Source organism: Terrimonas sp., assembly GCF_003075435.1.
Taxonomy (GTDB): Bacteria; Bacteroidota; Bacteroidia; order Chitinophagales; family Chitinophagaceae; genus Agriterribacter.
This window is the reverse complement of sequence record NZ_QCZJ01000003.1, coordinates 115,344-346,029: the sequence shown is the minus strand read 5'-3', so window position 1 is coordinate 346,029 and position 230,686 is coordinate 115,344. Positions and strand designations below refer to the sequence as shown.

Genomic DNA, 230,686 nt, shown 5'->3' with positions numbered 1-230,686 from the left:
TCCACAATTAAAATGTGGATTGTAAAAAGAAAAAAAGTAACAAAAAAAAGAAAAAGGGTAATAGTAGTAATAGTGTCTACTTTTTTCAGGACATGACATTATTGCGAACGTTAAAAAAATTGAAGCCTACGTTGTTCCACCAGGCAGGATGCCTGATACGCAAAGCCCAAAGCTGACGGCTGATAGCTGATAGCTATCAGCTATTTCTTACTCTCCTTAGCCCATGTATCCTTCAACGTAACAGAACGGTTGAATACCAGATTTTCAGGAGTAGAATACTTGTCCAGCGTGAAATATCCTTTGCGGATAAACTGGAATTGCGCACCTGGCTGCGCGGTTTTTAATGATGGCTCTATATACGCTGTTTTTATTACCTTCAACGAGTTCGGATTAATATAGCTTAAAAAGTCATCTTCCTCTGCCGCCGGATTTTCTACTTTAAATAAGCGATCATACAAACGTACTTCAGCTTTTGCAGCATGACGTATACTCACCCAGTGAATAGTTCCTTTTACATGAATGCCGGAAGTATCATTGCCGCTTTTACTTTCCGGTATATAGGTACACATAATTTCAGTAATATTACCGTTTTCGTCTTTCGCGAAATCTTCGCATTTAATAATATAAGCGCTTTTTAAACGCACCATTGCTCCCGGCGCAAGCCTGAACCATTTTTTTGCAGGCACTTCCATAAAATCTTCCCTTTCTATCCACAGTTCATTACTGAACGGAATAGCCCTTGTGCCGCCATTATTTTCTGCTTCAGGATTATTCTCGCTGTATACTTCTTCTGTTTGCCCGGCAGGATAATTGGTTATCACCAGTTTTACCGGGTCCAATACCACCATGCGGCGTAAAGCAACCTTATTCAGGTGCTCTCTAAGGCAATGTTCCAGCAAACCGATGTCAACAATGTTTTCTCTTTTGGCTACACCTATCCTGTCACAAAAATCCCGTATGCTTTCAGGTGTAAAACCTCTCCTGCGCAAACCGCTGATGGTTGTCATACGTGGATCATCCCAGCCGTCAACATATTTATCATTTACCAGTTGTAGTAGTTTACGCTTACTGGTAATGGTATAGGTAAGATTGCGGCGTGCAAATTCATATTGTTTGGAGGGATAGATTTCCAGCTTTTCAATCAGCCAGTCATATAACTCACGGTGAGGCACAAACTCTAATGTGCAGATGGAGTGCGTTACCGTTTCAATACTATCGCTTTGACCGTGTGCAAAATCATACATCGGGTATATGCACCATTTATCTCCGGTGCGGTGGTGATGTGCATGCTTGATGCGATACAATACCGGGTCGCGCATCAGCATATTAGTATGCGCCATATCAATTTTTGCGCGGAGTGTTTTACTGCCATCAGCAAATTCACCATTTTTCATGCGCTCAAAAAGATCAAGATTTTCTTCAACGCTTCTGTTTCTGTAAGGGCTGTTTTTGCCCGGCTCGGTAGGCGTACCTTTTAATGCGGCTATTTCTTCAGAAGTACTGTCATCAACATAAGCCAATCCTTTTTTTATCAGCTTGATGGCGTATTCATACAAGGTATCAAAATAGTCTGAGGCATATAATTCATTACCCCATTCAAAGCCCAGCCATTTTACATCGTTCTTGATACTTTCCACATATTCCGTTTCTTCGGTTACGGGGTTGGTGTCATCAAAGCGAAGGTTGGTATAGCCGCCGTATTTTTGGGTTAGCCCAAAATTGAGGCAGATACTGCTGGCATGACCAATATGTAAATAGCCATTAGGTTCCGGCGGAAAACGGGTTATGATCTGCAGGTATTTTTTTTCTTTAAGATCTTCTTCAACAATTTCTTCAATAAAATTCAAGCCTTTTTCTTCGGTCATTTGTGCAAATCCTTTAATTAAGCAAAATATAAAAGTGGCTAAAGATACGACAAGGATTGTAACGATGGAAATCGGAGCAAGGGTTTAGCAATACGACTGCTGATTGATAAATTTTTTCAGCTTTTTCACCGCAGACAGGCAACGGGCAATGGTAAATAGTGAAACGTAAGAGGTGAAAAGTCAGCTGCTCAAACCAGGGCATTACAAGTATTTCTGAAAGCTTACGACTGATAACTGACAGCCACCTACTTTATCAGCGTTACTGTGCCTTTAAGCATCAGGTCCATCTTCAACATAAAGTCGTTGTAGATGCAGTAATAAATATAGGTACCCATATCGGCTTTTTTACCGTTTATTCTGCCGTCCCAGCCCTCGGTGGGGTTGGTAGAGTGAAATACGGTTTTGCCGAAACGGTCATATATGGTTAAAACATATTTGCTCATGGGGCAAAAAGAACCAGGCCGGAAAAGTTCGTTCTTCCCGTCTCCATTAGGTGTAAACGCGTTGGGAAAGTTGAGGCAGCGGGTATTACAAACTACAGTGCGCACATTATCGGTATGTGTTCCGCATATATTGCTGCCTGTAAGTGTGTATGTACCGGCTTCGGTAGCCAAAAAATCAATATTCTTGGTTCCATCCTGCCAGGTATATGTGGTATATTTTTGTTCTACGGTTTGCAGCACCACTCCCGGGGCACCACAGGGAATTACAATGTCGTCTCCCAGCTCAAAATCAGGTTTTTCAATTACTTCTACCGTTACTTTAGCCCTTGGGCTTTCGCACCCTAAAATAGTTTGGGATACATAATAATAGGTATACCCGGTATCTGCGGTGGAGGGTGTGGGGGCGCTGTTGGAAAATGCAATATCAGCAGGTGAAGTATACCACTTAAGGTCTTCACCAACTGCCCTTAATGGTGTTGCCGGCACCTTAAGGCAAAGCAGTTCATTCCTTATTTCAGGAATGAGTATCAGGGAGTTGAATATAATAAATACAGTATCTTTAACAGGAGTGCATCCCGGGGCGGTTACGGTAATCGAATATGCTCCACCCCTATCTATCTTAATACTGTTGCCTGATTCCAGGGTAGACCAGTCATAAGTGGAGCCGGCGGGGGCTGATACATTCAATATAAAAGTGGTATCTGCACAAATAATAATTGAATCTGTGGGAAAAATGGTTTGAGAGGTCGGGCATTGCGCCTTAACTGTGCTTTTTAGGCACAAAAATGCCAGAAACAGGATCAGGATCTTTGTTTTCATCTGGATATTGGTTCTTTTGAGTAAGGCTTTAATGCAATTATTACACCATATAAACGCTGTAAGGAGTATTTTTATGGTAGAACCGGTGAAAAAAGATAAAATCTTTTTGATATTAGGGATATTTTCCTGAACTTTGCCGTCCCAAAAAAACGGATTATGGCCAGAGTATGTCAGATTACAGGTAAAGTTCCCATCACAGGAAACTACGTATCACATTCAAATATAAAGACAAAGCGCAGGTTTTTACCTAACCTGCAAACCAAGCGTTTTTTCCTGGCTGAAGAAGACAAGTGGATCACACTTAAAGTATCTACAGAAGGATTACGCACTATTAATAAGAAAGGGCTGTATAGTGTGGTAAAAGAATTAAGAGCTCAGGGAGAAAAAATCTGATAACAATTTAAAAAATTATTCACCATGGCGAAGAAAGGAAACAGGGTACAGGTGATTCTTGAATGTACGGAGCACAAAACCAGCGGACAACCTGGAACAAGCCGTTATATCTCTACAAAGAATAAAAAAAACACACCTGAACGTTTGGAGTTGAAAAAATACAACCCCATCCTGAAAAAGGTTACTGTTCACAAAGAAATTAAATAATCAATTTGAAAATTTGAAAATGGGTCAATTTGAAAATGACTCATGAATTTCAAATTTCAAATTTCAAATTTCAAATTATATATCATGGCAAAAGCAGCTTCTAAGAACGCGAAAGTAAAAGACGCAAAAGCAGCAGCGGAAAGTAAGAACTGGACTAAAGTGATCCGTGCCGTACGTAGCCCTAAAACAGGAGCATATACCTTTAAAGAGGCTATTGTGCACAAAGACAAGGTGAAAGATTTTCTCGCTCAGAAATAAATTATTTTAAGCTAAGGCATTAAAAGCTGTCACGATTTTCTCGCGACGGCTTTTGTTATTTTTGGAAATTTATGGATAACCGTATTTACATAAGAAAAGCTACCCCGGAAGACTATGATATTATAGTTGACCTGGGAAGAAGAACCTTTGTAGAAACATATTCTGAAGTAACACATAACGAAGCGCTGCAGGCTTACATGGAAAAAAAATTCACACTGGAAGTAATTGAGAAGGAAATGAATAAGCCTGATGCCTGTTTTTATATCGGGTTTATAGAAAATATACCGGCGGCTTTCACCAAATTGCGCAGCGATAGAAAAGCGAAAGGACTTGAACATATAAATGGTATAGAGATTGAACGGATTTATGTGCTGAAAGAATACCAGGGGTTGAAAGTGGGTAAGCTGATGATGGACCGGTGCATAGAAATAGCATCGGGAGATAAGTATGATATGATATGGCTGCAGGTATGGCAACACAATAACAAGGCTATACAGTTTTACCAGAAAGCCGGTTTTGTAATATATGAAACAACTACTTTTAATTATACAAAAGATATAGCGCAGGAAGATTTCCTGATGCGCCTGAATCTTTATTATTAAAATATTTTTATGGGATTTTTCGGAAAACTATTTGGGAAGAAAGAAAAAGAAAGCCTTGACCAGGGACTGCAAAAAACCAAAACAGGTTTTCTTTCTAAAATTACAAAAGCAATTGCAGGTAAAAGCACTGTTGATGAAGAAGTGCTGGATAATCTTGAGGACGCGTTGGTAAGCGCCGACGTAGGCATTGCTACAACGGTAAAAATTATTGAGAAAATTGAAGAAAGAGTATCAAAAGATAAATACCTGAATACTTCTGAACTGAATGGTATACTGCAGGAAGAAATATCTTCTGTGCTGGTTGATGTGCCGGAAGAAGCGGCATATGATTTTCAATCGCCGATGCCTGCAAAACCTTATGTAATAATGGTGGTTGGCGTAAATGGTGTTGGCAAAACAACTACTATCGGTAAACTGGCATATAATTTTAAAAAAGCAGGTAAGTCTGTTTTGCTGGGTGCTGCAGATACCTTTAGGGCCGCGGCGGTTGACCAGTTAACAATATGGAGTGAAAGAGTTGGCGTACCTATTGTAAAAAAAGAAATGGGCAGTGACCCTGCTTCTGTGGCATTTGATACCGTAAACAGTGGCGTTGCAAAAGATGCGGATGTAATATTGATTGATACGGCAGGCCGCCTGCACAATAAAGCGCACCTGATGGAAGAACTGAGTAAAATAAAAAGAGTGGTGCAGAAAGTAATACCTGATGCCCCGCATGAGGTAATGCTGGTACTGGATGGATCAACAGGTCAAAATGCACTGGAACAGGCAAAACATTTTACAGCGGCAACAGAAGTAACTGCATTAACCATTACCAAGCTTGATGGTACGGCTAAAGGCGGTGTTGTATTATCGATTGCACACCAGTTTAAAATACCGGTCAAGTTTATTGGTGTGGGAGAAAAGATGGAAGACCTGCTGGTATTTAATAAGCATGAATTTGTAGACAGCCTCTTTAACCTGGAAAAATCTGCAGCGAACGAATAATACAATCAAATGCCTTTAATTGAATCGCCATATATACTCTACTCCAACGGAAAGGGAGAAATATTTGAAGACACATCACTGTATGCAGTGGGCAGAACCGGCTGGGATGCCATACCTGTGCCGGTGGAAGACTGGATTGAGCTACCCGATGGCGGATCTCTATACGAGCTTCCGGGAAGGCGGGGAATTGGTATAGATGTATCAACGGGTGAAATGCGGCTATGCGACAAAGGATGGGCGGTAGCTTCATTTATTCCGCCTGCGCATACAGGCTTATACCTTGCGGCTTATGAAACCGGGCCCGATGCGCCTGTGCTTCCTTTATTTTGTTATACTGCTACTGCCTGGTATGACAATAAATTTTATGTACCTGCTGTTCGCATTGAGCAGGACATCAGGCAGGAATGCAGCGGCTACGATAGTACCGTTATTGAACATGGAGTTGATACATTACTGAAAGCTTTTCCACATAACAGGCTGGTAAGGCACCTGGCAGATAACTGTTGTAACACTTATCACTGCCCGGCTGCAAGAAATTATTTTATGGGCAGATGGGAATGCCCTGTTCCATCCTCTCCGGCATGTAATGCCAATTGCATTGGTTGCATATCCTTTCAGCCGCAGGAAGAAAGCATTCCCTCCACACAGGACAGGCTGACGTTTAAGCCTACCGCCGAAGAGATTGTTGAATTTACTGTTCCGCATTTACAATCTGCACCCTACCCGCTTATCAGTTTTGGGCAGGGTTGCGAAGGCGAACCTCTACTGATGTGGGAAACCATAAGCAAAGCAATAAAAGAAATACGAAAACATACATTAAACGGCAGTATTAATATTAATACCAATGGCTCAAAGCCTGCGGCGGTAAAGGCGTTGTGTGAAGCGGGGTTAAATAGCATAAGAGTTAGTACAAATGCTGCACGCAAACATATTTATGAAGCCTATTACCGGCCGAATAATTACAGCTTTGAAGATATTGTTGAAAGCCTGAAGGTAATGCGCAGTTACGGTGGCTGGGCTTCTATCAATTATTTTGTTTTTCCGGGTATGACGGATAGTGAGGAAGAATATGAAGCATTACGTAAGCTGATCATTGATACGGATCTTACCATGATACAATGGCGCAATTTCAATATTGACCCTGATTGGTATATGGGCAAAATTGGTGCTTATGAAACCGGCGAATGCATGGGCGTAAAACAATTAATGGAATTAATTCGTGAAGAATTTCCAAAAGTAAAATTCGGTTATTTCAATCCGCCTATGGAAAGAATAAGAGGGAACTACGAAGCGGATTTTGCGCATTATTGATACATGAGATCAGTGTATCATATAACGCTGTGCCAATGCAAAGAAATGATCTAATTCATCTTTCACCCAGGTCTCATCTTTTTTTAATTCGGCTGACATTATTGATGCAACTGTTGGAGCTGCTTCTAAGGCCGCACGTGCATCTAAAAAAAGCAGGCGTATCCTTCTTGCCAACACATCTTCAATGGTTATAGCCATTTCATTTTGTATTGCCCATATCACCTGGGCTTTCGTATATTCAAAATCCGGATGAAGTTTTTCCCTTAATACAGGATCATCATTCATTAACTGTTGAATCGCTGCTGCGTCAGCTCCATAACAATCCAGTACTTCACTACCGTTTTTTTTCTCGCTCCATCCATGAATGCGTAAGCTTTGTGTTTTACACTGGCGGCGTTCCTGCTTCGAGGCAAAAACGGCATTATCAATCGCATCCTTACCCATTTTTCTATATGTAGTCCATTTGCCACCTGTTATTGTTACAAGGTTGCTCTTTGATACAATAATGGTATGATCTCTTGGCATTAAGGCTGTATTCTTTTGTCCCGGTGCTTTTACCAAAGGACGCAAGCCTGCAAAAACTGTTTTAATATCCTGCTTTGTAATGCCGGATGTTAAATAGCGGTTTACATTGCGAAAAATAAAGGCGATCTCTTCATCAAGAGCCGTGGGTTCAAACACCGGCTCTTTAATAGGGGTATCTGTTGTGCCTATAATTACTTTGCTATGCCAGGGCACTGCAAACAGAACCCGCCCATCATCTGTTTTGGGTATCATCATGGCATGATCACCGGGGAAAAATTTTTTATCTACTACAAAATGTATGCCCTGCGAAGGCGAAACAATATCTTCCAGTTGATCATCATCCATCTGCAGAATATCATCAGTAAAAACACCGGTGGCATTTATTACTGCCTTGCCATATATCGTGTACTCTTTTCCGTTAGTAATGTCCTCCGCAACAACTCCTTTTATCTTGTCTTTTTCTTTCACAAAATCAATTACTTCCATGTAGTTTAATACAGTGCCGCCATTTTCAACAGCAGTTTGTGCAAGGTTTACCGCAAGTCTTGCATCATCAAACTGCCCGTCATAATATAAAATACCGCCGCTGAGCTTTTTTTGCTCAACTGCCGGCAAATACTTTTTAGTTGTTTTGGAAGAAAGCAGGCGTGTTTTGCCGATACTAAGTTTGCCCGACATGAAGTCGTATATTTTCAGGCCTATGGTATAAAACCATTTTTCTTTCCAGCTATAGGCTGGTAAAACAAAGGGCTGGCTATTGGTGAGGTGGGGCGCGTTCTTTAAAAGATATCCTCTTTCGCGCAAAGCTTCCATTACCAACTTTATATTTCCCTGGGCCAGGTAGCGGACGCCGCCATGAACAAGTTTGGTAGCACGGCTTGAAGTGCCTTTGGCAAAATCAAATCTTTCTAGTAATAATGTTTTATATCCCCGCGAAGCAGCATCTACCGCTGCCCCTAAACCTGTTGCTCCGCCGCCAATAATAATAATATCCCATTCCCTCTCTGTATCCAGCCTGCTGAGCATTTCATTCCTGTTCATATATAATTGGTTTCTGTCTTAAACCTTATATCCTTCACCTTTAATCTTCCACCTCCCATTCTATTGCTCCGCCCACACCCTGGTTGCTTTCACTGCCCTGAGCCAGCCTTTATGTAATTGATTTCTCGTTACTTCTTTCATGTTTGGCTCAAAAACTTTTTCAACATGCCATTGCTGCTGAATTTCATCCATGCTTTCCCAGTAACCCACTGCAAGCCCTGCAAGATAAGCAGCGCCGAGTGCAGTTGTTTCAATAATTTTGGGGCGAATAACTTTTGTATTGAGTATATCACTCTGGAACTGCATCATAAGATTATTTACGGTAGCTCCGCCATCCACCCTTAGTTCAGCAATAGAAATACCTGAGTCTGTTTCCATCGCCTTCAATACATCCATAGTTTGATAAGCAATGCTGTCTAATGCGGCCCTGGCTATATGTGCAGATGTTGTGCCACGCGTCATGCCAACAATAGTACCTCTTGCATGCTGATCCCAATACGGCGCACCAAGCCCTGCAAATGCTGGCACTATATATACGCCATCGCTATGATCCACTTTTTCTGCAAGTGCTTCCACATCTGATGATGATTTTATTATGCCTAGTCCGTCTCTCAACCATTGTACAACAGCACCGCCTATAAATACACTCCCTTCCAATGCGTATTGTGTAACACCATTTACCTTCCATGCAACTGTTGTAAGCAGGTTGTTTTTTGAAGGCACGGCTTTTTCTCCTGTATTCATCAGCATAAAGCAACCTGTGCCGTAAGTGTTTTTTACCATTCCCGGCTGTGTGCACATCTGCCCGAATAATGCTGATTGCTGGTCGCCGGCTATTCCTGCAATAGGAATTTTATGCGCAGTTAAAATATTTTGTGTTTCACCATATACCTCGCTGCTGCTTCTTACCTGCGGCAGCATATTGCCTGGTATGTCAAAAATTTTCTCCAGTTCCCCATCCCATTGCAGGGTATGGATATTCAGTAATAAAGTTCTCGAAGCGTTGGATACATCAGTTGCATGTACCTGTCCTTTGGTCAGGTTCCATAATAACCAACTATCTACGGTACCAAAACATAGTTCACCTTTATTAGCTTTTTCTCTTGCGCCTTCCACATTATCCAGTATCCATTTTATTTTAGTGCCGGAAAAATATGCATCAATGATCAACCCGGTCTTTTCCTGAATAAGCTTATCAATACCTTTAGCTTTCAGCTCATCGCAAAAAGACGCCGTGCGCCTGTCCTGCCATACTATAGCATTGTATACAGGTTTACCGGTTGCTCTTTCCCATACTATGGTTGTTTCGCGTTGATTGGTAATACCAATTGCAGCAATGTTTTCAACAGTCAATCCTGCTTTGCTGATGGCTTCAGCAGCTACGCCAAGTTGTGTGCTCCATATTTCATTAGGATCATGTTCCACCCAACCCGGCTGAGGGAATATTTGTGTAAACTCCTTTTGTGCAACGGAGATAATAAATCCGTTCTTATCGAAAATAATAGCTCTCGAACTTGTTGTGCCCTGGTCTAAAGCAAGAATATATTTTGACATCAGCAATCTTTTGGTTTGAAGGTAAAGAAAAAAACCTGCAAGACAATTTAACAGTCTTGCAGGTTAATATGAGGTGAATGAAAAATATCACTATTGCAATATCCACATCTTAGCGGAAGGCAGATCTTTACCTCCCAGCGCAGATACAGCTGCATCGTATTGTTCTTTGTTGTTGCTCGATTCATCCAACGGGTATACGTATCGCAACGGATATTCGTATGTAGAAAAAGACTTAACTATTTTACCAATGAACGCTGGTTTACCTGTTCTTCTATATTCCGTATAAGCTTCTGTGTGGTTAGTAACCAGCATAGATAACCATTTTTGTATAGCTATTTTATCAAGGTCAGCAGCAGTACCATCCAACGCTACAGCAGGCTTTGCATAATAATTGCTGAAATTATCCACGATCTTATCGGAGCCAATATGTGTTGCAGGTTTTGTACCATTCTCGATCTGCCATCTTTCAAACGATAACCTTATAGCATTCTCGTAGTAGTCTTTAACCGTTCCGGTTGATATCCATCCCTTTTGGCGTGCTTCAGCAAGCAGAAACATCATTTCGCTCGATTCCATTACCACGGCTTTAAGACGAGGGTCTTTAGTAGCTTCGAGCAATTTGGAGAACCCTGTAATACGACGATTATCATAAAAGCCGTTAGTGCCGGGCAGACTGGCATTGCTTGCATACTGCGTTTGAACGTTTATAGGATTTGGAGCTCCAAACCATTTAGCATCCAGTTCATAAGGCACTGATATAATATTACCATCAAGGTCTCTTCCGGCAGCTGTCAATTCAGACGGATCATACTGTGAAGACGGATAATAGGTAATATTATAAGTATAGCCATTTATCTTGATATCTTCACTGCTCTGTGTGGCTTTAGCAGATATAGGAGAAAGTGCCGGTGCAAAGACAACATACAGACGTGGATCATCCAGTGCTACCATTTGATCTATAAGATACTTGGAAGGCTTTTGTTCGGTAAAATCATTTCTGCTCCCAAAGTTCGTCTCTGTATACCATGACTCCCTGTCACTAACACCAGAAAATTCAAGCCCGGCATTATCAGCTACAGACGACATATAGTTGTTGCCGCTGGCAATTGCCTGCATTTCACTGCTTAAATCTTTCCCCGCTTTCTTGAACGCTTCATAAGAATGTACCATCAACCTGAACTTCAAAGAATTGGCGAATTTTAACCATTTACTTCTTTCTCCTTTGAACATTACATCATGATCGGCCGGCAAACCTTTGCTATTACCATCCGATAAAATAGAAACTGCCTCATCCAGCATAGAAAACATGCTTTCATACACTTCTTTCTGCGTATCAAATTTAGGGAACAGGTTACCGGTTCTTCCCTGCATAGCTTCGCTGAACGGAATATCACCGTATTTTTCTGTAAGATAAGCGCCCACTACACATTTTAATATATTAGCAGCCGCCACATTTGCCATATTATTTTCGTTCGTTGCCAGTTCTGTAAGAGCCGATAACGTTCTTAACTGCTTTGTGTAAGCATTGTCTCCAAGATAATCCCAGTTTTGTCCCCTGTTAGTATAGAGTGTGGCCGCCTGTGAGGCCCCGTTATAACATTCTAAAAAGTATAAGGCCGCTTCTTCTATCTGCTCATCAATTATTCCTTTGCCATACTGGGTGCTTACATCTACAATAGCCGTAGTAAGCTGGTATCTTGAATAGGTGAAATAGTTAACGTTGAATGATGTTTCTCTTTCGTCTATTCGTAGTTGATCCTTAGTACAGGATGCGCCAACTAATATCAGCGATCCGAGTGTAATATATTTTAACGACTTTATCATAGTATTCGTTTTACAAGTTTTGTTTGATTACCATTAAAAACTAACATTAAGCCTTACTCCCATAGTACGGATCGGCGGTAATCCGAATTGTGAAACTCCCATACCTCTAATTCCATCATAAAAAGCAGTTTCAGGATCTTCTTTCATTTTGTTTTTTGCCCAGAACATAACATTTTTTGAAAATGCCGTGATCGAAATATCCTGGCAACGTAACTTCTGTGCAAGAGATTTATCTAGTGAATAGGTCAGGTTGATCTCTTTTATTTTGAATGAAGTAGCATCGTGCGTCCTGAACTGTGCTCCGGACCATAACTCCTGTCCTTCCATGTTATATGGATTCATATAAAGGGTTTTGGTAGGATCAACACCGTTTTTAATATAAGACTCATCGGAGAGCTTTAGCTTTTCTTCCGGAGTCAGTGTAGACAGATCAATGTTAGGATCAATATAAACTGCATTCCAGTAACCGAAATAACGGGGATCGCCATTATACATTGTCATGAGCTCCTGCATTTTCTCTTTGTAGTTTTCAAAACCAGCATCATTGAACATATCATCAGGATTAGGCATGCTTGATAAACCACCGGCAAAACGTCCTCCTGTCCAATACTCGTTATACTTATCGCCGTAGATAGCCATAATATCCGCCATACCATCATCAATCATGATTTTCTGTGTTTCAGAAATAAACACTCCTCCTACTCTTAAGCTTGCGACAATATTAAGTCTGAAGTTTTTGTATTTAGCATCCATGCTGAACCCATATATTGCCTTAGGATTCATATTTCCCAGGTAACCATTCTTTCTGATGTAATCTGTTGTCTGAACAGCTTCTTCAATAATACCGTCAGGACCAGTCAGCATCATGCCTTTGTATTTTCCGGTCTGAATATAACCAATAGGAGATTCAGCATACAAATCTCCTACCTGTGAACCTTTGAACAGGGATAACATGGCAGATCCATCATATGAATAGAACTTCTCAGAGAAACGGGGATCTAATTCCTTGATAACTGATTTAAAAGTAGTAATGTTACCAGTTAAGCTAACCTGCCAGTTTTTGGTGCGTACAGGGGTAACTGTTAATGCAGCTTCTATTCCTGTAGATTTTACAGATCCCATATTAGTAAGTACGTTGGCAAAACCAGAAGAATTAACTACCGGCAAATTTTGTATCTGGTTGATATGGTTTTTAGAATAGATAGTAAACTCCCCGGCCAAGCGGTTATCAATCGCTCTGAAGTCAAGTCCTGCCTCTTTTGTTATATTGAGTTCCGGAAGAATTTTTGTATCTACAAGATCTCCTCCGATAGTTCCCATGGCAACACCATTCCAGGTATTACCTGAAATACCATAGCTATCCAGGTTAACAGGATTCCCAATTCCATAGCCTGTTTCTGCATAACCTCCTCTCAACTTGAGGAAGTTAAATACATTCCCCATATCGAAGGTCTCTGATGCAATCCAGCTTAAAGATGCTCCTGGATAAAAATGGCTGTCTTTTTCGTGAGGTAAAATACCTACCCAGTCATTACGTCCTGAGAGTTCCAGGTAAACCATATTTCGCCATCCGATGGAAGCTGTAGCATAAGCGCCATAGTTCCGGCTCGAATAGCCCCGGTTAAATTCAGCAGCTTGCTTCACAGATGCCGGTAGCGAGTTATAGGTAAAGGAGTTTGGAGTTGTTAACTCATTACCCCCAAAACCTGAGCTATTAGCTTCAGAGTAGTTATATGAAAAGCCTCCGAGGGCATCTAGAGACAGATCATTGTTAAGAAAAGTTTTATTGTATGCAAGCAGTACATCATTTCTTACATCAAGACTGCTGGTATATCTTTGCTCATACCCGCCTTTTGTAGCCCTTTCGGATCCCCATGGCGTTTTTCTTTCAAATGCAAAGCTCTGCTGGTTAATACCCGAACGTACAGTAAACAAGAACGGTTTTCCCAACTTCCAGTCAAGCTGAACTTTCCCGAAAATTACATCTTTGGTATAGGTTCTGATGATATTCTCCGCCGCAAAATAAGGCCCGTTTTTGCCAACTGCATTATCAAAACCCGATGCATTCACCCTGCTCAGCCGATCTTCTCCAGGGTTGCTTAAATAAGGGGTATTCTGGTAAGTGCCATTCCAGTCAGTAAGCCATGTGTCAGCCTTTTTCCACTCTGACATTTTGGGCATATTGATAGGCATTGACATGGCATGAGCGAGAGGATTATCTTCTCTTTTTCCATACACATGCGACTGGTTCGGCACAAACGTACGGGAATAAGATGCCTGAGAGCTAACTGAGAGATTGTTGGTGATATTGTATTTTCCATCAAAAGAAACATTGGTCCGGGATGTTTTATTACCGGGAACTACTGCGTTATGAACCATGTTGCCTAAGTTGAGGCGGTAATTTCCTTTATCATAATTGCCTGTTACAGCCACATTATTGTCAGCCATTATTCCCGTTCTCAGAAAAGCCAACAGCGGATCTTTGTCACCACGGGCTTCAAGAACAGATTCTTCCCACTCCTGTGTAAGAATGTTCCATCTCCATACAGGAGTATTATTTACTTTATCGTCTATACTCCAGCCAAGCCCCTTTTTATCGCTGGTCAAAGCACTTCCATCCTCATCGCCCTGAAAAAAGCTACGCTGAACAGGTGGAGCGCTGTAAGCCTGGTCAAATGAAACTGCGCTGCTAACCGAAACGCCAATACCTTTTTTAGCACCCGCGCCAGACTTTGTGGTAATTAAAATAACACCATTCCCTGCCTGAGACCCGTAAAGCGCAGAAGCACTGGCGCCTTTCAGTACTGAAATACTTTCTATATCGTTAGGATTGAGGGTTGAAATAAAATTCCCCACATCAATACCTGCTGTGGATCCAACCTGATTGGAGCTTAATTGCACACCATTCAAAACGATCAATGGTTGGGTTTCGTTGTTAACGTTCCTTTTATCATTCATGATTCCTTTCAGGGAAGTAGCGCCACGTATATTGAACATTACAGAAGAGGTAGGTGAAGACGTAAGACTGTTCATCTGAACGCCAGTAACCTTACCTTCAAGCGATTTTAATACGTTTGAGGTACCGCCGGTTTCCATATCTTTAGCATTCACGGAAGAAATGCTGTAACCCAACGACCTCTTCTCCTTTTTCATACCAAGAGAAGTTACGACTACCTGCTCCAACTCCTTACCGGAAGATTCAAGCGTAATCTCTAAATCTGGTTTACCGGATACCGCAATTTCCTTTGTATCATAGCTAACATGGCTTATTACCAAAACGGCATTGGCATTGTTTACTCTTATTGTAAACTCACCGTCTGCGTTAGTTCTGGTGACATTACCGGTTCCTTTTTCCGTTACTGTTGCTCCGGCAACAGGCCCATTGGCATCTGAAATTCTACCTCTAACCTGGAAATCTGCCACAGCAGTATTGCCAGGCGTCATGGGTGTTTCAACCTTTTCGTCTGGCGTTGCGAGCTCCTTTGCTTTTATAACATATACCTCCTTTACTTTTTCAAACCGGAGGCCGGCCGGAGTTAACACAGCATCAAGTGCTGCATCCGGGTTCGTTTGTTTTTTTGCATCTAACTCATTGTACCAAACCTTTACTGATTTGAGTGTGCTAGACTGATAACTATAATATACGTTATCATACGCTTTTTTGAACTCCTGCATAAATTCCTGCAGGGATGTACTCTTAGCATTGCTAACAGTACCGATCTTGTCAGGAATATTCGAGCTCAGAGACTCGCCATCCTGTGCCTTGATTACTGTAGCGTTTGCAAGCAGTATCATTGCTGACAGTAATGCTAATAAGCAGTGTTTTGAAAAAGATTGTCTTCTTTTCATAACTGTTTTGATTGGGTTTAATAAATAATTAATTGCTGGTTTTTCGTGTGTATATGTATATTCAAAGTTTTTTCAAGGATGCTTACCAGGGTTGAGAAATCGTTTACAGAAACAACAGCGGTGATAGTGAGTTGCTTTAATTCTTCTTTCTCAAACACTACATCCATTCCGTAATATTCCTTAATAAAATCAGCTACGGTTTTTAATGTAGTTTCTTCAAAATGCCATTCTTTACCCTGCCATGCTGACGTATATAATTCAATATTTGCATTATTGGTTACAAGCGTATGATGTAAAGTATCGAGTTGTACCATCTGCCCCGCTACTATGCTTGCCGACTTTGTTTTATCTCTTTTTAGCGTAACATTTACTTTACCACTGGCAAGCACTATATCTGTTTGTTTTGAACGGGCATTAACATTAAACGCTGTACCGGTTACATATATATCAAGTTCATTGGCGTGTACAATAAAAGGTGTGTTGGCAACTTTTCTTTTAACAGTAAAAAAAGCGTTGCCCTTTAGTATAACTTCTCTTACCGCAACACTTGAAAAGTTGCTGTTGAAACTAATGGAAGATGCACCATTTAATATTACAACAGAACTATCAGGCAAAACAACTTCTTTGATTTGCCTTGGCGCTGTGCTTATCATATGCATTACCGGTAACTGCAGTTTTGCCTGATTAGGGAGCAATACGATTATCAGTATTATTAAAAAAAAACTTGCTGCAGCTAATGACACCCATCCCCACTTATTAACTATTTCCTTTTGGGCAGGTATCTCTACCGGATCTGAAAACCCCAGTTCACGGTAAATGATGGATTTAAGAAAGGCTTTTTCACGTGAATTCAGATCAGGAATATGTGCATTTTTATTGCCAAGCTCCTGTACTAACCTGCCGGCATTAATTATTTTCTTTTCTTCTTCCGGAAAATCTGTAATAAATGAAGTGAAGAAATTATTATTTTCCTCATTGGGCGAAAGCAGCCATTGCTGAAAATATTCATCAGCAGCAAGCTCATCCTCAGTAAGTCTTTTATAATGATCTATGTTTATCATGCCCATCAACACTAAGGAGATGGGCTTTTAAACAGGCATACTCATTGAGGGTAATAAATTTTTGCGGGTGGTGGGTGATGGGCTAGAACCCAAAGTCCATAGCTCATAGCTGACCACTGATGGCTGACACCTCACCTCGTATAATTCGGCGCTTCTTTAGTGATCTCTATATCATGTGCATGGCTTTCCCTCATACCGGCATTGGTAATTTTAATAAACTGTGATTTTTGTAAAGCAGCAATATTGCCTGCTCCGCAATAGCCCATACCGGAACGAAGCCCTCCTGTATATTGATATATGATTTCACTAAGACTGCCCTTGAAAGCAACCCGTCCTTCTATACCTTCAGGAACATATTTTTTAATATCTTCTTCCACATCCTGAAAATAACGATCACCGCTTCCCTGGCTCATAGCGCCAAGTGACCCCATACCCCTGTATTGTTTGAATTTTCTTCCTTCATATATGATGGTTTCGCCAGGGCTTTCTTCTGTACCGGCAAAAACACCACCCATCATTACAGCATTGGCACCTGCTGCCAGGGCTTTTACCATATCACCGGTATATCTTATTCCTCCATCTGCAATAAGTGGAATATTCTTTTTATGCAGTACAGAAGCGGCTTCCATAATGGCTGTAATTTGAGGCACACCTGCACCGGCAACAATTCTTGTTGTACATATAGAACCGGGTCCGATACCCACTTTTACCGCATCTGCACCGGCTTCTGCCAATGCTTTAGCGCCGGCAGCAGTTCCTATATTGCCTGCTATTACTTCCAGTTTTTTAAAATTCTTTTTTAATCTTTTCAACGATTCTATAACACCACGCGTATGTCCATGTGCGCTGTCAAGACAAACTACGTCTACCCCTATTTGTTGTAAAGCGGCAGCACGGTCAAGCAGATCAGCAGTAATGCCAAGTGCAGCTCCTGCAATCAATCTGCCAAAACCATCCTTAACTGCATTGGGGTGGCTCTGCAATTGAAGAATATCGCGATAAGTGATTAATCCAACCAGGAAACCCCGCCTATCCACAACCGGTAGTTTTTCTATTTTATACTGACTTAATATGGTTTTTGCTTTTCTAAGATCAGTACCTTCAGGAGCAGTAATCAAATTGTCCTTCGTCATTACCTCGCTCACTTTTTTGGTAACAGAAGTTTCAAACCTGAGGTCGCGGTTGGTTAAAATACCTACCAGTTTCTTTTTATCATCTACAATCGGAATACCGCCAATCCTGTTTTCCCTCATCAGTTTTAAGGCATCGCCTATCGTGGCATTTTCATGTAAGGTAACAGGGTCCAGAATTAAACCGCTTTCACTACGCTTCACTTTTCTAACCTGCTCTGCCTGCTTTTCAATGGTCATGTTTTTATGAAGAATACCTATTCCACCCTCTCTTGCAAGTGCAATAGCAAGATTTGCTTCAGTAACAGTATCCATTGCCGCAGAAAGCATTGGAATGTTCAGCGTTATGTTTTTTGTAAGTTTTGTAGCTATGGAAACTTCACGCGGCAAAACCTCTGAGTATGCCGGAACCAGTAACACATCATCGAAGGTTAAACCTTCACCAAAAAATTTTGAGGGAAATTTGTCTTTGGAAGAGTTAATTATTGTTGCCATGTGCAAAGATAGCGTAGCAGATAAATAGCTTCCAAATTTTACTCAGTTAAGTTTATATAATTTACCCGGAAGGCTGGTAATCAATCCCTGCAGCTCAAGATCCAGGATAGCTGCCGCGATAATACTACTGCTAAAATCGCAGCTAAGGTTGATCTCATCTATATGAACCGCATCTTTTTTGCTTAATATTTCCGTAATAGCTGATTGTTCGGGCGTTAGTTCGGAAAACAATACAGTTTGCCTTATTTTTTTTTTAGGTAACACCCGGGTATCCCAATTCATACATTCAATAATATCTTTCCCTGAAGTAATTAAAGCAGCCTTATTACTCCTTATAAGATAATTACATCCGGCACTTTTAAGGTCGTTTGCTCTACCTGGCACAGCAAAAACGTCTTTATTATAATTTCCTGCTAATTCGGCGGTGATCATGCTGCCTCCCTGAAGGCTGGTTTCAATAACTATTGTTGCATCCGCTATTCCTGCAACTATCCTGTTTCGCTTGGGAAAATTTTGTTTATCAGGTTTGGTGCCCGACATAAAATCGCTGAGTATTCCGCCTTCCCTTATCATTTCTTTTGCCAGGGAGCTATGAGCAGAGGGATATATCCTGTCTAGCCCATGTGCCAGCACACCTATGGTTGGTAATTCATTTTTTAAAGCAGTTTTATGTGCAATGGCATCTATACCATAAGCCAGCCCGCTTACTACCAGTACCCTGTACTCAGAAAGCTCTTCAATAATACGATTGGTCATTTCCCTCCCATAATCTGTATGTGTACGGCTTCCGATAACCGATACTACTTTATCCATGTTCAAATCGGCCCCTCCTTTATAATATAATACCGAGGGCGCATCATAACAGTTGAGCAACCTCCGTGGATAGTTAATATTACCCGGAACAAGTACATGTATTTTATACTTTTCAGTAAATGTTAGTTCTTCTTCTGCCCTCGAAAAATCTTTAAAAGCTTTAATGTTATGGGCTCTTATACTTCCAATACCCGGAATTTTTTCCAGGTGATTTTTTTTAGCGAGGAATATATCTTTTGCTGAGTCAAAGTGCTGGAGAAGTTCCCGCATTTGCACATCTCCAATTTGCGGAACCCCGGTTAGTGCAATATAGTACAAGAGGTCGTTAGCCATATAGCCTGGTGTTTTCAAAATATACAAAGAAAAACCCCTTCGCATAAAACGAAGGGGGCTTCTAATCTTTTAACCGTTAACCATTAAACCTTATCCTATGAAAAACCGAAATTAAAATGCTTTTTTGAATTTTAGACTGAATACTTAAAGTTTTTTATACATATTGGGGAAAAAATGCAACAGCCAGAAAAATAAGGGAATGATCAGCAAAAACGTGAGTATTAAAAAAAAAGAGGCTGGATAGACATCCTGCCCCGTTTCTAAATCCAATATCCTATGAAAAACCAAATAATAGACCACTGATTAAAGCAAAACGTTGCAAAGAATTTAAAATTTTCGCACACGTTTGCATTTATTTAATAAATAATGTATAAAAATTTTATAAACAGAGATAAATACATGCCAAGTATATACAATAAAAAAAGGGCTGGATAGACATCCTGCCCGTTTCTAAATCCAATATCCTATGAAAAACCATTTACAAGACAATGATTTATTCAGAATAGTTGCATCTATTTAATTTTCTTACAAATATTTCAATATTAAACAAATAAACAATATCAATGGTGTAACATTAATAAGGGAGGACAGAAGTGGGGTATAAAAACAGAAAAGGGCTGGATAGAAATCCTGCCCCGTTTTAAATCCAATATCCTATGAAAAACCGGGTCTATAACGGGTGCAGTGATCGCTATATTGTTTTGAAGCTGAAAATTATTTCCAGGTAGCTGAAAAAGCATTCCGGTAATGCTCAAATGGTGTTTTACCAAAATGCCCATCACCAAAATACCGGAGTATTAATTCCATATCAGGTACTTTTAAATAACCTGGGATAGCCTGGGGAGCTGTATCATCATCAACTAATATAATGGTAGTTGGAAAAGAAAGTTGCCCATTGGTGAGGTATAGCGCGAATGAATTTATTTTATACTGCGCATTATAGCTATACAGCTTGTCCTTCCAGCTTAAGGAGTTTTTTGTTTCCGCATCTATTTTTACAGGGTAAAAATTATTTTCAATGTATTTGATTACGTCAGGGTTTGAATAAGTTTTCTTATCCATTACCTTGCACCAGCCACACCAGTCGGTATATAAATCAATAAGTACGGGTTTCTTTTTTTCTTTCATCTTTGCTGCTGCCTCCTCAAGGCTCAGCCAGGTTAATGTTTCTTTATGTACATTAGTATGTGGCTCAGCATCAGTTATAACAACCCGGGTGGAAGTATTTCCCTGTAATTGCAGTACAGCATACAACACCAATAAAATGCCTGATATTTGCATCTTTATCATATTACTACAAAAATAAAAATCATTTGAACAGAAAAATAGTTATTGCAATAACCGGTGCAAGCGGCTCAATATATGCCAGGCAATTGCTTGATAAATTATCAGTTATTAAGGATCAGTGGCAATCGCTTGCAATAATTATTACAGATAACGCCAAAACTGTATGGAAAACGGAATTGGGAAACGAAAATTATAATAATTACCCATTTGATACCTATTCAAAGAATGATTTTAACGCTCCTTTTGCTTCAGGCTCGGGTCAATATGATACTATGATAATTGTTCCCTGTTCAATGGGCACACTGGGAAGGATAGCAACAGGCATATCAAATGACTTAATTACCCGCGCCGCAGATGTAATTTTAAAAGAAAGAAGAAAACTGGTTTGTGTGGTAAGAGATACGCCTTATAATCTCATACATATCCGTAATATGGAAGCGGTTACACTGGCAGGTGGAATTATCTGCCCTGCAACACCCTCTTTTTATAGTAAACCGCAAACACCGGAAGATATTGCCGCAACAGTTACAGACAGAATGCTTGACTTGTGTGGGTTTAAGATAAAAACGTATAGATGGGGGGAGTGAGGTAGTAGGAGGTAGCTATCAGCGGTCAACAATCAGCTTTGAGCTAGCGATGTAAACGCATAAGGTGTTCGCAGCGCTGCCATTCAGCCCCGGCAAATCTTATATTATAGTTTTAATAGCTGATAGCTGATAGCCCTATTGCAAATCTATCACCTCAACACCAGGATATTTTTTTGCATCAAATACAAAAGTAGCATCAGCTATTGTAGCATTAGGGGTAAATGAAGTAACTGAGTAAGTATACCTGTTACCATTTTTTTCAAACACTTTTGTAGATACAATATTCCTGGAAGCTTTATCTACATAAGCCAGTATTTTAAAGAAGGCCTTGTTCTTATCAGTAGGAGTGAGTTCTATTTCCTGTAAGGTTTTACCGCCCTCCTTTTTTTCACCATTCAGCTTGTATAAAAAATCTTTATCGTAAAAATTAGCGAATATTTTTTGCGGCGTAAAACTATTACCACTGGGGTCGAATTTGCTCAGTTGCACCTCGTTGCTTGCCTTATCATACGTCCAGATATTTTTGCCGTTGCAAAAAACCTCCTGGTCATTCAGTTCAAGTTTGTATTGGTTTCCTTTCATAAAAGCAGTTCCCTTCTTTGTTCCCTGTACTTTCCCGGCTGAATTTTCTATCTGCAACTGAAAAACTGCTTTAACAGAGCTATATGATTTAAATTTTGCAGTAACCGCATCCAATATTTTTTTCGCATCCGGATCACTGGTACCCAAGCTGTTAGCAGAAGTTTGTGAAAAGGAAGATAAAGCACTGAAAGACAAAAAGAACGCGACCACTAATAAATTTTTCATTGTTATGATTTAAGTATACCGATTGTTGGTTAAGACGTATTAAAATACTAAAAGGTTTAATGACGAATGTTAAAGCCTGCTCTTACAAAGCTTGCAAAAACTCTTCCAACTCAGTTTCTGTTTTAAATATTACATCTCTTGCTTTACTGCCCTGGTTTGCGCCTACAATACCTGCAGCTTCCAGTTGATCCATTAATCTGCCGGCACGATTATATCCTAATTTCATGCGGCGTTGCAGTAGTGAAGTTGACCCTATCTGGCTTTGTACAATCAATCGTGCTGCATCCTCAAAAAGCGGATCACGGTTGCCTGAATCAAAATCTCCTTTTTCCAATTCTTTTTCGTCCACATATTCCGGAAGGAAAAATGGTTGCGGATAACCTCTTTGATCACTGATAAAATCTACAATTTGCTCTACTTCGGGTGTGTCTACAAACGCACATTGCACCCTTGTAACTTCGCCATTATACGATACCAGCATATCGCCTCTGCCTATCAACTGCTCCGCGCCGCCGGTATCTAAAATTGTTCTTGAATCTATTTTTGAAGATACTTTAAATGCCACACGGGCAGGGAAGTTTGCTTTTATAGTACCGGTAATAATATTTACAGATGGTCTTTGTGTAGCAATGATCAAATGTATACCTACCGCTCTTGCCAGCTGCGCCAGTCTTGCAATAGGCATTTCAATTTCTTTACCGGCAGTCATGATCAAATCTGCAAACTCATCAATCACCAATACAATAAATGGCAGGAACTGATGTCCTTTTTCAGGATTCAGCTTGCGTGCAATAAACTTCTCATTATACTCTCTTATATTCCGGCAACCCGCTTCTTTCAATAAATCGTAACGGTTATCCATTTCAATACACAACGCGTTCAGTGTATGCACCACCTTTTTGGTATCTGTAATAATAGATTCTTCTTCACCAGGCAATTTTGCCAGGAAATGCTTTTCAATCATCCGGTATAAGCTCAGCTCCACCTTTTTGGGATCTACCATCACCAATTTTAACTGCGACGGATGTTTTTTATACAGCAATGAAACGAGTATGGCATTAATACCAACTGATTTGCCCTGGCCTGTTGCTCCTGCCATCAGCAGGTGTGGCATAGTGGCCAGGTCTACTATAAAATGTTCGTTATCGATTTTTTTACCTAATGCTATTGGAAGTGAAAATTTATTTTGTTGAAATTTATCTGAAGACAACAGACCTTTCATGCTTACAATTGTCTTCTTAACATTCGGCACTTCTATTCCTATTGTTCCTTTTCCGGGAATGGGTGCAATAATACGTATCCCCAATGCCGCAAGACTAAGCGCTATATCATCTTCCAGGTTTTTAATACGGGAGATTCGTACACCCGCAGCAGGCACAATTTCATACAAGGTAACAGTGGGACCTACCGTAGCAAAAATCTGGCGTATGTCTATATCATAGTTCTTAAGCGTACTGATGATCTGGCTCTTATTAGCCTCAAGCTCTGCTGAATCAAGTACTATTCTTTCACTACCATGCGTTTCAAGCAAATCTAATGAAGGGTATTTATAATCCCGCAAATCAAGAATAGGATCATACGGAGGAAGATTTTCTACTTTAACAACCGGCTCATCAAATGCCTGTTCTTCTTCAACATCTTCCCCTTCCCCGTCTTCATTACCCACAGTATTTATTTGTAATTCCGGTTCTTTATTATCTTTTTTATTTTTTCCGGGCTGGCGCTTTACTTTTTCATCCTGCAAATCAGTTAAAGCAAGCGGCACATCTGTTTTTACCGTTGCACCCTTTTCTATCAGTTCAAGTACTTCATCCTCCTCTTCTTCAACTGCAGGAGGTATAACTACTACGCCGCCATGATGTTTCAGCCCATTGGATTTGCCCTTGCTTACACCCTCTTCAACAAACAGCTTAGCTTCATCACTAAAAGAATTATCAACCGGAATAAAAGTCTCTTTTTCCTTTTTACCCAACAATTTTTTGCCATATTTGGGAACAGAAAATACCGGGTTAAACCGCCATATAAAATAACAAAACCCTGCTACCAGTAAAAGCGCGGCAGCGCCCACCTTGCCTAACAAACCGCTTAACCATTCACTGGTAATATTACCAATTTCTCCGCCCCATGCAAACTGGCTTCCTCCGGAAATAAAAGCAAGGGTTGTACTGAAAAATATGAGCCCTACAACTATATACCGAAAATTTCTCCATGCAGAGAAAATTTTCTTCTCAAATAAAAGATTGGCGCCAACAATAAAGAAGAAAGTGCAAAAGAGATAGGAAGACAACCCAAATCCTTTATAAAAAAAGATATGCGATACATAAGCTCCTATCCTGCCAAGTAGGTTGGCAGCTTTAACGTTGTCTTCAAATAAAAACGAGGAGAATCCTTTCAGCACCTTATCCTGGTCTTGCCGCCAGGTAAAAATATAAGATGTAAATGCAATGAAAAGAAAAAAAGCGGTGAGCAAAAGAATGCTGCCTACAATCTTATAGGTGCGTTCATCTTTTACTATTTCCTTCACCTTTACCTTTTCCTCTTTATCAACAGCAAGTTTTTCAGGATCAGGGTTTTTGGACTTCTTATTTTTAAGTTTATTAGCCATGTAACTTCAAACCTATAGTTAAAGATATACAAAGATAAGATGATTAGCCTGTGGCATTCCTTTTAGAGCTATGTATTTGCTCACAAAAAGCTAAAATTGTTATTTTTGGAAAGCAATGCTTCTAAAACAATTCTTTCAGCATAAGCGGCTAGCCACCCTGCTTGTTTGCATATTACTTTTTGAAAATGCAAAAAGCCAGTATCATTTTTTCACTAAAAGTGAAGTGAATGTAGCTTCAATTCAAACAGAAATGCTGTTATCTCCCCGGCAATTTGAGATTGCAACAAGCAACACACCTATTTTAAATCCAAACGACATTTCCCTGCTTTCCTACAAAAATATGGAAGCGTTGTTACCTGCATCAGGCAAATTGCGTGGCAATGCCAATTCTTCCAACATTTATATTAAAGCCCTTTTTTCCAATACTTCCGACACCACCGTAGAAGTTTTTTTTTATCCCGGGTATTATTTTAAATCTATTTTTTTATTCAGGCAACCTACTAAAGTTGGGAGTAATGTGCAGAGCCTGGCTGAAAGAAAACCTGATTTTAAATTTGAAGACAGCTACAAGGGTATTGTACTGCAACCTAAAGAAAGCAGTTATTATTACATTCAACTGCAGCCTGTAAGAATCCAGGTAAATACTTTCCGCCCCGAATTAATAAATCCTGCGTTTCTCTCTGCCCATGCGGCACGTGTGCGTGAAGATAATAACCAGATCAGCATTCTCACTTATATAATAGTAGGCATTTTGGGAATGATGATCATATTTTCATTCGCTAACTTCATTGTAACCGGTAAAAAAGAATTTTTATTTTATTGCCTGTATACCTTATTTAACGCAAGCATATTATTTGGCAAAACATATCTATACTTATCCACTTCCGACTTTAACTACTTTTTTGAGGAATACATGGACTTCGCACTGCTATTGGGGGGTATCGTTTTCTATGTTTACTTTTTAAAGTATTTTCTGAGCATAAATAAACAAACCAATAAGTTATTAAATCTTGTGCTGAATTGTATAGAGATACTGTCAATCATTTTTGCTTTTGCTTATACGTTTACCTATTTTCTTACAGATGATATTGCCGGACTTTCTATAATGGAAATGGTAATGAAATATGTCATTCTTGGGATAGGTTTATTTTTTATAGGTCTTGGGTTTAGAGAGAAAAGCAAACTTATAAATTATATTATATGGGGAAATATATGCGTTATTGTATTTGGTTTTATATCGCTTACCATCATCATTTCCCCGGTACAACAATCTTCTATATTCTCCCACGCATTGTTTCACTATGAAATGGGACTGGTAGGAGAACTTGCTTTTTTTCTCTTGGGTTTAACCTATAAAAGCAGGACGGAACTGATCAACAAGATAAAAACCGAAGATGCGGTTAACCACGAAAATGACAAAAAAAATTTTGAAAAACAACTTGCCATCATACAGGCAAGACAGGAAGAAAGAAACCGGATTTCTGCGGATATGCATGATGAATTAGGCGGTGGCATGACAGCAATACGCCTGATGAGTGAACTTGCAAAACAAAGAACATACAGGGAAAATATGCCGGAGATAGAAAAGATATCAGCATCAGCCAACGATCTTTTAAGTAAAATGAATGCTATTATATGGAGCATGAGCCCTGTAAATGATACGCTTTCTAATCTCATTGCTTATATCAAAAGCTATGCTTCTGATTTTTTTGAAAATACCAATATTCAGTGTGAGGTAATTGCGCCGGAGCAGATACCGGCAATAGAAATGACAGGAATAAAAAGAAGAAATATTTTTTTAGCGGTAAAAGAGGCGCTGAATAATATATTAAATTATACTGATGCCAATACTGTAACTATTGCTGTACATATCAATCAAAATCTCACTGTAATCATTAAAGATAATAGTACGCGTATGTCATATGAGGAGGTATCGGTAAATGACAACAGGTTTGTACATATCAAAAAAAGAATGGAAACAATACAGGGAGAATTATATATACAAAACCTCAACGGCACTGCTGTTATACTGGAAATTGCCTTACAAAAATGAAGATCAATCCGGAGAAGATGAGGATTTCTCCCTCCTGTGCGTATGTGTGCTTGGTTTAAGCGCCTGTATAAAAATACATATCCATCCGGCAATAAAACAAATACCACCAAGTGGAGTAACTGCTCCTACCCCTTTTAATCCAACATTTTCAGTAGCCTGCAAATAAGTGAGCATATACAAAGAGCCGCAAAACAACACGATACCTGAAATAAAAAGAATACCCGCCCATTCCATCAGTTTCGTTGGCATACGGCGGTATAAAATGCCAACAGACAGCAATGCAAATGTGTGATAAAACTGGTAGCGTACACCTGTTTCAAAAGTTGAAAGCGCATTTTCATCTATCAGTTTTTTAAGGCTGTGAGCGCCAAATGCGCCAAGCGCTACACTAAAAGCGCCAAGCAGTGCTGCATATTGAATAAAACGTTTAGACATACTTTCTCATTATTTGTTCAAATGTATCTTCTGCAATTGTTTCTGTGTTCAGAATTACACCTGATTGTATATAAAACTTATTTCTCTTGTTTATATTGTTCTCTATGAACGGTATAAGCTCTTCGTTTGTAAGGTTTTTGATAAGAGGACGGTGGTCTTTTTCTTTAGTCAATCTTTCCGCCAATACCTGAACAGATGTATTTAAATAAATTGTAATTCCGTTATCATTCATCCATTGCATATTATCAAAAAAGCAAGGTGTTCCTCCCCCGGTAGAAAGAATAAAGTCATTCTTATTTTTAAACTGGTACAATGCTTCCTTCTCCTTCTCCCTGAAAAAACTTTCTCCGTGTTTTTCAAACATTTCCCGGATGGTCATTCCCGCGTTTCGCTCAATTTCATGATCGAGGTCGAAAAAATCCATGCCATGCCGGGCAGCCCATAGCTTACCCCAATACGTTTTTCCGGTTCCCATATACCCCAAAAGAAAAATCCTCATGCTGTCGGGTTTATAACTAAACGAACCATTAAGGCATTAAGAAACATTAAGAAAACACTTAACTATGCTTAACTGCTTAGTGGTTTAAAAAAATCAGTTAAATAAAAAATAAAGAACTTACCCAAATGCAGAACTACCTATTTAAAGGCATTCAACCCCGTTATATCCATTCCTGTAATCAGCAAATGTATATCATGGGTGCCCTCGTAGGTTATTACGCTTTCCAGGTTCATCATATGGCGCATAACGGAATACTCACCCGTAATGCCCATGCCACCAAGCATCTGCCGGGCAGCCCTGCAAATACTGGTAGCCACTTCGCAGCCATTTCTTTTGGCCATGCTTACCTGCTGGGGAGTAGCTTTTCCTTCGTTCATTAAAACGGCAATACGCCAGTTCAATAATTGCGCTTTACTTATTTCAGTGATCATTTCAGCCAGTTTTTTTTGCTGCAACTGAAATCCTCCTATCGGCCTGTCAAACTGAATTCTCTCTTTTGAATACCTCAGCGCAGTATCATAGCAATCCATTGCCGCTCCAATGGTTCCCCAGGCAATACCAAACCTGGCTTTGGTCAGGCATCCCAACGGGCCTTTTAATCCTTTTACATTAGGCAGTATATTAGTTTTGGGAACTTTTACATTATCAAATACGAGCTCACCGGTGGCAGAAGCGCGTAAACTCCATTTACCATGCGTTGTGGGTGTGCTGAAACCTTCCATCCCTCTTTCCAGTATCAGCCCACGTATATCACCATTTTCATCCTTTGCCCAAACTACTGCAACCTGTGCATAAGGCGCGTTACTGATCCACATTTTAGCGCCGTTCAATATTACATGGTCGCCTGCATCTTTAATATTGGTAAGCATGCCGGCAGGGTTAGAGCCATGATCCGGTTCCGTTAATCCAAAACAACCAAGCCATTCGCCGCTTGCAAGTTTTGGAAGATATTTATTGCGCTGCTCCTCGCTGCCATATTCATAAATGGGATACATTACCAGGCTGCCCTGTACAGAGGCGGTTGAGCGAACACCGCTATCTCCCCTTTCCAGTTCCTGCATCATCAATCCATAACTTATATAATCTAAACTCCCTCCTCCATATTGTTGCGGTATAGTGGGGCCAAAGCAACCCAGGTCACCCATCTGCTTTACTATCTGTTGAGGAAATTCAGCTTTTTGAGCGTAATCTTCTATAATGGGAGAAATTTCTTTTTTTACATAACTTCTTACCGTTTCCCTGATCATGATCTGTTCTTCCGAAAGTAAATCATCAAGCAGCAGATAATCAGGGCTTACAAACTGGTCGGTACGTGCAGCCATCAGGCAAACATTTAATAATTATTTAAAGATAAGGAAGTAAACGAGAGTGCAAAAGGAGTTTTTAGTGGTCAGATACTTTTTATCTCTGTGCTCAGTTCCCAATGTCCGTTCAGTTTTAATACTTTTTCTATTACATCTCTAACACAGCCCTTACCTCCCGGCAGTGGCGAAATATAATGTGAAATACGCTTAATTTCCTGCACAGCATCCGAGGGGCAACACGCCAACCCAACAGCCTGCATTACTTCATAATCCGGTATATCATCACCCATATAAAGAATCTCTGCTGCATTCAACATATTATCGCTTATATACCGGTTATATATTTCTATTTTATTTTTTACCCGGTGAAACACATCAGTAATGCCAAGGCTGTTCATGCGTTCTACAACCGGCAGCACGTTTCCGCCTGTTATCACTACCACCCGGTATCCCTTTTTCACAGCCAGTTGCAAAACATACCCGTCTTTGGTATTCATAGTGCGTATATATTCAAGCCCGGGCACTATGCTTATGCTCCCGTCTGTCATTACCCCATCAACATCAAAAATAAAAGTGGTTATTTTTTTAAATTGTTCAAGTACGTTCATAGTGAATGGTGAATGGTGAATAGTGAATAGTGCCCATTGCCTATTCCCTGCTCACCGTAAATAATTCGTCAAATATAATTGAAGAAATTTTATCACAACAGGCAGGCCATTAACCGTCTTTTTCTTTCTTCGCGGCTCTTATCATTTCCGGGTAACCCCATTTTTTTGCAGTAGCGCTTACTGTCATGGCTATGCGCTTTGCCCGGGTGGCTTCAGTTTTGGCGCTTTCAATCCATTTGGAAAAATAATTCTGGTGTGCCTGGGGAAGTGATTGAAAAAATGCCAGGGCAGGAGGTTCATCCGCCAGGCAATCGAGGAGTTCTTTTGAAAGCTCATAAGGCTTATCAACAGCTAACTGCACTTTTACCATAGCGCCCTTATTCTTTTTAATACCCTTTCGCATAGCAGCATTCACTGCAAGAAGGTATTTTCCTCCTCCCATTGGTATTAAACCTACGCCCTGTATAACATAGCTGTCTAATTTGCCCTTCACCCTGAATGCTTTTTTATTGCCGGGATTCAGCTTCTCTGCTATATCTGCGGGAACTTCAATATAAGTCCAGCCGGTTTTATCTCCGTGCTCATCAAATTTCTGGAGTATAGCGGTAAAGGTTATCATCTTTATATAAATCCAAAATACATAATCTTTAAGAAGTAAGTATACCTGACAGCATATTTTACTCTTTATTAAGTTGACTATATTTATTTCTCAATATAAGCTGTATGAAATTTTTAGTGACACTTACACTATTGCTGGGTTTTGTTTGCTTTTCCTGCGCCCAGGATACAGATAAAAAAGATATTCCGGCACTCATCAATAACACCCGTGAACTCCGAACATTGATGCAATCTGACCCTCACCGGCCTATATACCATTTTGTGGCGCCTGAAGGCCATGCTATGCCATTTGATCCAAACGGTGCTATTTACTGGAAAGGAAAATATCATCTCGGGTATATATACCAAAAGTTGCGTAACGGAAAATATGAGCATGTTTGGGGGCACGCCGTATCTACAGATCTCCTGCATTGGTCATTGTACCCTGATATGCTTGATATAAAAAACGGAGACCTGGAAAAGGGCATTTTCAGCGGCGGCACTTTTTTATCAAAGGAAGGCATACCACATATTATGTATCATGGCGAAGGTGCTAATGCTAACATGGTAGCCTACTCTAATGATGATGATTTAAAAGCCTGGAAAAAATTTGAAGGTAACCCTGTATTAAAAACCCCCGATATTAAAGATCCATTGAACAACAAAGCGGAATATTCAGCCTGGGATCCTGAAGGGTGGTATGATACTAAAGCCGGATACTATTACCAGATCTCGGGAGGAAAAAATCCTGCGCTTTTTAAATCAAAGGATATGTATACATGGCAGCATCTGGGGCGGCTGCTGGATGGCAATAAAAAATTTTTATATGATAGTGAAGATCTTTCCTGCCCGGACTTTTTTTCAATTGGAGGAAAGTCAATGCTTTTATTCATTAGTCATAACATAGGTGCTCAGTATTTTATCGGAAATTTTGCTAATGATCATTACACAATAGAACAACATGGAAGAATGAATTGGCCGGGTGGTACTTTTTTTGCACCGGAACAGTTAAAGGATGATAATGGAAGAAATATTATCTGGGGCTGGGTATTGGAAAGAAAACCCGCGGGTTTTAAAGACTATGGCTGGTCCGGCATTATGAGCATGCCACGGGTACTATCTCTTGATAAAAACAATATACTGCAAATCAATCCTCCTGCGGAAATTTCGGCTATACGTACCAGTGAGGCAAAGGAAGAAAATATTGTTGTATCGCCCGATAGCGAAAAAACGCTTAAAGCATCAGGTACTTCCCTGGAAATAAAATTGGAGTTGGAAGGGGGAAACAGATCAGCTTACGGCGTAAAGGTATTTTGCTCACCGGATGGCAGGGAAGAAACCGTGATCAGCTATGATCCTATAAAAAAGGATATCACTATCAATTTTATAAAGTCGTCTGTTAACGGACCGGTTATGATGCCGGCCAATGCCATGTTTGGAAAACCTGTAGATGGTTTCCCGGAAAAAGTATCTGAACAATCAGCGCCGTTTGAATTAAAGCCGGGAGAAAAATTATTGCTGGATATTTTTATTGACCGGTCAGTTATTGAAGTATTTGCAAATGGCCGGCAATGTATTACCCAGGTAGTATATCCTGAGCTGGCTGAAAGTACAGGAATTAAAATTTTCAGTAAAGGAGAAAAAGTATCGGCTAAAGAAGTACAGGTTTGGAAAATGGCGCAAACAAATAGTTACTGATGCCATTTTATCAATAGCTCTGTCATGAAGGGCAGATAATTAAAAAGCGACAATTTATTTTGCCGCTTTAGTCCAACCCCATTTTGCACCCAGAATATTTTTAACTGAAATCCCTCGGACCTTCGCCAAGCGGTTCTTCATTTGTTGATATTTGAAACCAATATAATTTATTAGCACTATCCGCAGCCCAGTTAAAATGAACAGGCTTTTCGCTTTGCAAAATCTTGTACATATCTTCAAAATCAGCTACCGGCGCATACGCTACCACAAATTTTGTAGTGGCGGGCGTTACATATCCAACATCGGCATCGTTAGTAATGGTTTCTCCTACAAAAAAATAAATTACAATATTTTGTACCTGTGCCGTGGGTGTTTTAGGCACAAGCGAAATCCACCTTCTATGATAATTCGCTGCATCACGCTGCCTGTTGGTTCCTACATAATATGACTTGATTTCCATAAATGATTTTTTAGTTTTAAATATTTGTTGTCTATATAAGCATTGTGGCGTATTTGTTACCTGCATGAGTAGAAAAAATAGCAACAAGCCTCTCTTATTCCAGCAAGAAGATGTTTTGTTCTAACAAAAAACATATCTTGTCTATCCTAAAATCACAGTATGAAATCCCTCACATCTTTTATGCTCCTGGCAGCAATGCTCTTCAGCATGAGTGTTTCCGCACAAAAAAGAGTAATTATTATAGGTCTTGATGGCTTTGGCTCAGAAGGCTTTAACGGATCCAAACACCCTAATCTTGACCAGTTACTGGCTGAAGGAACGTATTCATTAACTACCAGACCTGTTATGCCTTCTGTTACACTTCCTAACTGGACAAGTCATCTCACAGGCTCAGGTCCTGAAGAGCATGGCGTAACAGGTAACGACTGGAAATTAGCCTCGCATCAGCTTGAACCAATTGATAAGGACCAGGACGGATATTATCCTTCTATTTTTAAAATATTAAAAGAGCAGGTTCCAAATGTTAAGACCGGGTATTATTATAACTGGGCCGATCTGATCAACTCAATAAATAAACGATACTTTGATGAAATATCTTTTGAAGACCATGAAGGCTATGAGCGTAATTATGAGAAAGCTTTCAACTTTATAGTAGCCAATAAGCAAGACCCAACACTTGTTTTTTTATACAGCGTGCATACAGATCATGCAGGGCATACTTATAACTGGATGTCGCCGGAATATTTGCAGGCTATTGAACAAGGCGATATAGCTATTGGTAAACTAATCAATAACCTCAAAGCCGAAAACCTGTTTAACGATACACACTTTATTCTTATAACAGATCATGGAGGCATTGAAAAGAAACACGGCGGTGTAAGTATGCATGAAATGCAGGTCCCCTGGGGAGTTGTTGGCCCGAAAATAAAAAAACAGGGATTAAAAGAATTTTACAACAGCAATAAAAACACAGCGCTTGTAGTGGCTCAGCTATTTGGCATTAAAAGAAAAAAATTACCGGAAAGCTGGATTGGCGTGCTACCGGAAGGGATTTTTAAGTAACCGGGGCAAGCCATTTAAAATACAAATACTTTAATGAAACTTACAATCTATATACATTTTACCAGTAACCGGGTTAGCCGCCTCTTTTTGTCTGGTTCCGCCGCAGGCGGAATTGAAAAAATGCGAAGCATATTTTTTCAAAAGACAAAAAGCAGCGGCGTTCCGGTTACGCAGCCCGCCGGCTGCGGAGGCAAAAAAGTAATAAATTATATAGTCTTGCCTGCAGTAAAGTTCATATACTCACAAAACAATGAAATATTCTGTCATTCATCGCCTGCTCCCTGCAATGCTCAGCCTGTTCTTTATACAAAATCCTATTTTGGCACAATCGCATACAATGGATTGGGTGCCTGTTGCACCAGGCGTATGGAAAGCCGTTACCGGCAACCCGGAAAATATTGACCCCTTACGCATTGCCGGCATTAAACCTGATATGCATGCATTACAAAAGCTTGGTGAAACAACTTTTCCTCAAAACCTACGGCAAAGCACAAGCGAACAATATGACGCTAAAACCATGCTGTGGTTTCCGCTTTTAAAAAATGAACAGTTATTTGGGCTGGGACTGAATTTTAAATCAGTACAGCAAAGAGGCACGGTAAAAGAACTGCAGGTTGATCATTACGGTGGCGAAGATAATGGCCGCACGCATGCCCCTGTTCCTTTTTATATTTCTGATAATGGTTATGGCGTGCTTGTTAATGTGGCGCGCCGCATTAAAGTATATGCAGGCATAGCCGTTAGAAAGGATAGCAAAAATCCGCCGGAAGAAATGAACCGCAATACACAGCGCAACTGGAACCCGCAACCTTATTCTGATGCTGTGGAAATGATAATACCTTCAGCAGGTGCAGAGATATACATTTTTGCAGGCCGCAATCCGATGGAAGTAGTGCAGCGCTATAACCTGTTCTGCGGAGGCGGTGTTCTGCCACCTAAATGGGGACTTGGTTTTACACAGCGTGTACCAACATTATATACTGACAAGCAGGTGATGGAAGAAGTGAACGCATTTGAAGAAAAAGGCTACCCTTTAAGTTTTGTTGGGCTTGAACCAGGCTGGCAAACCTATTCCTATCCAAACAATTTTGTTTGGGATGAGAGCCGTTTTCCGCAGCCGGAAAATTTTGTACAACAACTCCTCAGTAAAAATATACGTGTCAATTTATGGATCAATCCTTATATCTCTTCCCATGCACCATTCTTTAACGAAATGCAGCCTTATACCGGAACCCATACTGTTTGGGCGGGTCAGGTTCCCGACCTTACCATGAAACCTGTGCAGGATCTATACAAGCAATTATTTTCGCAACAGCATCTTAATATAGGCGTATCTGGCTATAAAGTGGATGAAACAGATGGTTATGATTTCTGGCTATGGCCTGATGCCGCCAAATTTCCTTCTGGCGTAAGTGGTGAACAAATGCGGCAGATATACGGGTTACAATTTCAGAAAATGAGTGATGCATGGTTTCGCGAAAAAAATCAACGTACTTATGGACTTACCCGCGCCTCCAATGCCGGCGCATCTTCTATGCCTTATGTGATTTACAATGATTACTATAATCACCGCGATTTTATAACCGCGCTTTGCAACAGTAGTTTTATAGGCGTGTTGTGGACGCCGGAAGCCCGCTCTTCCAAAACCGCGGAAGAATGGTTGCGCCGTATGCAAACGGTTTGCTTTTCGCCTATGGCGATGCTCAATGCATGGGCTGATGGAACAAAGCCCTGGTCGTTCCCTGAGGTTGCAGACGAAGTAAAAGATGTGATGACATTGCGTATGCAATTGTTGCCCTATTTGTATAACAGCTTTGCGCAATATCATTTTGAAGGCAAGCCGCCGGTCAGGGCAATGAACCTGGCGGATGGTTTTTATTTTGATGCAAAAACTGAAAAGGGGAAACTGAACTCTTCTGATAATCCTTATGAAATGGCGCTGAAGAAAGATATTAATGACCAGTTTATGCTTGGCGATTATATATTGGTTGCGCCGTTATTTGCAGGGCAGGAAGAGCGTGAGGTGATTTTACCCAAAGGCAGATGGTATGATTTTTATACCGGGGAGCTTGCAGGCGAAAGCGATATCATTAAAATCAAACAGAAGCTTGGAAAGATCCCATTATTTGTAAAAGAAGGAGGTTTTATACCTATGATACCGTATATGCCGCATACACCTGAAAAAAATGAAATGCTTCCGCTGCAGGTAAGATATTATGGCAATATTGAAAACACAATGGAATTATACGACGATGATGGTGAAACCTTTGATTATGAAAAAGGAAATTTTGCCAAAGCAACTTTATCTGTAAAGAAAGATAAGAAAGGCGCACTTAAAGGAAATGCGGTATTGCCTAAAAGCAAATACTTTCATTACAATAATGTTACCTGGGAGTTTATAACAAAGAGCAGATGATGCACAGGTAATGTATTATTACATGCCGGAACGCTCTGAAAAATTCAATGTCAGCACATGCTTCTCTGGCTTTATCCTGATCACTTCGTCTTTCGGCGATCTTGAAAAATTTCCTTTTCCTGCCTTTACATGATAATTCATTTTTTCAAAGCGGCAGTATATTGCTTTAGAAGTGATTTTAGTAAAAGGCAACTTTGCCGTATCACCTGCCGATAATTCTAAAAACCAGTCAGCGTTGCCCGCTCCTTCCATCTTAATGGTGAACTGCTTTTCATTTATCTCCATCAGCATTTTTGCGTTGAATGATTTTACCGGCCACTCAATAAATAATTTACCGGCTATATTATCTTTTATAACCGGGCTGCCGCCTTCTATCATTATTTCTTTTCCATTAACCATTGCTTTAAAACGCAATGCCGCGGTTTTTCCATGTGTGCTCCATAAATAACCATCTACAAAAGGCAGCGTATAAAAAGCACATTCATTGGTGGTTGTTACATTTTCAGTATAGTAAGAAGGAAGGTTTTCATCAAACAAATGGATATCCCTGAAACGGAGTGTATTGTTACTATCCCATAATAAATTAAAGCGATAGAAACGGCTGTTGAACCAAACTGTTTTTTTATTGCTATCGCCTAAATCATCATTCACCGTTACAGATGTGGGTGGAGTTAGTTTATATTGCTTCTTAAACCATTCACCTGAAGCAGCCAACGTTTCTACTTGCAGTTTCTTTTCATCTCTCAATTGTGCGATCAATGGCATTTGTATTTCAAAGCCCTTCTTCATGGCATTCCAGGTAAAAGAATTTTCCTGTCCTGCCTGCACATAATTATACGCCATGCACTGCCCTTCGGTAAATGTTTTGAAATACCAATGCACCCAGGCCGAATCTCCGCCGCCAAACCGGTATACCGGCTCAAGCGTAACAACGCCTTGCCCGTTGCTTCCGCTTCCCTTATCGTCGTACTGCCGCACCGGATCGCTGCCCAACATTCTGAAAACCGGGACAGGCGTTTGATTAGTTTCTGTTTGTGCAGGCATATAACTATTTACCTTGCTCGGGTAATATGCCTGGTTCCAGTATCCGCCCCATAATGTATATCCGTCAGTACCTACCTGGTCTTTGCAATTGGCAGACGCAACAATCTTATATTTTTCATACATATAATTGAGTGTATGCGCATCAATAAACCATGAGGCAAAAGATTTGGGATAATAACCGAATATTTTTTTAAAATCCTCCATGTATACATCCACCAGTTTCTCCCGCTCCGATGGAATATACCCCGTAGAAAAACCGACATTCGCATGCCAGTCCCAGGGGTAACGTCCACGCCATTTATAACCGGCTTTTTCCACCAGCGGCTGCGGAATTTCCCACCAGCCGCCTATTTCAAAAGAATCAGCCGGAAGACTTTTTAAAAGTTGCTGGTATCGCGCATCCATTAATGCATCATACTGCAATAAAAATGTTCCGGGCAATTTATATTTTCTCATTATCTCTACCTGCTTTACAACAGTTTGAAATAATACATCCTCCGTTATGGCTGCATCACGTGGCTCAAGCAGGCGGATGAAGTTGATGATATTGACGATTTTAGGGGTTGCGTTATTGGCGGATGTTTGAGCGGACACGTTCAATTGTATACTGCATAATAAAAAACCGGTAATAATATACTTCGGTACTGAAACCATTTTTTTCATATTGACCAAAGATAGTAAGAAGAAATTTAGCTTGTAAATTGACTGGAAGAATATCTTATACAAATATGTGGTTGAAAAAGTAAATTTATATTGGGAACACCATATCAAAGTCTTACTCAAGGATGTTTAACTGCTCAACCTATGTCAGATAAATTTCAGAATAAATATCGCATTGCTTCTACGCGTTTACAAAACCGGGATTACAGGTGGAATGCACCATATTTCATAACTATCTGTACTCTGAACAGGGAATATTATTTTGGTGAAATTGAAACCGCAAAAATAGTTTTATCTAAACAAGGAATATTGGCAGATGTTCTCTGGCATGAAATAAAAAATCATGCAAAAAATATTGACCTTGACGAATTTGTTATAATGCCCAATCATATACATGGCATTTTGATTTTAACTGGCAACGATGGCGTACCTGTAGAGACAAGGCATGCCTTGTCTCTACAGGTAAATCCACCAAAACAATCACAACCGCCACCCACCATTGGTCAACAACGATTTCAAAACCAAGGTAAAAATTCTGTATCATCTATTAGCGGTTCGTATAAATCGGCAGTAACCAAACATGCAAACCGGTTAGGGCTGGCATTTAGGTGGCAGGCGCGTTTTTACGAACATATTATTCGCAGCGCAGAAGAATACCAACGCATCAAAAAATTATATAGCCAATAATCCGGCGAAATGGAAGGAAGATAAATTTTATGGCACAACAATGTAGAGACAAGGTGTGCCTTGTCTCTACATTGTATTAATTTGCATCCCCCATTCACCATTTATTCAATAAAAAATATATGTGAAGACTTTGCGACAATCGTTTAGAAATTTTCCTCGTAGTTTTCCCATAAAAATCCTCCATATCTCCTTTCTTATCCACACTTTGTTCATAACATTCGTCAAGGTGTCATTCTTGTGTATAACTCGTTAACAATAATGGCGTTTAGCAAAATTACCTGCACTATTTTTCATACTGATTCTGTTATTTTTGCCCACTCTAAAAAAATGAAACCGTGCGTTTAAAAAGCTTAGAAATAAAAGGATTTAAAAGTTTTGCGGATAAAACAACCATCAACTTTGATGAAGGTATTACCGGCATTATCGGGCCCAATGGCTGCGGAAAAAGTAATATCATTGATTCTATCCGCTGGGTAATCGGTGAGCACAAAATCAGTAACCTGAGAAGCGAGAATCTCGAAAGCCTGGTTTTTAACGGCTCAAAAACAAGAAGCGCCAGCGGATTGGCTGAAGTGAGCCTGACGTTTGAGAATACACGCAACCTGTTACCTACCGAGTTTAATACGGTTACCGTTACGCGAAAATTTTATAAAAGCGGGGAAAGTGAGTATCGGCTGAATGACGTAAACTGCCGTTTGAAGGATATTCATAATCTCTTCCTCGATACAGGTGTCAGCACCGACAGCTATGCTATCATTGAATTGGGCATGGTAGATGATATCATCAAAGATAAAGACAACAGCCGCCGTCGCATGCTGGAGCAGGCTGCCGGTATCACCATCTATAAAACAAGAAAAAAAGAAGCCAAATTAAAGCTGGATGCTACTGAACAGGACCTTGCCCGTATTGAAGATCTTTTGTTTGAAATTAACAACCAGCTAAAAAGTCTTGAAAGCCAGGCAAAGAAAGCAGAGAAATATTACGAGATAAAGAAAGAATATAAAGAGCTGAGCGTTGAACTGGCAAAGGCAGCACTGGAAGGTTTTAACATTACTTACAAAGAACTGAACGAACAGCAGCAGCAGGAAATAGATAAGCGTTTTGAAATTGAAGCGGCCATAGCGCAGGAAGAAGCTGCCATTGAGCAGGAAAAAACAGGCTTTATTGAGCAGGAAAAGCAATTGCAGCAAATGCAGCATGCTTTTAATGACCTGCTTGGTAATGTACGCACCAAAGAAAATGAAAAAGGACTTGGCGAACAACGCCTGCAATATCTCACAGAAAGGCAAAACAGCCTGAATGATTTTTTACAAAAATCTGAAGGTCAGTTAAAAGGATTAGAAGAGAGTATACGTTTTACCGGTGAGCAGATAGTTGATGAAGAAAATAAATTAGCCGAATTTGCTGATAAACTTGATACCCTTAAACAAGGGGTGGAAGAAAAGCGTCATTCATTTGATGAGAAACGCTCTGCTATAGATATTATTCGCCGCGATAACCAGGCTTTGCAGCGCAGCCAGTTTGATGCAGAAAAGCAGGTAGCCGTTGCCGATACTTCTATACAAAATATACAAAGAGCAATTGTGCAGGGTGAAGAAGAGCAGCAACAGCGCCAGGCACAGATCAGTCAACTGGAAAAAGAAAAAGAAGAAAAAGAAATTGAGCTGGAAGATAAGCGCACGGACCTTCTGCAATTGCAGGAACAGCATGAGCATACCAAAGAGCAGATACTGCAAACACAGGCTTTGCTCGAAAGTTTAAGAAATGAACTGGCTGAGGAAAACCGTAAGCTTGATGCAAAGAAGAATGAGCATGCTTTATTAAAAAGCCTGATTGATTCGATGGAAGGTTATCCTGAAAGTGTGAAGTTTTTGCATAATAATCCTTCATGGAATCATACCGCGCCCATACTTTCTGATATTATTTATGTAAAGGAAGATTACAGGGCAGCCGTAGAAAATGTGCTGGAGCCTTACCTCAACTATTATGTAGTAAATAACCTGGAAGAAGGTTTGCAGGCTGTGCATTTACTGGATAGCAATAAAAAAGGGAAAGCTAATTTCTTTTTGCTGGATAAAGTAAACCAGTTCAGCGGCGATCAGCATCATCAGCCCGAAGGTACTATCAGCGCAATGAATGTGATAGAAGTTGATGACAGCTACAGAAAGCTGGCTGAATACCTGTTAAGCAATGTTTTTATTGCCGAAAATGAAGACGCCCTTCGCAACAGCAATGGCGCTGTGGTACTGGAAAAAACAGGGAAATATGTAAAAGGGAAATATGCCCTTACCGGCGGCAGCGTAGGCTTGTTTGAGGGTAAGAAAATAGGCCGTGCAAAAAATCTTGAAAAGCTGCACGAAGAAATTATGGCGCAGGAAATAGTAGTAAATGAATTGAAAGCTACCATCCAGATGCGTCATAATGAAGTGATTGGCTATAATCAGCAATTGAAAGAGAACGCCATTCGCGAAACGCAGAATATCATCAACCAGTTAACTAACCAGGTGTTTGCGCTGCAGAACAAAATTGAGAACTATACACACCAGGAACAAAACGGCAGCAAACGCCTGGAAGACCTGCGCAACCAGTTGCAGGATAAGCAGGATAGTATTTCAGACGTGCGTGAAACACTTGAAAAATTAAACACACAGCTAAATGAACTGCAGGAAAAGCTGCAGCAATCTGAAATGGAATACGCTTCTGCAGAGCAGGAGTATAATTTTGCCAACGCTGCATATAACGATAGCAATCTTCAATATACCAGGTTGCAAAGCAAGGTTACCTCACTTAAGCAGGAACTGGATTTTAAAAGCGGGCAGCTTGCAGATCTGCAGAAACAAATTGAAAGCAGCAAGGGTCAATTAGAAGAAGCAACACAAAACATTACCACTACTATAGAAGCATTGCAGGCAACATCCGAAGCATTAATTGAAATGCTGCGTAATAAAGATGAGGAAGAGAAAAAATTAAATGAGGCTGATCAGGCATATTACAATCGCCGCAATGCATTAAGTGAAAAAGAAAATGTATTAAAGCAAAAGCAAAAATCTAAAGAGCAGTTAGATTATTTACTGAATGAAATTAAAGACAAACTCAGCGATCTTAAACTGCAACTGGCAGGAATGAAAGAGCGCCTGAGCGTGGAGTTCAGGGTTGATCTTGACGCGATATTGGATGAACCAAGGCAAACCGATACTCCGCTTGAAGATTTGCAAAGCGCCTGCGAGCGTATGAAAAAGCGTTTGGAGAATATGGGTGAAGTTAACCCAACCGCTATTGAAGCTTTCCAGGAAATGAAAAAACGTTACGAGTTTATTCTTGAACAAAAGAATGACCTGGTTACAGCAAAAGACAGCCTGCTGCAAACTATACAGGAAGTAGAAGCAACCGCCAATCAAAAGTTTCTTGAAACATTTAATGCGGTAAGAGAAAATTTCCAGAAAGTGTTTAAGGCATTGTTTACGGAAGAGGATACGGCAGATGTATTACTGGAAAATCCTGAAAACCTTGCGGAAACCGGTATTGATATTATAGCAAAACCAAAAGGTAAGCGCCCTTCTTCTATTACACAGTTAAGCGGTGGAGAAAAAACGCTTACTGCAACCGCGCTCTTATTTGCAATTTATCTTATTAAGCCTGCGCCATTCTGCATACTGGATGAGGTTGATGCGCCACTTGATGACGCAAATGTGAACAAGTTTACCAATATGATCCGTAAGTTCAGTGAGAACTCTCAGTTCATTATTGTTACCCATAATAAGATGACGATGTCAACCGTAGATATTATTTACGGGGTAACCATGCAGGAACCCGGTGTAAGTAAATTAGTGCCGGTAGATTTCAGGGGATTGAATTAATGTAAAGTTTGGGGTTTGTAGTTTTGGGTTCATGGTGGAGAGTGTAAAATAATAAACTCAACTACAAATCCTAAACCCAAATTTCGCTGTAACCTGATGTTGTGTAACAAGTTTTCCAACCCCTGAATGATTGGAAAACTTTAACGCAAATTTCAAATCTCCAAATCATACCTCTTTCCCTTTTCTGTTTGCAACTCTATTTCCTTATCGAAATATTTTACTTTACATACACCACCTGCATTAGATAGTAATGATGCGGCAATCACTTTTCCGTTTTCCCATTTTATATCAAGCGTAAATCCTCCTCTTGCACGCAAGCCTTTTACCTCACCATTTTTCCATGAAGAAGGCAATGCCGGAAGTAGCTCAATAAAAGATTCATGGCTTTGCAGCAGCATTTCGGCAATGCCGGCAGTACCGCCAAAATTTCCATCAATCTGGAAAGGCGGATGCGCACAAAACAAATTATCATAAGTGCCACCGCTATTCGTCATTTCAACATCGCTTGATCTTACAGGATACAATAACCGATTCAGTAATATAAGCGCATGGTCGCCATCATGCAATCTTGTCCAGAAACCAATCTTCATTGCCAGTGACCAGCCCGTACCGCCATCTCCTCTTGCCTCAAGCGATTTTTTTGAAGCCATTGCAAGATCCGGCGTGCTGTAATAAGAAACCTGGCTCCCGGGATATAGTGCAAACAGGTGAGATACATGCCTGTGTGTTGGTTCCGTTTCTTTAAATTCTTCCGACCATTCCATTAATCTTCCATCGCTGCCAATACTGAGCGGCTGAAGATTTTGTAAAGCATATTCAATTTTTGCGATTGTATCATTTTTAACACTAAGCGCTTTTGCAGCCTGGATTGTATTGGTAAATAAATTATAAATCACCTCGTGATCATGCGCAGGCCCCATACTTATACTCGCAGTGCTTCCATCAGGAGCAATAAAATTATTTTCCGGTGAAGCGGCCGGGCCTGAAACCAGTTTTCCGGTCTTCGGGTTCTTTACCAGCCAGTCTGTATAAAACAACGCGGCAGACTCAAGTAAAGGAAATACTTTTTTGAGATATGCTTTATCCATAGTAAAAGCATAATGCTCCCATAAATGCTGGCTCATCCACGCGGAAGCACCTACATGCAAACCCCAGCTCGGATGCTCTCCCGGCGATGTGAAACCCCACACATTGGTAATAGGATGCATTACCCAGCCTTTAGCACGGTAATGTATATCCGAAGTTTTCTTTCCTGGTGCATATAACGATTCAATAAGTGATACAAGCTGCAAGTGGCTTTCAGAAAGATTGGCAACTTCTACCGGCCAATAATTCATCTGAACATTTACATCGGTATGATAATCACAGTTCCAGGGCGTTTGAATTTTATTTGCCCACATGCCCTGCAGGTTAGCGGGTAATGTTCCCTTGCGGGATGAGGATAACAGCAAATACCTGCCATACTGAAAATACAAAGCATACAGGTATGGCTCATTTTTAGTTTGTTTGTTTTTCTGCAATAGTTCATTGGTAGGTATATCCGCTCCCTCATTTCCCAATTGCAACGAAACCCTGTTCATAAACGATGAAAAATCGCTGATATGCTTTTGCTTTAATACAGCGAATGGCGTTGATACGGCAGCGTTAGTGCGCTTAATTAATTCTTCCTGGTAATTATTATTGGTATAGTCGGGATAATGCAGGCGATAATTGGTTGCGGAGGTAATAACAAGCATTACTTCATTGCTCTTTGAAATGATTAATTTATTATCCTTTGCACTAAGCGTACCACCTTTGATAACTGGTGTTACTATTACCTTATAGCGCATACCATCACCTCCTTCACCATTATTCATCACTCCCGACATTACCAATCTTTTATTTTCTGTTGTAGTGATAAAACGCTCCGGTCTGTTCATATCCAAAGTAAATGAAACAGACCCGGGTTTTGATGCCGTAAGATGAACTATCAATGCCTGGGCAGGATAGCTTGAAAATATTTCCCGTTTGAACTGAATACCATTTTGTTCATACTTTACTGAAGCAACACCATTTATAATATTAAGGTCACGGTAATAATTTTTATAATCGCCTTTTGTATTGAAATCGATCCACAGGTCTCCCAATGTTTGATAGCACCCGAAAGGCACTGTTGAGCCATTTCCATTTCCGGAACCCTTGCCTTTGCAGATTTGTGTTTTGTTGGTAAGCTCGGTTGCTTCTTTATACTTTCCCGCGAACAATAAATTTCTTATTTCCTGCAAAGCGCTGTATGCATCCGGATTATCGTTATCAGCAACGCTTCCGCTCCACAGTGTTTTGTCATTAAGCTGCAAACGCTCTTTATGTACATCGCCAAAAACCATTGCGCCAACAGAGCCATTGCCTACAGGCAATGCCTTCAGCCATTCTTCATCATTTTTCCAACCTTCATCTACATCCTTTACAGCAGCATCAGCAGGCTGGGTATACCATAGCTTATAGTGGTTATTATTCTGGGCGAAAACTGTTGCGGAAAAACAAATACAGAAAACTATAAAAAAAGATTGTTTCATACAGGCATTTTAAAGCGGAAAAATACACTATACGGGTGAATAATGTATATATCGCACCATGAGATTGAAGGAAATATTGCGGATTGCTGCATATGCAAACTGTAACAAATGCAGTGCAGATGCTTCGTGCCTCAGCATGACAAACCGCAGTGGATAATACCCGCGGGGTATGCAGGCTTCGTATATTATTGGAGTGCAGGCAGATATTTTTCACTCCGCCACGGAGTGGAATAAGGATCGGGCTTAATGCTCATACAAGGTTCAATCCAGACTTTCGCAAGCGGGAGATGAACAGCAAGCTGATAATATGGTATTGCCTCATAAATCGTGAATAATGGCAGAGCGTAATTCTATTGAGCGTTGCTGATCTTATTACCTTCATAACAATACAGACCCCATACACATTACCTTATTATCTTATTGTGCCGGTATTAGTTTCTCGTTTGTAAAATAAAATTATAAAGTAATAAGATAGATGTTGATAGCTACAACATATTATTAAGATAATAAGATTTGGATATTAATACGATACATACTTACGCAAGCTAAAGAATATGATATTTTGAAAGTACTGTTAAACTATTGAACTTTTACCCGGAACAAAAACCTGAAATGCGCCCCATTATACAGATCAATGAATTTTAAAGTATATTTAGTGTATACTTCCCGCTCATGAAAAATAATATACGATTGTTTTTAATTGCAGCCATCTGCATTATCAATGTAAACCTTGCTTCAGCGCAAAAATGGATCAACCTTTTTAACGGTAAAGATTTAGCCGGGTGGCATATACTACCAGGCGGCAACTGGCAGGTAGAGAAAGGGGTTATTGTTGGCACCAGTACTGCTGACGAAAAAAAACATGGAATGCTATTAACCGACAGTATATTCGGAGATTTTGAGGTGGAGATATCATACAAAGCCGTAAAAGGCAATAGCGGACTTTATTTCAGGGCTGAAAAAGTGCAGGATGATGTTGGTGTATATGGTTTTCAGGCAGAGATTGATCCAGAAAAAGATGCCGGCGGTTTATATGAAACAGGCGGCAGAACATGGGTAGTAAAACCAACGCCTGAACAGGTTAAAACATGGTATAAGTCCAACCAGTGGAATACCATGAAAGTACGTGCTGTGGGCAGGGATATAACCGTTTGGGTGAATGGAAAGGAGACAGCAAAGCTTACCAATGACCCCGGCAGAACCGCAGGCAGAATAGGGTTGCAATTACATGGTGGTATGGATATGGAAATATATTTCAGGCAGGTGAGAATAAGAAGTTTGGAGTAGGGAAAGGGAAGTGGCGGTCAGCCATCAGCTATCGGCTATGAGCAATGGGCTGTCAGCACATTTTCCGGTAAAATTCCGTGTAGCTTTGTAATATCTGCTTATTCCGTGTTCTATTCTCCGCTTGGTTAAGAAGCACAATGATATGCAGATCAACGGAGCGTCGCCAATGTCGCCCAACCAGGGCTATGCAGTTGGTTACAATAAATCTTCGGTTATACTAAGGCGTTACTTCACTGGTTTATGATTCGCCCTGTAATGTTTCCTTAACCTTTTTCTTTGCCTGGCGAAGCCTGTAGTTGAACGTAAGATTTGCCTGGCGCATCCGCCCCTGTGAATTGGTAATTATATAAAAATTTGAGCCTTCAATTATGGAGCGGTATCTGCGTGAGTTAAATACATCTACAATATTTAATGTTAGTGTTGCCTTGTTCTTCATTATGTCTTTGCTTACAGCGAAATCCAAAGTGGCAAGTGATTTACGTTTACCCTGCGGTGTTTGCTGCGGCGCTTCATAATTACCGCGCAACTGAATATCTGTATTCTTCCAAACCGTTGTTCTGGACAGCAGCCGGAACAGCCAGCTATAAGTATCACTTTTAAATTCATCATCAAGATTGCTTCCGTCTGTTATTGCGCGGAAGAAATTAAAGCTACCGTCAACCTTCCACCAGTTCCACGGTGAATATGAGCCGGTAAATTCTGCGCCAAACGAATTTTCTGTTGCAAGGTTTTCCGGCAATGAAACGGTATTGCCATTTTCATCCACGCGGCGAACGGTCATTATTTTACCCTTTGTATTCCGGTAATACAATGATGAGCTGACAGAAAATTTACTGAGATACTTGATATGCCCTATTTCAAAGGAATGTGTGAACTCAGGGTTAAGGTCTGGATTACCGCTGAAATAATTTCGGTTATCGCTGTACGTCATAAAAGGGCTAAGATCATTATACTGCGGGCGCCTGATCCTTCTGCTATAGCTTAACTGCACCGCATGCCCGTTTGGCAAATCATAAGTAAGATGTACACTGGGAAAAAAATTCGCATACTTTCTCGGGTTAACCTGGTTGGTTTGCTTTAATGTAGTAGTTACGTTTGTCAGCTCCCCACGAACGCCAAGCTGATAAGAGAACTTTTTAACTTTATTGCTTACAATGGCGTATAGTGCATGAATATTTTCATTATACACAAAATTGTTGGTGAGTCCCGGCACTTCGAACCAGCTATTATCTGCTTCATGCTGGGTTACCGTATAGTTGTTGGTCATATCCCTGAAGCTGGTACGTATACCGGTTTCAAATTTTCCTTTTTCGCCAAAGGGTTGTATGTAATCTATTTGAGCGAGGTACTGTTTTTCAGTTTCGTCATTCAACGCACGTTGCAGCAGATATGGAATACCGGAAGATGTTCCATCAGGTTTATATACATGCTGCCCGAAATACTGGTCAGAATTTTCCCAGTTATCAAGATAACGGATATCGGCAGTCAATTCATGTCCCTCTCTTTTGAAAATACGTTTAAAATTTAACGAGTATTCGGAGTTAGGTTCTGTTTCTGTTTCATCCTGTGTGCGGTATGTGATAGCCGTGGGATCTTTTATTGTTCCGAGATAATCATGATAATAAATATCAGAAAATCTTTTACCCTTACTGATGCGGTAAGTATATGCGGCGGTTAAAATGTTTTTATCATCAAAATAATAGTCAAGCCCGGCGCGGGCAGTATTATATAATCCTTTGAGGTGATGCTCCATATTTTTTGTACTGATGAACACGCTGTCGTTCCGGTAAAACTCCTGGTATTGATCATTTTTCCCCGGAGCGTTACGATAGGAAGCGGTATAGTTCACAAAGAAATTGAGATTGCGGCGGCGATAGTTAACATTGGCTGCCAGGCCAAAGTTTTCAGGATAACCTGCAATTACATCAAACGAGCCGTTAAACCCATCTCTTTTTTCTTTTTTCAAAATTATGTTGATGATACCACCCATACCTTCCGCCTCATACCTTGCTGAAGGATTTGTAATAATCTCAATGCGATCAACCATACTCCCCTGCAGTTGCTGCAAACCACTGCCGCCTTTTATACTTACAAGCCCTGAAGGTTTTCCATCAATCAAAATCCTTACACTGTTGCTTCCTCTTAAGCTTACATTACCATCTACATCAACCGCAACAGAAGGTACATTACTGAGTATATCGGCTGCTGTTCCCCCGCTGTTGGCAAGATCTTTACCAACATTAAATACTTTTTTATCGAGCGAAAGCTGCATACTGCTTTTTTCAGCACGCACCAATACTTCGTCAAGTGTTTTTGTTGAAGCGGTTAATTTTATAGTGCCCAGCTTATGGTTTGCATGATCGGCAGATAAATGTATAAGCGGTGATCTGTAGGAGTCGTAACCAATAAAATCTATTTCTATAAAATACCTGCCTGTGGAAGCATTGACAGAAAACTCACCGTTTTCCGCGGTATTAACAGCAGTTATTGCTATGCTGTCTCCCTGTTTGAACAGGCTTACCGTTGCAAAACCCAGCGCGGTATTGTGTGCAGCTTCAATTACTTTACCGGAAATGGCAAATGCGGGTTTTGTTTGAGCTGAGGTTTGTAAAAAACAAACAGTTACAATAATAATGGTAAAGGCATATTGTATAGCTCTTTTAAATACAGCAATATGATCAGGCATCGTTAGTAAATATCTCATCAGGTGCTAGTTAAGCTGATAGTTGTTATTAAACCGGTAAAAGTACCGAATAATCATGAGCCCTGCGTCCTGCACTTTCAGGTTTTCGGTTATATACAAAAACCTTCTGTGCTAACCTGAATTAGTTGACTTATTCCAATACTTAGCACAGCTAACACCAAAAATTTCGACGCCTTAATACATGTTGTTTCATTAAGCATTTATAAATCTTTGCATATTATACTAAACATGTATACGCTATGTACCAGCCCTATTTTTTTTGACCGAATGCCGTAATGGCCTCTACAAGCTTATCCAGGTTTTTTGTAGTTGTAAAAACATTTGGAGTTATTCTTACTCCACTTATATTTTCCCAGGTAAAGCTGCTGGTATGTATTTTATATTTTTCAAACAAAAAGGAACCGAGTTCCACAGGTTCTTTTCCCTCAATACTTATACAGCCTATAGCACAGGCCCAGCGTGGGTCAAATGAAGTTCTCAATTTTACGCCAGGCAGGGATTTTACCTTTTCCATCCAATAATTTTTCAGATAGTGCAGGCGCTGCTGTTTACGTTCGCTCCCTATCATTTCATGAAATTCTATTGCTTTGCTTATTGCCTGTTCAATATAAAACGGCCGGGTACCTAAGGTTTCAAATTTCCGTATATCATCTTTCAATGGATCATCTGCTGTCGCAAACATTGGATAAACATTCTTTATCTTCTCCTTTTTTACATAAAGCATCCCGCTGCCTATTGGCGCATACAACCATTTATGCAGACTGGTAGCAAAATAATCCACTCCAAGATCATTAATATTAAAAGTAAGATGAGCAAAACTATGCGCACCATCAACCAGGACTTCAATTCCCCGTTTATGTGCTTCGGCAGCGATCTTTTTTACAGGTAATACCTGTCCAGTCCAATTGATCATATGTGTTATATGAACAAGCTTTGTTTTTGAAGTAAATGCGCTCACAAATTTTTTTACAAGAAATTCCTCATCTTCTATGGGAAGCTCAAGATTTAACCAAACCATTTTAATACCATCCCGCTTTTCGCGTTGTTTATATGCATTTACCACATTGGGATAATCCTGCCGGGTAGCCACTATTTCATCACCAGGCTTCAGGGTTAATCCGAAAATAATCGTTTCCAGCCCTTCGGAAGCATTCCTGTTAACTGCAATTTCTTCAGCGCTGCATCCTGCCAGCCTTGCCAGGTTCGCTCTTAATGGTTCACGCCCCTGGTCTAAAATCCGCCACATATAATAGCTGGGAGCTTCATTGCTTAAATCGTAATACCGCTTCATAGCGTCCTGAACTGTTTTGGGAGCAGGTGATACGCCGCCATTATTCAAATCCATTACAGCTGGTGATGATGTAAATGATTGCTGCACATAATACCAAAATGATTCATCAGACGCTAATTCCTCAGGTGGGATATTACCAGCTTCAGCTATTGCTTTACTTAAATTTCTGGACCACGCCGGCACTGAGGTGGAAAGAAGGGCTGAAGCAGTAAAAAGTCCTGCCTTTTGTAAAAAGTTTCTCCGGTGCTGTGATTTCATAATAAAATAACTAAAATTAAAATGGTAATATACTTAAAGGTGAGTAACTAACAGGCGAAATCTTCAACATGCAGGCATATACCACGTTAGATAATCAAAATAAAAAACCGCAAACACAATACTGAACTGCATTTGCGGATTTTACCAGTAGCGAGGATGGGAATTGAACCCATCACCTCAGGGTTATGAATCCTGCGCTCTAACCAACTGAGCTACCTCGCCGGATTATTACCCAACCACATACCTGTGATTTAGGGGCTGCAAAAATAGGGGTTTTTGCACTTCTTTTTTAAAAATGACCAGGAAAAACATACTTTAATAAAAACGGGTGGCTAGACAACCACCCGGTACCAAAACATGAGAAAACTTTGAACTTCAACTAAATGTATGATCCAGGAATGAGTTGAAGCCAATGAAAAAATGAAATTCCCGGAGTATTTTAAAATTCGGTTAACCTATACAAGATCATATTCCCTGGACACATTATACGCGCTGCCAGATGTATTAATAATATTCATAAGCACCGGAAATATTTCGGTGTCCCTGTAATTATACCTGAATTCACATTCTTTAATGTGCAGGTTAAGGGTGTTTTTGCTCATACCTCTGAATTTATGCAACCGCCCCTTTGTATGCTGCCAAAAAACATTGATTTCCGATAAAGCGCCGGTGGATTTGTTACCGGCAGGCAATATCCAATGTAAATTCCATGCACTGCAATCTGCTATAGCCTCAAAATTTTCGAACATCGACGACAATAACTTATATTCAGACTCACCTGATGAAGGAGTTATAACTGATTTAAGCACTTCGTCACCAACTTCCTTAAGCCATTGTGTACATATTTTCCCATTTTTTATTGAAAAACCGTAGTAAGCATGGTCATTGGCATTATAAGTTGACGCAGCGTCAGGCTGTTCATAAAACGATATGCCGGCGGCATGCTCTTTTTGGCAATGAGACGCTATATGATTCCTGATCAACTTAAAATAATTATTCACAGTAACACGGCTTACTCCACTTATTTCAGCTATCTGTGTAGCCGTAAGATCATCACAGAAAAGTTGCAGTATTTCCCGGCATTTGCGCTCCGAAAGATGAGCGCCTTTTAATAACTTATTCTTCATAAATAATTAGTTATACGAATAACTTCGGATTTAAAAATCAATACAAAAACCTGCACAGAAAATGTAAAATACACAAACGGAAAAAGCGCGGGGTAAACGATGATAACTAGATTAATTTACTCTACAATCTTGCCATATTAAAACAACAAAAACCATCCCGAATATTTTTATCCGCCTCAGATAAAACTTTTACACCACCAAAATGTTACAAAAAGAATGGCGACAAGCGTAAAAAAATGATGAGCGGTTATAACGGCAAATAAAAACGCAGTGCAATGTGAATACCGGCCCAGCCGGTAAGAAACAGCCTTATGTGATAATAATTCCTTTACTTTTTAAGGTACACTTCAATAATACCCTGATTAGTATTCCTGGGCGCAAAGAAAGAATCAACCCGGTTATAATGCAACTGGAGGCTATCCCTTACTCTAAAAGGATAAAAATTATTTAAAGTGTTAATATATTCAAATAAAACAACGTCATAATATTGTTCACCAATTCGATCCTCAAACATTTTGGCTTCGCGGTTAAACATGCCTACACCAAGATGATACCAAAGCGGAAACTTATCTCCGGTTTCAAGTTTGTATGGTATTTCAGCAGCCAGAAAAGTAAGTTCAGACATATTGAGTACTCTTACATCTTTCTTATTCCTGAAAACATCAAGATTAAGCATCCTGTCTATACCTCTTGCAGTTGGCTCAGGAACGGTAATTTTATGCAATGTTTTCACATTTGTTCCCACCCAATTGCCCTGGGGAACAGCAATTGAAGCTGTTTTTATTGCTGCATTATGCATATCGACAATATTTTCCCCGGTAGCGGACGTAGCCATTGCGCCGGTTGATTCATTTATTCTTAAGATACGTTGCATATAGTTCCAATATAACTGGCTCCACCACAGCATTACCCCAATACTTAACACTGCACTGATTTTAAATAGATTTACCTGAACCGGCAAAACTGTGAGGAGCGCGCTGAAGAAAAATGCAAATGCAAAACTGTGAAAGAAAATATTACTGTTATCAGGCGTATAACTGGTAACCTGAAAAATTGCGGCCATACATAACACACCCAATGTCATTAACAGGAAAACAACATCTCTTTTGTTTCTTATAAAATCTTTCCACTGCTTTAGCGCCGGCAAAGCAATCAACAGGATAATGAAAAAATAAAATTTTAACCATTGGGAATCTCCAAAAAAGATATTTAACATATCTCCCGCAGAAACCCTGGCATTATGGGGGGGTTGCCCATGGTTAAACCAATAAGAAAAATCGTACCGGGAAAAATAAAGTACTGCTGCAGATATGAAAACAGCGGTGCCGCCAACATACAATAAAAAATATTGCCATTTTTTCTCAAACCAAACACTATACAAAAGCAATATGCTGCATATCAAAAAAATCAATCCGCCACCATCCTGCTTAGTGAAAAAAGAAAAAAATGTAAATACAGCCGCCAAAAGCGAAAATAATTGCTTTTGCCTGTTTTTCTCAATCATTATTGCTTTAATGGTAAACGCGAGGGCAATAAAAGCATATACTATTACCGAGTGATTATACCATGGCCAAAAATTAATAAATGAAAAGGATATACAGTATAGCAGCACAGATGCAAACCTTACCCCTTCATTAACCTGCAAAGTTTTTAAAATTGAACGAAACGCCAAACCGGAAATAATATTGATAAATACCTGGGCTTTTACCAATGTTATCATTTGGCTGCCAAATATTTTAAAAAATAGGGCCGGAACAGCCCAGTACATACCGCCCAAAGGAATACCAAAATCGCGAAAGGGAATTTGCCCGTTACTTATGCGGTATGCTCCTTCCCAGGAAAGAAAAATATTTACCCTGTAAGGCAGTGTAAATAAAAGGGGAACTATAGCAAACGCCATTATAATGATTATCTCCAGAATTGCTAAGGGTCTTTTCATGTGCATAAACTCGGTTAATTTGTAAAAATATAGATTAGAAGCATAAATTCATAAGAACCCTGATCAAAAACCTTCTTAATGCATTATCTATATCTTATCTTTACTAATAATACTAACGTATTCAATTGGTACGTTATTGAATCAGAGTGATAAATATCAAAATCTTTTTATTATCACTTTTTTCTTTTATAATCACTAATAAGCTACCCAGTGATATACTTAAAACTATTGAGACCAAAAGATTGGGCAAAAAATCTTTTTTTATACGTACCTCTTTTTTTCTCAGGAGATATATTTGACACATCAAAAATCATAAATGTTTTTATTGGATTCATCGCGTTTTGCTTTATTGCAAGCAGCATTTATATAATAAATGACTATGGCGATAGAGAAGATGACCGAAAACATCCTGAAAAAAGAAACCGGCCTCTTGCTTCGGGCAAAGCTTCGCCGGCTGTTGCACTGATCATTTGCGGTATACTTATTATAGCCGGCTTTGCTATTGCATATTTTACCAATAACCGTTTTTTTATTTTATTATCTATATATTTTGTTCTGAATTTAGCGTATTCATTTGGGCTGAAAAACATTCCTATTCTGGACATATTTATTATAGCTATAGGATTTTCATTACGTATCCGGTCCGGAGGCGCATTAGCACATGTTGATGTAACCATCTGGATGAATATTATGGTATTCCTGCTTGCTTTGTTCATGGCTATCGGTAAAAGAAGAGACGATGTTTTAATAAAGCTTTCTTCGGGAGTAGATATGCGCAAGGTAGTGAAAGGATACACGATAGATTTTTTAAATACAATGCTGGCCCTCGTATCTGCTGTGATGATTGTTTCCTATTTCATGTTTACTGTATCTGAAGGTGTTATTAAACGCCATCATACTGAAAGACTATATATAACCGCCCTGTTTGTAATGGCGGGCATTATGCGTTACCTGCAAATAATATATGTGCATGCTGATTCAGGATCTCCAACCAAGATTTTATATAAGGATAGGTTTATACAAATCTCTATTCTGTTATGGATGATTAGCTTTTATTTTCTTATTTATGCAAAAAAAATTCCTTTTTTTAATTAAAGAAAGCAATGCCTGTTGTACTTATACTTGGTGCCACATCTGATATGGGCAAAGCTATTGCCCGTAAATTCGCAGAAAAAGAATATGATATTCAGCTAGCATGCCGCAAGCCTGAGGAAATTTCGGCACTGGTTTCTGATTTGAAAATACGTTTTCAGCGCAATTGTACTGCACACGCTTTTGATGTAACTGATTTTTCTTCGCACCGGCAATTCTATGCATCGCTCCCTTCATCGCCTGATATAGTGGTCTGTGTGTTTGGTTATATGGCTGACAATGATATTGCCATCACTGTATGGGAAGAAGCACTCAGAACCATTGAAACCAATTACACAGGAGCAGTAAGCATTCTTAACATCATTGCAACAGATTTTGGTTCAAAAAAGGAAGGCATTATTGCTGGTATCAGTTCTGTGGCAGGGGAAAGAGGAAGGCAAAACAATTATATTTATGGAAGCGCGAAAGCGGGGTTTACCGCTTACCTGTCGGGGCTGAGAAATAAACTATATAAAGACAATGTGCATGTAGTTTCTGTTTTACCTGGATTTGTATACACAAAAATGACAGAGCATCTTAAGCTTCCCAAACTACTTACCGCAACACCGGAGGATGTAGCAACATACACTTATAATGCGATTATTAAACGGAAAGATATAATCTATATTAAGTGGTTCTGGAAATGGATCATGTTTATCATTAAATGCATTCCTGAAACTATTTTTAAAAAGAAAACACTTTGAAAAAGGCAATCGCATTTTTTGATTTTGACGGAACCCTTACAACCAAGGATACACTTCTGGAAATAGTAAAATACTACAAAGGAAGAACCGGATTGTATACCGGATTTTTAAAACTATCTCCCTGGATTGCCGCCATGAAACTTAAACTTATCTCCAATCAGTTTGTTAAAGAACAATTTTTGACTCACTTCTTTGAGCATACACCCATAGATTTATTTCAGCAACAATGCGATGTATTTGCCGAAAAAATCATTCCCCAATTGATCAGACCGGCAGCAATAAAAAAAATCAATGAATTTAAAGAGAATAATATTCCAGTAGTAATCGTATCTGCGTCACCTGAAAACTGGATAGCACCGTGGTGCAGGAAAAATAATCTGCAATGCATTGCAACATTACTTGAGGTAAAACACGGGCATATTACCGGGAAAATACATGGCGAAAATTGCTACGGTACTGAAAAAGTAAAAAGAATTAAAGAAACATTCGATCTGTCTGCATATGAAGAAATATTTTGCTTTGGAGATACAAAAGGTGACAAGCCCATGTTAGCGCTTGCCACCTCTGCATATTATAAGCCTTTTCGCTGATGTTATAATTTCACCAGTTTATATGTAGATCTATACCTGTAGTCTACGATAACTTCTATAAAATATATACCTTTTTCCAGCTTCGATACATCTATTGTCTGGTAGAAGGCATTGTTATCTTTAATAACTTCTTTGTGTAGTACCTTCTTTCCACCTGCATCAAATATATCCATCATAGTTCTTCCTTTTGCATCTCCCGCCAGATTAACATGTATAATGTTTTGTGCCGGGTTTGGATATACCTGCATTGTTTGAGATAAGTCTGGTCTGCCTCCGGGATTATTAACCAATACTTTTACAACAGACTTGCCGGTATTACCCTTGCTGTCTGTTACAATAAGCTCAAACTGGTACTCCCCTTCTACAAATCCTGAAACGGATGCAAGCGAACCATCATTTTCCTTTATTTCAACTACAGCAGGGCCGGCAGTTAATGTCCATTCATATTTTATAATATGATCATAGGTACTGTATGAGCTTGTTCCATCAAGCATCAATACATCAGTAACAGATATAGTTGTATCGCTTATGATATTAGCCACCGGAGGTTCGGGCCTGATATCTTCAGCAAATACATCCATAGTTACATCAGCAGAGTCAACTGATCCATTGGTATCATACACAAACAAGCGGAATACATATACACCCGGCTCAATAGTAAGTATACTGGGGTTTACGGTAGTAGCATTTAACAGGTTAACAGGTTTAGTACCTGATACAACAATCCACTTGTACTCCCTGATACTTCCTTCCTGCGCATATGATTTACTTCCATCAAGCTGTATGGCATTTACCGGAAGATGAACTTCAAAACCTTTACCAGCATTGGCAACAGGCGGCTTAACTACTGCAGGATTTACAATAACAGACACACTGGCTGTTGATGATTTACCATTGTTGTCAGTTACTTTTACCTGGAATTGATAGGTTCCTGCTACCAACCCGGTAACTGTTGTCATACCGGATGAAGGCTCTGCAATTGTTCCTTGTTGCGGACCAGATATTTTTGTCCATACAAAGCTTTTTATTTGCCCTTCAGGCGCAGTTGATAATGTTGCGTTCAACGTAGCAACATTTACCGGCAGCGTAATAGTTTGTGCACTACCGGCATTAGCAACAGGTGGTTTAGGCGCAGGCTTAACAGTTATGGTTACTATTGATGTAGCCGTGCCTCCAAGATTATCAGTCACTTTCAGTTGTACCTGGTAGGTACCTTCTGTAAGATTGTTTACTTCTGTTTTTACAGTTGCAGCGCTTACTATAGCACTTCCCAAAGGTCCTGATAATATGCTCCACTTATAGCTCACTATACTGCCGGCGGCAGATGCAGATTTACTGCCATCTAATTTCACCGTATTAACAGGTAACACTATTGTTTGAGCATCTCCTGCATTTGCTACAGGTGGTGGCGGAGCAGCCTTAACAGTTATGGTTACTGTTGCCGCTGAACTTTGTCCGTTACTGTCAGTTACTTTTAATTCAAATATATATACTCCTTCTGCAAGACCATTTACCGCGGTGCCTGCAGAACCTGCATCCACTATCACTGCATTACCCCCTGATAACTTCTTCCACTCATAGCTCACTATGCTTCCCGATGGAGCTGTTGACTTACTTCCATCAAGCATTACACTATTCTGTGGTAATACTATTGTTTGTGCATTACCCGCATTAGCTGCAGGCGGTAATAACGCAGGCTTCACCGTTACCGTTACCGTGGATGTTGCACTTAAGCCATTATTGTCAGTTACTTTTAACTGGAATTTGTATACGCCTTCGGTAAGGTTATTCGCCCCGGGATTAACTATTGCTGTGTTTGATAGTGTGCCGGGCACAGGACCGGACACTTTACTCCATTCATAACTTACAATACTGCCGGATGGTGCTGTTGAGCCGCTTCCGTCAAGCATTACACTATTTACAGGAAGCGTTATGGTCTTATCAGAACCCGCTACCGCTGCCGGTGGTAATGGCGCTGGTTTTACCGTAACTGTTACAGTTGATATTGACGAATTGCCATTATTATCTGTAACCTTCACCTGGAATTGATATATGCCTTCCACAAGGTTTACAATATCAGTGCTGACATTTGTGGGATCGCTAATAATTCCTTGAGCAGGTCCTGAAATTTTAGTCCAGGCATAACTATCAATACTGCCGGATGGTGCTGTAGATCCACTTCCATCAAGTTTTATGGTGTTCAGCGGAAGCGTTATGGTTTGATCAGCACCAGCGTTGGCTACCGGAGGTAATGGCTCAGGTTTTACAGTAACTGCTATTGTAGATGTAGATAAATTACCATTATTATCGGTAACCTTCAATTCAAAAATATATACACCTTCTGTAAGCCCGCTCACTGTTGTACCCATATTTGAAGCATCTTCAATAACAGCATCTGGCGAACCTGATATTTTACTCCACTCATACTTAACTATATTACCGGATGGAGCAGTTGATTTACTACCATCTAATGTAATGCTGCTTGCAGGCAACGTAATAGTAGCATCACTACCCGCATCGGCTATTGGAGGTAATGGTGCCGCTTTTACAACAACTGTTACAGTTGCGGTGGCACTCAATCCATTACTGTCTGTCACTTTTAATTCAAATTCATATATTCCTTCTGCAAGGCCACTTACTATTGTACCTGCTTTTGCAGCATCCGCAATCACAGCATCTGACGGGCCAGATACTTTGCGCCATGAATATGATGCGATACTACCTGACGGTGCAGTTGATCCACTGCCATCCAGGGTAACACTGTTTGCAGGCAATGTTATTGTGATATTATTACCCGCATCTGCCATTGGAGGCACTGGCACTGCTTTTACCGTAACAGTTACTGTAGCAGTTGCACTTAGTCCATTATTATCTGTTACTTTTAACTCAAATGTGTATACACCGTCTGCAAGTTCACTTACTGCGGTGCCCGCTGAACCGGCATCTGCTATCACCGCATTGCCGCCAGATAATTTCTTCCACTCATAACTTATTATACTACCCGATGGGGCTGTTGATTTGCTTCCATCAAGCGTGATACTGTTAACAGGAAGCGTGATGACTTGTGCGGAACCCGCGTTAGCTACAGGCGGCAATGGCGCAGGCTTAACTGTGATGGTTACTGTTGCTGTTGAGCTCTGTCCATTATCATCAGTTACTTTTACCTGGAATTTATATACTCCTTCTGCGAGACTGCCTGCCGTTGGATTTACAATACCAGCATCTGATAATATTCCTGCTGACGGCCCTGATACCTTACTCCATTCATAGCTTACTATACTGCCTGAAGGAGCAGTTGATCCGCTACCATCCAGTATTACACTATTAACCGGGAGTGTAATAGTTTGATCAGCTCCTGCACTTGCTACAGGTGGAAGCGGTGCTGCATTTACAGTAATTGTTACTGTAGATGTGGATGAATTGCCGTTACTGTCTGTTATTTTTAACTCAAACACATACACACCTTCTGCAAGATCACTTACGCTTGTAGTTACACTTACCGCGCTTGCAATAACACCATCTGCCGGCCCAGATACTTTGCTCCATTCATAACTAACTATACTGCCCGATGGTGCTGTTGATCCGCTGCCATCCAGTATTATATTATTCTGGGGAAGAGCAATCGTTTGATCCAAGCCTGCATCTGATACTGGAGGCAGTAATGCCGGGTTCACCGTAACAGTTATCATAGCTGTTGAAGTTTGCCCGTTATTATCGGTTACTTTTAATTCAAACTCATATATACCTTCTGACAAAGAAGTTACAGCTGTATTTGCAGCAGTTGAATTTGCTATAACAGCATCTGATGAACCAGATACTTTTGTCCATAAGTAACTGTCTATAGTCCCTGACGGTGCAGTTGATCCGCTGCCATCCAGTGTTATACTGTTAACAGGCAGGGTAATTGTTATATCGCTGCCCGCATCAGCAACCGGGATTGTTGACAATGGCATTACGGTAACAGTTATTGTGGCTGTTGCACTCAAACCATTACTGTCTGTCACCTTTAATTCAAATTCATATACACCTTCTGTAAGGTCACTTACACTTGTAGTTACATTGTTAATATCTGCTATTGTTACCGATGACGGCCCGGATATCTGTTTCCATTCATAATTTACTATTGACCCTGAAGAAGATGATGATTTACTTCCATCAAGCGTTATACTATTATCTGGTAATATTATCGTTTGCCCGCTTCCTGCATTTGCTACCGGAGGTAACGGAGCAGCCTTAACAGTTATGGTTACTGTTGCCGCTGAACTTTGTCCGTTACTGTCAGTTACTTTTAATTCAAATATATATACTCCTTCTGCAAGACCATTTACCGCGGTGCCTGCAGAACCTGCATCCACTATCACTGCATTACCCCCTGATAACTTCTTCCACTCATAGCTCACTATGCTTCCCGATGGAGCTGTTGACTTACTTCCATCAAGCATTACACTATTCTGTGGTAATACTATTGTTTGTGCATTACCCGCATTAGCTGCAGGCGGTAATAACGCAGGCTTCACCGTTACCGTTACCGTGGATGTTGCACTTAAGCCATTATTGTCAGTTACTTTTAACTGGAATTTGTATACGCCTTCGGTAAGGTTATTCGCCCCGGGATTAACTATTGCTGTGTTTGATAGTGTGCCGGGCACAGGACCGGACACTTTACTCCATTCATAACTTACAATACTGCCGGATGGTGCTGTTGAGCCGCTTCCGTCAAGCATTACACTATTTACAGGAAGCGTTATGGTCTTATCAGAACCCGCTACCGCTGCCGGTGGTAATGGCGCTGGTTTTACCGTAACTGTTACAGTTGATATTGACGAATTGCCATTATTATCTGTAACCTTCACCTGGAATTGATATATGCCTTCCACAAGGTTTACAATATCAGTGCTGACATTTGTGGGATCGCTAATAATTCCTTGAGCAGGTCCTGAAATTTTAGTCCACAAATAACCTGTTATAGTTCCATCAGGCGATAATGATGCACTTGCATCTAATGTAATTGTATTAACCGGGAGTTGAATACTTGTATCATCACCTGCATCTGCAACAGGCGGTGCAGGCGCAGGATTTACTGTTACGGAAACCACATCAACAGCAGAGGAACCAAGATTATCTGTTACTTTCAACTCATATTCATATAAGCCCTGGGTAAGTCCTGTAATAGCAGTTTTGGCATTGCCGGCACTTACGATAGTTCCACCGGTGGGTCCGGATATTTTACTCCACTCATACTTAACTATATTACCGGCAGGTGCAGTTGATGCACTGCCATCCAATGAGGCAGTATTGGTTGGTAAAGTAATGATTTGCCCATTACCGGCATCTGCAACAGGTGGCACAGGAGCTGCGTTCACCGTAATAGAGACGCTCGCTACTGAAGTAGCACCATTGCTATCTGTAATTTTGAGTTGAAAAACATATACACCGTTAACTAAATTAGTTGCAGTAGTAATAGCTGAGGAGGAATTTGAAATGGTTCCATCAGTTGGTCCTGATACTTTACTCCATTGATAGTTGGTAATTGTTCCGGAAGGGGCTGTAGATGCGCTTCCGTTTAATGTAACACTGTTAGAAGGTAATGTTATAGTTTGCGGGTTACCGGCATTAGCTACCGGTGGCAACGGTGCAGGATTAACCTTCACTGTTACTTTCGCAGTAGCGGTTTTTCCATTATTATCAGTTACCTGCAATTGAAACTCGTATGTTCCTTCCTGCAGATTAATTATTTTGGTTGATACTCCTGAAGGAGTACTGATTGTGCCCGAAGCAGGACCTGAAAGTTTAGTCCATAAATAAGATGCTATACTTCCTGAAGGCGCTGTTGATTTACTACCATCCAGGGTGACACTATTAACCGGGAGTGTAATTGTTTGTGCAGAACCTGCATCTGCAACAGGAGGAGAGGGTGTAATTACCGTTCCTCTTTTATAACTCAGCATCCATTCATATACATTTTTTCCATCTTCTTTAAAAGCAGGGTCGTACGTTTTAGTCCATGCATCATGGGAGTTATTATTCTCAAATATTGTCAGCTTAGCCAAAGGATCAGGATTATTATCATTTATAAACCTTTGTAAGGCGATAGCCTTATAAACATATGCTGAAGGGTCGCCCCTGTTATTTGTTATCCATACAGGCAGGTTAGACAATGCTGCATTTTTAGCAGCTCCAAGCGGATCTGGGGTTACACCATTTACAAAAGTGTCAATGTTTGGGCAAACCAGCAGCAAAGCAGCAAGCTTATCAGAATAGCTTTTCGCTGCTCCTGCATATCTCCAGCTCTCCATCCCCCCCATACTTAATCCTGTTAAATAAATTCTTTGCTCATCAACTCTATAATTTTTCAGTGCATAATCTATGGTCGATTGTACATTCTCGACAGGATTATTAGGTGTTTTTAATTGAGGTGATATAATAATAAAAGAAAAATTCTCTCCTCCAACGGTGAAAGATGCCGGGAATTTACCATTATTCAACAACTTGGGAATACCATTAACCAAAACTTTTGTCAACTGTGTTGTTCCATTTCCCAATTCCCCTATTCCGTGTATAAAGACCAATAAAGGAAATTTCTTTGTTGGCTGAGAAGCATAATCTACCGGTAAAGACTCATAAAACCCGCCGATATTAGAATTTATATTAGCAGTTACAGCCTTTTGCGTTTGCACCTGGGCCATCAAACTGCTACAAAGGACAGATAATAATATAAATGAAAGTACTATACGATATAAAAAAACACTCAAATAAAGCCGCTTCATAGTTTTCATATATTGGATTAAATAACTACTGGTACGTTCGATTCTTAGAATTATTCCTAACGGATCAAAATTGCATTTGTTATTAATCGCCGATAAGTATAAAAAAAGCTATGAATGAATAGTATTGAGTTTCAGATCGTATGATATTAGCACTTTATCGAAAATATTTTTTATTACCACTTGCTAAAAGACCTGCATCTTGTGTAGTAAAAACCATATATCAATTACTGAAAAAAGAACTACAGATAAAATAAGTAAAAACCAATACCACAAAGAATTTCAGCAATACCATATCACTATATAAAAATATGTATTGATGCGCCGAATGATAAATGCAATAGCAAAATGTAAACTTTATAAAAAAGAAAAGGGATAAAATTTTTACATTTTACCCCTTTAAGAAAATATATGCTTTTAAGTATTATGCAGATGCGTATGTTTTCTTCAGGAACTTCACTCCTTCTTCGGCTATGCTTTGCTGTGAAGGTTCCATATTTCGCCAGATAGATGCGGCTTTTGCTATTATTTTTACATCAGGTGTAAATGATTCGATAACAACATTATTATCGTAACCAATTTGTTTTAATGCATTAAAAATCTCCGTCCAGTTTAAGGAATCATTTCCCGGTGTGCCACGATCTGTACCACATGCGTGAAAATGCTTCAGTTTGCTCCCTGCTTTTAGTATCGCCTTTGCCTGGTTTTTCTCTTCTATGTTCATATGAAAAGTGTCCAGGTGCAAACCAACAGCCAGGTGATTGATATCATTTACCAGTTTTAATCCCTGGTCACAGGTATTTAAAAAATCTGTTTCAAAACGGTTAAGCGGTTCAAGGCATAATGTAACATCCGCTTTTTGCGCATAATCGGCAAGTGATTTTAAATGCTTTACCACAATATCCCATTGTTTTTTGTAATCTTCAGGTGTTTCAAAATCTGCCCTGCCAACAGCAGAATATAGCGGTCCAATAAGAAATGGACAACCCAGGTCAGGCATAACATCTATTATCCCCTCCAGGTATTTTTTTGCGCCTTCCTGGTCTGAAGCACTACCCCTGAAATCTCTGTCGGCTCCCATTGCCGCACAAATTGATCCGCAAACAAGCCCGTTATCATCCAATGCCTTTTTTACAACTTTTGCATCTATATGCGATGCATCTTCCAATGCAATTTCTACCGAGTCGAAGCCCCATTTTTTAAATTGAGGAAATAAAGAAATGCTTTCAGTTGTAAATGGAGATGTAAATAAAAATGTGTTTATACCAAATTTCATATCGCTGATTATTTTTTTACCTGGGTGAACAAATATACGCCGTGCTTATTACCGGTAACAATATCCGGTAATCCATCCTTATTCATATCCAGTACATCAACATGTAAACCGGTACCGGAATCATTATCAATTTCATGCGGTATCCATTGAGGGGTTTTTCCCGGCTTATATTCAAACCAATAGATTACGGGCGGATCAAATTCGCCGGGGTCATTACCATTACCATTATGCGCAAAATAACGCTTACCTGTTACGATATCAGGATTGCCATCACCATTAATATCCGTTACAATAAGCCCGTGCGTTTGAGAAAATTTATTGTAGATATCATGATGCTCCCAGGTGATATTACCACTGGCATCTCTTTTCTGCTCATGCCACCATATTCCAAACTTATGCGCAGAGGCGCTGATAACATCATTTAACCCATCCTGGTTCAGATCAAGCACAAACATCTGTGAACATTCCTGGCTTATTTCTCCTTTGTGAAATGTCCAGTTGGGCTGTGTTCTGTCAACAGGCGCTTCAAACCAGCCATCTTTTATTACAAGGTCTTTTCGCCCATCGCCATTGATATCGCCCAACCCAATACCATGGGTATACTTATGCGTGCCAATATCAGGATTGGCGCTGATAATAATTTTCTGCCATGTTGTATCTCCTTTTCTGGATGGAGATTTTAACCAGATGATTTGTTTATCTATTGCGTCGTTGCCTATAAGGTCAGGGCGGCCATCTTCATCAACATCAATCAGCATGGGAGATTCATTACCCAACGATTTATTAATAAGATGCATTTTCCAGTACCCCGGTTTGTTTTGTGGATTTTCAAACCAAACCACAGGCTCACCGGGATGGTCAACACGTATATAGTCCATCCATCCATCCTGGTTTACATCCATTGCAAAATTCAGGAAGGAATTGCCGTATGTTCTTATATTAAAAGTATCCCCTTTGGTAAGTTCATGCCTTTTCCACGCAGGTGCTTCAAACCAGAAAGCACCGGCAATTATATCCAGTTTCCCATCTTTATTCACATCAGCTTCAGTGGCGCCTTCACTGACGAATTGATTGGTAATGACAGTTTTTTTGAATACTGGTTCTTTCGATTTTTGTTTTCCGCTTTGCGCATTGCACATAATGACCGAAAATACAACCGGTAAGCATAGCAATCTTTTTATCATAATTAAATTTTTAGCTATAAAGTATAAGCAATGTAAAACACATTTAAGATAATACTTCAAATTATTTAGCACGCTCCAGCAGTCCACTACTCTTCATCCATTTCATTACAATGCTCAGCCACTCAGCAACAGGTATATTCAGCACAAAACCATGATCACCTTTTGGATAAATATGCATTTCTGCAGGTATTTTCCTGTGGCGCAATCCTTCATAAAAAGAAATGCTGTTATCAACATCCACCACTTTATCATCACCTGCATGAATCAAAAATGCGGGGGGAGTCTGGTCACTAATCTGCAGGTTATTGGAGTATAATTTAATTTTGTCTGCTGAAGCATTTTTTCCAAGCAGATTATCTCTTGAACCGCTGTGCCCCAAACTATCACTCATACTGATGACCGGATATACCAATATCATAAAGTCAGGACGAACCTGCTGCACTGTATTTGTTTTTAAAACAGGGATACTAAAATGTGTACCAACGGTAGATGCTAAATGCCCACCTGCTGAAAAACCCATGATACCAACCCGCTTTATATCTATATTCCATTCACCGGCACGTGCCCTTATTATACTCAATGCCTGCTGTGCATCCTGCAATGGTCCGCTACTTTTATCTTTCATTATACGGTCATCAGGTAGCCGGTACTTTAATACAAAAGCGGCAACGCCCTGTGAAGAAAGATATTCAGCAATATCATATCCTTCTTTACCAATTACCAAAACCCCATAACCTCCACCAGGACAAATCAATACTGCTGCACCAGTTGATTTACTTTCTTCAGGAATATATGCTGTGATGGTGGGGTTTTCTACTTTAAAAGCAAGACGCCTTGCGGTATCATATCTTTCCTCAGCTGCTGCTTTTATTCCACCGGGAATATCTTTTCCATACAAGGGAATAATTTGTTGTGCAACAGAAACACAATAAAAAATAAAAGAAAAAACAATAGTGGTAATACAACGTTTAAGCATACACTAAGAAATTATAAAATGAAAACCCTCATTGTTTTAGGTCCATGCGCTCCCAATACCAGCGACTGCTCAATATCCGCGGTTTTTGAAGGACCTGCTATAAAAGTAGCAAAGCCGTAATCTGTATTCCCAATCCTTTCATAAGCCTGGTGCATGGTAAATACAATATCTTCTTTTTTAACAACCACTGCCAATTGGTGTGTTATAAAGGGAAGTACCCTTTCCGGAACCAATGCGTCCGTTACCCAAAGCGCAGCGTTTTCAGCAACACCAAAATGTGCTTCAATAATAGCAAGGTCAACATCTTCCAGTGAATGCGGATCAATGTCACTACTTATTACTTCGCCTGTTTTAATCTGGCTGCACACCGTAATTATTCGCTTTGCATGTATATATTCTGCACGAATAATCTCTTCAATTTCATCATAACTATTTACAAAATGTGTGGCGCCACCAATTGTACCCAATACATTTGCAAAAGCAGTTGGCGCATCAGTAGTATTATATAATTCAAATTGCAGTTGAGGCAGCGGTCGCTGATCCGGCTGGCTGCTTTTAACGGCTTCTAATATTTTATCCCTGCTGTTCATATATTATTTCCTGTTCTTTTTATACCATTCACCAAATGATTCTTCAGGTGGCTTGGGCATATCACGTTGCTTATACCACGGATTAAGCTTGTTGTTTACAATGAAAGACGTATTACGTAAAACCCATCTTCCTGCATTACCTGCAAAATGATATACTCCCGGATGCGATAATGTAAATGTCATGCCTTTCATTCCCATCTTCTTTACTGTGCTTCCATATCCTTCTTTCATTAATACCTGCCGCCATTTATATAACTGATCGTGAATATCAATTTTTACCGGGCAAACATTACTGCAGCTTCCGCATAAGGTTGATGCAAAAGGCAGATCAGCATATTGCTTCATATCTATATTGGGCGCAAGTATAGAACCTATCGGGCCAGCTACAGCTGTGTGATAGCTATGTCCGCCGCTTCTTCTGTATACAGGGCAGGTATTAAAGCATGCTGCGCAGCGGATACATTTTAAAGAGTTACGAAAATCTTTTCTGCCAAGCTGTATGCTTCTGCCATTATCAACCAGCACAACATGCATTTCCTGCCCTTTACGCGGCTTTTTAAAATGACTGCTGTAGGTAGTAATGGGCTGGCCGGTTGCGCTTCTTGCCAACAACCTCAGGAACACAGATAAATGCTTGCGCTGCGGCAGGAGTTTTTCAATCCCCATACAGGCTATATGTATATCTGCAAGATGTGCTCCCATATCCGCATTGCCTTCATTGGTGCAAACAACAAATTCTCCTGTTTCAGCAATAGCAAAGTTCACACCGGTAAGCGCCAGTTTTCCGGTAAGAAATTTTTCCCGCAGGTGAAGTCTTGCAGCATGTGTAAGAAACTGCGGATCATAGTTTCCTTTTTCCGTATGCAGATGCTCATGAAAAGTATCGCTTACATCCTGTTTTTTTAAATGTATAGCAGGTAAAACAATATGACTTGGCGGCTCTTTCCGCATCTGCACAATCCGCTCTCCCAAATCCGTATCAATTACTTCAATACCCTGCTGTTGCAAATATTCATTCAAATGACATTCTTCAGTAAGCATTGATTTGCTTTTTACCATTTTGGTAATGCCATGCTTTTGCAGAAGACTATGTACAATTTCATTATGCTCTTTTGCATCAGCCGCCCAATGAACGGTGATGCCATTCCTGGTTGCTTCCTCTTCAAACTGAATCAGGTATTCGCTTAAATTAGAAAGTACATTATTTTTTATTTGTGATGCTGTTTCGCGAAGCAGTTCCCATTCAGGAAGAGATTTAGATGCTTTATCTCTTTTCACTCTTACCCACCATAATGTCTCATCATGCCAGTTTACACGAGGCTCATCAACATTAAATTTTTCAGCAAGCGATGCATGATCTTTATCAGCGTAATTCGTCATACTGTTCTATTGGCTGTTTAAAATCTCCGCTATATGTTTAACCTTAACCTTACTGTTTTGCCTGCGTAAAATCCCCTCCAGGTGCATCAGGCAACTCATATCACCTCCTGTTATATATTCCGCTCCATGTTTGATATGATCCGCCACCCTGTCTTTTCCCATCTTCACACTTACCGCTTCTTCGGCAACACAAAAAGTACCGCCAAACCCGCAGCACTCATCCACACGATCCAGCTCAACCAGTTCAAGTCCTTCCACCATTTTAAGCAATTTACCAGGCTTGGAAAAAGCCGGAGCATTTAGTTCAGACATTTGAGAAAGCCTAAGTCCGCGTTGCCCATGACAGCTTTGATGCATACCCACTTTATGCGGAAATTTTGCGTTAAGCTGTTCTATTTTAAGTACATCTGTAAGAAATTCTGTAAGCTCATATACCCGCCTGCGTATCTCGCCGGCTTTTTCTTCCTGCTTATCCGCGTGAAGATGTTCTTTAATATGCAGGGTACAGCTTCCTGATGGACATACTATATAGTCAAATCCGCTAAAATTATTAATAAACAATTCATTACAACTATTGGTAAGATGTTCAAAACCGGAGTTAGCCATAGGTTGACCGCAGCAGGTTTGCTTAGGCGGATATACAACCTCCACTCCTGCTTTTTCAAGCAACTCAAGAGAAGCAATTGCTACCTGCGGGTAAAACTGATCAACATAACATGGCACAAATAATGCTACAATCATTAAGAACGATTATCGGGAAAGAAAATGAATGATTATCGAAAGTAATACATTTTTTACGTTGAGCCGACCTGCACTTTCCTGTATCGCATGCCGGTAACAAATCAAAATATGGTGGATAATTAATTGAGGAGTTTTTAACACATTGTATATTATTTTATCACGGTATTTACGTTATTATTACATACATGGCTGAAACAGGAAATACAAGATTTTTTGAGAGGAGCATCGTTATAAACACCATTGCTCTGCTTACTATTATTCCGCTCGCCCCTTTGATCAATAGATTTATTCCACCTGTAATTATAGGATATTGGAATGTTGATCTGCTAATTTCTATTCTCACAGCATTTGCATTGGTAAGATTGATCCTGTGGCTATTCCGCCCATTAATTGTGCCTGCATTTATTTTGGTAGCCGGCTTTGTGGTATATAATCAATTTACAGATGGTTATAATCTTAAAAATATGATTATAGATTATAAAAATATGGTGGCGAAAAGCTGGGATGTAAGAGATAATAAAGAGAAAGACCTGTATCTTATAAAACCTGACCTTTTTGACACAGGCGTTGAAAAAGCCGTAAAAGGGCTAAAGTCAAAAATCAATCCCAAAGATTCTGCAGTAAGAAATTTTGCCGTAAAACATTCCATTGAATATTTTGATGATTATCATTCAAAGTATGGTCCCACAGTGCGCTTTCTTTCTTTATTCAAATACATCAATTCCAATTTTAAATACGTAGGCGATCCGAACCGCGATGAATATTTTGCCTCTCCGAGAGAAACTATTGAAAATGGTTTGGGTGGAGATTGCGACGATCATACTATTTTGATGATATCCACACTAAAAGCGATCGGGGCAAAATGCCGGATGGTATTGACAGAAAATCATGTTTACCCGGAATTATACTGCGGCGATAAAAAAACATTCAATACAACACAGGAAGCGATTACGCATTTGTTTGCAACAGAAAACTTTACCGGATTATATTACCGCGAAGAAGATGGCAATTACTGGATAAACCTTGACTATACGGCCCACCACCCCGGTGGACCCTATGTTGATAATAAGGCTTATGCTGTAGTTGAATTTTAAATACTTCCTTTTCTTTCTAATTTTTGAATAGCCTTCTCAGCCCTGGAGTGAGCCTCTTTCACTTTATAATTATACCATTTGTCTTTAAGGATCTTCCTCATGGCATTATCAAAATTGCGGGTAAACACAAGATTACTGAAACCGGTAACCCTGTCTTTGGCAGAAGATAATGCCCTTACACTTACTGAATACCCTCCTGTTAAATACTGTATATAATGCCAGTATCCTGCAGGCATAAATAATGTTTCTCCAAACCTGATCGTACCTTCCCAACCATCAGCATATTGCAGTGCAGGAAATTTTTCAAAATCCATATTCCTCATATCGCCTATTCCATGAAAATTATATGGAAGTTTATATAACAAAGAAGAGGCTTTATTAGGGAAAAGTGTAACCTTTTTTTCACCGTGAAACTGTGTAAGGAACACATGTGACATATCGATGTCAAAATGGTTCCTGGTGCTTGAGCCGCCACCACCAAAAAACATCAGCGGCAACCAGGTAAGAATATTATCAGCAATTTTATTAAATACAAGCTGCTTCCTGATTTCAGGTTTTTCTATCAATAAATTAAAAAGAAATAATCTTGACTCAGTTGGCTGGCTTTGGATCAAATCGAGATATTCACCAAATTTCATTTTGGCAATCGGCGCGCTTTTAACCATATCGGGGTGCGCATTCTCACTTCCGTGAACAGGCACCATTAAATCTCCCGCTACTTCTTTAAAATAATCATAGTTCCATAAATCCAGCGCGGGCCCTTTAACAAAGTCTTTAAGAATTACCGGGGTCTTGGTCTTAACAAATCTTTCCGCAAACTCCTGTTTTGTTAATCCTTCAATACGTTGAACGGGTTGTAATTTCATGTTAATATCGAATTTAGCAAGCCAAAGGCACGCAATGATAAAGATTATTTTTGAAACAAAAACTTACAAAATGCCTACAGTCTAATAACCTGAATAATATAAAGTATTATTATAATGTAATTTAAACAATCTCAGCAAAAATACCAAAACATAGTGATGGGGTAAAAGGCAAAAGGCTGAAAGTTGAAGATTGAAATTGAAAGGTAAAAGGAGCGGATAATAGATATTAGAATCTGACGGCTGATAGCTTACGGCTAATAGCCAATAACACTTTTAATAATTGTTTAAATAAGTAATCATAAAATGCATTTTCCCTGCCATCATTATTACAATTGAAAATCAAGCCCTATTTTTGAAGGGAAATTTTTTGTTATGGGAGCAGTTAGGCCTTTAGTGGACCAGGAAACAGACACTGAAATAGATGTACTTAAACCTTTTCAACTGATTGTTTGGAATGATGAGGTGAACACTTTTGAATGGGTTATTGAAACACTTGAAGAAGTGTGCGGGCACAGTCATGAACAAGCCGAACAGTGTGCATATATTATTCATTTTAAGGGAAAATATGCTGTTAAGCACGGTGATTACGATGATTTAAAACCTCAATGTGATGCCATTACAGAAAGAGGAATTGGGGCAACAATTGAAGAAATGGCACAATAAATCTTCAGTTTTTTAAACTTTTCTCTATTTCCCGCAAACGGTAAGCATTCATAGCGGTTTTACCCAATTTATTGATAAGCCTGTAATTTACAATTGCCCCTACCGGTGCGCCGATTACAGGAACAAGCTGGGCCATTTTTGCAAGATCAATATAATCCCTGTATTCCTGCTGAAAAGTTCTCCAGTCAAATTCATGAATATCTTCCGGAAGATTTTTTTGAAACTGCTCCCAATTATTCATTTGAAGAAATATCTTCCTTCTATGCTGCGGGCTTGAAAAGGCTAATTGAAAAATGTACAGTATGTACACTCTTTCTTTATAGTTTTTTATATCAATGCCATATACTGATGCAAGCTCAAAAAGCAGCTTCATTTTTATTCCGAGGAGCAGCGGAAAATCTGCAAGACCTAATAAGATTCCTCCGGCGCCTGTAATTCCGCCTTCTGCAGCCGCAGTTTTTTTATAAAAATCTATTTTCTCTTTAGCAAGTGCATCTCTTACCTGCAGTGAAATATTTTTATCGAATTTGCCTGTTGTAAATTCAGCCCCAAACAAAACACCTCTGACCATTTGCTTAATGGCAGCAGTTATTGCCTGATGAACTTTTTCGGGAATAACCTTATTAATGCTTGTTTGTACCCGCCTCGATAATTTATCGAATAATGAAGGATCGCGAAGCATATCATGCCTCCAGTCTTTCAATACTTCACTAATTTGAGCGGTATACTTACTCATAGCTTTTATTACAATGCATCAACATCCGGTACTACTATTACAGACCTGAACAGCTTATGCTGGTGTACTTCAACTGTAGCATTACGGATAGCTGCCTTGCATCGATATATCAAAGCTCCGTCTTTAGGGAGTTTCAATAATATTTCCATGATATACTGGTTGCGTATACGATTGATTACCGGCTCTGCGGGTCCAACCATGTATTTATCGAATGACTGTTTTAGCCGGTTTCCCCAAAACCATGAAGCTTCAGTTACAATTTCTTTTTGCTTATGTCTGAATTCAACTTTTATGACTCTTGAATAGGGAGGATAAAAAAAGTTTTTTCTCGCCTCAATTTCTGCGGCAAAAAAGGAATGATAATCGTGCATCTTTACAAAATGCAGGACCGGGTGTTTGGTATTAGCAACCTGTATCAGTACCTTACCGGTAGTATCTTTTCTGCCTGCGCGGCCGCTCACCTGTTCCATCAGCTGAAATGCTCTTTCATTCACCCTGAAGTCGGCAAAGTTTAAGATACTATCCGCATCTAGTATCCCCACCAGGCTTACATGTTCAAAGTCAAGCCCTTTAACAACCATCTGCGTTCCAACCAGGATATCAATTCTTCTCTGTTCAAATAACTGAATCAAACTATCATGCGCATGTTTTCCCCGCACACTGTCAATATCCATTCTCGCTATTTTTACTTTAGGAAAAATTTCGTCGAGATGCTCCTCTATTTTTTCAGTACCAAAATTTCTTTGTATAAAATGATGATTGCCGCAAGCACCACAAACAGTAACATAAGGATACGTTGAACCGCAATAATGACAAACCAGCTTATTGCTCAGCTTATGATAGGTTAAGCTAACATCACAATTTTTGCACTGTGGAATCCATCCGCATGTTGCACAAACCTGGTAAGGAGAATATCCTCTCCTGTTTTGAAATAATATTACCTGTTTGTTTTGTTCTATCGCTAACTCAATAGCTGCTTTAAGCTGAGGAGAAATAATTACCTTTTCTTTACTTTTTACCAGTATCTGTTTAATATCAATAATATCTATCTCCGGCATTTTAACGCCGCCGTACCTTTCTGTTAACTCCGCTAAACCATACTTTCCCTGTTCCGCATTAAAATAGCTTTCTACTGAAGGAGATGCGCTACCCAATAATACTTTTGCATTGAATAGCCTTGCGTAATATATGGCACTGTCTCTTGCATGATAACGCGGAGCAGGATCATATTGTTTGAATGATGCATCATGCTCTTCATCAATAATAATTAAGCCCAGCTTTGAAAAAGGGAGAAATAAAGAAGATCTGGCACCTAACACAGCTTTCAGTTCTCCGCTCTTGATTTTATTCCATATTTCAATGCGCTCATTCTGGCTAAACTTACTATGGTAGATGCCGATATAACCTCCAAAATGTTTTTGCAGCCTGCGGATCACCTGTGATGTTAAAGCAATTTCCGGCAATAAAAACAACACCTGCTGCCCGGCTTTGATATATTTTTCAATAAGCTTGATATATATTCTTGTTTTACCGCTTGAGGTAACACCATGCAATAAACAAACGGATTTTTCAGCAAAACTTTGTTCAACAGTGCTAAGCGCCTCCTGTTGTGCAGGTGATAACTCAAAATCAATAGTAATATTCTGCGGCAAATACTGTAGCCGGTCTACATTTCTCCTTTCCAATCTCAATACATTCTTATCAACCAATCCTTTCAACTGCGCATCACTGGCTCCTGATTTTTTTAGGAGTGCCGGTTTCGTAACCTCCCCTTCTGTTTTTGCAAAGTGCAGGTAGCCCAGTAGTAATTCTAACTGCCTGGGAGCCCTGCTCCAGTTATTCATAAGCTCAGCAAGCTTTGCTTCATCTCCATATTCCGGGTTGAGTATAACATATGTTTCCTTTTTAGGAACGTACGCTTCCTTTAATGCCTCCCAAACAAAACAGAGCCTTTTTTCAATCAATCTTTTTACCACAGGATACACATGTGATGAATCTAAAAGCTGTTGTACTTCGGTAAGCTTTAGCTCACGTTTAATCAATAATGCTTCGCCTACAATATATTCTTCATCATCAAGATAAGAGAAATTATCTCCATACTCCTCGTTATAAACAAGTATTGTTTCGCTGCTGAGCTTAAAATAAGAAGGTAAAGCGGCGGCCATCACTTCTCCCTCACTGCACATATAATAATCCGCTATCCATTTCCACAACTCCAGTTGCTGGGGATATATCACCGGGTCTGCATCAAGTATATTCAGTATAAATTTCGGGTCAAAAGCGTGTGGTTTATTGTGATGGAGATTTTTAATCAGACCTGCGTATTTTTTATTCCTGCCAAAAATAACCTCGGCCCTGCAGCCGGGTTTAGCTTTATCTGCCAGGTGAGGCGGTATCTCCCATGTAAACGTATGCGGCAAGGCAAGCGGTAATATTATATCTGCATACAAATTACCGGTTGCTTTTCTTAATGCGCCAGTATCAAATAAACCTTCGTCCATTAGAATAAAGATAAGGGAGAAAATAAGTTTTGCTTTTACAAAATACCTTCAAAAAATATTTGATTTTTTGAAGACTGTCCACCAGTATAATCATTCAGGAATGAAGATTTTTTGATCGATGGCAATTAATACCAGATCAAAATTAAGAAACAAAATTACCTGGCATTCAATATTTATATTATTTTACATTTGTTCCTGAACAGGAAACGCCCTGGACGCTTTATGAAATCAAGAATTTACGCAATACTGGTTATCAGTGCCTTTGTAATCCCGTCACTTTATTATATAATTATCGGAAGAGAATCATTTCCCTTTTCGCAGGCTCCTATGTTTGGGCATTATATTGGAAAAGAAACGAACTTTTACGATTTTAAATATTTTTTGGTAAAGGATACTTCTGAACAGGAAATATATCCTGACAGTTATGGTGGCTTTTTTTCTAAGATCGCTATAAAAAGATACTTCTTTAACAATGTATATGTTTCTGTAGAAAAAATATCCCCTTTTGGCTATATAAAAAATGATAATAAGGAAATGTTTGAAAACAGAATGAGTCGTTTTTTTACAGCTTATTTCCAGTCTCACAACCAAGATACTACAAGCAAAATCCGTTTGGACGTATATAATTACAACAGGAATGGTGAATTTAAGCAAAAGCATACTATAGGCTATTATGATATCACCAATCATAATTTTATACACACATGGAAGTGAATACAATAAGTCAGCAAAAAAGTAATTTTTTTGAACGATATTTTTTTTCAAAATCCAGGTATCCCAATATTGGTTTAATCCGGTTATTGCTAATTGCGCTCTGTATGCTTCAGGTATTCAGGAATTACAGGTTCCTGGACGTATTTGTCTCTATTGACCCGGTTAGAGATGCATTACACCTTCCCAGTACTTTAATCGGACTGTTTCATCTTCCATTTCCAATACAAAAAGAATATCTGTCTCTTTTTGTGATTGCATTTTATACTGCTGGTTTTTTTGCCATGCTGGGCATCTTTACAAGAGTTTCAGTTTTTATTTTCAGCATAATGTTGTTATACATTATCGATATACAGGCCGCAAGGGGTGTTTTTGATCATGAATATACACTTACCGGGTTGGTATTGTTAGTTATGACATTCATACCGGGTACAGGTAATTTTTCTGTTGACCGGTTTATTTCCTGGAAAAGGAATAAAGCAAAATATAGTAATACATCATTCCTCGAGGCGATGATAGGCAATCCCGAATATGTTTGGGGATACAAGCTTATTCTTATACTTGCCGCATGCACATATTTCACTTCCGGGCTTTCAAAAATCCGGTGGGGAGGACTTGCATGGTTAGATGGGCAAACACTTACTTATTATCTTGATGGAAGCGCCAGCCCTTTTACCCCGGGAGAAAAACCAATGTTTATCAGCCCGCCAAACGTTAAGGAAGAAGAAAAATGGAAAGATGGTTTTGGAATTTATAGTTATTCATACGGAAACCGGCAGCAAAGCCCTTTCTGGAGAAGTACCGGAAATGCTCTAGCCGCAAGTCCAAAACTTATGATGTTCATTGCTGCAAGTGTCGTAATTTTTGAGTTGCTTGGATTTTTATTATTGTTTGAAGGATGGAGCAGGGTAATTTATCTTATTGGTGCGATAATTATGCACAGGTCTATTGGCTTCCTGATGAACCTTCCTTTTCTCAGTTTTCAACTATTATGCTTTTTACTTATTGATTGGCACTGGGTATACCAGCATTTGGGTAAACGGTTGCAGTTAATGATTGACAAATTATTCAAAAGATTCAAACTTCCGGCACACTAATGTAATAAGCATACGCTCAGTTACGGATTTCTTTACCGCCGGTCATTATCCTACTGTAATTCCAGCACCCAGGTAGTATTTGCAGGAACAGAGAACAGCATGGAATGAATTTCTTCGCCGGTTATAATATTCCTTGCACTTTCAAAACCTGCCAGTCTTTCTTCAAAACGTGTGGCATCTATTGATGCAGCTTGTTTATTGGTGTTGGATAGAACAGCAACAGTCTGCTTATCATCATACCTGAAATAAACATACACTCCATCTGCCGGAACAAACTGCATCAGCTTGCCGGTGGTTAAAGCAGAGGAGCTCTTCCGGTAATACGCAAGCTTTTTAATGTAGTTGAATATATCATTCTCTTTTTCGGTTCTTCCTGCAGCTGTAAATTTATTTACTGTATCTGTTTTCCATCCACCGGGGAAATCTTCCCGAACTTTCGCATCTGATGGATTTTTGAAATTCTTCATCAGTATTTCTGTGCCGTAATATAATTGTGGAATACCCCGCAATGTAAGCAGCCATGTTATAGCCGTTTTTAATTTATTATCATCTTCCCCAACTACGGAATATATTCTGTCGAGATCATGATTGTCTAAAAAAATGGCATTGCGGTATGGATCTTTGTACAATATATCCTGCACCAAAGTGGCATATAGTTTATTTACCCCTTCTGCCCAGCCGAAGGATTGATTTACACCATCCAGCATGGCAAAGTATAGCGGGAAATCTGTTACGCCCTGCAGGTTATGCTTAAACGGCACATCAATATTATTCTCGCAGAAATATGCGCTGTTGGTAACAGTTTGTACCCAGGCTTCACCAAAAACAGTTAATGAAGGGAACTCTGTTAAAAGCGCATTATTAATACGGTTCAGAAATTCTGGATTGCTGTAGAAATACGTATCAACCCGCCAGCCATCAATCCCAAATAATTCTGTACACCATATAGCATGCTGGATAAGAAAATTTGATACGACAGGATTTTCCTGGTTGAGATCAGGCATAAAGCGGGTAAACCAACCTTTGTTGCTTAGTTTCTTATCAAAAGCAGAGGCGTATGGATCAAGCATAGGCTGATCTTTATACGAAGTTTGTGTGTAGGTGGGCCATTGATTAAACCAATCATGCATTGGTGGATCAATAGCAGACCAGTGTGACGCACCAACATGATTATATACAGCATCCTGTATAATCTTTAACCCCTTGCTGTGCATCGCGTCAACCAGTTCTTTATATGCTTTATTGCCGCCAAATCTTTTGTCGATATTGTAATGATCAGTAAAGGCATAACCGTGATAAGTTGAGCGTTTTGTTCCACCCTCATCAGTAAGCGGCATATCATTTTCTATAACCGGCGTAAGCCACAAGCTTGTAACGCCAAGCTCGGTAAAATAATCCAGGTGGCTTTCTATTCCTTTTAAATCGCCACCGTGCCTTGCATACATATTGCCACGGTCGCAAACACCATCACGCATACTTTTTATTATATCATTAGTTGTATCTCCATTCGAAAAACGATCGGGCATAATAAGGTATACCAGATCTTCTGATCTTACACCACGCACCCTTGTTTTACCATTATCGTTGTTTTTTGCAAACAGTTCAAATGATACACGGTTGTTGACCTTTTTCTTTTTGATGAATTGTATTTGTAGTATGCCCGGTTTTGCATCCGGTGTAATAGTGATATCTATAGTAGCGTAATGTTTATTTTCAAGCAATAATATTTTGTTTGCAATAACACCGGGGTAATTAATGGCTATACTATCTGTGATATCTGCCTGCGAATGTATGAGCAATTGCAGGGTAGGATTTTTCATACCAACCCACCAATTGGAGGGATATACTTTTATATTCTGGGACGATGCAGCTAATGCAGTAAAAAATAAAAGAGAAAACAATAATTTCTTCATAGCAGTGATTTTATAGTACTCAGCTATCAGCAATTAGCAATCAGGTTGCAGGTTACACACTCTCACCTCCCATCCTTCACTTTCAACATTATTTGCTTCTCACCTTAAAACTCCATGTAAAAGAAAACTCAGCCACCAACTCCCCTGCTTCATTAGTACCTGTTGATTTTATGGAAATACTGTTAGTTCCGTTAGCGGCTATAGCTTCTTCAACAGCATCGCGTATAGCAATACCATCTTTACAAACAAAGGTGGTAATGTTGGTCGCTTTTTTATAATATTCAGCACTCATATCAACTATCAGCATAGATACGGAAGGCTTTCTTTTATAAATATGCGCTAATGCTAATGCGCCGGTACTCATTTCAGCAGCCATGGCCAGGCAGGCAAAATAAGTAGACTTAAAAGGGTTGGTGGAAAACCATTTGTACGGTACGATTACCACGCATTTATCTTCCGTAATAGATTTTATTCTTACCCCGGCGAAAAAAGCACTCGGGATTTTTGACAATAGAAATAACCTGAACTTAACAGGATGTTTAACCATTGATATGAATGCATTCATACGCCTGATGTTGGATTAATTTTTATACGTATCTGCATTCAATGCGGTACGGTTCCAATCTTTCAAAAAAGCAAGCACCTTATCTTTATCATAGCTTTTGCCGGCTTCAAGGTAGGCTGAATTCTGGGTATGGATCAGCTCTCCTTTATCATTCAGTATTAAAAAAACCGGGAAGCCGAAGCGTTGCGGAAATTGGTATTGTGCAAATATTTTTTCATTCTTATTTTCTTTACTATAGTTAAGGTGATATACTATGTAATCAGCCTTCAGCAATGAGTCAATCTGCGGATCAGCATGTGTAAAACGGTTAAATTCAATACACCAACTGCACCAGTTACCACCAGCCTGGATGAACACCTGCTTATTTTCCGCGTTTGCTTTTTTAACAGCATTTTCTATTGACGCCGCGGCATTTTCCTCCGGGCGATATAATAAAGGTTTAGCTGCATTATTTTGCGCATACAGTGTACCGGAAAAAAATATTGTTAAACAAAGCATGAATACTCTCATATTATTACTGCTTACTGAAATCTACAATACATGCCACTACCTGGTTATCAGTGGCAGCAGTTTGAAATTTAATAGTACCAGTTGATGTGCTTTCATAACGTACACCCGTAACCGCATTAGATCTGATGGCATTATTAACCCGTGTTCCATAATCTGTTTGCGGTTGCTGGCTGATGGTTTTATTTAAATTATACCAGTCGAGCGGCTGCTTGCTCACTATTACCGTCATTGTTTCTTTAGTGCCTACGCTATCAGGCGTCATACTTTTGTCTTTGGGAAAAAGCCTGTATCCCGCAATGCCACAAAACGGTGAATACTTTGTTTTAGTAGGGTCATCAGCATTAGGATATGGAAATAAGGCATAGCTTGTGCCATCTGTTTCCTTGCTGAAAACATAAATATAGCATTCGGCATTATTCTTTACCTCCATTTTAAATCTCGTTCCCAGGCGCACCGGCGAAACAGCTTCAAAACGATTTCCTGATGTAGCTTTCAGCGGAATATAGCCTGCCGATACCGTTTTCTTTCCATCGTACCGCACCTGTACCAAACCAATTTCGCAGGCTAAAGCCGTATTAGGTTTTGCCATAGGCTCAAGCCCGTAAGCTTCACGAACATAAGTAACAAAATCAGGATAGCGAACCCATGCAAAGCCATTATTGCCCCACTCAGGTCCCCAGCTATTCATAATTAAGAATGAACCGCCATATTTTTTATCATCATAACCAACAACACACTGTGCATGCCCGCCAAAGCCCATCATGGATGCATCGCCTGGTTCAGGAATCCATACATCTTTACCCAGCATATTCTGCATATAGCTTTGTCCAACCATCATACCTATTACCACAGGTGCGCCCTGCGAAAGATTTTCCCTGATGGCTCTTAAATCTAAATCTTCCGTATTGTCGCCTTTGGTCAACCTGTTAAAGCCCCGCATTTTATATTGGGCGGCCTGCTGTATCATGGAGTTATCCGGTTGCCTGGTACAGTTCTGGTCGGTATATGGAAATAATTCATAAGGCACGGAGCCTTGTTTGGTCATATACTCCATTGCGCGGATAATGTAAGAGCCCTGGCAACCATCTAACCCAATCTGATTATATAAAAATGCCGGACTGAATTTTAGTTGATCCGGATCCTGACCGGTGCGGGTAGCTTCAAGAATTGTTCTTGCACCAAATGCGCTGCTCCATGCTACACAACTGCCCTGCTCGCCCTGGTTGCCTACTAACGGCGCAAATTTCTGGAGGTTAGCCACCTCGGGTAACGGATTTTTAGCATCATCCGCTTCAAGCGCTTCGTATATACTGGCCCGTCCAAATTGTTTGGGATCCAGTATACCACCGGTGGAGAGTGCGCCACTGTTATCCCCTACCTGGTTCAGGATACCAGAGCACCCTCCTTTCCCCATAAAAAAATATGCACCAAGCGCCAGGGCGCCAATTACAAGAATGCCTTTAAAACCAAATATGCGTAGCAATAAAGGTATGAAAGCCAGCAAGCCGCCGCCTCCCCCGCCGCCTGGCAAACCACCGCCGCCTCGTCCACCACCGCCATCATTAAATTGTTCGGGCTGATCAGGTTGATCATCGGTCATTCTTATAGCCATAGTTATAAGTATTAAGTAACCTAAATGTAAAGAGAAATTTACTTATTTGTATCGTAAGCTTTTAACCCGCAATTCAGCCAATCCTGGTATTTCTTAACATCAGGGGTATAGCCAACCGGGTAGGTCATAAGCTTTCCATCAGGACTGAGAACTGCGTATAATGGTTGCGTTACCTGTGCGAAATTCTCTGATTGAAAAGTAGCCCACTTATCTCCTTCGGTAATGATATCTTTCTCTTTACCATCTGCTGGTTTATAAGTAAACCGGTCATTTGCAGGCAGCTTCTTCCTGTCGTCAACATATAATGATACAAGAATGAATTTTTCATTAATGAGCGATGCTATTTCAGGTTCTGTCCATACCTGTTCTTCCATCTTGCGGCAGTTAACACATGCCCAGCCGGTAAAGTCAATTAATATAGGTTTGTTTTGTGCTTTAGAAAGTTGAACGGCTTTATCAAAATCATTTATTACAACAGCCTCAACTCCTTTGTCTTTATGATAGATACTATAACTCAAAGGTGGTGGAAAGCCACTCAGCAGTTTGAGATTAGCATATGGAGTATTGGTTAACCCTGGCCCAAGGTATAAAGCAAACAGGAAAGCAGCTATACCCAATACTTTTCTGCCCGTAGAAATTTTTTGCCCTTTATAATCGTGCGGTAACCTTAGCCAGCCAAAAAGATAAGCAGCAAGACCAAGCGTTATAAGTAACCATATGCCTATAAATACTTCGCGTTTTAATAATCCCCAATGTTCTACAAGATCGGCGTTGGAAAGAAATTTAAACGCTAATGCCAGCTCAACAAATGCCAGTACTTTTTTTACCGTATCTAACCAGCCTCCGCTTTTGGGTAATGACTTTAACCAGTTGGGAAAGATGGCAAACAGCGCGAAGGGCAACGCCAGTGCTGTACCAAAACCTGCCATTCCTGCGGTAAGCGACCATGCACCGTCTGAAGCTGTTCCCACTAACAATGTTCCTAAAATAACGCCCGTGCAGGAAAATGAAACAATCACCAGCGTAAGCGCCATAAAAAAGATACCGCTTACACTGCTTAAGCCACTTTTTGAATCTACTTTTCCTGCAATACCTGACGGCAGTGTAATTTCAAAATACCCGAAGAAAGAAATAGCGAAGATGATAAATACTATAAAAAAGAAAATATTCAGCCAGGCATTGGTAGAAATATTATTAAATATTTCAGGCTGAACGTTTCCAATCAAATGAAAAGGCAGGCTTGCTAACACATAAATAAGAAAAATGAAAAAGCCATAGAGCATACCATTTTTCACTGCCTGGTTTTTATTAGCTGCACGATTGGTGAAAAATGAAACCGTAACAGGTATCATAGGAAACACACATGGTGTAAGTAATGCTATTAAGCCACCGCCTAATCCTAAAAGAAAAACGATCCATATACTTTTGCCGGTGGTATGCGCATTGCCGCAGGGTTCAGCAGGATTTTTCAAATCAATAGTGCTAAGTTTAATCTCATCCTTTGAAGATTGTTCTATCCCTCCTTCAAAAGCAACGGCTTTAGGCGCTTCATCTATTGGTAAAAATGCTGTGCTGCTCGCTGCAAAACCTTTTAATTGTACTTTAAGAGACGCCGGTACTGTTCCCTTAATAATTATTTTTTGGGTAAGCATCAATTTACCCGGCAGAAATACGGAGAATTTTTTATTATCAAATACAGGATCTGTAACCTGTGAAGAAGTAGTGCTGAATGATGCTATTCCGTCGGGAATAATATTTTCATTATCCCAAACTAACTGTAAAGCATCAATACCTGTTTCCGCATCCGTTTCCGCATATACATGCCAGCCAGGCTGTATATTTATTTCCGTGAGAATATTATAGGAGCTGTCGTTTACTTTGCCTGCTTTTACTTCCCAGTGCAAATATTCGCTTTGTGCAAGGGTAAATAAAGGAAGAAGAAGAAATATCAATCCGTGTACAAATCTTTTCATATACCAGAAATAGAAAGTATGCATTTGTAAAAATACGGATAGTTTTCTCAGGCTTATGTGCGTTGCGGCACAGATTGCGTGAAAATAAATGTAAATTCTGACAGCGGGTTTTATTCTTCAACCGGGTTCTCAACAGCTTCAGCCTCTTCTTCCCTGTTTTCATTCCATTCCACAATAAAATTATTCCGCCCCTCACCTGTTATAATATGCATGTATTTCTGCTGTATTAATTCAAGCATAGAAAGAAAAAGAAAAATAGCATGAATACGGTTTTCGCATACATCAAAAATCTTTTCGAATGTTACCGTTTTTTCGCGAAGCACCATATCAAGCATATATTCCCTGCTGCTCTCCATGGTATAGTTGTATTTGTATACAACGTGCTGCGGTTTATTATTGCGTTCGTACAGGCGCTGCATTACCTTTTCAAAAGCTTTCATCAGCTTGAACATGGTAATGGTCTGGATTTCGGTCCCTTCACCGGCTTCTTCACCCACCTGCATTATTTCTTTCTGAATATTACCGCGTTTTACCATCAGCATCCGTATGGCTTCCATCTCTGCCATTTTAGCCGACACTTCTTTAAAGCGTTTATATTCGAGAATCTTATCAATCAATTCCTGACGGGGGTCAATTTCATTGCCCTGTGCATCCAGCTCTTTACGTGGCAATAACATTTTTGCTTTAATGCGCATCAATGTTGATACAAACAGTATAAATTCACTGCTCAACTCAATATTTGTTTCTTCCGCATTATGCATATACGCCAAAAAATCATTAATGATCTTGGTGATCTGTATATCATAAATATCCAGTTCATCACGCTCTATAAAAAACAGCAGCAAATCAAAAGGGCCTTCAAACTGCGGTAACTTAATCTGGTAAGATTCTGTATTCACATTATACTTTTAAAAAGTTTACGTCCTGCATCGTTTAATAAAAACAATGCAGGACGCAACAAATGTATGAAACAAGATTAATTTTTAAACCTGTATGCCAAACCTATTCCCATCATTTCTTTTAACTGAGGCTTGGGACCACGCGGAGTCACGCCGTCTTTGTCTACCGTTTTCACATCATCATCATATATTATATCAAGTGAGAGGCTTACGGTGATCAGTTTGGTTACTTTTACCAATAATATATTAGTCAGGTATAAGTCAATGTTTTGAGGCTTTTGAAGATAATTGGAAAATAAATCCAACCGGCCCTGGTAAGAGGCGGTTTCGCTTAGTTTTGTTTTATATCCCACAGAAGCAAATGCACCAAATTCGGTTTTTATTTTCTTTCCCGGATCAACACCAAAGGCACCTACAGAAGACAATGAATCATCTGCTACGATAGTCCACCTTGCTGTAACAGGTGAAAGAGATACAGAAAAATTGTCTGAAGGCTGATAAGTAATATTGGGCGATAACAAAATATAAGCAGGAGCAAGGAAATTAGACGTTTGCACTTTTGCTTTATCTTCCGGGTAAGTATATCCTTTGGAGAATTGTGTTCTGAAATTAAACAATGCGCCTACATACCAGTTTTTAGGGCTGATCTGGTAACCATATTTAGAAAGAAAATCAATCCTGTCGTCTGATTTACGTGTTCCTAAACTGGTAGTATTTACCAGGCCATACGCAAGATCAAGCGTATTATCCCATATGTGTTTGTCTTTTTTATAAAAAGCATACAGGTTAATAAGCGATGCTATGGAAAGTGAAGATTTATCACCACCTGCAGCCCAGTTGCTGAGTGCTCCCTGGTTTATATTAACGCTTATTAAGCCGCCTTTTTTCCAAACCTGCGGAATAGTATCATTAGGATCTTTTGTAATTGTCTTGCCAGATGCGTCTTTCATTTCTTTTACTGTTGCATCCTGTGCATTAAGGTTTACACTTACTAATACAGCGGAGCATAGGAACATGCCCCATAACATTTTCTTCATAGCTAAAAATTTTGCGCAATAAAAAATAAAAATATACATAGAGCGACTTTAGTATTAAATCGCTCTACGCATAGGCAAGACTTAAAATTATGCCAGATGGTTGCCGGCGAAAATTATTTTTTTAATTCGTCGCGGATCTCCATCAATAATTTATCTGTAGAAGATGGTTCTGCAGGTGCAGGTGGGGTTTTCTTCATAACGGAATTCATTGATCTTATAATAATAAATAAAACCAATGCGATTAATATAAAATCAATAATTGCCTGTAAAAACCCTCCTATCGGGAATGTTGTTTGCCCAACAGTAAACTTAATATCAGATACTCCTCCTTTGCCAACCACCAAACTTATAATAGGCATTATGATCGTATCAGTAAGTGCTGTAACGATTTTACCAAAGGCGCCACCAATAATCACGGCAACGGCCAGGTCAACTATGTTGCCCTTCATGGCAAACTCTTTAAACTCTTTAAAAAAGCCCATAAAATTTAATTTTAGTGTTTTAAATATTTGAAGTGTCAAATATACAAATGAACAAATATGCTAATCTTTCAATACTCAGGATTTATTAACAATTAATACACGATAAATTTAAGGGAAAATTACTTTGATGCGGAAGATGATAATACCGGATATTTCATGTTAAGCCTTTTTAAAAGGTTATATACATACTTGGTGATGAGGTATTCTTTATACCAGTTTTGATCAGCAGGAATAATATGCCAGGGTATTTTATTGCAGGCTGCAAAACAATCTTCATACATTTTCACATATGTCTTCCAGAACTTTGCTTCTGCAAGATCATTTTTGTTATACTTCCACATTTTTTTGGGGTCTTGTGTTCTTTCCTGCAGGCGCTGCTCCTGTTCTCCGGGAGAAATATGCAAATAAAATTTAAGGATATGTGTATTGGCGTGTTCAGTAAGTAGTTTTTCAAAATCATTGATCGCGCTCATCCGCTTCTTTGCCGTTTTATCATCACACCATTTATGCACCCGGGTTACCAGTATATCTTCGTAATGCGATCGGTTAAACACCTGTATCATTCCTTTGGCGGGAGCATTGCTGTGCACCCTCCACAAAAAATCGTGGGATAATTCTTCTGCAGTAGGTACTTTAAATGATTTTACCGTTACACCCTGTGGATTTAGTTTCCCGAATACATCTCTGATAGTACCGTCTTTTCCACTGGCATCCATACCCTGCAGCACTATGAGTAAAGCATGTTTACTTCTGCGTATAAAAGATTCTGCAAATCATCGAGCTCCGAAAGCATACCGGCCGTCTTCATTTCCACCTTTTCCTTATCAAACTTTGCCGGAGCTTTGGTGCTGATCTTTTTTAGCTTAATTGCCATATATGATCTTTTATAAGCTTGTAATAATTGCTGTATTATACAGCCATCATTTCCTTTTCCTTGGCAGTAAGATGCTTATCAATAAGCGCGGTATATTTATCTGTAAGCTGCTGAATATCTTTTTCAGCGTCTTTAGCAACATCCTCACTCAGCCCGTTCTTCTGTAATTTCTTAATATCTTCAATACTATCCCTCCGGATATTCCTTATGGCTACTTTTGAATGTTCTCCTTCGGCATTTACTTTTTTAACCAGTTCCTTTCTGCGTTCTTCTGTAAGAGGGGGTAAAAATATACGAATAATAACTCCGTCATTTTGAGGAGTAACACCAATATTAGCGGCTATAATAGAACGCTCAATCGGCTGAAGCATGTTTTTTTCCCAGGGCTGAATTGTCAAAGTGCGTGCATCCGCTACCGTTATATTACCCACCTGGCTGATAGGTGTTGGTGCTCCGTAATAATCTACCACAAGCCCGTCAAGCATTTGAGGATTTGCTCTTCCTGCCCTGATTTTTACTAATTCCGCTTCCAAATGGCTGATAGCTTTCTTCATACTGTCTTCGCAAACATCGAAAACAAGCGATACTTCTTCTGACATACGCATTGATTTATGGGCTGCAAATCTAATGAATGGGATGCTAAAAAACTAAATACAGATAGTTGATTAGTTCTGTTCTGCTGCCTTTTTTGCCTTGGTAAGCGGTAATATTTTGGAATGAGGCTCTATCTGGATAAGATCGCCGGTGCTGCCTGTAACCACCAGTATTGGTTTTCGGTAGTAGTACGCAACAGCAAATGCGCCAAATGCACAGGCAAACAAAATACCAATAAGCAGGTTGATATTAATATCGCGAAGCATAAATGCCAGCGCTACAAAGAAAATATTAGCAAGAATCAGCGTAAGACTGACATTTTTATGATTCATTCCTCTGTCGAGCAGAATATGATGAATATGATTGCGGTCGGGACTGAATGGCGAACGGCGGCTCAATATACGGATGGAGAAAACACGCAACGTATCAAACAAAGGAATAATTAACACTGCAACGCCAATGGCCGGAGCAGCTTTGAATGACATAACCATTCCGGGGTTGCCGGCAACATCTATAAAATGAATAACAAGAATAGCGTTGATCAGCCCCAATAATAAAGAACCGGTATCGCCCATGAAAATTTTTGCAGGTGAGCGGTTAAAAATCAGGAAGGCCAATAAGCTTCCGGCCATAGCAAATGCTAATGTGGCATATTGAGGCTGCTGATTAATATAGAAGTAGGTTCCAAAGCAAAGTGTGGTAAATATGCCCAGCCCTGCGGCTAAACCATCTACCCCATCTATAAGATTAAATGAGTTGATTATTACAATAACAGTCAGATAAGTAAGCGCAAGGCTAATAGCTTCAGGTAAATCATACACACCTAAAAAACCATGCATGCTTTTAATAACCATACCTCCTTTATAAATGATCACAAAAGCAGTTACAACCTGGCCGATTAACTTTTTCATTGGGGTCAGTATCAGGATATCATCCTTTAATCCCAGGAAAAAAGTGATGAGTGCTGCCGCGAAAAAGTATTGAAAAGCAGGAGCTGAATCTAAAGGAATGGCGATAAGACATGCAATGATAAAACCAGCAAATATGCCCAGCCCGCCAAGGGACGGAACCGGTGTTACATGGATCTTTCTTGCATTGGGTACATCATACAACTTTTTAATGGTAGACACATTAATGATTACAGGTATAGCTGCATAGGTTATAATAAAAGCCAACAATGTTCCCAATAGTATAAGCTCCATTTAAAGGGTATTTAAGAGGTGCGAAAATATGACATTTCATTAACTTATGTAAACCAGCTTAAAATCAAGTGTTTTTTTGATATTCTCTAAGGGTTTTCTCTTTATATTAAACGAATCGTGTGGCTCATCTATTATAAGAGCAGTCAATTATATTTCCTTAAAAAAAGCGCTTCCCCCGATCTATTAAACAACTTTATTTTTAGCTTTGGCAGATTTAAATGAAACAATTATGCCAGAATTAAAAGACATTGCTACTCAGATAAGAAGAGATATAGTAAGAATGGTTCATGCCTGCCAAAGCGGCCACCCGGGAGGTTCATTAGGTTGTGCCGATTTTTTTACCGCTTTGTACTTTAAAATAATGAAGCATGACCCGGCTTTTAATATGGATGGCAAAGGAGAAGACCTGTTTTTTCTTTCAAATGGACATATTTCACCTGTTTTTTATGCCACACTTGCCCGCGCAGGCTATTTTCCGGTACAGGAGCTTTCAACCTTTCGTAAGCTCAACTCAAGATTACAGGGGCATCCGGCTACCCATGAGCATTTGCCCGGAATTCGTGTAGCTTCAGGCTCACTTGGGCAGGGTATGAGTGTGGCGATAGGCGCTGCCCTGGCAAAAAAATTAAATAACGATGACCGTCTTGTATATTCTTTGCATGGTGATGGTGAATTAGACGAGGGGCAGAACTGGGAAGCGATGATGTTTGCCGCACATCATAAGGTAGATAACCTTATTGCTACGGTTGACTGGAATGGTCAGCAAATTGACGGACCTACTTACCAGGTAATGTCTTTAGGCGATATCCGCCAGAAATTTGAAGCATTCGGCTGGGTTACGCTACAGGCAAATGGTAATGATATGGATGAGCTGATTGCCACGATGAATGAAGCTAAAGCACTTACCGGACAGGGAAAACCTATCGGAATTATGATGCATTCTGTTATGGGTAAAGGTGTTGACTTTATGGAAGGACACCACGAATGGCATGGTATTGCTCCTAATGATGAGCAATTAAAGAAAGCCCTGGAGCAACTGCCGGAAACGCTGGGGGATTATTAGGGAGTCAGCTTTCGGCTGTCGGCTATCAGGTATCAGCTTTCGCAAGCGTCAATGTCAATCAAATATATAAGCATATTGTCGTGAAATGTTGTGAAACGGGTTTTAACGTCTCACAACATTTTACTTTTGATATAGTATTAGTTCTGTGCATTGCAGGTTCGATGCTGACTGCTGAAAGCTGATACCTGACTGCTAATATCTCCTCCTCACCCCGCCCATCCTTCCCGGTCGAGGCTGCGGTATTGGATGGCTTCCGCCAGAAATTCAGTTTTTATATTTTCACTGGCGGATAAGTCGGCAATAGTTCTGGCTACTTTTAATATGCGGTCGTAAGCTCTTGCCGAAAGATTAAGCTTATCCATAGCGGCTTTCAGCAATTGTTGCCCTGCACTGTCAATACCGCAAATCTCTTTTAGCATTTTACTATTGATCTGGGCGTTGCAATAAATACCGGGTGTATGGGTATACCTGGTTGCCTGTATCTCCCTCGCTTTAATTACTCTTTCCCGGATAACTGAAGAATCTTCTCCCGGCTTTTGTGTAGCAAGGGCAGAAAATGCAACAGGCGTTACCTCAACATGCAGATCAATCCTGTCCAGCAAAGGCCCGGAAACTTTATTCAGGTATTTCTGCACGGCTCCCGGTGCGCAACTGCATTCTTTTTCGGGATGATTATAGAAACCGCACGGGCAGGGATTCATTGAAGCGATCAACATAAAACTTGCCGGAAAATCAATTGCCATCTTAGCTCTTGAAATCGTCACTTTTCTTTCTTCCATCGGCTGGCGCATTACTTCCAGCACTGTTCGTTTAAACTCCGGCAATTCATCTAAAAATAATACTCCGTTATGCGCTAATGAAATTTCACCGGGTTGAGGAACACCGCCTCCTCCTACCAATGCAGCATCACTAACCGTATGGTGCGGGCTCCTAAATGGTCTGCGTGATATCAATGTAGTATCTGCCGGCAGCTTGCCTGCCACACTATGTATCTTGGTTGTTTCCAAAGCCTCCTGCAAAGTAAGTGGCGGCAAAATGGAAGGCAAGCGTTTTGCAAGCATTGTTTTACCGGCACCCGGCGGACCTATCAGTATAGCATTATGTCCACCGGCCGCGGTTATTTCCAATGCCCTTTTAATATTCTCCTGCCCTTTTACATCGCTGAAATCAATTTCAAACTCATATTGCGACTGGTAAAATTCTTCTTTGGTATTGATGTGAACAGGCTGCAGTGAATCTTCATCCTTAAAAAAATTGATCACCTCATCAATATGACTCACACCATATACATTGAGGTTGTTTACCATTCCTGCTTCACGGCAGTTTTGTTTGGGCAATATCAATCCTTTAAATTTTTCTTTGCGTGCTGTAATGGCAATAGGTAATGCGCCTTTTATAGGTTGCACATTTCCATCCAGGCTTAGTTCACCCATAATAACATAGTCAGATAGTCTTTCCGCATGAGGCAATTGTTCACTGGCGCCCATAATACCCAGGGCTATAGGCAGATCAAAAGCGGTTCCGGTTTTGCGTATATCGGCAGGAGCAAGATTAACGATTACTTTTGTACGGGGCATATAACCGCCGATACTCTTCAATGTGCTTTCAATACGCTGTTCACTTTCTTTAACAGCATTATCGGGCAACCCGACCATAAAAAATTTTTGTCCGCTGGTAACATTTACTTCAATTGTAATAGTGAGGGCTTCTACTCCGTAAACGGCACTTCCAAAAGTTTTAACTAACATGCAGGTATAGGTTAGCGGTGATTGTAAGAGATGAAATTAAGGAAATAACATTATCTTTTTTTGATATTTTGAGGTTAACTGTGAATTTCTTTTTCATTACTTTAATAAGAAATATTTATAACTTGACTTTATTAGATAAGGTTAGACTTACTAACATTACACAGAAGCCTCAAGATTCCCTCATTACTCAGCCTTTTCGGAGACTAACTCTTTCGCTTAGAGGCGACCCCCAATTACACAACCATATTTTTAAAAAATTAAAACTAAAAGTATGTCAATTGACACCTTCATGGACAACAAGAATACTATGTTAAGTATTCTTGTTTTATGGAGATGGATTAAAGAGGAGATGTAATAGATAGCCCCTCAGTCCGGGGCTATTTTATTTTGACATTGTTTGCTTTAAAGCAAAATTAATTCGCAATGTGTCCTGTGAAGTATATTGCGCAATCCGATTCTATCGGGGACTTCCTATTCATATATTCTGGAAAAACAAAAATTGAATATATCCGCAAGAGAGTTTTTCAATTTGTACAGCTTACATAATTTCCCTTATTTTTACAGTTGTCTGATGACATGATGAATACAAAAAAAATAGTAAAGATCAGCCTGGCAGATGAGGTTGCTAACAGCATAAAGCAGGAAATTCTTGCGCATAAGCTCAGGCCCAACGACCAGTTGCCCACAGAAGCGGAGCTTACCAAAGTATATGGTGTCGGGCGGTCTACCTTGCGGGAAGCCGTTAAAATTTTAGTGAACTCAGGATTGATAAGAGTGCAGCACGGCATAGGCATGTTTGTGGAAGAAAAGCAAAGTCTTAAAGAACCATTCTCACAGCGTCTGCAGCGGGTAGATAATGAAGCGCTTGATGAAGTGCGCAAACTGATAGAAATGAAGATAGCAGAAAAAGCTGCCATCAAAAGAACCAAAACAGATATTAAAAAGATGAAGCAATATCTTACCGAACGATCCATTGCCGCTGACAATAATGACCTGGCAGCTTGCGTGGAAGCAGATATCGCGTTTCATCTTTCCATAGCTGCTGCTGCCAAAAATGAAATTTTGGCTGAACTGTACCAGTCGTTGTCCGCGCATTTAAAAAAATGGTTTATCGAATTATATACCGATACCAAAATTTTTAAAGATACACAACGCCTGCATGAACAATTACTGGAATGCATAATTCAGCAGGAAGCAAAAAAAGCATGGAATGCCTCTGCCAGAATAATTGAATACTAAACCGACAGATAATACAGGATCACAATGGAAAAAACATTAGCAATACCCGCTCAAAATACGCTGGTTCAAAAAACATTTTATACCATTTTATTTGCGATAAGCACTTCTCATTTCCTGAACGACATGATGCAATCTGTCATTCAATCCGTATATCCCCTGCTCAAGCAAAATTACCAGTTGAGTTTTGCACAGGTTGGACTAATCACTTTTGTATTCCAGGTAACGGCATCCATACTTCAGCCTTTTGTGGGCAATTACACTGATAAAAATCCACGCCCCTACTCTTTTGTTGCAGGCATGGTGTTTTCATTGATTGGTATAATACTGCTTGCCTACGCACATGGTTTTGGTGTATTATTGATAGCAGCAGGTTTAATTGGCATCGGTTCTTCTATCTTTCACCCTGAAGCATCTAAAGTAGCCTATTACGCATCAGGCGGAAAACGCGGATTGGCGCAATCCATTTTCCAATTAGGCGGTAATGGCGGAAGCGCGATCGGTCCTTTGCTGGTGGCAGCTATTGTAATGCCATTCGGGCAAAGTCATATCATGTGGTTTACCTTATCAGCCTTGCTCGGTGTTTTTATTTTATCAAAAGTAGGCACATGGTACAAAGCGCATTTACATATGCACATGTCAAAAAAAACGGTTACTGCCGAACATGCTCCTGCATTATCCAACACAAAAATTATCAGCTCTATTGTCATTCTGCTCATACTCATTTTTTCCAAGTATTTCTACATGGCAAGCCTCAGCAGCTATTTTACCTTTTATCTTATTGATAAGTTTCATGTGAGCATTCAGCAATCCCAGTTATACCTGTTTATTTTTTTAGGCGCTGTTGCAGCCGGCACATTGTTAGGCGGCTCCTTAGGCGACAGGTTTGGCAGAAAAATAATCATATGGGTATCTATACTGGGCGCAGCGCCTTTTACATTGCTATTGCCATATGTTAATCTTTTCTGGACAGGTGTGCTGGCAGCTATTATTGGCGTTATCATCGCTTCTGCTTTTTCTGCCATACTGGTATACGCGCAGGAATTATTGCCCGGTAAAATTGGAATGGTATCTGGGCTGTTCTTCGGGTTTGCTTTTGGTATGGGAGGTTTGGGATCTGCATTACTGGGTGTGCTGGCAGATCATACCAGCATGGAATATGTATTTAAATTATGTGCTTACCTCCCATTATTGGGAATAATAACTGTTTTTCTTCCTGATTTAAAGAAAAGAAAAACATCATCCTAATCCCGCGAAATCGTTTGTGTAGTTATTAAAAGCAAAAAATCAGGTAATATCCCATTTAAGAACAGGAATGGAACTGATAAAACAGTAAATTGTGAAGGCTTATTTATACCATAAGCCGTAGGCCATAATACGATTGATTTTGTAACTATACAGTGATATTGCCATGAATCTGTATTCCAGGAAGAAATTACTATTGATTATTGTAGTATTGGTTGCCGCGCTCATCGGCACTACCAGCCTTATTGGCCATAAGCGTGTTGATTTCAGCACAGAAGTGAAGCCGCTGCTCAATAAAAAATGTATCTCCTGCCACGGCGGCGTTAAAAAAGAAGGCGGCTTCAGCGTCTTGTTCCGGGAAGAAGCGTTGGGTAAAACAGAGAGCGGAGAACCTGCCATCATTCCCGGTCATCCTGAAAAAAGTGAATTGATAAAAAGGCTTACTTCAAAAGACCCGGAAGAAAGAATGCCATATAGGCATGACCCTTTATCCGAAAAAGAAATAGAGATGATGAAGCAGTGGATAAAGGAAGGCGCGCAATGGGGAGAGCATTGGGCTTACGTGCCTGTAAAGCCTGTGGAAGTACCTGGCACAACATCCGGTTTCCGGGGACTCTTTTTTTCAAAAAATGATTGGGTAAAAAATGACATTGACAACTTTATCTTCAATAAACTTAAAGAAGAAGATCTTCAGCCATCACCCATAGCTGATAAAGCAACTTTACTGAGAAGGGTAAGTCTTGATATTACCGGGATTCCTGCGTCAAAGGAATTATCAGAAAAATTTTTAAAAGACAACGATACCAATGCATACGAAAAACTGGTAGATACACTTTTAGCCTCTCCTCAATATGGAGAAAGGTGGACGGCCATGTGGTTAGATATTTCACGTTATGCGGATAGTAAAGGTTATGAAAAAGATGGTTACCGTTCTATATGGCGCTACAGGGATTGGCTGATCAGTGCATTTAATGAAGACAAACCTTATGACCGTTTTCTAACGGAGCAAATTGCCGGCGACCTGCTACCAAATGCAACAGACAAAGAAATAATCGCAACCGCATTCAACCGTAACTCAATGAACAATGACGAAGGAGGAACAGACAATGAAGAGTTCAGAACCGCTGCGATTATTGATCGCGTAAATACAACATGGGAAACACTGCTGGGTACAACATTTGCCTGTGTGCAGTGCCATAGCCATCCTTACGATCCTTTCCGGCACGAAGACTATTATAAATTCATGGCATTTTTTAATAACACCAGGGATGAAGATATGCCGGGTGAATATCCTGTGCTGAGAGAGTTTGATTCAACCGACCAAAAAAAATACGAAGCATTGCAGCAATGGCTTGCAGCAAATGCAACAAAAGCACAGACCCACGAGATAAATACGCTGCTCAGAACATGGCAGCCGGCAGTATATTCTTACCATGCTGATCAATTTGTAAACAGTGAATTGTCTGAGGTATATCTTGCTTTGCGAAAAGATGGTTCCTGCCGTTTGCCTGATGTAGACATTGATGCAAAATCAATAATGACATACCGCTATTATTCCCGCGTAAAAAATGGCAAATGGAATATTCATCTTGATAGCGTAAACGGCCCTGTTATCGCTTCCACTATTATGGGTCAAACCAATGGTTGGAATGTTCACAGCATTAATTTCAGTGCTGAGCAGCAGGGCAGACACGATCTGTACTTTACCTATTCAAATCCTGATGTGCCAAAAAAAGATTCGCTGAATAACCTCGCTGTATTCGACTGGTTTGTTTTTTCATCTGATTTTCCGGGCAAGGGAGCCGTTGGCTACGACAGCGCATTTGCGTGGTACAATCATCTGCTTGTAACATCACCCAAAGTACAAACACCGGTAATGATGGAAAACCCGGATAATATGTTCCGCCCGACACATGTATTTGAAAGGGGCAACTGGCTCTCCAAAGGGCAGGAAGAAAAACCCGGCGTTCCGCATTCATTAAATCCTTTGCCTGAAGGCGCTCCGCAAAACAGGCTTGGCCTGGCCATGTGGCTTACCAGCAAAGATAATCCGCTCACAGCACGCACTATGGTAAACAGGATGTGGGAACAATTGATGGGACAGGGTATTATTGAAACACTGGAAGATATGGGCACACAGGGTATTGCGCCCACGCACCAGCAATTGCTTGACTGGTTGAGCTGGCAATTCATGAATGAAGATAAATGGAGTGTAAAAAAGCTGATCAAAAGAATAGTAATGTCAGCCACCTATCAGCAGAGCTCCATTGCTACTCCTGAAATGTTGCACAAAGATCAGTTCAATAAATATTATGCGAGAGGTCCGAGAGTAAGATTATCTGCAGAACAAATACGCGACCAGGCTTTGGCTGTAAGCGGACTGTTAAGCCATAAAATGTTTGGTAAGAGTGTAATGCCCTATCAGCCGGACAGGATATGGTTATCTCCATATGATGGTGCTAAATGGATCAAAAGTGAAGGAGAAGATCAATACCGCAGGGCGATATATACGTACTGGAAAAGAACGTCTCCGTATCCTACAATGTTGAGTTTTGACGGCGTGGCGAGGGAAGTATGTTTGGCAAGAAGGATCCGTACCAATACACCTTTGCAGGCATTAGCTACTTTAAATGATAATGCCTTTATTGAAATGGCGCGCCATTTTGCAAAGCGTATGGAAAAGGAAGGAGGAAAAACAATACCGGAGCAAATAAGCAGGGGATATGAGATTGCGATGTATCATCCGATTTCAAAAGAAAAACTGGATGCATTGATGGAATTGTATACTACTGCTTTGAGTGAATTTGAAAAAGACAAGGATAAAGCTTGTGAGATGATCAATGAAGGAACAGGTAAAACAGATGCATCAAAAGCAGCAATGATTGTAGTGGCAAACGCAATGATGAATTTGGATGAGTTTATAACGAAGAATTAATAGCAATTTTAACCACATAGGAGCATAGGTACATAGATGTAAACATAGATTTTTGACTGACCATTGAAAATGAATTGCACCATGAAATATACACAGGAGTATATTGATAAATTAACTTATGGAATAATCGGATGTGCGATAGAAGTGCACCGGAACTTGGGTCCGGGGTTATTGGAAAGTGTATATGAAAAATGTTTTCTAAAAGAGCTCTTTATAAGAAATTTCGAATTTAAAAGCCAGGTGTGGTTACCGCTAACCTATAAAGGGTTGGATATTGAATCAGGATTAAAACCGGATGTGTTGATCGAGGATGTTATTATAGTTGAGATAAAATCAGTTGAAATTATACTGCCGGTACATCAAGCACAATTACTGACCTATATGAAACTGTTGCAAAAACCTAAAGGAATACTGATCAACTTTAATTGTACAAATATTTTTAAAGAGGGACAAAGAACACTGGTGAACAATTTATATGGTGAGTTACCTGTAAGGTAATAGTAAGAATTCACTACATAGGAAGACAAGACAGTAACATAGATACACACAGATTCTATGCTTCCCTATCATATCTATGCTCCTATGTGGTAAAAAGTAAATTATGACACAAAAAGAATTACATGATCAGCGACTGTTTTCGGAGGCGAATCATGAAATACTGAAACACGTTACACGAAGGCATTTTTTGCGGGATACCATGACAGGTTTGGGTGCCATGGCATTTGGCTCCATGCTTGCAGGCTGTGATATGTTTGGATCGAAAGATAAAATAGCAGCAAATGCATTTGACAGCGCCAACCCGCTTGCAGTAAAGCCGCCCTTGTTTCCAGGTAAGGCTAAAGCAGTAATTTACCTGCACATGGCAGGTGCACCTTCACAACTGGAATTGTTCGATTACAAACCCGATCTTCAAAAATTAGACGGGCAGGATTGCCCTCAATCTTTATTAGAAGGCAAACGTTTTGCCTTTATAAGAGGCGTTCCCAAAATGCTGGGTCCCTATGCGCATTTTGAACAACGCGGACAGAGCGGCGCATGGATATCAGATCATCTTCCGCATTTAATAACTGTTGCTGATGAAATAAGTTTTTTAAAAGCTGTGCAAACAGATCAGTTCAATCATGCTCCTGCACAATTGCTGATGCACACCGGTTCCGCAAGATTAGGCAGACCAAGTATCGGCGCATGGGCAAGCTATGGATTAGGTACAGAGAACAGTAATCTTCCGGCATTTGTGGTATTAACTTCCGGAGGGAAAAATCCTGATGCCGGCAAGAGTGTCTGGGGAAGCGGCTTCCTACCTTCGGTATACCAGGGTGTACAATGCCGTTCTGAAGGAGATCCCGTATTGTTCATTAATAACCCTGAAGGTATAGACAAGAATCTTCGGAAAGCTTCTATTGATGCCATTAATAAAGTCAATCAAAAAGCCTACGAAGAATTTAAAGACCCTGAAATTCTCTCCCGTATTTCTCAATACGAAATGGCTTATAAAATGCAGATGTCTGTTCCCGAAGCGATGGACATCAGGGATGAGCCGGATTATATTCACGAGATGTATGGCACACAACCTGGTAAGGAAAGTTTTGCCAATAATGCATTGCTTGCACGCAAGCTTATTGAAAAAGGGGTGCGATATGTGCAGTTGTTCGACTGGGGTTGGGATTCTCACGGAACCGGCGCTGATGTAGCTTTAGAGATTGGCTTTATCAACAAATGCAGAAGTGTTGACAGGGCGACCACTGCTTTATTGCTTGACCTCAAACAGCGTGGACTGCTTGACGATACACTGGTAGTTTGGGGTGGAGAATTTGGAAGAACACCGATGCAGGAAAACCGCGAAGGGAAGAAACAATTTTATAAAGGAAGAGATCATCATGCGGAAGCTTTCACAATATGGATGGCGGGCGGCGGTATTAAACGCGGCGCAAGCTACGGTGAAACTGATCCTATAGGCTATAGCCCTGTTAGCGGAAAAGTTACGCCATATGATATACAGGCTACCATACTTAACCAACTCGGATTTGATCATGAAAAATTTACATACCAGTTCCAGGGCAGGCCATTCAGGCTTACTGATGTTGAGGGAAGGGTGATTAATGAAATTGTAGCATGAAGCTGATAGCTATCAGCTATGAGCTATCAGCAAAAAACTACCGTAATATAAAGTAAGTAATAAATTTTAAACAGGATGCTGAAGGCTGAAAGCTGACAGCCCATAGCTGATTCCTAAAACCAACCCACATGCCTCTGAACCGAAGAAAATTTTTATCGGCCACAACAACTGCTGTTGGAGGTGCCATGCTATCATCATTCACACAAGATACGCTTATGAATAAACCGGCTTTTGCCATTCCACAGGATTTTACTTTAAAAATAATGGCAACCAACTGGGGACTAACAGATTCCATTGATGTTTTTTGTGAAAAAGCAAAGGCAGAAGGGTATGACGGTATTGAAATGTGGTGGCAGGGTAATAAGCAAAAGCAGGATGAATTATTCAGCGCATTAAAAAAGCATCAATTGGAAGTTGGCTTTTTATGCGGCTCGCATGAAAGTAATTTTGAAAAAAATCTTCGGGGCTTTCAGCAACAAATAACAGCCGCGTCTACGCAAAGTCCGCAAAAGCCGTTATATATCAATTGCCATTCAGGAAAAGATTTCTTTTCTTTTGAACAGAATAAAAAATTCATTGAGACCACAATTGAAGCGTCAAAAAAAAGCGGTATCCCTATTTCGCATGAAACACATCGTTCAAGAATATTATTTGCCGCGCCAATAGCCAGGCAGTTTGCAGAAGCCATACCGGGTCTGCGGGTTACGCTGGATATTTCACATTGGTGCAACGTACATGAATCATTATTGCAGGACCAGGAAGATACAGTTAACCTTATCCTGCAAAGAGTTGACCATATACACGCAAGAGTGGGACACCCTGAAGGGCCTCAGGTAAATGACCCCCGTGCCCCGGAATGGGAGGCTGCTGTTAAACAACATATTGAATGGTGGGATAAGGTGATAGCATTAAAAATTAAGCAGGGCGCAAAACATCAAACATTTCTTACTGAATTCGGTCCGCCGGATTACCTGCCGGCTTTGCCTTATACCCGCCAGCCGGTGGCCAATCAATGGGAGATCAATGTATATATGATGAACCTGCTCAGGAAAAGATATTCCAATAAATAATTGCTTACTACAACACTTATGACATTACTTAGTTTCTCCGGCTTTATAGGTAGATTTCACCCCGTATTTGTTCACTTGCCAATAGGTATATTGCTGTTAGGTATATTATTGCATTGGCTGAGCCGCGGGCAAAAATATGCGAATCTCAAACCTGCGGTAAGCATCATATTAATATTGGGAGCAGTAAGCGCTATACTTTCATGTATCAGTGGCTGGATGCTGGCAGAAGGCACTGAATACAATGAGGCAACACTTGACCAGCACAGATGGATGGGAATTGCTGTTGCGATCGTCTCTATTATATATTACCTGTTTTATATTGGAAAATTTACTATAAAATTTTCGTCCGCTGTTCCCTATATTGTTTCATTGGTTTTGTTTGTACTGATCACCATTACAGGACATTTAGGCGGCACACTTACGCACGGAGAAGGATACCTTACGCAGGAGCTTACCGAAATTTCCTCAACACAGGAAGTTAAAAAAGTGATTCCTGATGTGCAGCAGGCTGTTGCTTATAATGACATTATACAACCCATGCTGCAGCATAAATGCTATAGCTGTCATAGCAGTTCAAAACAAAAAGGAAAACTGAGGTTGGACGAAAAAGATTTTATAGAGAAAGGTGGAGAAGATGGCAAAGTATTAATTGCGGAAAAAAGTGACGAAAGTGAATTATATAAGAGATTGATACTTGAAGCCTCAGATAAAAAGCACATGCCTCCTAAAGGAAAACCACAGCTTACCGAAGCGGAAATCGCATTAATGCATTGGTGGATCAACACCGGAGCAAGCTTTGATCAGCAGGTAAAAGACCTGCCACAGGATGTAAAAATAATACCCCTGCTTACAGCATTACAAAGCAACAGTACAGCAGTAGCTTCAAAGCCTGATATACCCGATGCCCCTGTTGCCAAAGCGCCTGATGATATCATCAATAAATTAAAAGAAGCAGGAGCAACAGTTGTTACCGTATCAAAAGAAAGTAATTATTTATCCGTGAATTTTCTGTCGTCAAAAAAAACAAGCGATGCGGAAATGAAACTGCTGGAGGGCATTGCACCACAGCTTGTTTGGCTAAAAGCCGGCGGCACATCAATAACCGATAACGGACTGGCAAGCATTGCTAAGTTAACTACACTTACCAGGCTAAGTGTTGATTATACCCAAATCACAGATAAAGGCATTGCACAATTACAGTCATTATCAAAACTGCAATATCTTAATATTGTTGGCACAGAGATCACCACACAGGGGATCATTACATTAAAGGGGTTACCTGAATTACAGCAGCTATATTTTTACCAGTCCAAAATATCCAATGCCGATTCGGCAATATTGCGGCAGGCATTTCCGAAAGTAATACTGGATACCGGCGGGTATGTGTTACCGTTATTGGAAGGAGATACTTCGGAAGTGAAGCAGAAGCCGGATTAGCAACACATTCTAATAGTAACCAGTCAGGCCTTACCCAAATACATCTTTTACCATACCTGAGGTAAAAATAAAACAAGAGCATAACAACCGTTCACAACAATCAATGCTCCTTCAGCTTGCTCTTAAATACCTTCTCAAACTTTTCAAGCTTGGGGCGGATTACAAAATAGCAGTAAGGCTGTTTGCCGTTTAAGTTGTAATAATTCTGGTGATAATCTTCTGCTGCGTAAAAATTTTTATACGGTTCTATAGCGGTCACTATCGGGCTAGTCCATGCGCCGCTTTTATCCAATGCTGCTTTATATTTTTCGGACTTTTCTTTCTGCTCTTCAGTATGATAAAATATTACACTGCGGTATTGCGGACCAACATCATTTCCCTGCCTGTTTAATGTAGTAGGATCGTGTGTCTGCCAAAACACTTCCAGCAATTCATCAAAACTGATAACAGCCGGATCGTATTTAATTTGTATTACCTCAGCATGACCTGTCGTTTTGGTACACACCTGTTCATAAGTTGGGTTGGCAACATGCCCGCCGCTATATCCGCTGGTAACTTTAGATACTCCCTTCAATTGCTGGAACACTGCTTCCGTGCACCAAAAACACCCTGTTCCGAATGTGGCAATTTGCTTGTGAATATCTGTAGCCACAGTATCATTACTCATATTATTTGCTTTTAAATTATTGCTGTTGTTATTTTTTTGTGCGCAGGAAAGTAATACACTCACAGGCACAATTCCCAAAATTAATAACAGATACCTCATGATTCGCTTTTTATGATATACTGTTGAAAACACACAAAGTTACCAATTGCAGCACAACTCATCTGCGCCCACCAAAGAGCAACACTTTATTGTTTTGTTAAAAGCACAGCTTTGTCAAGAATCGTCTGAAGTAAACTATTAGCAACAGGAATATGATACGCGCCGCTTACCAATGCCGTTTCCGTTTGTATAAAATCGCCTTTAACCAGTTCATGCCCACAATGATGGATCATGTTTGACAATGATTGCGCTGTTGTTTCAAAATGAAACTGCAACGCCAACACATTTCTTTGGTAAGCAAAGGCCTGGTTTAAACAGGCGTCTGTTTTAACAAGTAGCTCCCCTCCTTCCGGCAAATCAAAGGTATCGCCATGCCAGTGTAATACGGTAAATATTTGCGGAAAATCGTTGAACCAGTGTGATCGTTTACCCGTTTCCGTAAGTTGTACCGGGAACCAGCCAATTTCTTTTTCTTTATTGGGGTATACTTTAGCGCCTAAGGCAGACGCAATTAACTGTGCGCCAAGACAAATGCCGATCACTATCTTACCTGTATCAATGCATTGTTTAATAAAAGCCTTCTCTGTATCAAGCCATTTATATGTATCATTATCATATACACCCATTGGCCCGCCCATTACTATTAACCAGTCAATATCAGCAAGTTCGGGCAGGTTGCCTGATTCAAACCATTTGGTCGATGTGAGTGAATGTCCCTTGTCTCTGCACCAGGTTTCAATATATCCTAAGCCTTCAAAAGACACATGCTGAAAGTAATGAATACGTAATTGACCCATAACATCTGTTAAAATGCATTTCAGCGTACATTTGCGTACGAAAAAATGTGGTTGAAAAGATATGAAATTATTTCCTGAGTCGGCGTCGGTACAGTTGGAGTTTGATAAAGTAAAACATCTGCTTGTGGAGCATTGCCAAACGGCTTATGCAAAAAACAAAGCTGAGCATCTGCGCATTCATACAAGACTGGAATTTATAGAACCTGAATTACGCCAAACTAATGAGTATAAGCTGTTGCTGCAAAACGGACTGTATTTCCCTAATGATGTGGTGCTTAATTTATCAGCCGAATTAAGATTGCTGGGTATTGACGGTGCGGTGTTGAATGAGGAGCAGTTAACTGCCATACGAAAGCTGGCAGAGAACATGAAGCAATTATTTCACTGGTTTGATAATGAAAGAAAGGTTGCCCATCCCGCGCTTTTTAAAGTAATTACCGGCAGCTACTATGAAAAAGCCATCGCGGAAATGATTAACGATGTGCTGGATGAATATGGTAACGTAAAAGATAACGCCTCAAAAGAATTAGCGCAGATAAGAATTAGCCTTGCCCGCAAGCGTGCTGAATTGCGCAGGGTTTTCGACAGGGTAATTTCCAAATGGAACAAAAGCGGTTATGTATCCGATATAGAAGAAGCTTTTTTGAACGGGCGAAGAGTAGTAGCGGTTCACGCAGAATATAAACGCCAGGTAAAAGGCATTTTATTAGGAGAAAGTGATACGCGCAAAACATCGTTTATAGAACCAGAGGAAACGATTGAGCTGAACAATGATGTTTTTGGCTTAGAGAACGAGGAAAGCAGGGAAGTTTACCGCATATTGAGGGAGCTTACCAGCCAGCTATCTGTATATGCCGCTTTACTGAAAGCATATCATACCATCATGGGCGAGTATGATTTTATTCGTGCAAAAGCAAAACTTGCTGCAGATGTTCAGGGCAACTATCCTGTAGTGGAAGATAAAGCCCAGGTAAATCTTGTGCAGGCCTATCACCCGTTACTATACCTGTATAATCAACGTTCGGGTAAGCCAACCATTCCTGTTTCTGTGTCGCTGAATGATAAAAACAGGATACTGGTAATTTCCGGGCCAAATGCAGGTGGAAAAACAGTTACTTTAAAAACAGTCGGCTTGCTGCAAATGATGATTCAGAGTGGTTTGCTGGTACCTGTTCACCCGACTTCACAAATGGGTATTTTTAAACAGCTAATGATCCATATAGGTGATACGCAAAGTTTGGAGTTTGAATTGAGTACCTACAGTTCGCATCTAAAGAACATGAAGCATTTAATAGAAACGGCAAACGGCAGAACGCTGTTTTTTATTGATGAGTTGGGAAGCGGTAGTGACCCCCACCTGGGTGGCGCATTTGCAGAAGTAATTTTAGAGGAGCTTGCAAAAAAGCATGCTTATGGTATTGTTACCACGCATTACCTTAATCTTAAAGTAATGGCCAACAAAACACCGGGTATTATAAACGGTGCTATGGCTTTTGATGAAAAAAATTTATTGCCTTTATATAAGCTGGTTATTGGCAAGCCCGGCAGTTCGTATACTTTTTCTATTGCCGAACGCATTGGCATGGATGCCAGGCTGATAGCAAGAGCCAAAACAATGGTGGATGAAGATCATTTCAGTCTTGACAAACTACTGAACCGCGCAGAACAGGATATGCGCAAGATTGAGCAACGTGAAAAGGAGCTGCACAAACTTCTGAAGGAAAATGAAAAATTGAAAAAGGAACTGGAACATACGCTTGAAAAAGAAAAGCATCAACAAAAAGTGGAGCTACTGAAGCAGCAAAACAAGATAAATGAAGAACGCATTGCTTACCTGAAAGATATGGAACGGAAGTTGAAACAGATCGTCTTTGACTGGAGAAGAATGGAAAGCCAGGAAGATAAGGCAGCGCTTATAAAACATATGTATGCACTGCTGTTTAAGCAAAAAGAACAACAGGTAAAAGAGAAGGTAAAGAAAAAATTTGATGCCAGGTATATAGAAACCGGCGGTGAGATAGTGCCGGGCGCAAAGGTAAAAATGCTGCAGAATAACCAGGTAGGTGTAGTAAAAGAGCTTAGGGAGAAAACAGCGATTGTGCAACTGGGCGTAATTCCTATTACTGTTGATTTAAAAAATATAGTGGTAGTTAAAGACAGGGTTCCTGAAAATGCCGGCGAAAATTGATGCGGGCAATAAGAAACACTTAGTACTATGTCAAATGTGAGGCGTAAAAATTCGATTCAAATCTCACATTCCACGACAACATACCGGCGTAATTTGATTGACATAACATTAGTACGGCGATCCACTTTACACGACGCCAATATTATTTAAACCATTAAGGAGTTAAGGAAATTAAGGAAAACAGCTTAATGGTTCTTAACTCCTTAATGGTTCAAAAAATAATCTTTAACAACGCTTAAATTTCTTCACCGAAATTTTGCACAGGCAAAAGAAACTATTATTTTAGTGAAAGCTAATCCTTACTCTTTCATTACTGCCTCCATTGCCACTTAGTTTATTTATAATTTCTGTATGAAGAGATTCTGGTTAACGGTAGTTTTTTTTATAATTGCAGCCGGAGTTTTAATTTTTGGCTTCAAAGAAAAATCTTCTCAAATAGATACGCCCGCTATACAGGGCGTATCGGACCTGGGTACAGAAAATATTTCCAAAGGCAATTTTATTTTAGATGGCAAATGGGAATTTTATTGGTCAGAATTATTAAAACCCGGTGATCTGCCCCAATATCAGCCTTCGTACATTACGGTTCCCAACACGTGGAATAATATTGAGCTTAATGGCAAATCTCTTTCGCCCATTGGTTATGCTACTTATAAATTAAAATTAATACTACCATCCGGCAGGCCGGAAATGGCAATTGAAATACCGGATACTTACAGTAGCTACACCCTGTATATAAATGACAAACTGGTGGCACAAAATGGAAAGCCCGCCAAAACCAAAGAAGAAGCCATACCTTTCTGGACCTTAAAAACAGTTATACTTCCTTCTAACACAGATACTTTTAATATTATCATGCAGGTTGCCAATTTCTGGCATGCTAAAGGAGGTATCTATAAAGCACCCATATTAGCCAATGCGGAAACTTTATTAAAACAGGAAAGTATAGATTGGGGACTGGATGTTTTTCTTGCCGGTTGTATATTCATGAGTGGGTTGCTCTTTTTTGGAGTGTATCTTTTTGCGAGACATGATAAATCCATTCTGTTCTTTTCCATTTTTTGCCTGATCTATTTTTACAGGATCATCGGCACCGAACCATATGTATTACATGGCGTTTTTAATACCCTGAGCTGGTTTTTTACCATCAGGCTTGAATATATTTCTCTTGCGCTGAGCGTAGCCTTCTTTGTAATGTATATCCGTTACCTGTATCCTGAAGAAATTAATATTATACTTATAAAAGTATTATTCTGGATATGCATCATCTATGCAGGAATTATCGCGGTATTTCCCGTACAACTGTTTACAGCAATCTTACCTGTTTATCTTATTGCTTTGTTTTTTTATATCGGTTATGCCTTTTACATATTTACAAAAGCATCTGCACATAATCGCAGTGGGTCTGATTATGCATTTCTAAGTTCAGGTATTGCGCTTATTTTATTTTTTGTAATTAACCTTAGCTATTTTGGATTTATATATCCGTTAAAAGCCGCCATTACTGCCGGCTATATATTGTTCCTGTTTTTTCAATCTCTCATTCTTTCATTCAGATTTTCGTTCAGGTTAAGAAAAGCTGCCATAGAAGCAAGGCAGGGATTAAAAGCGAAGTCAGAATTTCTTTCTACTATCTCCCATGAAATAAGAACACCGCTGAACGCGGTAATCGGCATGTCACATCTATTGCTGCATACTAACCCCAGGGACAATCAGAAAGAAAATATCGAGGCATTATCTTTTTCCGCTAACAATCTCATGTCGCTGGTAAATGATATTCTTGATTTTAATAAGCTGGAAGCAAACCAGATGAAATTTGAAGAAATTGAAATGTCATTAAAAGATATAGGTGAGTATATCATCCGCGGTCAGCAAAGCTTTGCTCACGAAAAAGATCTTTCCATTTCGTATCACGCAGATGCCTCCATCCCTGATATAGTAAAAGGCGACCCTACAAGATTAACACAGGTGCTTAATAACCTTGTGCATAACGCGGTTAAGTTTACCAAAACAGGTTCCGTAAAGCTTAGCCTGCTGTATGAAAGCAGGGATGAAAAATCAGTAACAGTAAAATTTGTGATTGAGGATACGGGTATAGGAATTCCGGCTGATAAGCAACATATGGTATTTGAGCGGTTCACCCAGGCCGATTCTTCTACATCAAGAAGTTACGGAGGTACAGGACTTGGATTATCTATCTGCAAGAAAATACTGGAACTGCAACATACAGCACTGCACCTGCAAAGCGAAGAAGGCGTTGGTTCTACATTTTGGTTTGTTCAAACATTTCCGGTAGTAAATAATATAAAACAAAAAGCATCTGAAACATTTTCAGGTATTCTTGATGATAAGCCTTTGCGCGGCTATACCATACTGTTAGTAGAAGACAATGCTTTTAATGTAATGATAGCCAAATCTGTTTTGGAGGAATTTGGCGCGAAAGTAGATATAGCATCGAACGGTAAAGAAGCTATTGAACAATTTAATGCTGCATTGCATAAAGTAATTCTAATGGATTTAAATATGCCGGTAATGGATGGATATGAAGCAACAAGATTAATAAGGGAACGGAATAGCACGGTGCCTATAATAGCTTTAACAGCAACTACCAATGAAGAAGTAACAAGCAAAGCCAATGATATTGAGTTCTCTGCAATTATACAAAAGCCTTTCAACCCGGATACGCTGTGCAGAATTATTGTAAAGCAATCAGGGAAAGTGTAAGTAGCTGATAGCTGTCAGCTATCAGCTGATGGCGGTTGTAAGTCCCAGGGTATCTATTGCAGGTCATAGGTTACACCTTGTTCCCTGGTTTCTTGCTGCGTTTACCATTTGTTCCATCGCTGATCGATGACAGCTGACAGCCGATAGCTTATAACTCCCCCAACGTTTCCAGCAATTGCTGATCGCTGATATGATATGCACAATTAAAATGCTGCAGCGGGCAAGCTTTATAGCCATGCAAGCCGCATGGTCTGCAATCAAGGTTTTCTTTCACTTCAACTATATATCTTTTATCGGAAAGCGGCCCATAACCAAATGCTGGAACAGTGGAGCAGTATACAGCCGTTACCGGAGCATTCATTGCCGAGGCAAAATGCATGGGCGCGGAATCGTTTACATAATTCATGGTTGCATCACGCATCAGTGCGGCAGACTGTAAAAAAGTTAATTCCCCGGCTAAGCTTTTTATATCATGCCTTCCGGAAGCATGCATAATGTCGGCGCATAATTGTTTCTCCGAAGGCGCTCCGAGAAGATATACCATTAATTCTCCGGGCAGTGTTTGTATAAAGCTTACCCATTTATCTTTAGGATACTGTTTGGTAAACCATACGGATGCAGGCGCTATACAGATATAAGACCATTGTTTGTATTTTTCAACTGTATTGTAATCATGCGGCAGAGGATACAGCTTTGGCTTGTAAATACTATTATCTGTAAAATGTTCAATCAACGAAAGATTGCGTACCGTTTCATGCGGCGACTGAACATCGGATTTCATAGCATGTTTAACCGCCACATCAAACATAAAGCTGAAAGGATTTTTATCAAATCCAATCTTTTCTTTTGCTCCGGAAAAAGCGGTAAGGAAACCGGTAGCGCCAAACCGCTGCAAATTGATCAACTTATAATATTTATGCTTCCTGATCAGCTTGAGCAAATTCCATAATGAACGATATTTCCCTTCTTTTTTATTCCATATTAATACTTTATTTAAATAAGGATGGCCCTGCAATAAACTTTCATTGCCTTTTCTTAGTAAAAAATCTATCTGCGCATCCGGAAAAAAAGCATGCAATTTTTCTATCAATGGTGTTGCCAGCACCACATCACCAATAAACGCTGTTTGTATGATCAGGAATTTTTGCATGAATTTTTTTTGGAATGAAACTTTATCGCAAAACCCTTACGGTACCATCATCATTCCAAATAATCACTGAAGACGGTTGTTTCGGAGTTTCATCATCCCAGCGGTAATTTACCACATAATCTACAGCTTGTTTTATTTCGTTATTTACTGCAGAAAAAAATGGTGGGGCAGGTTGCCCGGAAATATTGGCAGATGTAGACACAATGGGTTTTTTGAACCTGCGGATAAGATTTCTGCAAAATTCATCTTTCACCAGGCGGATAGCAATGCTGCCATCAGCAGCAATAAGATTATCTGCCAGGCCAATAGCGCCTTTATAAATTACAGTGGTTGGCTGAATAGTATTTTGCAGGTAATCAAACACACGAAGATCAGGCTGGGCTACATATTTTATAATTTCACGCTCATCTGCAAGCAATACGATCAGCGCCTTACTTTCTTCACGTTGCTTTATAGAATAAATTCTTTTAACCGCAGTTTCATTTGTGGCATCGCAGCCAAGTCCCCATATGGTATCGGTAGGATATAATATGGTGCCTCCGGAACGCAATACCTGCAGGCAATTTTCAACATCTTCCGTAAAATTCATCCGGCAAAAATAGTCACACTTCAAATACACAAACTGATTAAGTTTGCAAAAAATTTTTACTATCATGGATGTTCAACAGTTAATTCAAAAAGCCTGGGAAAACAGAGAGTTATTAAAAGATGAAGAATATAAGGAAGCCGTAAAGATTGTAATAGAAGATGTAGACAAGGGGCGCCTTCGCACTGCCTCTCCTTCTGCTGACGAATGGGTTGTAAACGAATGGGTAAAGCAAGCAATATTGATGTATTTTGCTATTCAGCCAATGCAAACCTGGAATATAGAACCATTTGAGTTTCATGATAAAATGTTATTAAAAAGCGGGTATAAAGAACTTGGTGTTCGTGCTGTTCCCCATGCGGTAGCCAGGTACGGAGCTTATATTGCGAAGAATGTGGTTTTAATGCCGAGCTATGTAAATATTGGCGCATATGTTGATGAAGGTACAATGGTTGATACCTGGGCTACCGTAGGCAGCTGTGCGCAGATTGGCAAAGGTGTTCACCTGAGTGGCGGTGTTGGTATTGGCGGCGTACTTGAGCCTTTACAGGCAAGCCCGGTAATTGTGGAGGATGGTTGCTTTATTGGAAGCCGCTGCATTGTGGTGGAAGGCGTTATGGTAGAAAAGGAAGCGGTGCTCGGCGCAAATGTAGTGTTGACAAAGAGCACAAAAATTATTGATGTCAGCGGCAGTGAGCCAGTAGAATACAAGGGCAGGATACCAGCCCGAAGCGTGGTGATACCAGGCACGTATAATAAAAAATTTCCTGCTGGTGAATACGGTGTGAGTTGCGCATTGATCATTGGCCAGCGCAAGGCAAGCACCGATCTTAAAACAAGTCTTAATGATGCATTGAGGGATTTTAATGTAAGTGTGTAAGTATTGGCAATAAATCAATTGAAGGGTAAAGGTGAGGAGAAATGAAAGATGACGCTTTTGCTTTATTCTGTATAATGTTAAATACGCTGGATGCTGTTTACCTGTGAATGACTTATTTAGTTTTGACCATGCTCATAGAAGCATTATAGTTGAAGAGTACGACGCAATAAAGATTCATAGTAGTATTGCTGTTGGCTGTACCATAAAAAAACTAAATAAGATAATGATTAACAGGGTCAGGGTATTTGCATAACTCCGCAACATTTTAAATCGGCATGTTAAACTTCAAACCAGCATATATATTAACATCTACTTTTTTTCTGACCCTTTTTTCGTGCGACAGAATAAAAAAGGAAAGCCGCAAGGTTATTGACAAAACCAAACAAACCGTTGCAGAGAAGAAATCCGATTTAAGGGATAAAATAATTGCCCATTACGATCCTTATCATCCTGATACAAAGTTTAATAAAAAACGCTTTTCGGAATTTTTCATGTTTGATCCTACCCCAGATGTAAAGAATATTTATTGTTATGCTGATGAAATGGGCATTGACCATGACTATCAATTTTCCTTCAATTGTGATACGCTGACTGTAAATAAAATCATATCAAATCTTAATTTAAAAAAAGGGATTATAGACGGCAATAATGGTAGCGGCTTATGGCATAACTTCTCCTGGTGGGACAGTTCCGAAATAGAGAAATTAATTCCATTTTCACGAAAAGGAGCGCATGAAACTCATCAATATTTATGGTACGATACATCAGGGCAAAAAGCATATTACTTTTTGTTTGACATGTAAAACAAACCTCTCAAAAAGGTTATAAGCCAGCTATGACAAACGAAGCAGTTCAGAAAACAGCGATTACCGGGTTTATAATTACATTTATTGGGGCTATTTTGTTTTCTACCAAGGCTATCGCTGTAAAAGTAGCGTTCAGAAACACCAGTATGAACGGGCTTACCCTGCTTACACTCCGCTTATTGTTTTCTCTTCCGTTTTATGTAATAGCCGCATGGATTGCCGCAAACAAAAAAAACAGCGCTTCACTCACAGTTCGCCAATGGATATATATTATTCTTCTCGGATTGTTTGGTTATTATTTAAGCAGTTTGTTTGATTTTATAGGCTTACAATATATATCTGCCGGACTGGAAAGACTGATATTGTTTTTATATCCTTCTTTTGCCGTGCTCATTAATGCATGGGTTTTTAAACAGCCGGTAAATCGTACTCAAAAGATTGCATTAATACTTACATATGCGGGTATTCTTCTGGCTTATGCAGGTGAGTTCAGGATTGATACCGGCAACAGTAATTTTATCTGGGGCAGCTTTCTTATTTTTTTATGCGCCGTTACTTATGCCATTTATATTGCGGGCAGCGGCAGCATGATTCCCCAGGTTGGCGCATCAAGATTTACCGCGTATGCCATGCTTGCTGCAACTGCCGGCGTGTTTATTCATTATGCCATACAGGAAAATGCGCAGCTATTTCAGCTATCTTCTGTCCACTGGGTTTACGGTGTATATCTTGCCGTTTTCGCAACTGTGCTGCCTACATTTATGCTATCGTTTGGCATGAAGCATATAGGAACAAATAATGTTGCGATCATTTCGGCTATAGGTCCGGTTTCAACCATTGTGCAGGCACATTTCATTTTAGATGAACCCTTGTTTGTGGAGCAATTGCTTGGCACAACCCTGGTAATTGCAGGCATTTTACTTACCGCAGGAAAACGAACAAAAATTTCGGGGGGAGAATATTAATCCTCTTATATTTGCAGCCCCAAGCCCGGGTGGCGAAATTGGTAGACGCACTACTTTGAGGTGGTAGCGCTGGCAACGGCGTGCTGGTTCAAATCCAGTCTCGGGCACAGAAAAAGCAAATCTGTATTCAGGTTTGCTTTTTCGCTTTCTCATATAATCAGAACACATAATACTTAATATTCAGCAAGTTCCGGGTTTTATAAGCGTAAAATTCGCTTCACCTTTGTGTTATAAATTAAAAGAGATGAGCGAACAGAAAAATATTCATTACAATCGGATAGCTGAGGCCATTGATTATATAAAAATTAATTTCAGGCAACAACCAGGGCTTGATGAAATTGCCCGGCAGGTTCATTTAAGCTCCTTTCATTTTCAAAGGCTTTTTACCGAATGGGCAGGCACAACTCCAAAAAAATTCCTGCAGTATATTACAATAGCCCATGCCAGGAAATTACTCTCTGAAAATAAAGCAACAATTTTTGACACGGCTTTTGAATCCGGACTTTCAGGAACAAGCCGTTTGCATGACCTTTTTATAAATATTGAAGGGATGACGCCTGCCGAATACAAAAATGGCGGCAAAAGCCTGTCAATTAATTATAGCTTCGCAGAAAGCCCCTTCGGTAATATTATCGTTGCTTCCACTGCTAAAGGCGTATGTTATATGTCTTTTGAGGATGATGAAGAGAAAGCGTTAAACGATTTGAAATCAAGATTTCCGAACGCGGCTTTTCAAAGAAAATTAGATATGCTGCAGCAAAATGCTTTGTTCATTTTTCAGCATGACTGGAGCAGGCTACATCAGATCAAGCTTCATTTAAAAGGAACAGACTTTCAATTAAAAGTTTGGGAAACATTACTCAAATTGCCGATGGGTAAACTGGCAACTTATGGCTCAATAGCTGAGCAGGTGGGCAAGCCTGGTGCAGCAAGAGCTGTGGGCACAGCTATCGGCAGCAACCCTGTGGCTTTCTTAATTCCCTGCCATAGAGTTATCCAATCATCCGGGATATTTGGAGATTACATGTGGGGTAATACCAGGAAGACTGCAATTATTGGTTGGGAAGCAGCTAAAACGGAAAGTAATAACGAATGATTAAACACGACCAGGTAAGTGATGCAGATTTGCATTATAAAATAAGAGCTGGTAAAATTTATTTTGCCGGCAACCGTGCCTTAAAAATATATGGCACATTATATTGCCCGTCAGGAAAGCGAATGACACGAATTAACCGGGTATTCTTCTTATCGAAAGAAGAGGCTATTGCAAACGGGTATCGCCCATGCGGGCATTGTATGAAAAATGAATACAAAATTTGGAAAAATGGATCTGTTCAGTAGTTTGACTGATAAAAATGAAAACCTGCTTCCGCGTGATGGTGTGGTGAATTATTATGGCAGGGTATTAGCAAAGGAAAAAGCGGATCATTTTCTGGAAGCCCTGCTTGCTACGATTACGTGGAGAAATGATGAAGCGGTTATATTTGGAAAAAAAATAATTACAAAAAGAAAAGTCGCCTGGTATGGCGACAAGCCTTTTGAGTATACCTACTCTAACATAATAAAAACTGCTTTACCCTGGATGAATAGTTTGCTTGAATTGAAGAATATAACGGAATTTGAGAGTGGTGAAACATTCAATTCCTGCCTGGCTAATTTGTATCATAATGGTGATGAAGGGATGGCCTGGCATAGTGATGGCGAAACTGACCTGAAAAAAGATGGAGCAATAGCATCTCTGACTTTTGGTGCAGAGCGAAAATTTGCTTTTAAACATAAACAAACCAAAGAAAAGGTTGAATTGATCCTGGAGCATGGCAGCATTTTAATAATGAAAGGAACCACACAAACACACTGGTTGCATCGTTTACCTCCAACCAAACTGGTTAATAAGCCAAGAGTGAATCTAACTTTCAGAACTATTATGGGGTAGTATAGAATTTTACGATATACCATATACAATTTATTGTAAATTCAGGTATTTTGCTATGAATTCGGAAGTAGATGAAACACTTTTAAACTAAACCATATCTTCTTTTTATTCCTGCAGTAATCCTTGTATTTATTGTCTTTATTGATGAAAAGAAAGCAGGTGGTTTTCATTTTATTGAATCGGAACTGGCTTTGGGCAACACAATATTTTATTGTTTTTTAATTGTGCTGCTTTCCTCCCTCTTTGCATTATATACCTTTACAGGGAGACTTTTATATTCTTCAGTTCTCACGTGGGTACATACTATACTAACACTTGCATTTGTTTTTATTTTGCTTAAAACTGCTATGGTAAATAATGGTTTTGCGGGTATGCCGAGGAGATATTATGATTATTCCGAGCTGGAAAACTCTGACTTGTTTTCTTTCAGGTTTGCTCAACTGAAAATCAATCTCAAAACCCTTATTTTGTTGATGTTAACTCAATTAATTTATTTTTTCAATCTTGGCATAGGATCTTTTAAATCTTTTAAAGCATAATTTGATTGATTTTAAACCAGGTGGCAACAAAAAAGGAGTAGTTAGCCTCAACTTACTTATTCATCATATTGCTTTACTTTTGCAGTCCTTTATTAAAATATGAAAGCGTATAAAAGAATATTGGTTACTGCAGCATTGCCCTATGCCAACGGACCTGTACATATTGGTCACCTGGCAGGATGTTATATACCCGCAGATATATATGTCCGCTACCAGCGTGCCCAAAAAAGAGATATAAAATTTGTTGGTGGAAGTGATGAGCATGGAGTACCTATTACCATCCGTGCTATGAAAGAAGGTGTTAGCCCTCAGCAGATCGTTGATAAATATCATGCCATTATTAAAGAGAGCTTCACCCGGATGAACATCTCTTTTGATATTTACGCACGTACCTCTAATCCTGTTCACCATAAAACTTCTGCAGATTTTTTTAAAAAATTATACGATGATGGGCTATTTGAGGAAAAAGAAACTGAGCAGTACTATGATGAAAAGGCTAAAGTGTTTTTAGCAGACCGATATATTACCGGCACATGCCCGGTATGCGGCAACCCAAATGCTTATGGGGATCAGTGTGAAAAATGCGGAAGCACTTTGTCACCAGAGCAACTCATCAACCCCAAAAGTACCTTGAGCGATGCAGTGCCTGTGAAGAGAAATACAAAACACTGGTATTTTCCTTTGCAGAACTATGAAACATGGTTAAAACAATGGGTGCTCGAAGACCATAAAGAATGGAAGAATAACGTTTATGGTCAATGCAAAAGCTGGCTGGATGGCGGTTTACAAAGCCGTGCCATGACACGCGACAGCAACTGGGGTGTGAAGGTACCATTGCCCGATGCGGAAGGCAAAGTATTATATGTATGGTTTGATGCGCCGATTGGTTATATCAGCGCAACAAAAGAACTTACAGATAAATGGGATGATTACTGGTGCCGGGAAGACACCAAACTGGTACATTTTATAGGCAAGGATAATATCGTATTTCACTGTATCATATTTCCGGCAATGCTGAAAGCGCATGGCAATTTTGTATTGCCTGATAATGTGCCGGCAAACGAGTTTTTAAATATTGAAGGTGAGAAAGTTTCCACCAGCAGAAACTGGGCGGTATGGGTACATGAATATATAAAAGATTTCCCCGGCTGCGAAGACGTGCTCCGTTATGTATTGTGTGCTAATGCACCTGAAACAAAAGACAATGATTTTACCTGGAAAGATTTCCAGGACAGGAATAACAGTGAGCTGGTTGCCATATTCGGCAACTTCGTAAACCGCGCTTTAGTATTAATGCATAAATTATGTGGCGGAAAAGTACCGCCGCTTCATAAAGATGTGGTTGATATATACGACAACCAGCTTATTGAAGATATTAGTATTGCTAAAGAGAAAATCACCAGGTGCCTGGAGGAATATAAATTCAGGGAAGCTTTATTTGAAGTAATTGATCTTGCCCGTAAAGGCAATAAATATATGCAGGATAAAGAGCCGTGGATTAAAGCGAAAAAATTATCTGAAGGCGGGGCATCTGCTGAACTTGCACAAAAAGAAATAGATAATTGCTTACACCTTAGCTTACAGCTTACGGCTAACCTTGCCATATTTATTAATCCTTTTTTACCGGCTACTGCACAAAAAATGCTGCATATGCTAAAAGTGGTTGATAAAATGCTGGATTGGGAAAATGCCGGAAGCCTGAAGCTGTTAAGCGTAGGCTATACCCTGCGTGCTCCTGAATTGTTATTCAGAAAAATTGAGGATACAGAAATTGCTGCCCAGGTAGAAAAGCTTAGAGCAAATGCTGTAAACCCTTCAGCACAACCAGTAACAGAAGAAAAAGTAAAACCAGTGGAAGACAAGCCAGTACAAAAACCTGAAATCGTTTATGATGATTTCGCAAAACTTGATTTAAAGGTAGGAACCATTACCGCTGCTGAAAAAGTAGAGAAAGCGGATAAGCTGTTAAAGCTGGAAGTTGATCTTGGCTTTGAAAAAAGAACAATAGTATCAGGTATTGCCATGCATTTTATACCAGAAGCAATTGTTGGTAAGCAAGTGGTAGTGGTAGCAAATCTCGCTCCGCGCAAAATGCGCGGCATTGAAAGTAATGGTATGATATTGATGGCGGAGGATAAAGAAGGCAATCTGCATTTTGTAAATCCGGAAAACACAATTGAACCGGGCGCAGGAGTGAGTTGACAATGCTTTAATCACTATAATACCTTTGTGAGATGTTGAAGATAACCGTGAAGCAAAAGATTTATCTGCCAGGTTAACAGAACTTCACCTGTGCTTCTTTCACGCTTATCTTCTCACATCTCATCCTTCCCCATACACCTTATAAACCCCTTCTCTCAACGGCAATGATTTATCACTGCAAATAAACTCCATTACATCGGCAATTGCCTCAGGGCTTACCCATTTGCTGTGGTCAGCATCAGGCATCGAATCCCGGTTGGGCTTGGTATCTATAGTGCCTGGCACAACTACAGATGCTGTTACATTTTTACCTTTTGCTTCTGCATTTAATATTTCCGCGTAAGTAAATAATAATGATTTGGATAAAGTATAAGCTACAGCACTTTTACCCTGTTCAGCTTTTAGCGGTGCTCTTGCACCAATAAATATAAGCCTGCCATAATTGTTTTGCAGCATGTGCTGAAACAATATCTTAGAAAGATAAAAGGTTGTGTCAAAATTTAAAGAGATCATTTTCTTTATGTCTGCTCCCGGCGTTTTGCTTACATCACCCATAGCAAAGCCTCCAGCAAGAAACAATGCGCCATGAATAGTGCCATACAAACTGATGGCTTCTGTTATAAATAATGAAGCCGCACTTTCATCTGCAAGATCAACCTGGTGCAGCTCAAAGTGCTTATAATCTCTTGCAAAGCCGAGCTCACTTCCGGAACGGGCTACTGCAATCACTTTATAACCTGCATCTAAAAATCGGCGAACAGTAACTGCACCAAGGTTGCCATTCGCGCCTGTAATGAGTATGGTTTTCATACATTGAAAATACAACAAAAAGCGCCAGGGCTCGTGCCTTGCAGGACAGGTAGCACGAATTTTCGGATATATATCATCTGCGTAGCAGGACGGGATTTATTTACACAGAGAGACACAAAGAAGTCACAAAGCTGCACGAAGAATAATAAAAAGTACTGTGTTACTTTGTGACTTCTTTGTGTGCCTTTGTGAAATAACCAGATTTTTAAGGAGCAAGCGATATATTTACCGTGACACCCGCCCGTGTATTTGTCATTGGTGCTGAAGAAGATATATAGGGTATTCTTCTTTGCTGATCAAAATAAAATTTAAGTTGTACGCGGTTGCTCAATACATAATCAATAGTAGGATTAATAGAAATTACTTTCTCTCCGCTTGTTGCAAAGGAATTTGCCTGGTCGAGCCTGCTGTTGGAAGTAATATTATCCTGTATACCAAAAGTTAAACCGATCTTCACATCACTCTCAGAACGTTTACCTGTAGAATCAGAACCCCTTCCTCCTTTCAAAAATCCAAACAGGTCTATATTAAACGGCAATGAAAATCCGCGTATGCGCCACGAACCGTTAAACCGGATTTCAGTAGAATGCATCTCTGTTAACTGGTAATCTATAAGGCTTAAACTTAAAGTTCTTCTTTTATTAAATTCAAATCCTAATGTAAGTTGATTAGTGAATGTTGCATCAATACCTGTAAGCGGTGCGAACTGTTCTTCAATAGTAATATTAGGAACAAGAAAATAGGGAATGAAATTATTTGAAACCGTATCAACGAATGAAGGGAAACCGAGATCCCACCTGTCCTGGAACAAGAGATTTGAATTAAAGGCATTCATGCTGAGCGTACTGTTGTACTTATGCCTTATTACAAGATTGGTAAATATTTTATCCAGAGGTTTCACTCTTGAAAGCCCGTTGTATTCCAGGCTCCAGTTTGGTTTAGGCAGGTAACCCGAGAAAGGGTTTGACCTTACATTCTGCCCCTTTGTCTTTAGCAATGCTATGCTGTTAGGATCTTTATTGGTATATGCTGCAACAAAAGAAGGTATCAATACATCCTGCGCATAACGACTATAGCCAAGATAATATCCGTCTGTGCCTTTTACCTGGCTGTAAGGGTTTTCCTTACCTAATCTTTCAGATAAAATAGCCCTGTTAGCCTGGAATTTCTGGAACGTTGCGCTCGCTACATTAGGGTCAACTTTTTTGAACATGGTTTGAAAAGCAATATAACTGATGCTGAAACCGCCTCCCGCATAAGGATTCAGATGTTCGAACTGACCGTTATTAGCAGTATCCTTAAACAACTCACTATAGGTTCTGCTGAATGTTTTTGTCATATTCAAGTCAATACGCAAATCTCTTACAGGCTCCAACTGCGCGTTCAGCGTGTATTGCTGGCTATAGGTTTGATTGATGAGGCTGCTTTGCAGGCTGTCGTTCGATATTAACCCTCTTTTTGCCGCCCTGTCGAGCCATGCAAAATCCGGTTGCTGCCCAAGCATAAACCCAATGCCCGGCGCTCCGCTGCGCCAGTTTTGCCCCAATACTTTTGTACTATCGGTATAGCCTGGTATAAATGTGGAAGATCCTTCACTATAAGTAAAGTTTGCTCTTTTTACAGAAGTAATAATTTTTCCAAACGCTTTTACAAAAGCATTCAGCTCAGGCAGGTCGTTGGGATCGCGTTTCTGCTTTACTTTTGAGGTATCGGATTTTGCATTCTGCTTAGCCGGTACCTGGGGCGGCTTGTTAGTATTACCGCCGGATTGCTGCTCCAAAGCACGTAATATCCTGAATTTACTATAGAGCCTGGTAAAATCAAAGTCAACGGTGGCGGCTTTTGCATTACTGTTTTGAATAGTATTACCTAAATTAATAGCGAGTCGTGAAGCACCAATCCAGCTATATGTTGTTTTGTAAGAAACGTTTGCGTTGATCCAGTCTGTTGCCGGTATTTTATTAGTAGGCAGGTTATATGTAAAATCGGCTCTTTGGTTAAACAATACATTTCTTCCTCCTTTAAAAAGATTTTTCCAAAGTGTATCTTTCTTGATCTTGGTATCTATTCTTCCGGCAGGCTCATCAATTCTTGCATTATTCAATGCTTCGTAATCAAAATTAAGCGAGCGTGTAATATCCCAGCGATAATTATAATGCCTGTCAAACGTAAAATACTTGTCGTATGTTTCGGGAATTTTATACGGGCTTGGCAGTGTGCCGGGCACATATACTTCCCGGGGGCGCAATGCACCAAACTGCCGGTTTAAATCCCAGCGTATATTGATAAGTGACGGTGTTAAATTAATATTGAAATCTCTTATCGCATCAAACCACGGAGATTTACCCTTTATTATTTTCTTAAATGGTTCAATCCATTTTGGCTGCCCGGTATAATTATACCCAACACCACCTTTGTATTTTTTTATTTCGTTATTCTCTATGGTAGGACTGTGCGATTTTACCGATGTATATGAATAACTGAAATCAAGATTAGATATACTCCAGAGCCTTTGTTTTTTTCCTTCCGGTAATACTTTTCGGACGTTGGTAAATGTAATTGTTTTTATGGTTGTGATATCAATGGCCGCATTGCGGATCGAATCGCGCTGATCACTATCTGCTGCACTGAGTTTATCTTTAAGTTTAATATCCTTATCATAAGGGTCGTATTCCGGCGTGCTGATTGTTTGTGAAACACCAGCATAGAATGGTATTTCTATACCTGTGCCGCGCGGCAACAGTTTACCCAGTTGCATATTGGCAGCGGCATCAAACTGAACAAAATTGTCACGCGCCCTTTCATTTACCCGCTGCTCCAATGTACCAAAACCGGCGGTATGCATATTACCCGAAAAGGTAAGCGTGCCCAGGTCGGCAAGCGCAATATCAATCCTGCCCAAAGCCGCATAACCTCCATGTTCATCAATCTCGGACAAGCGCAGTTCGTTTATCCACACTTCTGTACATACAGGAGTGCCGGTGCCATCGCCGGGATTTTCTATACCAACCAATATGCCTTTTACTTCACCAAAGTTGGGGCTGCCTATTACAGCGTATGTTCTTCCATCTACTACTTTTCTGTAAATATCATTGGGGTTAAACAGCTGCGTATTTCTTTCTGCTTTCAGCGTTTCCAAAACGGTAAGGCTAAAATCAAGATTATTTTCTTCCGGCCATATCTCCGTATCTACTGTAGCACCGGCAGCAGTTATTTTTAAAGGAATTTTTATTTCATAAAAGTTATTAATGAAATCATTACCTATTCTTATTACCGCGTTAATTCTACCATCAGAAAGAGCGGGTTGCCCACTTACACTTTCTGCATGAATAAACATCATCAGTTTGCGATACTGCCTTATGTCAAGATTCATTGTTTTGAAAACGCTCCTGCTTTCGCCATTCGGCAGGTTGCATATCTGCATATTCATTGATTGCTCATTCTGCAGAATATTAATACCGCCATTACTTAAAGACTGAACCCTTTCTATGCCCGGAGGCATGCGGTAAGGTATGGGCTGCCTGCGTTCGTTTTCTTCAATATTAACAGCTCCTACATTAAAGCTAACAGGATCGTTTGTGCTGATTGCTTTATATACACCGGTGGTATCAAGCTCATATCCGAATTTTCTCCATTGGTTTCTTACAAGATCGAGCTTTGCAAAACGCAATACTGTTGAATCTTCAAAACCCGTGAGGAACATACGTATGAACTGAATGGATTTAAAATCCGGTATGTTCCCAATTTTTTTATCATAGTTATTTATCGGGATACGGAACTGGTACCAAACCTGGTTTTCTGTTTGCCCGTTGGTTAATTTTACCGTGGTTTCTTTTCTGTCAACAATAAAATTTGTACCTATCTGCATCAGCGGATCATCCTTGGGTTTTATTTCTACACGGTACTGGAAATATTCTTCATTCTCATTAAGCGTATTATCCTTATTTAAATCTTCCGCATCAGGATACATGGTAGCAGAAGTTGACAGGCTTGATTCTGTAGACACCGGCGAATTGCCCTGCGGACTATTAAAATGCTTATAACGGCCCAATATACCTGTTCCTGCCTGGTCGTAAGTTGCATCACGATAGTAACGGAAATTATCTGAAGACGGATCCGCTGATGCAGCCTGGTAAGCCGGTGAGCCGCCTCCTACCTGAGCCTGGAGATTTTGTAAATATTGCGAATACCTGGTTTTTTCATCATCATCTCTCAATCCGTCAAACCCAACGTCCTGGTATGGTCTGTCGTCAGGATCATTACTGAAAGCCTGCGTTACCTGTATGGGATTTACCGGCACAGTGCCCCAAACAGAATTATCCGTTTGAGCAGGAATTTTTGGTGTAGGCAACCCATTTTCATAACCACGTTTACCATCTTTCAATATATCTTCCGACACATTACCGAGGTTAAAATACAATTGTCCACCTGCCGCGTTAGTATTTTTTATGAAGGGATCAAGCACCCAGAACTCTATGAATTCAACATTGTTTGTTTCAAAATCCGTTTGATCTATTGAACGCATCATTCCACCCCAGCGTTTTGCAGGATTAATGAGCCTGCCGTTTGCATCTATTCCTGTAGCATCATAGTTATACGGTCCGCGTTCTTTAGGGTAATAAGCAAGATCAAATGTCACCAGCTGGTTCAGTCCATACTCTGATGTGCGCAAGGGAAATATTTCAGATTGAGATACGGCGCGAACACGGGGGTCAGATAGTTCTTCTGTTTTTCCCTGTAAAGGATTGCTGGAATTTCTGCTTTCCTGCAAAATTGGTTCAATGTTATACCATGCTAATTTTGCCCTGTTCTTTCCATAGTCAAGATTATTGTATTGTGTTGCTTCAGGGAAAAGCACATTGCCATTTTTATCTGTTGCTCCCGAGGGTGTGCTTGCGAGCGCCCAACTGATTAAGGGAAATCTCAAATCAATATTAGCTCTAGTTCCTTCAAAGTCATCAACATAAATTAACCCTGCACTGCCTTTACCAATCTGGGGCGCATGACCAGGGATCATTTTTGCACCCTCACCAAAAGCCGTTATGGTTGATGTGCCGTTAGGCGTATAAAATGGCAAATGATCAAGCCACCTGTTTAACCGGGGCACTTCATTCTGGTAGCTAAAATCCACGCCAAGCATGGTATTCCTGATAGGATCTTCACCGTAGCCCATTTTGGTAAAATAAGGCCGTTCACTTAATCTTACCGCAGTTGCACCAAGCGTCAAATGCTTATTGGCTAAATAATCAAGGCGAAGACCCATATAGTTTCGCTGCTGCATTCCGAAAGTAGCCTGGTTTTCAAACTGAACATTTACAGGAATGCCGGAGGTAAGTATAGCCTGGTTGATGATGCGAACCGTACCGGATATGTAGTTAATATCATAGTCAACGCCTTCTGTTAAAGTACGGCCTCCGGCTGTAACCGTTACAGAACCCTGGGGCACGTTTACGGCATTCAAAGAAATTTCAGCCTGTCCTGTTGCAGAAGCTTTAGCGGTTCCGCGCATTACAAAGCGGTCGAGGTTTGCATAAGTTTGCGCTATGGCTTTAATAGTATCGTACAGTTGCAGATAAAGATACTTTTGCTGCAACGCAGGATCTGTAAATGCAAAAGCAAGGTCCCGCCCAAAAGGTTCCAGCACCGGGAAAATAATCTGTGCCTTATCAGACTTCACTGTATAACCTTCCACAAAATCAAAAACACCATCAGGCTGGGGATCGTTTTGGTTATTCAGCCTGTCAAGGTTAAGCAGCGTAAGCAAGGGCACACCAGCCTGGTCTCCTTCGGGGAGATATCTTTTTTGCCCGCCGCCGGGTTCATCATACATCACATTTAATTGAAAATCAGTACGCTCAAGCCCTGAAAGATAGTCTCCGTTATCGCTTTTAAGGGTATAAATATTTTTCATCATCAAATCCCATATAGGCAATTGAGTTCGGGCTGATGTAGCTTTTAACAGCTTAAGAAATAATACTTTTTGTACGCCTGAAGATGAATCAACAGGGACATCCTGCGAAAATTCCCCCACCTGGTAAACTCTTCCATTATAAGTGTATTGAAATGCCACACCCAATACTTCATTAGCCTGCAGCGCGGCATTTAAGGAAAGATATCCTAATTGCGGGTTATAAGAATATTGTGTGGAATCGAGCTTGTGGGCAAAGGTTTTTTCAAAGTCCTGCACCTGCCTCAAACCCATACCGGTAAGGTTTCCAACAACCAGTGACGGGCTTCTGTTTGATGAATTGGAAATGATCTGGCGGTACAGGGAGTTAGCATCGTTGCGCGGAAGATCGCGTTCATTACCCGTTCCGCCCCAGGCCCCATAAGGCACAGGTTCGCCCATATCCATTAAGCCAACAATATCTCTTGTATCGGTTGTTATTCCGGTTCCGGTTCTGTTGGTAACCCACACTTCCATACGCATAATCTGCACCCGGGATGATACCACCGGGATATTTTTCATTGACTCATTGTATGTTTTATTGAAATACTGAGCCAGCAGGAAGTTGCGGTTCTCATCATAATCATTTGCCCTTACTGAAACCTGCGATGTGGAAGCACCACCCTGCAGGGAGCGTGATTGCCGTTGTGATTTTTGGGTTGCAAAAACGCCCGTCACCCAAAGCTTGCCAAACTGCAGTTGGGTTTTGATACCAAAAAGAGACTGCGCCCCGGGAATTAGTGTTCCTTTTGAAGCAAAGCTGGTATTACCCAGTTCAATTTTTTTGATAATATCATCCGGTTTACCGGTATACTCAAGCTTTAATTGATTTTGAAAATCGAAAGTGGATTGCGTGTTATAAGATATTGGCAGCTTTACTTTATCTCCAATGTTTGCAATTACATTAAGATTGGCAGCCATATCAAAATCAAAGCCGCCGTTTTTTCTCGCTCTTTCAGGAAGCGTTGGGTTTTTTACATTCTGCCCCTGGTACCCTGCGGTAATGGCCACATTACCCTGAGGTCGTATATCTACTTTACCTGTACCAAAAAGCCTGTTAAACAAATCGTCTGTAGCAGTAAGTTTCGGCTTTAATAAGCTTTGGTTCATCAGGCTTATGGTATTGGCACGCTGCCTGAAATATTCATCTTCCTGTTTTTTTGCCTGTATCCTGTTAAACTCTTCAAATGTAAGGGAAGTAGGTTTCCGGTAATACTTATTACCTATTTTTTCAATAATGTAGTATTGCTTTGTTTTAGGGTCATATATGATAGAATCCTGGATGTTGGAAGGATCCTTAAGATCGAAAATATTCCGGTTTTCAGCAGTAAATTTATCTGTACGCCTGTCTGCGATAGGGTATTTTAAGGTATCCTGCTGTTGGGTGCTGTCTCCTGAGGCCGGTAGAGTGGTGTCGCGCTGCTGAAAGTGGTTATATGTTCGCAATAATCCTGCCTGCACGGTAGAGCAGTATAAAAATACTACTACCATGCACAACGTTGCACGAAAAATATTCAGAGACGACAAAGTCAATTTTCCCTTGTTGTTTGTTGGGTAGATTTTTTCTCAAATAAGCTGTAATGCTTTTTTAATTAAAGTTTCCAAAGTTTCAGCAGAGGGGGCGGATGCGGAGGCTTTTTTCACAGCATTTTCTGCCATATTCCGGGCAATGCCCAAAGCCACCAATGCATTTAACGCATCCTGTTCCAAAGTATTGTTTATTAATGAAGAACTAACTGTTTCCGGTGCATGCCTGCCTATTTTATCTTTCAGTTCCAGCACAATTCTTTCAGCAGATTTTTTCCCTATTCCTTTTATCTTCTCCAGTTTATACGTATCTCCTGTTATGATCGCCCTGGTCAGTTCATCAGGCTGCATGGCCGAAAGCATCATTCTTGCTGTTGATGTTCCTATACCATTTACACTAATCAGTTGTAAAAATATATTTTTTTCGGGCATATCAAAAAAGCCATATAATGTATGACTGTCTTCTTTTATATTAAGCCAGGTATATAAAGAGCCTTTTTCGAGATGCTGAATTTTTGAATAGGTATGCAGGCTTATCTGTACCTCATACCCTATCCCATGAACATCTACATGCACTACTGCGGGAGATTTATACACAAAATTACCGGTTACAAAAGCTATCATCTGATCTGTAAAATTGACAAAGATAAAGGATGTGCTTTCAGAAAGCCACGATATGTCCAAATTTCGCACCAGAAAAATGGAGGGGGGCGGTGAGCTATGGGCAGTGGGCTATGAACTGCCAAACGCCCATAGCCGATAGCTCACAGCCCATTGCCCACCGCTGATAGCCTATAGCTGAAACCTACTACCGTGATTTATTCCGATAATTGTATTTTCGTGCCCAATTTGAAACTTCAAAATAAGATGAGCTCAAAAATAAGTGCTGCTATTACAGCCGTTGGTGGATATGTTCCCGAATATAAACTTACCAATTCTGAACTGGAGAAATTGGTAGATACCAATGACGAATGGATAAGGACCAGAACCGGTATATCTGAAAGAAGGATTTTGAAAGGCGAAGGATTGGCAACTTCTGATATGGTTGTTCCGGCAGTGCAGGAGATTCTGGATAAAAAGCAAATGAGTGCAGATGAAATAGACTGCCTGATCGTTGGAACTGTTACGCCGGATATGGTATTTCCGTCAACAGCTAATATAGCCTGTCATAAGCTTGGGGCTAAAAATGCCTGGGGATTTGATCTTGCCGCCGCCTGTAGTGGTTTTTTATACGCACTTACCACGGGAGCATCTCTTATTGAAAGTGGAAGATGTAAAAAAGTAATTGTTGCCGGCGCTGATAAGATGAGCGCTATTGTAGATTACAGCGACAGAACTACCTGTATTATTTTTGGTGATGGAGCCGGTGCTGTTTTACTTGAGCCGAATACAGAGGGTTATGGTATAAAAGACAGCATTTTGAAAAGCGATGGCGCAGGCGGTCACCATCTTCACATGAAAGCGGGCGGCTCCTTAAAACCTGCATCTATAGCGTCTGTAACAAATAAAGAACATTTTATTTACCAGGAAGGGCAGGCTGTGTTTAAACACGCAGTCAAGGATATGGCTGATGTTAGCTATGAATTGCTGCAACGCAATAATCTCACAGGCGATGATATTGCCTGGCTGGTACCACACCAGGCTAATAAAAGAATTATTGATGCCACCGCAAACCGTATTGGATTACCACATGAAAAAGTAATGCTGAATATCCAACGATATGGCAATACTACGGCAGGCACCCTTCCTCTTTGTTTGTGGGACTGGCAGGAAAAGTTAAAAAAAGGAGATAATCTTGTACTGGCTGCTTTTGGTGGTGGTTTTACCTGGGGCGCAACGCTGATTAAATGGGGGTATTAAATACAGCTTCGCAAGTCCAATTTGATCTTTGACACCCGGCTTTTCACAAAGATTAATTTGTTTTACATCCAAAATGACAAATGACCTAATACTAAGTAATGTTGCCAAACATATAACACTCGAAAAGAGTGAGGTCAACTATTTCATTTCACTTCTCGTATCTAAAAAAATTCCAAGAAAAACTGTTCTTTTAAAAGAAGGATATGTATGCAATTATTTGAATTACGTTCATTCAGGCGTTCTGCGTGCCTATCATATAGACAAAGAGGGCAAAGAATCAACAATCATGTTTGCTGTTTCGGATTGGTGGGTGACAGACATGTACTGCTTTTTAAATCATAAACCTGCCATGGTGTACATAGAAGCCATTACCGATAGTTGTATTTTTCAAATTACCAGGGGTAACCTGAAAAAACTGTTTTTTAATGTTCCTAAATTTGAACGATTTTTTAGAATACTTATGCAGAACGCGTATACAAGAGAGCAACTGCGTATTATTGAAAATCTTTCTTTACCTGCAGAAGAACGATATGAAAATTTCCTGAAAAAGTATCCGTATATGGCAGAAGCGCTTACGCAAAAGCAAATCGCTTCTTATTTAGGCATTACACCCGAATTTTTAAGCGTCATACGAAAGCAAAAAAAGGGAAAACGGATTTCTTAATCTACTTTAATTTTTATTCCCCCGGCTTGTTCGTTCTTTACAAAAAAATTATATGCTTATATTAATAGCAGGACCGTATAGAACCGGCACTAATGATGACCCTGAGCTAATGCAAAAAAATTTAGATCATCTTCAATCTGTCGCGCTGCCATTGTTCAAAAAGGGGCATATACCTATGATTGGCGAATGGATTGCTTTGCCTTTAATTAAACTGGCAGGTTCTGATAAACCCGGCGATAAAGCCTGGGAAGAGATTCAATACCCTGTTGCTCACAGGCTTCTTCAAAAATGCGACGCTATTCTTCGGTTAGAAGGCGTATCTAAAGGCGCTGATGAAGATATAAGAACAACTAAAGAAAAAGGGTTACCTGTTTACTATCGTTTAGAAGATATACCCTATGCCAACAAAGATTAAACTAAAAAAAGCAGAAACCCTTTCAGATAACTGGTATATCTTAAAAAAGGTAACTTATGATTATTTGAAGAAAGACGGTTCATGGCAAACACAAAGCAGAGAAGTTTACGACAGGGGAAATGGGGCCACGATTTTGCTCTACAACAAAGATTTTAAAACAGTGGTTCTTACGAGGCAGTTCAGGATACCAACTTTCCTCAACGGCAACGAAACCAGAATACTGATTGAAAGTTGCGCAGGCTTATTGGATAAAGACAGCGCGGAAAATTGTATTAAAAGAGAAACAGAAAAAGAAACAGGTTACAAGATTTCTTGCGTAAGAAAAATATTTGAAGCCTATATGTCACCAGGCTCTGTAACCGAAATTTTATATTTCTTTATAGCTGAATATTCACACAACATGAAAGTAAGCAATGGAGGTGGTGTAGAAGATGAACAGGAAGATATTGAAGTTCTTGAAATTAACTTTAACACTGCATTGGAAATGATTGAAACAGGTGAGATAAAAGATGGATAAACAATCATGCTTTTACAGTGTCCTTCGATTAAAGCATCTTTTATAATATTATACCTGTTCCTACACAATCACTTTATATTACCTGAAGCTGTTCCTGATTTTCTCCATCAGGTTTATCTCAATAATTTTTTGAGAAAGCAATATCATATTCTTAAAAGCAGGTCCGTGTGAAATACCATGACCAATGATAACCGGTTTATTTACACCCAATACAGGCACTCCACCATACTGTTCAAAATCAAACCGATCAAGATATTCATCTTTAATATTGCGGCGTTTGGCAATATCATGTATGCTTTCTGCCATCTTCAGCATTATATTACCGGTGAATCCTTCGCAAACAATTACATCAGCCTTATCCAAGAACACATCCCGTCCTTCAACATTTCCAATAAAGTTTATTTCCTTATTTTCCTTTAAAAGCGGGTATGTGGCTTGTGCCAGTATATTTCCTTTTCCTTCTTCTTCTCCAATATTCAGTAAAGCAACCTTAGGGTTCTCAATACGCCATACGTGCTGAACAAATAATGAACCAAGCAAAGCAAACTGAACCAGGTTTTCAGGCTTGCAATCCGCGTTAATCCCCGCATCTAGCAATAAGCCTAATCTGCCGTTTTCGCGTGGTAAATATGTGCCGATTGTCGGCCGGCTTACGCCTTCCATTGGCTTGATACTATATAATGCTCCTACCAGCATTGCGCCGGTATTGCCTGCACTTATAAATGCATCAGCCTTACCGGTTGCCAATAAATGAAAGCCAATAGCAACAGAAGACTGCTGCTTTTCTTTTAAAGCTTTTGTTGGATGCTCATGCATATCTATTACCTGCGGGGCATGAACAACAGTAAAGTTTTTGGAATAATTTGAAAGGTGCTCGGCTATGAGTGAGTGCAGTTTTGCTTCATCACCAACCAGTATAAGGTTTGCCGGGCTTTCCGTAGCTGATAAATACGCTTTAACGCCGAGTATAGCTTCTGCGGGGGCATAATCACCGCCCATTACATCTAAGGCAATGTTCATGCAGCAAATTTGGGAAAAATCTATTCCCAAATCCAAATAATTTTTCATCATTCAGATTTGGGAATAATATTAATTGGGGAATAAATTATTTAATAGGAGAATTCTCCGCTACAACCTTTCCTTTGTAATATAACTTTCCTTCACTTACATGCGCACGATGGCGTACATGAGTTTCGCCTGTAGCGCTGTCTTTGCTTAATGTCACGGTCTCAGCTATATAATGCGTTCTTCTTTTTGCACTGCGCTGCTGAGAGTGTCTGCGTTTTGGATTTGGCATAACACTGATTTTTAATTGTTTCTGAATTTATCCAGACCTTTCCAGATCGGGTTCTCGTTTTCTTTTTTTGTTTGGTTCAATTTTTTGAGCATATCAAGCGCTTCCTGGTTACATCCGGAACTGCCATCCGGTTTCTCAGGACAGGTGCGTTGCAAAGGTATGCTCAGGTTTATGAACTCGTATAACCAGGCCTTTACATCTATATGACTTTCCGTTCTTGAGATATAAAACACGTCAGGATCTTCCTCATCGGCGTTCATCTCATCAGGATTATCAACCATTTTCACCAGCATTTCAAAATCATCCCACAAATGCTTTTCAAGGGTATTGCCGCATAAATCGCACTGTAATTTTACGGAACCTCCTACCTCAAACTTCAGCATAAGAAAGGATTGTTTCTTATCAAGTATAAGTTTTACGGTTACCTGCGGATCTGTAAAATCCCTGGATGTATTATCTGCAAAGAACTTTTCATCTACCTCGTAAACAAACTCATGCTTGCCCGGTTTAAGCCCCACAAAAGCAATCTCGTATGCTCTCCGGTTTGCCATGCTTTTTGTTTTAAGGTTTGCAAAGGTAAGGGAATTCTGTAAAGTTTTTTAAAGAAAATGAGGTGTTTGCTTAATAGTCACCAGTGATTATATTATCTCGTTTAAAATCAATAAATTATATTGGAAATGCGTATTGGAAAGAGGCTGTATATAAGCACTTTCTGCATCAATAAAATACCAACCCGGCTCTAAATACACCAGCATCCTGTTTTACTGTTGTAAATTTGCGCAATTTTAAAATTAATTATGAAGATCCCCAAAGGACTTTTACCTGTTTGCGCTTTATTTTTGGTGTTAAGCATTATTATCTTCTTATCCAGGAATGCTCTTGAAAAATATGGGATGGATGTAAATGTGCTTATCTGGGGTAATGTGTTTCTGTTTTTACTTGGCTGCATATCTTTTTTTATACAACAAAGCGCCCTGCGATCAGGCTCACCGCAGGTTTTTACCAGGTATTTTTATTTGTCGTTTGTTGTAAAGTTCATATTAGTAGCTGTTACCGTTTTGCTTTATTCATTAAATACTCCAAAGGTCAATAAAGCATCGGTGTTGGTTTGTATGGTATTATACCTGGTATATGTGTTTATTGAGCTTTCCTTTGTTCTTAAATCTGTTCGCAAAAAATAATGAGTAAGCAGGAGGCGCCATTAGTAACCTTACAATCTTTTCTGCCACAGGGTTCTTACGAACCGGTGATGGAATACCTGCATCAATACAAAGTTCATCTCACCATTACCCGCGAAAGAAAAACTGTGCTTGGCGATTACCGTTTTGCGGTAAATGGTAAAAATCATCGCATAAGCGTAAACGGTAATCTTAATAAATATGCTTTTCTGATAACCCTTTTGCACGAGCTGGCTCACCTGGTGGCTTTTATCAGGCACGGCAACCGTATAGCATCTCATGGCAGGGAATGGAAAGCAACATATGGTGAAATATTAAACCGCTTTGTTTTGCTTAAGATTTTCCCTGCAGATGTTGAGCAGGAAATAAAAATATCCATGAAGAACCCGGCGGCAGGCAGTTGTGCTGAAGATGGTTTGCTCAGGGTATTGCGTAACCATGATGATATAAAAAAGGGGGACAAGCTGGTGGAAGAAATTGAACCCGGCAGCTTATTCCGCACAGAGGATGGACGGGTATTTAAAAGAGGAGACCAGTTACGGAAACGCATCAGGTGCCTGGAAATAAAAACGGGCAGAATGTTTTTATTCAGCCCGGTTTACGAGGTAATGCCTGTTAGTCAGGTATAGTGTACGGATTATAACTATATTTTTTGAAGCGTAATGGTATATGTGCCTGAAAATGATCCCGCTGTTAATGGATAGGAAACCTTTAGGGTGGTTTTATCAACCGATATAATTGTGATCGTAAAAGCATCTCCCGAAGCGGGCGTAAACTGAATCTTGGTTTCATTTTCAATTAAAGCCCATGTGCCTGTGCTTGCATAACTGTCATCACATACTACATCACTTTCATCAATAATAAAATTGTCATCAGCCTTCATGGTAAAAATATTATCCTTGAAGCATTCGATTTGAGGTACAGGTAAGCTAATAACGCTTATACCTTCAGCGGTTTGTATATCAGTTATTTTCCAGCTGTTTGACAGCAATTCTTTTTTGGTAGGCTCTGGCGTATCTTCATTTTTGTCTTTTTTGCACGATATTGCAAAAAGAGATAAAACAATAACAAAAACACTGATTAATTTAAAATAAGGAGTGGTAAACTTTTGCATAAAAATGGTTTGCTGAAGTGGATAATGCTATCTTTTCGGGAGAAGGATGGTGCAAATATACGGAGATAGATTAACCCAGCATAGCCATAACTGCATAAAGCATAAAATAACTTACGGCAACAAAAAGGAAAAAGAATTTATCTGCATTTTTCATTTGTAAAAGAATTGATGCAAACCAAACGCAATGCAGGAATGAATGTTGTATAATTATCTCAATTTTCTGTGAATGGCAGTAAACTAACGGATAAGTGTAGTTGTACCTTTTAAATTAAACACTTTCCTGGTATCCTTATGTATATAGTAGAGCGTCCACACATAGGTGCCGGTTCTTTGCGGCTGACCGTTAAAAGTACCGTCCCATTTTTTAAACCGGTCTGTAGTTTCAAATACTTTCTGCCCGTATACATTGTATACCCGGAACATGAGATCCTCAGCTTTATAGGCGTTTAACGGGTATAAATAATCATTGAGATAGTCATTGTTGGGAGAAAAGGCGGATGGGATAGCAACAAAACAACTACTTACTACATTTACGGTTTTGGTTATCTGCGCCGGGCACCCTATACTATCCACTATATTAAGCGTTATTGTATACAACCTGTCAGTAAGCGGTGGCGGGTATTGTTGCACCGGTGGAACCGCAGCGATGCTTCTTGTACCATTACCAAAATTCCAGTTCCATGAAGCTATTTTACCAATGCTGACATCCTTAAATACAGCGCTGTCATTAGGGCAAATAAATTCAGGCGCCTCAAAGTCGGCTTTTAATGCATTGTCAAGCAAAATATCTGCTGAAGCGGTATCACTGCAAACTCCATTTGATACAATCAGTGCGGCCTTTTTTTCTCCAAATGCAGTATATACTTTTTGAGGAAACTGGCTACCTGAAGCTGTTCCATCTTCGAATGACCAGTTCCAATTGTTTATATCATTGCCGCCCGGGTGAGAAAACCTGATGGTATCAACTCCGCATCCCCAAAGTATATTATAGTTAAAATCAGCGGATACCGTATCCAAAGTATTAAACATTACTTTTTGCCCGGCAGGAGTCATTTCCCCACATTCATCTATTATAGTATTGCCATCGGTTCCTGCTTTTAAGGTAATAGTATAATTACCTTTTACCGTTAAGGGTTGTGAAAGCTTTACGTAAATTATTCCTGTGCGGTTATCGTCATTGCAATCGCCGTATGCGCTAACAACAACAGCAGGCGATGTTCCTGATATTAAAAAATCACTACCGTCTTTTGCAATAGAATTGCATCTTATATTTTTCTTAAATACCAATTGTAATACATCGGGTGCACATGCAACAGGTGCTATGCTATCCATAGGCGTAGGAGCAACGGGTTCAACAGTAAAATCAATTGTTGTGTTCTCTGCAATACTTCTGTCGCAATTATCCATTAAAGTATTTCCGTCAGATCCTTTTTGTATTACAAGTGTATAAGTTGCCGGTGGTAGCGGGTTATTAAGGCTGATGATCACTGAATCCATATCAAATGAAGCTGAACATGCAGGAGCAGACGCGCCGGTTATACCGGCAATAGGCGTGGCTAAACGAAAATCGCTTCCGTTTGATGCAAGGGTTTTGCATTGCATCTTTTTGTTCAATTTTAAGATTATGCTGCTTCCGTCACAATAAGCCCGAGCACTTTCCAGCGCGGGTTCTTTAGGATCCGTAATATTTGCCGTGCCGCCGTTAAAGCTTAAAGTATACCCACTTTGATTGCTGGCTGTAAAATGGCTGATCAGTAACAGGTATTGATGACCTGCAATAAGGGCAGGCATTCTGCTTGTATTAGGATAGGCAAACCCTGCACAATTGGTAAGCGCATTGGCATTCGCAGCAGTACCTGTTGCTCCGGGTACAGCCGACCAGTTACTTGCTACATACAGGTTACTCCTGGTATATACGTCTTCAGGCTTATTAAAAGTAATATCAAATATTTGCCAGTCATAATCGTCTGAAAGTGTTAAAGGAGTTATTGTAAAACCAAGCGTACCGGAAGCAAAACAGGTAAACTTATACCAATATGGATTTAAATCACCATAAGCTGCACCATCATTTCCACACCCTGGCACAGGTATGCTGCGTCCTCCGCATGCAGGAACGGTTTGTTGTGTAAAGGTAGATGTACCGCAAACAGGGAAGGCTGAACCCGGGGTTTGTCCAAGAGCACTACAAGCTGCTTGTGCATATATTACAACATTACAAGAAAACAAACATACCAACAGTATACAAACGCGTTTTCCGGGCATAATTACTTTAAAATGCTTACTATAATAGATTTGCAATTTAGCATTTGATAAGTATTAAATACAGAACGTTGCATAGGTATATCATTTTAAATGCCCGGGGTAACAAATATCAATTTCGAAGTTCTTTTACAGGTGTAACAGCGATTAGTGTTGAATTAATTTGGCAGTTATATTTTGGTTTGTATTTTTACTTCAGGACAAGTACGGGTAATAATCAAACTTGAGAAATGATAGATGGAAAAAGGATTCATGGTCTTGATGCGTTGAGAGCTGTAGCCATGTTATTGGGAATACTATTGCATGCTACTATTGCATACAGGGTAGAAAATGCCTTCTACTGGGTTCATGATAATGGGTACAATAATATTTCGTTTGATTTTGTTTACTTTTTTATTCACTCATTCAGGATGCCTTTATTTTTTCTTATAGCAGGTTTCTTTTGCAGATTTCTCTATAACAGAAAAAGCGAAAAAAAGTTCATTAAAAACCGGTGGACAAGAGTTGGTTTACCTTTTATAGCAGGGGTTATTCTTATTGTGCCGCTCACAATGTTTCCATTCAGGGTTTATGAAGCAGTTTTCAAATCACATTTACCCTGGAATGAAGCTTACAGGAAAAGTTTTTATCAGATGTTTGGCAGAAACGGGCTGGCACATTTATGGTTCCTTTATGATTTGATGATGTTTTATGCTGTAGTAATCGTATTGAAGAGAGCCTGCCGGTTTTCTCCGGTTGCCGCTTTTTTTAAAAAATTTTCCAACTGGTGGAATAAGCAAAATTTAAATAATATTTATTGGATACTTATATTCAGCATAAGCATATTTCTTATTCTGATAAAAGAAACAAGATTATTTATACTGGCAGACACCAGTGTGATTCCTGAACATATTTCATATTTGTTCTTTTACGGGTATTTTTTTACCACAGGATGGCTTTTTCATAAGCGAACAGATGTATTTCAGATTTTAATAAAGAATTACTTAAAACTACTAATACCGGGTGTGCTAATTTGCATAGGACTATTTTATATTGAAGCAGCCGAGCGCTTGAATAATAATCTGAGCATATATTTTACAGGTAAATTCTTAGCTGGATTGGTAATTGTACTTTTTACATTAGGATTTATCGGGTTTTTTCTTCGCTTTTTCTATAAGGAAAATAAAACATGGAGGTATATTTCAGACGCCTCTTATTGGGCATACCTTATTCATATGGGGTTTGTAACCGCTATTCAACTATATTTTATCGATAGTAATATGCCCGGGATTTTGAGATTTTGCTTTTCATTTATAATTCCGCTATTAATCTCTTTTGCCACTTATCATTGGTTTGTCAGATATACTTTTATAGGAAATATGCTTCATGGCAAAAGAGAAAAACAAATAATTGACAATCAATCTAATATGAGAAATTAATATATGTTTACCTATATGAGTTGCATTATAAAGAATTGTTTTTTATCTTGCACCCCTACTTTAGAAAGATTTTTATCGTATTTCTAACCGTACTTCCAATCTTCTTCTGTCAAACCTGAAAACTTTCACTAGCTATATGAATAATATTGGGTTGTTTTAAGCCAACATTTCCATACCATATAGATAATCCCTCTTCTATTTCCAATCTCGCTCTGAAAACCATCATTATTGAATTTATTTTTTGAAGTATATGAAGATGTCATCTTTACGCACGTTAACAGCCACATTGATATTTGGGTTCTCAATGGTTGCAAGCTTTACGTTCGCACAGTCCGCAGTATTTAACCCTGATGATGCCATTGTGACTTACAATCCGGCTCAGCCGCCCACCCAGCCTGCATCAGGCCCGGGCAAGTGGGTGCGAACCAGCAGAATGCCATGGACTACATCAAGTTTTAAATGTTATATATACAAAGGGATAGCTTTTCGTTTAAAATACCCTAAAACATTTAAAGATGTTGTTCCGGGTGATGGTAAAAAATTTCCCTTGTTTTTATTTTTTCACGGAGCGGGGGAGAAAGGCACTATTTACGACAACGAATATCAGTTATACCATGGTGGAAATAAACATATGCTGGCTGTAGACAATGGAAGTTATGACGGCTTCTTATTATATCCGCAATGTACAAACACCGTTTTTTCATTTAGTGAATTAGTCATTATTAATGAATTAATTGAACAATATTTAATACCTGAAGTTCGTGTCGATCCATTCAGGATAAGCGTAGACGGGTTGTCTGGTGGTGGTAAATCATCATGGAATATGATGAGTTATTTCCCAAAACTAACAGCCGGCGTTGCTCCCATAAGCAGTTCGGAATATAGTATTATCCCTTATATAAAGGCAAATAAATTTACCCCTATCTGGCTGTTCCAGGGAGCACTTGATAATGAGCCTCCGGTTTCAAGAACACGTGTACTTGTTGACTCAGCTAAAGCGTTTGGTGCAAATTTTACTTACACAGAATTTCCCGACAGAGGGCATGATTCCTGGTATAATGCATGGGCGGAGCCGGGATATTTCCCTTTTTTAGCATCTGTGCATAAAGCTAACCCCTGGCCGCTTAACGGAAGATATGAATTTTGTCCTGGCGAACCTGTAAGTCAGGTTATTGGCGTTGGTGATGGATTTGATGGATATGAATGGAGAAAAAATGGTGAAGTTATTTCCGGAGCAACATCTAACACAATAACCGCCACAACTTTGGGAACATATGATTGCCGAATCCGTCGTGGTACTGAATGGTCTGTATGGTCACCTATTCCTGTAGTGCTCAAAACAAAAGGTACTACTATTTCTCCCGATCCCCAATTGGCAAACTTTGCAAGCAAAGTATTACCTGCCCCGGATGGTTCCACACAGGTATTATTAAAAGCGCCCGATGGGTATGCTTCATACAAATGGACAATTGCCGGTAGTAATTCTACTTTAGGCTCCAATGCCACATACCTTGCTTCTGCCGGAAGTTATCAATTAACTACCACAGAGAATTTTGGTTGCGAAAGTTTACCTTCTAATCCATTTACAGTTGTTAATGCCAATGGCACCAATAAGCCAGAAGCTATAAGAGGTTTGATTGCAAATAAATTGTCGAAAACCTCTATAAAATTAAATTGGATTATTAACGCGAATGCTATAAATCTGCCTACAAATTTTGAAATTTACCAGGCAACCAAATCTGGCGGACCATATAAATTTGTTGGAATTGTAGGTGCCAGTGAGCGGGCTTTCACAAAAGTAGAACTTACACCGGGTGTTAAGTATTATTACATTGTAAGACCTGTTAATAATACTTCTGCTGGGCCTGTTTCCAGTGAGGTAAGCGCCATAACAGATGTTGATACCCAGGCACCAACCTCACCTGTTAACCTGCATGTTGACGGAACAACCCGCAATTCAATTGCGGTTTCATGGGAAGCAGCTTCAGATGACGTTGGTGTAATAGGCTATGACGTGTATGTTAATGGTGTGAAATCCTATTCAACAACATCCACTTCATATATTATATATAGTCTGGAGTATAACAATACTTATAATATTACTGTAAAAGCAAAGGATCTTGCAGGAAATGAATCGCCATTCAGCAACCAGGCTTCAGCAAAAACATTGATGAATGGGCTGAGTTACAGATATTATATAGGGGAATGGGATAACTTACCCAATTTTAATGTTCTAACTCCACAAAGTACAGGATTTGTTCCCAACGTTACTTTAGATAACAGAACCCAGACTTTTTATTTTGCTTTCTTGTGGGAAGGACATATAAAAATAACCACTCCCGGGAAATATAGTTTTAGGACTAACTCGAGTGATGGCAGCCGTGTTTACATAGACAAACCATATGATTATTATGCCACTCCTTTAGTGGATAATGATGGGCTACATTCAGGACAAAATAGAGATGACACCATTACGCTGGCCGCAGGCGTGTATCCTATAGCTATAAGTTATTTTAATAAAGTACGCACGGCGCCAACCATGTCTCTATTATGGAGATTAGGTACGTCAGGGGCTTATTCCACAGTACCAGATAACGTTTTTGTTGAAGCACAGGGTACAGTAACCAATTTACCTGCTGCTCCATCTAATTTAAATGCCACTACTTCATCACACAAAAAAATAGCCCTTACCTGGGCTGATAACAGTAATAATGAAACAGCATTTGAATTGCTCAGATCTACAGACCCGGTAAATAATTTTGCTACTGTTGCTGTTTTACCGGCCAATACAACCTCTTACCAGGATTCATCACTTAGTGCTGCTACCAAATATTATTACAAGGTAAGGGCGATTAATGCTAACGGAGAATCTGATTATGACAGAAAAGGGCGGGGTGTAGATTATGCATATTATGAAACCTCAGGAATGTCATCTGCAGCCGAATCAGTTTTCAATTCAATGACACCGGTAAAAACCGGGCGCACTGATAACTTCTCTTTAGGCATGCAGTTGCGGGCCGATAATTTTGCTGTGAAGTTTGAAGGATTTATCAATATTCCTTCAGAGGGTGATTACAGATTCTATACAACTTCAGACGATGGCTCTATGTTGTATATTGATGGCAGCCTGGTTGTAGATAACAATGGTGATCATGGTTCTACAGAAGCATATAATAATACGCTTAAACATTTAACTGCCGGCCAACATTCAATAAAAGTAACTTACTATGAAGATGGCGGTAGTGAAGTTTTATCTGTGAATTATCAAAAGGTTAGCCCAACCCCCACTATAAGTAAGCAAATTATTCCTGCCACAATACTTGGACAGGAGTTTGTAAATGCAACTACTTCAAATGCTCCCCAGGCTCCTGCTGCTCCATCCGGGCTTCAAACTACCAATATTACAACTACAAGTGTTAAACTTGCCTGGACAAACAATGCTACAGGTGTAACCAAATATGAATTATACAGGTCTTACGGTAATAACGAGGATTATGTGATGTACGCTGAAATTCCCGCAGCTACTACCAATTATACAGATACCGCTTTATTCCCAAGTTCAACTGTGTTTTACAAGGTAAAAGCGATCAATCCGAATGGTTCGTCTGACTTCAGCAATGAGTTAAATGTTCTTACGCCAAGCACCCCCCCTGTGCTAAATGCTATCGAAAACCAGTACATGCGTTATGGTACTCAACTGAAAGTATACATAAATGCAAGTACTACTACTACTGAAGCTCTGACATTACAGGTAACTAATTTACCTTCATTCGCTGTATTTAACACAACCGGAAATGGCAAAGGTGAGATTACATTTAACCCGGGAGTTAGTCAACAAGGAGTATATAATAATATAACCGTATCGGTAAAGAATCCCCAAAATGCTACTGTAACCAGGTCGTTTAGATTAACAGTGAATGAGAATTTTACCCCCACTGTAACGGGCAATACTACTTACCTTAGCGTTAATGAAAATGATACAAAAACGTTATCATTTACCGGAAATGATGATGATTTGGGAGATGTGCTTAACTGGTCTTTTAGCGGATTACCCAATTTTATAGCCGTAAACACAAATAACAGAACTGCGGTACTAACCGTTTCACCAATCTCAGGTAATGCCGGCACATACAATATAATTGCCAAAGTGGATGATGGTAAGAACGGCAGTGATACAATGGCCTTTACTATTGAAGTAGCTCCGGTAGCTATCAGTACTGTATATATCAATTTATCCGCTTCAACCGATTATGCTGTTGGAGGAATCTGGAACAGTACTAATACCCTTCTTTCTAATGGTACAATATTCCCTTCTGCATCTACAGGGCTTACTGATCATAACGGGCAAAGCACCGGGATTCGCTTCAGCTTCATATCCGGCAGCCGTTATACTCACTATTCAGGGGTGAGTACGGGTTCAAACTCCGGGGTTTATCCAGATAAAGTTCTGAAGGCAGGTTACAGAGCAGACTGGAATGTTACTAATGTTATGCGTTTTACAGGATTAGACCCTGCAAAAAAATATAGTTTCACCTTCTTTGCAAGTTATGATGCATCTATAACTGCAACTAAATATAAAATCGGTACAGATTCTGTTGTTTTGAATACTACAGGAAACACGCAAAATGTTGTTACCATAAATAATGTCATTCCTGATGCTAATGGTGTGGCATCAGTACAAATTACACAAGGCCCCCCGGTTGGCTACTCAGGATTTTACTATATGAATGCTATAGTAATCTCTAATGCTTCACCCGCAAGTCAAACCACGCCTCCGGGAAAAGTAAAAGATCTTGCAGCGAAATTTGAAAACAATGTAGTTAAAGTCACATGGACTAATACCACAACTACTGCAACACAGTACGAAGTATACAGATCCAATTATCTCAGCGGTCCATTTACACTGCTCAACCCGGGCGCAAATAATGGTACTGATGAATCATATACTGATAGCACCGTTCAGGGAAACAAGACTTACTATTATTTTGTAAGGGGAAAAAATAGCTACGGCTATACAACTTCCACTACAGTTAAGATTACGATTCCCAATAGGGCTCCGGTTGTTGTTACAAGTGATGTTTATGTTAAAACACAACAAACAACCAATGTTAATATTATAGCCACTGACGATCCTTCAGATATCATTACCTTATCAGCATCAGGTTTGCCTTCGTTTGCAACCTTTACTGATAATGGCAGCGGATCAGGTACGCTTCATTTATCTCCATTGGCAGGTAATACAGGTGTATTCAGCATCATCGTAAAAGCAAAAGATAATTATAATGCTTCTACTGAAAACACGGTAAGAATAAATGTGACGGATAAAAACACCACATCCATCTATGTGAATTTTAACCAGGAAATACCTGTTGGCGGCATTTGGAACAGCTTTAATAAAGCGCCCGCAGCAGGTGCAAGTATTTCTAATCTGAAGAATGATCTTGGTGTTACTACATCTGTAGGTGTTTCACTGACGGAGGCCTGGGTATCAGGAACCACAGGAGCTGTTACAGGCAACAATAGCGGCGCATTTAAGGATGAAATTTTACAGACATTTTATTACACTGATGCAAGTACGCGAAACATTAATATTTCAGGGCTTTCTACCAACTCAACAACCCGGTATAACCTGGTGTTTATGAGCGCCGTAAATGCATTTGATAATCGTACTACTATTTTTACTGCAGGAGGTAAATCAGTTTCAATAAATGCCGCAGGTAATACAAAAAATACCCTTCAGATTAATGGATTAGCTGCCAACAGCAGTGGTGTGATTCCTCTTACTGTTACAAAAGGAACTGGTTCACTAAGTTCATATATCAATGCTTTGGTAATTCAATCTTATACAACCAGTGAAACATTACTGGCACCTGATAACTTCAGGGCATTAGGCGTTGCTAAAGATTCAATAAGATTGACCTGGAATAACAGGGCAGATGGCAGCAGTGTAGAAATATATCGCTCAGCTACAGCAAATGGTACATATGAATATAAAGGAACCGTATCCGGAAGCTCTTATACTGACTTCGGAGGTTTACTTAAGAACACAGAATATTTCTATAAGCTAAAAGCGATAAATGGAGCAAATTCATCCCCTTACTCCACTATAGCATCCGCATCAACATATGCTTCTTCTGTATATATTAATTTTAATACAGAAGATCCTGCAGCAGCACCATGGAATAATACCAACCAAAACCCGATTACCGGCGCCTTTTATGGTTATTTCCTTAATGATGAAAACATTTACTCAGGTATAAGCATGACAGTTGGTGATGGCTTTAGTGGTTCAAATCCATTTGGTGAAAATACGGGCACCAACAGTGGTGTTGTTCCTGATAATGTAATGAGAAGTACATGGTGGGTTGATATCAGCCAGGGTTCAGAATTAAAATTCAGCGGCTTAGCCAGGAATATGGTATATAGATTTACCTTCTTCGCAAGCAGAGAGGGCACAGATTCAAGAGTATCAACATTTACGATTAATGGCAATAAAGTCAAGCTAAAAGTTTCCGGCAATAGATATCAAACCGTTACTATTGATAATGTGTACGCAGATCAAAACGGAGATGTGATAGTTGCAATCCGTGGTGAAGGTAGCTCAGGGTATATTGGAGGCATAATTATATCTTCTGCAAAAATCCCGTCAACCCCTGATGGCGCTGCCGGTGAATCATTCCGTCAGCAGAATAATGCAGATGCTACCAGTGTAGTTGCCCCGGAAAATACAGCAACGTCTTCCAGTGCAAAAATATATCCCAATCCATTCACCTCAGATCTGATGCTCAAACTGACGTTAAAATCTGAAACACAAAAATTGAATATTAAGGTGACGGATCCTTTAGGCAGGGTTGTATTTTTACGAGAACTCAAAAATCTTAGAAGTGGTTCTACTGTACAATCATTGGGATTAGATAAAATAAGGCTCCAGGCAGGCGTATATGTTATCAGTATTTATAATGACGATGGCTACTTGTTGCCTCCTGTAAAAGTGCTAAAGAATAAATAATAATATGCAATAAATAGTAAATCCCGTGAATGTTATGTTCACGGGATTTTTTTGCAGGTTATGAGAAGGATGCCGCTTGCATGTTCAATTCATATAGAATACACTTTTAGAATTCTTCATTCATGAAAGCGCTCAATTTTTTTTATGGCTTAAGACAGCTGTGTGAGCGAACCAAAATATATTGCCGGAAGGGTTATTCATCAATGAATCTTTTTCATAAAACAGGTTAACACATTCTTTAGTAATTTGTATCATCTTAATGTTACAAATGATATGAATGCCGAGCAGGAGAGACTAACTCAACCGGAATGGAAAAAGTGGGGACCTTATGTATCAGATCGCCAATGGGGAACGGTAAGAGAAGATTACAGTGCAGATGGTAATGCATGGAAATTCACTACACACGATATGGCACGCAGCAAAGCATGGCGCTGGGGTGAAGATGGCATTGCAGGCATTTGTGATGAAAAACAATTATTATGTTTTTCCCTTGCCTTATGGAATAAAAAGGATCCGTTTCTTAAAGAACGCTATTTTGGATTAACCAATGACGAAGGTAATCATGGCGAAGATGTAAAGGAATTATACTACTACCTTGACGCAACACCTACGCACTCTTATATGAAAATGCTGTATAAATACCCGCAGCAGGAATACCCTTATCAATGGCTCATCGATGAAAATAAGCAAAGAGGAAGGCAGCAGGATGAATTTGAAATTATAGACACAGGCATCTTCAGCAACAATGAATACTTTGATGTGTTTACAGAATATGCCAAAACAGGTACAGATGATATACTGATAAAAATTTCTATTTACAACAGGAGCAATAAGCCTGCAAGCCTGTTAGTATTGCCTACCTTATGGTTCAGGAATACCTGGGTGTGGGGAAGACATCCCTATAAACCTATGCTTTTTCAGCAAAATAATAATGCTATACAAATTCAGCATGAATCACTTGATGTAAAACAACTGTATTTCGAAAATGGCGATACGCTCTTTTGTGATAATGAAACCAATAATCAAAGATTGTATAACAGCGCTAATATTACGTCATATCCCAAAGATGGCATCAATGATCATATTATTCATGAAGTGCAAACTATAAACCCGGCAAAAAAAGGCACAAAGGCAGCTGTGCGGTCTGATATAATTGTAGCGCCTGGTGAGTGTCATGTAATACGTCTCCGGCTTACGAATAAGGATATAGAGCAACCATTTAATACATTTGATAACCTGTTTCAGCAAAGTATTGCTGAAGCAGATGAATTTTACAGCGAAATACAAAAACATATTGAATTACACGAAGAAAGGGCAATACAGCGCCAGGCCCTTGCAGGTATGCTGTGGAACAAACAGTTTTATTATTATAAAGTTGAGCAATGGCTTGAAGGAGATCCTTCAATACCTACTCCGCCACCGGAACGCTGGCATGGAAGAAATGCTACCTGGAGGCAACTGAATAATGAAGATATTATTTCTGTACCTGATAAATGGGAGTTTCCATGGTATGCTTCGTGGGACCTGGCTTTTCACTGCGTTACCCTTGCTATGATTGATCCTGTATTTGCCAAGCAGCAATTATTATTACTCACCCAGGAATGGTATATAAACCCAGCTGGAGCATTTCCGGCCTATGAATGGGCTTTATCAGATGTAAATCCGCCTGTGCATGCCGGTGCTGTATACCAGGTATTTAAACAGGATGAAAAGATCACAGGAAAGAAAGATTACTTTTTCCTGGAAGCTGCATTTCACAAACTTATTATAAACTTTACCTGGTGGGTAAACAGGAAAGACCATAGCAATAACAATATTTTTGAAGGTGGTTTTCTGGGGTTAGATAATATCAGTGTATTTGACAGGAGCACACCTCTAGCAAATGGCGCTGTTATGGAACAGGCTGATGCCACGAGTTGGATGGCGATGTATGCATTGAATATGCTCCGCATTTCGCTTGAGCTGGCAAATGCGGATAAGGCATATACAGGAATGACAACAAAATTCTTTGAACATTTTTTGTATATCGCCGGTGCTATGGCTAGTATGGGAGAAGGCAATAGTGGCTTATGGGATAATGACGATGAATTCTTTTATGACCAGGTCCGTTTGCCTGATAATTCCATCAACAAAATAAAAGTAAAAAGCATGGTGGGTTTAATACCGCTGTTTGCCGTGCAGGTACTTACAAAAGAAACGCTTCGGGATAATCCTGTTTTTGCAGAGCGGATGGAATGGTTCCTGCACCATCGTCCTGATCTTGCAGCATTGGTTTCAAGATGGTATGAAGAAGGGCAGGAAGATAAACATCTGTTGAGCCTTCTGAGAGGGCACAGAATGAAGCGATTGCTGAGTCGTGCGCTCGACGAAACTGAATTCCTGAGTGATTACGGCATCCGTTCTCTTTCCAAAAAATATGAAAGCCATCCATTCTACATCAGCACTGATGATATATCAACAGCCATTAAATATACTCCCGGAGAGAGTGATAGTGCCATGTATGGCGGTAATTCAAACTGGCGCGGGCCCGTATGGATGCCGATGAACTTCCTGATCATTGAAAGCCTAAGGGAATTTCATCTTTTCTATTCTGATGATTTTAAAATTGAATACCCAACCGCCTCGGGAAATTATATTACTTTAAAAGAAACAGCAACAGAACTTGCTAACAGGTTGTTGAAAATTTTTTTAAAAGATGTTAACGGAAAACGACCTGTGTTCGGCAACAATGTTAAATTGCAAACAGATCCTGAGTTCAGTGACTATATATTGTTTCACGAATATTTTCATGGTGATAGCGGCAAAGGATTAGGTGCATCGCATCAAACCGGGTGGTCAGGATTAATTGCTAATCTTATAAGCATGAAGAATAACGATTAAAATACACAACTACCTGTATGGCTACACAAAGAATTCTATGTATTGACATCGGCGGTTCAAATATCAAAGCAACAGTATTAGATACTGCCGGAAAAATTATTGAACCATATCAAAAACTACCCACACCCACACCTTCTACTCCGCAAAATGTTTTGAAAACAATACAGCAACTGGTGAATGGTTTTCCTGCATACCAGAAAATATCTGTAGGCTTTCCCGGTTATGTAAAACATGGCGTAGTTATGACAGCGCCTAATCTCGGTACTCCAGCCTGGGCAAAATTTGATCTCCAGGGCAGAGTAGCAAAACTGTTGAAAAAACCGTGTATTGTGGTGAATGACGCCGATATGCAGGGGCTTGGTATTGCCAGGGGAAAAGGATTTGAGATAGTAGTTACGCTGGGAACAGGTTTTGGCACCGCGTTTTTATATGAAGGCACATTACTGCCGCACCTCGAATTTGCTCATCATCCGGTTTGGAAGAATGACTGGGATTACGATAAATACATCGGCGAGAAAGCATTTAAGAAAGAGGGTGTGGAAAAGTGGAACAAGAGAATACAAAGAGTTATCGGCATTCTGAAAACCGTTTTTAATTACGACCACCTGTATATTGGCGGTGGCAATGCAAAACAAATCAACTTTAAACTTGATAAAAACATCACAATAGTTACCAATAAGGAAGGCATTAAAGGCGGACCGAGATTATGGCAAAAAAAGAAATAAGGTTTGGGGTTTAGGGTAACCCATAGCTGACTGCTGATAGCCCATAGCCCATAGCTGATACCCCATAGCTAACAGCCATATAATCCTTAAATTCGCCTTATGAAAGTAGTAATTACAGGCGGTGGCTTTGCAGGCATGAATCTTGCAAAAAAACTTGCTGATTATAACGGTATAGAAGTAACATTGGTTGACAAAAATAATTATCATTTTTTTCCACCCTTACTTTACCAGGTGGCAACCGCGTTTATAGAAGCGTCTAATATCAGTTATCCTTTCAGGCGCATGTTTCAGTATAAACATAATCTAAGATTTCACTACGGCTCACTGGTGAAAATAAATGTTGCTGATAATTCCATTGAAACTGATTCCGGCATTATCTCTTATGATTATCTTGTGCTGGCCATGGGCACGGAAACAAATTATTTCGGAATGGAAAACGTGAAACAGAATGCCCTGCCGATGAAAACCATTGATGACGCGTTAAATCTCCGTAATCATATACTCCTCAATCTTGAAAAGCTTATCAGGACTACAGATCCTGTTGAAAGAGAAAAAAGAAGAAATATAGTTATTGCAGGTGGCGGCCCAACAGGAGTAGAAGTTTCAGGTATGATTGCTGAAATGGGCAAGCATATTCTTGCTAAAGATTACCCGGAATTAGGCAACCGGCGGGATAGTATTTATTTGGTAGATGCGGGTCAGGCATTACTGGGACCAATGAGTAAAAAATCGCAGGAAGAAGCGTATAAAGTGCTTGAGCAATTAGGCGTGCAAATAAAGCTGAATACTGCTGTTAAAGATTTTTCTGACGATAAAGTATTGCTGGCAAATGGAGAGATCATCAACAGCAATACGCTCATCTGGGCATCGGGCGTAATTGCAAGAGAGGCACCTGGGCTGCCCGCAGAGCTGTTAGCCCGCGGAAGGCGCATTACGGTTGATGAATACAACAGGGCAAAAGGGATTAATAATATATTTGTAATAGGCGACCAGGCTTTTCAGACAACCGATGCAAAATTCCCTAACGGGCATCCACAGCTTGCACAGGTAGCTATACAGCAAGGCAAACTTCTTGCTGAAAATTTTAAACGGCTGTTACAACAAAAAGAAATGAAGCCATTCACCTATGCCGATAAAGGAAGTATGGCCATTATTTCAAAATATAAGGCAGTGGTTGATTTGCCGCGGGGATTTTTTAAAGGATTTATTGCCTGGCTGGTTTGGCTGTTTATACATATTATTCCTATTGCCGGCTTTAGAAACAAAGGCAAGCTCGCTTATAACTGGTTCTGGTCCTTTGTAACCAATGATCCAACACTACGCCTAATTATTCGCCCACGTAAAAAAGATATCTAATCAAAATAACGTAATTATGCTTTGCCATCAACTGCTGAAATGCTGTTTTGTAATCTGTTGTTTATCTATCAGTAATTTTTTATTCTCACAAAAAAAGCTATCTGTTGACATTTGTGTATACGGCGGAACCTCTTCGGGGGTTATAGCAGCGTATACTGCAAAAAAAATGGGTAAGTCCGTTGTGCTGGTTGAGCCAGGAAAAAGGCTGGGAGGGTTAACTTCAGGAGGATTAGGATATACTGATATAGGAAACAAGTTTGCCATATCCGGACTGGCACTTGATTATTACAGGAGAATAGGCAAACATTATGGAAAATTCGAGCAATGGATATTTGAACCGCATGTAGCAGAAAATCTTTTTAAGGAATATATACACAGAGGCGCTGTAAATGTTTTGTATTCAAACCGGTTAAAATCTGTGCATAAAGAGGGTACGGCTATAAAAACAATCACTATTGAAAATAGCGACAATCCCAATAGTAATACAAACTATACTATAGCTGCAAAAATATTTCTTGATTGCAGCTACGAAGGAGACCTGATGGCAAAGTCAGGCGTTTCGTATATGGTGGGCCGTGAATCGAACGATACTTACGGAGAATTGTATAACGGTGTGCAGATGAGAGATAAACACCAGTTCAGGGATAGTATAGATCCATACAAAGTGAAAGGTGATCCCAACAGCGGTTTGCTTTGGGGCATCAGCAGTGAAAAGCCTGCAGCGCAGGGCTCAGGCGATAAAAAAGTACAGGCATATAACTTTCGCATATGCCTTACCAGCAACCCGGTTAATCAAATACCTGTTACCCGGCCTGATGATTACGATTCAACCAAATATGAATTGTTGATTCGTGTATTAGAGAAAGAGCCCAATCGTCCTTACGACCTGATATTAAAGCCAGACCTGATGCCGAATCAAAAAACGGATATCAACAACAACGGACCGTTTTCTACAGATATGATCGGCATGAACTACGACTATCCTGAAGGCAGTTATGAAAAGAGGAAAGAAATACAAAAAGCTCATGAATCATATACCAAAGGCTTATTGTATTTTATTGGGCACGATCCGCGTATGCCAAAGCATTTAAGAGATGAAATGTTGAAATGGGGCTATCCTAAAGACGAGTATACGGATAATGATAACTGGACGCCGCAAATGTATATCCGCGAATGCAGAAGAATGATTGGCGACTATGTAATGACGCAGGCTAATTGCGAGGGAAAAGAAGTGGTAACGGATGGCGTTGGCATGGCTGCATATACGATGGATTCTCATAATTGCCAGCGTGTAGTGATTAAAAAAGATGGTATCATGATGGTGAAGAACGAAGGTGATGTGCAGGTAGGCGGATTCCCCCCCTACCCTGTTGCATATCGCTCATTAACGCCAAAGCCTGCTGAGTGTAGCAACCTGCTTGTGCCGGTTTGTTTATCAGCATCGCATATTGCTTATGGCTCTATACGCATGGAACCAGTGTTTATGGTAATGGGGCAGGCTGCTGCAACAGCGGCTGCACTCGCCATTGATAAGCAAAAAGCAGTTCAGGATATTAATATTCCACAGTTGCAGACTATGCTTCGTGATAACCCGTTTGCTGATGACAGTCAGCCGGATATCCTGATTGATAATGAACTGGATGAAAGTATAACTGTAACAGGAGACTGGCAAACAGTAAAAGGCAGAGGCAGTTACGCTTCTTCGTCTTTACAAATTAACAATAGCAATGAAGCCAATGCCGTTAAGTTTACACCTGTTATTACAAAAGAAGCAAAGTATAAAATATACAGCTATACCCCAAAGATCAGCGGAGGCAGTTCAACTGTACATTTTAAAATTACGGCGGGTAAAAAAACAGCTTCAAAAACAATTGACCTCAACTCACTTAAAGTAGAAGGACAAACCTCAGGAGAATGGTTATACATTGGTGAATATGTTTTCAAACCCGGCGCTGAAGCCTCAGTGGAAATAACAGCAAAAGCATCAAATGGAACTGTAATTGCAGATGCGGTTTTATTTGTTCCGGAAAGAAAATAAAGAAATTTTATAAAAAGCTACAGGTATACAAACTTTAGGTTTTTCTCACTGGTTAAACCTATATTCTTAATATTTTGTTGCTTTTAAAAAAATTAAAAAAGGCAACAGAAAATCTAAACACTTATAAACATCACTATCACGCAGATCTTCTGTTGCCAGGTTTTGTGGGTTAAGCGGTAAGCGCTCTGGTATGAAACTTGTATCCTTTGGGAATTTTCATAAAAAACGAGCTGACTTTATTATACCGGGGTACGGAACAGGTTTTCATAAGATATGGAATGTTTGCTGTTGTTTTCAGGCGGATATTATACTGCAAAGAAATAGATTGCAGCTGAACTAAAAATTAGTACAACACATCATTATTGTATAATATCTATGTTACAATTTTTGTAAACATTTAACTACCTGCATGGAGGAAATAGTATTGATTTTTTTGAGGGTAAACCCCTAAAAGCATTGCAAAAACAGCGATGCAAACGTTTGTATTTCGTACACACAGGTGTCGCATAAATTTCTGAATCGAAGTGTTTAGCTTTTTTAGTTAAGCCGTATATTGCCAGATATTTTAGTATTGAATTTGAACAAAATAGTAAACCTTCATCCTGATGAATATGGAAAATATTCAGATAAAAGCAGTAACAATAGAAGATATTGATAAGTTGCAGGAAATTGGCATCCAGACTTTTGCAGAAACATTTTCGGAGACCAATACGCAGGACAATATGAAGCGGTATTTAGATGAAAATTTCTGTGTTGAAAAATTGGCTGCAGAACTAAACAACAAAGATTCTTTATTCTATTTTGCAATGTTTGAAACCAGGGTAATTGGCTACTTAAAGCTGAACTTTGGGGCATCGCAAACTGAACTGAAAGACAATACAGCAGTAGAAATAGAAAGGATCTATGTGCTGAAAGGATTTCACGGTAAAAATATAGGGCAGATACTATATCAAAAAGCAATACAGGTTGCCGCTGAGAAAAATGCCGGGTATGTCTGGCTGGGTGTTTGGGAAAATAATAAAAGGGCTATACGGTTTTACAAAAAAAATGGCTTTGTTGAATTTAGTAAACATATCTTCAGGCTGGGTAATGATGAACAGACAGATATAATGATGAAGCTGCAACTGAAAGAGAACGGAGAAATGAGTAACTTCAACCAGGCAGTTGAAAAACCTGTCGTATGAAATACCAACGGTTTATAACCTCTATTAACAAGCTTATCACTTAATAATCCATTTTTAACGATAGCTTGCTGAAAATATCAGCAATTTAATATGACGAGCATAGCTAAGTCCGTTTTATCAGCGTTGATCATTTTTATTTGTCAACATCATCTTGTTCATGCACAAACCCTTTCTTTAAAAGAAGCAGAGGATGCAGCGCTTAAGAATTATAATATCATCAAAGCAAAGAGCAATTACGCCAAGGCCTCGCAGACAGTAATTGCTCAAACCAAAAGAGACGCATTACCCAACTTTGTTGTTTCTGCACAACAGGATTATGGCACTATTAACGGGCAAAACGGTCCACTGTATGGTTTCGGTGGTTTTGGCGTTGCTTCATCAGGATTACCATTGCCTGAACAAAACTGGAATGCTGCATTTGGTGCTTTATATCTTGCCAATATTAACTGGGAATTTTTCGCATTCGGCAGAGTAAAGGAAAGAATAAAAGCAGCGGAATCTGTTTTTGAGAGAGATAATATGGATTTGCTGCAGGAACAGTTTCAGCACCAGGTAAAAGTAGCTGCTGCATATCTTAATTTATTAGCCGCCCAGCGCATTACCCGGTCTTTACAAAATAACCTGAACCGCGCAGACACATTTAGGTTGGTGGTTACAACACGGGCGAAAAACGGTTTAATTGCAGGTGTTGATTCCTCCCTTGCAAACGCGGAAGTTTCTGCTGCTAAAATTGTACTGTTGCGTGCGCAGGACGCCGAACAGCAAAAAGCAAGCGAACTGGCGATATTAATGGGCACGCCGGATAAACTGGACTTTCTTCTTGACACATTATTTATCACAAAAATCCCGGCTGCAATTGGAGATTCCTTTTCCATAAGGCAAAATCATCCTGTACTGGCTTACTACCGGAGCCGTATAAACGTAAGCGACCAGCAGCAAAAGTATATCCGCACATTGCAGTATCCCGCGTTTTCACTTTTCAGTGTTTATCAAACAAGGGGCTCTGGTTTTCATTCCAGTTATGCAACTGATCAAACAGCTTACGATCATAAATATTTTGAAGGTATAAAACCAGTGCGGAGCAATTACCTGGTGGGTGTTGGTGTTACGTGGAATCTTACTACCCTGCTGCGTATACACCAGCAATCAACTTCTCAAAAATTTATATCAGAAGCATTGCGTAATGAATACGACCAAGTACTTCAGCAATTAACTGCCCAGCAGATACTCGCCGAAGCAAAATTAAAGAATGCCATATCCGCCTATATTGAAGCACCTGTGCAGGTGAAAGCGGCATCGGATGCATACCTGCAAAGAACCGTACTCTATAAAAACGGACTTACTACTATAGTTGATGTTACACAGGCTTTATATACATTGAACCGCGCTGAAACGGATCGTGACATAGCTTATAATAATGTGTGGCAGGCATTACTGCTGAAGGCCGCTGCCGCCGGTGATTTCGGATTGTTTATGAATGAGGTGGGGAATTAATTTGAAAATGTGGGAATTTGAAAATTTGAAAATGTGGAAGTGTGAGAATGTGGGGAAAAGGAGAGACAGGCTTTTTATTTCGCTAATAAAATTATTATGAACCTGATTCGATTTGCACTACGTAAACCTATTACCATTCTTGTGCTGGTAGCCGGCTTACTTTTTTTTGGCATTAAGGCGGTCAACAATATTAAGATAGACATCTTTCCTAAACTTGATATGCCGGTGATATATGTATCTCACCCTTTCGGAGGTTATACACCTGTGCAGATGGAGAGTTTTTTCGCCAAACAGTATATCAACATCTTCCTGTATGTAAATGGTATAAGATCTATTGAAACAAAAAATATACAGGGGCTTACTTTCATGAAAATAAGTTTTTACCCCGGCACTAATATGGCGCAGGCCGCCGCTGAGGTAAGCGCTTTTTCAAACCGCATACAGGCAGTATTTCCACCCGGTTCAAATCCGCCGTTTATTATCCGTTTTGATGCCTCTACTTTACCTGTTGGCCAGCTGGTGCTGAGCAGTGAAAGGCACAGCAATAATGAACTACTCGATCTTGCCAACACTTATGTCCGCTCTTCATTTACATCTATACCAGGCATTGTATCTTCTCCGCCATTTGGCGGTAATGTGCGCACCATTGTAGTGAAGGCAGACCCGGAATTGCTGCGCATACATAATATGACACCTGATCAACTGGTGGAAGCAATCCGCATTAATAATCAAACATCGCCTTCGGGTAATGTACGTGTAGGAGATAAAAATTATATCACGCCAATCAATACGGCAATTACCAATGTAAAAGATTTTGAAAATATACCCCTCTTTAAAAATGGTGTCCAAAATCTATATTTAAGAGATGTAGCAACGGTTGAGGACGGTGCTGACAGAACAGTAGGCTATGCGCTGGTTAACGGCAAGCGCTCTGTTTATTTAAGCATTGCGAAAAATGCCGATGCTTCTACCTGGGAAGTGGTGCAGAATTTAAAAAGCTATATTCCCCAAATGCAGGCGCAATTGCCGGAAGGTGTTGAGTTGAAATATGAATTTGATCAGTCGGTATATGTGATGAACTCCGTGAAGAGCCTGCTGTCGGAAGGTGCTATCGGTGCGATACTTACAGGATTAATGGTCTTATTGTTCCTGGGCGATGCAAGAGGCGCATTGATCGTTATTCTTACCATACCTGCTTCTGTAATTTCTTCTGTATTATTTCTTAACTTATTCGGGCATACGATCAATATAATGACGCTCAGCGGTCTTGCGCTGGCCATTGGTATACTGGTAGATGAAAGTACGGTAACCATTGAAAACATTCACCAGCATCTCGATATGGGCAAGCCAAAAGCGCTGGCTATTTGGGATGCCTGTAAAGAAATTGCTTTCCCGAAGCTGCTGATATTGTTTTGTATTCTCGCGGTATTTGCGCCTGCGTTTACAATGGGCGGCATACCGGGATCGTTGTTCCTTCCTTTAGCATTAGCTATTGGCTTTAGTATGATCGTTTCCTATTTTCTTGCACAAACATTTGTGCCGGTAATGGCTAACTGGATAATGAAAGTAAAGCATCACAAAAAAGCAGATGGCAGCAACATGACAGACGCGGAAGAATTTGCTGCAAGCGGGCTGAGTACAGAGGGGGAGCATAATACCTGGGATCAGAAAGCAGTGTTGCTTCAAAGAGCAGATAGCAACAGGGATGGTAAAGTAAGCATGTTTGAAAAAGTGCGGACCAGGTATTTACGCTTTATTGAAAGGATGATGCCTTACAGAAAAGTAATTGTTACAAGTTATTTACTGGTAATAAGTGCTATTGCCGCTTATTTTCTTTTGCAGATAGGGCGCGATGTATTACCCAAAGTAAATGGCAGCCAGTTCCAGGTAAGGTTGCGGACAGAAGAAGGAACAAGAATTGAGCGTACTGAAGACATGACCATCAAACTCACCAACGCGGTATTTGATATTGTGGGAAAGAAAAATGTATCCATCACCTCTGCTTATGTTGGAATGCATCCGCAATTATTTTCAACCAGCCCGTTGTTTCTGTGGATGGCAGGCCCACATGAAGCCGTTTTACAGGTAGCGTTAAAGAGCGAATATAAAACCGACCTTGATGCATTAAAAGATAATATACGTAAGAAAGCCGCGGAGATACTTCCCGGTGTAAAATTATCTTTTGAGCCCATTGAGCTAACAGATAAAATATTAAGCCAGGGCTCTCCCACGCCTGTAGAAGTAAGGTTTTCAGGCAGGGATAAAAAAGTAAATGAGGAGTATGCTAAAAAGCTGGTGCCCTTGTTACAAAAGATACCCTACCTGCGTGACGTGCAGATCGGGCAATCTACCAATTACCCGGCTATAAACATTAATGTAGACAGGATACGGGCAGCGCAGCTTGGCGTTGATATGTCTGATGTTGCAAAATCAGTTACACCGTCTACGTCTTCCTCAAGGTTTACGGATAAAAATATCTGGACAGATATTAAATCAAACACCAGTTATAGCGTGCAGGTGGAAATACCTGAAAATAAAATGCGCTCTCAAAATGATATTGGCGAAATAGCGCTGCAAAGAAACGCGTCGCGACCAGTATTGAGCGATATAGCGGATATAAAAGCAAGCTCCACTTATGGTGAAACAGATAATATCGGTTCAATGCCGGCACTAACGGTTACGGCTAACCTGAATAACGCAGATTTAGGCAGCGCTACAAAAGATGTAGAACAGGCCATTGAATCCCTGGGCAAATTACCCAGGGGACTAAATGTTGAAATGATTGGATTAAGCAAAACGCTTACCGACACACTCGACAGCCTGCAGAATGGGTTGATCGTTGCAATTGTTGTTATCTTTTTAATGCTTGCGGCCAACTTTCAGTCGTTTAAAGTTTCAGCGATAGTATTATCAACCGTGCCTGCTGTGCTGCTTGGGTCATTAGCCTTGTTGCTTGCAACAGGTTCCACACTCAACCTGCAATCATACATGGGTATCATTATGAGTGTGGGCGTTTCTATTTCAAACGCGGTATTGCTTATTACCAATGCAGAGGAACTGCGTAAGCACAATGCTGATGCAAAACTATCTGCCAGTGAAGCCGCGGCGCTTCGTATGCGCCCCATCGTAATGACTGCACTTGCAATGGTGGTAGGTATGATACCAATGGCCGCGGGTTTAGGTGAAGCTGGCGACCAGGCTTCGCCTTTGGGCAGAGCCGTAATAGGAGGTTTGGTTGCTTCCACCTTTGCTGCATTGTTTATTTTACCACTGGCTTTTGCATGGGGCCAGGGTAAGGCGTCAACACAGAGTGTGTCGCTTGACCCCGAAGATGAAGAAAGTATACATTATGTACCAACAAATCATTTATGAGCGTAAAGCTCAACCATAAATTACCCGGAGTAATGAACAAAGTGAACATCAAAAAAAGAAAGACGTTAATGACCAGAACAATATTGTTTGTAAACATCACATTGCTGGCGGCTACAATGCTGCAGAGCTGCCATAGCTCATCAAAAGAAGAGCAACCGGAAAGCGACCCTACAGCCAAAGCGCCTGCATATAAGGTAACAGCTGTTGAAAAAGGCAGGTTGTCTTCCACGCTTGAAATACCGGGAGAATTAGTGGCTTTTCAGCAGGTTGATCTTTATTCAAAAGTGAACAGCTTTGTAAAAAAGATGTATGTTGATGTGGGTTCGGAAGTAAAAGCCGGGCAGTTGCTGGCAACAATGGAAGCGCCAGAAATAAATTCGCAGCTTACCGGTGCGGAATCGAGATTGAAATCGGTTGAGGCGTTATATACCGCCAGCAAAGCATATTACAACAGGTTGCTGGAAACCAGTAAAACGCCGGGTACCATTTCACCTGCCGACCTTGATGCCGCGTTAGCCAAACAGAACTCAGATTATGCCCAATTGGAAGCGGCGAAAGCAGCTTACCGCGAAATAACAGATAATAAAAACTATCTTGAAATACGCGCCCCTTTCAGCGGTGTGATCAGTGCGAGAAATGTAAGCGCGGGTGCCTATGTAGGACCATCAGGCAAGGGCTCCGAATTACCGGTATTTATATTGCAGGAACAGAAACATTTACGGTTAGTGGTTGCAGTTCCCGAAGCGTATACAGGCTATCTTTCCAGTGGCAGTGAAGTTGATTTTACGGTAAAATCTTTCCCGGGCAAATCATTTAAAGCAAAAGTAACACGTATGGCGGGAGTGCTGGATAACCGCCTTCGCTCTGAACGTGTTGAAATGGATGTAATAAATACAGATAAAAAATTACTGCCCGGCATGGTAGCTGAAATTAAGCTCACTCTGCCTGCAAAAGACAGTACTTTCATTGTTCCGCAATCAGCTGTTGTAAACTCACCCGAAAGAATTTTTGTAGTAAAGGTTAATAATGGCAAAGCGGAATGGGTAACAGTTCATAAAGGTCGTGAATCTGATGGCAAAGCCGAAGTATACGGTGATCTGAATGTCGGGGACATTCTTGTTGAGAAAGCTACAGAAGAGATCAGGAACGGATCTGCGATTGATGTAGCGAAGTAGCTATTGGAAGATTGAAATTGTATTTGATTAAAGAAACAGTGAAGCGAAGAGAAAAAAATGAGAATACAGGATACACTGATTTTTGGGAGAGGGAAATGGCGGGTATATTTATAAGTTGAACCAACATTTAATCAGCACGCATGAACAAAATCCTTTTGACATTTCTTTTTGGACTTCTTTTAAGTTCATGTGCCGACATTATTCCGGAGCCTCATTCGCTCAAATATCAAGATAAAGAATTTAATGACCTGGCAAATTTCATTCTTGACCAAAAAGACATCTATGAGATGGATGACTTCACACGACACTATAAAAGACTAAATGGAGCTTCAATAAAATTAAACGACAAAGAAGGCAACCAAAATGCACAATTCTTATATATAGTTGAAGACTCACTAAGGCTCGACACGAAAAAAATTTCAGCATTAAGAATAAAATTAGAAGACACAAAACTTCGTGACTTTATAAAATCAGGCGACACAATTCTTTTTACAGTTGATGGCTTTCTTGATAATTCATGGGGGTTTATGTATTCCAAAGGTGGGCTCAAAATGGACACCATCCGGTTTGATTTTAAAGGAAATTCCATAAAGTTTGTAGAGGACATTAATAAGAATTGGAAGAGAACTGCAATTCATTAAATGAATGTCAAAACAATAAAAATTGAAAAATACAATTGACAGCCCAATATTTCACGCTGGATTTTATTTATTGGGCTTTATGCTATTGTTCTTTTCTCATAAAATAGCGCCAACGAATTTGGCTGCACCTGGACTTGATATACCAGTGTTGTTCCTGCTGTTCATTTCAATGCTTTATTTATTCATTAGGGCTTTGGTGAAAAAGAAAATAACAGTATTGTTAAAGATCACTATCACAATTGTTCATATTTTAGGGGTAGCTGTAATAATCTGGAGAGTAAATCAACCTTCCTGACAATATTTTTAACACAAAATGAAATTTTAACTGCCTTTGTTAAGGGCAACCATTTCTCAAATTGACAATTCCCCGGATCTATACACTTTTACGCCCGGCACGCACAAAAAATACCCAATAACACTCATCTCTTCCAAACCCTTTCCGGGTAATTTACCTGCACCAAAAACAAACCATGCCCAGGTACGGCAAAATCCGCTTTTGTACAGTCGCGGCTTTCAATGATCTTTTTAAAATCATCAATAGTGATTTTTTCTCTTGCTACCTGCAGCATGGTGCCGGTTAAACCTCTTACCATGCCACGCAAAAAACGGTTGGCTTTTACATGATAAACCAGGCAATCATCTTCTTTTACCCACCGGCTTTCCAGCACCTGGCAAATAAATGTTTTTACCTGTGTATTGCGTTTTGAAAAACTGGTAAAATCAGTATAGTTCAAAATAGTTGCCGCTGCCTCATGCAGTTTTTCTTCATCAATGCTATAAGGAAAGAAATAAGAACGATCGGTTATAAAGGGATTTTTTTTCCTGCTTACGTAATATTTATACTCCCTGCTTTCCGCATCAAAGCGGCAATGGGCTTCATTGTTAACCTGCAGTATATTTTTAATAGCAATATCCCGTGGTAGCAGTGCATTCAGGTTATAAATATTTTTTTGCTGAATAAAGAACGGAACATCCGCATGAAAATAGTTTTGCAATGCATGCACGCCCGCATCTGTACGCGAAGAACCCGTAAGCGGTATTTGTTCCTTATAAAAAACAGCCAATGCTTTTTGCACTTCAGATTGTATGGTCAATACATTATCCTGCACCTGGAAACCGGCATAGTTATTTCCTTTATAGGCAACTTCAATAAAATAACGGGGCATTAGTATGTTCTGTTAATTGAATGCGGCAAATCTAAACAATCTGCAATTATGGAGTTGCAGGTATTAATATGCGGATGGTGTCTTTGGTACCGTCTGTAAGCTCATCTATATAAATCAATTCCATGCCATCGTTGCTTTTCCGCTGCAGCGTTCTTTTAATATTAGATGACCTGACAATAGATTTCTTCTCAACCGGCACCCATGTTCCGGGCGGTGTGCTGGTTGCAGGTGGTTGTGTTTTTGCAATATTACTATCCTGCTTTGTTACAGGAGCAGTTGTTTTTGGAATGGCATTACTATCTGATTTTACAATTATTTTCTCTTCCTTCTTTACTTCAGGTTTTTTATCCGTTGTCACCAGTGCCATGCTGTCTGCACCTTTCTCTACGGTTTTAACTATTTCGCTGCTATCCATTTTAACCGGCACTTTCTCTTCTTTTTTTGTCACAGAAGCGACCAACGCATTAACCGTGTCTTTTTTAGTAGGCTTAACAGTCAAGCTGCTGTCCGGTTTAAGTACAGGCTTAATTTCTTTCTTATCTGTATCTGCTTTCACAATAGCATTGCTATCAGCTTTCTTACTTATTGTTTCTTCCTTTACTTCCGCTTTTTTATTGTCTGATGCAGCCAAAGCATTAATGGAATCCTTATCGGCTTTTACTGCAGCAGCAAGGCTATCCTTTTTAACTGAAGGCTGATCTTCTTTCTTTACTTCAGGTTGCTTATCCGTTAAGGCTACCAATGCATTTGCAGAATCTTTTTTAACTGCTTTTGCAATATTATTGAAAGGGTCGCCGGGTTTGGGAATAATAACAGGTTGCTGCCTGATGGTGGGGTCGTTTACTACCTGGGCAAGCATAGCAGAAAATGGATCATCACTAACTACACCTGTTGCTTTTTTTTCCTGCCTGGCAGTTTGTGTTGTATTTGCTGCCTCCACTTTTATGCCGGCAACATTTTTCCCCTGCTTCAGTGTGCTGAGTTCAATTGCTTTACTATCGGATGTTCTTAAAATATACGCCTGGTCGGTTTCGGCGGTAACACAAGTAAATTTCCATTCCACCCCTGTCTTTTCAGGAAACCCGACCAGGAATTCGCAGGAACCACCCGATAAATTGGATAAAATAAGGTCCCCATTACCGGAAGATTCCAAAACCCGTGAACCATGTTTAACGTAAAAAGGCTGATTATCTTCCGACTGAATGTATATATAATAATTTCCCTGCGCCCATAGCTGGAACATCATCATATTAATGAACAAAGTGAATATCCACTTCTGCATTACAGGGGAATTATGTTATGAAACAAAACTATCATGCTGCAAAACTACTTTAAAACAACTTTAGCATGCCATTCATATAAAAAAACTATTATTTACCGGCGCAAAAGTATTTTTGCACTCTATAAATCGTAAGAAATATTGCTATTATTGTGTTATAAAGTGTTGACTAACAAATTATTTATCGCTTGTACTCAATTTTACTGTTTTTTCGTTTAACATAGGCTACAGAATTGACTATGTTTAATAACAATTTTGCTGCTTATGAAGGTCACCAATTAAAAAATAAAATCAAATAGTGTGAGAAACATTTTAAGACTACTTGTTATCCTGATGCTTCCTGTTGTTGTTTTTGCGCAATCAGCAACAGATTCTGTTTACCAGGCTGTTCCGGAAAAAATCAATGATCTTGTTCATACCAAGCTTGAAGCAAGGTTTGATTACGAAAAATCATATATGTATGGCAAAGTATGGATAACACTTACGCCCCATTTTTACAGTGTGGACTCGGTTACCCTTGACGCTAAGGGCATGGATATTAAAGCTGTAGGCATAGTTAAAGGAACAGTAACCGCCCCGGCAAAATATACATACGATGGTCAGAAGCTATATATAAAGCTGGATAAAGCATACCAGAGAGGGCAACAATACAAAGTATATATAGCCTATACTGCCAAGCCCGAAGAGCTGGAAAAAGGTGGCGGCAGCGCGGCTATAAAAGATAACAAGGGAATCTATTTTATTAACCCAAAAGGCGAGGATAAAGATAAACCAACCCAGATATGGACGCAGGGAGAAACGGAAAGCACTTCTGTATGGTGTCCTACCATTGATAAGCCAAACCAGAAATGTACACAGGAATTTTTTCTTATTGTGCCTTCAAAATATGTCAGTCTGAGTAATGGCAAACTGCTTCAGCAGCAAAAAAATGCTGACGGTACCAGAACAGATTACTGGAAAATGGATTTGCCTCACTCTCCTTATTTATTTTTTATCGGTATAGGTGATTATGCAATAGTTAAGGATATGTATAAGGGCAAAGAAGTAAGTTATTATGTTGAGAAAGAATATGCTGCTGTAGCAAAAAAGATATTTGGCAATACACCTGAAATGATTTCCTTCTTTGAGAAATTAACCGGTGTAAATTATCCCTGGCCAAAATATGCGCAGATGACCGCGAGAGATTATGTAAGCGGTGCGATGGAAAACACTACCGCAACCCTTCACCAGGAAAGTGCACAGCAGGATTCCCGCCAGTTACTTGATGGCAATGAATGGGAGTCAACTATTGCACATGAGCTTTTTCACCACTGGTTTGGAGATTATGTTACGGCAAAAAGCTGGAGCAATTTAACAGTAAACGAATCCTTCGCTAATTTCAGCCAGGTACTTTGGGATGAATATAAATATGGAAAAGACGCAGGAGACGCTGAGAATTACGAAAACATGCAGCAATATCTTCACAGTGCTGCAGATGCCAGAAAAGACCTGGTTCGCTTTTACTATAAAGACAAGGAAGATATGTTTGACCTGGTAAGCTACCAGAAAGGCGGCAGGATATTAAATATGCTGCGGAATTTTTTAGGAGAGGAAGCTTTTTACAAAGGATTGAATCTTTATCTGAATACCTACAAATTCGGCAATGCTGATGCTAACCAATTACGCCTTGCATTTGAAGAAATCAGTGGAAAAGACCTGAACTGGTTTTTTAATCAATGGTATTTCAGTAACGGGCACCCTAAATTAAATATTACGTATTCATACGATAGCGGTAATAAAACCGCGACGGTAAATGTTAAGCAAACACAATCTAATCCTGCATTTACCCTGCCTGTTGCCATTGACATTTATGCAGATGGCAAAAAAGTACGTCATGATGTTTGGGTTACAGAAAAAGATCAAACATTTACTTTTCCTTCAGTGTCTCAGCCAGATCTTATAAATTTTGATGGTGATAAAATACTGCTAAGTGAAAAAACAGAAGCGGGAAAATCTTTGGCCAATTATATTTTCCAGTATAAAAATGCCGGTGCTTATGTGGATAGAAGAGAAGCTATTGCTGCCTGCGCGGCTGCTCAGGATAGCGCTGCTGCTATAGAGCTTTTGAAAACAGCGTTGAGAGACAAGTATTTTGGATTAAGGTCTTTTGCCATTAACTCACTTGATTTAAAAAAAGATGCAGTAAAACAGGCTGTTGAAACAACCATATTTGATTTGGCCAAAGGAGATGTAAAGCCTACCGTAAAAGCAGACGCTTTGATGGCATTAGGTGCATACGACAAGCAAATATATACCGACATGATCCGCAGAAGCGTGAATGATTCTTCTTATAGTGTTGCAGGTGCGGCATTAACCGTTTTATCAAATATAGATAGCGCGGCAGCATACAGCGACGCGAAGAGACTTTCCCAATCAACAGCAAAAGGAAAACTTTCTCAGGCTATATCCAATGCATTTACAATGGCAGGCAGAGAAGAAGATGTGGATTACGTAATGAATTTATACAACAAGCTTCCGCTGAGTGATGAAAAATTCGAGCTTTCACAAATGATCGCTTATTATGCTATACAATTAAAAAATACTGATAAGGTGAAAAAGATAGTAGACGGGTTGGTATCTTTCAGGGAAGATCTTCCTTCTATATATAAAAATAATCTTGCTCCTTACATCAATAATGTATTGCTAAAGTCTATTGCCAATCAAAAAATGGCATTGAAAAATGTTTCTCCTGATGCGGCTGCACTGCAGCAGCAGATTGATTATATAAATGAAAAGATCAAATAGGCTATTAATAAATAAAGGCTGCCGGAAACGACAGCCTTTATTTTTATAGAACTGCATAAATTATTTTTTCTTTTTGGTTGCCGCCGCTGGTTCTTTTTTCTTTACATAAGTGCCGTCAAAAGCGCATTTAATGCCCCGGTAATTGCCGCAGGCCTGTACTTCGCTGAGTGTAACTTTATTCCCTGAAAAGCTAAGCTGCAATATACAGGGATCTCCAACCTGCCGGAACTGGGCTATATTAGGCTTAATAAATACAGCTTCGCCCTTAAGTTCACCGGTACATTCATCTTTCCCTTTTTCAAAGTGTATGAAAAAGAGTAATCTCTTTTCATTACGTCCATCCCTGACCGAAACAAAATTTTTCTTATTTAAAATATAGTCCCCGGATAGCTTATGTTTTTTTGCAAAAGTGTCAATAGGATTATACACTTCTTTGGGAATCACCACTTCATTCGATTCAATTTTTATTAAAGTGAATACACCCACGTTATTGTACACATAAGCATTCAGCTTATATAGATTTTGTCCATTAGGCGCTTTACGTCTTTCCGAAGTAGTGATCGTTAATTTTTTATCTATATTTCCTGTAACTGACTTGTTCCGGTCTGGATTATTTCTAACCAGCGGCATCGCTGCCTTAAAAATATTATCCTTATCAAAGCAAAGAATATAGCCTACCTGTTTTTCTGCGGTAGCAGCTTTAACCAAAACATAGGTTTCTTTATCCTTGTCAGAAATCTTTCCCAGAGCATATAGTTTGGGAGAAACTTTCTGGGTATAGTCGTTTTTTAATACAGAGTCAGGAATGAATTGCTTAAAAATCTTTTCGCTGATAAGCAAAGAATCCGGCAGCTTTTTATTGATCTGGGTATCTGCAATATTATACGGCAAAGAAACCTCCTGGAAGAATCCAATAAAGTCTTCAACGGTTACAGGTTCCTCTCCTGATAAATCCTTTTTCTTGCTCTTGCAGGCTGTAAAACATACCAATAATACCAGGCAAATGCCTATTAATTTTTGCATAAAGCGATGTTTCGGGTGTAAAATATCAATTTTTTGTTATTGATGTTCTGATAAGGCAAAACAAATACCAATCACAAAATTTTGATTATTAAAAATTATTTTTTAGGTTTGTCTAAAAATAAATTTAGCTAAAGTGAACTATTCAGTAAGTGAGGAGAATTATATAAAAGCTATTTACAACCTAAATGGCAATAAACAACCGGTAAGTACAAATGCGCTGGCAGAAACTTTGGATACGAAACCCGCATCAGTTACAGATATGCTGAAAAAGCTGAAGGCGAAAAAACTGATCGTTTATCAACCATACCAGGGATGCAGGCTCAGTGCAGAAGGCGTGAAAGTAGCCTTAAATATTGTACGAAGGCATCGCTTATGGGAATATTTTCTTGCAGAAAAATTAAAATTTGAATGGAATGAGGTGCATGCGGTTGCTGAAGAATTAGAACATGTAAGCAGTCCAAAACTTATTGAGCGCCTGGATGAGTATCTTGGCTTTCCCAGGTTTGACCCACATGGAGATCCTATACCTGATCATGAAGGCAAAATGCAAACGCTTAAGCAGGTAAAGCTTACCCAGCTTCCCCTTCATACACCGGCTAAAGTAAGCGGGCTTACTGACCAATCAACTGATATGCTGGAATTGCTGAGGCACAGGAGAATCAGTATTGGTACGGCTGTAGAAATAAATAGAAAATTCGGTTTTGATCATTCCGTTGAAATTAAAATTCAGGATAACCCATTATTCATTATAAGTGAGCAGGCGGCTCAGCATATTTTAGTACATCATGAATAGCAACATACATTCAGACGCATCTTTAAGTGAAGTACATGGCAGTATAGATACTACTGCTACGCAAAATAAACCCTGGTGGAAACGTATGCTGGCATTTATCGGTCCTGCATATCTTGTTGGTGTAGGTTATATGGACCCCGGCAACTGGGCGACAGACCTTGCAGGCGGCAGCAAATTTGGCTATACCCTGATATGGGTTTTGCTGATGAGTAACCTGATGGCGCTGCTATTGCAAAGTTTATCTGCAAGACTCGGCATAGTAAGAGGCCGCGATTTAGCCCAGGCTAACAGGGAGACATACCCGAAACGGGTCAACTTTATACTATACATCCTGGCAGAAATTGCAATTGCCGCTACGGACCTTGCCGAAGTGCTGGGAATGGCTATCGGGCTTCACCTGCTAACAGGCATTCCATTAATATGGGGTGTTTGCATAACAGTGCTGGATACTTTTTTACTATTGTTTTTGCAGAGAATGGGTATGAGGGTGATGGAGGCATTTATCATTACACTGGTTGGCATCATCAGTATTTCATTCTTAATAGAAATCGTACTTGCCAAACCAAACCTGGCTGAAGTTGCTACAGGCTTTGTGCCGCGCATTCCCAATAGCGAGGCATTATACATTGCTATTGGTATTATCGGCGCCACTGTTATGCCGCATAACTTATACCTGCATTCGTCATTAGTGCAAACCCGGAAAATTAAGCGGGATGAAAAAAGCATAAAGTATGCTTTAAAGATGAGTGTTATTGATAGTACCATTGCACTCAACCTGGCATTTTTGGTAAATGCGGCCATACTGGTTTTAGCTGCTGCAACTTTTTTTAAATCAGGCAGAACAGAAGTAGCGCAACTGGAAGAAGCGCACCAGTTATTATCCCCTTTGCTTGGTACAAACCTGGCGTCTACCTTATTTGCTATTGCACTCATTGCGGCCGGGCAAAGCTCCACCGTTACAGGTACGCTGGCCGGACAGATTGTAATGGAAGGATACTTGCGGTTACGTATTAACCCGCTGCTGCGACGTTTAATTACAAGATTAATAGCTATTGTGCCGGCGCTGATTGTTATAAGCATATACGGTGATAAAGAATTAGATGCATTGCTTATTCTCAGCCAGGTAATATTGAGTTTGCAGTTAGGCTTTGCCGTTATACCACTTATTCATTTTGTAAGTGATAAAAAAACAATGGGCGTATTTGCCATTAAGCCTGTAACCAAGGTTTTTGCATGGATAATTGCCGTATTGCTGGTATATCTTAATATAAGAATGGTTGGCGAAGAAGCCGTGGCGCTTTTTACAGGATCAGGCAATTGGTTCTGGAAGGTATTTATTATAGCCGCAGTTATTTTTTTTGTAGGATTATTATTGTATGTAAGCCTGCATCCCTTTTTCACAAAATACCAGAAGCGGTCTCCGGCTACAGTTCACCCTGAAGCTACAGGTAGCCTTGAACTATCCATTCCAACCTTTGAAAAAATTGGTATTGCGCTTGACTTTAGCGATAATGATAAAAAACTGATTTCTTATGCCATTGCCCAGGGTAATGCACATGCTACTTATGTATTGATGCACGTGGTAGAAAGCGTTTCAGCAAAAATGCTGAAGCATGAAAGCGATGATTTTGAAACCAAGGAAGACAAAAAGCGGCTGGAGCATTATAAAAACATGCTTGCCGAAGCCGGCTATAAGGCAGAAACACAGATTGGATTTGATAAGCGCTCAGATGAAATAGTAAGAATGGCAAAAGAAACCAATTGCGAAATGCTGGTTATGGGCGCTCACGGGCACAAAGGCGTTGAAGATTTTATTCATGGCGAAACCGTAGACGCAGTAAGGCACCGGATTAAAATACCTGTGCTGATCGTGAATGTTTAAAAGGTAACATATTTACCCCGGCTGGATATACATACAAGCACAGTATTCTGTTTATATTATTTTCTTCCGGGTTGTCCTCTTTAATGCTCTCAAAGCACAAGTATCAGTAGCATATAACCTCATGTGCGGCTACTACTTGTGCTTTTATTTTTATGATGGGTATGATCAGGTAATTTTAGCTCCGGATTTGGAGCTGCTTCCGCCTTTTGCTACACTGCGGGTTGTTGATTTTACAGCTTTAGCTGTTTTTTTTGTACCCTTCTTTAACTGTCCTGAAATTGTATTTTTCTTAGTGCCTGCTTTTTTCATGACGATTGATTGTTTTTTTATTAAGGTAATATTTAATTATGAATAATAAAGCAATCACTCCGGTTGTGCCGATAATCCACCACAATATTTTATAAATAGATGATTGGGGTAAAAGCTTTACCGGATCACTTTTGCCAATTAAAATCATATTAGCCCAGTAATAAGGCAAAAGCTTTTCGTTACTGCTTCCTTCAATAAATTTCAATTTTGCCTGCCGTAATGCTTCGTCTTTCCTGAGTCCTTTAGAAATACATTCATTAAATATTTCTGATATCTGGTAAATGGCATATTCATCTGCTTTCCATAAAGTGGCGCTTACAGCCGGTATACCAGCTGAAGCAAATCCCCTGGCAAGACTATATATCCCTTCACCAGTTTCATTTCGCCCAACATTTGTTTGACAGGCACTTAAAATTACCAGTTGGGTTGCAGGATTGTTTAATAATTGAAGTTCTGAAAGGTTTATCATTGAATCATACATAAACATCACCGGCTCATTATTCAATGTATCAGCAAATGCGTGTGAAAACACACTTACTATATTATAACCCGCAATTTGATTAAGAAATGATTTTCTTGTAGCGGCATTTTGTTCCAATAATACCACACTATTGTAATAAGAAGCCGATTGTTGTAATGCAATTGCAGCATTTTTTAAATCAGGAAGCCTTAAACCTGTACTGTATGAAACAGGGGCAAAGCCAATAAAGTCAGCATTTGCATTACGGTTTGTTGTTTGCTTTAGCAGGAAAGAAGCTGAATATACATAACTGAATGTATAATCATACAACAAAAAAAATTTCCCGTTCTCCTCTTTACTCAATACTTCAAAAGGAATAAGCGTATTATCCTGTGATACGATCACCCGCCCCGGCGCTACCTGTAACTCTGCAAATAAAACATTATACAGTTTATAGGATAGTGCAGCGAAAGCATTGAAATTATTATTAAGCCTTTGCTTATCAGAGCACATATCCATAAACACTTTTAAATCGGCAGCACTAAACTGTTGCTGAGCCGCTTTCATAAGCTTTGCTCCGCTTGCAGTTATAGCAAGCGCATATAATATCGTATCCTCAAGAAAATAATGGATAAAGGTTTCATTATTCTTAGCCAATCTTTCCTGCAAGGCGTGCAGCGCAGGAATATCATCATCATACTTATACTTGTAATATGCAGGATACCTTTGCTCCAATGTTTTTATATATCGTTCAAATTCATCTTTTACCTGTAAAAAATTTAACTGGCGCCTGTTATAATCACTTCCGCCAACACCAACGCTATTCATCTGCATTTTTGCTTCCACCAGCCTGAACTTGAATTCCTGTTCTTTCTTACTTTCATGTTCAGGAAGAAGAATAGATGCTGCTGTTTCATTTAATTTATCATTCAATAAAACGGCCCTGCTTTTCTCCATAAAATAAAAAGCGTGCGGAATATCATTGGCCAGATAACATGCTTCAATAATATTTACAAAAAAATTCCTTGTCCTGTTTCGCCAGTAAAGCTTGCTACTTTCACCGGTTTGCTCATGCCTTGCCATTGTGACGGCAGAGTCCATTAATAATCCCGTGCTAATACAGGCATCCAGGTATTCTTTTTTTGTATCAGTTTTATATAAATGCAGCAACAATTCTGCCTTATTTCCCAGAATCACTAAAAGTAAATCTGTATTGGCAATAGTTCCAAGCTTTTGCAGAGATGGGTTTTCAAGAACTGACTTTTCATGTATGCCAAATATTTCCAGCGCCTTCGCATAATAGCGTTCACTCTGTTCATAGTCAATAGCCGAACCTTTCAGAAAGAAGACTTCTCCAAGGTTTGTATAGCCTTTACACATGCGCTCGGCATCATTCGCTTTATTTGCATATTGTATTGTCTTATTGTAACTATCAATCGCTTTATTATACTCTTTTCTTTTTAAATGAAAATTTCCTATATCAGTATAGTCATCTGCAATTTGCGCTAAATCACCATCTGCAATCCTGTATTTCAGCGCGGCGGAAAACGATTTAACTGCATTACTATATTGCTTCAGTTCAGCCTGAAGCAAGGCTCTTGTTTTTACCTCAGTAGCTAATTCATAATCGCTATTAATTATCTGTGCATATTTCCTTGCTGAATCAATGTCGGAAAATGCAAGACTTGTTTTATGTAAATAAAGATAAGATTGCGCTCTTTGATTATACAACGCGGCCAGCATACTTAACCTTGCCGATCCTTGTGCAATAAAAATACCTTTTGTGCAATCTTCAATACAACTTTGATAATCTCCTAACCTGAGATTTATTAAAACCTTATTGATATAACAAAGATCAGCTAAAGGATTCGACAATTTTTTATTGTCGTTATGTATGATGGCACTATCATAGTAGGTATAGGCCTTTTTATAGAATTTAATGGTTTCGTAATAAGTTGCAAGATTTACATAACTATTAATTGCAAAATAAGGGCTGCAGTTTCGGTTACCTGAATTGTTGATTTGAATAGCTTTAATGGTATTATCAATTGCCTCCTGCGTGGCAATCGCCTGGTTTAACTGAAATTGAAGAGCACCAATGCGGTGCAGTAACCTTGCATATACCGAGTCTGCGGGGAGATGGCTATTGTCAAATAATTGCTTCAATTTTTCACACCCGAATAGTTTTTCTGCTACAGAAAGCTGGTCATTATTTTCAATTGAAATAATGTTATTCCATATAGTTAACGATGATGCCTCCTGTGCTAATGCTTTGTAAGAACTAATACATAAAAGAAATATTGAGCCGCATATCAGCAGAAGATGGCTCCGGTATTTATATCGCTTCCTCATAAGAAAACTACGCAAAGTTATTTTCTTATTATCCTTAATCCTCTATCTTCAAATCCGCGGATAAGTTTACGTCCTTTAATCTTTGCAGCAACCTCATTTCCTCTTATCACTACTTTTCCGCTATTGATACTATTTAGCAACCCACGATCGGTTTGAAGAAAACGGCTTTCGGGAATCCTGAAAAGTATGTTGAATATACTATCCCTCACTGAAGGTGTGATAACAGCAGGCTCCTTCAATAAATGTTTATAGCTATAAAAATAAGCAGCCATTTTACCCGCTGCAATTGGAGCTGCAAATGATGAACCGGCTATTGTAGAATTACTATTGGGATTAATTGGATTAATAAAGCCAAAATGACTACTATCAATAAAATCAGCATCAACACCAAGCTGGACTATAGAAGCAGAAAAATTTTGATTTGGACTAACTATCCTGCCATTTCCCTGGTTACCAACAGTTGTTACAGGTATTACATTTGGTAAAGATGCAGCCAGTGATGCCGGGTAAAAATTTATTTCATCTAAACTCCTTATAGTACCATCATCGTCGGATTTATTTCCGGCAGCACAAATCAATAAAATATTTTTTTGTGTTAGATAAGAAGAAACAAAGTTCTTGAGTAATGCTGAATTAGTGGTATCGCTTATAGGTTCTCCGTCACGAAATTTGTTTTTAGATTCATAAAAGCCAAAACTTGCATTTATGATATCTGCACCGCTGTGACTTGCGTATGCAAGCCCGCACAAAATAGTATACAAATCTGCAAGCCCTTCCTTGCTAAATACTTTTACCGGCAATACATTCACTTTTGTTTTTTTATATTGTTCTACTTCATCAATAACAAATCTTGAAACTATTGTACCGTGCAACCCTTCATTGTCATCTCGCCAGTCATTACTCCATGAGAAAAAATTCCATCCATTTGTAGCACCCGAAATACATACATCCGGTACGTTGCTAATAATATACCCCTGCAACAATCCAGGTTCAATCCCCGTATCAAACACAGCCAGTGTTATGGAGTCCTGGTAATCATAGCCTGGATACTCCCTTTTGCCGGAAGAATCTTTTAGCAAAACATCAAAACCTATACTCTTGTTGGTAGTAAAATATAAGAGATCATTCTCTCCTGACAAAGTAGCTTTTGTTTTACTTCCGCTTCCACCCTTAGCTACTTCTCCATTAATAAACGCCTCTACCCCGCTTCCTTCCAGCATTAGTAAAGTAGAATCACAACTGCCGCAAACTGAAATGATTTTTAAGGCTGAATCTTTATGTCTGACAATTGCAGTATCAAGAAATGTATTGAACGCCTCCCTGCTTGTACCAGGCTTGATAAATACGATTAATTGTTTTTCGGGGGTGGGAGATAATACCGCGCCTTTTTGATCAGAAAGATAGGTTGTCCAGTCAGGAGGGTTTTTTGTTTGTTCAAAACAACCTTTACAGCCAAAAATCACAATAACCGGCAAAAGAAAAATGTATTTCAGCTTATGCAATAACGAAATACACTGTATGCTATCCCTCATAGAAGTTAATTTTATTTTGTACGATTGATATTATATAATACAAAACTCCTGTTTCAAACAAAACAGGAATTTACTTCATTCTGCAGGGAAGGGATATACCGGGTATTATTGAAAACCCGACAAGTACGGTTTCTCTTTTATGTTACACCTTTTTCGTCAAAAGGTCAGGCGACAGAAGTAAAAATTGCAATGTGATCTGTCTCTCACATCTTATCACTTACTTCTTACTTCCAATTCTTCAGCCAGTCTTCTGCTTTGGCGTTTCCTTCGGTCTTCTCATTTACCACCTGCTCCAGTATTTGTTTCGCTGCATCTTTATCGCCATCCTGATTTCTTTGTAATAATGTAAGCGCTTTCAGAAACAATCCATCATTACTGAACAAATGCTTTTTTGCAGCAAGCTCATCAAAACTTGATAATGCTTTATCATAATTTTTAGTAAGCAGGTATGCAAGTCCTTTATACTTCAATACATAATTATCTTCAGGATGATTTTTGTAAAGCCCATCAAATATCTGCAATGCTTTCTGGTAATCTTTATCATTATATGCTGCCATTCCCATCTGTAAAGAATCCTGAACACCATCCATTGTTAGGCTTAGATGCGTTAACTCTTCTTTTACATATTTATCTGCCAGTTGCACCGGGTTGTTTGAAGATTGAAAAAAAGCAAAATAAGCTGCGAGAATTAATACAAGCCCTGCCGCGGCAGCCATCGCCATTCGCACAAAGTCATTTTTCTTATGCATCTGAACTACCGGTGCCTCAGCTTTAAAGTACTTGTTGTTTAAATTTTGCAAAGTATGCTTCAAGGCCTGTTCCTGGTCCTTGTATTTTTCCGCATTTGCCATATCATTCTCAATCGTTCTGTACATATTGAACAGGGTATTAAGCTCCGCATCCGTTGACAATTCTTTTTCAAAGCGTATGCTTTCTTCGGGGGGCAGGTTTCCGCTCAGGTAGTTTTCAATCAACTCAATTCTGTTGTTCATAAGATTACCATTTCAATGAATTAAATTTAGGAGACTCTTTAACCATAGCTATCAACTTGGCCATACACTCGGATTTCTTTTTTCTTGCGTAGGCATAAGTAACATTTAATTTTTTTGCTACTTCATCCATTGATATGCCACTCCAACTCAGCCGTAACAGGTTTTTGCAACTTTCGCCCATCAGCGCCAGCTTTTCTGCCAGCAGGTTGCTGCGCTCCTGTTGTAAAACACAATCTTCCGCCTGCCTGAAGTTGTCTTCTCCTATATAATTAAATCCTTCAGTATCGGTATTTGTTACCTTTTGCGTCTTCCTTTTATTTAATATATTAAGCCATTTATTTTTACATATCAGGTACAAAAAAGCCTCTATAGGGCAGGTAAGCACAAAATCACCTGTTTTTGCTTTATTGTATATAGAAAGCAGTGCATCCTGGAAGATATCAGCGGCATCGGTTTCGCTGCCATTATTCTGAAGTATCATCCATTTTATTTTGCCCGAAAATTTTTCGTAAAGCTCTTTCAGTACTGTTGCATCGTTCTGCACCAATGCGGTTACATATTTCTGATCAGGATGTTGCATTTAGTCTGATATATTTATTCCAAAAAAGTTCTTCAAACAGGGGTAGCAAAATTCGGAAGGGCGGATATATAACTGTGAGTTATTAAAAACTACAGACAAAAAAAACCAAAATTTACGATATAGATGGAATATTTATTTAAACATACATAGAAATACAGGGGTTCTCATGCATACAGTTCCGGCAGATGTAGTGATATAACGGGTGCGTCACTATTATTTACGGAATAAAAACTGCCGCTTAAATCAGCGGCTTTTTTTATTGGCGGTGAGCTTTGAGCTGTCAGCAGTCAGTTATCAAAATGTTACAGGCTGTAAATTTTAGGCACAAGGCACACATCAGACTGTTGACCGACTGATAACCCACGGCTCATAGCTGACTGCTGACACCTGACTGCTGATAGCTTACTTAATCGACAATTCAAACATGCTTTCATCTTCCATAAAACCCTCCAGGTCATCACCAACCACACATTCGCCAACTCCGGCAGGCGTGCCTGTAAAGATAATATCGCCAATATTGAGTGAGAAATAATTGGAGATATAAGCAACAATATAATCGAAGCTGAATATCATTTGTCCTGAGTTGCCCTGCTGAACAAGCTCTTTATTTTTATAAAGGCAGAAGTTAATATTATTTTTCTTGGTTTCGGCAGTAATGTCAACCCATTTACCAATAACTGTTGAATTATCCCAGGCTTTTGCTTTTTCCCAGGGTAGTCCTTTTTCTTTCAATTCATCTTGAATATCCCTTGCTGTAAAATCAATGCCAACCGTTACTCCATTGTAATATTTGGAGGCATGTTTTTCCTGGATATATTTACCATTTTTGCTGATACGCAGCACCAGCTCTACTTCTGAGTGCAGTTCGTTAGTGAATTCGGGATAATAAAATGGTGTGTGGGGCTGAAGCAATGCGCTTTTAGGCTTCATAAAAATAACCGGTTCTAAAGGCACTTGATTTCCCAATTCCTTTGCATGATCTACATAATTACGGCCGATACAGAATATTTTCATACTTCAAAAGAGTTCACTAGGTTTAAATAAATTTATACCAAGGTTATGAACATTTGTTTCCAAAAGATCCGAGGTCTTATCACGGAAAGTGGATGGGGATTTTAACAATAAGTGAGACGCTAATTTAATGCAAACAAATTGAATCTTATACACTTAACCTGTTTTTTTAGCTAATGTCATGCTCTTATTTACCATCTGCCGGTTTAAACTCCATAGTGTTTACCCAGTTCATCGTTCGCTCCAGCCCCGTAACAAATACATTTTCAATCACTTCAATGCTTTTTTCAATTTTTTGTTTTACGATTTCCGCTTCCTCGGGAAACCATTTTCCCAGTACAAAGTCAACCTGCATTCCTTTGGGAAAATTGCTTCCTATACCAAATCTTAACCTTGGATATTTGTCTGTACCCAGCACCTGCTGAATATCTGACAATCCGTTATGCCCTGCCGCGCTACCGCTGCCGCGCAACCGTAGCTTACTAAGTGGCAATGCCAGTTCGTCAACAATGGTCAGGGAATTCTCAAGAGGTATTTTTTCCTTATCAAGCCAGTATTTAAAAGCCTTACCACTTAAATTCATATAGGTGGTGGGCTTAATACAGATAAAATATTTTCCCTTCCACTTTACCTCCGCAACATCTGCAAGCCTGTCGGTTCTGAAAGCAGCATTGTGTTTTTGAACAAAGCTATCCACAACATCAAAGCCAATATTATGCCTGGTATGAGCGTATTCTGAACCGGGATTTCCCAAACCAACAACCAGAAATTTAGACATAAACAAATAGTTGTAACAAAAAACCCAATCCTCAAAAAGGATTGGGTATAGTATTAAATAACGTTTATTTTATTTTTTTGCTGCAGGCGCTGCTTTAGCCGGAGCCGCACCCTTAGCTGCAGGCGCTGCTGCAGATTCTTCCTGTTTCAACTGGCGCGTCATAACTACTGAAGCAATAGGAATACGGGGTGAGTTCAATACCTCATAATTTTCTGTCACTACGTCTTCTACCCTTATATTACCATTTACTTCCAGGTCAGTTAAATCAACTTCGATATTTTCTTTTAAATACTTAGGGTATGTTTTCACCTTTAATGATTTCATTTTGGTTACTAACTTACCCCCGGCTTTTACACCGGCAGCAGTACCTGTAAATTTTAAAGGAATATCGGCTATCACCTGCCTGTCATCAACCAGTTGCAAAAAGTCCACATGGCTGAGTGCGTTGGAAACCGTGTCGAACTGTATATCTTTCAATATACAATTATACGCCTGACCATCAACTGAAATGTTTGCGAGCTGAAATTCTGGTGTATACACTAACGATTTAAAAGCCAGTACAGGAGCCTGGAAATTCAGCTCTTTTGTACCGCCATAAATTACACCAGGCACCAGTCCCTGAGAGCGGAGCTGTCGGGTGGCTTTCTTCCCGGTTCCGGTCCTCAGTTGTCCTTCGATTGTAATTGTCTTCATGTTTATTTCAAATTTAAATTTTACTTGTTCCTGCGCTGGCTATGTATAAACAAACTTGTTATACTCTGGTTGTGGTAGGCATTTTTTATAGCTACCGCAAATAAATCAGCAACGCTCAGCACTTTAATCTTATCTGAATGCTCTCTCAGCGGAAGTGTATCGCAAACCACCATTTCTTCCAGCACGCTGTTCTCGATATTTACATACGCATTTCCGCTTAATACAGGATGAGTACATAATGCTCTTACACTTCTCGCGCCCTTTTCTTTAAGCAACCCTGCGGCCTTTGCGAGGGTTCCGCCGGTATCGCATATATCATCAATAAGCACTACATTTCTATCTGTTACATCACCTATTACCACCATGCTCGAAATTTCATTTGCTCTTTTGCGGTGCTTATCACAAATCACCATTTCGGCATTAAAATAACTGGCAATTTCACGTATCCTGTTCGCACTTCCCACGTCAGGGGCGGCAAAGGTAAGGTTTTCGAGGTTAAGTTGTTCAATATATGGAATGAAAATAGCTGAACTATCCAGGTGATCTACAGGAATATCGAAATAGCCCTGTATCTGTGGCGCATGCAGGTCCATGGTAATCACCCTGTCTGCACCTGCCGCGGTTAACAGGTTGGCTACCAGCTTACTACCTATGGCAACCCTGGGCTTATCTTTTCTATCCTGGCGGGCATAACCATAATAAGGCAGTACTGCTATTATTTTATAGGCTGAAGCACGGCGTGCGGCATCTATCATAAGCAATAATTCCATAATATTATCTGCCGGAGAAAAGGTACTCTGTATCAGGAAGACATAATCGCCCCGGATACTTTCCAGGAAGGTAGGCTGAATTTCACCGTCGCTGAAGCGCTGTATACTTATTTTTCCCAAAGGCTCTCCAAACCTTTGTGCTATTTTTTCTGCCAGATAACGGGAGCCGGTGCCTGAAAATAATTTCGCCCTTGGTTGCATATGTGGTGGATAAGCGGCGAAGATAAAAAGAAGGATTTAGTATTGAACAGGCATAAAAAAAATTATTGCCACTTCCCGAGAAAGCAGCAATATTTCCATTATAAACTCCAGGTGATTTTCCTGGTATATTATTGTTTAGCTAAAGTGCTGTTATTTGAAACTTTAATATTAGAAAGTGATGCTGTTGTTGTATTCTCCACAGATTCAACTTTTTTGCCGCCTTTAATAGCATGATATAAAGATGAACACACAAATACCGAAAATACCAATACAACGCAGTACATGCCGATGCAGAATAAAAGCGGTTGAAGTGAGCCAAGGATAAGCTGGCGGTTTGTAAGTTTCATAAGATCAAGATTTTGACGGTTATAATAGAAAATTTGGATATATTACAATACACTATAACGTGCAAAACACCTGAAAATTATGCTGACTGATCAAAAAACATCTATTAAAAACTGGGCTGTTGATGATAGGCCCCGCGAAAAACTCCGCAATAACGGGCCCGAAACGTTGAGCCATTCAGAGCTGATAGCCATTCTTTTACAAAACGGAACCCGCCAAAAATCAGCCATAGATCTTGCTAAAGAAATACTGCAATTAGGTAAGAATAACCTGGCAGAGGTAGGCAAGCTTTCTATAAAAGAATTGATGAAGGTCAAAGGAATCGGCGAAGCAAAAGCCATTACTATAAGCGCCGCGCTGGAACTTGGCCGCCGCAGGCAGGCTGCTGAAAGCCTTGAAAAGCCTGTAGTAACCGACAGCGCCAGTGTAGCCCGCTACTTACAGGCTATACTTAAAGATAAACAGCAGGAATTGTTTATCGTATTGTTTTTAAACCGTGCCAACAGGATAAACCATTCAGAAATTATAAGTAAAGGTGGAATTACAGGAACTGTAGTTGATCCGAGAATTGTTTTAAAAAGAGCGCTGGAAGAAGACGCGGTAAGTATTGTACTATGCCATAATCATCCTTCAGGAAGTTTGAAACCAAGCAGGGCTGATGAAACACTCACCGCTAAAATAAAAGAAGCTGCAAAGTATTTTGATATAAAAGTATATGATCACATTATAGTGAGCGATCAGGGTTTTTATAGTTTTGCTGATGATGGGTTGTTGTAAAGAAAATTAAATTACAACTTATGAATGCGAATGTCGAAAATATTGAGATCGATATAAACGGTAAACCCCATCATGTTAACCTGAAGTGGATGCGCGGGGCAAATCGATATAATAATGGAGGAAACAGGAACGGTAGGATTTTAAAAAATAAATACGCTTTAAGGTTAATATTGGGAAGGTTGAAGCAGCATGCAAAAATGTAAAAACGATTTTAACTGTATACCTGGATGCTTAATATACTTCGCGATTCCTTATCTTTCCTGAAATAAAAAACGATGAAGCCATACCTGGTAGTTTTATTTTTATTTGTTACAAGCATCTCAGCACTTTATGCACAATCCAACAAGATGGAAATAACACTTTATCCCGATAATAAAATACCCAATAGCATACCCGGACCTGACGAAGAAAAATCAGTGACAAGTGATAATATTCTCCGTATAAGTAACATCAGCAGGCCAACACTTACTGTTTTTTTACCCGATGCTGTAAAAGCCAATGGCACGGCGGTTATAATTTGCCCTGGCGGCGGATATGGTATTGTTGCTGCAAGTCATGAAGGATATGACGTGGCTAAAAAATTTAATGAAATGGGTGTTGCGGCTTTTGTGCTGAAATACAGGATGCCCAACAAAAAAAATCAACCAGCTCCTTCTATAGCTCCGTTACAGGATGCACAACAGGCAATTATTACCGTAAGAAAAAATGCCGCTAAATGGAATATAAATCCACAACGGATTGGTATTATAGGATTTTCAGCAGGCGGGCACCTCGCATCAACCGCCGGCACGCATTTTAGCAAAGTGCTTGTTGAGGATGCTGGTAATATATCTGCCCGGCCGGATTTTATGCTGCTGATATATCCTGTAATAAGCGCCGATATTACCATTACACATGCTGGTTCTTATAAAAATCTTTTGGGTGAAAATCCTTCTAAAGAAGAACTCGACCTGTATTCGAATGAAAAGCAGGTTACAGATAAAACGCCGCCAACATTTCTTGTTCATGCCAGTGATGATAATGGAGTAAGCCCTAACAACAGTATTGTTTTTTACCAGGCGCTTATTAAAAATAAAGTACCCGCTGAACTACATATTTATGAAAGAGGGGGGCACGGCTTTGGCATGTATAATAAAACCACCAAAGAAGAATGGATGGACAGGGCTAAGAACTGGATGGAGAGCAACGGATGGCTAAAAAAGTAACGAGAATACCGTTCCTTCACCTTCTTTGCTATGCACCTGCACATTGCCTTTATGCAGCATCATGATTTGTTTGCATAAACTTAAACCAATACCGCTTCCGCTTTTTTTGGTGCTGAAAAAAGGTATAAATATTTTATCCAGCACCTCAGGAGGGATACCGCTGCCATTATCAGCTACTTTAATAATTACTTTTTGATTGGAACCTTTTGCTGCTGATAAGGTTATATGTGGTTCCTCTTTATCCTTTACCGCGTCTATGGCGTTAACCAACAGGTTAATAAGCACCTGTTCCACAAGATTGGTATCAGCTTCAACGGTAAGCTCAGTATCTTTTAATATTACATCTATATCAATATTCTTTTGTAAAAGCGTGGGCTGCATTAACTGGTAAAGATTCTCAAATAGATCTCTTACATATACTTTTGTAAGATTGAGGGTAGTTATTTTATTGAGGCTCCTGTATGTTTCTGCAAATTTCAACAACCCTTCGCTTCTTCTCTTTATAGTGATAATACCCAGCTCAAGATCTTCTACCGTACCTTCATTATCTTCAATATGTTTTGAAGCCAACTGAAGCCTGTTTTTCAGGGTATCGGCAAGGGAAGATATGGGGGCAACAGAATTCATGATCTCATGCGTCATCACACTCAATAACCTTTGCCAGGCTTTTGATTCGTTCTCATCCAATGCATCATCTACATTCTGAAAAGCAACCAGTTTAAATATCCTGTTATCGGTTTGAAAAGCGGTTGCAGAGATCAACACTTTGAAAATATTATTATCACGGGTAACTGAAACCACTTTTGTTTCGCCGGACTTCAGTGTATTAATCTCATCAAATAATTTAGGGTCTCTTTTTCCGAGTGATGCAATACTTTTTAAATAGGGAATGCCCAGCATTTTTTTCAGTGATTCGTTCATCCAGCCTGTATCTCCACTTTCCCTGTCGTAGGATAATATGCCTGTATCTACCAGCTCCAGTATTTTTTGTACATACTGGTATTGCGTTTCTTTTTCTTTACTGATTACTTTGAAAGTAGTATTAATGTCATTAAACCCTTTGCGCAGCGGCTGCAATTCCAATGGGGCTTTCTTTACATCAAAGTACCGGGAAAAATCCCTGTAATGCACTGATTCTACAAATTGAGATACTTCATCCTGCGCTTTTTTCTGAAAACGAAAAAAATCGATCAGCTCAACTATAATTGCCGGTATACAAATGGCAAGGTATATATAATAGTTACTTCCTTTCACTAAAAAGAAAGCTGTTATGCACAGTGTAATAAACAACACCGTTACACGTACTACAATGCGCCATTCGTATTTGTTAAACATATGTTTAAGGTATAAGGTAAAAGGCGTAAGGTATAGGGCTGAAGGTCTTACACCTTATACCCTTAACCCTTAACCTCAGATATCATACTTACTCAATCTTCTGTACAGCGCCGTTCTCGTTAGTCCAAGTTCTTTTGCTGCTTTGGTAATATTTCCGTTATGCTTTTCAATCACCCGCAGTATGGCGTTCTTCTCAATTGCACTCAAATTCAGTTCATCCTGTTCTTCAGCCGGGCTGCCGGTTGATTCTATAGGAGAGAATATAAGATCAGCGCCGGTAAGCTCATCTCCATCGGCCATTATTACTGCACGCTCAATAGTATATTGCAGTTCTCTTACATTACCAGGGTAATGATATTGCTTTAATTTTTCAATAGCTGATGCGCCTAATACCAGCGATGGCTTTAAGTATTTTGAAGCATATATTTTTGAAAAATGTTTTGCGAGTATCACAATATCTTCCTGCCTTTTACGCAACGGGGGTACGGTTATTTCAACAGTATTGATACGGTAAATAAGGTCTTTCCTGAACCTGTTTTCATTAGCAAGCTCACTCAGCGGAACATTGGTAGCGCAAATCAACCTGATATCAACAGGAACAGGTTGATTTGTACCGAGACGGGTAACCTGCCTGTTCTGTAATACCGTTAAAAGTTTGGCCTGCTGTTGTAAAGAAATATTACCAATCTCATCTAAAAATAATGTACCGCCATTGGCTGCTTCAAACCTCCCGGCCCTGTCTTCCCTTGCATCTGTAAACGCTCCTTTTTTATGACCAAATAGTTCGCTTTCAAATAAAGTTTCTGTTAGTGCACCAACATCTACTTTTATAAAAGGTTTATTGGCACGGAGAGATAACTGGTGCATAGCTTTCGCGATCAGATCTTTGCCGGTTCCGTTTTCGCCCAATATTAAAATATTGGCATCTGTTGGTGCTATTTTATTGATTTTGTGAAAAATATCCTGCATTACTTCAGCATTGCCGAGTAATTCCGTTCCTATAATTGAATCTGAATTTTCTATTGCAGATTTAGGCTGATTGTTTCCTTTGTTCTTTAATGTTTCTTTAATAGTCGAAATCAATCTTTCATTATGCCAGGGTTTTACCATAAAATCTGCCGCACCTTCTTTAAGAGAACGAACCGCCAGTTCAATATCTCCATAAGCGGTAATCATAATTACAGCAGCGTCAGAACCAAATTCTTTTATTTTCTTTAACCAGTACAAACCTTCATTGCCTGTATTTACAGAACTATTGAAGTTCATGTCAAGCATTATCAGATCGAAAGACTGTTTGGATAAAAGCCAACGCAGGTTTTCCGGGTTCTTTTCCGTAACCACTGTTGCGGCCTCTGTTTTTAATAAAAGCCTCACGGCGGTAAGCACATCCTGGTCATCATCTATTACCAGTATGGAGGCATGTTTTAAATTCATTTATGTTTTTTTAGATACAAGCTATTATCGCACTAATTTAAGATGAAAACAAACAATACCGGCAATTGATTGACAAACGGAAAAATCAAACGAGCTTCCATAAAAACTTTACTTTTGAATTGCATTTCATTGTCTACCCTCAAACGATTGCTATATGAACAACAACATCTCCAGGAAACAATTCTTGCAATACACAGCCTCAGCAGGGGCAGCTGCATTATTATCCTCACTTGAAGGCTTTGCTGCTGAAGCGCGCCAACAAAAGCTCCGGGTAGCCATAATCGGTTGTGGCAGCGTCAGCAACCGGTATATTCCGCACCTGCAAAGTTCTTTATTTATTGAAATTGTTAGTCTCTGCGATATTAAACCGGAACGTGCCGAAGCCCAGAACAAACAATATAATGTTGGCGCTAAAACTTATCCTCATATAGACGCCATGCTGAAAGGCGCGCCGTTTGATATGATGGTAACCTTAACAGATATGCAGGAACATGGGCGGCTGAACAAACAGGCACTGCTTGCCGGTAGGCATGTATGGAGTGAAAAGCCGATGGCAAATACTTATGCCGAAGGAAAAGCATTGCTGGACCTGGCTAAACAAAAAAAGCTGCGGATATGGGGGGCGCCTGCAGTTGTAAACAGCCCGCAGTTTGCGTTTATGAATAAGTGCATACAGGAAGGTAAGTTGGGGAAACTCGCCAGTGCGCATGGGCAATACGGGCATACCGGTCCAACATGGTCGGCTTTCTTTTATGAAAAAGGGGGAGGCAGCATGCCCGACCTTGGTGTATATAATATGGCTACGCTTACTGCATTGCTTGGCCCTGCCAAAAGCGTAATGGCGATGCTTTCTATAGTGAAGCCGGAAAGAACGGTTGATGATAAAGGAACAGTAAAAGTGGAGGCGGAGGATAATGCGCATATATTAATGGATCATGGCAATGGCGTGATATCGCATGTGATGTGCGGTTTTAACTTTTTTGACCCGCATGGGCATGAAGCAGGCAATCAATCTTTACATAGTATACAAATTTTTGGAGATAAAGGAAACATGCGCCTGATTGGTTACGATTGGGAAACAAATGGTGTAATACTCGATGACTCATGGGACCAGGCGCCAAAATTATTGAGCACCGATAAGGGTGGCTATGTATGGCAGGAAGGCGCAACAAAAGTTGGTGAATCGCTCATCAACAAAACTGAGCCCGTTATAAATGTTGAGCATGCGCTGCATGTGCTTGAGGTAATAGAAGCCGCAAGAAAATCGTCTGCTACAGGAATGAAGGTGGCGATGAAGAGTGGGTTTAAGTGGCCATTGATGTAGGCGAATGTTTGTGTTTCAGAGAACTTTGTCCTATCGGTATGTGTCTTCACCATAACCGTCAACTTAAGCCCAAAGGGCTTGAATTTGAATAGCCGTGAGTGGAACTCACGGTAAAATGGCGGAGTTTTTGTTGAACCCCTGCGGGGTTCAATGTAAAAACCGATTCATTCGACCACCGGTTGCACCGATGGCTATTCAAATTGAACCCCTTTCGGGGTCTTTTGTTGCTCATATTTTTTAAGTTGACGGCTATGGTGAAGACACATACCGAAACATATTCACCCCTTTATGCTGGTGTGTGAAGAAACACCAGTAAGAAAAAACTGGTTATTGATCAGAGACAAAACCTGGGGAAAAGAAGTTATGGAGATATAGTATGTTTAACTTTTTGTACCCTTATATAATAAATTACAAATAGAATTTGTCCTAAAACAAATAATATCCAGGCTGCAGAAATAAAGTGCATTCTAAATGCTATAGCTTTTATCTGTTTGTCTTGGTTTGGTATTTGTAAATCCAAAAAAACGGTTGGAAACTTTATGTAAATTATTGTTGGTATTGTAAACAGGAAATGTATTGCAAATAAAATCCAACTTGTTTTATCTCCCTGTTTAGATAATAACCAATAACCTATTATTACAAAAAGTAAAACAATTATAACTATAAGTTCCCCAATAAAATACGCTGGAAAAATTGTGGTATGCCAACCTGGAACTATAGAAGTTGAAAAATCAAACGAAAAAGGGATCGTTATTAAGATTAGAACCAGGAAAGCAAGAAAAGGTGTATAAGGCTTTTTCATAAATGTTTGTCTTGCTGAAAAAATACCCTCTGAGTTTACCATTAAAAGGACACTATTTCTCAATTCAGAAACTGCAATTAAAAAAATTACCCTACTCCTCTCCCTTTCCCAATCCCAATTTCTCTACTGCAATTTGTGAAGCTACCTGGCTGGCGTCTTTTTTATTAAAGGCTTTTCCTTCTGCAAGTAATTCACCGTCTACTACTGCGCCAACGGTAAACAGCCTTCTGCCATTTTCAAACCTTTCGTCCAATGTTTCAAACTCCAGGTTTTTACCATTTTTATTTGCCCAGCCGTATAACTTGTTTTTGTGGTTTATTTCAAGCGTTTCGAGATTTTCAACAAACATGTGAGGAATGATGATTTGCTTTAATACCCATTGCTTGGTTTGGTTGAAGCCTTTGTCTACATATATTGCTCCCACGAGCGCCTCAAGCGTATTACCGAATATCTGGCTTACTTTAAGAGAGCCGTCGTTTTTATTATAGATGGTAATTTTCTTCAGCCCCATTTTCACCGCTATTTCATTCAGTGTTTGGCGGTTCACCATCTTGCTGCGCATTTCTGTAAGAAATCCTTCGCCTTTATAGGGATAACGTTTGAAAAGATAATCTGCCACTATACCGCTCAATATGGCATCACCGAGATATTCAAGCCTTTCGTTGTTTTCATCGGTGCCTTCTTTAACAGAACGGTGGCTAAGGGCGGTTTTATAGAGTGAAATGGTACCTGGTGCAAATCCAAGCACATTGCACAGTTGTTTGTAAAAGGATCGGTTGGTTTTGTCAATCCCGAGATATTGAATGAAATACCTGACTAAAGCCAAATTTATTGTTTTAGGAGTAATATTGAGCAAATGTAAAACAACTCTTTAAGAGGCTGTTCAAATTTTTTATCCGGCATAATTTATAAACCATTAAGAAGTTAAGAGTAGTTAAGTTATTTCTTAATTGCCTTAATGCCTTAATGTTTAAACCAGCCTCACGGGCAGTTGTTTTCATTTACAGTTAACGATAAAATCAGGCAGAATATTTCTTAACGATGATAGAAGCATTATGACCACCAAAGCCGAAAGTATTGCTCAAAGCGGCACGCACGGTACGTTTTTGTGCTTTCCAGAATGTGAAATTCAGTTTTGGGTCAAGGTCCGGATCGTCGGTAAAATGGTTGATGGTGGGCGGAACAATATCATCCCTAACCGCCATTACGCAGGCTATAGCTTCAATAACACCGGCAGCGCCAAGCAGGTGCCCGGTCATTGATTTGGTAGAGCTGATATTCAGGTTATAGGCATGCTCACCAAATACACTCTGGATAGCTTTCACTTCCGAAATATCACCCAGCGGTGTAGAAGTGCCGTGCACATTGATATAATCAATATCTTCAGGTTTCATACCGGCATCAGCCAATGTAACCGTCATTACATTTTTAGCACCAAGCCCTTCTGGATGCGGAGCCGTAATATGATGCGCATCTGCTGAAGCTCCTGCGCCCGCTATCTCACAAATAATATTTGCGCCCCTGCTTATAGCATGGTCAAGGCTTTCAAGCACCAAAATCCCCGCGCCTTCGCCTATTACAAAACCATCGCGATCTTTATCAAACGGCCGTGATGCTGTTTTAGGATCGTCATTTCTTTCACTTAAAGCTTTCATGGCATTAAAGCCACCAACGCCGGCTTCCCGTATCACACTTTCACTTCCTCCTGCTATTATTGCATCAGCCTTGTCCAGTCTTATCAGGTTAAAGGCATCCATTATAGCATGGGTAGATGAAGCGCATGCAGAAACAACAGCATAGTTAGGACCACGGAATCCATGACGCATAGATATTTGCCCCGCAGCAATATCAAGTATCATTTTAGGAATAAAAAAGGGATTGAAACGCGGAGTGCCGTCGCCAAGCGCAAACTCGGTTACCTCCTGCTGAAAGGTTATTAAACCTCCAATACCGCTCGAAAAAATAACACCAACACGGTCAGGATTAATATTTTCCTTCGTTATGCCGGCGCTTTTCACCGCTTCATCGCTGCAAACCAGCGCAGTTTGTGTAAAGCGGTCAATTTTTCTTGCCTCCTTTTTATCTAAAAAGCTGGTAGGGTCAAACTGCTTTAGTTCGCAGGCAAACCTTGTTTTGAATTTAGATGCATCGAATAACGTAATTGCATCAGCCCCGGACACACCATTAATGAGCCCCTGCCAGTATTCCGGCACAGAATTTCCCAATGGGGTTAAGGCACCAATGCCTGTTACAACAACTCGTTTTAAATCCATAAGCAAGTTTGCCCGCGATCAGCTAAAAGGAAAAAAATTACTTTGCATGCTCCTCGAGATAAGCGATAGACTGTCCAACAGTGGTGATGGTTTCAGCTTGCTCATCCGGAATGGAGATATTGAATTCTTTTTCGAATTCCATGATCAGTTCTACTGTGTCTAATGAATCAGCTCCGAGATCATTGGTGAAAGATGCCTCGGGAGTTACCTCAGCTTCATCAACACCTAATTTGTCAACAATAATCTTTTTAACTCTTGTTGCAATGTCAGACATGGTTGTAAAATTTGGTTAATACTGGGTGCAAAAATATAGTTTTTGGGATAAAAACAATATCTATTTGAAATTGTATTAAAAAGAGGTGCTTAATCCTATTTTCAGGCATGCATATCTATATTAATATAATACGGGTTTAAAACCGGATTTACCGTCAATTTTCGCATATTTTGTATATCCTTTTTTTGTATTTTTAAGTTTACCCCTGTAAAAAAAGCGCATGCCATTAAAGATTATAGACCATGATTCTGTGGAATACCAGCAAATGATTGATTTGCGGGATGAAATTTTGCGTAAGCCCCTGGGGCTTTACTTTGACCCGGAAGAATTAGACCGTGAGAAAGATGATATTTTAATCGGCGCTTTTGAAGAAGATAAGTTGATTGGCTGCTGCCTGATTACCCGTGCCGAAGGCAGTACCTGCCGGCTACGGCAAATGGCGGTAAGCAGCACCCTCCAGAAAAAAGGTATTGGCGCCTCTTTAATGACTTTTGCTGAAAATGTAGCCCGCGATAAAGGCTACGAAACTTTAATGATGCACGCCCGCACATCTGCCGTGGGATTTTATGAAAAATTCGGATACAAGGTACTGGGCGATGAATTTTACGAAGTAACCATCCCGCATTACACTATGTGCAAAAAGCTGAGGTAGGAGAAGGTGAAAGGTATAGGGCAGGGTGTCTTGTTCTTAATATTTTCTCAGGTTTGCTGTAATGATGCTATCCTTTTGCCCGGCAGGCAATGCATGCCGGTAATTATATAATGCTCCTTCCCAATCGCCATACATAATATTGGGCAGCACAATAAATTTTGAACCGAACATAGCAGCATTATCCCTGGTTTGGTTATCTCTTTCATCCTGCGGCTTCTTATCAAACACAGAGCTGAAATCACTGAGGTTATCTCCAAAAAGCATTACAATCTTATAATTGGCAGCAACCTTGTCGCGGCGGGGACCTTTGCCGGAACCAGCGGTTTTCAAAATAAGGTGATCGTTGGTCGCGTCCGGAAAATTCCAACGTTGCAGATCTTTTAAAGTTTGTTCCCGTTCTTCCTCCAGCCTGTTGGTAATATAAAATACACTTACACCTTTGCTTTTTGCATACTGAAAAAAACTCAAACCACCCGGCACCGTATCGCAATCCACACGTTTTGTCCATACTATCCAGGATGAATCACTATACTCCTCATTTTTTAAAGAACTATGCACCTGGTAAGGACTATTATCCAAGATCGTTTCATCAATATCTGTAACAAGTGCAAGCGGTTTATCCTGCGGTTCTTTTAAAATCATATCCAATTGCAGCCTGGCAGTATTATATGCCTGGAAACAAAGTGCCTTATACTCTGACGCTTTTTGCTGCCATACCGCACCCCACAATGGGCCTTGCGTAACCAATGAAGGGCTGGTAATGTTTGTTGAGGCGCTACGCTGAACTTTACATGATATTACCAGCACAGCAACACAGATGGCGATGCTATATTTTATACGCATATTTTATTACAATTAATTCATCAAATATCAGCTATTGTTTCTTTTCTACAATCCACCGGTTAAGCATATTTTGGGGCGCTTCAATAACTATTTTATAAAACGATGAAGGACTATTGCTTACATCAATAACCGCTTCCTGCTTTACAAGCGGCACAGTGGCAACCAAACTGTATTCATCTTTCCCTCCCTCTTTAAAATGATTGGTAGTTGCGAGCCATATTTTCGCATTGCCTTTTTTAGCAACAGCTTTCCAGCTAACTTTTATTTTGCCATTTTCCAGCATAGCATTGGCAGTTGTAGCAGAAATAGTACCGGTAAGTGGAATACCATCTACCTCCATCAGCCGCTCTTTAGGAATGGTTATATTTAAGGAGGAAGCAATGGATGGCATGATGTCAATCACACCGGGATTGCCTGTTTTAAAATAACTGTTCAAACCTTTTGCACTGGTCACTATCCATGTAGCTCTTTCCCTGTCTGATTGTCCGCCATGATTTTTTCCGTTATCTGCGCTTCTGCCATGGTCGGTAGTAATGTATATCACCCAATCTTCTTTAAAATTATTCTCACGGTATTGTATAGCCGACCATAATCTCCCCATCTGGTTATCCATCATTTCAACGGCTTTATAAAACTCAGGGCTATCGCCATGCATATGCCCCATATCATCGGTGTATTCAAGATATACCCATGAAAGATCCGGTGCTTCTTTCTTAATATAATCTGCCGCGTTATCTACCACCGCTTCATCTATCCGGTGCATAAAATCTCTTCTTTTATCATGGGGATATTTTGTTGTGTCAAGTTCCAGCCCGTCAAAATGATAATCGAGCTTGAGATTTCCGGTTGCTGCAAGATTTTCACCAACCAGTTTTGTCCTGTTGTCTTCCCAGCTGGAAAATACAGCCGCTTTTTTCTGTGGATACTGTTCTTTTAAAAAGCGGAAGATGGTCCAGTAACTATAGTTGGGTGCAGCAATATCATTATCCCAAACGTTATGCTTGTTTACCCATGTGCCGGTAAGTAAACTGTTATAACCTACAGCGGAGATAGTAGGTGTTTCTGAATAGCCCCCTCTTTCTCCTCCAACATGCGCCCTCGTATAGCCACCCGCTTTTGCTATAGCATCAAGGTTGGGTGTGTTTAATTTTTCTATCACATCAGCCGGAATACCATCAACAATAACAAAGATGGCTTTTTTGTTTTGCTGGGCAAAAGAAGATGCGATACAACAAAGAAAAAAAACCGGAAGAATAAAATTTTTCATCTTGACTAATTTATACAATTGTTTTTAAAGCCCCGGATTCCGTTACCTGCGCTGCATGACAATATAGCTATCTTCTTTTTACAGAATAGCGCACAGAATACACGGATGATACCGGCCAACGAGGATGCATTTCGCGAATTTCTCTCATATCTGTATTCCACTCTCTGCACTTGCCATGCTTAACAGGGATTTGTTGTACAGGATGCATGAGTTGATAGTTACAGATTGTAAATAAAAGCCGGGAGCTATTTCAAAATCCCGGCTTTTTATATTGCACAAAGCTACTGCCATCCGAATAACTGCTTCAGAGCAGGGTTTAAAGTAACCTGGTTGAACGGTATGGGACGATAATAATATTTCGGATCGAGGAATTGCCTTGGTGTTACCTCCGTAACAGTTGTACCGCCCGAATTCCCGTTTTTAAGATATACCGTTACATCTTCACCAAAGCTTCCGGCTTTATAATATACCAGTTTTTCACCAAGCGAATTTGTCTCTTTAGCATCTTCATTAGGTATTGTTGCTCCTTTATCTATCAATTTAATATCAGGAATACCATCTCCTGTAAGATCAAAATTTCCTAACCCGGAAAAGTACATACCTTCTGGTATTTTCTCCAGCTCTTTGCCGGCTTCCCATCTCATCAAATCATCAAACCTATACCCTTCCATAGCAAATTCTACTCTTTTTTCGCGGCGTATTTCTAAAATAACACCCTGGTTTGCTCCCGATACATTAGGATATTTTGCAGCCAGCACCGGATCCGGATTGCTGTTGGCCCAAGCCAGATCAAGATGAGGAAGCGCCACGCGGTCGCGAAGCAGGTTTACACTTTCATCAAGATCGGATTGGGTAAGGTTTTCCAGTTCTGCTTTTGCTTCCGCATAAATAAGCAGCACCTCTGCGTAGCGATAAGCGGGAAAATCAACATCAGCAATTGTTTTATTGTCTGTGCTATTGATATAACCTTTCAACTGATGATATCCTGTGAAGTTCTTATTCAGCCGTTGAACATATGGTTTAGGATTAGGCGCGTTGGTGGCAAATACAAAACCTGGGTATATTAATGATGCAGATAGTCTTGGGTCACGGTTTTGAAACTCCTGCACAAATCCGAAAGTTTGATAACCAGGTTGCGCGGTAAACCTGCTGCCATCTTTCATAAGATAAGTTTGCACCAGGTCGCGTGAAGGCGACATTTCATAGTCAAGAATATTTCCATTACCTCCGCTGCGTTTCAGATCCTGGTCGTAAATGCTTGCCAGTAATACTTCTTTATTACCTGCAAGGCTGGCGCTGGTAAACAATTCTCCATAAGAATCGTGCAGGATAAAGTTGCCGGAACTCATTATCTCTTTTGATACTTCTGCCGCCAATTGCAATAACCCGCCAGCAGTACTTTCAAGCCCCAGTTCATCGTGGTATTTTCTATATGTTCCCTCATACAGGGCTGTTCTTGCCTGCAGGAGTTTCATCACCCATACATTGGGGGTTCCTGTTGGTACATCTTCTCTCACTTTATCGGCAGCAAATGCCAGGTCAGCCATCACACTATCCATTACCAATGCACGGGGGTCGCGGGGTTTATATAAATCACTTGTATCAGATGGGTTAAGCGCGTTGGAATACCAGGGAACATCTGAGTAACGTTTTACCATATTTGTATAAAACAACGCACGATAATATCTCGCCAACCCGGCATAATGATTTTTCACTTCTTCAGAAACATCGGCTTTGCCATAATTGTCCAGGAAATAATTAATATTTCTCAGTCTGCCCCATGACCATCCTGATGTAATATTCTGGGAACTTGGATTACCTGTCATGATAGATTTTATTTCTACCGCGCCTGTTGTGGCTTTATCGTCCGTATCCTGGTCTGACAGGTAATTGCCCCTGCCCGGTATGGTTAAAAGTCCATTGATGTAAAGTGAAAGGTCTTCTTCAGATTTAAAAAAGAGGTCAGGCGGTACTGATGTCTGCGGGTACCTGTCCATAAAATCTTTTTTGCATGAAGCCAGTAGCAGTATCATGCAGGTGATTATAATATTTATGTTGATAAACTTTTTCATTTGTACATTTTTTCTGTTAACAATATTGCACCGTCCTCTCAGAAATCGAGATTGATACCAAAAGCATATTTACGCTGGTATGGATAAGCCCAGCCCCATCCATCTGCCACAGCTTCGGGATCAATATATTTTTTGATAGCAGAAAATTCATACAGGTTTTCCCCGGTAAAAAACACCCTCAGCCTGCTTACTTTAAATCTTTTGGTAACAGCATTTGGAATAGTATACCCAAGCGTTACATTCTTAATGCGCAGATAAGATGCATTTAAAAGATATTTTGTTTGCGGAATATCCAGCCCAGCGCCGTAATTAGCATCAGCAAGCCAGGATTGCAATACAGGGAAATAGGAATTTTTATTTTCATCTGCCAGTCCGGCCGCTATATACGATGCGGAATGCCTGTCTCTTTCTGCGCCGGTTTCAGAAGCACCGCGGTAGTAATCAAGATTCCATTCATAAATACCGGCATAAGGTTGCTGGTAAGGCCCCCAGAAAAGATAGTGACGGGGATAAAAATCCTGCTTACCAACACCTTGTAAAAATACAGAGAGATCAAAATTATTCCAGTCAAAATCGAGGTTAATGCCAAAGCGGTATCGCGGGCTGGTATTGCCTATGATCTTTAAGTCTTTGGGGTCGGTTACCGTATTTCCCTTTTCAATTACCCCATCTTTGTTCTGGTCAATATATTTGGGCCAACCAGGCACTATATCCAATGCACCCCATGGTACAATAGCAGATTCGTCCAGCGCATCAATCTCTTCCTGACTTGAGAAGTATCCATCATTTTCCAATCCCCAAATTTCGCCAATTTCCTGCCCAACCCTATAGCTTGACAACAACAACTGATCGTTTCTGTACTTTGTAATTTTAGACTTTGAATCAGATACAAACACTTTTATGCCAAATGAAAATGGTTTGGCAGCGATATCGAAATTATCGCGATAACCTACAGTTAATTCCCATCCTTTGGTAGACAGGTCAGCAACATTTTGTGTTGGCGCCGAAGTGCCTAATACACCAGGCAACTCCTGTACCGGGCCAAGCATACCAATTGTTTTGCGCACAAAATAATCAAAGCCTGCCTGTACTTTATTATTGAACAACCCTATATCTGTACCTACGTTGAAGGTGGTTACCTTTTCCCAGGTATAGGTATCAGGATCAACGCTCAATGGCGGAGCGCCAGTAATAATAGTGGGCATTGCATTGTTGATAAGATAGGAGGAAATGCCGGTTGGTAAGGTTTGTATGTAGCCGAAGTTACTTACGCTCTGATTACCCAGGTCGCCATAAGAAATTCGAAACTTCAATGAAGAGATCTTATCCTGCAGGGGTTTGAAGAAATTTTCTTCGCTGGCAATCCACGCCGCGGAAACAGATGGGAAGAAGCCCCAGCGCCTCTGCCTCGGGAATCTTGATGATCCGTCGTAGCGCCCGTTTCCTTCAATGATATAACGATTCTTAAAAGTATAATTCAATCTTCCAAAAACACTTTGCAGCGCGTAAGTGCTGTAATCTGCATCAAGGAGAGGGTTTTCTCCTGTAGTTAAAAATATGTAGGGTAGCGAAGAAGATATAAGCCTGTCACGACTTACCTGCTCATAAGACCACACATATTCTTCCTGGTTATAACCTGCCAGTATTTTGAATGAATGATCATTGGCAACAGTTTTATTGTAGGTTGCAAACAAATCATACACATCATGCTTTACAATTCCGTTGGTTGCAGATACTGAACCGCTGCCGCCTTCTTCGCGTATATCATCGGGGCCATACCCGATTTTATATTTACGATAGTCAACATTATATTTCCATATCTCTCTTTTAAAGCTCGCACTTCCTGTTACCTGCAGATCATTATTCAAAAAGCTCGCTGTTCCACGTATGATATTTTGAAACCCGAATCTTGTCTGATCATTACGTCCTCCATCTGTTAACTGAGCGCCTAATCTTCCGGCACCTGTGTTAGCCCAGGTTCCATCAGGGTTTTTAGCTACCTGCGTGGGTTGCAGATAATACAGGTCAGTAATATTATAAGTGGGTGCATCTGTAATTGTTTGATAGATGTTGAGGTTGTTTTCAATCTTAAACCAGGTAAGTGGGGTGAAATTTACTTTAGCGCGTAATCCATAACGGTTCCAGTCATCTTTCGCTAATTTATTCAAACCATTCTCTTTTGTCCAGTCTGCAGAAAGCAGGTAACCAAATGGTTTGCCTTTTCCTATTTCAGCGCCCCCGCTGAATGATATGCTGTGATTTTGTGAAGCACTGGCTTTATTAAAAAAATAATCGTTCCAGTTATTGTTGCCCATATAAGTCCACTTGGTAGGATCATTTGGATCAACCCTTGTATCTTCAATAGATGGATTTTCGGAACGTTCCTTAGCCCATTGATATTGATAGTCGGAATAGTTAACATAATCCCATGGCGTATTATCTGTAGCTGTTTCCAGCACTCTAGAATAAATATAGGGATCGGTGATCTGGTTAGGTAATACAGTGCGTTTTGACCAGGAAAAGTAGTTATTATAACTTACTCTTTGTTTACCACTGCTTGCGCCGGCTTTAGTAGTAATTAATACAACACCAAAAGCAGCCCTTGCTCCGTAAATAGCAGCGGAAGCTGCATCTCTCAATACCGACATAGATCCGATATCCTGTGGGTTTAAACGAAGAATATCATCAACCGTAGAAGCGATACCATCAATAATGATCAATGGAGGTGAGCCCCCGCCTGTTAAGGTTGTTACGCCACGGATATTAATAGCCGGCGTTGCGCCGGGGCGTCCGCCGGGATATGTAATATTCAATCCCGGGCTGATGCCCTGTAATCCCTGGAAGAGATTAGCGATTGGTCTTTCTGCCAGCTTTTTACCGGATATCTGGTCTACCGCTCCGGTTATATTTATTTTCTTCTCAGATCCATACCCTACCACCACCACTTCATTCAAAGAATTTTCTGCGGCATTCAATGTTATATTAACAGATGTTCTTCCATCAACCGGCACTTCCTGTGTTTCGTGGCCAATGAAGGAAAAAATCAGAATAGCATTCTCCGGAACTTTTATTTCAAATTTTCCGTCACTGTCTGTAGTGACTACAACATTGGTATTTTTTAATTGAACAGTTACCCCCGGTAAAGGTTCATTTAAAGTATTTATTACGGTACCTGTTACTGTTACATCTTTTTTTTCAGTGCCTTTCGGCGCTATAACAATGAGTTTATCAGATAGCATCCTGAAGCCAAGGCTGGTCTCATTCAGGATACTCGTAAGAATCTCATTAATAGAAGCTCCTGAAGCAGATACTGTTACCCTGCGGTTAAAGGGAATATTATCATCATTGTATACAAAGCGGTATTGAGATTGCTTTTCGATGGCGGCAAATGCCTTTTCAAGACTAACCCGGGATAGGGTAATGGTGATTTTTTGAGAATGTACTTTTGCACTAACATGCAAACAGCATACAAATAAAAAAAGCGCAGTCAGTTTCATAAACAGGATCACTTTTCTTAGTTCCCTGCACGGGCGGGAACAGTTAAGCCGTAGTAATTTTTGCATTACCTTTGATTTGTTGGTTGATTGAATATTTGTTTAAATCGCATTTTTGGACAACATATCTCCTTCACCATCATCATACGGGGAATGCGCCAACATTTCCCGTTTTTGTTTATGGAGATATATGCTGTTTTTTATCAGGTAGTATTATCAGTTTGAATCATGCAGCTTAGTTTGGTTATTATTTCGACTTTAGAGCTTGATCAATAAATTATGATGGCACCTGTAGTATCCTTTTTGTAAGAAAATGTTGATGCGCCGGTTTCCATGAACGCCTTTAATATTTCATCAAGATTTTCTCCGTCAAAAGTTCCGCTCAGGTTCAGCTTCTTCCTGTTTTCATTTTTGAAATCTATCTCCACTGCAAACCATTTTTCAAGCACCAATGCAATTTGCTCAAATGATTTATTTTTAAATACCAGTTTATTATCAACCCAGGCTGTTTCAGCAACGGTGTTAAACCTGTCGGTGGTAACCAAAGATTTCTTCACCTCCACTACTGAAGGTGTGACACCTGTATTGGCAGCAGTTTCACCAGGTTCAGCTATTGCAGACAACGCGGATACAACTAATTTTTCGTTGGGACGAAGTAATACCTTATTATTTTTCCTGGCATTAAGTTCCACTTCAACAGATCCCCTGATGAGCGATGCGGAAGCGCTATCCTCATCATTGTAAGCCCGTATATTAAAAGCAGTGCCTAATACTTTTACCGTAAAGGTTTTTGTATGCACGAGAAAAGGTTGCAGTTTATTTTCGGTAACATCAAAAAAAGCCTCCCCTTCCAATGTAACCTCACGCAACAGCCCGGAAAACTGTTTGGGATAATCCAGTGTACTACCTCCATTCAGCCAAACTTTGGTACCGTCCGGCAAAATCAATTGCGACTTTGATCCATATTGTGTAACCAGTTGTTGTAAGTCCTCAACTTTAGCCGGCGGTTTTAGTTGGTTATTCCATTTAAACCATATTAAAGCCACCAAAATGCAGGCTGCTGCAACAAATACATATCGCCATAATATTATCCTGCCTTTGCGTTGCAGGTTTTCCCGGGTATTGTTTTCATATTCCGGAACCGTATCGCCATTTATCGCCTTTTGCATACGCAGTTGGTGTTTATTGAAAGCATCATCTGCGTCTTTTGAACTGAACTTCTTGTAGCCATCATGCCATTGCTGACTCAAAACTTCCTGTGCATATAATGCATCAGGATTTGCCTGCAATAGCGTAATCAATTCTTTATTTTCCGCTGCTGTTATTTCATTTGCCATTTTCCTGGCAAGCAAATACCATAGCCTCTCGTTTTCTTTTTGATTAATATCCATGCAATGTTAAGGACAGTATCTGCAGCAAAAATTCCCTAAAACAAATCAATATTTTTTTCAGGAAATTTTAAGATAGTCATTTACGAGATGGGTGGGAGTATATAGCCTGATGGCATGAGAAAGTTTTTTTACTGCGATAGCTAATTGTGCATCAACTGTTTTAGATGAAATGTCCAAAAGCTCCGCTACTTCTTTATAACTTAATCCGTCTATTTTTATCAACCTGAAAATCATCTGGCAACGCCCCGGAAGTTCACGTATTGCTTTTTCAATTATAACTGCCACCTCTCTTGAAATCAACCGTTCTTCAATATCCGGTATCACAGATAATGCATCCTTATCAAGTGTGTCAAAATCAATATACCGGGCTTTGTTCCGGGGTAGCGCATTTAAAGAAAAATTCCGTACACATACATACAGGTATACCACAGGATTCTCTACATGCACAAATTGTTCTCTTTTACACCAAAGCATGATAAATACATCCGAAACAATTTCTTCTGCCGACTGAAATGACCCAACTATTGATGCCGAAAAATGAGCAAGACGGGCATAAAGTATTTTGTAAAGCTGCTCATACGCCTTCACATTGCTATTGGAGCAAACATCAAAAAATAAAGAGGGAATGATCTCATTATTTCTCATACAGCAAATGTAATAAAAACCGATACCGGTAAGTGTTATGAAAGTATTACCATATTTACATACTACCAAAAAAAGCTTCGCAAACGTTTGAGCACTTTAAATATATATAAGAGAAATATTGCAGTAATCTGGTGTCATGTTAACTAAAGAATGTCGGCACGTTGTCAATAAACGTGAGATCAGCGTTCATGTTTCATATTTCACGTTTGACATAACATTAGCAGCGCCGCGATTCATAATCTTACAAAATCCACAAGCAAATCTTGTCTGATTATAAAAATATAATTGCACTAAAATACTGTGGAATTCTTTGCTGCAGCCATCTCAGATAAAAACATTGTTTATGGAAAAGAATAAAATTTTGCAGGCAAGTCTGCTAGACATTGTATTCGATAACCGCAACAAAGTATATGGCGCATACGAATTGCGGAGCAGGTATTCAAGCCGCTTATTAAAAGCATTATTAAGCACAGGCGCCCTGGCATTGGTTGTTTTGCTGGCTTCTTTTGCAGGATCAAAATTTAAAAGTGAAAGAACCGCTGCAGGCTTCGAAAAGAATAGTGTTATATTAATTGATCCTCCTAAAAATGACCCTGTTGTTGAACCGCCCCCACCGCCTCAGGTAAAACCTTTAGTGCAACCCCAGATAGAAATGTCACGTTTAACATCTTCAATTAAAATGGTTGAAGAACTGAAACCTGAAGAGGTAATGAAAGATATTGACGATATGATAGATACAAAAATCAGCACAGCAAATGTAGATGGAATAAAAGGGGCTGATATAGTATCTCCTCCAATTGAAGACGATCATACGGGAGTTATTATTGGTCCTCAAAAAGAAGAAAAAGATGAAACCCTAATTACTGTTCAGATACAAGCCAAATTTCCCGGTGGCGATGAAGCATGGAGAAAATACATTTCAAGAGAAATAGAACGGCACACCGATGAATTACAGGAAGATGGAAAAGCCGGTACTTGTATAGTACAATTCATTGTAGACAAAGACGGTAAAATAAGTGATGTAGAGGCGCTGACAATGAAAGGCACCAAACTTGCCGAGCTCTGTATGAATGCTATTCGCAAAGGCCCGGATTGGACCCCTGCCGAAAATAATGGTATGAAAGTAAAAGCCTGGAGAAAACAACCCGTTACATTCAGGATAAGCGAATAGCAAGAGATTGCGCATAACCTGAAGCTGTGTAAATCCTGGTATATCTGAAAAGATTTTACCGGGATTTATTTATTGTATCTGGTGTAGAAGACTTAATTACCAGGCTCCAAATACTCGATGAATGATCGGCAACTTTACAATCCCACACTTATCCTTAGATTTTTCTAAAAACGAAATCCCAGTCTATCTTTCAAATATTCAATTGATATTTCTATATTTGATTCTCCTTTGATAAACCATCATCAACCCTGTTCCCCTGTAATAAAGTATAATTAAGCACTTAAATAATGTAATTATGAAGCCTTCTATTGTTTGCGCAGCACTTTTCAGTTTTATTTTATTGTATGGCTCTGCTCAGTCACAGCAAAGCCGGCTGGTACAAAAATGGGCAACCGATACCGTTTTAAAAGTACCTGAATCTGTTTACTTTGATGCTAAGAATAAAGTATTGTATGTAGCCAATATTGATGGCCAGCCCTGGGAAAAAGATGGGAAAGGATCAATTGGAAAGGTTGGATTAGACGGAAAGATAATAGCTACAGAATGGGTAACCGGGTTAAATGCGCCTAAAGGAATGGGAGTGCATAATGGTAAATTATATGTTGCTGACGTTGATGGCATAGCTGTGATTGATATAAGCCAGGGAAAGATTACAAACAGGATCAGCTTTGATGGTGCTGAAGGATTAAATGATATCAGCGTTGACGGGAAAGGTGTAATCTATGTGTCCGATTCAAAAACAAAAAAGATACACCGTGTTGAAAATGGTAAAGCAACCGTATTTCTCGAAAACTTAAACGGGCCTAATGGTGTGCTTTGGAATAAGAGTAACCTGTATATTACCGATGCAGGCGGACTTTACAAAGTAGAATCAAACAAATCACTAACCAAATTAGCTGATGGTATGGAAGGCGGCACCGATGGCATTGAAGCTGTTGGAGATGGAAGCTTTATTGTTTCATGCTGGGCAGGTGCTGTTTGGCGCGTTCGTCCCGGCAGCAAAGAACCATTGCTTGACACACGCGAACAAAAAATTAATTCTGCAGATATTGGCTATGATCCTGCTACAAAAACAGTATATGTGCCTACTTTCTGGAAGAACGGTATTGTAGCCTATACACTTCAATAAATCTTTTATCGCAGATAACTAATCAGTTATCGAAAGATATAAGCCGGCAATCGAATAAAGTTCGATTGCCGGTTTTTATTTACCAGTTTTACATCGACAAAAGCGCAAGCAGTAGTCAAAATTGATAGGTAATTTTAAATCCAGTATCCGGAAAACAAGAGGGATTACACCTTCGCTGACCATGTTATTCAGGAATTCAAACCAATATGAAAATATTGGCAATAACGTCAACCGAAAGGTTGACGTTATTGTTTTGGTAAGATTGTAAATAGGGCTTGCTGTTTAACTCCCGGCATTTTTTTTTAAGTTTTTACCAGTAACCGGGTTAGCCGCCTCTTTTTGTCTGGTTTCGCCGAAGGCGAAATTGAAAAAATGCGAAGCATATTTTTTCAAAAGACAAAAAGCAGCGGCGTTCCGGTTACGCAGCCCGCCGGCTGTGGAGGCAAAAAAGGTTCGTAAAATTTAATTATGGCGAAACAACTGCATGGTTTTTGAAAAATTTGATTCAAAACCCTTGCAGCAATTTAATAACCAAAGCATGAATATACAATGATCTTTATCAGAATATCACCAAAATGGAGTTAAACAGCAAGCCTTAAATATTGGTGAGAAGACCTGAGAGATGAGAAGATAAACATGAGAAGGTTTCTGGCACAAGAGGTTCCTGTCTTTTGTCTCTCGTATCGCTATTCATTATTCACCATTGCCTATTCATTATACTTCAAACACGCTTCCTTCAGCTATAGCAAAAATTTTATCACCTGTATTCCTCCTCACATTTATCATGCCGGTAAACTTACTGAATGCCGGAAGAGTGCAACAAGTTTGCTCAAAATGAAAACAGGGCAAATGTAAAGCCTGCTTTGCTATTCCTCCTATCCGGATGCCTGGATGAATATGCCCGCAAAAAAAATATTTACCGGGAAAATCTTCAGTACCATCTGCGATATCATGTAAAAAAACAAAGTCCCTGATCAGCAATTGATGGTCATGTACTTTTATCGAGACTTTTTGATACCAATCTTTATGCAGTATGTCATGATTTCCTTTTACAAGATGTACCTCCACTAATGGCAAATCATTACGCCACCTTTCAAACAACGCATGTTCAATATTTGATTTACTGTGAAACATATCACCAACCACAATTAACTGCAACGGTTTAAAAAATTGTATCAGTGTAATCAGTCGCTGAAGATCTTCTTTATATACTGTTTGAGGTACGCCGATGCCGGCTTTTCTGAAATGACCTGTTTTTCCAAAATGCAGGTCAGCGAGGATCAACGCATGCTCTTCCTCCCAAAAAATTGCCCTGTAGCCGGAAAGCCATAGTGTTTGATTGTGTATGATATGTTTTATGGGTGGGTGCATTGTGAGGTGTAAGCTTTCAGGTATCAGCTATCGGCTTTGGGCAGTGAGTTTTGGGCTATCGGCAGTAAACCTTATAGGTTTTATAACGGCTGACGGCTGATACCTGAAAGCTGATAGCTGATAGCTGATAGCTGCTAGCTACTAGCCATCTACAAAAAATATTTTTCTGCTACTGCAATTGATTCCGGCTTGCCTACGTCAACCAAAATATCATTAGAATGATCGTAACCAATAATAGCATGGTCTTTACAAAGCCGGAGATAAAGATCTACCATTGAAAATTTTCCTGTTTCAGTGATCAATGAAAAAATGTTTTGATCAATAATATGAATACCGCTGAATGCCATTGGTATATTCAGCGGAGAAATTACAGCAATTCTCTCCTCTCCTGTTTTATTATTCTGCCATCCGCATAAGCGATGGTGTTCATCAAACAAAAAACACCTCGACGAAGAACGGTTGGTTACCGCAAGCGTAGCCAGCGGATTATGCTGCAAATGAAATGCCAGCATGGCTGCAATATCCAGGTTAGTAAGGATGTCTGCGTTAATCACTAAAAATCGCTTTGCATTTTTTAAAAGCGGACCGGCATACTTCAATCCGCCACCAGTCTCCAGCGCTTCTTCTTTTTCGTGAGATACCTGTATCGTGCAACCAAAGTTATTATGCTTCTCCAGGAAAAAAATAACCTGTTCAGCAAGATGATGAACATTTATTACAAGCTTATTAATACCAAAACCTTTCAGGTATTCGATATTGCGCTGCAATAGCGGTTTGCCGTTTACAATCGCCAGCGCTTTGGGATGATGGTCAGTCCATGGTTTAAGCCTTGTGCCTAAGCCGGCAGCGAATATCATAGCAGTGTTCAACTCACCCTCAATCATTTCTTTTTTATTATCCATTCACCCAGTTTTTAGCCTCCTGTTCCAAATGATGCAATTCAACCTTAACACCAAATTTTTCTTTAAGATGCCTGGCAAGGTTATCAGCCGCAAAAACACTGCGGTGTTGCCCGCCTGTGCAACCAAAATTTACCGACAGGCTTTTAAAGTCCCGTTTTATATAATCTGCCACAGATATATCTACTATACCAAATACATATTGCAAAAAAGAAGGCATCTCACTTTTATGCAATAAAAACTCCTGCACTTCCTTATCACGGCCGGTTAGTTTTTTATATGCTTCAAATCTTCCGGGATTGAAAATTCCCCTGCAATCAAAAACAAAACCGCCACCATTGTCTCCTGTATCTTCGGGTATACCTTTACGATAGGAGAAGCTATTAATGTTTACTGTTAAAGGGCAAGCCGCACCAGCCATCGGCGTTTCATATCTTTTAATAATATCATCATCAACAATTGCCCATAGCACCTTTTGCAGCTCCGGTAAACGGATGGGGATTTTTTTATTTTGTAAAAACCATTTCAGTTGTTTTAATCCTGAAGGTATGCTGGTAATAAAGGTTTGCTTTCTTTCAAAAAGCCCGCGAAAACCATAAGCGCCTAATGTTTGCAGCATGCGTATCAGCACAAAACCATCGTAGCTGTCTAAAAAATCCTGCCTGTTCAGGTTACTGTCTAAAAGCTTGTTAACCTCATCAAAATAGAAGTTCACCAGTTCATCTTTCCATTCATGCGGTAAAGCAGCCCGCGACTGCCATAGCATTGAAGCCACATCATACTGCAATGCGCCCTGCATTCCTCCCTGGTAGTCTATAAAATACACTTCTTCATCTTTCACCATTACATTCCTGCTCTGGCAATCCCTGTGCATAAAATATTTCGCGTCTTCCTGCATCAGGTAACTGCTCAGTATCTCAAAATCATTCAGTAATAAATTTTTATCGTAAGGCAGGTCAAGCGCTCTTACAAAGTAGTACAGAAAATACAGGAGGTCGGAATATATAGCCTGCTTATCGAACGAACGCGTGGCAATACAATTGCTATAATCCAATCCCTTACCGCCTTGTATCTGTAGCTTAGCCAAGGCAATAAAAGATTTTTTATATAAAGACTTTACATGTTCGGAATAACCTTCTTTGCGTAAAATATCATAGAGAGAGATGTCTCCAAAATCGGTTTGAACATATTGTGTTTTATCGGTATCCTCAAAAAGTATTTGCGGAACGGCAAGGTTGTTTTTGAAAAAGTGTTTTGAAAATTCTATAAAAGCATTATTCTCTACAATATTATTGGGGTTATAGGTAATGATATATGAACCACCCTCAGCTTTTGCACGAAAGTATTGCCGGTTGCTCCCGGCTTGTCTCAGGGTATATATTTCATCCGGCTTTTCGTTTTTCCAGCTTTCGAAAAAGTGCGTTACTTTTTCAAGAACATCTGCCATAATAAAATTTTAGTGGGCAAAGATAAGGAGGGAGGGGGATATAGTGGCAGAAGAGAGGTGAAGGGGCATAAGGTGGAGTGTATAGGGTTCCGTGTGCTATTACATTTGTCATTCTAAACCTATAAGGTTTACCGGGCGGCATTGCAGCGCTGCAAACCTTATAGGTTTTACAACCACTTGCCAACTGCGGGAACGGCTTCATCCGCCGCAACATGCATTCAATTCGTATCTTCATGCTGGCGGGTTCGCAGTGACGTGCGAGAGTATTTTGGTTTTGCAACCAGCTCTGTAAACAAAGTATTTTTCTTTCCAAGTCCAAAAGTCTTTGTGAGGCACTTTAATGTCATCCTTATATTTCTCCTGAATCAGGTTTGGTACTCGATATGATGTCTTCAGCAATTTCCTGCAAAAAAATAAGAAATTTTAGAAATTTCCTCCAAAGGAGATGTTTTATAAAATGTACTTTTAATGTATGTTCCAATTCTTTAAAAAAATAATTGAATTTTTAAGTACCCATAATATCCCTTATATGCTTTCGGGCAGTGTAGCGATGAGTTTATACGTTATCCCCAGGGCAACGCGTGATTTTGATATTATTGTTCACCTCAAGGAGGAAGATATCCCCGCCCTCCTTGCTTATTTCAATGAAGGGTTTTATTGTGATGAAGATGCGGTAAGAGAAGCTGTAAAAAGAAAAAGCATGTTCAATATCATTGATCGCAATTCCAGCTTTAAGGTTGATTTTGTGATACTGAAAGATGAGCCTTACCGCTTAACAGAATTTGACCGGCGGCGAAAAACTGATTTTTTTGATACGCCGATTTATGTAGTTACACCAGAGGATCTGCTGATCTCCAAACTTGTATGGATACAACAACTGCAATCTTCCCTGCAAAAAGAGGATATTTATGTTTTAAAACAAATATCATCTCTCGACTGGGCGTATATAGATTTTTGGATAAACCGGTTAAAATTGAATACTTTCGGGCTACTGGATCATGAATGATACACCTGAACATATTAAAGCATTGCAATTGAAAATCTGGCTTTCCAAACCCCCGGAAGAGCGGTTAAAGCAATTTATGACAGATAATGATGCACTTATGCAATTCTGGAAAAATGCAAAAGATCACTTGCAGGAAGTTCACCACGAAACAAAACCTTTCTTCGGGGAAGGTTGCGAAAGTTGTGATAAGTAAAAGTGTTAAGTGTTTCACCCGGCACTCTATGCTTTAAGGTGAAAGGCGTAAGATGAAATGCAGAGGGGATAAACGAAAAAAGCGTAAGGTGTGGTAAAATCCGCACCTTACGCTTTAACCCATTCACCCTCCACCTTACCTTACACTCTACACCTCACTTAGTACCCGTCATTCTGCTTCACATTCCCCAAGCTTCTGTCTATCTGGTTTTGAGGTATCGGGAAATAGTTATTATAAGCATTAACAACAATATTACCATAAGCAGGCAGATAAGTTGATTCAAAAGCAGAATAACTTTCTTTAACCTGTTTCAGAATTCCCCAACGCACAAGGTCATAAAACCTGTGCCCTTCCAAAGCTAATTCCAGCCTGCGCTCAAACTGAACTGCCTTTAAAGCATAAGCTTCATCAGGAAATGATGGATATTGACCAATTTGATAACTAGCAGCTTCTGTTCCATCAGCAGCTTGCTTATGTGTAAGCTTGGATGCTCTTTCGCGAACCTTATTTACAAGTTTCCTGGCTTCATCAAGATCACCTGCGTCTATATAGCACTCTGCTGCCATTAAATACACATCAGCAAGCCGGATAACATTTACATTCAATCCTGTAACATACTCAGAACCCGCTAAGGTTTGCGTACCAAAAGCAGATTTATTGATGGTATGCTTTTGTGCAAGAAAAGGCCCGCCGAATGCCGGATCTCTGATCCAACCATCGCCGGGCATCACTCCCCAATCTCTGAACTTAACACCCCTTCTCGCTACGGTATAATCAATACGCGGATCGAACTTGATGCTTTTATCAAGTACATAACTTGATTTATCACCCGGAGATTGCAAATCGGAGATATAAGGGTTTGTTCTGTAAGAATTATCCAGCATAGGCAACCCATTGGCATCAACCTTGAAGGCATTTACCAGGTCAATAGTAGGTTGATAAAACCCGCAGCAGGTTACAGGTGCGCTACCATAATAACCGCCCAGCATATCGCCCACATTAGCGTTATCACTAACAGAACCACTTATAGCATGCTGAACCTGGAATACAGCTTCCGGACCATTTTCAGTTTCTGTTTGAAAATTATTTTCAAATGGCATGCTTACAAGATCACCTGAAGCAGTTATTACAGACTGAAACAAAGGCAGCGCTTCTGAATGTTTATTCTGATATAATAAAACTTTAGCTAAATATGCCTGTGCTATTTTTTTATTAATTCTACCTACTTCACCTTTAGGTTTAGTTTCAGGAAGAGTTGACACTGCAAATTCAAGATCTGCCTGAATTTGTGGATATATATCAGTATCATTAGGTTTTATACCGGCATCTGAAGTAGAAGTTGTTTCATCAACATAAGGAACCTTTACAAAAACCCTCCTTAACAGGAAATAATAATGCGCTCTCAGAAACCTCGCCTCTGCCTGTATTTCTTTGGCTCTGTTATCATCAAATTTTGCACCATCCCCAGCTTGTAAAGTAGCTAAAGCCTTCAATACACTATTGCAGCTCAATACTCCTTCATAACATCTTGTCCAGAGTGTTTCCAACTGATCATTAGTACTTGTCGGAACCATTTTTTCGAGATCTGTCATGGTTGTAATATCAGTAGCTGTACTGCCTTTATGTGCATTGTCAGCCGTTACCTCACCTAACAGCCATTGGCTTGGAGCAGAAACATAGTTACCCCAGGTACCACTTCTGTTTCCATTTAACATACCGTATGCACCGATCAATATTTGTTCAACCCCGTCTGTAGAATTCAATTGACTCCCGGTGAGCTGACCCTGAGGTGATAGCTCAAGAAAGCTTTGTTTACAAGAGGATAATCCTGCTAGGGACACCGCTATTGCTACTGTAAAAATTTTAAACTTATTCATATTTGAAATGCTTTTATAGTATTAATAATACCTTCTGATCATTATTTAAAATGTAACAGATAAACCAACAAGATATTGCCTTGACACAGGATAGATACCACTATCCACACCAGGAGCGGAGAAAGTACTGCTCAACTGGCTTACTTCAGGATCCATACCACTATATTTAGTAATAGTAAATAAGTTTGTTGCACTTACATAAGCCCTCAGGCTTTTAATATAATTACCCAATACTTTTTCACCAAAGGTATATCCAATCTGGAGGTTTCTCATTCTGAAAAAGCTACCATCCTGTACATAATATGAATTGGAATTCATTTCAAAAGCAGCACGGTTAGCATAAGGCGAAGGAATATTACTGTCTTTATTGGTCGGGCTCCATGCATCCAACAATCTTGTTGAAATTGCACCGCCAAATAAACCAAAGTCAGTAAACTGGCGTGTTACTTCATACAAGTCATTACCCTGAGAACCATTAAAGAACATTACCACATCAAAGTTTTTAAATGTTGCATTCAGGCTAAATGAATAGATAAAATCAGGATGCGGGCTGCCAATGATAGTACGATCAAAAGCATTAATAATACCGTCAGGTTTTCCGTCCGGACCAGATACATCAGCATATTTTGGACCACCGATTCTTGCACCGGTATAACCTGAAGCGAGCTCAGATGCGTCCTGGTAAATACCGATCATTTTATATCCATAAAAAGCACCAAATGGTTGTCCGGGTTTTAATATAGATACAGTTAAGTTTCTATAACCCAGGTATGGTTGTTCAGGCACTGAAGGAGCGAGGTAAGTAACTTCATTAATATTTTTTGAAAAATTAACACCAAAATCAAAAGTAAAATTATTGGCGTTTGGTTTATTGTAATGATAGTTCAGCGTTAACTCAACACCTTTATTATTCATGGTACCAACGTTTATAAAAGGCGCGCTACCCTGCCCAACTGCTGCTGATGGTTGAGGTACGGGATAAAGCATATCTTTTGTATCACGGTTATACCATTCAAAGCTACCATCAATGGTGTTGTTTAAAAGGCTGAAATCCAAACCCACATTCAAGGAGCTTAACTCTTCCCATTTGATAGCAGGGTTATCGTAGTTACTCTGCCATACGCCAGATACCAACGAACCGGTAATTGGATAATAAGAAGCTGCCTGTGAAGAGCTATAACGTGGCAGGTAGTTAAATGCCGGTATACGCTGGTTACCAGTAACACCATAACCAACTCTTAATTTCAAATCGTTGATCCAGCTTACGCTTTCCATAAAGTTCTCGCCGGAAATACGCCAGGCGGCGCCGATAGCCGGGAAAGTTCCATATTTATGTTCAGGTCCAAAATTGGAAGAACCATCTCTTCTCAATGTTCCTGTCAGGATATATTTGCTGTCGTAGTTATATTCAACTTTTCCAAACAGCGAATATAGTGAGCTTAAAGAACCATTACTGCTGTTACTGATATTAGAAGATCCGGCATCAAGATAATAATAGTCGAGGTTACCAAGGATAAAGAAATCGTTTCTACCACCGCTTAAATAACGATATTTTGTTTTAATCGCTTCGGTACCCGCTAACAGATTTAACCCGTGTTTTCCAAAAGATCTTTTATAATTCAGTGTATTTGTCCATGTCCAGTCGTTATTAAAACCATAATTTTCACTCATTGAATTGCTGGTGATGCTACCTTCTGAATGCTCAGGGTTTGGATAGCTTGCACTAAAAGAATTCCAGTTTTCATAACGCAAACCAAAACTTGTTCTCAATACTAAACCTTTAAGAATATCTACTTCTGCATACACGTTACCCAATAAAGTATTGCTCATTGTATAGTTGTCTTTTGCTCTATACAAAATTGCCATAGGGTTTTGTGCGTTGCCTAACTTATCGCCTCTTGTTCCTGCAAAATTTCCCCCTTCATCGTACACAGGAATAATGGTTTGAATTCTGTATGCAAATCCAAGTGCAGATCCTTCTCCCTGGTAATCACCGGAAGTATTTACGTTAACGCCAACACCATTTGAGCGTGTTCTTGCAAACTGAAAGTTCTCTCCAACTCTTACCCTGTTATCAAACATGGAGAAATTTGTATTTGCGCGGAATGTATACCGCTCAAACCCAGTGTACTTAACAGTACCCTGCTGATTCATATAACTACCTGAAACCGCATAGTTAGATGACTGACCACCACCACTCACACTCAACATATAATTTTGCATTGGCGCAGTGGTAGTAATTTCTCTGAACCAGTCCGTACCCTGCTGGTTAGCTTTGGTTATCTGGTAAAATTTAGAGGCATCGCGGGTATAATTATATTTGCTCATATCCGCATCTGTAGCCGTTACATCATGTCCGGTTTTTGTACCTGCCAGTAAATATTCGGGTAAAACAGGCGTTGAACCTGTGCCATAGTTTGTACCTGTTGTGCTTCCTTTACCAGGTGCCTGGGCGGGGTCGTTTAAATTATTAAATGATGCATATACATAATCGGCAAACTGTGATGGATTCATCATTTTAGGAAATGTTTCCCTGCGCGGAACCTGAGTACCTACATAAGTATCAAATGTTACCCGTGGAGGGGCACCATTTTTACCTTTTTTAGTAGTAATGATTACAACACCGTTATTTGCTCTTGCCCCGTATATTGAGGCGGCAGAAGCGTCTTTCAATACCTGCATACTTTCAATATCGTTCTGGTTTAACCAGCTTAATTTACCTTCAAAAGGTACTCCGTCAATAACAAAAAGGGGGTCGTTGTTGTTGATGGTACTGAAACCGCGGATCCTGATTTGCGGGGTAGAACCGGGCGCACCATCATTGATGATATGTACCCCTGTAGCTTTACCCTGTAATGCCTCAACCGGGCTTGCAACAGGTTGTGCTTTCATTTGAGATACGTCTACAACAGATACAGCCCCGGTTAGATCTTTCTTTTTTTGAGAGGTATAACCCGTTACAACCACCTCTTCAAGAGAACCCTGTTTTTCCTTTAATCCAACGCTTATCATATCTCTTCCTTCAGCAGAAATTTCAATAGGATCAAATCCCACCGAAGTAATAATAAGTACGGATTTTTCATTAGGCACGGTAATGCTAAAAGCACCTTCGGCATCTGAAACGGTGCCTGTGGTTGAGCCTTTAATGTTAATGGTTGCCCCCTGTATGGGTTGACCACTCGCACTATTGGTTACTTTACCGGAGATTTTTTTTCCCTGTGCGAACAGGAAATTTCCCGAAAGCAGCATGCATAATACTAAGGCTACGCCTTTTGCATGTTTTAGTTTTGCAAGCATGGTTTAATTGATTTTTAAATGATTAAAATAGACCTATGTTATTCTGATAAGAATTCAATTATAGTGGTATCAGCATACGAAGCATATCTGAGCCCGGCATTACATATTTCACATTATGACTTATAAAAGTTTAAATGTGGCTCACTGTTAATTTCCGGAGGAGAATATTTATTGAAGTTTTTGTTTGCAACACAGCATAGCTGTTGCCTTTCGATTAAGCAGTATAAGGTTTTGGACAACATATTTCTCATATTTTGTAAAACAATCGATTGTGCAATATAACAAAGTTTTAACAATGACCTAAAATTATTTTTGAGTATTGGTCAAACCTTCACGCCCGGGGAGTACCGTGCATATACGCTTTGAAAACAATATTCATTAATTTCCCAGGATATCCAGGTCTAAAGATTTTTTCTCAAAATTCCTGTTGAGTGCGCGGCGGAGTTTTACCATGTTCACCAATATATACACCTGTAAAATGGTGATAAGAAAATGTAATAAAACCATAGCATAAAAAAGTGGTCCTGCTAATGCAATTTCCCGCTTCGTTGATCCGATTATCAATTTTACATCATTGATATTATACGAGAGCAACAGGGAAAACATAAAAAAATTCAGTACAAAAAGCCAGTTAAAAGCAGATTTCTGCTTTACAGATAATGGCTCGTCAGGGTAATTCTTATTCAGCATCTGTATGATGAAAGAAGCAAGATATACGGCTACGCTGAATGCTCCAAAGCTTACATAACTATGCCACCCGGGAGCATTGAAAATATATACAAAACTATTCACTGCCATATACCCGCATAAGGCAAACTGTATTATACAAACCATCCTGAATAATGAAACATTCATCTCAATAAATATAATAAAGTTTCGCGAAAGGAAAAAGGCTGACAACGTTTAGCTCCTGATTTCAGCAATAACCTATTTTACTAAACCTCTCCTGTCATTAACAAAGCGGATATAATCATCCGCGTTCTTCCCTAACCATTTTATCTCTTCATCCCTTCTGAACCATGTCATCTGCCTTTTGGCATAATGCCTGGTATTTTGTTTGATATTGTCTACTGCTTTTTCCAGGCTTACTTTCCCATCTATATATTCAAAAAGCTCTTTATATCCCACTGTTTGCAAGGCGTTGATATAACGGTGATCATTAAGCGATCTTACTTCCTCAGCCAAACCTGCTTCCATCATCATATCTACCCGCTTGTTTACCTGCTCATACAGCACTTCACGGGGAGCATCAATGCCAACCTTAATAATATTGAACGGGCGCTGTTTTTTTTCAGCGGTATGAAATGCAAGAACCGATTTGCCGGTTGACAGTTTTACCTCCAGCGCTCTCAACATACGCTGGGGATTTAACATTTCTCCTCTACTGTAAAACAAAGCATCATGCGTTTTAAGCATTTCCTTCAGCCAATCAATGCCTTTGCTGTTATATTCATTGCGAAGCGATTCCCGCACAGAGATGTCAATATCCGGCATATCATCCATTCCCTCACAAAAGGCTTTGATGTACAAACCGGTGCCGCCAACCACCACAGCATAATCTTTTTCAGCAAAGATTGCTTCAGCCGCAGTCAAAGCATAAGTTTCAAAAACCGCTGCATTTACGTCATCATGTATGGAGTGTGAATTAATGAAATAATGCCTGATCTCTGCAAGCGCTTTTTCGTCCGGCTTTGCCACACCTATATTCAACTCCCGGTAACACTGGCGTGAATCTGCGGATATAATATCTGTTTTAAAATATTCAGCCAGTTGCAGGGAAAGCTTTGTTTTTCCTGAAGCAGTTGGCCCAACAATTACAATACACGTTTTTTTATCCCCCATGAAATATGCTTAATCGTTCAATCTTGTTATACAATAAAGAATTTCACCATCCATGCAAATTTATATAACTGCTATTGCACAGCCCATTTCTTTGAAGTATATTAGTTGCCGATTCGTGCCACCCCGGTATTCCCCTTGTATACTCCGTAACCAAAGTAAATTTCTGCGCCTATCCATTCTCTTATGTATCGTAAATTCCTGTTTGGGGTATTTAATCTTTGATGTTTTCATCGCTGGTATCTCAACAACTTTTACCCACCTGCCTCATCTAAAAGCAATGCATGATAGCAGCTATCATGTGATGCTGTTGCACTATAATGGAACATCACTACTTCATTTTCCTTTAAATACATTACCATGAAAAGTAAAAAAGCTACAAGGGCAAAAGCTGAAAAAGCTAAACCAAAGCCAAAAGCGGCAAAGAAATCGATCAAGGCTTCGCGATCAAAAAAATCTTTAAAAACATTGCCGGACATCACCAAAATGGCTCCCGGTACCAACAGGCTTGTTAAATCACTTGAAAAAACATCGTTCCGAAATAAAAAAGCATTACAGGCTACCATCAGGAAAGGCAATTTTAAACCTGTGGAACTGGCACCGGCTTTTAGCAGGGTATATAAAAGATCTCACCAGGATGCCATTAAATTAGCAGAGTCTTATGCCATTAACCTGCCGGATCACCAGCAGCACCGGGAATTATTCCAGGGTGCTGTCCATCTAAAAAAAGATGAAAGAAAAGCATTGATAACCGGCTACAGGAAAGCCGGGCAGGCAAGGGGTGTTGTTCATGCCATCAGCCAGTTGCCCAGAGGTTACGGGCGGGTGATCATGAAAGATTTTGTAGGTGATAAAAAAAACATTGATAAATCTGCCGTTGATGAAGTATTGTTCTGGCTGAGAGATGCAGGACTGGAATTGCAACGATTAAAATCCCAGGGGAAAAAAACAGTAACTCCGCAGCATGAAGATATGGATGACGCAGTAGTTGAATTTTTTGAAGACCTGGCAGATGATATTGTAAATGCTATCAATGCCGTGGTTGATGCTATTGTTGATGCAGTTGAAACACTTGCCGCGGCCATAGTTGATGTGGTAAACTGGGCTGCCGATGCGGTTGCGGGTTTGGTTGAAGCCCTGATAGCTGCGGGCAAAACCATCTTTGATCTTATTTCTGCCGCTATTGAAACAGGTTATGAACTGGTGAAGAAAATAATAGCCGGCATTACCGCTATTGGCAAAGCTATGTTTGAAGTACTGGATGCTGCCGTTAATTTAGTAAAGGATGCATTTATTACAGTATTGCGTGCCATAGACCAGCTAGGCCGCCAGTTAATAGAATTTGTATCATGGCTTGCAACAAAAACATTTGATGTTATAAAGAAAGCGGTAGAAGCATTGATTGAAATTGGCAAAAGCATTGGTAATATTCTTGAAAAAGCGCTTGAATTTGGCTTTACATTGGTAAAAAGTTTTGTGCAGGCTTTGTTTGAAATTGGCAAAACCATTGGCGAGATCCTGATAACTGCTATTACACGTCCTTCCGCATTGTTCGATACTATCATCCGCTCTTTTATGGACCTGGGCAGAACACTGGGCAATATTATTGACAATGCGGTGAGTGCCGGTATAAACTTGGTACGTGAAGTGGTGAATGCTGCGGTTCGTATTGGCACGGCCATTATTGAGTTTACCAAATATATTGCCACCGCAGCAATAGATATTGCAACTAAAGTGCTCGACGGGCTTTTACAGGCAGGCCGCACTTTGTTTGAAGTAATTGAAACCATTGCCACACATGCGTTGAGCGCCATTAAGAAAGTAGTACAGGCATTCTTTAACCTGGGCAAAACAATGCTTAACCTGGTTAAAGATGTATTCAATATCGCCATGAATCTGCTGAAGCAGGTATTGAAATCCGCTTTTGAATTAGGAAAAACAATTCTTGAATTTACAAGAACACTTGTTGAATTTACATACAGAACCGCAGCCCGCCTGATTGATGCGGCACTTCAAATTGGTAAAACTGTTGCAGAAATACTGGAAACAGTAGTCGGTACAACGTACTATATATTCCGCAAAGTAGTAAATGGTATATTACAGGCACTTGGTCCGGTAGGCGAAGTACTCGACTGGCTGATAAGCCGCGGTGAAGATCTTGCTTCAGCATTATGGAGAGAAGCTATTTTAGCATGCAGGTTTGTGAAGAAGAGTATTTCAGAAGTATTAACATGGGCCGCACAGCAAACAAACGCGGTATTTGAAAAGATCATTCAATTAGTGGAAAATGTAGGCGCTGCCATTACGGAAATAATTGACTGGGCTATAACAATCGGCGATGAAATGCTGGAACAACTTGCCGGCATGTGGGAACGGCTTGGCAATTCAATAGTATATGCGCTGAATTATCTTGAAAAAGATTTCATACCTGGAGTAGCAAAATTTGTGAAAGGCGCGCTGAATGCCGGGTTCAAACTGGCAAAACTAGTAGTGTGGACGGTAGGCAAAGCATTTGAAGTGGTGCTTGAAGTGGTGCGTGGCGCGTTTGAGGCAGGCATTACTTTGGCACAGTTAATCATAGAAACTGCTATTCATCCAGACCAGGCAATGGACAATTTGCTTAAGGCGGCTCGCCAGTTAGGGCAAACAATGGACCAGGTTGTTCAGGCAGTTGTTGATGCAGGCGAAGAATTTTTGGATGAGTTTATACGCTCTATGGTTTCTATTGGCGAAGATTTAGTAGCAATGCTGGAAGGCATACTGGAGATAGCAGGCGGTTTATTAGATACAGCGGTGTTTATATTGATGGAAATGCTCAACTCCTTCCGCCATCTTACTGAAGCGGAAAAAGCTGACGCAACGCTTATATTCGGAGATATTATTGACTTTAATACCGTATATATCGCTACTGAAAGCCCTACCAACAGCATCATCTTTGGCATCCAGGATTTCTTTACAGGCAATCCGCAGTCAAGGGCATTTGTTACAGGCAACCTCATAAATTTTGATGCTGATGACGGCCCGATACGCAGATCATCATTAATACATGAGATGACACATGTTTGGCAGAACCAGAATGTAGGTCCTATTTATATGGCGCATGCTATAGTAAGCCAGGCAGGAGCCGGATATAATTATGGTTATACAGAAGGTGCGGCAATTACAATACCCAACGGCGATTATGCCGGTAATTCGTTCACCGATGCTTCAGGTCGTATTGACGGACAGGGAGGTGAAGCAGCGCTTGATGCAGCTGATGGCGATTTCATGTCGTTCAATCCGGAACAGCAGGGACAAATAACCATGCATTATTTTGTAAGAAGGTATTTGCAGATGAGGCCCGCGGCAGATTATGAAGCATGGCAGCCTTATGTAGATTATGTACAGGAAAACAGACCGGATGCAGCTTAATAAAAACAGGCATTTGCTATTGGTTTATCCGGCAGATATGCGCCTTGCAGGCAAATATCTGTCGGAGGCTTATAGCCTGCTGAATATACATGCAACATGCATTGAATACAGTGGACGTCCGCCTGCGCCGGATTTTTATCGTCAAATTTTATCTGAAGACGTAGACGCGGTTTTAGTAGCAGGTAAAAAAATGTATGCGCCTTCTACAGTACTGCATGGTCCGTTTCTTTTTACACAGAAAAAAAAGATACCGGCAGCATGGCTTCCCTTACAGGAAGAAACCGATGTTTTCCCGTTCATACAAACATTAAAAAAAGTGCACCGGCGAAAAAATACTGTGCCTGGCATGGCGCTGCTGGCGCAATGGCATCCGCAGTATTTAAGGCTTACACAGCGCATGACTGACCTCCTGGAAGACAACATTCCGGTATTCAAATGGACAGGGGATATTATTACCAGGGAAGACGTGGTGAATGCCTTGGGTTGCGGGTTAGGTATGGGTATATATTTCGGCCATGGCAGATCAGTTGGCTGGGTTGGATATTACGGCATGCGATCTCATCATTTTGAAAGCTTTACAGGAAATCCGTTGGGATGCATGCTATCTTTATGCTGCAAAACGGCAAGCCGTAAACGAACCGGGCTTTCCTATGCGGAATCATTGCCACTGATGGGCATATCTGCTGCCGCATTTGGCGCGGTGCGTGAAACAAGGCATACAGATAATATGAAATGGGCGATAAGAATTTGTGACGCTGTTAATGAAGGTATAGATAACCTGGGCGATCTGCTCATACACGCAGAGCCACCCAATATTGAAGCAGTGGAGCATTACAGAATTATCGGCGATCCGTTTGCGCCACTGTATACTGATGCAGGGGGAATAAAGAGGGCAAAAAAGATAGTGGTCAGTGAATAGCTATCAGCTATCAGTTTTCAGGAGTTAGCAGTTAGCAGTGGAAAAAACGGGAATGAATAGTAAGCATACAGTAATCGCTGAAGGCTGATAGCTGATAGCTCACAGCAAAACAACAACTATGGAACAAAATGAAATAATAGCACAATTACGTACCACACTATACGATGTAAAGCCGCAAATATCTGCCGCCATTGGTAATGCAGATAATTTCCGGGATGACTGGGGACTGGATTCCCTGGAACTGGTAGAATTTGTAGCAAGAATTGAACAATCCTTTAAGATACTTATTCCTGATAAAGATTTAAAGGAACTGTATTCATTAAATGCAACGGCCGCATACCTGCACAGCAAAATGATAGTGGTATGAATACTATTGTGATTACAGGTGTTGGGGTTGTTTCTCCGTTGGGTATTGGTATAGATGTGCTCTGGAATAATTTACTCAGCAGTAAAACATCACTACAGCATTTTAACGATCTTGAGGCAGCAGGATACAGAAATACCAGCGCGTGCAGAGTAACTGATTTTGAAGCACAGCAAATTACCCGCGGCGCCTGTATGGCGCTTGAAGCGGCAAAGCAGGCAATAGCCCAATCAAATATTCAGCTACCAAAAAATACCGGCATTTTTTTAGGAAGCACATTGGGTGAAAGTATGGCTTACGAATTAGCGGCAGAAGGTGAGCCTATTGACCCTGAAGCATACAATACTTTTTCGATAGCTAAAGCTATTGCTGATACTTACCAGGTTATTGGGCCGATACAGGCTTTATCTACTGCCTGTACTGCAGGTAACTATGCGGTTGGCGCGGCAATGGCTGCTTTACAAAGAGGCGATATAGATGTTGCCATTGCCGGCGGTGCGGAACCGTTTTCAAGAATAGCGATGGTAGGGTTTACAAGATCAAGAGCAATGGCGGCTGATGGCTGTAAACCATTTGATGCTAACAGAACCGGCATGGTGTTAGGCGAAGGTGCGGCTATATTTATTGTGGAAAGACTGGATGATGCGGTAAAAAGAGGCGCAATGACTTTAGCCACCGTGCATGCATTAGGATTAAGCTGTGATGCATATCATCCCACATCTCCGCACCCTGATGGCAGAGGTCTGACTAATGCGATGAATGCAGCATTTAAAAAATCGGGCATTAATGCTGGTGACATAGATTGGGTGAATATACATGGCAGCGGTACAAGAGTATCAGACGCAGCGGAATCAATTGCCTTAAAAAATATTTTTAGAACCAACATGCCTTTGCTCAGTGGCAGTAAAGGTGCTATCGGTCATGCACTCGGCGCTGCCTCCGCGCTTGAACTGGCGATATGTGTAAAAGGTATCGCCACCCAAACTATTCCTCCCACGCCGGGCTATGCAATACAGGATGCGGATATCGCACTGGATTGTACTACCCAACCTGTTCATAAAAAAATTAATTGGGTTATAAATAACGCATCAGCCTTTGGAGGACTTAACGCAAGTTTGTTACTTGGTTCGTGCATGTATTAAATTTGAAGATGATCTGTCATGTACATATAGGAGCGCAGCAGGAGAAAGAAGCGATGCCTGCTATTATTGCAACGCTGGAAAAGGAACCGGGCAGACCTGCTGATCCTGATACAACAGGGCTTTACGTAATATCAAATCATATCGGCACTAATTCATCCCTGGCATTCTGGAAAGATGTGATCAAGAACGGACCGGCATTTGCGAACCCTGAATTATTTCCGTGGACATTAGCCAATAGTGTATGTGGCGCCATCGCCCGGCATTTTGGAATCACAGGCCCAAATTATACTTACACCTGTCTCCCTGACGATGAAGCATGTATTAATGAAGTTATTAAACAGGCAAGCGAAGACAGGGAAAAATACGGGCTGAGTGCAACATGGATAGTTATTGTTCATTAACCCACAGTGCTACGCCAAAAAATGCAAGATGTAAAAGTTCGTTTCTTCTCTTTCGCCTGATGAAAAGTACGCATATAACCTGATAGGCTCAACAGCAAAACTATACCTCTTCCTCTCCCGTTCCTTCTTCTTCATTTGCATCATCCTCCGCACCATCACCATCATCACTATCACCTTCGGTACCGAACCCTTCTGCTACTTTGGTAAGATCATATTTTTCTTCTACATCAACAAAGCGATCGCCTAAAACACTTTTTGTTCCGTATTGGCTGGGAGCTATACCCTCAGTGCGCACAGTAGCAGGATAACTAAGTTTGGGATTTTCATCTTTAGATACGTTGATCAGCTCAATCATAAATCCCCAGTTCCGGCTGAAGTCATATAGATACATAAACTTCTCGTTAGGATTCTTTATTTCTGAGCCTATAGTTGTATCAGCCATTATTAATGGAGCTACCTTATAAAGCTTGTCGTATTTTTCAACGCTGATCTCACGGCCCTTTTGCCAGTTATCATTGCTGCGAAAGAAAGTAGCCTGGTGTTTACTGTCAAATTCAAAACTTTTCAATATAGCAAAATGAAAGTCGAGAAAAGATTGGGTATGCTTTATGGCGATGTCCCTGTAAATACTGTCATCTTCCTCAAAATATACCCTGAATTTTAAAACTGCCATGTTTAACGTTTTGGTGTTGAGTTTGTTATAAGATATCAAATATACTGTAAATATAGTTAGTTGATTTTATCATCAGTTACAGCGTATCATAATATTTGTAGATTATAAACGAATTATATTATTGAGGCGCAGATGGGTGAGATAGCAATTGTACTACCGGGCATTTAATATTCCGGTGCGCTGCACCTGTCTCCCCGCACTCCTATAGTGCTACAAATATTGTTGCCGCTCTGCGGCTGTAGGTGCTACCGTAATATTCCAGCAATTTATCTCCTGAGCTGGCAATGCATCATCATACCCCATATAACAAAAACACCTGAACACAAACAGGCGCAGCGTACCGCAGTATTTATAGCCTTAAAACAATAAGCAGTTAAGCTGCCAGAGCGGCGGGATATTATCTTGCTGCGAGATTTTCTTACATTGAAATGTTGCCTATAATTCCTGTAACATATTAAAATGCATTGCTTTTATTTTACCGGTTCCAGTTCCAAAGCTTTTGCTTTCTTCAACATAAAATCATAAGCCGCTTCGTAATTGTTTTCTATTTCACCATCCAGTATAGCATCTTTAATTGCGTTTTTTATATCGCCTACTTTTTTACATGGCGTTATGCCAAATATATCCATAATCATTTCACCGGTTATCGGCGGCTGCCAGTTACGTATCCTGTCTTTTTCTTCCACTTCCCTTAAACGCTGTTCAACCATTTCAAAATTTTCAAGATAACGTTTTACTTTTTGCTTATTTTTTGAGGTGATGTCTGCCCTGCACAGCGTCATCAGGGCATCAATATCATCACCTGCATCAAACAATAATCTTCGTATGGCCGAGTCTGTTATATTTTCTTTTGTTAGACTTATAGGACGCAAATGCAATTCCACCATTTTCTGAACAAACCGCATTTTATTATCAAGCGGCAACCGCATTTTGGTAAATATTTTCGGAACCATTCTTGCACCAACCACTTCATGCCCGTGAAAAGTCCAGCCATGCCCCTCCTCAAATTTTTTTGTGGCAGGTTTTGCTATATCGTGCAAAACGGCAGCCCATCTCAACCAAAGATCATCAGTGTGTTCAGATATATTATCCACCACCTGCAGGGTATGATAAAAATTGTCCTTATGCCCTTTCCCATCTTTGTATTCAGCACCGGCAAGATCAACCATTTGCGGAAATATGAGCTTCATCAACCCGCTTTTATACAACAGGTCTAAACCAACCGATGGTTTTTTACTGAGCAATATTTTATTCAATTCATCTGTAATACGCTCCTGCGAAATAATAGATATCCTCCCGGCATTCTTTTTAATACCTTCCCATGTATTTCCGGCAATGTCAAACTGCAATTGAGAAGCAAACCGAATTCCCCTCATCATCCTTAAGGGATCATCGCTGAATGTTTTATCCGGATCAAGAGGCGTGCGAATGACTTTCTGCTCCATATCGCTTAACCCGGCAAAGGGATCAAGCAGGCTGCCGTAGTCTTTTTTATTAAGGCTGACGGCTAAGGCATTAATGGTAAAATCCCGCCTGTCCTGGTCATCTTTCAATGTTCCGGCTGCAACTTCGGGATTACGGGAATGAGAGCTGTAGCTTTCTTTCCTGGCGCCTACAAATTCTATATCAAGCTCCTCTACTTTAAAATGCGCTGTGCCATAACTCTTAAAAAAAGACACATGCGGCACAGGTGAAAACTGTTTTGCCACCTGGTGAGCCAATGCAATACCATCTCCCACACAAACAATATCAGCGTCTTTGGTTTGCCGCCCTATTATTTTATCACGAACAAAGCCACCAATCACGTAGCAATCAACGCCAATTTCCGCAGCAGCTTCTGCTATCTTCCTGAAAACAAGCTTTTCCTTATCTGAAAAATCAATTAGCATAAGGCTGCAAAAATAAGAAAGGTTTAATGGTAAAGCTATCTTCATTAATAGTTCAACAATTTGTTTAATAATACATGGTCAACCCTGCAACCCATTTATTAAAATTGATATCTTAGTTCTATTATTCACTTTTAATATAGTTACTATGGCAGACAATAACACCAATCCAAATGACCAAAAAGACTGGACGGATAAATTAAGCGATAAAGCAAACGAACTTAAAAGCAAAGCGAGCGAAAAATTAGAAAAAGCAGGAGATGAAGCGGAAAAAGTATGGGATAAGGTTGAAGACAAAGCGGAAGACATATGGGAAGACACGAAGAAAACAGCCGGTGAGTGGAAGGATAAAGCTGAAGATAAATTAGATGACCTGAAAGATGGCGCTAAAAAACTTTGGGACAGGATTACAGATAAATTTGATGATGATAACAAACCCCAACAACCAGGTAAATAGTATTATAAATAAAAACTGGCTGCATTGATAGCCAGTTTTTTTGGGTGTAGGGATAACGAAAACAAGTTTCAGCGGAGTTAAGTTTTTTACGTTACAGTGTACCTTCATAAAGAATAGCTTTTACCGCTTGCACTAATTCAGCAGGGGCAGAATCTTTATTTAAATAACCTGCAGCGCCAGCACTTAACACATTATCTGCATACTGATCTTTAGGATATATGCTTAACATCAGTACCGGTATATGAGGTTGTTGTTTTTTCAGAATAGCCAGAGCTTCAAGTCCTCCTTTTCCCGGCATTGATATATCAGATATAATGATATTCCATTCTTCCATTGAAGCAAGTTCAAGCAGCTTATTTGTATCTTCTGCTTCACCTATATGAACCGGAGAAAATTCGTCAATTAAAATTTGTTTTAACCCTTTTCGAATAAACTCATGATCATCTGCAATTAAAATTTTTAGCATATTATGCAGCATATAAACTGGGAAGAAAATTAGTTAAGTACAGAAGTTAAATATGTAGAGTGGAAGACTGAATACTTGTAGTAAAAATACTACAGGGCACAGAAAATGCTTTCTATATAAGATTATTATCCAAAGCGTAGCGGGTAAGGTCGGCGTTAGATTTCAGATTCATTTTTTCTAAAATTCTTGCCCGGTATGTGCTTACTGTTGTTACACTAAGTGAGAGCTGGTCGGCAATATCAGACACAGCTTTACCGCCAGCCAAAAGTTTAAATACATCAAATTCTCTGTCAGATAATCTTTCGTGAGGCATCTGGTTTAAGTCGCCCTCTAACATCTGTGCAAGTTTTTCTGCCACACCAGGCGTTATAAACCTTTTGCCCAATAAAACTGTTCTTATAGCTTTTATAATATCTTCATGAATACTATCTTTTCCCAGGTAACCAGAGGCTCCGGCTTTTAATACCCGCAATGCATACTGGTCTTCGCCATGCATACTCATAATCAGCACCGGCATAGAAGGATATATTTGCTTTATCTGCCGCAGGGCATCAAGCCCGCTTCTCCCGGGCATTGACAAATCGCATATTACAATATCCCAATGCTCTTCGGTAATTTTCGACATAAGGCTTTCTGAATCTCCTACACCTGCTATATTGGCATTAGGAAACTCATCCTTGATCAACTGTGTAAGTCCTTTTCTTACTATAGCATGGTCGTCTGCGATAAGAATACTGATCGTCATATTGCTATCCTGTTTTCTTGTTTAATATATCCAGTTTTTCTTCAGATGGCATAAGTGGAATGCTCACTCGTATTGCCGTTCCTTTTCCGGGTTTGCTGTTAATTTTATATTCTCCGCCAAGTGCCAGGCTTCTCTCCTTCATACCTAATATTCCAAGCGTACGCTTTTGATCGGCAATTGCCATATCAAAACCTCTTCCATTATCCGCTATCATCAAAGTTATAAATCCATCCTTCTTGCTCAAATCAACCTGAACAGCACTCGCGTTTGCATGCCTTGCAATGTTAGTAAGTGATTCCTGAAAAATTCTGAATAGCGCGGTTTTAATATCCGCAGAAATATGAAAATCCTGGGTAGTACTGAGTAGCTTCACTGCTATCCCTGTTGCCTGCTGAAATTGTTTTATATGCCATTCCATAGCTGCTTCAAGCCCTATATCATCCAATACTGTTGGTCTTAGTTCTGCGCAGATACGGCGAACTGCTGTCATTGTGCCATCAATGGTATCAAGTAACTCCGTAAGTTTTACTTCTACATTTTTCTCATTTACTTCTAACTTTTTTATCATCCAGGCAATTTCCATTTTTAAAACAGTAAGTTGTTGGCCCAGTTCATCGTGTATTTCCCTTGCAATATTTTTCCGCTCTGTTTCCCTCACTTCCTGCAGGTATCCTGTAAGCATCCGTATTTGTTCCAGGTATTCCGTTTGCTTTTTTTCCGTTTCTACTTTTTGTGTAATATCATGCGCCAATACAAGCTTTGCTTTTAGCCCGTCTATAATCATGCTGTGAACAAATATTTCAACAAAAATAATAGTCTCATCTATTTTATGGTGCTTCCATACGCCTGCCTCCTGGTAACCGGCAACATCTTCCTTTATATAATCTTTAAAATCCAACAACTCTTCTTTAACCTGTATATCTTTTATATTCTTTTTTAAAAACATTTCTTTGGTAAAACCATATTGCAAAATTGCCGCTTCATTAACATCTATAATATTTAATTCAGGATAGCTAAGCATCATCATAGGCAGCGGATTGTTTTCAAACAATTGCTTGTACTTCTTTTCCGATGATACCAACCGCTCAACTACATGTTTTATTTCAGCCTTTCTTTCTTCTACCTGCTTGCCAAGTTTTGCATTAAATCTTTTCAATTGCTCTTCCAGTTGTTTACGTGGCGTAACATCTCTTGCAATGGTTATACTGCCCCGGACTTTGCCATTGGGTGCCCAGATAGCCGACCAGGAAAGAGAGGCTGTAATTTTTTGCCCATCTTTTTTTTCTAGATTTATTTCACCATCCCATGTGCCGGTCGATTTAACTCTTTTTTCAATAGCTGCACGCCCTTCATCTTTATAGCCCGGCTTTACTACCGATAGGATTGGTTTCCCTCTCACTTCTTCTTCCTTCCATCCAAAAATTTTTTCAGCTTTATCATTCCAGCTTACAATGCATAAATCTTTGTCTGTGGATATCACTGCATCATGAATATTATCCATCAATAAAGTATTATACTGCATTATACGGTATGTCTCCCTGTCTGAAATTACCTCTACGCGTAACTTCTGCACCAGGATCATCATCAGGATAAACAGCAGTGCAAATGTTAAAAACAGCAATGCCCTTAAGCTGGAATTGGCAATTGTGCTTTCATTTTTTCTTACACTCAGCAACCTTTGCTCTTCATTTGCTATATTATTTATCAGGTTTTTTATAGCAACCATATTATAGCTGTTTGTGGCTTTTGAAACCAATGCAATTATCTCCTCCGGCTGAACAGATCTCTCGGAAGAAGTTAAATTATCGGAAGCCCGCAAACTGGCACTCATATATTCGCTTAATGTATCTAATCTTTTTTGTTGTACCTTATTATCCGCGGTACTTCTCTTGAGCTTATCAAAATTATCCTGTATTAAGCCTTTCATTTTGTTAAAGGACAACAGGTGCTCTTCATGTCCTGTTAGAAAGTATTCCCTAGCTAACATTTCACTTTGGGTTACTTCTGCCAATAGTTTTTCAGCGAAAAACAGGATATTCTGAGTATTTGATACTGACTGGAAAGTTGTATTAACTTTCTTTGACTGGTTCACGGAAATATACAGGGCTGTTGCTACAGTAATTGCAGTAAGTAACAGGGTTATAAGCAATATTTTTCCTGTGGATATTTTCATGCTGGATATTAAAAGTCAAACTGCTATTCTTAATCGGAATATACCAGGTTATTAAAATTAACAAAATAATATGTGTAAAACTCATTCACATTGATATTATAAGCGCTTATCCTAAAAAAACACTTTTTTACTAAGTATAAACCACTATATCATTTTCCGGCATAGCCCTATTGTTACATGGCTGTTAATGCATAGAACAGTTATTTAAACCAGCAGCTTTTAATATAGTCAACCATTATGCAAAACATTAGCATATGAAAATAATTAAAAGTATTGCCGGGTGTGTAGCAGTGGGTATTTTTACATTGAGCAGTTGCGCCAAAGACCCACTTAAAAACCTCTCCGATAATGATAGCAGGATTTATATAACCAACTATGACAGTACCACATCTTTCAGCTCCTTTAAAACATATAGCATATCAGACTCTGTAGCTGTTGTAGATGATGGTATGTTGCAAAAGCGCATCGCCACTGAAGCTGAAGCAGCCATTATACAGGCTATAAAGAATAATATGAACGAAAGAGGATATCAACTGGTAGATAAAAGCGGCAATCCGGACCTTGGTATAAATGTTACCAAAATTGTCAGTACGCAAACCGGGCTGGTAAGCTACCCCTCGTATTGGGATTATTACAATAGCTATTGGGACCCCTATTACTGGGGCTATGGCGGATATGATTATTATTTTCCTTACGCTTCTTACGTTATATACCAGGTAAGAGAAGGCGCTTTATCTGTTGATCTGATTGATCTGAAAGATGCTTCCGGCGATAAAACCATTAAAGGCGTTTGGAATGGTGTTATAAGAGGCCAAGGCATTTTTAATGCTGATAATGCAGCAGCGCAGGTAAAAGCTTTATTTGATCAGTCAGCATATCTCACTACCGTTAATTAATTAAAACGCATTACAATGAAATCCGTAAAAATAATATTGATCACCGCCTGTTTGATTGCCTGGGCATCTGCAGGGTTTTCACAGCAAGGCAGAACTACATTGAATATAAATTACTCCGTTAACTCCCCGATGGGGAGTTTTGAAGATAATATTGTAAGTAAACCTTCATTCCGCGGATGGAATGCTAATATATTACATGGAATAGATGATCATATTTCAATAGGCTTACAAACCGGGTTCAATTATTATCATGAAAAATTTCCACGGCAGGTATATAATACAAAAGACGGAGATATATCCGCTGTTGTAACCAATACCGTTCAAACCATTCCTTTACAGGCAAAACTGAGATATAACCTTGCGCCCGGTGCTATTGTACAACCTTATATTGGTGCGGGTGCAGGAGGCAATATTATTATGTTCAATCAGTATCTAGGCGGGTTTTCAGGCAGCAGCAAATCCGGGTTTGGATTTGCTGTTTCCCCTGAAGCAGGCATACAAATACCTTTTACCAGATCAGGTTCATCCGGCTTAACTATTGGCGCTGAGTATAATTACATGCCTTTTAAATATGCTGATATTAAGAACCTCAATAACTGGGGCATACATGCAGGTGTCAGGTTTCCGTTAAGCAGGTAGGTACATGCTAAAAGCAAGATTAGGGTTATATATGATTATAAGACAGGTGCCGGGAAACGTGAGGATTTTTATTTACTAATTCAATTGGGGATCTGTAGGATAATTAATCATCATAGCATATTCATCACCTAATAACCTGAGTGAGTCTTTCCATATTTCACTGATACTCCGGTGTAATATAATACTCTTGCGGGCTTTTGCTGTAAGCCAGCTCTTGCTGTTCATTTCCTCTTCCAGTTGGTTTGCGCCCCAACCGGAATAGCCTACAAAAAAACGGATACGCTTCAAATCAAGCTCACCCTTTACTAAAAGCCCTTTCATCATCTCAAAATCGCCACCCCAGTAAACGCCATCTGTTAATTCCTGGCTGCCTGGTAAAAGCTCAGGATAGGTATGTAAAAAATGAAGCGTATCGAGCTGTACGGGCCCGCCTGCAAAAACCGGGATTTTCATTCCTTCCAACTCCGGAATAAGTTCATCCAGGGTATGATTAAGCTGCTTGTTCAGAACAAAACCGAAGCTGCCCTCCTGTTGATGATCGCATAATAAAACCACCGTCCTCATAAAATTGGGGTCTTTAAGAAAGGGCTCTGCTATCAATAATATTCCTGCCGATAGTTCAACCATATATTCTAAGTTAATATAGAATTTATTTTCTGACAATTATATTCATGAATTTTGTATAATTGTTGACGTCTAAACCTTATTCATTGCCCCATCTTGTGTAAAACTTAGTTAAATACCCTTTATGCAGGTAAACTGCACTTAATATGAAAGTAATTTTACAGCCCGAATGAAGAAAATCTACATCCTGATCATTATTCTGATTTCTCTCTCCTTAATAGGCATAATCGCTATACAGATTACGTCTATAAAAAACGCGCTTATTTTAAAAAACGAAGACCTGGAGCAGAAAATTCAGCTTGCTTTAAATGATGTGGGGCAGGATATTGCCGACCAGACTACCAGGTTTCCTGCTTTAGGAGTCCCCAAATTATCGCCGGAATGGCCATCAGATCAGTTGCTGCACGGGTTATTTAAATCGCCTACGGTAGCCCAACGCTATACACCCAACCAGATTTATGAAAAGCTAAAAACATCTTTTAAAAAATACGGATTAAGCAAAACAAATTTTGAGTTTGCGGTATTAAACAATAATACACTGGGCAATAATTACGAGATGCAAACCGTAAATTTTACTAAACTCCTTGCAGATACCGTTCAAAACCGGGCTTTCGGATTTCCCTTATCTGCCCCAACGGGCAGTATAGCGGAAGGGCTGGTGGCAGATGAGGAGCTTTGGGTGATTGTGCCTAATCTAAAAGTTTTTTTATGGAAATCTTCTTCCTGGATGATTGCAGGCTCAGTATTGTTTACACTGCTTATTTGTACCGCTTTTTTTATAACAGTGCAAACTATGTTGCGGCAAAAAAAGCTGAGTGAGATCAAAAGTGATTTCATCAATAATATGACGCATGAATTTAAAACACCCCTGGCTACCATATCCCTGGCCGTGGATGCGCTCAAGAATGAAAAAGTAATGCAGAGCAGGGAAAAAATGCAATATTTCAGTGGTATAATTAAGGATGAGAATAAGAGGATGAATAAGCAGGTGGAAACTATTTTGCAGGCCGCGCTTCTTGATAAAGAGGATGTGCAACTGAGTATGAAACACCAGCACGTTCATGAAATTATTAACGGTATAATGGATAATTTCAGGCTGCAGCTTGAAGATAAGCAAGGGAAGGCCGACATCATGCTGAATGCTAAAAACGATTTGATTGAAGCAGACGAAGTACATTTTACCAACCTGCTCACCAATCTTATTGATAATGCCATTAAATACTCAAAAGATAGCGGGTTGCATATATTGATTACCACCCAAAATACCGGTAATAATATCCGCATAAAAATTGAGGATAATGGTATTGGTATGAATAAAGAAACCGTGAACAGGATATTTGAAAAATTCTACCGGGCGCATACAGGCAATATCCATAACGTAAAAGGGTTTGGTTTGGGATTAAGCTATGTAAAATCAATGGTGGATGCGCATAGAGGAAAAATAAAAGTGGAAAGTGCATTAGGCAAGGGTTCTGTGTTTACACTTGATTTTCCCTTACTTAAATAAACAGCAAACACCCGTCTCCATAGCTTAAAAACCTGAAGTTATTTTCAAGCGCGTATTCATATACCCCGCGCCAGTCATCGCCAATAATAGCCGCTACCAAAAGCAATAATGTAGATTGCGGTTGATGAAAATTGGTGATCAGCCCTTTTATCATTCTGAAGTCATACCCGGGCGCTATCAGTATCTGCGTTTGCGTAACAAGCTTTTGCAAATTGTTTTGACGGAGCCATTTCAACAAGGCATTCAACGCGTCTTTTACAGGGATATGCATGGCATTCAGTGCATCATATACTTCCCACTGGTTAATGCCGATATCATCTTCGGTTATACCTGGCTGTTGTATGATCTTTACTCCTGCCCAGTATAAGCTTTCAATTGTCCGTAGCGAGGTGGTGCCCACGCAAATAATATTGTCCGCATACTCACTTAACTGCTCAATAGTTGCTGCCGCCACTTCAATAAATTCAGCATGCATGGCGTGCTCGTGCATATGCGCTGCTTTTACGGGCTTAAAGGTGCCTGCGCCTACATGGAGTGTAACAAAACCTGTATTAATATTTCTTTCAGTAAAGGAGGCAAAAATTTCATCCGTAAAATGCAGCCCTGCTGTTGGCGCTGCTACTGAACCGTGATGTTCGGCATAAATAGTTTGATACCTTTCCTCATCTTCTTTCTCCACCCCGCGTTTCATATACGGTGGCAGGGGAATTTCTCCCGTATAATGTAATATTTCCGCAAAAGAGAGGTCACCAGGCTGCCACGATAACTCCACCACAAAATTTTCTGGGTTGCGCTCCACAATAGCAGCTTTTAGTACAATATCTCCTGCCGGGGCTGAGATGATCTTTTCCAGCTGCATGCCTGGTTTCCATTTGGAAGCGCCGCCTATAAGGCAGTTCCACCACACTTTTTCCTTTTGCAGCATAGCAGCAGTAACATCATGGTATTGGCTGTGCGGCGACAGGCAGAATATTTCAATACTACCACCGGATGGTTTTTTGAATTTCAGCCTCGCTTCTACAACTTTTGTATTATTAAAAACAAGCAGGGAACCAGCAGGTATATGCGCTGCAATATTCCGGTATATATCTTCTGCAATATTCCCGTCTTTATATACCAGCAGCTTTGAAGCATCCCGGTCAGCAAGCGGATGCTGTGCTATGCGGTTGTCAGGTAAATGATAGGTAAAATCCTGTATAGATAAATATTTCGGATGCATAGTAATGTGCAGCTAACTGCTGCATGACTGCAAGTTAAATAAACATAGTAATAAAGCCCTTATTCATCCGGCGCATTAGCGGAATAGGTTAAAAGCGAAGTCCCTGCATCTCCATGTTCCCATTTCGCAAATCAACGCAAGGTCCTCAGGCTAAATCCTATGCGTCCTGTTAATTTACTATCAAGATATGGATTTCCAAATACCCACCCTTTGGTTTTGTATGATATATCAGCGATCAAAGAAAAATGTTTACTGATTGCATACGCAGGTTGTAAACCTACTGCCATGCCGGGAACAGCTTTGCCGGCGAAAAACATTTGGTCTTTGGGTTGCATCCATGCAGACAAGCTTATGTTGGCATTAAACTTTGAGTTTTCCTTTTTTACAAGATTGTAACAGCGTATATCCAATGCCGGTAGTGTTAAACTATTACTTTTATTAAAACCAGCACTGACCATCAGTTGCCGGTTGTTAGCATCAAAAAAGAAATCACCCCCTGCATAATAGCCGAAAGACGCAGGTACACTTCGCAAAGCAAAATTAAAATAGTATCCCGGTTTGAGTTGTATCCTGTTGATGCCAATTATAAATGGCGATACAAAATTCAGGTATTGCATATTACCCGTTTGTCTTAAAAAGCTTTTCATTTCCGTTGTAAGATCAGATGCCTTTACCGGGCGTTTAATACCAACACCACCGGGCCAGGTGCCACGGGCTTCATACGGCTCACCTGGCTTGAACAGGTCATATACCCATGCGGAAAAATCATAACCGGTAAAATCTCTTGCCAGTATATTATTTTTATCATGAGCAAGAATGCTGTCTGTAATAGCATTAAATCTTTTTGCAAATGGCAGGTTAACGTAATTAACAGCATGCAGCGTACCTAATATAGATAAGCCCACAAACGGATAAGCTGTTTGCTTAAAGAAATTATCCTCACGCATTCTCTGCAGATACCTGTATTCACCTTCCACTCCGGCTGCAGACAGCCGTACATGGTCTGCCGGAAAATTTTTCTTCAGGTAAATAAGGTCTTCATCTTTCACGTTTGTAACGGCAATATCTAATCCTTTACCAAAATCCCACACCTCATCATAGCTGTACATATGCCTTGCTGTCATCACCGATCTGTGAAACTCTTCATGCAAAAAGGCATAACCATAGGGCAGCTTAATAGCAAGATAATCCGTACCGAGCGCCGTAATATTTGCCAGTAGCCGGTTAAGCAAATACTTCTTTGTGTTGGTTGGCTTTACCAGTTTATGCCACAGTATATTATGCCCGTAATACAAGCTGCCGTGCAGGTTGCGGGTCATATCCGTTGTTTGCTCCATACTAAGATTGCGGTAAAATTTGCCGTAATGCCGGGCCTGTACTGTAGCTTTTAAAGCCGCGTCTCCGTCATCCCCTCTTATCGCTTCCGCCCTTGCAGCATCGGTTATGTAAGGAATGTCTGCCAGGTGTATGCTCCATTCAAAAGAAGGACATAAAGTATCTTTTACAATAAATTGCCCATATCCTTTTGTACTGCATATAAAGACGATGATGAGCATTATTATCCTGTTCATAAAAACATATTGTGTTTGGAATTGGTATGCGAAGTAAAATGGAAGATTTCTATTGGCTATGTGTATGTGGTATGAAGTGGTGATTTGTTGTAATGAAATGAAGTGGTGCTGTTATAGTATTCTTTTAATTTTTCAAATCCCGGTTCATTACAAGGAATAAACAATTCATTACAAATACCCCCTGCAATATCAGAAGGCTGAACTATTTTCGGAATGCTGAAACAAAATATACAATACAACAGGTATGAAAAAAATAGCAATCATTGGCGCCACAGGGATGATAGGGCAACCTGTTACCAAAGCATTTATAAATGCAGGTTTTGAAGTAACGATTTTAGTGAGAAATATAGAAAAGGCACAATCCATTTTCAGGAACGCGGTTAATTATATAAGAGGCGATTTGAAAGAGATGGAATCTGTTAAAAAACTTTTAAGTCAGCAGGATTATCTCTATATAAATCTTTCTGTTGAACCCAAAAGCAGGGAGAATGATTTTCAGCCCGAACGCGATGGACTTGATAATGTGCTTGCCGCGGTTAAAGACTCAGGCTTGAAAAGAATCGGTTATTTATCTTCACTGGTGCAGCAATACGAAGGGCAGCATGGTTTTAGCTGGTGGGTTTTCAAATTAAAGCAGCAGGCTGTCAGCAAAATAAAATCCAGTCATATTCCGTATGTTGTTTTTTATCCTTCCACGTTTATGGAAAATTTTGACAAAGGGGCATACCGGCAGGGAGATTTTATTACGCTTGCCGGCACCTCTGCATTCAAAATGTTCCTGGTTGCAGCGGATGATTATGGAAAACAGGTAGCAAGAGCTTTTGAGCTTGATAATGGCAACCAGGAGTTTATAATCCAGGGACAGGAAGGCTTTACCGCAGATGAAGCAGCGGACTTTTACAGGAAACATTGTACAACATCAAATATAAAAGTTGTAACAGCACCATTGAAGATGCTAAGACTGATGGGGTGTTTTATAAATAATTTTCGTTATGGCGCAAAAATCATTGAAGCACTGAATAACTATCCAGAAAAATTTGAAGCTGAAAAAACCTGGGAAATGCTGGGAAAACCAGCAACAAAATTTGAGGATTATATCAACACCCAATAAACAAGCTTTCCTCTGCGAAATGCACTTTCTTATCTTTCACCGCGGTGTGTGTTTATGAGTCATTTTAAAACACGAACCACGGCTGTTAATGATAACAAAGTAGCTTTCACTCATTAATCCTGTATCATCAACAGTTTCTTTACATATTTCCCAACAAATACCATTCTGTCTTTCACACAATTGTTGGTATTGAATGAATGCAATGCCATTTGCCTTTGCCGATAACAACGAAAGGTTTCTTAAATTA

At 39.9% G+C, this 230,686-nt stretch carries 176 protein-coding genes and 2 tRNA genes; 78 read left to right on the top strand and 100 right to left on the bottom strand.

Translation table 11 applies throughout. From position 1 onward, the window contains the following. Positions 1-200: 200 nt before the first annotated feature. Positions 201-1,865, bottom strand: a complete 1,665-nt coding sequence (locus DC498_RS06055) for a glutamine--tRNA ligase/YqeY domain fusion protein (protein ID WP_116873239.1) — start codon at positions 1,863-1,865, stop codon at positions 201-203. A gap of 245 nt (positions 1,866-2,110) precedes the next feature. After that, positions 2,111-3,127: a gliding motility-associated C-terminal domain-containing protein gene (locus DC498_RS06050; RefSeq protein ID WP_116873238.1), complete on the bottom strand. Its 1,017-nt coding sequence runs from the start codon at positions 3,125-3,127 to the stop codon at positions 2,111-2,113. Positions 3,128-3,283: 156 nt separating this feature from the next. Here DC498_RS06050 and rpmB point away from each other — a divergent pair, with 156 nt between their 5' ends. The 6 genes from rpmB (at position 3,284) to DC498_RS06020 (ending at position 6,885) form a co-directional block, all read left to right on the top strand. Continuing rightward, a complete protein-coding gene (gene rpmB, locus DC498_RS06045) occupies positions 3,284-3,520 on the top strand; it encodes a 50S ribosomal protein L28 (protein WP_116873237.1) in 237 nt (78 codons plus the stop codon). Between the two features lie 24 nt (positions 3,521-3,544). Next, entirely contained in the window at positions 3,545-3,727 is a 183-nt protein-coding gene (rpmG, locus tag DC498_RS06040; RefSeq protein ID WP_116873236.1) for a 50S ribosomal protein L33, read from the top strand. An 84-nt stretch (positions 3,728-3,811) separates the two neighbouring features. Continuing rightward, on the top strand, positions 3,812-3,985 hold the full coding sequence (locus DC498_RS06035; protein WP_116873235.1) for a DUF4295 domain-containing protein: 174 nt from the start codon (positions 3,812-3,814) through the stop codon (positions 3,983-3,985). 71 nt (positions 3,986-4,056) lie between these two features. Next, positions 4,057-4,587 (top strand): GNAT family N-acetyltransferase, encoded by a 531-nt coding sequence (locus DC498_RS06030; RefSeq protein ID WP_116873234.1) that lies wholly within the window; start codon positions 4,057-4,059, stop codon positions 4,585-4,587. A gap of 9 nt (positions 4,588-4,596) precedes the next feature. Further along, complete coding sequence (ftsY, locus tag DC498_RS06025; RefSeq protein ID WP_116873233.1) at positions 4,597-5,574, top strand: signal recognition particle-docking protein FtsY; 978 nt, start codon at positions 4,597-4,599, stop codon at positions 5,572-5,574. Between the two features lie 9 nt (positions 5,575-5,583). Then, positions 5,584-6,885, top strand: a complete 1,302-nt coding sequence (locus DC498_RS06020) for a radical SAM protein (RefSeq protein ID WP_116873232.1) — start codon at positions 5,584-5,586, stop codon at positions 6,883-6,885. A gap of 9 nt (positions 6,886-6,894) precedes the next feature. Here DC498_RS06020 and DC498_RS06015 read toward each other — a convergent pair whose 3' ends face one another. The 8 genes from DC498_RS06015 to DC498_RS05980 all read right to left on the bottom strand — a co-directional run bounded on the left by DC498_RS06015 (position 6,895) and on the right by DC498_RS05980 (position 20,791). Continuing rightward, a complete protein-coding gene (locus DC498_RS06015; RefSeq protein WP_116873231.1) occupies positions 6,895-8,451 on the bottom strand; it encodes a glycerol-3-phosphate dehydrogenase/oxidase in 1,557 nt (518 codons plus the stop codon). A 60-nt stretch (positions 8,452-8,511) separates the two neighbouring features. Next, complete coding sequence (glpK, locus tag DC498_RS06010; protein WP_116873230.1) at positions 8,512-10,005, bottom strand: glycerol kinase GlpK; 1,494 nt, start codon at positions 10,003-10,005, stop codon at positions 8,512-8,514. Between the two features lie 90 nt (positions 10,006-10,095). Continuing rightward, entirely contained in the window at positions 10,096-11,829 is a 1,734-nt protein-coding gene (locus DC498_RS06005) for a SusD/RagB family nutrient-binding outer membrane lipoprotein (RefSeq protein WP_116873229.1), read from the bottom strand. Positions 11,830-11,862: 33 nt separating this feature from the next. Continuing rightward, positions 11,863-15,678 (bottom strand): SusC/RagA family TonB-linked outer membrane protein, encoded by a 3,816-nt coding sequence (locus tag DC498_RS06000; RefSeq protein WP_116873228.1) that lies wholly within the window; start codon positions 15,676-15,678, stop codon positions 11,863-11,865. 17 nt (positions 15,679-15,695) lie between these two features. Next, positions 15,696-16,739, bottom strand: a complete 1,044-nt coding sequence (locus tag DC498_RS05995; RefSeq protein WP_165813765.1) for a FecR family protein — start codon at positions 16,737-16,739, stop codon at positions 15,696-15,698. A 131-nt stretch (positions 16,740-16,870) separates the two neighbouring features. After that, the gene (gene guaB, locus DC498_RS05990) at positions 16,871-18,364 is read right to left on the bottom strand and encodes an IMP dehydrogenase (RefSeq protein ID WP_116873226.1); all 1,494 of its coding nucleotides are present in this window, start codon (positions 18,362-18,364) and stop codon (positions 16,871-16,873) included. 42 nt (positions 18,365-18,406) lie between these two features. After that, entirely contained in the window at positions 18,407-19,510 is a 1,104-nt protein-coding gene (dprA, locus tag DC498_RS05985; RefSeq protein WP_116873255.1) for a DNA-processing protein DprA, read from the bottom strand. Positions 19,511-20,224: 714 nt separating this feature from the next. Continuing rightward, positions 20,225-20,791 (bottom strand): thioredoxin family protein, encoded by a 567-nt coding sequence (locus tag DC498_RS05980; RefSeq protein WP_165813764.1) that lies wholly within the window; start codon positions 20,789-20,791, stop codon positions 20,225-20,227. A 32-nt stretch (positions 20,792-20,823) separates the two neighbouring features. On the opposite strand from DC498_RS05980, the gene DC498_RS05975 reads away from it, so the two are divergent. Then, positions 20,824-21,384, top strand: coding sequence for a UbiX family flavin prenyltransferase (locus tag DC498_RS05975; protein ID WP_116873224.1), 561 nt, complete (start codon positions 20,824-20,826; stop codon positions 21,382-21,384). A 135-nt stretch (positions 21,385-21,519) separates the two neighbouring features. Here the strand turns inward: DC498_RS05975 and DC498_RS05970 are convergent, their stop codons facing one another. Continuing rightward, positions 21,520-22,191 carry a LolA family protein gene (locus DC498_RS05970; RefSeq protein ID WP_116873223.1) on the bottom strand — a complete coding sequence of 224 codons (672 nt, stop codon included), beginning with the start codon at positions 22,189-22,191 and terminating at the stop codon, positions 21,520-21,522. Positions 22,192-22,273: 82 nt separating this feature from the next. Beyond that, a complete protein-coding gene (locus DC498_RS05965) occupies positions 22,274-24,796 on the bottom strand; it encodes an FtsK/SpoIIIE family DNA translocase (RefSeq protein WP_116873222.1) in 2,523 nt (840 codons plus the stop codon). Positions 24,797-24,911: 115 nt separating this feature from the next. On the opposite strand from DC498_RS05965, the gene DC498_RS05960 reads away from it, so the two are divergent. Beyond that, positions 24,912-26,849, top strand: a complete 1,938-nt coding sequence (locus DC498_RS05960; protein ID WP_116873221.1) for a sensor histidine kinase — start codon at positions 24,912-24,914, stop codon at positions 26,847-26,849. Between the two features lie 3 nt (positions 26,850-26,852). Here the strand turns inward: DC498_RS05960 and DC498_RS05955 are convergent, their stop codons facing one another. The 5 genes from DC498_RS05955 to DC498_RS05935 form a co-directional block, all read right to left on the bottom strand. Then, positions 26,853-27,284 carry a DUF423 domain-containing protein gene (locus tag DC498_RS05955; protein WP_116873220.1) on the bottom strand — a complete coding sequence of 144 codons (432 nt, stop codon included), beginning with the start codon at positions 27,282-27,284 and terminating at the stop codon, positions 26,853-26,855. Then, a complete protein-coding gene (locus DC498_RS05950; protein WP_116873219.1) occupies positions 27,277-27,783 on the bottom strand; it encodes a shikimate kinase in 507 nt (168 codons plus the stop codon). The genes DC498_RS05955 and DC498_RS05950 overlap by 8 nt, the downstream gene beginning before the upstream one ends. A 137-nt stretch (positions 27,784-27,920) precedes the next feature. Then, positions 27,921-29,105 (bottom strand): acyl-CoA dehydrogenase family protein, encoded by a 1,185-nt coding sequence (locus DC498_RS05945; RefSeq protein ID WP_116873218.1) that lies wholly within the window; start codon positions 29,103-29,105, stop codon positions 27,921-27,923. A gap of 68 nt (positions 29,106-29,173) precedes the next feature. After that, a complete protein-coding gene (locus DC498_RS05940; protein WP_116873217.1) occupies positions 29,174-29,695 on the bottom strand; it encodes a KdsC family phosphatase in 522 nt (173 codons plus the stop codon). A 109-nt stretch (positions 29,696-29,804) separates the two neighbouring features. Further along, positions 29,805-30,314 carry a YdeI/OmpD-associated family protein gene (locus tag DC498_RS05935; protein ID WP_116873216.1) on the bottom strand — a complete coding sequence of 170 codons (510 nt, stop codon included), beginning with the start codon at positions 30,312-30,314 and terminating at the stop codon, positions 29,805-29,807. A 104-nt stretch (positions 30,315-30,418) separates the two neighbouring features. Here DC498_RS05935 and DC498_RS05930 point away from each other — a divergent pair, with 104 nt between their 5' ends. Then, entirely contained in the window at positions 30,419-31,990 is a 1,572-nt protein-coding gene (locus DC498_RS05930; RefSeq protein ID WP_116873215.1) for a glycoside hydrolase family 32 protein, read from the top strand. A gap of 100 nt (positions 31,991-32,090) precedes the next feature. Here the strand turns inward: DC498_RS05930 and DC498_RS05925 are convergent, their stop codons facing one another. Then, a complete protein-coding gene (locus DC498_RS05925; RefSeq protein ID WP_133176774.1) occupies positions 32,091-32,450 on the bottom strand; it encodes a hypothetical protein in 360 nt (119 codons plus the stop codon). 159 nt (positions 32,451-32,609) lie between these two features. On the opposite strand from DC498_RS05925, the gene DC498_RS05920 reads away from it, so the two are divergent. Continuing rightward, the gene (locus tag DC498_RS05920) at positions 32,610-33,512 is read left to right on the top strand and encodes an alkaline phosphatase family protein (RefSeq protein WP_116873213.1); all 903 of its coding nucleotides are present in this window, start codon (positions 32,610-32,612) and stop codon (positions 33,510-33,512) included. Between the two features lie 250 nt (positions 33,513-33,762). Next, a complete protein-coding gene (locus DC498_RS05915; RefSeq protein WP_240627882.1) occupies positions 33,763-35,928 on the top strand; it encodes a glycoside hydrolase family 31 protein in 2,166 nt (721 codons plus the stop codon). An 18-nt stretch (positions 35,929-35,946) separates the two neighbouring features. Here DC498_RS05915 and DC498_RS05910 read toward each other — a convergent pair whose 3' ends face one another. After that, a complete protein-coding gene (locus DC498_RS05910) occupies positions 35,947-37,635 on the bottom strand; it encodes a hypothetical protein (protein WP_116873212.1) in 1,689 nt (562 codons plus the stop codon). A 90-nt stretch (positions 37,636-37,725) separates the two neighbouring features. Between DC498_RS05910 and DC498_RS05905 the strand changes: the two genes are divergently transcribed. Beyond that, the gene (locus DC498_RS05905) at positions 37,726-38,319 is read left to right on the top strand and encodes a transposase (RefSeq protein WP_206197535.1); all 594 of its coding nucleotides are present in this window, start codon (positions 37,726-37,728) and stop codon (positions 38,317-38,319) included. Positions 38,320-38,654: 335 nt separating this feature from the next. Then, complete coding sequence (gene smc, locus DC498_RS05900) at positions 38,655-42,176, top strand: chromosome segregation protein SMC (RefSeq protein ID WP_116873211.1); 3,522 nt, start codon at positions 38,655-38,657, stop codon at positions 42,174-42,176. Positions 42,177-42,328: 152 nt separating this feature from the next. Here smc and DC498_RS05895 read toward each other — a convergent pair whose 3' ends face one another. Further along, on the bottom strand, positions 42,329-44,731 hold the full coding sequence (locus DC498_RS05895) for a glycoside hydrolase family 95 protein (protein WP_116873210.1): 2,403 nt from the start codon (positions 44,729-44,731) through the stop codon (positions 42,329-42,331). Positions 44,732-45,403: 672 nt separating this feature from the next. Between DC498_RS05895 and DC498_RS05890 the strand changes: the two genes are divergently transcribed. Beyond that, on the top strand, positions 45,404-46,018 hold the full coding sequence (locus DC498_RS05890; RefSeq protein ID WP_116873209.1) for a 3-keto-disaccharide hydrolase: 615 nt from the start codon (positions 45,404-45,406) through the stop codon (positions 46,016-46,018). Positions 46,019-46,256: 238 nt separating this feature from the next. Here DC498_RS05890 and DC498_RS05885 read toward each other — a convergent pair whose 3' ends face one another. The 5 genes from DC498_RS05885 to DC498_RS05865 all read right to left on the bottom strand — a co-directional run bounded on the left by DC498_RS05885 (position 46,257) and on the right by DC498_RS05865 (position 53,337). Then, positions 46,257-48,722 (bottom strand): TonB-dependent receptor, encoded by a 2,466-nt coding sequence (locus DC498_RS05885; RefSeq protein ID WP_206197534.1) that lies wholly within the window; start codon positions 48,720-48,722, stop codon positions 46,257-46,259. Positions 48,723-48,972: 250 nt separating this feature from the next. Continuing rightward, the gene (locus tag DC498_RS05880) at positions 48,973-50,271 is read right to left on the bottom strand and encodes an aminotransferase class V-fold PLP-dependent enzyme (RefSeq protein ID WP_116873207.1); all 1,299 of its coding nucleotides are present in this window, start codon (positions 50,269-50,271) and stop codon (positions 48,973-48,975) included. 148 nt (positions 50,272-50,419) lie between these two features. Continuing rightward, a tRNA-Met gene (locus DC498_RS05875) sits at positions 50,420-50,493 on the bottom strand. 233 nt (positions 50,494-50,726) lie between these two features. Next, positions 50,727-51,398: a hypothetical protein gene (locus tag DC498_RS05870; protein WP_116873206.1), complete on the bottom strand. Its 672-nt coding sequence runs from the start codon at positions 51,396-51,398 to the stop codon at positions 50,727-50,729. A 328-nt stretch (positions 51,399-51,726) separates the two neighbouring features. Further along, on the bottom strand, positions 51,727-53,337 hold the full coding sequence (locus tag DC498_RS05865; RefSeq protein ID WP_116873205.1) for a hypothetical protein: 1,611 nt from the start codon (positions 53,335-53,337) through the stop codon (positions 51,727-51,729). A 210-nt stretch (positions 53,338-53,547) separates the two neighbouring features. Between DC498_RS05865 and DC498_RS05860 the strand changes: the two genes are divergently transcribed. From DC498_RS05860 to DC498_RS05850, 3 genes are read left to right on the top strand one after another with little or no spacing between them, the layout of a single operon-like run. Next, complete coding sequence (locus DC498_RS05860; RefSeq protein WP_116873204.1) at positions 53,548-54,432, top strand: decaprenyl-phosphate phosphoribosyltransferase; 885 nt, start codon at positions 53,548-53,550, stop codon at positions 54,430-54,432. An 8-nt stretch (positions 54,433-54,440) separates the two neighbouring features. Continuing rightward, positions 54,441-55,172, top strand: a complete 732-nt coding sequence (locus tag DC498_RS05855; RefSeq protein ID WP_116873203.1) for an SDR family oxidoreductase — start codon at positions 54,441-54,443, stop codon at positions 55,170-55,172. Next, a complete protein-coding gene (locus tag DC498_RS05850; protein ID WP_116873202.1) occupies positions 55,169-55,762 on the top strand; it encodes an HAD family hydrolase in 594 nt (197 codons plus the stop codon). The genes DC498_RS05855 and DC498_RS05850 overlap by 4 nt, the downstream gene beginning before the upstream one ends. Before the next feature lie 2 nt (positions 55,763-55,764). Here the strand turns inward: DC498_RS05850 and DC498_RS05845 are convergent, their stop codons facing one another. The 7 genes from DC498_RS05845 to DC498_RS05815 form a co-directional block, all read right to left on the bottom strand. Then, positions 55,765-62,529 carry a PKD domain-containing protein gene (locus DC498_RS05845; protein WP_165813763.1) on the bottom strand — a complete coding sequence of 2,255 codons (6,765 nt, stop codon included), beginning with the start codon at positions 62,527-62,529 and terminating at the stop codon, positions 55,765-55,767. 421 nt (positions 62,530-62,950) lie between these two features. After that, entirely contained in the window at positions 62,951-63,802 is an 852-nt protein-coding gene (locus DC498_RS05840; protein WP_116873200.1) for a sugar phosphate isomerase/epimerase family protein, read from the bottom strand. Positions 63,803-63,810: 8 nt separating this feature from the next. After that, positions 63,811-64,986, bottom strand: a complete 1,176-nt coding sequence (locus DC498_RS05835) for an FG-GAP repeat domain-containing protein (RefSeq protein WP_116873199.1) — start codon at positions 64,984-64,986, stop codon at positions 63,811-63,813. 61 nt (positions 64,987-65,047) lie between these two features. Beyond that, the gene (locus DC498_RS05830; RefSeq protein ID WP_116873198.1) at positions 65,048-65,962 is read right to left on the bottom strand and encodes an alpha/beta hydrolase; all 915 of its coding nucleotides are present in this window, start codon (positions 65,960-65,962) and stop codon (positions 65,048-65,050) included. A gap of 11 nt (positions 65,963-65,973) precedes the next feature. Next, positions 65,974-66,552 (bottom strand): LutC/YkgG family protein, encoded by a 579-nt coding sequence (locus DC498_RS05825; RefSeq protein ID WP_116873197.1) that lies wholly within the window; start codon positions 66,550-66,552, stop codon positions 65,974-65,976. 3 nt (positions 66,553-66,555) lie between these two features. Further along, entirely contained in the window at positions 66,556-67,932 is a 1,377-nt protein-coding gene (locus tag DC498_RS05820; RefSeq protein ID WP_116873196.1) for a lactate utilization protein B, read from the bottom strand. 6 nt (positions 67,933-67,938) lie between these two features. After that, complete coding sequence (locus DC498_RS05815) at positions 67,939-68,673, bottom strand: (Fe-S)-binding protein (RefSeq protein WP_116873195.1); 735 nt, start codon at positions 68,671-68,673, stop codon at positions 67,939-67,941. 185 nt (positions 68,674-68,858) lie between these two features. Between DC498_RS05815 and DC498_RS05810 the strand changes: the two genes are divergently transcribed. After that, positions 68,859-69,767 (top strand): transglutaminase domain-containing protein, encoded by a 909-nt coding sequence (locus DC498_RS05810; protein ID WP_116873194.1) that lies wholly within the window; start codon positions 68,859-68,861, stop codon positions 69,765-69,767. Here the strand turns inward: DC498_RS05810 and DC498_RS05805 are convergent. Then, complete coding sequence (locus tag DC498_RS05805; protein WP_116873193.1) at positions 69,764-70,633, bottom strand: cupin-like domain-containing protein; 870 nt, start codon at positions 70,631-70,633, stop codon at positions 69,764-69,766. The two genes, DC498_RS05810 and DC498_RS05805, sit on opposite strands and share 4 nt — an antisense overlap. 372 nt (positions 70,634-71,005) lie before the next feature. Here DC498_RS05805 and DC498_RS05800 point away from each other — a divergent pair, with 372 nt between their 5' ends. Continuing rightward, a complete protein-coding gene (locus tag DC498_RS05800; RefSeq protein ID WP_116873192.1) occupies positions 71,006-71,296 on the top strand; it encodes an ATP-dependent Clp protease adaptor ClpS in 291 nt (96 codons plus the stop codon). Between the two features lie 4 nt (positions 71,297-71,300). Here the strand turns inward: DC498_RS05800 and DC498_RS05795 are convergent, their stop codons facing one another. Further along, positions 71,301-72,032 carry an EcsC family protein gene (locus DC498_RS05795; protein WP_116873191.1) on the bottom strand — a complete coding sequence of 244 codons (732 nt, stop codon included), beginning with the start codon at positions 72,030-72,032 and terminating at the stop codon, positions 71,301-71,303. An 8-nt stretch (positions 72,033-72,040) separates the two neighbouring features. After that, positions 72,041-74,533 (bottom strand): replication restart helicase PriA, encoded by a 2,493-nt coding sequence (priA, locus tag DC498_RS05790; protein ID WP_116873190.1) that lies wholly within the window; start codon positions 74,531-74,533, stop codon positions 72,041-72,043. A 222-nt stretch (positions 74,534-74,755) separates the two neighbouring features. Between priA and DC498_RS05785 the strand changes: the two genes are divergently transcribed. Then, the gene (locus DC498_RS05785) at positions 74,756-75,247 is read left to right on the top strand and encodes a hypothetical protein (protein WP_116873189.1); all 492 of its coding nucleotides are present in this window, start codon (positions 74,756-74,758) and stop codon (positions 75,245-75,247) included. Between the two features lie 104 nt (positions 75,248-75,351). Continuing rightward, a complete protein-coding gene (locus DC498_RS05780) occupies positions 75,352-76,341 on the top strand; it encodes an HTTM domain-containing protein (RefSeq protein ID WP_165813762.1) in 990 nt (329 codons plus the stop codon). Positions 76,342-76,391: 50 nt separating this feature from the next. Here DC498_RS05780 and DC498_RS05775 read toward each other — a convergent pair whose 3' ends face one another. The 12 genes from DC498_RS05775 to DC498_RS05725 all read right to left on the bottom strand — a co-directional run bounded on the left by DC498_RS05775 (position 76,392) and on the right by DC498_RS05725 (position 88,002). Beyond that, positions 76,392-78,254: a glycoside hydrolase family 13 protein gene (locus DC498_RS05775; RefSeq protein ID WP_116873187.1), complete on the bottom strand. Its 1,863-nt coding sequence runs from the start codon at positions 78,252-78,254 to the stop codon at positions 76,392-76,394. Between the two features lie 88 nt (positions 78,255-78,342). Continuing rightward, positions 78,343-78,819 (bottom strand): PaaI family thioesterase, encoded by a 477-nt coding sequence (locus DC498_RS05770; protein ID WP_116873186.1) that lies wholly within the window; start codon positions 78,817-78,819, stop codon positions 78,343-78,345. Positions 78,820-78,834: 15 nt separating this feature from the next. Beyond that, positions 78,835-79,317 carry a thioredoxin family protein gene (locus tag DC498_RS05765; RefSeq protein ID WP_116873185.1) on the bottom strand — a complete coding sequence of 161 codons (483 nt, stop codon included), beginning with the start codon at positions 79,315-79,317 and terminating at the stop codon, positions 78,835-78,837. A gap of 16 nt (positions 79,318-79,333) precedes the next feature. Then, positions 79,334-80,941, bottom strand: a complete 1,608-nt coding sequence (locus tag DC498_RS05760) for a C1 family peptidase (RefSeq protein ID WP_116873184.1) — start codon at positions 80,939-80,941, stop codon at positions 79,334-79,336. A 38-nt stretch (positions 80,942-80,979) separates the two neighbouring features. Continuing rightward, a complete protein-coding gene (locus DC498_RS05755) occupies positions 80,980-82,914 on the bottom strand; it encodes a protein-disulfide reductase DsbD family protein (RefSeq protein WP_116873253.1) in 1,935 nt (644 codons plus the stop codon). Between the two features lie 110 nt (positions 82,915-83,024). Continuing rightward, positions 83,025-83,813 (bottom strand): segregation and condensation protein A, encoded by a 789-nt coding sequence (locus tag DC498_RS05750; protein ID WP_116873183.1) that lies wholly within the window; start codon positions 83,811-83,813, stop codon positions 83,025-83,027. Positions 83,814-83,890: 77 nt separating this feature from the next. Next, entirely contained in the window at positions 83,891-84,850 is a 960-nt protein-coding gene (locus tag DC498_RS05745) for a DUF3078 domain-containing protein (RefSeq protein ID WP_116873252.1), read from the bottom strand. Between the two features lie 113 nt (positions 84,851-84,963). After that, on the bottom strand, positions 84,964-85,332 hold the full coding sequence (gene mscL / locus DC498_RS05740; RefSeq protein ID WP_116873182.1) for a large conductance mechanosensitive channel protein MscL: 369 nt from the start codon (positions 85,330-85,332) through the stop codon (positions 84,964-84,966). A gap of 119 nt (positions 85,333-85,451) precedes the next feature. Then, the gene (locus DC498_RS05735) at positions 85,452-86,048 is read right to left on the bottom strand and encodes a PPK2 family polyphosphate kinase (RefSeq protein ID WP_240627878.1); all 597 of its coding nucleotides are present in this window, start codon (positions 86,046-86,048) and stop codon (positions 85,452-85,454) included. Between the two features lie 11 nt (positions 86,049-86,059). Next, positions 86,060-86,206, bottom strand: a complete 147-nt coding sequence (locus DC498_RS26510; RefSeq protein ID WP_240627877.1) for a hypothetical protein — start codon at positions 86,204-86,206, stop codon at positions 86,060-86,062. 35 nt (positions 86,207-86,241) lie between these two features. Beyond that, positions 86,242-86,805, bottom strand: a complete 564-nt coding sequence (frr, locus tag DC498_RS05730) for a ribosome recycling factor (protein ID WP_116873181.1) — start codon at positions 86,803-86,805, stop codon at positions 86,242-86,244. 66 nt (positions 86,806-86,871) lie between these two features. Then, the gene (locus tag DC498_RS05725) at positions 86,872-88,002 is read right to left on the bottom strand and encodes a glycosyltransferase family 4 protein (protein ID WP_116873180.1); all 1,131 of its coding nucleotides are present in this window, start codon (positions 88,000-88,002) and stop codon (positions 86,872-86,874) included. A gap of 205 nt (positions 88,003-88,207) precedes the next feature. Between DC498_RS05725 and DC498_RS05720 the strand changes: the two genes are divergently transcribed. After that, positions 88,208-89,065 (top strand): transketolase, encoded by an 858-nt coding sequence (locus DC498_RS05720; RefSeq protein WP_255415825.1) that lies wholly within the window; start codon positions 88,208-88,210, stop codon positions 89,063-89,065. Positions 89,066-89,271: 206 nt separating this feature from the next. On the opposite strand, the gene DC498_RS05715 is transcribed toward DC498_RS05720, so the two are convergent. After that, positions 89,272-90,813, bottom strand: a complete 1,542-nt coding sequence (locus DC498_RS05715) for a YifB family Mg chelatase-like AAA ATPase (RefSeq protein ID WP_116873179.1) — start codon at positions 90,811-90,813, stop codon at positions 89,272-89,274. 576 nt (positions 90,814-91,389) lie between these two features. On the opposite strand from DC498_RS05715, the gene DC498_RS05710 reads away from it, so the two are divergent. The 7 genes from DC498_RS05710 (at position 91,390) to DC498_RS05680 (ending at position 100,852) form a co-directional block, all read left to right on the top strand. Beyond that, the gene (locus DC498_RS05710) at positions 91,390-92,052 is read left to right on the top strand and encodes a FadR/GntR family transcriptional regulator (protein WP_206197533.1); all 663 of its coding nucleotides are present in this window, start codon (positions 91,390-91,392) and stop codon (positions 92,050-92,052) included. Between the two features lie 24 nt (positions 92,053-92,076). Next, a complete protein-coding gene (locus tag DC498_RS05705) occupies positions 92,077-93,297 on the top strand; it encodes an MFS transporter (RefSeq protein ID WP_116873177.1) in 1,221 nt (406 codons plus the stop codon). Positions 93,298-93,460: 163 nt separating this feature from the next. Beyond that, positions 93,461-96,229, top strand: a complete 2,769-nt coding sequence (locus DC498_RS05700) for a DUF1553 domain-containing protein (protein ID WP_116873176.1) — start codon at positions 93,461-93,463, stop codon at positions 96,227-96,229. Positions 96,230-96,310: 81 nt separating this feature from the next. Next, on the top strand, positions 96,311-96,727 hold the full coding sequence (locus tag DC498_RS05695) for a GxxExxY protein (protein WP_116873175.1): 417 nt from the start codon (positions 96,311-96,313) through the stop codon (positions 96,725-96,727). Between the two features lie 103 nt (positions 96,728-96,830). Then, on the top strand, positions 96,831-98,345 hold the full coding sequence (locus DC498_RS05690) for a DUF1501 domain-containing protein (RefSeq protein ID WP_116873174.1): 1,515 nt from the start codon (positions 96,831-96,833) through the stop codon (positions 98,343-98,345). Between the two features lie 128 nt (positions 98,346-98,473). Then, the gene (locus tag DC498_RS05685) at positions 98,474-99,415 is read left to right on the top strand and encodes a sugar phosphate isomerase/epimerase family protein (RefSeq protein WP_116873173.1); all 942 of its coding nucleotides are present in this window, start codon (positions 98,474-98,476) and stop codon (positions 99,413-99,415) included. Positions 99,416-99,433: 18 nt separating this feature from the next. Next, entirely contained in the window at positions 99,434-100,852 is a 1,419-nt protein-coding gene (locus DC498_RS05680; protein ID WP_116873172.1) for a c-type cytochrome domain-containing protein, read from the top strand. Between the two features lie 100 nt (positions 100,853-100,952). On the opposite strand, the gene msrA is transcribed toward DC498_RS05680, so the two are convergent. Together msrA and DC498_RS05670 are read right to left on the bottom strand one after the other, a co-directional pair. After that, complete coding sequence (msrA, locus tag DC498_RS05675; protein ID WP_116873171.1) at positions 100,953-101,618, bottom strand: peptide-methionine (S)-S-oxide reductase MsrA; 666 nt, start codon at positions 101,616-101,618, stop codon at positions 100,953-100,955. Positions 101,619-101,704: 86 nt separating this feature from the next. Then, positions 101,705-102,415: a type 1 glutamine amidotransferase gene (locus DC498_RS05670; protein WP_116873170.1), complete on the bottom strand. Its 711-nt coding sequence runs from the start codon at positions 102,413-102,415 to the stop codon at positions 101,705-101,707. A gap of 61 nt (positions 102,416-102,476) precedes the next feature. Here DC498_RS05670 and DC498_RS05665 point away from each other — a divergent pair, with 61 nt between their 5' ends. Together DC498_RS05665 and DC498_RS05660 are read left to right on the top strand one after the other, a co-directional pair. Continuing rightward, positions 102,477-104,603 carry an endonuclease MutS2 gene (locus DC498_RS05665; RefSeq protein WP_116873169.1) on the top strand — a complete coding sequence of 709 codons (2,127 nt, stop codon included), beginning with the start codon at positions 102,477-102,479 and terminating at the stop codon, positions 104,601-104,603. Positions 104,604-104,954: 351 nt separating this feature from the next. After that, on the top strand, positions 104,955-107,327 hold the full coding sequence (locus tag DC498_RS05660) for an ATP-binding protein (protein ID WP_116873168.1): 2,373 nt from the start codon (positions 104,955-104,957) through the stop codon (positions 107,325-107,327). Between the two features lie 148 nt (positions 107,328-107,475). Here DC498_RS05660 and DC498_RS05655 read toward each other — a convergent pair whose 3' ends face one another. Together DC498_RS05655 and DC498_RS05650 are read right to left on the bottom strand one after the other, a co-directional pair. Continuing rightward, positions 107,476-108,477, bottom strand: coding sequence for a glycosyltransferase family 9 protein (locus DC498_RS05655; protein WP_116873167.1), 1,002 nt, complete (start codon positions 108,475-108,477; stop codon positions 107,476-107,478). Positions 108,478-108,499: 22 nt separating this feature from the next. After that, positions 108,500-109,066: an L-threonylcarbamoyladenylate synthase gene (locus tag DC498_RS05650; RefSeq protein WP_116873166.1), complete on the bottom strand. Its 567-nt coding sequence runs from the start codon at positions 109,064-109,066 to the stop codon at positions 108,500-108,502. Between the two features lie 64 nt (positions 109,067-109,130). Here DC498_RS05650 and DC498_RS05645 point away from each other — a divergent pair, with 64 nt between their 5' ends. The 8 genes from DC498_RS05645 (at position 109,131) to metG (ending at position 116,388) form a co-directional block, all read left to right on the top strand. Beyond that, the gene (locus DC498_RS05645) at positions 109,131-109,943 is read left to right on the top strand and encodes a 2,3,4,5-tetrahydropyridine-2,6-dicarboxylate N-succinyltransferase (protein ID WP_116873165.1); all 813 of its coding nucleotides are present in this window, start codon (positions 109,131-109,133) and stop codon (positions 109,941-109,943) included. Between the two features lie 275 nt (positions 109,944-110,218). Then, complete coding sequence (locus tag DC498_RS05640; protein ID WP_116873164.1) at positions 110,219-110,746, top strand: hypothetical protein; 528 nt, start codon at positions 110,219-110,221, stop codon at positions 110,744-110,746. 32 nt (positions 110,747-110,778) lie between these two features. Further along, entirely contained in the window at positions 110,779-111,714 is a 936-nt protein-coding gene (locus DC498_RS05635) for a DMT family transporter (protein WP_116873163.1), read from the top strand. A gap of 23 nt (positions 111,715-111,737) precedes the next feature. After that, positions 111,738-111,821 (top strand) — tRNA-Leu (locus DC498_RS05630). A 137-nt stretch (positions 111,822-111,958) separates the two neighbouring features. Next, positions 111,959-112,810 (top strand): bifunctional helix-turn-helix domain-containing protein/methylated-DNA--[protein]-cysteine S-methyltransferase, encoded by an 852-nt coding sequence (locus DC498_RS05625; RefSeq protein ID WP_116873162.1) that lies wholly within the window; start codon positions 111,959-111,961, stop codon positions 112,808-112,810. Continuing rightward, complete coding sequence (locus DC498_RS05620) at positions 112,807-113,055, top strand: Ada metal-binding domain-containing protein (protein WP_116873161.1); 249 nt, start codon at positions 112,807-112,809, stop codon at positions 113,053-113,055. Before DC498_RS05625 ends, DC498_RS05620 begins: the two co-directional genes overlap by 4 nt. Then, on the top strand, positions 113,039-113,647 hold the full coding sequence (locus tag DC498_RS05615) for an alpha-ketoglutarate-dependent dioxygenase AlkB family protein (protein WP_116873250.1): 609 nt from the start codon (positions 113,039-113,041) through the stop codon (positions 113,645-113,647). Before DC498_RS05620 ends, DC498_RS05615 begins: the two co-directional genes overlap by 17 nt. Positions 113,648-114,285: 638 nt before the next feature. After that, on the top strand, positions 114,286-116,388 hold the full coding sequence (metG, locus tag DC498_RS05605) for a methionine--tRNA ligase (RefSeq protein WP_116873159.1): 2,103 nt from the start codon (positions 114,286-114,288) through the stop codon (positions 116,386-116,388). A 120-nt stretch (positions 116,389-116,508) separates the two neighbouring features. Here the strand turns inward: metG and DC498_RS05600 are convergent, their stop codons facing one another. The 3 genes from DC498_RS05600 to ruvA form a co-directional block, all read right to left on the bottom strand. After that, entirely contained in the window at positions 116,509-117,198 is a 690-nt protein-coding gene (locus tag DC498_RS05600) for an SDR family NAD(P)-dependent oxidoreductase (protein WP_116873158.1), read from the bottom strand. Positions 117,199-117,403: 205 nt separating this feature from the next. Then, complete coding sequence (sprA, locus tag DC498_RS05595; protein ID WP_116873157.1) at positions 117,404-124,636, bottom strand: T9SS outer membrane translocon Sov/SprA; 7,233 nt, start codon at positions 124,634-124,636, stop codon at positions 117,404-117,406. A 75-nt stretch (positions 124,637-124,711) separates the two neighbouring features. Then, positions 124,712-125,296, bottom strand: coding sequence for a Holliday junction branch migration protein RuvA (gene ruvA, locus DC498_RS05590; protein WP_116873156.1), 585 nt, complete (start codon positions 125,294-125,296; stop codon positions 124,712-124,714). Positions 125,297-125,539: 243 nt separating this feature from the next. Between ruvA and DC498_RS05585 the strand changes: the two genes are divergently transcribed. The 4 genes from DC498_RS05585 (at position 125,540) to nudK (ending at position 128,128) form a co-directional block, all read left to right on the top strand. Then, positions 125,540-126,532 (top strand): beta-ketoacyl-ACP synthase III, encoded by a 993-nt coding sequence (locus tag DC498_RS05585; RefSeq protein WP_116873155.1) that lies wholly within the window; start codon positions 125,540-125,542, stop codon positions 126,530-126,532. Between the two features lie 73 nt (positions 126,533-126,605). Next, positions 126,606-127,196: a Crp/Fnr family transcriptional regulator gene (locus DC498_RS05580; protein ID WP_116873154.1), complete on the top strand. Its 591-nt coding sequence runs from the start codon at positions 126,606-126,608 to the stop codon at positions 127,194-127,196. Between the two features lie 52 nt (positions 127,197-127,248). Further along, complete coding sequence (locus tag DC498_RS05575; protein ID WP_116873153.1) at positions 127,249-127,611, top strand: DUF4406 domain-containing protein; 363 nt, start codon at positions 127,249-127,251, stop codon at positions 127,609-127,611. Then, positions 127,595-128,128 carry a GDP-mannose pyrophosphatase NudK gene (nudK, locus tag DC498_RS05570; RefSeq protein ID WP_116873152.1) on the top strand — a complete coding sequence of 178 codons (534 nt, stop codon included), beginning with the start codon at positions 127,595-127,597 and terminating at the stop codon, positions 128,126-128,128. The genes DC498_RS05575 and nudK overlap by 17 nt, the downstream gene beginning before the upstream one ends. A 78-nt stretch (positions 128,129-128,206) precedes the next feature. Here nudK and plsX read toward each other — a convergent pair whose 3' ends face one another. The 3 genes from plsX to DC498_RS05555 all read right to left on the bottom strand — a co-directional run bounded on the left by plsX (position 128,207) and on the right by DC498_RS05555 (position 129,976). Continuing rightward, positions 128,207-129,148, bottom strand: a complete 942-nt coding sequence (gene plsX / locus DC498_RS05565; protein ID WP_116873151.1) for a phosphate acyltransferase PlsX — start codon at positions 129,146-129,148, stop codon at positions 128,207-128,209. An 85-nt stretch (positions 129,149-129,233) separates the two neighbouring features. Beyond that, positions 129,234-129,425 (bottom strand): 50S ribosomal protein L32, encoded by a 192-nt coding sequence (rpmF, locus tag DC498_RS05560; protein WP_116873150.1) that lies wholly within the window; start codon positions 129,423-129,425, stop codon positions 129,234-129,236. Positions 129,426-129,436: 11 nt separating this feature from the next. Continuing rightward, on the bottom strand, positions 129,437-129,976 hold the full coding sequence (locus DC498_RS05555) for a YceD family protein (RefSeq protein ID WP_116873149.1): 540 nt from the start codon (positions 129,974-129,976) through the stop codon (positions 129,437-129,439). 246 nt (positions 129,977-130,222) lie between these two features. On the opposite strand from DC498_RS05555, the gene DC498_RS05550 reads away from it, so the two are divergent. Both DC498_RS05550 and DC498_RS05545 read left to right on the top strand, forming a co-directional pair. Further along, positions 130,223-130,606 (top strand): hypothetical protein, encoded by a 384-nt coding sequence (locus DC498_RS05550; protein ID WP_116873148.1) that lies wholly within the window; start codon positions 130,223-130,225, stop codon positions 130,604-130,606. Continuing rightward, positions 130,606-131,232, top strand: a complete 627-nt coding sequence (locus tag DC498_RS05545) for a SprT-like domain-containing protein (RefSeq protein WP_116873147.1) — start codon at positions 130,606-130,608, stop codon at positions 131,230-131,232. The genes DC498_RS05550 and DC498_RS05545 overlap by 1 nt, the downstream gene beginning before the upstream one ends. A gap of 14 nt (positions 131,233-131,246) precedes the next feature. Here DC498_RS05545 and DC498_RS05540 read toward each other — a convergent pair whose 3' ends face one another. Together DC498_RS05540 and DC498_RS05535 are read right to left on the bottom strand one after the other, a co-directional pair. Next, entirely contained in the window at positions 131,247-131,717 is a 471-nt protein-coding gene (locus tag DC498_RS05540) for a lipocalin family protein (protein ID WP_116873146.1), read from the bottom strand. A 237-nt stretch (positions 131,718-131,954) separates the two neighbouring features. Next, positions 131,955-133,979, bottom strand: a complete 2,025-nt coding sequence (locus tag DC498_RS05535) for a PKD domain-containing protein (protein WP_116873145.1) — start codon at positions 133,977-133,979, stop codon at positions 131,955-131,957. A gap of 227 nt (positions 133,980-134,206) precedes the next feature. Between DC498_RS05535 and DC498_RS05530 the strand changes: the two genes are divergently transcribed. From DC498_RS05530 to DC498_RS05475, 12 genes are all read left to right on the top strand, one after another. Continuing rightward, positions 134,207-135,394, top strand: a complete 1,188-nt coding sequence (locus DC498_RS05530; protein ID WP_116873144.1) for an acyltransferase family protein — start codon at positions 134,207-134,209, stop codon at positions 135,392-135,394. A 256-nt stretch (positions 135,395-135,650) separates the two neighbouring features. Then, positions 135,651-142,403: a fibronectin type III domain-containing protein gene (locus DC498_RS05525; RefSeq protein WP_165813761.1), complete on the top strand. Its 6,753-nt coding sequence runs from the start codon at positions 135,651-135,653 to the stop codon at positions 142,401-142,403. A gap of 273 nt (positions 142,404-142,676) precedes the next feature. Next, positions 142,677-145,283, top strand: a complete 2,607-nt coding sequence (locus DC498_RS05520; protein WP_116873249.1) for an MGH1-like glycoside hydrolase domain-containing protein — start codon at positions 142,677-142,679, stop codon at positions 145,281-145,283. A 17-nt stretch (positions 145,284-145,300) separates the two neighbouring features. Continuing rightward, on the top strand, positions 145,301-146,008 hold the full coding sequence (locus DC498_RS05515) for an ROK family protein (RefSeq protein WP_116873142.1): 708 nt from the start codon (positions 145,301-145,303) through the stop codon (positions 146,006-146,008). Positions 146,009-146,107: 99 nt separating this feature from the next. Continuing rightward, on the top strand, positions 146,108-147,364 hold the full coding sequence (locus DC498_RS05510) for an NAD(P)/FAD-dependent oxidoreductase (RefSeq protein ID WP_116873141.1): 1,257 nt from the start codon (positions 146,108-146,110) through the stop codon (positions 147,362-147,364). Between the two features lie 16 nt (positions 147,365-147,380). Further along, a complete protein-coding gene (locus DC498_RS05505; protein ID WP_116873140.1) occupies positions 147,381-149,402 on the top strand; it encodes an FAD-dependent oxidoreductase in 2,022 nt (673 codons plus the stop codon). A gap of 611 nt (positions 149,403-150,013) precedes the next feature. Then, positions 150,014-150,586, top strand: coding sequence for a GNAT family N-acetyltransferase (locus DC498_RS05500; protein ID WP_116873248.1), 573 nt, complete (start codon positions 150,014-150,016; stop codon positions 150,584-150,586). Between the two features lie 90 nt (positions 150,587-150,676). Continuing rightward, positions 150,677-152,080 carry a TolC family protein gene (locus DC498_RS05495; RefSeq protein ID WP_116873139.1) on the top strand — a complete coding sequence of 468 codons (1,404 nt, stop codon included), beginning with the start codon at positions 150,677-150,679 and terminating at the stop codon, positions 152,078-152,080. Between the two features lie 96 nt (positions 152,081-152,176). Next, on the top strand, positions 152,177-155,452 hold the full coding sequence (locus DC498_RS05490) for an efflux RND transporter permease subunit (RefSeq protein ID WP_116873138.1): 3,276 nt from the start codon (positions 152,177-152,179) through the stop codon (positions 155,450-155,452). Positions 155,453-155,484: 32 nt separating this feature from the next. Beyond that, positions 155,485-156,627: an efflux RND transporter periplasmic adaptor subunit gene (locus DC498_RS05485; protein ID WP_240627873.1), complete on the top strand. Its 1,143-nt coding sequence runs from the start codon at positions 155,485-155,487 to the stop codon at positions 156,625-156,627. A gap of 140 nt (positions 156,628-156,767) precedes the next feature. Next, positions 156,768-157,268, top strand: coding sequence for a hypothetical protein (locus DC498_RS05480; protein ID WP_116873136.1), 501 nt, complete (start codon positions 156,768-156,770; stop codon positions 157,266-157,268). Between the two features lie 22 nt (positions 157,269-157,290). Then, positions 157,291-157,563 (top strand): hypothetical protein, encoded by a 273-nt coding sequence (locus DC498_RS05475; protein WP_116873135.1) that lies wholly within the window; start codon positions 157,291-157,293, stop codon positions 157,561-157,563. Positions 157,564-157,687: 124 nt separating this feature from the next. On the opposite strand, the gene truA is transcribed toward DC498_RS05475, so the two are convergent. Next, a complete protein-coding gene (gene truA / locus DC498_RS05470) occupies positions 157,688-158,434 on the bottom strand; it encodes a tRNA pseudouridine(38-40) synthase TruA (RefSeq protein ID WP_116873134.1) in 747 nt (248 codons plus the stop codon). Positions 158,435-158,480: 46 nt separating this feature from the next. Continuing rightward, on the bottom strand, positions 158,481-159,716 hold the full coding sequence (locus tag DC498_RS05465; protein WP_133176773.1) for a hypothetical protein: 1,236 nt from the start codon (positions 159,714-159,716) through the stop codon (positions 158,481-158,483). A 297-nt stretch (positions 159,717-160,013) separates the two neighbouring features. On the opposite strand from DC498_RS05465, the gene DC498_RS05460 reads away from it, so the two are divergent. Continuing rightward, positions 160,014-162,497 (top strand): M1 family metallopeptidase, encoded by a 2,484-nt coding sequence (locus DC498_RS05460; RefSeq protein ID WP_240627871.1) that lies wholly within the window; start codon positions 160,014-160,016, stop codon positions 162,495-162,497. Positions 162,498-162,557: 60 nt separating this feature from the next. On the opposite strand, the gene DC498_RS05455 is transcribed toward DC498_RS05460, so the two are convergent. Beyond that, positions 162,558-163,520 (bottom strand): hypothetical protein, encoded by a 963-nt coding sequence (locus DC498_RS05455; RefSeq protein WP_116873131.1) that lies wholly within the window; start codon positions 163,518-163,520, stop codon positions 162,558-162,560. Between the two features lie 133 nt (positions 163,521-163,653). Here DC498_RS05455 and DC498_RS05450 point away from each other — a divergent pair, with 133 nt between their 5' ends. Together DC498_RS05450 and DC498_RS05445 are read left to right on the top strand one after the other, a co-directional pair. Beyond that, entirely contained in the window at positions 163,654-164,313 is a 660-nt protein-coding gene (locus DC498_RS05450) for a metal-dependent transcriptional regulator (protein WP_116873130.1), read from the top strand. Further along, complete coding sequence (locus DC498_RS05445) at positions 164,306-166,195, top strand: Nramp family divalent metal transporter (RefSeq protein WP_116873129.1); 1,890 nt, start codon at positions 164,306-164,308, stop codon at positions 166,193-166,195. The genes DC498_RS05450 and DC498_RS05445 overlap by 8 nt, the downstream gene beginning before the upstream one ends. 165 nt (positions 166,196-166,360) lie before the next feature. On the opposite strand, the gene DC498_RS26100 is transcribed toward DC498_RS05445, so the two are convergent. The 10 genes from DC498_RS26100 to DC498_RS25970 form a co-directional block, all read right to left on the bottom strand. Then, positions 166,361-166,504 (bottom strand): hypothetical protein, encoded by a 144-nt coding sequence (locus DC498_RS26100; protein ID WP_165813760.1) that lies wholly within the window; start codon positions 166,502-166,504, stop codon positions 166,361-166,363. Further along, positions 166,485-169,316 carry a CHAT domain-containing protein gene (locus DC498_RS05440; protein ID WP_116873128.1) on the bottom strand — a complete coding sequence of 944 codons (2,832 nt, stop codon included), beginning with the start codon at positions 169,314-169,316 and terminating at the stop codon, positions 166,485-166,487. Before DC498_RS05440 ends, DC498_RS26100 begins: the two co-directional genes overlap by 20 nt. Positions 169,317-169,333: 17 nt before the next feature. Next, positions 169,334-170,848, bottom strand: coding sequence for a S8 family peptidase (locus DC498_RS05435; protein ID WP_116873127.1), 1,515 nt, complete (start codon positions 170,846-170,848; stop codon positions 169,334-169,336). A gap of 224 nt (positions 170,849-171,072) precedes the next feature. Then, a complete protein-coding gene (locus tag DC498_RS05430; protein ID WP_116873126.1) occupies positions 171,073-171,840 on the bottom strand; it encodes a tetratricopeptide repeat protein in 768 nt (255 codons plus the stop codon). Between the two features lie 4 nt (positions 171,841-171,844). Continuing rightward, positions 171,845-172,420: an RNA polymerase sigma factor gene (locus tag DC498_RS05425; RefSeq protein ID WP_116873125.1), complete on the bottom strand. Its 576-nt coding sequence runs from the start codon at positions 172,418-172,420 to the stop codon at positions 171,845-171,847. Positions 172,421-172,822: 402 nt separating this feature from the next. Then, a complete protein-coding gene (locus tag DC498_RS05420) occupies positions 172,823-173,434 on the bottom strand; it encodes a fumarylacetoacetate hydrolase family protein (RefSeq protein WP_116873124.1) in 612 nt (203 codons plus the stop codon). 184 nt (positions 173,435-173,618) lie between these two features. Next, on the bottom strand, positions 173,619-174,209 hold the full coding sequence (gene pth, locus DC498_RS05415; RefSeq protein WP_116873123.1) for an aminoacyl-tRNA hydrolase: 591 nt from the start codon (positions 174,207-174,209) through the stop codon (positions 173,619-173,621). Between the two features lie 69 nt (positions 174,210-174,278). Next, a complete protein-coding gene (locus DC498_RS05410) occupies positions 174,279-174,902 on the bottom strand; it encodes a 50S ribosomal protein L25 (RefSeq protein ID WP_116873122.1) in 624 nt (207 codons plus the stop codon). 20 nt (positions 174,903-174,922) lie between these two features. Next, entirely contained in the window at positions 174,923-175,873 is a 951-nt protein-coding gene (locus DC498_RS05405) for a ribose-phosphate pyrophosphokinase (RefSeq protein WP_116873121.1), read from the bottom strand. Positions 175,874-176,001: 128 nt separating this feature from the next. Further along, a complete protein-coding gene (locus DC498_RS25970; RefSeq protein ID WP_133176772.1) occupies positions 176,002-176,220 on the bottom strand; it encodes a hypothetical protein in 219 nt (72 codons plus the stop codon). A gap of 79 nt (positions 176,221-176,299) precedes the next feature. On the opposite strand from DC498_RS25970, the gene radC reads away from it, so the two are divergent. Together radC and DC498_RS05385 are read left to right on the top strand one after the other, a co-directional pair. Then, entirely contained in the window at positions 176,300-176,995 is a 696-nt protein-coding gene (radC, locus tag DC498_RS05395; protein ID WP_116873119.1) for a RadC family protein, read from the top strand. A gap of 347 nt (positions 176,996-177,342) precedes the next feature. Next, entirely contained in the window at positions 177,343-178,200 is an 858-nt protein-coding gene (locus DC498_RS05385) for an alpha/beta hydrolase (protein ID WP_240627869.1), read from the top strand. Here the strand turns inward: DC498_RS05385 and DC498_RS05380 are convergent. Together DC498_RS05380 and DC498_RS05375 are read right to left on the bottom strand one after the other, a co-directional pair. After that, positions 178,189-179,535, bottom strand: a complete 1,347-nt coding sequence (locus DC498_RS05380) for a sensor histidine kinase (protein WP_116873116.1) — start codon at positions 179,533-179,535, stop codon at positions 178,189-178,191. The two genes, DC498_RS05385 and DC498_RS05380, sit on opposite strands and share 12 nt — an antisense overlap. A 75-nt stretch (positions 179,536-179,610) precedes the next feature. Beyond that, positions 179,611-180,969 carry a sigma-54-dependent transcriptional regulator gene (locus DC498_RS05375; RefSeq protein WP_116873115.1) on the bottom strand — a complete coding sequence of 453 codons (1,359 nt, stop codon included), beginning with the start codon at positions 180,967-180,969 and terminating at the stop codon, positions 179,611-179,613. 154 nt (positions 180,970-181,123) lie between these two features. On the opposite strand from DC498_RS05375, the gene DC498_RS05370 reads away from it, so the two are divergent. Next, positions 181,124-182,293 carry a Gfo/Idh/MocA family protein gene (locus DC498_RS05370; RefSeq protein WP_206197532.1) on the top strand — a complete coding sequence of 390 codons (1,170 nt, stop codon included), beginning with the start codon at positions 181,124-181,126 and terminating at the stop codon, positions 182,291-182,293. Positions 182,294-182,654: 361 nt separating this feature from the next. Here DC498_RS05370 and DC498_RS05365 read toward each other — a convergent pair whose 3' ends face one another. The 4 genes from DC498_RS05365 to DC498_RS05350 all read right to left on the bottom strand — a co-directional run bounded on the left by DC498_RS05365 (position 182,655) and on the right by DC498_RS05350 (position 185,642). Continuing rightward, complete coding sequence (locus DC498_RS05365; protein ID WP_133176771.1) at positions 182,655-183,095, bottom strand: hypothetical protein; 441 nt, start codon at positions 183,093-183,095, stop codon at positions 182,655-182,657. Between the two features lie 91 nt (positions 183,096-183,186). Beyond that, on the bottom strand, positions 183,187-183,921 hold the full coding sequence (gene rnc / locus DC498_RS05360) for a ribonuclease III (RefSeq protein WP_116873246.1): 735 nt from the start codon (positions 183,919-183,921) through the stop codon (positions 183,187-183,189). A 193-nt stretch (positions 183,922-184,114) separates the two neighbouring features. Beyond that, the gene (gene fabF, locus DC498_RS05355) at positions 184,115-185,368 is read right to left on the bottom strand and encodes a beta-ketoacyl-ACP synthase II (protein ID WP_116873113.1); all 1,254 of its coding nucleotides are present in this window, start codon (positions 185,366-185,368) and stop codon (positions 184,115-184,117) included. Between the two features lie 37 nt (positions 185,369-185,405). Beyond that, positions 185,406-185,642: an acyl carrier protein gene (locus DC498_RS05350; RefSeq protein WP_116873112.1), complete on the bottom strand. Its 237-nt coding sequence runs from the start codon at positions 185,640-185,642 to the stop codon at positions 185,406-185,408. Positions 185,643-185,862: 220 nt separating this feature from the next. Here DC498_RS05350 and DC498_RS05345 point away from each other — a divergent pair, with 220 nt between their 5' ends. Continuing rightward, positions 185,863-186,294, top strand: coding sequence for a GNAT family N-acetyltransferase (locus tag DC498_RS05345; protein ID WP_116873111.1), 432 nt, complete (start codon positions 185,863-185,865; stop codon positions 186,292-186,294). Between the two features lie 36 nt (positions 186,295-186,330). Here DC498_RS05345 and DC498_RS05340 read toward each other — a convergent pair whose 3' ends face one another. The 6 genes from DC498_RS05340 to DC498_RS05315 form a co-directional block, all read right to left on the bottom strand. After that, the gene (locus DC498_RS05340; protein WP_116873110.1) at positions 186,331-187,137 is read right to left on the bottom strand and encodes a 5'-nucleotidase, lipoprotein e(P4) family; all 807 of its coding nucleotides are present in this window, start codon (positions 187,135-187,137) and stop codon (positions 186,331-186,333) included. Positions 187,138-187,168: 31 nt separating this feature from the next. After that, on the bottom strand, positions 187,169-188,404 hold the full coding sequence (locus tag DC498_RS05335) for an alkaline phosphatase family protein (protein ID WP_116873109.1): 1,236 nt from the start codon (positions 188,402-188,404) through the stop codon (positions 187,169-187,171). Between the two features lie 281 nt (positions 188,405-188,685). After that, the gene (locus DC498_RS05330; RefSeq protein WP_116873108.1) at positions 188,686-190,476 is read right to left on the bottom strand and encodes a RagB/SusD family nutrient uptake outer membrane protein; all 1,791 of its coding nucleotides are present in this window, start codon (positions 190,474-190,476) and stop codon (positions 188,686-188,688) included. 38 nt (positions 190,477-190,514) lie between these two features. Further along, positions 190,515-194,039, bottom strand: a complete 3,525-nt coding sequence (locus DC498_RS05325) for a TonB-dependent receptor (RefSeq protein ID WP_240627867.1) — start codon at positions 194,037-194,039, stop codon at positions 190,515-190,517. A 200-nt stretch (positions 194,040-194,239) separates the two neighbouring features. Continuing rightward, a complete protein-coding gene (locus tag DC498_RS05320) occupies positions 194,240-195,361 on the bottom strand; it encodes a FecR family protein (protein ID WP_116873107.1) in 1,122 nt (373 codons plus the stop codon). A gap of 57 nt (positions 195,362-195,418) precedes the next feature. Continuing rightward, positions 195,419-196,006 carry an RNA polymerase sigma-70 factor gene (locus DC498_RS05315; protein WP_116873106.1) on the bottom strand — a complete coding sequence of 196 codons (588 nt, stop codon included), beginning with the start codon at positions 196,004-196,006 and terminating at the stop codon, positions 195,419-195,421. A gap of 343 nt (positions 196,007-196,349) precedes the next feature. Between DC498_RS05315 and DC498_RS05310 the strand changes: the two genes are divergently transcribed. Continuing rightward, a complete protein-coding gene (locus DC498_RS05310; protein WP_116873105.1) occupies positions 196,350-197,177 on the top strand; it encodes an energy transducer TonB in 828 nt (275 codons plus the stop codon). Between the two features lie 295 nt (positions 197,178-197,472). Next, positions 197,473-198,306 (top strand): SMP-30/gluconolactonase/LRE family protein, encoded by an 834-nt coding sequence (locus tag DC498_RS05305; protein ID WP_116873104.1) that lies wholly within the window; start codon positions 197,473-197,475, stop codon positions 198,304-198,306. A 714-nt stretch (positions 198,307-199,020) separates the two neighbouring features. Here the strand turns inward: DC498_RS05305 and pdeM are convergent. From pdeM to DC498_RS05290, 3 genes are all read right to left on the bottom strand, one after another. Then, positions 199,021-199,677: a ligase-associated DNA damage response endonuclease PdeM gene (gene pdeM / locus DC498_RS05300; RefSeq protein WP_116873103.1), complete on the bottom strand. Its 657-nt coding sequence runs from the start codon at positions 199,675-199,677 to the stop codon at positions 199,021-199,023. Between the two features lie 149 nt (positions 199,678-199,826). Beyond that, positions 199,827-200,579, bottom strand: a complete 753-nt coding sequence (locus DC498_RS05295; protein ID WP_116873102.1) for a nucleotidyltransferase family protein — start codon at positions 200,577-200,579, stop codon at positions 199,827-199,829. Continuing rightward, complete coding sequence (locus tag DC498_RS05290) at positions 200,572-202,023, bottom strand: RapZ C-terminal domain-containing protein (protein ID WP_116873101.1); 1,452 nt, start codon at positions 202,021-202,023, stop codon at positions 200,572-200,574. The genes DC498_RS05295 and DC498_RS05290 overlap by 8 nt, the downstream gene beginning before the upstream one ends. A 472-nt stretch (positions 202,024-202,495) precedes the next feature. Here DC498_RS05290 and DC498_RS05285 point away from each other — a divergent pair, with 472 nt between their 5' ends. Both DC498_RS05285 and DC498_RS05280 read left to right on the top strand, forming a co-directional pair. Then, on the top strand, positions 202,496-203,029 hold the full coding sequence (locus DC498_RS05285; RefSeq protein WP_116873100.1) for a hypothetical protein: 534 nt from the start codon (positions 202,496-202,498) through the stop codon (positions 203,027-203,029). Beyond that, positions 203,022-203,222 carry a hypothetical protein gene (locus DC498_RS05280; RefSeq protein WP_116873099.1) on the top strand — a complete coding sequence of 67 codons (201 nt, stop codon included), beginning with the start codon at positions 203,022-203,024 and terminating at the stop codon, positions 203,220-203,222. The genes DC498_RS05285 and DC498_RS05280 overlap by 8 nt, the downstream gene beginning before the upstream one ends. A gap of 158 nt (positions 203,223-203,380) precedes the next feature. Here DC498_RS05280 and DC498_RS05275 read toward each other — a convergent pair whose 3' ends face one another. From DC498_RS05275 to miaA, 4 genes are all read right to left on the bottom strand, one after another. Next, entirely contained in the window at positions 203,381-205,099 is a 1,719-nt protein-coding gene (locus DC498_RS05275) for a RagB/SusD family nutrient uptake outer membrane protein (RefSeq protein WP_116873098.1), read from the bottom strand. A 45-nt stretch (positions 205,100-205,144) separates the two neighbouring features. Continuing rightward, positions 205,145-208,396 carry a SusC/RagA family TonB-linked outer membrane protein gene (locus DC498_RS05270; RefSeq protein ID WP_116873097.1) on the bottom strand — a complete coding sequence of 1,084 codons (3,252 nt, stop codon included), beginning with the start codon at positions 208,394-208,396 and terminating at the stop codon, positions 205,145-205,147. A gap of 378 nt (positions 208,397-208,774) precedes the next feature. After that, positions 208,775-209,251 carry a hypothetical protein gene (locus DC498_RS05265; protein ID WP_116873096.1) on the bottom strand — a complete coding sequence of 159 codons (477 nt, stop codon included), beginning with the start codon at positions 209,249-209,251 and terminating at the stop codon, positions 208,775-208,777. Between the two features lie 72 nt (positions 209,252-209,323). Then, a complete protein-coding gene (gene miaA / locus DC498_RS05260; protein ID WP_116873095.1) occupies positions 209,324-210,238 on the bottom strand; it encodes a tRNA (adenosine(37)-N6)-dimethylallyltransferase MiaA in 915 nt (304 codons plus the stop codon). A 357-nt stretch (positions 210,239-210,595) separates the two neighbouring features. On the opposite strand from miaA, the gene DC498_RS05250 reads away from it, so the two are divergent. The 5 genes from DC498_RS05250 to DC498_RS05230 all read left to right on the top strand — a co-directional run bounded on the left by DC498_RS05250 (position 210,596) and on the right by DC498_RS05230 (position 216,472). Continuing rightward, positions 210,596-213,646: a hypothetical protein gene (locus tag DC498_RS05250; protein WP_133176770.1), complete on the top strand. Its 3,051-nt coding sequence runs from the start codon at positions 210,596-210,598 to the stop codon at positions 213,644-213,646. Beyond that, positions 213,636-214,565 (top strand): C25 family cysteine peptidase, encoded by a 930-nt coding sequence (locus tag DC498_RS05245; protein WP_165813759.1) that lies wholly within the window; start codon positions 213,636-213,638, stop codon positions 214,563-214,565. Before DC498_RS05250 ends, DC498_RS05245 begins: the two co-directional genes overlap by 11 nt. Before the next feature lie 118 nt (positions 214,566-214,683). After that, positions 214,684-214,932, top strand: a complete 249-nt coding sequence (locus DC498_RS05240; protein ID WP_116873091.1) for an acyl carrier protein — start codon at positions 214,684-214,686, stop codon at positions 214,930-214,932. Then, positions 214,929-216,071 (top strand): beta-ketoacyl-[acyl-carrier-protein] synthase family protein, encoded by a 1,143-nt coding sequence (locus DC498_RS05235; protein ID WP_116873090.1) that lies wholly within the window; start codon positions 214,929-214,931, stop codon positions 216,069-216,071. The genes DC498_RS05240 and DC498_RS05235 overlap by 4 nt, the downstream gene beginning before the upstream one ends. Before the next feature lie 8 nt (positions 216,072-216,079). After that, entirely contained in the window at positions 216,080-216,472 is a 393-nt protein-coding gene (locus DC498_RS05230; RefSeq protein ID WP_116873089.1) for a hypothetical protein, read from the top strand. 100 nt (positions 216,473-216,572) lie between these two features. Here the strand turns inward: DC498_RS05230 and DC498_RS05225 are convergent, their stop codons facing one another. Then, positions 216,573-217,145: an IS1096 element passenger TnpR family protein gene (locus DC498_RS05225; RefSeq protein WP_116873088.1), complete on the bottom strand. Its 573-nt coding sequence runs from the start codon at positions 217,143-217,145 to the stop codon at positions 216,573-216,575. Positions 217,146-217,615: 470 nt separating this feature from the next. Further along, entirely contained in the window at positions 217,616-219,079 is a 1,464-nt protein-coding gene (locus tag DC498_RS05220; RefSeq protein ID WP_240627866.1) for a CCA tRNA nucleotidyltransferase, read from the bottom strand. Positions 219,080-219,179: 100 nt separating this feature from the next. Here DC498_RS05220 and DC498_RS05215 point away from each other — a divergent pair, with 100 nt between their 5' ends. Next, complete coding sequence (locus tag DC498_RS05215) at positions 219,180-219,488, top strand: YtxH domain-containing protein (protein ID WP_116873086.1); 309 nt, start codon at positions 219,180-219,182, stop codon at positions 219,486-219,488. A gap of 91 nt (positions 219,489-219,579) precedes the next feature. Here the strand turns inward: DC498_RS05215 and DC498_RS05210 are convergent, their stop codons facing one another. From DC498_RS05210 to DC498_RS05200, 3 genes are all read right to left on the bottom strand, one after another. Beyond that, positions 219,580-219,954, bottom strand: coding sequence for a response regulator (locus tag DC498_RS05210; protein WP_165813758.1), 375 nt, complete (start codon positions 219,952-219,954; stop codon positions 219,580-219,582). Positions 219,955-220,066: 112 nt separating this feature from the next. Continuing rightward, complete coding sequence (locus tag DC498_RS05205) at positions 220,067-220,699, bottom strand: response regulator (protein WP_116873084.1); 633 nt, start codon at positions 220,697-220,699, stop codon at positions 220,067-220,069. Positions 220,700-220,703: 4 nt separating this feature from the next. Then, on the bottom strand, positions 220,704-222,872 hold the full coding sequence (locus tag DC498_RS05200; protein WP_116873083.1) for a PAS domain S-box protein: 2,169 nt from the start codon (positions 222,870-222,872) through the stop codon (positions 220,704-220,706). A 254-nt stretch (positions 222,873-223,126) separates the two neighbouring features. On the opposite strand from DC498_RS05200, the gene DC498_RS05195 reads away from it, so the two are divergent. Continuing rightward, on the top strand, positions 223,127-223,768 hold the full coding sequence (locus DC498_RS05195) for a DUF4136 domain-containing protein (protein WP_116873082.1): 642 nt from the start codon (positions 223,127-223,129) through the stop codon (positions 223,766-223,768). Positions 223,769-223,783: 15 nt separating this feature from the next. Then, complete coding sequence (locus DC498_RS05190) at positions 223,784-224,407, top strand: outer membrane beta-barrel protein (RefSeq protein WP_116873081.1); 624 nt, start codon at positions 223,784-223,786, stop codon at positions 224,405-224,407. Positions 224,408-224,482: 75 nt separating this feature from the next. On the opposite strand, the gene DC498_RS05185 is transcribed toward DC498_RS05190, so the two are convergent. Continuing rightward, a complete protein-coding gene (locus DC498_RS05185) occupies positions 224,483-225,034 on the bottom strand; it encodes a YqgE/AlgH family protein (protein ID WP_116873244.1) in 552 nt (183 codons plus the stop codon). 166 nt (positions 225,035-225,200) lie between these two features. Between DC498_RS05185 and DC498_RS05180 the strand changes: the two genes are divergently transcribed. Beyond that, a complete protein-coding gene (locus tag DC498_RS05180; protein ID WP_116873080.1) occupies positions 225,201-226,538 on the top strand; it encodes a sensor histidine kinase in 1,338 nt (445 codons plus the stop codon). Here the strand turns inward: DC498_RS05180 and DC498_RS05175 are convergent. Beyond that, a complete protein-coding gene (locus DC498_RS05175; RefSeq protein ID WP_116873079.1) occupies positions 226,531-227,757 on the bottom strand; it encodes an S-adenosylmethionine:tRNA ribosyltransferase-isomerase in 1,227 nt (408 codons plus the stop codon). The genes DC498_RS05180 and DC498_RS05175 overlap by 8 nt on opposite strands. Positions 227,758-227,888: 131 nt before the next feature. Beyond that, positions 227,889-229,328: a hypothetical protein gene (locus DC498_RS05170; RefSeq protein WP_133176769.1), complete on the bottom strand. Its 1,440-nt coding sequence runs from the start codon at positions 229,326-229,328 to the stop codon at positions 227,889-227,891. A gap of 226 nt (positions 229,329-229,554) precedes the next feature. On the opposite strand from DC498_RS05170, the gene DC498_RS05165 reads away from it, so the two are divergent. Continuing rightward, positions 229,555-230,439 (top strand): SDR family oxidoreductase, encoded by an 885-nt coding sequence (locus tag DC498_RS05165; protein WP_304575232.1) that lies wholly within the window; start codon positions 229,555-229,557, stop codon positions 230,437-230,439. Positions 230,440-230,686: the final 247 nt, after the last annotated feature.

What these genes read in the sequence shown, in the direction of transcription:
- DC498_RS05195 (WP_116873082.1), top strand. Translation starts at nt 223,127, where the DNA reads ATGAAAATAATTAAAAGTATTGCCGGGTGTGTAGCAGTGGGTATTTTT.
- DC498_RS05290 (WP_116873101.1), bottom strand. Translation starts at nt 202,023, where the DNA reads ATGGCAGATGTTCTTGAAAAAGTAACGCACTTTTTCGAAAGCTGGAAA.
- DC498_RS05340 (WP_116873110.1), bottom strand. Translation starts at nt 187,137, where the DNA reads ATGCGTATAAAATATAGCATCGCCATCTGTGTTGCTGTGCTGGTAATA.
- DC498_RS05620 (WP_116873161.1), top strand. Translation starts at nt 112,807, where the DNA reads ATGATTAAACACGACCAGGTAAGTGATGCAGATTTGCATTATAAAATA.
- rpmB (WP_116873237.1), top strand. Translation starts at nt 3,284, where the DNA reads ATGGCCAGAGTATGTCAGATTACAGGTAAAGTTCCCATCACAGGAAAC.
- DC498_RS05375 (WP_116873115.1), bottom strand. Translation starts at nt 180,969, where the DNA reads ATGAATTTAAAACATGCCTCCATACTGGTAATAGATGATGACCAGGAT.
- DC498_RS05950 (WP_116873219.1), bottom strand. Translation starts at nt 27,783, where the DNA reads ATGAGGATTTTTCTTTTGGGGTATATGGGAACCGGAAAAACGTATTGG.
- DC498_RS05555 (WP_116873149.1), bottom strand. Translation starts at nt 129,976, where the DNA reads ATGGCAAACCGGAGAGCATACGAGATTGCTTTTGTGGGGCTTAAACCG.
- ruvA (WP_116873156.1), bottom strand. Translation starts at nt 125,296, where the DNA reads ATGATAGCTTTTGTAACCGGTAATTTTGTGTATAAATCTCCCGCAGTA.
- DC498_RS05645 (WP_116873165.1), top strand. Translation starts at nt 109,131, where the DNA reads ATGGATGTTCAACAGTTAATTCAAAAAGCCTGGGAAAACAGAGAGTTA.
- DC498_RS05465 (WP_133176773.1), bottom strand. Translation starts at nt 159,716, where the DNA reads ATGCAGAAGTGGATATTCACTTTGTTCATTAATATGATGATGTTCCAG.
- pdeM (WP_116873103.1), bottom strand. Translation starts at nt 199,677, where the DNA reads ATGCACCCACCCATAAAACATATCATACACAATCAAACACTATGGCTT.
- DC498_RS05880 (WP_116873207.1), bottom strand. Translation starts at nt 50,271, where the DNA reads ATGAAATCACAGCACCGGAGAAACTTTTTACAAAAGGCAGGACTTTTT.
- DC498_RS05480 (WP_116873136.1), top strand. Translation starts at nt 156,768, where the DNA reads ATGAACAAAATCCTTTTGACATTTCTTTTTGGACTTCTTTTAAGTTCA.
- DC498_RS05805 (WP_116873193.1), bottom strand. Translation starts at nt 70,633, where the DNA reads ATGAAATTACAACCCGTTCAACGTATTGAAGGATTAACAAAACAGGAG.
- DC498_RS05980 (WP_165813764.1), bottom strand. Translation starts at nt 20,791, where the DNA reads ATGCAAATATCAGGCATTTTATTGGTGTTGTATGCTGTACTGCAATTA.
- DC498_RS26100 (WP_165813760.1), bottom strand. Translation starts at nt 166,504, where the DNA reads ATGAAAAAAGCAGGCACTAAGAAAAATACAATTTCAGGACAGTTAAAG.
- DC498_RS05935 (WP_116873216.1), bottom strand. Translation starts at nt 30,314, where the DNA reads ATGATAACCTTTACCGCTATACTCCAGAAATTTGATGAGCACGGAGAT.
- DC498_RS05230 (WP_116873089.1), top strand. Translation starts at nt 216,080, where the DNA reads ATGATCTGTCATGTACATATAGGAGCGCAGCAGGAGAAAGAAGCGATG.
- DC498_RS05995 (WP_165813765.1), bottom strand. Translation starts at nt 16,739, where the DNA reads ATGATAAACATAGATCATTATAAAAGACTTACTGAGGATGAGCTTGCT.
- ftsY (WP_116873233.1), top strand. Translation starts at nt 4,597, where the DNA reads ATGGGATTTTTCGGAAAACTATTTGGGAAGAAAGAAAAAGAAAGCCTT.
- fabF (WP_116873113.1), bottom strand. Translation starts at nt 185,368, where the DNA reads ATGGATTTAAAACGAGTTGTTGTAACAGGCATTGGTGCCTTAACCCCA.
- msrA (WP_116873171.1), bottom strand. Translation starts at nt 101,618, where the DNA reads ATGAGGTATCTGTTATTAATTTTGGGAATTGTGCCTGTGAGTGTATTA.
- plsX (WP_116873151.1), bottom strand. Translation starts at nt 129,148, where the DNA reads ATGAACATTGCCTTAGATGTAATGGGCGGTGATTATGCCCCCGCAGAA.
- DC498_RS05680 (WP_116873172.1), top strand. Translation starts at nt 99,434, where the DNA reads ATGACATTACTTAGTTTCTCCGGCTTTATAGGTAGATTTCACCCCGTA.
- DC498_RS05250 (WP_133176770.1), top strand. Translation starts at nt 210,596, where the DNA reads ATGAAAAGTAAAAAAGCTACAAGGGCAAAAGCTGAAAAAGCTAAACCA.
- DC498_RS05925 (WP_133176774.1), bottom strand. Translation starts at nt 32,450, where the DNA reads ATGGAAATCAAGTCATATTATGTAGGAACCAACAGGCAGCGTGATGCA.
- DC498_RS05550 (WP_116873148.1), top strand. Translation starts at nt 130,223, where the DNA reads ATGAAGATCCCCAAAGGACTTTTACCTGTTTGCGCTTTATTTTTGGTG.
- DC498_RS05445 (WP_116873129.1), top strand. Translation starts at nt 164,306, where the DNA reads ATGAATAGCAACATACATTCAGACGCATCTTTAAGTGAAGTACATGGC.
- DC498_RS05725 (WP_116873180.1), bottom strand. Translation starts at nt 88,002, where the DNA reads ATGGAGCTTATACTATTGGGAACATTGTTGGCTTTTATTATAACCTAT.
- DC498_RS05930 (WP_116873215.1), top strand. Translation starts at nt 30,419, where the DNA reads ATGAAATTTTTAGTGACACTTACACTATTGCTGGGTTTTGTTTGCTTT.
- DC498_RS06055 (WP_116873239.1), bottom strand. Translation starts at nt 1,865, where the DNA reads ATGACCGAAGAAAAAGGCTTGAATTTTATTGAAGAAATTGTTGAAGAA.
- DC498_RS26510 (WP_240627877.1), bottom strand. Translation starts at nt 86,206, where the DNA reads ATGGCAATTAAGCTAAAAAAGATCAGCACCAAAGCTCCGGCAAAGTTT.
- DC498_RS05405 (WP_116873121.1), bottom strand. Translation starts at nt 175,873, where the DNA reads ATGCAACCAAGGGCGAAATTATTTTCAGGCACCGGCTCCCGTTATCTG.
- DC498_RS25970 (WP_133176772.1), bottom strand. Translation starts at nt 176,220, where the DNA reads ATGAAACTTACAAACCGCCAGCTTATCCTTGGCTCACTTCAACCGCTT.
- DC498_RS05410 (WP_116873122.1), bottom strand. Translation starts at nt 174,902, where the DNA reads ATGAAGACAATTACAATCGAAGGACAACTGAGGACCGGAACCGGGAAG.
- DC498_RS05495 (WP_116873139.1), top strand. Translation starts at nt 150,677, where the DNA reads ATGACGAGCATAGCTAAGTCCGTTTTATCAGCGTTGATCATTTTTATT.
- DC498_RS05810 (WP_116873194.1), top strand. Translation starts at nt 68,859, where the DNA reads ATGGCTGAAACAGGAAATACAAGATTTTTTGAGAGGAGCATCGTTATA.
- DC498_RS05280 (WP_116873099.1), top strand. Translation starts at nt 203,022, where the DNA reads ATGAATGATACACCTGAACATATTAAAGCATTGCAATTGAAAATCTGG.
- DC498_RS06030 (WP_116873234.1), top strand. Translation starts at nt 4,057, where the DNA reads ATGGATAACCGTATTTACATAAGAAAAGCTACCCCGGAAGACTATGAT.
- DC498_RS05635 (WP_116873163.1), top strand. Translation starts at nt 110,779, where the DNA reads ATGACAAACGAAGCAGTTCAGAAAACAGCGATTACCGGGTTTATAATT.
- DC498_RS05890 (WP_116873209.1), top strand. Translation starts at nt 45,404, where the DNA reads ATGAAAAATAATATACGATTGTTTTTAATTGCAGCCATCTGCATTATC.
- frr (WP_116873181.1), bottom strand. Translation starts at nt 86,805, where the DNA reads ATGTCAGAAGAAGTATCGCTTGTTTTCGATGTTTGCGAAGACAGTATG.
- DC498_RS05190 (WP_116873081.1), top strand. Translation starts at nt 223,784, where the DNA reads ATGAAATCCGTAAAAATAATATTGATCACCGCCTGTTTGATTGCCTGG.
- DC498_RS05275 (WP_116873098.1), bottom strand. Translation starts at nt 205,099, where the DNA reads ATGAATAAGTTTAAAATTTTTACAGTAGCAATAGCGGTGTCCCTAGCA.
- DC498_RS05970 (WP_116873223.1), bottom strand. Translation starts at nt 22,191, where the DNA reads ATGAAAAATTTATTAGTGGTCGCGTTCTTTTTGTCTTTCAGTGCTTTA.
- DC498_RS05580 (WP_116873154.1), top strand. Translation starts at nt 126,606, where the DNA reads ATGACAAATGACCTAATACTAAGTAATGTTGCCAAACATATAACACTC.
- DC498_RS05330 (WP_116873108.1), bottom strand. Translation starts at nt 190,476, where the DNA reads ATGAAAAAGTTTATCAACATAAATATTATAATCACCTGCATGATACTG.
- DC498_RS05815 (WP_116873195.1), bottom strand. Translation starts at nt 68,673, where the DNA reads ATGATTGTAGCATTATTTGTGCCATGTTATGTTGATCAGTTTTACCCG.
- DC498_RS05625 (WP_116873162.1), top strand. Translation starts at nt 111,959, where the DNA reads ATGAGCGAACAGAAAAATATTCATTACAATCGGATAGCTGAGGCCATT.
- nudK (WP_116873152.1), top strand. Translation starts at nt 127,595, where the DNA reads ATGCCAACAAAGATTAAACTAAAAAAAGCAGAAACCCTTTCAGATAAC.
- DC498_RS05525 (WP_165813761.1), top strand. Translation starts at nt 135,651, where the DNA reads ATGTCATCTTTACGCACGTTAACAGCCACATTGATATTTGGGTTCTCA.
- DC498_RS05185 (WP_116873244.1), bottom strand. Translation starts at nt 225,034, where the DNA reads ATGGTTGAACTATCGGCAGGAATATTATTGATAGCAGAGCCCTTTCTT.
- DC498_RS05245 (WP_165813759.1), top strand. Translation starts at nt 213,636, where the DNA reads ATGCAGCTTAATAAAAACAGGCATTTGCTATTGGTTTATCCGGCAGAT.
- DC498_RS05830 (WP_116873198.1), bottom strand. Translation starts at nt 65,962, where the DNA reads ATGCTTAAACGTTGTATTACCACTATTGTTTTTTCTTTTATTTTTTAT.
- DC498_RS05695 (WP_116873175.1), top strand. Translation starts at nt 96,311, where the DNA reads ATGAAATATACACAGGAGTATATTGATAAATTAACTTATGGAATAATC.
- truA (WP_116873134.1), bottom strand. Translation starts at nt 158,434, where the DNA reads ATGCCCCGTTATTTTATTGAAGTTGCCTATAAAGGAAATAACTATGCC.
- DC498_RS05920 (WP_116873213.1), top strand. Translation starts at nt 32,610, where the DNA reads ATGAAATCCCTCACATCTTTTATGCTCCTGGCAGCAATGCTCTTCAGC.
- DC498_RS05350 (WP_116873112.1), bottom strand. Translation starts at nt 185,642, where the DNA reads ATGTCTGACATTGCAACAAGAGTTAAAAAGATTATTGTTGACAAATTA.
- radC (WP_116873119.1), top strand. Translation starts at nt 176,300, where the DNA reads ATGCTGACTGATCAAAAAACATCTATTAAAAACTGGGCTGTTGATGAT.
- DC498_RS05535 (WP_116873145.1), bottom strand. Translation starts at nt 133,979, where the DNA reads ATGCCCGGAAAACGCGTTTGTATACTGTTGGTATGTTTGTTTTCTTGT.
- DC498_RS05485 (WP_240627873.1), top strand. Translation starts at nt 155,485, where the DNA reads ATGAACAAAGTGAACATCAAAAAAAGAAAGACGTTAATGACCAGAACA.
- DC498_RS05435 (WP_116873127.1), bottom strand. Translation starts at nt 170,848, where the DNA reads ATGAGGGATAGCATACAGTGTATTTCGTTATTGCATAAGCTGAAATAC.
- DC498_RS06000 (WP_116873228.1), bottom strand. Translation starts at nt 15,678, where the DNA reads ATGAAAAGAAGACAATCTTTTTCAAAACACTGCTTATTAGCATTACTG.
- DC498_RS05315 (WP_116873106.1), bottom strand. Translation starts at nt 196,006, where the DNA reads ATGAGAAATAATGAGATCATTCCCTCTTTATTTTTTGATGTTTGCTCC.
- DC498_RS05700 (WP_116873176.1), top strand. Translation starts at nt 93,461, where the DNA reads ATGAATCTGTATTCCAGGAAGAAATTACTATTGATTATTGTAGTATTG.
- DC498_RS05685 (WP_116873173.1), top strand. Translation starts at nt 98,474, where the DNA reads ATGCCTCTGAACCGAAGAAAATTTTTATCGGCCACAACAACTGCTGTT.
- DC498_RS05440 (WP_116873128.1), bottom strand. Translation starts at nt 169,316, where the DNA reads ATGAGGAAGCGATATAAATACCGGAGCCATCTTCTGCTGATATGCGGC.
- DC498_RS05240 (WP_116873091.1), top strand. Translation starts at nt 214,684, where the DNA reads ATGGAACAAAATGAAATAATAGCACAATTACGTACCACACTATACGAT.
- DC498_RS05940 (WP_116873217.1), bottom strand. Translation starts at nt 29,695, where the DNA reads ATGAACGTACTTGAACAATTTAAAAAAATAACCACTTTTATTTTTGAT.
- rpmF (WP_116873150.1), bottom strand. Translation starts at nt 129,425, where the DNA reads ATGCCAAATCCAAAACGCAGACACTCTCAGCAGCGCAGTGCAAAAAGA.
- DC498_RS06005 (WP_116873229.1), bottom strand. Translation starts at nt 11,829, where the DNA reads ATGATAAAGTCGTTAAAATATATTACACTCGGATCGCTGATATTAGTT.
- DC498_RS05755 (WP_116873253.1), bottom strand. Translation starts at nt 82,914, where the DNA reads ATGAAAAGATTTGTACACGGATTGATATTTCTTCTTCTTCCTTTATTT.
- DC498_RS05780 (WP_165813762.1), top strand. Translation starts at nt 75,352, where the DNA reads ATGCTTCAGGTATTCAGGAATTACAGGTTCCTGGACGTATTTGTCTCT.
- metG (WP_116873159.1), top strand. Translation starts at nt 114,286, where the DNA reads ATGAAAGCGTATAAAAGAATATTGGTTACTGCAGCATTGCCCTATGCC.
- DC498_RS06050 (WP_116873238.1), bottom strand. Translation starts at nt 3,127, where the DNA reads ATGAAAACAAAGATCCTGATCCTGTTTCTGGCATTTTTGTGCCTAAAA.
- sprA (WP_116873157.1), bottom strand. Translation starts at nt 124,636, where the DNA reads ATGGTAGTAGTATTTTTATACTGCTCTACCGTGCAGGCAGGATTATTG.
- DC498_RS05835 (WP_116873199.1), bottom strand. Translation starts at nt 64,986, where the DNA reads ATGATAAAAAGATTGCTATGCTTACCGGTTGTATTTTCGGTCATTATG.
- DC498_RS05955 (WP_116873220.1), bottom strand. Translation starts at nt 27,284, where the DNA reads ATGTCTAAACGTTTTATTCAATATGCAGCACTGCTTGGCGCTTTTAGT.
- DC498_RS05690 (WP_116873174.1), top strand. Translation starts at nt 96,831, where the DNA reads ATGACACAAAAAGAATTACATGATCAGCGACTGTTTTCGGAGGCGAAT.
- miaA (WP_116873095.1), bottom strand. Translation starts at nt 210,238, where the DNA reads ATGGGGGATAAAAAAACGTGTATTGTAATTGTTGGGCCAACTGCTTCA.
- DC498_RS05745 (WP_116873252.1), bottom strand. Translation starts at nt 84,850, where the DNA reads ATGAAGAAAATGTTATGGGGCATGTTCCTATGCTCCGCTGTATTAGTA.
- DC498_RS06020 (WP_116873232.1), top strand. Translation starts at nt 5,584, where the DNA reads ATGCCTTTAATTGAATCGCCATATATACTCTACTCCAACGGAAAGGGA.
- DC498_RS05615 (WP_116873250.1), top strand. Translation starts at nt 113,039, where the DNA reads ATGGATCTGTTCAGTAGTTTGACTGATAAAAATGAAAACCTGCTTCCG.
- DC498_RS05270 (WP_116873097.1), bottom strand. Translation starts at nt 208,396, where the DNA reads ATGCTTGCAAAACTAAAACATGCAAAAGGCGTAGCCTTAGTATTATGC.
- DC498_RS05180 (WP_116873080.1), top strand. Translation starts at nt 225,201, where the DNA reads ATGAAGAAAATCTACATCCTGATCATTATTCTGATTTCTCTCTCCTTA.
- DC498_RS05915 (WP_240627882.1), top strand. Translation starts at nt 33,763, where the DNA reads ATGAAATATTCTGTCATTCATCGCCTGCTCCCTGCAATGCTCAGCCTG.
- DC498_RS05640 (WP_116873164.1), top strand. Translation starts at nt 110,219, where the DNA reads ATGTTAAACTTCAAACCAGCATATATATTAACATCTACTTTTTTTCTG.
- DC498_RS06035 (WP_116873235.1), top strand. Translation starts at nt 3,812, where the DNA reads ATGGCAAAAGCAGCTTCTAAGAACGCGAAAGTAAAAGACGCAAAAGCA.
- DC498_RS05380 (WP_116873116.1), bottom strand. Translation starts at nt 179,535, where the DNA reads ATGTTTAACAAATACGAATGGCGCATTGTAGTACGTGTAACGGTGTTG.
- DC498_RS05335 (WP_116873109.1), bottom strand. Translation starts at nt 188,404, where the DNA reads ATGAAAAATTTTATTCTTCCGGTTTTTTTTCTTTGTTGTATCGCATCT.
- DC498_RS05575 (WP_116873153.1), top strand. Translation starts at nt 127,249, where the DNA reads ATGCTTATATTAATAGCAGGACCGTATAGAACCGGCACTAATGATGAC.
- DC498_RS05770 (WP_116873186.1), bottom strand. Translation starts at nt 78,819, where the DNA reads ATGAATGCATTCATATCAATGGTTAAACATCCTGTTAAGTTCAGGTTA.
- DC498_RS06015 (WP_116873231.1), bottom strand. Translation starts at nt 8,451, where the DNA reads ATGAACAGGAATGAAATGCTCAGCAGGCTGGATACAGAGAGGGAATGG.
- DC498_RS05710 (WP_206197533.1), top strand. Translation starts at nt 91,390, where the DNA reads ATGATGAATACAAAAAAAATAGTAAAGATCAGCCTGGCAGATGAGGTT.
- DC498_RS05655 (WP_116873167.1), bottom strand. Translation starts at nt 108,477, where the DNA reads ATGCAAAAATTCCTGATCATACAAACAGCGTTTATTGGTGATGTGGTG.
- DC498_RS05225 (WP_116873088.1), bottom strand. Translation starts at nt 217,145, where the DNA reads ATGGCAGTTTTAAAATTCAGGGTATATTTTGAGGAAGATGACAGTATT.
- DC498_RS05715 (WP_116873179.1), bottom strand. Translation starts at nt 90,813, where the DNA reads ATGTTAGTTAAAACTTTTGGAAGTGCCGTTTACGGAGTAGAAGCCCTC.
- DC498_RS05765 (WP_116873185.1), bottom strand. Translation starts at nt 79,317, where the DNA reads ATGCTTTGTTTAACAATATTTTTTTCCGGTACACTGTATGCGCAAAAT.
- DC498_RS05200 (WP_116873083.1), bottom strand. Translation starts at nt 222,872, where the DNA reads ATGAAAATATCCACAGGAAAAATATTGCTTATAACCCTGTTACTTACT.
- DC498_RS05540 (WP_116873146.1), bottom strand. Translation starts at nt 131,717, where the DNA reads ATGCAAAAGTTTACCACTCCTTATTTTAAATTAATCAGTGTTTTTGTT.
- DC498_RS05265 (WP_116873096.1), bottom strand. Translation starts at nt 209,251, where the DNA reads ATGAATGTTTCATTATTCAGGATGGTTTGTATAATACAGTTTGCCTTA.
- DC498_RS05845 (WP_165813763.1), bottom strand. Translation starts at nt 62,529, where the DNA reads ATGAAGCGGCTTTATTTGAGTGTTTTTTTATATCGTATAGTACTTTCA.
- DC498_RS05385 (WP_240627869.1), top strand. Translation starts at nt 177,343, where the DNA reads ATGGAAATAACACTTTATCCCGATAATAAAATACCCAATAGCATACCC.
- DC498_RS05515 (WP_116873142.1), top strand. Translation starts at nt 145,301, where the DNA reads ATGGCTACACAAAGAATTCTATGTATTGACATCGGCGGTTCAAATATC.
- DC498_RS05425 (WP_116873125.1), bottom strand. Translation starts at nt 172,420, where the DNA reads ATGCAACATCCTGATCAGAAATATGTAACCGCATTGGTGCAGAACGAT.
- DC498_RS05310 (WP_116873105.1), top strand. Translation starts at nt 196,350, where the DNA reads ATGGAAAAGAATAAAATTTTGCAGGCAAGTCTGCTAGACATTGTATTC.
- DC498_RS05870 (WP_116873206.1), bottom strand. Translation starts at nt 51,398, where the DNA reads ATGAAGAATAAGTTATTAAAAGGCGCTCATCTTTCGGAGCGCAAATGC.
- DC498_RS05800 (WP_116873192.1), top strand. Translation starts at nt 71,006, where the DNA reads ATGGGAGCAGTTAGGCCTTTAGTGGACCAGGAAACAGACACTGAAATA.
- DC498_RS05660 (WP_116873168.1), top strand. Translation starts at nt 104,955, where the DNA reads ATGAAGAGATTCTGGTTAACGGTAGTTTTTTTTATAATTGCAGCCGGA.
- DC498_RS05205 (WP_116873084.1), bottom strand. Translation starts at nt 220,699, where the DNA reads ATGACGATCAGTATTCTTATCGCAGACGACCATGCTATAGTAAGAAAA.
- DC498_RS05285 (WP_116873100.1), top strand. Translation starts at nt 202,496, where the DNA reads ATGTTCCAATTCTTTAAAAAAATAATTGAATTTTTAAGTACCCATAAT.
- DC498_RS05305 (WP_116873104.1), top strand. Translation starts at nt 197,473, where the DNA reads ATGAAGCCTTCTATTGTTTGCGCAGCACTTTTCAGTTTTATTTTATTG.
- DC498_RS05825 (WP_116873197.1), bottom strand. Translation starts at nt 66,552, where the DNA reads ATGAACAGCAGGGATAAAATATTAGAAGCCGTTAAAAGCAGCCAGCCG.
- rpmG (WP_116873236.1), top strand. Translation starts at nt 3,545, where the DNA reads ATGGCGAAGAAAGGAAACAGGGTACAGGTGATTCTTGAATGTACGGAG.
- dprA (WP_116873255.1), bottom strand. Translation starts at nt 19,510, where the DNA reads ATGGCTAACGACCTCTTGTACTATATTGCACTAACCGGGGTTCCGCAA.
- DC498_RS05530 (WP_116873144.1), top strand. Translation starts at nt 134,207, where the DNA reads ATGATAGATGGAAAAAGGATTCATGGTCTTGATGCGTTGAGAGCTGTA.
- DC498_RS05490 (WP_116873138.1), top strand. Translation starts at nt 152,177, where the DNA reads ATGAACCTGATTCGATTTGCACTACGTAAACCTATTACCATTCTTGTG.
- DC498_RS05365 (WP_133176771.1), bottom strand. Translation starts at nt 183,095, where the DNA reads ATGAAAAAGCCTTATACACCTTTTCTTGCTTTCCTGGTTCTAATCTTA.
- DC498_RS05420 (WP_116873124.1), bottom strand. Translation starts at nt 173,434, where the DNA reads ATGAAAATATTCTGTATCGGCCGTAATTATGTAGATCATGCAAAGGAA.
- DC498_RS05345 (WP_116873111.1), top strand. Translation starts at nt 185,863, where the DNA reads ATGCCATTAAAGATTATAGACCATGATTCTGTGGAATACCAGCAAATG.
- guaB (WP_116873226.1), bottom strand. Translation starts at nt 18,364, where the DNA reads ATGGCAACAATAATTAACTCTTCCAAAGACAAATTTCCCTCAAAATTT.
- DC498_RS05295 (WP_116873102.1), bottom strand. Translation starts at nt 200,579, where the DNA reads ATGGATAATAAAAAAGAAATGATTGAGGGTGAGTTGAACACTGCTATG.
- DC498_RS05175 (WP_116873079.1), bottom strand. Translation starts at nt 227,757, where the DNA reads ATGCATCCGAAATATTTATCTATACAGGATTTTACCTATCATTTACCT.
- DC498_RS05215 (WP_116873086.1), top strand. Translation starts at nt 219,180, where the DNA reads ATGGCAGACAATAACACCAATCCAAATGACCAAAAAGACTGGACGGAT.
- DC498_RS05210 (WP_165813758.1), bottom strand. Translation starts at nt 219,954, where the DNA reads ATGCTAAAAATTTTAATTGCAGATGATCATGAGTTTATTCGAAAAGGG.
- DC498_RS05170 (WP_133176769.1), bottom strand. Translation starts at nt 229,328, where the DNA reads ATGAACAGGATAATAATGCTCATCATCGTCTTTATATGCAGTACAAAA.
- DC498_RS05325 (WP_240627867.1), bottom strand. Translation starts at nt 194,039, where the DNA reads ATGCAAAAATTACTACGGCTTAACTGTTCCCGCCCGTGCAGGGAACTA.
- DC498_RS05820 (WP_116873196.1), bottom strand. Translation starts at nt 67,932, where the DNA reads ATGACGAATTACGCTGATAAAGATCATGCATCGCTTGCTGAAAAATTT.
- DC498_RS05220 (WP_240627866.1), bottom strand. Translation starts at nt 219,079, where the DNA reads ATGAAGATAGCTTTACCATTAAACCTTTCTTATTTTTGCAGCCTTATG.
- DC498_RS05865 (WP_116873205.1), bottom strand. Translation starts at nt 53,337, where the DNA reads ATGAAAAGACCCTTAGCAATTCTGGAGATAATCATTATAATGGCGTTT.
- DC498_RS05965 (WP_116873222.1), bottom strand. Translation starts at nt 24,796, where the DNA reads ATGGCTAATAAACTTAAAAATAAGAAGTCCAAAAACCCTGATCCTGAA.
- DC498_RS05735 (WP_240627878.1), bottom strand. Translation starts at nt 86,048, where the DNA reads ATGGATGCCAGTGGAAAAGACGGTACTATCAGAGATGTATTCGGGAAA.
- DC498_RS05945 (WP_116873218.1), bottom strand. Translation starts at nt 29,105, where the DNA reads ATGGCTGCACGTACCGACCAGTTTGTAAGCCCTGATTATCTGCTGCTT.
- DC498_RS05520 (WP_116873249.1), top strand. Translation starts at nt 142,677, where the DNA reads ATGAATGCCGAGCAGGAGAGACTAACTCAACCGGAATGGAAAAAGTGG.
- DC498_RS05650 (WP_116873166.1), bottom strand. Translation starts at nt 109,066, where the DNA reads ATGAATTTTACGGAAGATGTTGAAAATTGCCTGCAGGTATTGCGTTCC.
- DC498_RS05910 (WP_116873212.1), bottom strand. Translation starts at nt 37,635, where the DNA reads ATGAAAAAAATGGTTTCAGTACCGAAGTATATTATTACCGGTTTTTTA.
- DC498_RS05235 (WP_116873090.1), top strand. Translation starts at nt 214,929, where the DNA reads ATGAATACTATTGTGATTACAGGTGTTGGGGTTGTTTCTCCGTTGGGT.
- DC498_RS05885 (WP_206197534.1), bottom strand. Translation starts at nt 48,722, where the DNA reads ATGAGATATTTACTAACGATGCCTGATCATATTGCTGTATTTAAAAGA.
- DC498_RS05455 (WP_116873131.1), bottom strand. Translation starts at nt 163,520, where the DNA reads ATGCAAAAATTAATAGGCATTTGCCTGGTATTATTGGTATGTTTTACA.
- DC498_RS05840 (WP_116873200.1), bottom strand. Translation starts at nt 63,802, where the DNA reads ATGAAATTTGGTATAAACACATTTTTATTTACATCTCCATTTACAACT.
- DC498_RS05505 (WP_116873140.1), top strand. Translation starts at nt 147,381, where the DNA reads ATGCTTTGCCATCAACTGCTGAAATGCTGTTTTGTAATCTGTTGTTTA.
- DC498_RS05795 (WP_116873191.1), bottom strand. Translation starts at nt 72,032, where the DNA reads ATGAGTAAGTATACCGCTCAAATTAGTGAAGTATTGAAAGACTGGAGG.
- DC498_RS05705 (WP_116873177.1), top strand. Translation starts at nt 92,077, where the DNA reads ATGGAAAAAACATTAGCAATACCCGCTCAAAATACGCTGGTTCAAAAA.
- priA (WP_116873190.1), bottom strand. Translation starts at nt 74,533, where the DNA reads ATGGACGAAGGTTTATTTGATACTGGCGCATTAAGAAAAGCAACCGGT.
- DC498_RS05320 (WP_116873107.1), bottom strand. Translation starts at nt 195,361, where the DNA reads ATGGATATTAATCAAAAAGAAAACGAGAGGCTATGGTATTTGCTTGCC.
- DC498_RS05430 (WP_116873126.1), bottom strand. Translation starts at nt 171,840, where the DNA reads ATGAACAACAGAATTGAGTTGATTGAAAACTACCTGAGCGGAAACCTG.
- pth (WP_116873123.1), bottom strand. Translation starts at nt 174,209, where the DNA reads ATGTCTAAATTTCTGGTTGTTGGTTTGGGAAATCCCGGTTCAGAATAC.
- DC498_RS05760 (WP_116873184.1), bottom strand. Translation starts at nt 80,941, where the DNA reads ATGGCTATAAGAATGACCGATGATCAACCTGATCAGCCCGAACAATTT.
- DC498_RS05500 (WP_116873248.1), top strand. Translation starts at nt 150,014, where the DNA reads ATGGAAAATATTCAGATAAAAGCAGTAACAATAGAAGATATTGATAAG.
- glpK (WP_116873230.1), bottom strand. Translation starts at nt 10,005, where the DNA reads ATGTCAAAATATATTCTTGCTTTAGACCAGGGCACAACAAGTTCGAGA.
- DC498_RS05510 (WP_116873141.1), top strand. Translation starts at nt 146,108, where the DNA reads ATGAAAGTAGTAATTACAGGCGGTGGCTTTGCAGGCATGAATCTTGCA.
- mscL (WP_116873182.1), bottom strand. Translation starts at nt 85,332, where the DNA reads ATGGGCTTTTTTAAAGAGTTTAAAGAGTTTGCCATGAAGGGCAACATA.
- DC498_RS05785 (WP_116873189.1), top strand. Translation starts at nt 74,756, where the DNA reads ATGAAATCAAGAATTTACGCAATACTGGTTATCAGTGCCTTTGTAATC.
- DC498_RS05665 (WP_116873169.1), top strand. Translation starts at nt 102,477, where the DNA reads ATGAAATTATTTCCTGAGTCGGCGTCGGTACAGTTGGAGTTTGATAAA.
- DC498_RS05855 (WP_116873203.1), top strand. Translation starts at nt 54,441, where the DNA reads ATGCCTGTTGTACTTATACTTGGTGCCACATCTGATATGGGCAAAGCT.
- DC498_RS05895 (WP_116873210.1), bottom strand. Translation starts at nt 44,731, where the DNA reads ATGAAACAATCTTTTTTTATAGTTTTCTGTATTTGTTTTTCCGCAACA.
- DC498_RS05600 (WP_116873158.1), bottom strand. Translation starts at nt 117,198, where the DNA reads ATGAAAACCATACTCATTACAGGCGCGAATGGCAACCTTGGTGCAGTT.
- DC498_RS05585 (WP_116873155.1), top strand. Translation starts at nt 125,540, where the DNA reads ATGAGCTCAAAAATAAGTGCTGCTATTACAGCCGTTGGTGGATATGTT.
- DC498_RS05670 (WP_116873170.1), bottom strand. Translation starts at nt 102,415, where the DNA reads ATGGGTCAATTACGTATTCATTACTTTCAGCATGTGTCTTTTGAAGGC.
- DC498_RS05370 (WP_206197532.1), top strand. Translation starts at nt 181,124, where the DNA reads ATGAACAACAACATCTCCAGGAAACAATTCTTGCAATACACAGCCTCA.
- DC498_RS05545 (WP_116873147.1), top strand. Translation starts at nt 130,606, where the DNA reads ATGAGTAAGCAGGAGGCGCCATTAGTAACCTTACAATCTTTTCTGCCA.
- DC498_RS05960 (WP_116873221.1), top strand. Translation starts at nt 24,912, where the DNA reads ATGCTTCTAAAACAATTCTTTCAGCATAAGCGGCTAGCCACCCTGCTT.
- DC498_RS05775 (WP_116873187.1), bottom strand. Translation starts at nt 78,254, where the DNA reads ATGAAGAAATTATTGTTTTCTCTTTTATTTTTTACTGCATTAGCTGCA.